Source organism: Escherichia sp. WS338, assembly GCF_046486405.1.
GTDB classification, from domain to species: domain Bacteria; phylum Pseudomonadota; class Gammaproteobacteria; order Enterobacterales; family Enterobacteriaceae; genus Escherichia; species Escherichia coli.
This window is the reverse complement of record NZ_JBJQLL010000008.1, coordinates 1-197,986: the sequence shown is the minus strand read 5'-3', so window position 1 is coordinate 197,986 and position 197,986 is coordinate 1. Positions and strand designations below refer to the sequence as shown.

The 197,986-nt window shown below is 51.3% G+C and carries 188 protein-coding genes and 1 pseudogene; 75 read left to right on the top strand and 114 right to left on the bottom strand.

Annotated features, from left to right (window positions below; translation table 11 throughout):
* The 9 genes from ACJHWT_RS10205 to fkpA all read right to left on the bottom strand — a co-directional run.
* Positions 1–697, bottom strand: a 697-nt coding sequence (locus ACJHWT_RS10205) for an elongation factor Tu (protein ID WP_001719701.1), incomplete at its 3' end; no start/stop codon positions are given.
* 70 nt (positions 698–767) lie between these two features.
* The gene (fusA, locus tag ACJHWT_RS10200) at positions 768–2,882 is read right to left on the bottom strand and encodes an elongation factor G (RefSeq protein ID WP_000124703.1); all 2,115 of its coding nucleotides are present in this window, start codon (positions 2,880–2,882) and stop codon (positions 768–770) included.
* A gap of 96 nt (positions 2,883–2,978) precedes the next feature.
* On the bottom strand, positions 2,979–3,449 hold the full coding sequence (gene rpsG / locus ACJHWT_RS10195; RefSeq protein WP_001138043.1) for a 30S ribosomal protein S7: 471 nt from the start codon (positions 3,447–3,449) through the stop codon (positions 2,979–2,981).
* Positions 3,450–3,545: 96 nt separating this feature from the next.
* Positions 3,546–3,920, bottom strand: a complete 375-nt coding sequence (rpsL, locus tag ACJHWT_RS10190) for a 30S ribosomal protein S12 (protein WP_000246815.1) — start codon at positions 3,918–3,920, stop codon at positions 3,546–3,548.
* 125 nt (positions 3,921–4,045) lie between these two features.
* A complete protein-coding gene (gene tusB, locus ACJHWT_RS10185; RefSeq protein ID WP_000903370.1) occupies positions 4,046–4,333 on the bottom strand; it encodes a sulfurtransferase complex subunit TusB in 288 nt (95 codons plus the stop codon).
* 7 nt (positions 4,334–4,340) lie between these two features.
* Positions 4,341–4,700, bottom strand: coding sequence for a sulfurtransferase complex subunit TusC (gene tusC, locus ACJHWT_RS10180; RefSeq protein ID WP_000820734.1), 360 nt, complete (start codon positions 4,698–4,700; stop codon positions 4,341–4,343).
* Positions 4,700–5,086, bottom strand: coding sequence for a sulfurtransferase complex subunit TusD (tusD, locus tag ACJHWT_RS10175; RefSeq protein ID WP_001209688.1), 387 nt, complete (start codon positions 5,084–5,086; stop codon positions 4,700–4,702). Before tusD ends, tusC begins: the two co-directional genes overlap by 1 nt.
* On the bottom strand, positions 5,086–5,808 hold the full coding sequence (locus tag ACJHWT_RS10170) for a transcriptional regulator (RefSeq protein ID WP_000091466.1): 723 nt from the start codon (positions 5,806–5,808) through the stop codon (positions 5,086–5,088). The genes tusD and ACJHWT_RS10170 overlap by 1 nt, the downstream gene beginning before the upstream one ends.
* A 166-nt stretch (positions 5,809–5,974) precedes the next feature.
* Positions 5,975–6,787: an FKBP-type peptidyl-prolyl cis-trans isomerase gene (gene fkpA / locus ACJHWT_RS10165; protein WP_000838261.1), complete on the bottom strand. Its 813-nt coding sequence runs from the start codon at positions 6,785–6,787 to the stop codon at positions 5,975–5,977.
* A gap of 220 nt (positions 6,788–7,007) precedes the next feature.
* On the opposite strand from fkpA, the gene ACJHWT_RS10160 reads away from it, so the two are divergent.
* Positions 7,008–7,226: a protein SlyX gene (locus ACJHWT_RS10160; protein ID WP_001153615.1), complete on the top strand. Its 219-nt coding sequence runs from the start codon at positions 7,008–7,010 to the stop codon at positions 7,224–7,226.
* Between the two features lie 48 nt (positions 7,227–7,274).
* Here the strand turns inward: ACJHWT_RS10160 and slyD are convergent, their stop codons facing one another.
* The 4 genes from slyD to kefG form a co-directional block, all read right to left on the bottom strand.
* On the bottom strand, positions 7,275–7,865 hold the full coding sequence (gene slyD, locus ACJHWT_RS10155; RefSeq protein WP_000861334.1) for a peptidylprolyl isomerase: 591 nt from the start codon (positions 7,863–7,865) through the stop codon (positions 7,275–7,277).
* Between the two features lie 94 nt (positions 7,866–7,959).
* The gene (locus ACJHWT_RS10150; RefSeq protein WP_001007730.1) at positions 7,960–8,160 is read right to left on the bottom strand and encodes a YheV family putative zinc ribbon protein; all 201 of its coding nucleotides are present in this window, start codon (positions 8,158–8,160) and stop codon (positions 7,960–7,962) included.
* Between the two features lie 9 nt (positions 8,161–8,169).
* Positions 8,170–9,975 carry a glutathione-regulated potassium-efflux system protein KefB gene (kefB, locus tag ACJHWT_RS10145; RefSeq protein WP_001696259.1) on the bottom strand — a complete coding sequence of 602 codons (1,806 nt, stop codon included), beginning with the start codon at positions 9,973–9,975 and terminating at the stop codon, positions 8,170–8,172.
* Positions 9,975–10,526, bottom strand: a complete 552-nt coding sequence (gene kefG / locus ACJHWT_RS10140) for a glutathione-regulated potassium-efflux system ancillary protein KefG (protein ID WP_001297514.1) — start codon at positions 10,524–10,526, stop codon at positions 9,975–9,977. Before kefG ends, kefB begins: the two co-directional genes overlap by 1 nt.
* A gap of 130 nt (positions 10,527–10,656) precedes the next feature.
* Between kefG and ACJHWT_RS10135 the strand changes: the two genes are divergently transcribed.
* From ACJHWT_RS10135 to ACJHWT_RS10120, 4 genes are read left to right on the top strand one after another with little or no spacing between them, the layout of a single operon-like run.
* Positions 10,657–12,570 carry an ABC transporter ATP-binding protein gene (locus ACJHWT_RS10135; protein ID WP_000634798.1) on the top strand — a complete coding sequence of 638 codons (1,914 nt, stop codon included), beginning with the start codon at positions 10,657–10,659 and terminating at the stop codon, positions 12,568–12,570.
* A complete protein-coding gene (locus ACJHWT_RS10130) occupies positions 12,570–13,592 on the top strand; it encodes a hydrolase (protein ID WP_000057375.1) in 1,023 nt (340 codons plus the stop codon). Before ACJHWT_RS10135 ends, ACJHWT_RS10130 begins: the two co-directional genes overlap by 1 nt.
* Entirely contained in the window at positions 13,586–13,804 is a 219-nt protein-coding gene (locus tag ACJHWT_RS10125; RefSeq protein WP_000907085.1) for a YheU family protein, read from the top strand. The genes ACJHWT_RS10130 and ACJHWT_RS10125 overlap by 7 nt, the downstream gene beginning before the upstream one ends.
* A 53-nt stretch (positions 13,805–13,857) precedes the next feature.
* On the top strand, positions 13,858–14,727 hold the full coding sequence (locus ACJHWT_RS10120) for a phosphoribulokinase (protein ID WP_001274680.1): 870 nt from the start codon (positions 13,858–13,860) through the stop codon (positions 14,725–14,727).
* Positions 14,728–14,781: 54 nt separating this feature from the next.
* Here the strand turns inward: ACJHWT_RS10120 and ACJHWT_RS10115 are convergent, their stop codons facing one another.
* Positions 14,782–15,186: an OsmC family protein gene (locus ACJHWT_RS10115; RefSeq protein WP_001148908.1), complete on the bottom strand. Its 405-nt coding sequence runs from the start codon at positions 15,184–15,186 to the stop codon at positions 14,782–14,784.
* A gap of 301 nt (positions 15,187–15,487) precedes the next feature.
* On the opposite strand from ACJHWT_RS10115, the gene crp reads away from it, so the two are divergent.
* Both crp and ACJHWT_RS10105 read left to right on the top strand, forming a co-directional pair.
* On the top strand, positions 15,488–16,120 hold the full coding sequence (crp, locus tag ACJHWT_RS10110) for a cAMP-activated global transcriptional regulator CRP (RefSeq protein WP_000242755.1): 633 nt from the start codon (positions 15,488–15,490) through the stop codon (positions 16,118–16,120).
* 50 nt (positions 16,121–16,170) lie between these two features.
* A complete protein-coding gene (locus ACJHWT_RS10105) occupies positions 16,171–18,261 on the top strand; it encodes a YccS/YhfK family putative transporter (RefSeq protein ID WP_001318073.1) in 2,091 nt (696 codons plus the stop codon).
* A gap of 66 nt (positions 18,262–18,327) precedes the next feature.
* Here the strand turns inward: ACJHWT_RS10105 and argD are convergent, their stop codons facing one another.
* The 5 genes from argD to ppiA form a co-directional block, all read right to left on the bottom strand.
* A complete protein-coding gene (argD, locus tag ACJHWT_RS10100; protein WP_410232329.1) occupies positions 18,328–19,548 on the bottom strand; it encodes a bifunctional acetylornithine/succinyldiaminopimelate transaminase in 1,221 nt (406 codons plus the stop codon).
* An 85-nt stretch (positions 19,549–19,633) separates the two neighbouring features.
* On the bottom strand, positions 19,634–20,197 hold the full coding sequence (gene pabA, locus ACJHWT_RS10095; RefSeq protein WP_000601853.1) for an aminodeoxychorismate synthase component 2: 564 nt from the start codon (positions 20,195–20,197) through the stop codon (positions 19,634–19,636).
* 31 nt (positions 20,198–20,228) lie between these two features.
* Entirely contained in the window at positions 20,229–20,831 is a 603-nt protein-coding gene (locus ACJHWT_RS10090; RefSeq protein WP_001280638.1) for a putative adenosine monophosphate-protein transferase Fic, read from the bottom strand.
* Positions 20,821–20,988 carry a YhfG family protein gene (locus ACJHWT_RS10085; protein ID WP_000736860.1) on the bottom strand — a complete coding sequence of 56 codons (168 nt, stop codon included), beginning with the start codon at positions 20,986–20,988 and terminating at the stop codon, positions 20,821–20,823. The genes ACJHWT_RS10090 and ACJHWT_RS10085 overlap by 11 nt, the downstream gene beginning before the upstream one ends.
* Before the next feature lie 104 nt (positions 20,989–21,092).
* Positions 21,093–21,665 carry a peptidylprolyl isomerase A gene (gene ppiA, locus ACJHWT_RS10080; protein ID WP_000477225.1) on the bottom strand — a complete coding sequence of 191 codons (573 nt, stop codon included), beginning with the start codon at positions 21,663–21,665 and terminating at the stop codon, positions 21,093–21,095.
* A 270-nt stretch (positions 21,666–21,935) separates the two neighbouring features.
* Between ppiA and tsgA the strand changes: the two genes are divergently transcribed.
* The 6 genes from tsgA (at position 21,936) to ACJHWT_RS10050 (ending at position 28,988) form a co-directional block, all read left to right on the top strand.
* Positions 21,936–23,117, top strand: coding sequence for an MFS transporter TsgA (gene tsgA, locus ACJHWT_RS10075; protein WP_000185232.1), 1,182 nt, complete (start codon positions 21,936–21,938; stop codon positions 23,115–23,117).
* 261 nt (positions 23,118–23,378) lie between these two features.
* Positions 23,379–25,922, top strand: coding sequence for an NADPH-nitrite reductase large subunit (nirB, locus tag ACJHWT_RS10070; RefSeq protein WP_000049223.1), 2,544 nt, complete (start codon positions 23,379–23,381; stop codon positions 25,920–25,922).
* The gene (nirD, locus tag ACJHWT_RS10065) at positions 25,919–26,245 is read left to right on the top strand and encodes a nitrite reductase small subunit NirD (RefSeq protein WP_000084762.1); all 327 of its coding nucleotides are present in this window, start codon (positions 25,919–25,921) and stop codon (positions 26,243–26,245) included. The genes nirB and nirD overlap by 4 nt, the downstream gene beginning before the upstream one ends.
* 125 nt (positions 26,246–26,370) lie before the next feature.
* Positions 26,371–27,177: a nitrite transporter NirC gene (gene nirC, locus ACJHWT_RS10060; RefSeq protein WP_000493588.1), complete on the top strand. Its 807-nt coding sequence runs from the start codon at positions 26,371–26,373 to the stop codon at positions 27,175–27,177.
* Positions 27,178–27,195: 18 nt separating this feature from the next.
* Positions 27,196–28,569, top strand: coding sequence for a siroheme synthase CysG (gene cysG, locus ACJHWT_RS10055; protein ID WP_000349860.1), 1,374 nt, complete (start codon positions 27,196–27,198; stop codon positions 28,567–28,569).
* A gap of 251 nt (positions 28,570–28,820) precedes the next feature.
* Positions 28,821–28,988 (top strand): YhfL family protein, encoded by a 168-nt coding sequence (locus tag ACJHWT_RS10050; RefSeq protein WP_001031834.1) that lies wholly within the window; start codon positions 28,821–28,823, stop codon positions 28,986–28,988.
* 107 nt (positions 28,989–29,095) lie between these two features.
* On the opposite strand, the gene ACJHWT_RS10045 is transcribed toward ACJHWT_RS10050, so the two are convergent.
* From ACJHWT_RS10045 to hofM, 20 genes are all read right to left on the bottom strand, one after another.
* Positions 29,096–30,181, bottom strand: coding sequence for an aminotransferase class I/II-fold pyridoxal phosphate-dependent enzyme (locus tag ACJHWT_RS10045; RefSeq protein ID WP_410232328.1), 1,086 nt, complete (start codon positions 30,179–30,181; stop codon positions 29,096–29,098).
* Positions 30,182–30,192: 11 nt separating this feature from the next.
* Positions 30,193–31,497 carry a YhfT family protein gene (locus tag ACJHWT_RS10040; protein ID WP_000366828.1) on the bottom strand — a complete coding sequence of 435 codons (1,305 nt, stop codon included), beginning with the start codon at positions 31,495–31,497 and terminating at the stop codon, positions 30,193–30,195.
* An 11-nt stretch (positions 31,498–31,508) separates the two neighbouring features.
* Positions 31,509–31,862, bottom strand: coding sequence for a DUF2620 domain-containing protein (locus ACJHWT_RS10035; RefSeq protein WP_000719728.1), 354 nt, complete (start codon positions 31,860–31,862; stop codon positions 31,509–31,511).
* 10 nt (positions 31,863–31,872) lie between these two features.
* Positions 31,873–32,751 carry a phosphotriesterase-related protein gene (locus ACJHWT_RS10030; protein WP_000006990.1) on the bottom strand — a complete coding sequence of 293 codons (879 nt, stop codon included), beginning with the start codon at positions 32,749–32,751 and terminating at the stop codon, positions 31,873–31,875.
* Positions 32,748–33,974, bottom strand: a complete 1,227-nt coding sequence (locus ACJHWT_RS10025) for a phosphopentomutase (protein ID WP_000090583.1) — start codon at positions 33,972–33,974, stop codon at positions 32,748–32,750. The genes ACJHWT_RS10030 and ACJHWT_RS10025 overlap by 4 nt, the downstream gene beginning before the upstream one ends.
* Positions 33,974–35,137, bottom strand: a complete 1,164-nt coding sequence (locus tag ACJHWT_RS10020; protein ID WP_000497330.1) for a YhfX family PLP-dependent enzyme — start codon at positions 35,135–35,137, stop codon at positions 33,974–33,976. The genes ACJHWT_RS10025 and ACJHWT_RS10020 overlap by 1 nt, the downstream gene beginning before the upstream one ends.
* An 83-nt stretch (positions 35,138–35,220) precedes the next feature.
* Positions 35,221–35,583 (bottom strand): hypothetical protein, encoded by a 363-nt coding sequence (locus ACJHWT_RS10015; protein WP_001318074.1) that lies wholly within the window; start codon positions 35,581–35,583, stop codon positions 35,221–35,223.
* Positions 35,584–35,599: 16 nt separating this feature from the next.
* Positions 35,600–36,505 carry a GntR family transcriptional regulator YhfZ gene (gene yhfZ, locus ACJHWT_RS10010; protein ID WP_001254822.1) on the bottom strand — a complete coding sequence of 302 codons (906 nt, stop codon included), beginning with the start codon at positions 36,503–36,505 and terminating at the stop codon, positions 35,600–35,602.
* A 290-nt stretch (positions 36,506–36,795) separates the two neighbouring features.
* Positions 36,796–37,800, bottom strand: a complete 1,005-nt coding sequence (trpS, locus tag ACJHWT_RS10005) for a tryptophan--tRNA ligase (protein WP_000165552.1) — start codon at positions 37,798–37,800, stop codon at positions 36,796–36,798.
* Entirely contained in the window at positions 37,793–38,551 is a 759-nt protein-coding gene (gene gph, locus ACJHWT_RS10000; RefSeq protein WP_001031735.1) for a phosphoglycolate phosphatase, read from the bottom strand. The genes trpS and gph overlap by 8 nt, the downstream gene beginning before the upstream one ends.
* Positions 38,544–39,221 carry a ribulose-phosphate 3-epimerase gene (gene rpe, locus ACJHWT_RS09995; RefSeq protein WP_000816280.1) on the bottom strand — a complete coding sequence of 226 codons (678 nt, stop codon included), beginning with the start codon at positions 39,219–39,221 and terminating at the stop codon, positions 38,544–38,546. The genes gph and rpe overlap by 8 nt, the downstream gene beginning before the upstream one ends.
* Before the next feature lie 17 nt (positions 39,222–39,238).
* Entirely contained in the window at positions 39,239–40,075 is an 837-nt protein-coding gene (gene dam, locus ACJHWT_RS09990) for an adenine-specific DNA-methyltransferase (RefSeq protein ID WP_000742141.1), read from the bottom strand.
* 106 nt (positions 40,076–40,181) lie between these two features.
* Entirely contained in the window at positions 40,182–41,468 is a 1,287-nt protein-coding gene (damX, locus tag ACJHWT_RS09985) for a cell division protein DamX (RefSeq protein WP_000343222.1), read from the bottom strand.
* A gap of 91 nt (positions 41,469–41,559) precedes the next feature.
* On the bottom strand, positions 41,560–42,648 hold the full coding sequence (gene aroB, locus ACJHWT_RS09980) for a 3-dehydroquinate synthase (RefSeq protein ID WP_000439851.1): 1,089 nt from the start codon (positions 42,646–42,648) through the stop codon (positions 41,560–41,562).
* Positions 42,649–42,704: 56 nt separating this feature from the next.
* Positions 42,705–43,226, bottom strand: a complete 522-nt coding sequence (gene aroK, locus ACJHWT_RS09975) for a shikimate kinase AroK (protein ID WP_000818618.1) — start codon at positions 43,224–43,226, stop codon at positions 42,705–42,707.
* Positions 43,227–43,626: 400 nt separating this feature from the next.
* On the bottom strand, positions 43,627–44,865 hold the full coding sequence (gene hofQ / locus ACJHWT_RS09970; protein WP_000816002.1) for a DNA uptake porin HofQ: 1,239 nt from the start codon (positions 44,863–44,865) through the stop codon (positions 43,627–43,629).
* The gene (gene hofP / locus ACJHWT_RS09965) at positions 44,777–45,181 is read right to left on the bottom strand and encodes a DNA utilization protein HofP (RefSeq protein WP_001318075.1); all 405 of its coding nucleotides are present in this window, start codon (positions 45,179–45,181) and stop codon (positions 44,777–44,779) included. The genes hofQ and hofP overlap by 89 nt, the downstream gene beginning before the upstream one ends.
* Positions 45,171–45,611, bottom strand: a complete 441-nt coding sequence (gene hofO / locus ACJHWT_RS09960; protein ID WP_000367371.1) for a DNA utilization protein HofO — start codon at positions 45,609–45,611, stop codon at positions 45,171–45,173. Before hofO ends, hofP begins: the two co-directional genes overlap by 11 nt.
* Positions 45,595–46,134, bottom strand: coding sequence for a DNA utilization protein HofN (gene hofN / locus ACJHWT_RS09955; protein ID WP_001069335.1), 540 nt, complete (start codon positions 46,132–46,134; stop codon positions 45,595–45,597). The genes hofO and hofN overlap by 17 nt, the downstream gene beginning before the upstream one ends.
* Entirely contained in the window at positions 46,134–46,913 is a 780-nt protein-coding gene (gene hofM, locus ACJHWT_RS09950; protein WP_001318076.1) for a DNA utilization protein HofM, read from the bottom strand. Before hofM ends, hofN begins: the two co-directional genes overlap by 1 nt.
* A 119-nt stretch (positions 46,914–47,032) precedes the next feature.
* On the opposite strand from hofM, the gene mrcA reads away from it, so the two are divergent.
* Positions 47,033–49,585 (top strand): peptidoglycan glycosyltransferase/peptidoglycan DD-transpeptidase MrcA, encoded by a 2,553-nt coding sequence (gene mrcA, locus ACJHWT_RS09945; RefSeq protein ID WP_001296475.1) that lies wholly within the window; start codon positions 47,033–47,035, stop codon positions 49,583–49,585.
* A gap of 164 nt (positions 49,586–49,749) precedes the next feature.
* On the opposite strand, the gene nudE is transcribed toward mrcA, so the two are convergent.
* Positions 49,750–50,310, bottom strand: coding sequence for an ADP compounds hydrolase NudE (nudE, locus tag ACJHWT_RS09940; RefSeq protein WP_000045736.1), 561 nt, complete (start codon positions 50,308–50,310; stop codon positions 49,750–49,752).
* A gap of 319 nt (positions 50,311–50,629) precedes the next feature.
* Between nudE and igaA the strand changes: the two genes are divergently transcribed.
* From igaA to hslO, 4 genes are all read left to right on the top strand, one after another.
* The gene (igaA, locus tag ACJHWT_RS09935) at positions 50,630–52,765 is read left to right on the top strand and encodes an intracellular growth attenuator protein IgaA (protein WP_000104522.1); all 2,136 of its coding nucleotides are present in this window, start codon (positions 50,630–50,632) and stop codon (positions 52,763–52,765) included.
* 64 nt (positions 52,766–52,829) lie between these two features.
* On the top strand, positions 52,830–53,498 hold the full coding sequence (yrfG, locus tag ACJHWT_RS09930; RefSeq protein WP_001295168.1) for a GMP/IMP nucleotidase: 669 nt from the start codon (positions 52,830–52,832) through the stop codon (positions 53,496–53,498).
* 10 nt (positions 53,499–53,508) lie between these two features.
* A complete protein-coding gene (gene hslR, locus ACJHWT_RS09925) occupies positions 53,509–53,910 on the top strand; it encodes a ribosome-associated heat shock protein Hsp15 (protein WP_000660483.1) in 402 nt (133 codons plus the stop codon).
* A 24-nt stretch (positions 53,911–53,934) separates the two neighbouring features.
* Complete coding sequence (hslO, locus tag ACJHWT_RS09920; protein WP_001389818.1) at positions 53,935–54,813, top strand: Hsp33 family molecular chaperone HslO; 879 nt, start codon at positions 53,935–53,937, stop codon at positions 54,811–54,813.
* 133 nt (positions 54,814–54,946) lie between these two features.
* Here hslO and ACJHWT_RS09915 read toward each other — a convergent pair whose 3' ends face one another.
* Positions 54,947–56,671 (bottom strand): DUF4153 domain-containing protein, encoded by a 1,725-nt coding sequence (locus tag ACJHWT_RS09915; protein WP_000370846.1) that lies wholly within the window; start codon positions 56,669–56,671, stop codon positions 54,947–54,949.
* Positions 56,672–57,049: 378 nt separating this feature from the next.
* On the opposite strand from ACJHWT_RS09915, the gene pckA reads away from it, so the two are divergent.
* From pckA to nadS, 3 genes are all read left to right on the top strand, one after another.
* A complete protein-coding gene (gene pckA, locus ACJHWT_RS09910) occupies positions 57,050–58,672 on the top strand; it encodes a phosphoenolpyruvate carboxykinase (ATP) (protein WP_410232327.1) in 1,623 nt (540 codons plus the stop codon).
* A 116-nt stretch (positions 58,673–58,788) separates the two neighbouring features.
* Positions 58,789–59,106, top strand: coding sequence for a type II toxin-antitoxin system RelE/ParE family toxin (locus ACJHWT_RS09905; RefSeq protein WP_000493756.1), 318 nt, complete (start codon positions 58,789–58,791; stop codon positions 59,104–59,106).
* A gap of 58 nt (positions 59,107–59,164) precedes the next feature.
* Positions 59,165–59,461, top strand: coding sequence for a NadS family protein (gene nadS, locus ACJHWT_RS09900; protein WP_000650976.1), 297 nt, complete (start codon positions 59,165–59,167; stop codon positions 59,459–59,461).
* A 31-nt stretch (positions 59,462–59,492) separates the two neighbouring features.
* Here nadS and envZ read toward each other — a convergent pair whose 3' ends face one another.
* Both envZ and ompR read right to left on the bottom strand, forming a co-directional pair.
* Positions 59,493–60,845, bottom strand: a complete 1,353-nt coding sequence (gene envZ, locus ACJHWT_RS09895; RefSeq protein WP_001253707.1) for a two-component system sensor histidine kinase EnvZ — start codon at positions 60,843–60,845, stop codon at positions 59,493–59,495.
* Positions 60,842–61,561, bottom strand: coding sequence for a two-component system response regulator OmpR (gene ompR / locus ACJHWT_RS09890; protein WP_001157751.1), 720 nt, complete (start codon positions 61,559–61,561; stop codon positions 60,842–60,844). Before ompR ends, envZ begins: the two co-directional genes overlap by 4 nt.
* Before the next feature lie 227 nt (positions 61,562–61,788).
* Between ompR and greB the strand changes: the two genes are divergently transcribed.
* From greB to rpnA, 6 genes are all read left to right on the top strand, one after another.
* Positions 61,789–62,265, top strand: coding sequence for a transcription elongation factor GreB (gene greB / locus ACJHWT_RS09885; protein ID WP_000856744.1), 477 nt, complete (start codon positions 61,789–61,791; stop codon positions 62,263–62,265).
* Positions 62,266–62,361: 96 nt separating this feature from the next.
* Positions 62,362–64,683 carry a Tex family protein gene (locus ACJHWT_RS09880; protein ID WP_000980757.1) on the top strand — a complete coding sequence of 774 codons (2,322 nt, stop codon included), beginning with the start codon at positions 62,362–62,364 and terminating at the stop codon, positions 64,681–64,683.
* 437 nt (positions 64,684–65,120) lie between these two features.
* A complete protein-coding gene (feoA, locus tag ACJHWT_RS09875) occupies positions 65,121–65,348 on the top strand; it encodes a ferrous iron transporter A (RefSeq protein WP_001200455.1) in 228 nt (75 codons plus the stop codon).
* A 16-nt stretch (positions 65,349–65,364) separates the two neighbouring features.
* Positions 65,365–67,686, top strand: coding sequence for a Fe(2+) transporter permease subunit FeoB (gene feoB / locus ACJHWT_RS09870; protein WP_000737007.1), 2,322 nt, complete (start codon positions 65,365–65,367; stop codon positions 67,684–67,686).
* On the top strand, positions 67,686–67,922 hold the full coding sequence (gene feoC / locus ACJHWT_RS09865; protein WP_000157586.1) for a [Fe-S]-dependent transcriptional repressor FeoC: 237 nt from the start codon (positions 67,686–67,688) through the stop codon (positions 67,920–67,922). The genes feoB and feoC overlap by 1 nt, the downstream gene beginning before the upstream one ends.
* Positions 67,923–68,124: 202 nt before the next feature.
* Positions 68,125–69,018 carry a recombination-promoting nuclease RpnA gene (gene rpnA, locus ACJHWT_RS09860; protein ID WP_000039071.1) on the top strand — a complete coding sequence of 298 codons (894 nt, stop codon included), beginning with the start codon at positions 68,125–68,127 and terminating at the stop codon, positions 69,016–69,018.
* Between the two features lie 219 nt (positions 69,019–69,237).
* Here rpnA and bioH read toward each other — a convergent pair whose 3' ends face one another.
* The gene (gene bioH, locus ACJHWT_RS09855) at positions 69,238–70,008 is read right to left on the bottom strand and encodes a pimeloyl-ACP methyl ester esterase BioH (RefSeq protein WP_001060098.1); all 771 of its coding nucleotides are present in this window, start codon (positions 70,006–70,008) and stop codon (positions 69,238–69,240) included.
* Between the two features lie 37 nt (positions 70,009–70,045).
* On the opposite strand from bioH, the gene gntX reads away from it, so the two are divergent.
* The 3 genes from gntX to gntT all read left to right on the top strand — a co-directional run bounded on the left by gntX (position 70,046) and on the right by gntT (position 73,040).
* Positions 70,046–70,729 (top strand): DNA utilization protein GntX, encoded by a 684-nt coding sequence (gntX, locus tag ACJHWT_RS09850; protein WP_001318079.1) that lies wholly within the window; start codon positions 70,046–70,048, stop codon positions 70,727–70,729.
* Between the two features lie 58 nt (positions 70,730–70,787).
* A complete protein-coding gene (nfuA, locus tag ACJHWT_RS09845) occupies positions 70,788–71,363 on the top strand; it encodes a Fe-S biogenesis protein NfuA (protein WP_000619389.1) in 576 nt (191 codons plus the stop codon).
* Between the two features lie 360 nt (positions 71,364–71,723).
* On the top strand, positions 71,724–73,040 hold the full coding sequence (gene gntT / locus ACJHWT_RS09840) for a gluconate transporter (RefSeq protein WP_001131758.1): 1,317 nt from the start codon (positions 71,724–71,726) through the stop codon (positions 73,038–73,040).
* A gap of 44 nt (positions 73,041–73,084) precedes the next feature.
* On the opposite strand, the gene malQ is transcribed toward gntT, so the two are convergent.
* Together malQ and malP are read right to left on the bottom strand one after the other, a co-directional pair.
* Positions 73,085–75,169 carry a 4-alpha-glucanotransferase gene (malQ, locus tag ACJHWT_RS09835; RefSeq protein ID WP_000444328.1) on the bottom strand — a complete coding sequence of 695 codons (2,085 nt, stop codon included), beginning with the start codon at positions 75,167–75,169 and terminating at the stop codon, positions 73,085–73,087.
* Positions 75,170–75,178: 9 nt separating this feature from the next.
* Positions 75,179–77,572, bottom strand: a complete 2,394-nt coding sequence (gene malP / locus ACJHWT_RS09830; RefSeq protein ID WP_000081881.1) for a maltodextrin phosphorylase — start codon at positions 77,570–77,572, stop codon at positions 75,179–75,181.
* A gap of 622 nt (positions 77,573–78,194) precedes the next feature.
* Between malP and malT the strand changes: the two genes are divergently transcribed.
* On the top strand, positions 78,195–80,900 hold the full coding sequence (malT, locus tag ACJHWT_RS09825; RefSeq protein ID WP_000906987.1) for an HTH-type transcriptional regulator MalT: 2,706 nt from the start codon (positions 78,195–78,197) through the stop codon (positions 80,898–80,900).
* A gap of 42 nt (positions 80,901–80,942) precedes the next feature.
* Here the strand turns inward: malT and rtcA are convergent, their stop codons facing one another.
* On the bottom strand, positions 80,943–81,959 hold the full coding sequence (gene rtcA, locus ACJHWT_RS09820; protein WP_001696267.1) for an RNA 3'-terminal phosphate cyclase: 1,017 nt from the start codon (positions 81,957–81,959) through the stop codon (positions 80,943–80,945).
* Between the two features lie 3 nt (positions 81,960–81,962).
* Positions 81,963–83,189, bottom strand: coding sequence for an RNA-splicing ligase RtcB (rtcB, locus tag ACJHWT_RS09815; RefSeq protein ID WP_065203364.1), 1,227 nt, complete (start codon positions 83,187–83,189; stop codon positions 81,963–81,965).
* A gap of 187 nt (positions 83,190–83,376) precedes the next feature.
* Here rtcB and rtcR point away from each other — a divergent pair, with 187 nt between their 5' ends.
* On the top strand, positions 83,377–84,975 hold the full coding sequence (gene rtcR / locus ACJHWT_RS09810) for a DNA-binding transcriptional regulator RtcR (protein ID WP_001232984.1): 1,599 nt from the start codon (positions 83,377–83,379) through the stop codon (positions 84,973–84,975).
* Here the strand turns inward: rtcR and ACJHWT_RS09805 are convergent.
* Genes ACJHWT_RS09805 through glpE form a run of 3 tightly spaced genes read right to left on the bottom strand, consistent with a single transcriptional unit; the run spans position 84,957 to position 86,933 of the window.
* On the bottom strand, positions 84,957–85,715 hold the full coding sequence (locus ACJHWT_RS09805) for a DeoR/GlpR family transcriptional regulator (RefSeq protein WP_000815099.1): 759 nt from the start codon (positions 85,713–85,715) through the stop codon (positions 84,957–84,959). The two genes, rtcR and ACJHWT_RS09805, sit on opposite strands and share 19 nt — an antisense overlap.
* A gap of 16 nt (positions 85,716–85,731) precedes the next feature.
* Positions 85,732–86,562, bottom strand: a complete 831-nt coding sequence (gene glpG / locus ACJHWT_RS09800) for a rhomboid family intramembrane serine protease GlpG (protein ID WP_000928743.1) — start codon at positions 86,560–86,562, stop codon at positions 85,732–85,734.
* Positions 86,563–86,606: 44 nt separating this feature from the next.
* Positions 86,607–86,933, bottom strand: a complete 327-nt coding sequence (gene glpE, locus ACJHWT_RS09795) for a thiosulfate sulfurtransferase GlpE (RefSeq protein ID WP_000371928.1) — start codon at positions 86,931–86,933, stop codon at positions 86,607–86,609.
* A gap of 189 nt (positions 86,934–87,122) precedes the next feature.
* On the opposite strand from glpE, the gene glpD reads away from it, so the two are divergent.
* Positions 87,123–88,628 (top strand): glycerol-3-phosphate dehydrogenase, encoded by a 1,506-nt coding sequence (glpD, locus tag ACJHWT_RS09790; RefSeq protein ID WP_000448125.1) that lies wholly within the window; start codon positions 87,123–87,125, stop codon positions 88,626–88,628.
* A gap of 53 nt (positions 88,629–88,681) precedes the next feature.
* On the opposite strand, the gene ACJHWT_RS09785 is transcribed toward glpD, so the two are convergent.
* The 16 genes and pseudogenes from ACJHWT_RS09785 to asd form a co-directional block, all read right to left on the bottom strand.
* The gene (locus tag ACJHWT_RS09785; RefSeq protein WP_000589349.1) at positions 88,682–89,287 is read right to left on the bottom strand and encodes a hypothetical protein; all 606 of its coding nucleotides are present in this window, start codon (positions 89,285–89,287) and stop codon (positions 88,682–88,684) included.
* A 2-nt stretch (positions 89,288–89,289) separates the two neighbouring features.
* A pseudogene (locus ACJHWT_RS09780) lies at positions 89,290–90,065 on the bottom strand (hypothetical protein).
* A 2-nt stretch (positions 90,066–90,067) separates the two neighbouring features.
* A complete protein-coding gene (locus ACJHWT_RS09775; RefSeq protein WP_000424216.1) occupies positions 90,068–90,778 on the bottom strand; it encodes a hypothetical protein in 711 nt (236 codons plus the stop codon).
* Between the two features lie 173 nt (positions 90,779–90,951).
* Complete coding sequence (locus tag ACJHWT_RS09770) at positions 90,952–92,073, bottom strand: fimbrial protein (RefSeq protein WP_001562216.1); 1,122 nt, start codon at positions 92,071–92,073, stop codon at positions 90,952–90,954.
* Positions 92,074–92,087: 14 nt separating this feature from the next.
* Positions 92,088–92,867 (bottom strand): molecular chaperone, encoded by a 780-nt coding sequence (locus tag ACJHWT_RS09765; RefSeq protein WP_001318082.1) that lies wholly within the window; start codon positions 92,865–92,867, stop codon positions 92,088–92,090.
* Positions 92,833–93,405 (bottom strand): fimbrial protein, encoded by a 573-nt coding sequence (locus ACJHWT_RS09760; protein WP_001562218.1) that lies wholly within the window; start codon positions 93,403–93,405, stop codon positions 92,833–92,835. The genes ACJHWT_RS09765 and ACJHWT_RS09760 overlap by 35 nt, the downstream gene beginning before the upstream one ends.
* Complete coding sequence (locus ACJHWT_RS09755) at positions 93,356–93,919, bottom strand: fimbrial protein (RefSeq protein WP_001048914.1); 564 nt, start codon at positions 93,917–93,919, stop codon at positions 93,356–93,358. The genes ACJHWT_RS09760 and ACJHWT_RS09755 overlap by 50 nt, the downstream gene beginning before the upstream one ends.
* A complete protein-coding gene (locus ACJHWT_RS09750; RefSeq protein ID WP_001049765.1) occupies positions 93,919–96,513 on the bottom strand; it encodes a fimbrial biogenesis usher protein in 2,595 nt (864 codons plus the stop codon). Before ACJHWT_RS09750 ends, ACJHWT_RS09755 begins: the two co-directional genes overlap by 1 nt.
* A gap of 36 nt (positions 96,514–96,549) precedes the next feature.
* Entirely contained in the window at positions 96,550–97,302 is a 753-nt protein-coding gene (locus ACJHWT_RS09745) for a molecular chaperone (protein ID WP_000649746.1), read from the bottom strand.
* A 100-nt stretch (positions 97,303–97,402) separates the two neighbouring features.
* Positions 97,403–98,107 carry a fimbrial protein gene (locus ACJHWT_RS09740; RefSeq protein ID WP_000671308.1) on the bottom strand — a complete coding sequence of 235 codons (705 nt, stop codon included), beginning with the start codon at positions 98,105–98,107 and terminating at the stop codon, positions 97,403–97,405.
* A gap of 491 nt (positions 98,108–98,598) precedes the next feature.
* Positions 98,599–101,046: a glycogen phosphorylase gene (gene glgP / locus ACJHWT_RS09735; protein WP_000993444.1), complete on the bottom strand. Its 2,448-nt coding sequence runs from the start codon at positions 101,044–101,046 to the stop codon at positions 98,599–98,601.
* Positions 101,047–101,064: 18 nt separating this feature from the next.
* On the bottom strand, positions 101,065–102,498 hold the full coding sequence (gene glgA, locus ACJHWT_RS09730) for a glycogen synthase GlgA (RefSeq protein WP_001197646.1): 1,434 nt from the start codon (positions 102,496–102,498) through the stop codon (positions 101,065–101,067).
* The gene (glgC, locus tag ACJHWT_RS09725) at positions 102,498–103,793 is read right to left on the bottom strand and encodes a glucose-1-phosphate adenylyltransferase (RefSeq protein WP_000253975.1); all 1,296 of its coding nucleotides are present in this window, start codon (positions 103,791–103,793) and stop codon (positions 102,498–102,500) included. The genes glgA and glgC overlap by 1 nt, the downstream gene beginning before the upstream one ends.
* A gap of 17 nt (positions 103,794–103,810) precedes the next feature.
* A complete protein-coding gene (gene glgX / locus ACJHWT_RS09720) occupies positions 103,811–105,784 on the bottom strand; it encodes a glycogen debranching protein GlgX (protein ID WP_000192508.1) in 1,974 nt (657 codons plus the stop codon).
* Positions 105,781–107,967 carry a 1,4-alpha-glucan branching enzyme gene (gene glgB / locus ACJHWT_RS09715; protein ID WP_001283726.1) on the bottom strand — a complete coding sequence of 729 codons (2,187 nt, stop codon included), beginning with the start codon at positions 107,965–107,967 and terminating at the stop codon, positions 105,781–105,783. The genes glgX and glgB overlap by 4 nt, the downstream gene beginning before the upstream one ends.
* Positions 107,968–108,239: 272 nt before the next feature.
* Positions 108,240–109,343 carry an aspartate-semialdehyde dehydrogenase gene (asd, locus tag ACJHWT_RS09710; protein WP_000799956.1) on the bottom strand — a complete coding sequence of 368 codons (1,104 nt, stop codon included), beginning with the start codon at positions 109,341–109,343 and terminating at the stop codon, positions 108,240–108,242.
* A 191-nt stretch (positions 109,344–109,534) separates the two neighbouring features.
* Here asd and yhgN point away from each other — a divergent pair, with 191 nt between their 5' ends.
* Positions 109,535–110,128, top strand: a complete 594-nt coding sequence (gene yhgN / locus ACJHWT_RS09705; RefSeq protein ID WP_001002544.1) for an NAAT family transporter YhgN — start codon at positions 109,535–109,537, stop codon at positions 110,126–110,128.
* Between the two features lie 56 nt (positions 110,129–110,184).
* On the opposite strand, the gene gntU is transcribed toward yhgN, so the two are convergent.
* The 5 genes from gntU to ACJHWT_RS09680 form a co-directional block, all read right to left on the bottom strand.
* Complete coding sequence (gene gntU / locus ACJHWT_RS09700; RefSeq protein ID WP_000210116.1) at positions 110,185–111,525, bottom strand: gluconate transporter; 1,341 nt, start codon at positions 111,523–111,525, stop codon at positions 110,185–110,187.
* Positions 111,526–111,528: 3 nt separating this feature from the next.
* On the bottom strand, positions 111,529–112,056 hold the full coding sequence (gene gntK / locus ACJHWT_RS09695; protein ID WP_000108319.1) for a gluconokinase: 528 nt from the start codon (positions 112,054–112,056) through the stop codon (positions 111,529–111,531).
* A gap of 138 nt (positions 112,057–112,194) precedes the next feature.
* A complete protein-coding gene (gene gntR / locus ACJHWT_RS09690) occupies positions 112,195–113,190 on the bottom strand; it encodes a gluconate operon transcriptional repressor GntR (protein WP_000730252.1) in 996 nt (331 codons plus the stop codon).
* Between the two features lie 223 nt (positions 113,191–113,413).
* Entirely contained in the window at positions 113,414–114,109 is a 696-nt protein-coding gene (gene yhhW, locus ACJHWT_RS09685) for a quercetin 2,3-dioxygenase (protein ID WP_000639819.1), read from the bottom strand.
* Positions 114,110–114,231: 122 nt separating this feature from the next.
* The gene (locus ACJHWT_RS09680; RefSeq protein ID WP_000236278.1) at positions 114,232–115,269 is read right to left on the bottom strand and encodes an oxidoreductase; all 1,038 of its coding nucleotides are present in this window, start codon (positions 115,267–115,269) and stop codon (positions 114,232–114,234) included.
* Between the two features lie 333 nt (positions 115,270–115,602).
* On the opposite strand from ACJHWT_RS09680, the gene yhhY reads away from it, so the two are divergent.
* Complete coding sequence (gene yhhY / locus ACJHWT_RS09675; protein ID WP_001318084.1) at positions 115,603–116,091, top strand: N-acetyltransferase; 489 nt, start codon at positions 115,603–115,605, stop codon at positions 116,089–116,091.
* A gap of 59 nt (positions 116,092–116,150) precedes the next feature.
* Here yhhY and ggt read toward each other — a convergent pair whose 3' ends face one another.
* Positions 116,151–117,896 carry a gamma-glutamyltransferase gene (ggt, locus tag ACJHWT_RS09670; protein ID WP_001696277.1) on the bottom strand — a complete coding sequence of 582 codons (1,746 nt, stop codon included), beginning with the start codon at positions 117,894–117,896 and terminating at the stop codon, positions 116,151–116,153.
* 119 nt (positions 117,897–118,015) lie between these two features.
* Between ggt and ACJHWT_RS09665 the strand changes: the two genes are divergently transcribed.
* The gene (locus ACJHWT_RS09665; protein WP_000825996.1) at positions 118,016–118,456 is read left to right on the top strand and encodes a DUF2756 family protein; all 441 of its coding nucleotides are present in this window, start codon (positions 118,016–118,018) and stop codon (positions 118,454–118,456) included.
* Here the strand turns inward: ACJHWT_RS09665 and ugpQ are convergent.
* From ugpQ to livK, 12 genes are all read right to left on the bottom strand, one after another.
* Positions 118,443–119,186 carry a glycerophosphodiester phosphodiesterase gene (gene ugpQ / locus ACJHWT_RS09660; protein ID WP_000073619.1) on the bottom strand — a complete coding sequence of 248 codons (744 nt, stop codon included), beginning with the start codon at positions 119,184–119,186 and terminating at the stop codon, positions 118,443–118,445. The genes ACJHWT_RS09665 and ugpQ overlap by 14 nt on opposite strands.
* On the bottom strand, positions 119,183–120,253 hold the full coding sequence (gene ugpC / locus ACJHWT_RS09655; protein WP_000907828.1) for a sn-glycerol 3-phosphate ABC transporter ATP binding protein UgpC: 1,071 nt from the start codon (positions 120,251–120,253) through the stop codon (positions 119,183–119,185). The genes ugpQ and ugpC overlap by 4 nt, the downstream gene beginning before the upstream one ends.
* A 1-nt stretch (position 120,254) precedes the next feature.
* A complete protein-coding gene (gene ugpE, locus ACJHWT_RS09650) occupies positions 120,255–121,100 on the bottom strand; it encodes a sn-glycerol-3-phosphate ABC transporter permease UgpE (protein WP_000572164.1) in 846 nt (281 codons plus the stop codon).
* Positions 121,097–121,984, bottom strand: coding sequence for a sn-glycerol-3-phosphate ABC transporter permease UgpA (gene ugpA, locus ACJHWT_RS09645; RefSeq protein WP_000099289.1), 888 nt, complete (start codon positions 121,982–121,984; stop codon positions 121,097–121,099). Before ugpA ends, ugpE begins: the two co-directional genes overlap by 4 nt.
* 175 nt (positions 121,985–122,159) lie before the next feature.
* Positions 122,160–123,476 (bottom strand): sn-glycerol-3-phosphate ABC transporter substrate-binding protein UgpB, encoded by a 1,317-nt coding sequence (gene ugpB / locus ACJHWT_RS09640; RefSeq protein ID WP_000803191.1) that lies wholly within the window; start codon positions 123,474–123,476, stop codon positions 122,160–122,162.
* A 208-nt stretch (positions 123,477–123,684) separates the two neighbouring features.
* Complete coding sequence (locus tag ACJHWT_RS09635; protein WP_000155159.1) at positions 123,685–124,062, bottom strand: type II toxin-antitoxin system death-on-curing family toxin; 378 nt, start codon at positions 124,060–124,062, stop codon at positions 123,685–123,687.
* On the bottom strand, positions 124,059–124,280 hold the full coding sequence (locus ACJHWT_RS09630; protein ID WP_000557315.1) for a type II toxin-antitoxin system Phd/YefM family antitoxin: 222 nt from the start codon (positions 124,278–124,280) through the stop codon (positions 124,059–124,061). Before ACJHWT_RS09630 ends, ACJHWT_RS09635 begins: the two co-directional genes overlap by 4 nt.
* 87 nt (positions 124,281–124,367) lie before the next feature.
* Positions 124,368–125,081 carry a high-affinity branched-chain amino acid ABC transporter ATP-binding protein LivF gene (gene livF, locus ACJHWT_RS09625; RefSeq protein WP_000416895.1) on the bottom strand — a complete coding sequence of 238 codons (714 nt, stop codon included), beginning with the start codon at positions 125,079–125,081 and terminating at the stop codon, positions 124,368–124,370.
* A 1-nt stretch (position 125,082) separates the two neighbouring features.
* Entirely contained in the window at positions 125,083–125,850 is a 768-nt protein-coding gene (gene livG, locus ACJHWT_RS09620; RefSeq protein ID WP_000082101.1) for a high-affinity branched-chain amino acid ABC transporter ATP-binding protein LivG, read from the bottom strand.
* Positions 125,847–127,124, bottom strand: coding sequence for a branched chain amino acid ABC transporter permease LivM (gene livM / locus ACJHWT_RS09615; RefSeq protein WP_000803825.1), 1,278 nt, complete (start codon positions 127,122–127,124; stop codon positions 125,847–125,849). Before livM ends, livG begins: the two co-directional genes overlap by 4 nt.
* Positions 127,121–128,047: a high-affinity branched-chain amino acid ABC transporter permease LivH gene (livH, locus tag ACJHWT_RS09610; RefSeq protein WP_000003010.1), complete on the bottom strand. Its 927-nt coding sequence runs from the start codon at positions 128,045–128,047 to the stop codon at positions 127,121–127,123. Before livH ends, livM begins: the two co-directional genes overlap by 4 nt.
* 47 nt (positions 128,048–128,094) lie before the next feature.
* On the bottom strand, positions 128,095–129,204 hold the full coding sequence (gene livK, locus ACJHWT_RS09605) for a high-affinity branched-chain amino acid ABC transporter substrate-binding protein LivK (protein ID WP_001318085.1): 1,110 nt from the start codon (positions 129,202–129,204) through the stop codon (positions 128,095–128,097).
* A gap of 423 nt (positions 129,205–129,627) precedes the next feature.
* Between livK and panM the strand changes: the two genes are divergently transcribed.
* The gene (panM, locus tag ACJHWT_RS09600; protein WP_000778791.1) at positions 129,628–130,011 is read left to right on the top strand and encodes an aspartate 1-decarboxylase autocleavage activator PanM; all 384 of its coding nucleotides are present in this window, start codon (positions 129,628–129,630) and stop codon (positions 130,009–130,011) included.
* A gap of 187 nt (positions 130,012–130,198) precedes the next feature.
* Here the strand turns inward: panM and livJ are convergent, their stop codons facing one another.
* The 5 genes from livJ to ftsY form a co-directional block, all read right to left on the bottom strand.
* A complete protein-coding gene (livJ, locus tag ACJHWT_RS09595) occupies positions 130,199–131,302 on the bottom strand; it encodes a branched chain amino acid ABC transporter substrate-binding protein LivJ (protein ID WP_410232326.1) in 1,104 nt (367 codons plus the stop codon).
* 271 nt (positions 131,303–131,573) lie between these two features.
* On the bottom strand, positions 131,574–132,428 hold the full coding sequence (gene rpoH / locus ACJHWT_RS09590) for an RNA polymerase sigma factor RpoH (protein WP_000130217.1): 855 nt from the start codon (positions 132,426–132,428) through the stop codon (positions 131,574–131,576).
* Positions 132,429–132,672: 244 nt separating this feature from the next.
* Positions 132,673–133,731: a permease-like cell division protein FtsX gene (ftsX, locus tag ACJHWT_RS09585; RefSeq protein ID WP_001042003.1), complete on the bottom strand. Its 1,059-nt coding sequence runs from the start codon at positions 133,729–133,731 to the stop codon at positions 132,673–132,675.
* Positions 133,724–134,392, bottom strand: a complete 669-nt coding sequence (ftsE, locus tag ACJHWT_RS09580) for a cell division ATP-binding protein FtsE (protein WP_000617723.1) — start codon at positions 134,390–134,392, stop codon at positions 133,724–133,726. Before ftsE ends, ftsX begins: the two co-directional genes overlap by 8 nt.
* 2 nt (positions 134,393–134,394) lie before the next feature.
* Positions 134,395–135,891 carry a signal recognition particle-docking protein FtsY gene (gene ftsY / locus ACJHWT_RS09575; protein ID WP_001040613.1) on the bottom strand — a complete coding sequence of 499 codons (1,497 nt, stop codon included), beginning with the start codon at positions 135,889–135,891 and terminating at the stop codon, positions 134,395–134,397.
* A gap of 149 nt (positions 135,892–136,040) precedes the next feature.
* On the opposite strand from ftsY, the gene rsmD reads away from it, so the two are divergent.
* Together rsmD and ACJHWT_RS09565 are read left to right on the top strand one after the other, a co-directional pair.
* Positions 136,041–136,637 (top strand): 16S rRNA (guanine(966)-N(2))-methyltransferase, encoded by a 597-nt coding sequence (gene rsmD, locus ACJHWT_RS09570; RefSeq protein ID WP_000743193.1) that lies wholly within the window; start codon positions 136,041–136,043, stop codon positions 136,635–136,637.
* Positions 136,627–136,896 carry a DUF1145 family protein gene (locus ACJHWT_RS09565; RefSeq protein WP_001295207.1) on the top strand — a complete coding sequence of 90 codons (270 nt, stop codon included), beginning with the start codon at positions 136,627–136,629 and terminating at the stop codon, positions 136,894–136,896. The genes rsmD and ACJHWT_RS09565 overlap by 11 nt, the downstream gene beginning before the upstream one ends.
* Before the next feature lie 2 nt (positions 136,897–136,898).
* On the opposite strand, the gene ACJHWT_RS09560 is transcribed toward ACJHWT_RS09565, so the two are convergent.
* On the bottom strand, positions 136,899–137,258 hold the full coding sequence (locus ACJHWT_RS09560) for a DUF2500 domain-containing protein (RefSeq protein WP_000042885.1): 360 nt from the start codon (positions 137,256–137,258) through the stop codon (positions 136,899–136,901).
* Positions 137,259–137,398: 140 nt separating this feature from the next.
* Here ACJHWT_RS09560 and ACJHWT_RS09555 point away from each other — a divergent pair, with 140 nt between their 5' ends.
* Together ACJHWT_RS09555 and zntA are read left to right on the top strand one after the other, a co-directional pair.
* Positions 137,399–138,025 carry a lysoplasmalogenase gene (locus ACJHWT_RS09555; RefSeq protein WP_000964718.1) on the top strand — a complete coding sequence of 209 codons (627 nt, stop codon included), beginning with the start codon at positions 137,399–137,401 and terminating at the stop codon, positions 138,023–138,025.
* Between the two features lie 73 nt (positions 138,026–138,098).
* Positions 138,099–140,297: a Zn(II)/Cd(II)/Pb(II) translocating P-type ATPase ZntA gene (gene zntA / locus ACJHWT_RS09550; RefSeq protein WP_000106587.1), complete on the top strand. Its 2,199-nt coding sequence runs from the start codon at positions 138,099–138,101 to the stop codon at positions 140,295–140,297.
* A gap of 268 nt (positions 140,298–140,565) precedes the next feature.
* Here the strand turns inward: zntA and tusA are convergent, their stop codons facing one another.
* Entirely contained in the window at positions 140,566–140,811 is a 246-nt protein-coding gene (gene tusA / locus ACJHWT_RS09545) for a sulfurtransferase TusA (protein ID WP_000130619.1), read from the bottom strand.
* Between the two features lie 221 nt (positions 140,812–141,032).
* Here tusA and ACJHWT_RS09540 point away from each other — a divergent pair, with 221 nt between their 5' ends.
* A complete protein-coding gene (locus ACJHWT_RS09540; RefSeq protein WP_001100463.1) occupies positions 141,033–141,698 on the top strand; it encodes a 7-cyano-7-deazaguanine/7-aminomethyl-7-deazaguanine transporter in 666 nt (221 codons plus the stop codon).
* A 72-nt stretch (positions 141,699–141,770) separates the two neighbouring features.
* Entirely contained in the window at positions 141,771–142,328 is a 558-nt protein-coding gene (dcrB, locus tag ACJHWT_RS09535) for a phage sensitivity protein DcrB (protein WP_001245296.1), read from the top strand.
* Between the two features lie 3 nt (positions 142,329–142,331).
* Here dcrB and ACJHWT_RS09530 read toward each other — a convergent pair whose 3' ends face one another.
* Positions 142,332–143,582 (bottom strand): MFS transporter, encoded by a 1,251-nt coding sequence (locus tag ACJHWT_RS09530; RefSeq protein ID WP_001298004.1) that lies wholly within the window; start codon positions 143,580–143,582, stop codon positions 142,332–142,334.
* A 98-nt stretch (positions 143,583–143,680) separates the two neighbouring features.
* Between ACJHWT_RS09530 and ACJHWT_RS09525 the strand changes: the two genes are divergently transcribed.
* From ACJHWT_RS09525 to nikR, 8 genes are all read left to right on the top strand, one after another.
* On the top strand, positions 143,681–144,730 hold the full coding sequence (locus ACJHWT_RS09525) for an AI-2E family transporter (protein ID WP_001297848.1): 1,050 nt from the start codon (positions 143,681–143,683) through the stop codon (positions 144,728–144,730).
* A gap of 54 nt (positions 144,731–144,784) precedes the next feature.
* Complete coding sequence (acpT, locus tag ACJHWT_RS09520) at positions 144,785–145,372, top strand: 4'-phosphopantetheinyl transferase AcpT (RefSeq protein ID WP_000285764.1); 588 nt, start codon at positions 144,785–144,787, stop codon at positions 145,370–145,372.
* 110 nt (positions 145,373–145,482) lie between these two features.
* Complete coding sequence (gene nikA / locus ACJHWT_RS09515) at positions 145,483–147,057, top strand: nickel ABC transporter substrate-binding protein (RefSeq protein WP_000953341.1); 1,575 nt, start codon at positions 145,483–145,485, stop codon at positions 147,055–147,057.
* Positions 147,057–148,001, top strand: coding sequence for a nickel ABC transporter permease subunit NikB (gene nikB / locus ACJHWT_RS09510; protein WP_000947063.1), 945 nt, complete (start codon positions 147,057–147,059; stop codon positions 147,999–148,001). The genes nikA and nikB overlap by 1 nt, the downstream gene beginning before the upstream one ends.
* Positions 147,998–148,831: a nickel ABC transporter permease subunit NikC gene (gene nikC / locus ACJHWT_RS09505; RefSeq protein ID WP_021539320.1), complete on the top strand. Its 834-nt coding sequence runs from the start codon at positions 147,998–148,000 to the stop codon at positions 148,829–148,831. The genes nikB and nikC overlap by 4 nt, the downstream gene beginning before the upstream one ends.
* Positions 148,831–149,595: a nickel import ATP-binding protein NikD gene (nikD, locus tag ACJHWT_RS09500; protein ID WP_001136206.1), complete on the top strand. Its 765-nt coding sequence runs from the start codon at positions 148,831–148,833 to the stop codon at positions 149,593–149,595. Before nikC ends, nikD begins: the two co-directional genes overlap by 1 nt.
* Positions 149,592–150,398 carry a nickel import ATP-binding protein NikE gene (nikE, locus tag ACJHWT_RS09495; protein ID WP_000173650.1) on the top strand — a complete coding sequence of 269 codons (807 nt, stop codon included), beginning with the start codon at positions 149,592–149,594 and terminating at the stop codon, positions 150,396–150,398. The genes nikD and nikE overlap by 4 nt, the downstream gene beginning before the upstream one ends.
* 5 nt (positions 150,399–150,403) lie before the next feature.
* Positions 150,404–150,805 carry a nickel-responsive transcriptional regulator NikR gene (nikR, locus tag ACJHWT_RS09490; protein WP_001190062.1) on the top strand — a complete coding sequence of 134 codons (402 nt, stop codon included), beginning with the start codon at positions 150,404–150,406 and terminating at the stop codon, positions 150,803–150,805.
* A 119-nt stretch (positions 150,806–150,924) separates the two neighbouring features.
* On the opposite strand, the gene ACJHWT_RS09485 is transcribed toward nikR, so the two are convergent.
* The 6 genes from ACJHWT_RS09485 to yhiY form a co-directional block, all read right to left on the bottom strand.
* Positions 150,925–151,284, bottom strand: coding sequence for a type II toxin-antitoxin system HicB family antitoxin (locus tag ACJHWT_RS09485; protein WP_000593557.1), 360 nt, complete (start codon positions 151,282–151,284; stop codon positions 150,925–150,927).
* Positions 151,281–151,556, bottom strand: coding sequence for a type II toxin-antitoxin system HicA family toxin (locus ACJHWT_RS09480; RefSeq protein WP_001260301.1), 276 nt, complete (start codon positions 151,554–151,556; stop codon positions 151,281–151,283). Before ACJHWT_RS09480 ends, ACJHWT_RS09485 begins: the two co-directional genes overlap by 4 nt.
* Before the next feature lie 72 nt (positions 151,557–151,628).
* Positions 151,629–152,753 carry an ABC transporter permease gene (locus ACJHWT_RS09475; RefSeq protein ID WP_001318088.1) on the bottom strand — a complete coding sequence of 375 codons (1,125 nt, stop codon included), beginning with the start codon at positions 152,751–152,753 and terminating at the stop codon, positions 151,629–151,631.
* On the bottom strand, positions 152,753–155,488 hold the full coding sequence (gene rbbA / locus ACJHWT_RS09470) for a ribosome-associated ATPase/putative transporter RbbA (RefSeq protein ID WP_000149178.1): 2,736 nt from the start codon (positions 155,486–155,488) through the stop codon (positions 152,753–152,755). Before rbbA ends, ACJHWT_RS09475 begins: the two co-directional genes overlap by 1 nt.
* Positions 155,485–156,552, bottom strand: a complete 1,068-nt coding sequence (locus tag ACJHWT_RS09465) for an HlyD family secretion protein (RefSeq protein WP_000361470.1) — start codon at positions 156,550–156,552, stop codon at positions 155,485–155,487. Before ACJHWT_RS09465 ends, rbbA begins: the two co-directional genes overlap by 4 nt.
* Positions 156,553–156,614: 62 nt before the next feature.
* A complete protein-coding gene (gene yhiY, locus ACJHWT_RS09460; RefSeq protein ID WP_001304942.1) occupies positions 156,615–156,728 on the bottom strand; it encodes a protein YhiY in 114 nt (37 codons plus the stop codon).
* Between the two features lie 557 nt (positions 156,729–157,285).
* On the opposite strand from yhiY, the gene ACJHWT_RS09455 reads away from it, so the two are divergent.
* Positions 157,286–158,338, top strand: coding sequence for a DUF2776 family protein (locus ACJHWT_RS09455; protein ID WP_001318089.1), 1,053 nt, complete (start codon positions 157,286–157,288; stop codon positions 158,336–158,338).
* An 86-nt stretch (positions 158,339–158,424) separates the two neighbouring features.
* On the opposite strand, the gene ACJHWT_RS09450 is transcribed toward ACJHWT_RS09455, so the two are convergent.
* Entirely contained in the window at positions 158,425–159,618 is a 1,194-nt protein-coding gene (locus ACJHWT_RS09450; RefSeq protein ID WP_000439204.1) for an NAD(P)/FAD-dependent oxidoreductase, read from the bottom strand.
* 231 nt (positions 159,619–159,849) lie between these two features.
* On the opposite strand from ACJHWT_RS09450, the gene pitA reads away from it, so the two are divergent.
* Positions 159,850–161,349 carry an inorganic phosphate transporter PitA gene (gene pitA / locus ACJHWT_RS09445; protein WP_000902780.1) on the top strand — a complete coding sequence of 500 codons (1,500 nt, stop codon included), beginning with the start codon at positions 159,850–159,852 and terminating at the stop codon, positions 161,347–161,349.
* A 70-nt stretch (positions 161,350–161,419) separates the two neighbouring features.
* Here the strand turns inward: pitA and uspB are convergent, their stop codons facing one another.
* Complete coding sequence (uspB, locus tag ACJHWT_RS09440) at positions 161,420–161,755, bottom strand: universal stress protein UspB (protein ID WP_000626187.1); 336 nt, start codon at positions 161,753–161,755, stop codon at positions 161,420–161,422.
* 390 nt (positions 161,756–162,145) lie between these two features.
* Here uspB and uspA point away from each other — a divergent pair, with 390 nt between their 5' ends.
* Positions 162,146–162,580 (top strand): universal stress protein UspA, encoded by a 435-nt coding sequence (uspA, locus tag ACJHWT_RS09435; RefSeq protein WP_000323571.1) that lies wholly within the window; start codon positions 162,146–162,148, stop codon positions 162,578–162,580.
* Between the two features lie 314 nt (positions 162,581–162,894).
* Positions 162,895–164,364, top strand: a complete 1,470-nt coding sequence (gene dtpB, locus ACJHWT_RS09430) for a dipeptide/tripeptide permease DtpB (RefSeq protein WP_001098629.1) — start codon at positions 162,895–162,897, stop codon at positions 164,362–164,364.
* A 48-nt stretch (positions 164,365–164,412) separates the two neighbouring features.
* Here dtpB and rsmJ read toward each other — a convergent pair whose 3' ends face one another.
* Complete coding sequence (gene rsmJ / locus ACJHWT_RS09425; RefSeq protein ID WP_000686608.1) at positions 164,413–165,165, bottom strand: 16S rRNA (guanine(1516)-N(2))-methyltransferase RsmJ; 753 nt, start codon at positions 165,163–165,165, stop codon at positions 164,413–164,415.
* Positions 165,166–165,172: 7 nt separating this feature from the next.
* Positions 165,173–167,215 (bottom strand): oligopeptidase A, encoded by a 2,043-nt coding sequence (gene prlC / locus ACJHWT_RS09420; protein WP_001296496.1) that lies wholly within the window; start codon positions 167,213–167,215, stop codon positions 165,173–165,175.
* Positions 167,216–167,417: 202 nt separating this feature from the next.
* On the opposite strand from prlC, the gene rlmJ reads away from it, so the two are divergent.
* Positions 167,418–168,260: a 23S rRNA (adenine(2030)-N(6))-methyltransferase gene (gene rlmJ, locus ACJHWT_RS09415; protein WP_001318090.1), complete on the top strand. Its 843-nt coding sequence runs from the start codon at positions 167,418–167,420 to the stop codon at positions 168,258–168,260.
* A 71-nt stretch (positions 168,261–168,331) separates the two neighbouring features.
* Entirely contained in the window at positions 168,332–169,684 is a 1,353-nt protein-coding gene (gene gorA, locus ACJHWT_RS09410) for a glutathione-disulfide reductase (RefSeq protein ID WP_000160811.1), read from the top strand.
* 53 nt (positions 169,685–169,737) lie between these two features.
* Here gorA and dinQ read toward each other — a convergent pair whose 3' ends face one another.
* Positions 169,738–169,821 carry a damage-inducible type I toxin DinQ gene (gene dinQ, locus ACJHWT_RS09405; protein ID WP_001295215.1) on the bottom strand — a complete coding sequence of 28 codons (84 nt, stop codon included), beginning with the start codon at positions 169,819–169,821 and terminating at the stop codon, positions 169,738–169,740.
* A 278-nt stretch (positions 169,822–170,099) separates the two neighbouring features.
* Between dinQ and ACJHWT_RS09400 the strand changes: the two genes are divergently transcribed.
* From ACJHWT_RS09400 to arsC, 4 genes are all read left to right on the top strand, one after another.
* Entirely contained in the window at positions 170,100–170,315 is a 216-nt protein-coding gene (locus ACJHWT_RS09400; RefSeq protein ID WP_000968019.1) for a hypothetical protein, read from the top strand.
* A 247-nt stretch (positions 170,316–170,562) separates the two neighbouring features.
* Complete coding sequence (gene arsR / locus ACJHWT_RS09395) at positions 170,563–170,916, top strand: As(III)-sensing metalloregulatory transcriptional repressor ArsR (RefSeq protein ID WP_000008966.1); 354 nt, start codon at positions 170,563–170,565, stop codon at positions 170,914–170,916.
* Between the two features lie 53 nt (positions 170,917–170,969).
* Positions 170,970–172,259 (top strand): arsenite/antimonite:H(+) antiporter ArsB, encoded by a 1,290-nt coding sequence (arsB, locus tag ACJHWT_RS09390; RefSeq protein WP_001318093.1) that lies wholly within the window; start codon positions 170,970–170,972, stop codon positions 172,257–172,259.
* 12 nt (positions 172,260–172,271) lie between these two features.
* Positions 172,272–172,697 carry a glutaredoxin-dependent arsenate reductase gene (arsC, locus tag ACJHWT_RS09385; protein ID WP_000065766.1) on the top strand — a complete coding sequence of 142 codons (426 nt, stop codon included), beginning with the start codon at positions 172,272–172,274 and terminating at the stop codon, positions 172,695–172,697.
* A 133-nt stretch (positions 172,698–172,830) separates the two neighbouring features.
* Here arsC and ACJHWT_RS09380 read toward each other — a convergent pair whose 3' ends face one another.
* Complete coding sequence (locus ACJHWT_RS09380) at positions 172,831–173,127, bottom strand: ArsR/SmtB family transcription factor (RefSeq protein ID WP_001175589.1); 297 nt, start codon at positions 173,125–173,127, stop codon at positions 172,831–172,833.
* Between the two features lie 107 nt (positions 173,128–173,234).
* Here ACJHWT_RS09380 and ACJHWT_RS09375 point away from each other — a divergent pair, with 107 nt between their 5' ends.
* The 4 genes from ACJHWT_RS09375 to ACJHWT_RS09360 all read left to right on the top strand — a co-directional run bounded on the left by ACJHWT_RS09375 (position 173,235) and on the right by ACJHWT_RS09360 (position 177,534).
* Positions 173,235–174,236 (top strand): permease, encoded by a 1,002-nt coding sequence (locus tag ACJHWT_RS09375; protein WP_000100267.1) that lies wholly within the window; start codon positions 173,235–173,237, stop codon positions 174,234–174,236.
* Positions 174,237–174,816: 580 nt separating this feature from the next.
* A complete protein-coding gene (locus tag ACJHWT_RS09370; protein WP_000029732.1) occupies positions 174,817–176,040 on the top strand; it encodes a hypothetical protein in 1,224 nt (407 codons plus the stop codon).
* Between the two features lie 244 nt (positions 176,041–176,284).
* Positions 176,285–176,851 carry an outer membrane lipoprotein Slp gene (slp, locus tag ACJHWT_RS09365; protein ID WP_001057453.1) on the top strand — a complete coding sequence of 189 codons (567 nt, stop codon included), beginning with the start codon at positions 176,285–176,287 and terminating at the stop codon, positions 176,849–176,851.
* 152 nt (positions 176,852–177,003) lie between these two features.
* Entirely contained in the window at positions 177,004–177,534 is a 531-nt protein-coding gene (locus ACJHWT_RS09360; protein WP_000478615.1) for a helix-turn-helix transcriptional regulator, read from the top strand.
* Positions 177,535–177,594: 60 nt separating this feature from the next.
* Here the strand turns inward: ACJHWT_RS09360 and chuS are convergent, their stop codons facing one another.
* Together chuS and chuA are read right to left on the bottom strand one after the other, a co-directional pair.
* Entirely contained in the window at positions 177,595–178,623 is a 1,029-nt protein-coding gene (gene chuS / locus ACJHWT_RS09355) for a hematinate-forming heme oxygenase ChuS (RefSeq protein WP_001017179.1), read from the bottom strand.
* Positions 178,624–178,671: 48 nt separating this feature from the next.
* Complete coding sequence (chuA, locus tag ACJHWT_RS09350; RefSeq protein WP_000089581.1) at positions 178,672–180,654, bottom strand: TonB-dependent heme/hemoglobin receptor ChuA/ShuA; 1,983 nt, start codon at positions 180,652–180,654, stop codon at positions 178,672–178,674.
* Between the two features lie 683 nt (positions 180,655–181,337).
* Between chuA and shuT the strand changes: the two genes are divergently transcribed.
* Genes shuT through ACJHWT_RS09320 form a run of 6 tightly spaced genes read left to right on the top strand, consistent with a single transcriptional unit; the run spans position 181,338 to position 186,547 of the window.
* Entirely contained in the window at positions 181,338–182,252 is a 915-nt protein-coding gene (shuT, locus tag ACJHWT_RS09345) for a heme ABC transporter substrate-binding protein ShuT (protein ID WP_001328192.1), read from the top strand.
* A 19-nt stretch (positions 182,253–182,271) separates the two neighbouring features.
* Positions 182,272–183,609: a heme anaerobic degradation radical SAM methyltransferase ChuW/HutW gene (gene hutW / locus ACJHWT_RS09340; protein ID WP_001095621.1), complete on the top strand. Its 1,338-nt coding sequence runs from the start codon at positions 182,272–182,274 to the stop codon at positions 183,607–183,609.
* Positions 183,610–183,621: 12 nt separating this feature from the next.
* Positions 183,622–184,116, top strand: coding sequence for a heme utilization cystosolic carrier protein HutX (gene hutX / locus ACJHWT_RS09335; protein ID WP_000020040.1), 495 nt, complete (start codon positions 183,622–183,624; stop codon positions 184,114–184,116).
* Entirely contained in the window at positions 184,116–184,739 is a 624-nt protein-coding gene (gene chuY, locus ACJHWT_RS09330) for an anaerobilin reductase (protein ID WP_000189365.1), read from the top strand. Before hutX ends, chuY begins: the two co-directional genes overlap by 1 nt.
* Before the next feature lie 48 nt (positions 184,740–184,787).
* Positions 184,788–185,780 (top strand): heme ABC transporter permease ShuU/ChuU, encoded by a 993-nt coding sequence (shuU, locus tag ACJHWT_RS09325; protein WP_000910402.1) that lies wholly within the window; start codon positions 184,788–184,790, stop codon positions 185,778–185,780.
* The gene (locus ACJHWT_RS09320) at positions 185,777–186,547 is read left to right on the top strand and encodes a heme ABC transporter ATP-binding protein (RefSeq protein ID WP_000622315.1); all 771 of its coding nucleotides are present in this window, start codon (positions 185,777–185,779) and stop codon (positions 186,545–186,547) included. Before shuU ends, ACJHWT_RS09320 begins: the two co-directional genes overlap by 4 nt.
* A 51-nt stretch (positions 186,548–186,598) precedes the next feature.
* Here the strand turns inward: ACJHWT_RS09320 and ACJHWT_RS09315 are convergent, their stop codons facing one another.
* The 3 genes from ACJHWT_RS09315 to hdeA form a co-directional block, all read right to left on the bottom strand.
* Positions 186,599–187,246 (bottom strand): MgtC/SapB family protein, encoded by a 648-nt coding sequence (locus ACJHWT_RS09315; RefSeq protein WP_001696281.1) that lies wholly within the window; start codon positions 187,244–187,246, stop codon positions 186,599–186,601.
* Positions 187,247–187,309: 63 nt separating this feature from the next.
* Positions 187,310–187,636 carry an acid-activated periplasmic chaperone HdeB gene (gene hdeB, locus ACJHWT_RS09310; RefSeq protein ID WP_001298717.1) on the bottom strand — a complete coding sequence of 109 codons (327 nt, stop codon included), beginning with the start codon at positions 187,634–187,636 and terminating at the stop codon, positions 187,310–187,312.
* A 115-nt stretch (positions 187,637–187,751) separates the two neighbouring features.
* Positions 187,752–188,084, bottom strand: coding sequence for an acid-activated periplasmic chaperone HdeA (gene hdeA, locus ACJHWT_RS09305; protein WP_000756547.1), 333 nt, complete (start codon positions 188,082–188,084; stop codon positions 187,752–187,754).
* 254 nt (positions 188,085–188,338) lie between these two features.
* On the opposite strand from hdeA, the gene hdeD reads away from it, so the two are divergent.
* On the top strand, positions 188,339–188,911 hold the full coding sequence (hdeD, locus tag ACJHWT_RS09300; protein WP_000965671.1) for an acid-resistance protein HdeD: 573 nt from the start codon (positions 188,339–188,341) through the stop codon (positions 188,909–188,911).
* Between the two features lie 798 nt (positions 188,912–189,709).
* Entirely contained in the window at positions 189,710–190,237 is a 528-nt protein-coding gene (gene gadE / locus ACJHWT_RS09295; RefSeq protein WP_000576690.1) for an acid resistance transcriptional activator GadE, read from the top strand.
* Here the strand turns inward: gadE and ACJHWT_RS09290 are convergent, their stop codons facing one another.
* Positions 190,238–190,516 (bottom strand): hypothetical protein, encoded by a 279-nt coding sequence (locus tag ACJHWT_RS09290; protein WP_001205324.1) that lies wholly within the window; start codon positions 190,514–190,516, stop codon positions 190,238–190,240.
* A gap of 107 nt (positions 190,517–190,623) precedes the next feature.
* Between ACJHWT_RS09290 and mdtE the strand changes: the two genes are divergently transcribed.
* Entirely contained in the window at positions 190,624–191,733 is a 1,110-nt protein-coding gene (gene mdtE, locus ACJHWT_RS09285) for a multidrug transporter subunit MdtE (RefSeq protein ID WP_306174501.1), read from the top strand.
* A 24-nt stretch (positions 191,734–191,757) separates the two neighbouring features.
* A complete protein-coding gene (gene mdtF, locus ACJHWT_RS09280; RefSeq protein WP_000024876.1) occupies positions 191,758–194,871 on the top strand; it encodes a multidrug efflux pump RND permease MdtF in 3,114 nt (1,037 codons plus the stop codon).
* A gap of 362 nt (positions 194,872–195,233) precedes the next feature.
* On the opposite strand, the gene gadW is transcribed toward mdtF, so the two are convergent.
* The 3 genes from gadW to ACJHWT_RS09265 form a co-directional block, all read right to left on the bottom strand.
* Positions 195,234–195,962, bottom strand: coding sequence for an acid resistance transcriptional activator GadW (gadW, locus tag ACJHWT_RS09275; RefSeq protein WP_000150003.1), 729 nt, complete (start codon positions 195,960–195,962; stop codon positions 195,234–195,236).
* 368 nt (positions 195,963–196,330) lie between these two features.
* Entirely contained in the window at positions 196,331–197,155 is an 825-nt protein-coding gene (gene gadX / locus ACJHWT_RS09270; protein ID WP_001182739.1) for an acid resistance transcriptional activator GadX, read from the bottom strand.
* 368 nt (positions 197,156–197,523) lie between these two features.
* Positions 197,524–197,986, bottom strand: a 463-nt coding sequence (locus tag ACJHWT_RS09265) for a pyridoxal-dependent decarboxylase (RefSeq protein WP_003595201.1), incomplete at its 5' end; no start/stop codon positions are given.

Sequence of the window (197,986 nt, the reverse complement as noted above, 5' to 3'; positions counted from 1 at the left end):
CTACACGACCGGTAACAACGGTACCACGACCGGAGATGGAGAATACGTCTTCGATCGGCAGCAGGAACGGCTTGTCAATCGCACGCTCTGGTTCCGGAATGTAAGAATCCAAGAAGCCAGCCAGTTCCAGGATTTTCGCTTCCCACTCTGCGTCGCCTTCCAGCGCTTTCAGAGCAGAACCACGAACGATCGGAGTGTCGTCGCCCGGGAAGTCGTACTGAGACAGAAGTTCACGAACTTCCATTTCAACCAGTTCCAGCAGCTCTTCGTCATCAACCATGTCACATTTGTTCAGGAACACGATGATGTACGGAACGCCTACCTGACGACCCAGCAGGATGTGCTCACGAGTCTGCGGCATCGGGCCGTCAGTCGCAGCAACTACCAGGATCGCGCCGTCCATCTGAGCAGCACCGGTGATCATGTTTTTAACATAGTCGGCGTGCCCCGGGCAGTCTACGTGTGCGTAGTGACGGGTCGGGGTGTCATATTCAACGTGAGAAGTGTTGATGGTGATACCACGAGCTTTTTCTTCCGGCGCGTTATCGATCTGGTCGAATGCACGAGCAGCACCGCCGTAGGTTTTAGCCAGTACGGTGGTGATTGCAGCGGTCAGAGTAGTTTTACCGTGGTCAACGTGGCCGATAGTACCAACGTTAACGTGCGGTTTTGTACGTTCAAATTTTTCTTTAGACACGGCTATATTCCTTACTATAGTGCTCTCCCCTTCAGGAGAGAGCACGGGACTTTGGTATTAACCCTTAGGCTTATTTACCACGGGCTTCAATTACGGCCTGAGCAACGTTACTCGGCGCTTCATCATACTTCAGGAATTCCATGGTGTATGATGCACGACCTTTGGTCAGAGAACGCAGCTGAGTTGCATATCCGAACATTTCAGACAGCGGTACTTCAGCGTGGATCTTAACGCCAGTAACTTCAGATTCCTGACCTTTGAGCATACCACGACGACGGCTCAAGTCACCGATAACGTCACCGGTGTTCTCTTCCGGAGTTTCTACTTCAACCTTCATGATCGGCTCAAGCAGAACTGGTTTCGCTTTCTTAAAGCCTTCTTTAAAGGCGATAGAAGCAGCCAGTTTAAACGCCAGTTCAGAGGAGTCAACGTCATGGTAAGAACCGAAGTGCAGACGAATACCCATGTCTACTACCGGGTAGCCTGCCAGCGGACCTGCTTTCAGCTGTTCCTGGATACCTTTATCAACGGCCGGGATGTATTCGCCAGGGATTACACCACCTTTAATGTCGTTGATGAACTCGTAGCCTTTCGGGTTTGAACCCGGCTCCAGCGGGTACATGTCGATAACAACATGACCATACTGACCACGACCACCAGACTGTTTCGCGTGTTTACCTTCAACATCGGTAACTTTCTGGCGGATAGTTTCACGGTAAGCAACCTGCGGTTTACCTACGTTCGCTTCAACGTTGAATTCACGCTTCATACGGTCAACGATGATGTCGAGGTGCAGTTCGCCCATACCCGCGATGATGGTCTGGTTAGATTCTTCGTCAGTCCATACACGGAAAGACGGGTCTTCTTTAGCCAGACGGCCCAGAGCCAGCCCCATTTTTTCCTGGTCAGCTTTGGTTTTCGGTTCAACTGCGATGGAGATTACCGGCTCAGGGAATTCCATACGTTCCAGAATGATCGGCGCATCCGGGTCACACAGGGTGTCACCAGTGGTTACGTCTTTCAGACCGATAGCAGCAGCGATGTCGCCCGCGCGAACTTCTTTGATCTCTTCACGTTTGTTAGCGTGCATCTGAACGATACGACCGAAACGCTCACGTGCAGCTTTCACGGAGTTCAGTACGGTATCACCAGAGTTAACCACACCGGAGTAAACACGGAAGAAGGTCAGGTTACCAACAAACGGGTCGGTAGCGATTTTGAACGCCAGTGCAGAGAACGGCTCGTCATCACTTGCGTGACGTTCAGCCGGAGTGTCTTTACCGTCGTCCAGGATACCGTTGATCGCAGGTACGTCAACCGGGGATGGCAGGTAATCGATTACCGCATCCAGCATCGCCTGAACACCTTTGTTCTTGAACGCAGAACCACAGGTTACCAGGATGATTTCGTTGTTCAGAACGCGCTGACGCAGAGCACCTTTAATCTCTTCTTCAGTCAGTTCTTCACCACCCAGGTATTTTTCCATCAGCTCTTCAGAAGCTTCAGCTGCGGATTCGATCAGGTTCTGGTGCCATTCGTTAGCCAGTTCAACCATGTCTGCCGGGATATCTTCGTATTCGAAGGTTACGCCCTGGTCAGCGTCGTTCCAGTTGATAGCTTTCATTTTCACCAGGTCAACAACACCGGTGAAATGTTCTTCAGCACCAATCGCCAGCTGCAGCGGAACCGGGTTCGCGCCCAGACGGGTTTTGATCTGGTTAACAACTTTCAGGAAGTTCGCACCCATGCGGTCCATTTTGTTAACGAACGCAATGCGCGGAACTTTATATTTGTTTGCCTGACGCCATACGGTTTCAGACTGCGGCTGAACACCACCAACTGCGCAGTAAACCATTACCGCACCATCGAGAACACGCATGGAACGTTCTACTTCGATTGTGAAGTCAACGTGCCCCGGGGTGTCGATGATGTTGATGCGATGCGGCTCATACTGCTTAGCCATACCAGACCAGAATGCAGTAGTCGCAGCGGAAGTGATGGTAATACCACGTTCCTGCTCCTGCTCCATCCAGTCCATGGTTGCAGCGCCGTCATGAACTTCACCGATTTTATGGTTTACACCGGTGTAGAACAGAATACGTTCGGTAGTAGTGGTTTTACCGGCGTCGATGTGCGCACTGATACCGATGTTACGGTAGCGTGCGATGGGTGTTGTACGAGCCATTTGTTTCCTCGTTTATCTTTTAGGCGTTCAATTTAAGTAGCCCAAAGCGGGCTGCTTACTGGAAGCGCCCGCCTGGTGACTAAAACTCCGAAGGGATTACCAACGGTAGTGTGCGAACGCCTTGTTGGCTTCGGCCATACGGTGAACGTCTTCACGTTTCTTAACTGCAGTACCTTTGTTTTCTGCAGCATCAGAAAGTTCGTTCGCCAGGCGCAGAGCCATGGATTTATCACCGCGTTTACGAGCAGCTTCAACGATCCAACGCATTGCCAGAGCATTACGACGAACCGGACGGACTTCAACTGGTACCTGATAAGTAGAACCACCAACGCGGCGAGACTTAACTTCTACAGTCGGGCGCACGTTTTCGAGAGCTACTTCGAATGCTTCCAGTTCAGATTTACCAGAGCGCTGAGCCAGGGTCTCCAGCGCGCTGTATACGATAGATTCAGCAGTAGATTTTTTACCATCTACCATCAGGATATTTACAAATTTAGCCAGCAGTTCTGATCCGAACTTCGGATCCGGCAGAATTTTACGCTGACCAATGACGCGACGACGTGGCATGGAAATACTCCGTTGTTAATTCAGGATTGTCCAAAACTCTACGAGTTTAGTTTGACATTTAAGTTAAAACGTTTGGCCTTACTTAACGGAGAACCATTAAGCCTTAGGACGCTTCACGCCATACTTGGAACGAGCCTGCTTACGGTCTTTAACGCCGGAGCAGTCAAGCGCACCACGTACGGTGTGGTAACGAACACCCGGGAGGTCTTTAACACGACCGCCACGGATCAGGATCACGGAGTGCTCCTGCAGGTTGTGACCTTCACCACCGATGTAGGAAGTCACTTCGAAACCGTTAGTCAGACGAACACGGCATACTTTACGCAGCGCGGAGTTCGGTTTTTTAGGAGTGGTAGTATATACACGAGTACATACGCCACGTTTTTGCGGGCATGCTTCCAGCGCAGGCACGTTGCTTTTCGCAACTTTGCGAGCACGTGGTTTGCGTACCAGCTGGTTAACTGTTGCCATTAAATAGCTCCTGGTTTTAGCTTTTGCTTCGTAAACACGTAATAAAACGTCCTCACACAATATGAGGACGCCGAATTTTAGGGCGATGCCGAAAAGGTGTCAAGAAATATACAACGATCCCGCCATCACCAGGCCATCTGGCTGGAGTGCTTAACCGTAAGTCTGACGAAATCAGTATAGTCAATGAGAATGATATCGTTCGAAATTTGACCAGCCAAACCGCGGGCAATAAGGTCTTCGTTCAGGGCATAGACCTTAATGGGGGCATTACGCAGACTTTCAAGGTAGCGGTTACCGTCAACTGCGGCAGTTACACCATCTTGCAATAATAGCAGTTCGTCGCCCTCACTTAGCAGGCGCAGCAGCGCAGCAAAATCCGTCAGCCAGGGTGAACGATGTAATGTGTGCAGCATAAACGCCTCAAAACCTCAAAATAACATCGTAGTTGGCGAGTTCGCGGCGTAAGGCATCTGCTTCGAGCGGCGTGGCTTCGACAACAAAGGGTGTCTGCGGATCTAACCCGCGTTCGCGCAGTGAAGCCGCACAAACCCAGCACTGTTCAATGTCGTACAGACCCAACAATTTAAAAGTGGCGATGTAATCACGCGCCAGCACTGCATCGGGCTTTTGTCCTGGCAGCAGCTGAAAAACGCCATCAGCAATAAAGAAGACGGCCAGATCGTCAGTTAATGCGGAAGTTGCCAGTAAAGCATCTAAACCTTCCCGACCAGCAGCTGTACCATGAGGCACAGTAGAAAAAACAAACGCAATTCGTTTCATCAGAACTGTACCACCCTGTCACAGGTCAGCGAGGCTTCCGCCAGCGCGCCAAGTCCGCTTAAGGTAAATCCCGGCTGAAGGTTTGACGAAGCCAGCCCCAGTCTTCCGGCCTCCGTTTCATCGACGATACCGCGGCGTAACGCTGCCGCTACGCAGATATTCAGCGCCACACCATGTTGCGCATTCAACTGTTGCCAGCAGCGCACAAGGTCAAATTCATCGCTTGCCGGTGAGGTCAATTGGTTAGCGTTATAGACCCCTTCCCGATAAAAAAAGACGCTGCTTAACTCATGGCCTTCTGCAATCAGCGCCTGCGCAAACTGAAAAGCACTACTCGCCTGTTGCGTACCGTATGCTGGCCCGGTCACCACGATGGCAAAACGCATTACTTATCTTGCCCCTGGAAATCACCGCTCTTGAACTGGCGGATGTAGAGATAGACAGTGTGTTTGGAGATGTTCAGGCGGTCAGCAACCTGGTTGATCGCATCTTTAATATCGAAGATCCCTTTCTCGTAGAGATTCAGCACGATCTGACGATTTTTGGCGTTATTAGAAACATTGCGATCGGCATTCACTTCTTCGATGGTGAACTCCAGCGTTTGGGTAACCAGATCTTCAACAGAAGAGGCAAAGTTGACGCTTGAACCGACATCCGGGGTTTCTGGCGGCACAAAGGTGCTCATAATCTGCGAGAAGGGAACATCAAGATTCATATTGATGCACAGCAAACCAATTACACGCTGTTCGCGGTTACGAATCGCGATAGTCAGGGACTTCATTAATACGCCGCTTTTGGCGCGAGTAAAGTAGCATTTAGAAACGCTGCTATCCGCTCCCGTCATATCGTGCAGCATACGTAGCGCCAGGTCGGTAATTGGCGAACCAATCTTCCGGCCTGTATGTTCACCGTTAGCAATGCGAATGGCTGAACATTTTAGATCCTGCAAAGAGTGCAAAACGATTTCACAGTGGGAGCCAATAAGCATCGCTAACCCGTCCACCACCGCTTCGTAGGATTTCAGAATATCAAAATCGGTCTGGTCGAAAGGACGTTGATCCAGTAAATCCAACTCACTGGTTTCGTTGGTTAAAAGCGACCTGGACATGAAAAAAAACACTCCTTTTCAGGAGCCTGTCGTTAACTTTTCAGGGCAGGCTCATTAATGATGCGGGTAACTAAATTAATACAGCGGAGGTTCCGCTTTCCAGCACTAATTATATCCGGCCTGTAATAAAAAAACCGCCGCCTGGTCAGGCGGCGGTTCTTAATGCTTATTTTTTAGCAGAATCTGCGGCTTTCGCATCAGCTTCCGGCTTTGCATCAGCCTTCGGCGCTGGTTTCACATCCAGCAGCTCTACGTCAAACACCAGGGTAGAATTCGGTGGGATCCCCGGAACACCCGCTTTGCCGTAAGCCAGTTCTGGTGGAATAACCAGTTTGATCTTACCGCCTTTCTTGATGTTCTTCAGACCTTCTGTCCAACCCGGAATAACACCGTCCAGACGGAAAGAGAGCGGTTCACCACGGGTGTAAGAGTTGTCGAACTCTTTACCGTCGATCAGCGTACCTTTGTAGTTCACGACAACAGTATCGCTGTCTTTCGGTGCTTCGCCTTTACCGGCTTCGACTACCTGATAAACCAGACCAGTTGAAGAGGTTTTCACACCTTTCTCTTTGGCAAATTTCTCGCGGTACTCTTTACCTTTCGCTTCGTTATCTGCCGCGTCTTTTTCCATCTTCGCCTGAGCAGAAGACTTCACGCGAGCTTCGAATGCTTGCAGTGTCTGTTCGATCTCTTGGTCGGAGAGTTTGCTCTTATCAGCAAATGCATCCTGAACACCAGCGATCAGCTGATCTTTATCCAGTTTGATGCCCAGTTTTTCTTGTTCTTTAAGAGAGTTTTCCATGTAACGACCCAGCGAAGCACCCAGTGCATAAGCTGATTTCTGATCGTCATTTTTGAACGCTGCTTTGCTGTCAGCAGTTGTAGCAGGTTTTGCAGCTTCAGCAGCAAAAGTGATCGGTGCATGCAGGGCAACGGCCATTGTGGTCGCCAGCAGCGTTACTTTAAACAGTGATTTCATCCATATCTCCAGGATCGGGGCATCTCACCCCAGGGTTAACTATTATCAGAAGGGTACTATAAAGCGTTGTCGAACAAATCTACATACAGACACGCCCTATTATCATCTATTTTCAGACTCTTTTTGTTTAAATTAGTTTCGATGACCGCGAAATGAGTGCTGTCTCGGGCAGCAAAGTTAAGTAGAATCCGCGGCGACCATTCGACAAAAGAGGTGAATCATGCAGGATTTATCATTGGAAGCACGCCTGGCAGAGCTGGAGAGCCGACTGGCTTTTCAGGAAATCACCATTGAAGAACTGAACGTCACGGTGACCGCTCATGAAATGGAGATGGCGAAACTGCGCGATCATCTGCGTCTGCTGACCGAGAAGCTAAAAGCCAGCCAGCCGTCGAACATCGCGTCGCAGGCTGAAGAAACGCCACCGCCACATTATTGAGGCGTAAAAAAAGCGGGGATTCCCCGCTTTTTTGTCACTTTTTCGGTATTAGTGGCAACCGCAACCGCCGTTACCTTTACCGCCACAGCAGCCTTCGCCACCGTGTTCATGACCGTGATCGTGGCCATGACCACCGCAGCAACCGTCGTGGTCGTGATCGTGGTGATGATCGTGCGCACCGTGAACGTGGCCATGAGCCAGTTCTTCTTCAGTCGCTTCGCGAATCGCCACAACTTCAACGTTGAATTTCAGGTTCTGACCGGCCAGCATGTGGTTACCATCAACCACGACGTGATCGTCTTCAACCGCAGTGATTTCAACCGGTACCGGACCCTGGTCGGTTTCAGCCAGGAAACGCATACCTACCTGCAGTTCATCAACGCCCATAAATACGTCTTTAGGAACGCGTTGCACCAGGTTTTCGTCGTACTGACCGTAAGCGTCGTTCGCGCCAACAGCGACATCAAATTTGTCGCCAACTTCGTGACCTTCCAGCGCCGTTTCCAGGCCAGAGATCAGGGAACCGTGACCATGCAGGTAGTCCAGCGGCGCACTCACCGGAGACTCATCAACCAACACACCGTCTTCTGTACGTACCTGATAGGCCAGGCTGACCACCAGGTCTTTTGCTACTTTCATGATATCTCCTGAGCATGGGAAGAATAGTGGCGCAGATTGTAGCGGAATTCTGCAGCCGTGTACTCACTAGCTTAAAAAAACTCGGCACATATCGCTAGTCCGGATGAAAAATCCCGATCACTTGCTCATCTTTGCGAACGTGATCGCGGGCTTCTTTGTCTGCTTCTCGCATCTGATGTCCGCACTTAACACATTCAACAATATCAATATTATTTTCGCGCCACATCGCCATTGAATCCTGTGCCTGACAGGCTGGGCATTTTGCGCCCGCAATAAAACGTTTTCGGATTGCCATCTTTACCCTCTACTCAAATTCATCCCAGCCGTCCAGCTGGCGTCGTTCTTGTTGCATTTCACGCTGGAAAATCTCTTCCAGTTCGCGTCGGGCTTCCCTGGCGCGAGAAATTTGTACGGTATCGGTATGCATTGGGATGAGCTCTCGCAGCATCCGCATATCCAGGCGGCGAAAATGCAGTTGCGCCCGCTGTGCCTGATGCGGATGCATGCCAAGCGTGACCAGCGTCTTGCGCCCCAGCTCTAACGCACTGGAGAATGTTTCACGGGAAAACTGCGTCACCCCTGCCTGTAATAACTCATGCGCTTCCACACGTCCGCGCGCTCGCGCAAGAATATGCAAATGCGGAAAGTGCTGCTGGCATATTTCCACCAGCTTCATAGTGTCTTCCGGCTCGTTACAGGTAATGACGATAGACTCAGCGGCCTCTGCACCCGCAGAACGTAAAAGATCTACCTGCGTGGCGTCGCCGTAATAAACTTTGTAGCCATATTTGCGCATCAGGTTAACGGCACTGATATCCCGCTCCAGTACAGTAATGCGCATTTTATTTGCCATCAGCAAACGACCAATCACCTGACCAAAACGCCCAAAGCCCACGACAATGACCTGCGGTTTATCATCGTTGACCCATGGTTTTTCGTCTTCTTCTTCCGGTCCGTTAAACTGGCGGGATAGCCATTTATCTACCAGCTTCATCAGCAGCGGCGTGGTCATCATGGAAAGCGTCACCGTCACCAGCAACAGCGCCATCTGGTCGCCCTGGAATAAGCGTTGTGAAGAAGCGGTAGAAAAGAGGACAAAGGCAAACTCACCGCCCTGACTCAACACGCCAGCAAACTGCATCCGCTCTGAGCTACGCACGCCATACAATCGCGCCAGCAGATACAGCACGAGAATTTTCACCGCCACCAGCACAACCACACTTATCACTACCCACAACAGATGGGTATAAAGCACCCCGAGGTTGAGCGACATGCCGACAGAGATAAAGAACAAACCAAGCAGCAAGCCTTTGAAGGGATCGATAGCCGTTTCCAGTTCATGACGATATTCACTTTCCGCCAGTAGCACACCCGCAATAAACGTACCGAGCGCCATCGACAACCCCAGCGCATCCATAAACAATGCGGAACCCAACACCAGCAGCAGCGTCGCGGCGGTGAACACTTCCCGCACACCAGAAGCTGCAATAAAACGGAATACCGGACGCAGTAAATAGCGCCCGCCAATCAGCATGCCGACAAACGCCAGCACCTTCATGCCGATCTTCATCCAGTCGAAATGTTCGTCTGCCGAACCCGCCAACAACGGCACTAACGCCAGTGCCGGGATCACCGCCAGATCCTGAAACAGCAGTACCGAGAAACCTAACTGGCCGGATTCGCTGCGATTCATCCCTTTCTCACGCATCAATTGCAACGCCATTGCAGTTGAAGACATCGCAAGGCCAATGCCACCGACCACCGCCGCCTGCCATGAGAAATGGGTCAGCATCAATAATCCTGCCAGCAACGCCGCGCTTAACAGCACCTGTGCCGCGCCTACGCCAAAAATCGAACGCCGCAGTTGCCAAAGCTTGGAGGGATTCAACTCAAGGCCGATGATAAACATCAGGAATACCACGCCGAGTTCCGAAAAGTGGAGGATCTCATCGACGTCGCTAATAAACCCCAGCCCCCACGGGCCAATCGCAATCCCTGCCAGCAAATATCCCAACACAGCGCCAATACCCAGCCGCGATGCCAACGGCACCGCAGCCACCGCCGCGAAGAGAAACAGCACTCCTGCGAGTAAAAAATCGGAACCTTCCATCAGCGGCCTCCTGGAGACAGCGGATTTGCCAGCCAGTCACCGTAGGCTCTGGCGTGGCTCGCCAGCTCCTGTGCGCTTTGCCGTCTCGCCCAGTAAATAATGATGGGACTTAACCAATGCATCCGGCACATGCCCGCCGCCAGTTCAAAGGGGCGCAGAACATCGCTCATCGGGTAGCGATTCAAGGCGTCATAGCGGTAAGCACTTTCCGGCTCGCCAGTGGTAATTACGCTACGCCAGTACTTTCCCGCCAGTTGGTTTCCCCCCGGCCCGCTGGCAAAACCACGACTTAATACCCGGTCCAGCCACTCTTTCAGTAGCGCCGGGCAGCTATAGGTATAAAGAGGATGCTGAAAGACAATCACCTCGTGCTCGCGCAGTAATGCCTGCTCACGGGGGATATCAATAAAAAAATCCGGATAGTGCGCATAAAGGTCGTGCACGGTAACATTGCTGAGCTGCGTGGCCGGTTTAAGCAGTACCCGGTTTGCCACCGAGTCCTGAGATTCCGGATGGGCATACAGCAGCAAAACTTTCGCTGGCTGAGACATCATCCCCCTCCCGGTATGGTTTTTGTGTATAGTCGCTGTTTTGGGCTACCATTGCGCCCGGTGCGGCAGCTCGCCCATACATTACATTATCATAATGATAAGTTAACATAGTCTGAACATACGGCGCCTTATGATTGTTTTTTCCTCGTTACAAATTCGTCGCGGCGTGCGCGTCCTGCTGGATAATGCCACCGCCACCATCAACCCTGGGCAGAAAGTCGGCCTGGTGGGTAAAAACGGCTGTGGTAAATCTACCCTGCTGGCATTGCTGAAAAATGAAATCAGCGCCGACGGCGGCAGCTACACCTTTCCGGGAAGCTGGCAACTGGCGTGGGTGAATCAGGAAACGCCGGCGTTACCGCAAGCGGCGCTGGAATATGTCATTGACGGCGACCGTGAATATCGTCAACTGGAAGCGCAGCTACACGACGCCAACGAACGTAACGACGGGCACGCCATCGCCACTATTCATGGCAAGCTGGATGCTATTGACGCATGGAGTATTCGCTCCCGTGCCGCCAGCCTGCTGCACGGCCTCGGTTTCAGCAATGAACAACTGGAGCGCCCGGTAAGTGATTTCTCTGGTGGCTGGCGTATGCGTCTTAACCTTGCCCAGGCGCTGATTTGCCGTTCAGACTTGCTGCTGCTCGACGAACCGACTAACCACCTCGATCTCGATGCCGTTATCTGGCTGGAAAAATGGCTGAAGAGCTATCAGGGCACGCTGATCCTGATCTCTCACGACCGCGACTTCCTCGATCCGATCGTTGATAAAATTATTCATATCGAACAACAAAGCATGTTCGAGTACACCGGCAACTACAGTTCGTTTGAAGTTCAGCGCGCCACCCGTCTGGCGCAGCAGCAAGCGATGTACGAAAGCCAGCAGGAACGCGTGGCGCATCTGCAAAGTTATATCGACCGTTTCCGTGCCAAAGCCACCAAAGCGAAGCAGGCCCAGAGCCGCATTAAGATGCTCGAGCGTATGGAGCTGATTGCCCCGGCGCACGTTGACAACCCGTTTCGTTTTAGCTTCCGCGCGCCGGAAAGCCTGCCTAATCCGTTATTAAAGATGGAAAAAGTCAGCGCAGGCTATGGTGATCGCATTATTCTCGACTCGATTAAACTGAATCTGGTCCCCGGCTCGCGCATTGGTCTGCTAGGCCGCAACGGCGCGGGTAAATCGACATTAATCAAACTGTTAGCCGGTGAACTTGCGCCAGTCAGCGGTGAAATTGGTCTGGCGAAAGGGATCAAGCTCGGCTACTTCGCCCAGCATCAACTGGAATACCTGCGCGCCGACGAATCGCCTATTCAACATCTGGCACGTTTAGCGCCGCAGGAGCTGGAGCAAAAACTGCGTGACTACCTCGGCGGCTTTGGTTTCCAGGGCGATAAAGTAACCGAAGAAACGCGCCGCTTTTCCGGTGGGGAAAAAGCCCGCCTGGTGCTGGCATTAATTGTCTGGCAGCGTCCGAATCTGCTGCTGCTCGACGAACCGACTAACCACCTTGACCTCGACATGCGTCAGGCACTGACTGAAGCATTAATCGAGTTCGAAGGCGCGCTGGTTGTCGTTTCGCACGACCGTCATTTGCTGCGTTCCACCACTGACGATCTCTACCTGGTTCACGATCGTAAAGTCGAACCGTTCGACGGCGATCTGGAAGATTATCAACAGTGGTTGAGCGACGTACAAAAGCAGGAAAACCAGACCGACGAAGCGCCAAAAGAGAACGCAAACAGCGCCCAGGCACGTAAAGATCAGAAGCGTCGGGAAGCGGAGCTGCGTGCGCAAACCCAACCGCTGCGTAAAGAGATCGCCCGTCTGGAAAAAGAGATGGAAAAGCTGAACGCACAGCTGGCGCAGGCGGAAGAGAAACTCGGCGACAGCGAACTGTACGATCAAAGCCGTAAAGCGGAGTTGACCGCCTGCCTGCAACAGCAAGCCAGCGCCAAATCCGGCCTGGAAGAGTGCGAAATGGCGTGGCTGGAAGCCCAGGAGCAGCTTGAGCAGATGCTGCTGGAAGGCCAAAGCAACTGATGGCGCAGATAACGACGACCGATGCCAATGAATTCAGCAGCAGTGCTGAATTCACCCCTATGCGCGGCTTTAGCAATTGTCATCTACAAACCATGCTGCCGCGTCTGTTTCGTCGCAAGGTGAAATTCACCCCGCACTGGCAGCGACTGGAGTTGCCCGACGGCGATTTTGTCGATCTCGCGTGGAGTGAAGATCCTGCACAGGCGCGGCATAAACCGCGTTTAGTCGTGTTTCACGGGCTCGAAGGCAGTCTCAATAGCCCTTACGCCCACGGTCTGGTTGAGGCGGCGCAAAAGCGCGGCTGGCTGGGCGTGGTGATGCATTTTCGCGGATGCAGCGGTGAACCAAACCGTATGCACCGCATTTACCATTCGGGTGAAACCGAAGACGCCAGCTGGTTTTTACGCTGGCTGCAGCGCGAATTTGGACATGCGCCAACGGCTGCCGTCGGCTATTCGCTCGGCGGTAATATGCTCGCCTGTTTGCTGGCAAAAGAAGGTAATAACCTCCCGATTGATGCAGCGGTAATTGTCTCCGCGCCATTTATGCTGGAAGCCTGTAGTTATCATATGGAAAAGGGCTTTTCCCGCGTTTATCAGCGTTACTTGCTGAACCTGTTAAAAGCCAATGCCGCGCGCAAGCTGGCAGCCTACCCCGGAACACTGCCGATTAATCTCGCGCAGTTAAAATCGGTACGTCGCATCCGTGAATTTGACGATCTAATCACCGCCAGAATTCACGGCTACGCTGACGCTATCGACTATTATCGTCAGTGTAGCGCCATGCCGATGCTCAATCGGATCGCCAAACCGACGCTGATTATTCACGCCAAAGACGATCCGTTTATGGATCATCAGGTGATCCCGAAACCGGAAAGTCTCCCCCCGCAGGTGGAGTATCAACTGACTGAACATGGCGGTCATGTTGGCTTTATTGGCGGTACATTACTTCATCCGCAAATGTGGCTGGAGTCACGCATTCCTGACTGGTTAACAACGTATCTGGAGGCGAAATCATGTTGATTCCGTGGCAAGACCTCTCCCCCGAAACGCTGGAAAATTTAATTGAAAGCTTTGTGTTACGTGAAGGCACCGATTATGGTGAACATGAGCGTACACTTGAACAGAAAGTCGCCGACGTCAAACGCCAGCTACAGTGCGGAGAAGCGGTGCTGGTATGGTCGGAGCTGCACGAAACGGTCAATATCATGCCGCGCAGTCAGTTTCGCGAATAACCTGCAACCGTCGGCGGACGAGATAATAATGATAGCTAAGTCATGGAGTTACTATGTCTGCCAAACATCCGGTCATTGCGGTAACAGGATCCAGCGGCGCGGGAACCACCACCACCAGCCTCGCGTTTCGTAAAATATTCGCGCAGTTAAATCTGCATGCAGCCGAGGTGGAAGGCGACAGTTTTCACCGTTACACCCGCCCGGAAATGGACATGGCGATCCGCAAAGCACGCGACGCCGGGCGGCATATCAGCTACTTCGGCCCCGAAGCGAACGACTTCGGCCTGCTGGAACAAACCTTCATTGAATATGGTCAGAGCGGCAAAGGGAAATCTCGCAAATATCTGCATACCTACGATGAAGCCGTACCGTGGAATCAGGTACCGGGGACATTCACCCCCTGGCAACCTTTACCGGAACCCACTGATGTACTGTTTTATGAAGGTTTACACGGCGGCGTAGTCACGCCACAGCATAACGTTGCGCAGCATGTGGACTTACTGGTCGGCGTGGTGCCTATCGTTAACCTTGAGTGGATTCAAAAACTGATCCGCGACACCAGCGAGCGCGGGCACTCACGAGAAGCAGTGATGGACTCGGTAGTGCGTTCAATGGAAGACTATATCAACTACATCACACCGCAGTTTTCCCGCACCCATCTTAACTTCCAGCGCGTTCCCACCGTCGACACTTCAAACCCGTTCGCGGCAAAAGGTATCCCGTCGCTGGATGAAAGCTTTGTGGTGATCCATTTTCGTAATCTGGAAGGGATCGATTTCCCCTGGCTGCTGGCGATGTTGCAAGGCTCATTCATTTCCCACATCAATACGTTAGTGGTACCGGGCGGCAAAATGGGTCTGGCAATGGAATTAATTATGCTGCCGCTGGTGCAACGATTGATGGAAGGAAAGAAAATCGAGTAACTTTGCTATTACGCCGGATAAAATACTATCCGGCTTCACAATGGGATAGTTAAATCACGCGGCAACCACTTCATACGAGTGAGTAATATTCACCGCTTTTTCCAGCATCAACGCCACTGAACAATATTTCTCGGCAGAGAGATCAACCGCACGTGCAACCGCTGCGTCTTTCAGGTCGCGACCGGTAACGATAAAATGCAGATTAATGTGCGTAAACAGGCGTGGTGCCTCTTCGCGGCGTTCAGAGGTCAATTTTACTTCACAATCGACCACATCCTGACGCCCTTTTTGCAGGATAGAAACCACATCGATGGCACTGCAACCCCCCGCCGCCATCAACACCATTTCCATCGGACTTGGTGCTTTATCGCCTGAGTTGCCGTCCATTAAAATCTGGTGACCAGAGGCGGATTCGCCCAGAAAAGTTAACCCTTCGACCCACTTCACTCGCGCTTGCATTTTTGCTACTCCACTGCGTCAATTTTCCTGACAGAGTACGCGTACTAACCAAATCGCGCAACGGAAGGCGACCTGGGTCATGCTGAAGCGAGACACCAGGAGACACAAAGCGAAAGCTATGCTAAAACAGTCAGGATGCTACAGTAATACATTGATGTACTGCATGTATGCAAAGGACGTCACATTACCGTGCAGTACAGTTGATAGCCCCTTCCCAGGTAGCGGGAAGCATATTTCGGCAATCCAGAGACAGCGGCGTTATCTGGCTCTGGAGAAAGCTTATAACAGAGGATAACCGCGCATGGTGCTTGGCAAACCGCAAACAGACCCGACTCTCGAATGGTTCTTGTCTCATTGCCACATTCATAAGTACCCATCCAAGAGCACGCTTATTCACCAGGGTGAAAAAGCGGAAACGCTGTACTACATCGTTAAAGGCTCTGTGGCAGTGCTGATCAAAGACGAAGAGGGTAAAGAAATGATCCTCTCCTATCTGAATCAGGGTGATTTTATTGGCGAACTGGGCCTGTTTGAAGAGGGCCAGGAACGTAGCGCATGGGTACGTGCGAAAACCGCCTGTGAAGTGGCTGAAATTTCGTACAAAAAATTTCGCCAATTGATTCAGGTAAACCCGGACATTCTGATGCGTCTGTCTGCACAGATGGCGCGTCGTCTGCAAGTCACTTCAGAGAAAGTGGGCAACCTGGCGTTCCTCGACGTGACGGGCCGCATTGCACAGACTCTGCTGAATCTGGCAAAACAACCAGACGCTATGACTCACCCGGACGGTATGCAAATCAAAATTACCCGTCAGGAAATTGGTCAGATTGTCGGCTGTTCTCGTGAAACCGTGGGACGCATTCTGAAGATGCTGGAAGATCAGAACCTGATCTCCGCACACGGTAAAACCATCGTCGTTTACGGCACTCGTTAATCCCGTCGGAGTGGCGCGTTACCTGGTAGCGCGCCATTTTGTTTCCCCCTATGTGGCGCAGGCTGATTTATCACCCCGATATCAACTATGCACTTCGACAAACGCTGGTGCTATGTTTGCCCGTGGCCGTTGGGTTAATGCTTGGCGAATTACGATTCGGCCTGCTCTTCTCCCTCGTTCCTGCCTGTTGCAATATTGCGGGCCTTGATACGCCTCATAAACGTTTTTTCAAACGCTTAATCATTGGTGCGTCGCTGTTTGCCACCTGTAGCTTGCTGACACAGGTGCTACTGGCAAAAGATGTTCCCCTGCCCTTTTTGCTGACCGGATTAACGCTGGTACTTGGCGTCACTGCTGAGCTGGGGCCATTGCACGCAAAATTGCTTCCCGCATCGCTGCTCGCCGCCATTTTTACCCTCAGTCTGGCAGGATACATGCCGGTCTGGGAACCGTTGCTCATCTATGCGTTGGGCACTCTCTGGTACGGATTGTTTAACTGGTTTTGGTTCTGGATCTGGCGCGAACAACCGCTACGCGAGTCACTAAGTCTGCTGTACCGTGAACTGGCAGATTACTGTGAAGCCAAATACAGCCTGCTTACCCAGCACACCGACCCTGAAAAAGCGCTGCCGCCGCTGCTGGTGCGCCAGCAAAAAGCGGTCGATTTAATTACCCAGTGCTATCAGCAAATGCATATGCTTTCCGCGCAAAATAATACCGATTACAAGCGGATGCTGCGTATTTTCCAGGAGGCGCTGGATTTGCAGGAACATATTTCGGTCAGTTTGCATCAGCCGGAAGAGGTGCAAAAGCTGGTCGAGCGTAGCCATGCGGAAGAAGTTATCCGCTGGAATGCGCAAACCGTCGCCGCTCGCCTGCGCGTGCTGGCTGATGACATTCTTTACCATCGCCTGCCAACGCGTTTTACGATGGAAAAGCAAATTGGCGCACTGGAAAAAATCGCCCGCCAACACCCGGATAATCCGGTTGGGCAATTCTGCTACTGGCATTTCAGCCGCATTGCTCGTGTGCTGCGCACCCAAAAACCGCTCTATGCCCGTGACTTACTGGCCGATAAACAGCGGCGAATGCCATTACTTCCGGCGCTGAAAAGTTATCTGTCACTAAAGTCTCCGGCGCTACGCAATGCCGGACGACTCAGTGTGATGTTAAGCGTTGCCAGCCTGATGGGCACCGCGCTACATCTGCCGAAGTCGTACTGGATCCTGATGACGGTATTGCTGGTGACGCAAAATGGCTATGGCGCAACCCGTCTTAGGATTGTGAATCGCTCCGTGGGAACCGTTGTCGGGTTAATCATTGCGGGCGTGGCGCTGCACTTTAAAATTCCCGAAGGTTACACCCTGACCTTGATGCTGATTACCACCCTCGCCAGCTACCTGATATTGCGCAAAAACTACGGCTGGGCGACGGTCGGCTTTACCATTACCGCAGTGTATACCCTGCAACTGTTGTGGCTGAACGGCGAGCAATACATCCTTCCACGTCTTATCGATACCATTATTGGTTGTTTAATTGCTTTCGGCGGTACTGTCTGGCTGTGGCCGCAGTGGCAGAGCGGGTTATTGCGTAAGAACGCCCATGACGCTTTAGAAGCCTATCAGGACGCGATTCGCTTGATTCTGAGCGAGGACCCGCAACCTACGCCACTGGCCTGGCAGCGAATGCGGGTAAATCAGGCGCATAACACTCTGTATAACTCATTGAATCAGGCGATGCAGGAACCGGCATTCAACAGCCATTATCTGGCAGATATGAAACTGTGGGTAACGCACAGCCAGTTTATTGTTGAGCATATTAATGCCATGACCACGCTGGCACGGGAACACCGGGCATTGCCAACTGAACTGGCGCAAGAATATTTACAGTCTTGTGAAATCGCCATTCAGCGTTGTCAGCAGCGACTGGAGTATGACGAACCGGGTAGTTCTGGCGATGCCAATATCATGGATGCGCCGGAGATGCAGCCGCACGAAGGCGCGGCAGGTACGCTGGAGCAGCATTTACAACGGGTTATTGGTCATCTGAACACCATGCACACCATTTCGTCGATGGCATGGCGGCAGCGACCGCATCACGGGATTTGGCTGAGTCGCAAGTTGCGGGATTCGAAGGCGTAATACAGGCTAAACCATCGGATAAGGCGTTCGCGCCGCATCCGACATCTTTTGCCTGATGCGTCGTATTTACGCCCCAATCACCTTCGCCGCCGCGTGGGCGAAACGATGCATCCCTTTATCGATATCCGCATCTTCCACCACCAGCGACGGCGCAAAACGCATCACATCAGGCCCGGCATTCAGCACCATTACGCCTTCCTCTGCACCGGCATACAGGAAATCACGCGCCCGACCTTTGTACTGTGGTTTCAGCTCCGCGCCAATTAACAGCCCCATACCGCGAATATCGCTAAACACATCGTACTGCTGATCGATCTTCTGCAAATGGTCAACAAAACGCTGGCGTTTCGCCTGAATGCCTTCCAGCACTTCAGGGGTATTGATGATATCAAACGCCGCGCCCGCTACTGCACAGGCCAGAGGATTACCGCCGTAGGTGGAACCGTGAGAACCAGGATGAAATGCAGAAGCAATTTCCGCCGTGGTCAGCATGGCGCTAATCGGGAAGCCGCCGCCTAACGCTTTCGCAGAGGTCAGAATATCCGGCGTCACACCGTAGTGCATGTAAGCAAACAAATCGCCAGTCCGCCCCATCCCGCACTGCACTTCATCAAACACCAATAATGCCTGATGTTGATCGCACAGCTCGCGCAAGCCCTGCAAAAACTCTGGCGTCGCTGCCGTCACACCGCCCTCGCCCTGGATCGGCTCAACCACCACCGCACAGGTATGGTCATCCATCACCGCTTTCACTGCGTGGAGATCGTTAAAAGGCACGTGGATGATGTCTGCCGGTTTTGGCCCAAAGCCGTCGGAATATTTTGGCTGCCCACCCACCGAAACGGTAAACAGCGAGCGACCATGAAAAGCGTTATGGAAGGCAATAATTTTGGTTTTGAACGGGCTATGACGCACACAGGCGTAATGGCGTGCCAGTTTAAAGGCGGTTTCGTTAGCTTCCGTGCCGGAGTTCATAAACACCACGCGTTCGGCAAAAGTTGCCTCAATCAGTTTACGGCCAAGACGCAGCGCCGGCTCATTGGTGAAAACGTTACTAATATGCCACAGAGTTTCGCCCTGGGTTTTTAACGCGTTCACCAGCGCAGGATGGCAATGGCCCAACGCCGTCACTGCAATGCCACCCGCGAAATCGACATACTCCTTGCCCTGTTGATCCCAGATTCGGCTGCCCTGACCTTTTACCGGAATAAACTCTGCCGGAGCATAAATCGGCAGAATCACTTCATCGAAAGTCGCGCGTGTAATTGCTGTTTGTTCAATTGCCATCTCATGATCACCCTGTTACGCATAAATAAATATGAAATTATAATCACAAAATATGCATAAAAAATCACTGAATGGCAATCAGAAATCAGCGATGCAGAAAATTAGCCAGCAGTTGATGTCCTTGTTCGCTGAGAATACTTTCTGGATGGAATTGCACACCTTCCAGATCCCACTGGCGATGGCGAATCCCCATAATCTCGCGGGTTTCGCTCCAGGCCGTCACTTCAAAGCACTCCGGTAATGAGTCAGGTTCCACCACCAGCGAATGGTAGCGTGTCACGGTGAGTGGATTTGCCAGCCCCTTAAATACGCCCACACCATTATGTGTAATCGGCGAGGTTTTGCCGTGCATGACCTTTGCGGCGCGCACAACTTTGCCGCCAAATGCCTGCGCCATTGCCTGATGACCGAGGCAGACGCCAAGAATCGGCAAGCGTCCGGCATAGTGACGAATAACGTCAAGGGAGATCCCGGCTTCATCTGGCGTACAGGGGCCGGGTGAGATGACAATTTTTTGTGGTTTAAGGGCGTCGATATCCGCCAACGTCAACGCATCGTTGCGCTTAACCAACACATCCGCCCCCAGTTCACAAAAGTACTGGTAGAGGTTCCAGGTAAAAGAATCGTAGTTATCAATAAGCAGGATCATGGCGGCTCCGGTACGAAAGAACCGCGCTATTTTACTCAGATTCCCCGGCTTCGCTTACCACTTTGCTAAATATCATCTGCAGCGCGGTGAGATCCCCCATTGCCCCATTCTGATTTGCCTGATTCCAGGCCTCTTTTTCAATACCCTGCCAGCTCAGTTGATATCCGGCATGAATCGCCAGTTGCTCGAAGAAGATCCGCTGTGCCAAACCACTTCCCACCCGGAAGGGATGCAGCACGTTGATTTCACAATAGTAATGCGCCAGCCGCTCGACGAACTTCGCTTTCTCCAGGCCAACCAGATAACCTTCTTCCTCCAGATCCTGCATCAGGGCATTGCCCTCTTTTTCGATATAAGCAAAGTGGCAGAACGGCGTATCACCCTGATAAATATCAACTTCACGCAGTTGCCCCGCCCAGTCGAAAATATCCTGATACAGCTGGCGATGGATAGTGCGCAAATGCGGTAAACCGCGCACCAGCGGACCAAGCTCAATGGTCGCAGCACGTAGCGCCGTCATTTCGTAAGCGGCCTGTTCCAGCCGCTGTTGCTGGCGGATGTTCAGCCGGTTACGCATGATATCAAGGCCAGGATAAAGATACGGATCGCGCCCTTCGCCGAATTTATCGCTCATAGTGCCTCCTCAGCTCTTCAAGGCGCGCTAAAGCCTCTGCGGCAGTAAGAGTGACTAAAGGCATCTCGACGCCTTCAAGACGGCGACTGGCCTGGAAATTACGATTACGCTGAAGCTCCCAGAGACGGGACTTTTGCTTATCGGTGAGTTTCTTCACTTGATGCCTCCCTGAACGTGTCCATTTGCCACAAGTATAAGCGGCAAATCCGGGTTACGCCGGGAGAGCAGAAGCGCGGGCAAGATTGCCCGCGCGAGAAATCATTACGGCAGGACTTTAGCGGAGAGGATAACTACCGGTTTTGACGGCACATTCTGGTACGGACCAACGTCATGAGTCGGCACCTGGGAAATCTTATCGGCAACGTCCATGCCTTTCACCACTTTACCAAATACCGCGTAACCGAAATCACGCTGACCATGGTCAAGGAAGGCGTTATCGGCAACGTTGATAAAGAACTGGCTGGTGGCGCTGTCTTTGTCAGCGGTACGCGCCATCGCGATGGTGCCACGCGTGTTGCGCAGGCCGTTATCGGCTTCATTTTTGATTGGCGGGTTTGGTTTTTTCTGCTGCATCTGCTCGGTGAAACCGCCGCCCTGAATCATAAAGCCAGGAATGACGCGGTGAAAGGTAGTGTTGTTATAAAAACCGCTGTTCACATAATCGACAAAGTTTTGCACAGACACTGGCGCTTTTTGTTTATCCAGCTCCAGTTCGATATTACCAGCTGAGGTTGTCAACAATACGTGCGGGTCCCCTTTCGCTGCCATTGCTGCGGGAGAAAGAGCAGAAAGAGCGAAAACAGCAGCCATCGCCGCCAGGGTCGATTTGAACATGAGATTTCCTTAACAAACAGAGCAGAAAAAAAGCAAGTGAAGAGATTCTAAATAGCCTTCAAGAACAAGGCCATCCCTTTACCTAATTTTACGTATCTGAAATATATGTAACCTGACGATCACTTTTTATTCTGTGATCAAAATCACCTCTTAAAATGCAATTTAGCAACCGATTGCAATAAAACATTTAATCAGATCACAAAATCACCTAAAATCGCCCGCTCGCGGCATAGCCCGCTATGCCATTTTATTTTTGAACGCAGGCCAATCATGACTAACAGCAATCGCATCAAGCTCACATGGATTAGCTTTCTCTCCTACGCACTGACTGGTGCGTTGGTTATTGTCACCGGGATGGTGATGGGAAATATCGCCGATTATTTCAATCTGCCTGTTTCCAGTATGAGTAACACCTTCACCTTCCTCAACGCCGGCATTTTAATCTCTATCTTCCTCAACGCCTGGCTGATGGAAATCGTCCCGTTGAAAACGCAGTTACGTTTTGGCTTTCTCCTGATGGTGCTGGCGGTTGCCGGTTTGATGTTCAGCCACAGCCTGGCGCTGTTCTCGGCGGCGATGTTCATTCTCGGAGTGGTCAGCGGCATCACCATGTCGATTGGTACATTCCTGATAACACAAATGTATGAAGGGCGTCAGCGCGGTTCCCGCCTGTTATTTACCGACTCCTTCTTCAGTATGGCCGGGATGATTTTCCCAATGATCGCCGCGTTTCTACTGGCGCGCAGCATTGAGTGGTACTGGGTTTATGCCTGCATCGGGTTGGTGTATGTCGCTATTTTTATTCTGACCTTCGGCTGTGAGTTCCCGGCGCTGGGCAAACATGCGCCAAAAACGGATGCTCCGGTAGAGAAAGAAAAGTGGGGGATCGGCGTGCTGTTTCTCTCCATTGCGGCACTGTGCTACATCCTCGGTCAGTTAGGTTTTATCTCCTGGGTGCCGGAGTATGCCAAAGGCCTGGGCATGAGCCTGAACGACGCGGGCACGCTGGTGAGTAACTTCTGGATGTCATATATGGTCGGCATGTGGGCGTTCAGCTTTATTCTTCGCTTCTTTGATTTGCAACGTATTCTGACCGTACTGGCTGGTCTGGCTGCGATTCTGATGTACGTCTTTAACACCGGAACACCAGCACATATGGCGTGGTCAATTCTCGCTCTGGGCTTCTTCTCCAGCGCGATCTATACCACCATCATCACCCTGGGTTCACAGCAAACCAAAGTACCGTCGCCAAAACTGGTTAACTTTGTCCTGACCTGCGGGACCATCGGTACTATGTTGACCTTTGTGGTTACCGGCCCGATTGTTGAACATAGTGGTCCGCAGGCGGCGCTGCTGACGGCAAACGGTCTGTACGCTGTCGTCTTTGTGATGTGCTTCCTGTTAGGTTTCGTCAGCCGTCACCGTCAGCATAACACCCTGACCTCTCATTAATTGTTCATGCCGGGCGGCACTATCGTCGTCCGGCCTTTTCCTCTCTTACTCTGCTACGTACATCTATTTCTATAAATCCGTTCAATTTGTCTGTTTTTTGCACAAACATGAAATGTCAGACAATTCCGTGACTTAAGAAAATTTATACAAATCAGCAATATACCCCTTAAGGGGTATATAAAGGTGAATTTGATTTACATCAATAAGCGGGGTTGCTGAATCGTTAAGGTAGGCGGTAATAGAAAAGAAATCGAGGCAAAAATGAGCAAAGTCAGACTCGCAATTATCGGTAACGGTATGGTCGGCCATCGCTTTATCGAAGATCTTCTTGATAAATCTGATGCGGCCAACTTTGATATTACCGTTTTCTGTGAAGAACCGCGCATCGCTTATGACCGCGTACACCTCTCGTCTTACTTCTCTCACCACACCGCCGAAGAGCTGTCGCTGGTGCGCGAAGGCTTCTACGAGAAACACGGCATCAAAGTTCTGGTCGGCGAACGCGCTATCACCATCAACCGTCAGGAGAAGGTGATTCACTCCAGCGCCGGACGTACCGTTTTTTATGACAAGCTGATCATGGCGACCGGTTCCTACCCGTGGATCCCGCCAATTAAAGGTTCTGATACTCAGGACTGCTTTGTCTATCGCACCATTGAAGACCTCAACGCCATTGAATCCTGCGCTCGTCGCAGCAAGCGCGGTGCCGTTGTTGGTGGCGGCCTGTTAGGTCTGGAAGCTGCTGGCGCGCTGAAAAACTTAGGCATTGAAACCCACGTTATCGAATTTGCCCCTATGCTGATGGCGGAACAGCTTGATCAGATGGGCGGCGAGCAGCTGCGTCGCAAAATCGAAAGTATGGGCGTGCGCGTTCACACCAGCAAAAACACTCTTGAGATTGTGCAGGAAGGTGTCGAAGCGCGTAAAACCATGCGTTTTGCCGACGGCAGCGAACTGGAAGTCGACTTTATCGTCTTCTCTACCGGTATCCGTCCGCGCGATAAGCTGGCAACCCAGTGTGGTCTGGACGTTGCTCCGCGTGGGGGTATCGTCATAAATGATTCCTGCCAGACTTCCGATCCGGATATCTACGCCATCGGTGAATGCGCAAGCTGGAACAACCGTGTATTTGGTCTGGTAGCACCAGGCTACAAAATGGCGCAGGTCGCCGTTGACCATATTCTTGGTAGCGAAAACGCCTTTGAAGGTGCAGACCTTAGCGCCAAGCTGAAACTGCTGGGCGTAGACGTAGGCGGTATTGGTGATGCGCACGGTCGCACGCCTGGCGCACGTAGCTACGTTTACCTCGACGAAAGCAAAGAGATCTACAAACGCCTGATTGTCAGCGAAGACAACAAAACCCTGCTCGGTGCGGTACTGGTGGGCGATACCAGCGACTACGGCAACCTGCTGCAACTGGTGCTGAACGCTATCGAGCTGCCGGAAAACCCGGATTCCCTGATCCTGCCAGCGCACTCGGGTAGCAGTAAGCCGTCTATCGGTGTTGATAAACTGCCGGACAGCGCGCAAATCTGCTCCTGCTTCGACGTCACCAAAGGCGACCTGATTGCTGCTATCAACAAAGGCTGCCACACCGTTGCGGCGCTGAAAGCCGAAACCAAAGCCGGTACGGGCTGCGGCGGTTGTATTCCGCTGGTCACTCAGGTACTGAACGCGGAACTGGCGAAACAGGGTATCGAAGTTAACAACAACCTGTGTGAACACTTTGCTTATTCGCGTCAGGAACTGTTCCATTTGATCCGCGTTGAAGGCATTAAAACCTTCGAAGAACTGCTGGCGAAACACGGCAAAGGTTACGGTTGTGAAGTTTGTAAACCGACCGTCGGTTCGCTGCTGGCCTCCTGCTGGAACGAATACATTCTGAAGCCGGAACATACTCCGCTGCAGGATTCTAACGACAACTTCCTCGCGAACATCCAGAAAGACGGCACCTACTCGGTGATCCCGCGTTCTCCGGGCGGTGAAATCACCCCGGAAGGGCTGATGGCAGTGGGTCGTATCGCGCGTGAATTTAATCTCTACACCAAAATCACCGGCTCCCAGCGCCTGGCGATGTTTGGCGCACAGAAAGACGATCTGCCGGAGATCTGGCGTCAGCTGATTGAAGCCGGCTTCGAAACCGGTCATGCCTATGCGAAAGCACTGCGTATGGCGAAAACCTGCGTGGGTAGCACCTGGTGCCGCTACGGCGTTGGCGACAGCGTCGGCCTCGGCGTGGAACTGGAAAACCGCTACAAAGGCATCCGTACGCCGCACAAAATGAAGTTCGGTGTCTCCGGCTGTACCCGTGAATGTTCAGAAGCCCAGGGTAAAGACGTGGGTATTATCGCCACCGAAAAAGGCTGGAACCTGTATGTTTGCGGTAACGGCGGCATGAAACCGCGTCATGCGGATCTGCTGGCGGCGGATATCGATCGCGAAACGCTGATCAAATATCTCGACCGCTTCATGATGTTCTACATCCGTACTGCCGACAAACTGACGCGTACCGCACCGTGGTTAGAAAACCTTGAAGGCGGCATCGATTACCTGAAAGCGGTGATCATTGACGACAAACTGGGGCTGAACGCACATCTGGAAGAAGAGATGGCGCGCCTGCGTGAAGCGGTAGTGTGTGAGTGGACTGAAACGGTCAATACGCCGTCTGCGCAGACTCGCTTCAAACACTTCATCAACAGCGACAAGCGTGACCCGAACGTACAGATGGTGCCAGAGCGCGAACAGCACCGTCCGGCAACGCCGTATGAACGTATCCCGGTAACTCTGGTGGAGGACAACGCATGAGCCAGTGGAAAGACATCTGCAAAATCGATGACATCCTGCCTGAAACCGGCGTCTGCGCGCTGTTAGGTGACGAACAAGTAGCAATTTTCCGCCCGTATCACAGCGATCAGGTGTTTGCGATCAGCAACATCGACCCGTTCTTCGAGTCCAGCGTGCTGTCACGCGGGTTGATTGCGGAACACCAGGGCGAGCTGTGGGTCGCCAGCCCGCTGAAAAAACAGCGTTTTCGCTTAAGCGACGGCTTGTGCATGGAAGACGAACAGTTTTCCGTCAAGCATTACGACGCGCGAGTGAAAGACGGCGTGGTACAGCTGCGCGGTTAATATTTTAACGGGAGGCGCAATGCCTCCCCTTTTTGCATGGTCCTGTAATAACCTTCGGTATATTGCAGGACATTTTTTAAACTTTTTGTTCTATTTTTTGTTTTTATTTTTTAAAGGATAATCAAATGTTTACAGACACTATTACTAAGTGTGCGGCTAACGCTGCGCGCATTGCACGCCTGTCGGCAAATAACCCGCTCGGCTTTTGGGTCAGCTCCGCCATGGCGGGGGCGTATGTGGGTCTTGGGATCATCCTGATTTTCACGCTCGGTAATTTGCTCGACCCGTCCGTACGTCCTCTGGTGATGGGCGCGACCTTTGGTATCGCCTTAACGCTGGTCATTATTGCTGGTTCTGAACTGTTCACCGGACACACCATGTTCCTCACCTTTGGGGTGAAAGCGGGCACCATCAGCCACGGGCAAATGTGGGCAATCCTGCCGCAAACCTGGCTGGGTAACCTGGTCGGTTCCGTCTTCGTTGCCATGCTTTATAGCTGGGGCGGCGGTAGCCTGCTGCCGGTCGATACCAGCATCGTTCACTCCGTCGCGCTGGCTAAAACCACTGCACCGGCAATGGTACTGTTCTTCAAAGGTGCATTGTGTAACTGGCTGGTTTGTCTGGCTATCTGGATGGCGCTGCGCACTGAAGGGGCGGCGAAATTTATCGCTATCTGGTGGTGTTTGCTGGCATTTATCGCGTCCGGCTACGAGCACTCCATCGCTAACATGACGCTGTTCGCACTCTCCTGGTTCGGCAACCACAGCGAAGCCTACACGCTGGCGGGCATTGGTCATAACCTGCTGTGGGTGACGCTGGGTAATACTTTATCGGGTGCCGTATTCATGGGATTGGGTTATTGGTATGCTACGCCGAAAGCGAATCGTCCGGTTGCGGACAAATTTAATCAAACTGAAACGGCTGCCGGTTAATTACTAAGGGGTTTTTACGTGGATCATTTGCCTATATTTTGCCAATTACGCGATCGCGACTGTCTGATTGTCGGCGGTGGTGATGTCGCGGAACGCAAAGCAAGGTTGCTGTTAGACGCAGGCGCTCGCTTAACGGTGAATGCATTAGCGTTTATTCCACAGTTCACCGCATGGGCAGATGCAGGCATGTTAACCCTCGTCGAAGGGCCATTTGATGAAAGCCTTCTCGACACCTGCTGGCTGGCGATTGCAGCGACGGATGATGACGCGCTTAACCAGCGCGTCAGCGAAGCCGCTGAAGCTCGTCGCATCTTCTGTAACGTGGTCGATGCGCCGAAAGCCGCCAGCTTTATTATGCCGTCGATTATTGACCGCTCACCGCTCATGGTAGCGGTATCCTCTGGCGGCACCTCTCCGGTTCTGGCGCGCCTGTTGCGCGAAAAACTCGAATCACTGCTGCCGTTACATCTGGGCCAGGTAGCGAAATACGCCGGGCAATTACGCGGGCGAGTAAAACAGCAGTTCGCCACGATGGGTGAGCGTCGCCGTTTCTGGGAAAAACTGTTCGTTAACGACCGCCTGGCGCAGTCGCTGGCCAACAACGATCAGAAAGCCATTACTGAAACCACCGAACAGTTAATCAATGAACCGCTCGACCATCGCGGTGAAGTGGTGCTGGTTGGTGCAGGTCCGGGCGATGCCGGGCTGCTGACACTGAAAGGTCTGCAACAAATTCAGCAGGCAGATGTGGTGGTCTACGACCGTCTGGTTTCTGACGATATTATGAATCTGGTACGCCGCGATGCTGATCGCGTTTTCGTCGGCAAACGCGCGGGATACCACTGCGTACCGCAGGAAGAGATTAACCAGATCCTGCTGCGGGAAGCGCAAAAAGGTAAACGCGTGGTGCGTCTGAAAGGCGGCGATCCGTTTATTTTCGGGCGTGGCGGAGAAGAGCTGGAAACACTGTGCAACGCGGGTATTCCATTCTCGGTGGTTCCGGGTATTACCGCAGCTTCTGGTTGCTCTGCCTATTCGGGTATTCCGCTCACGCATCGCGATTATGCCCAGAGCGTACGCTTAATTACTGGACACTTAAAAACCGGGGGCGAGCTGGACTGGGAAAACCTGGCGGCAGAAAAACAGACGCTGGTGTTTTATATGGGGCTGAATCAGGCTGCAACTATTCAGCAAAAGCTGATTGAATACGGTATGCCTGGTGAAATGCCGGTGGCAATTGTCGAAAACGGAACGGCAGTCACGCAGCGCGTGATTGACGGTACGCTCACGCAGCTGGGCGAACTGGCGCAGCAAATGAACAGTCCATCGCTAATTATTATTGGTCGGGTTGTTGGCCTGCGCGATAAATTGAACTGGTTCTCTAACCATTAATTTAACCAGGGCCAGAGAAGTCTGGCCTTTTTCGTTTACAACTCTCTTTATATATTCAGCAGATAAAAACATACCCCCTTAATAAATATTGTCTGCTAATGGGTTATATTCACCGTTACAGCGACTGACAAAATTAAATCAATCGCTCACTGACGCTAATTGAATATTCCTGTATCGTTCTTAATGAGCAGTCTGCTTATATTCATATAATCAATGAATATTAATTAATATATAATACATAGGGAATGTAAATGAACAAATTTATTAAAGTTGCACTGGTAGGCGCAGTACTGGCTACGTTAACTGCATGTACTGGTCATATTGAAAACCGTGATAAGAACTGCTCTTACGACTACCTGCTGCACCCGGCAATTTCTATTTCTAAAATCATTGGCGGTTGCGGTCCGACTGCACAGTAAGCCATTGACAGAAATCGGCTAACGCCGGTTTAATTGCCTGACGCCCTCGAGATTACCCGAGGGCGTATTTGTTTCTGCATTCTTTTCAAAAATATCGTTTACAACGATTAAATGCTGGCAATACTTTCACGCAAGATCCGCAATATCGTCTCTTCACCGCTGCGATTTGGGTTAATGCGAATCGCGCAATGTTCTAACTGCGGATTCGCCTGGCGAAACGTTCCGGAAAGTCGATAAAAGAGCGGCGGGATTTCATATTTCGACTCTGCACCAACCGGGTAAGGCAAGGCACCGAGTTTCTGCGCCTCTTCCAGCACTCTGGCGGCAATCGGCTGATGAAACTCTACAATCAATACCTTCGACTGTGCATTGGCAATGACGGCGCTTTTCACTTCCGCCACCGCGCCGCCGTTAAGCAAAGCCAGCAACCGTTCAGATACCCCCGCCTGCACCGCGTGCATCACTGGCGCGAGCAGCAGACCACGCAACACCTCTAATGCCTGCGCCCCCTGAATCTGACTGCCGCCGGAATAGAGCGTGGCGCGAATCCGGCTAATAACATCGGCATCGCCTACCACCGCACCAACGCCCTCTGGCCCAAACAGCTTGAAGCAGGAAAATGTCGACACATTCGCCCCGCATTCGCAGCCGATTCGCGCTACCTTCATCACCGCATAGTTGTCATCGGTTAACGCTGGAACACCTGCCGCGCGCAACGTTGCCAGCACGTCTGCCAGCACATAGCGGTCCTGCGGCTGCTGGCGCGTATGCTGCACCAGCGCGGCATCAGGTTGTTGCTCGTCAACAACCTGCTTCAGTGCCGACAGATCATTGAAATCAGCCGTAATGAGCGTTAGCCCCATCTGCTCAATAATAACCCGTGTCGTCGGGTAAACAGGCGCGTCATGCACCAGAAGACGCTGCCCCGATTTGAGCAAAGCCGCCAGTGCCGCACGGATCGCGCCAGTACCCGCGCCCTGTACCAGCGCCGCGGCCTGTGCGTGAAACGCGTCAGCCAGCACCTGTTCCACACGCTGGGTAATGCGGGGCTGATTTAGCCCCGGCGTTAAGCCCAAATCACCGCAGGTAAGAAACTCGCTGCCAGGAAAATGACGGCAAATCGTGTCCACCAGCGCAAACTGCTTTTGCTGCGCCTCAATAAGCGTCAGGCTTTGCAGAGGAAACGTCTTCATAGGTGCCTTCCTTAAGCCGGAACGAACAGGCCAAGCCAGTAAAGAATATTCAGCAGGATGCCGGTGATCATTACTGCTACGACCGGTGCCGCCATTTTCTGTACCGGACGGCCCAGGGATTCGTTGAGGAAGTAAATGGCAACCGCGATAGAGAATCCGGTATAGCCCGCCATTTTGATTGCTGCAAAGATCGAACCGACCAGCAACGCCACTTCCATCAGCATATTCATGGCGTTACGGATGTTATCCGACGCATTACGTACCGACGGGTAGCGCCCCAACCATTTGCCGATCGAACGAAGCAGCAAGACTTCCGCCGAAATAACCACTGCGCCTAATACCGCTGCAACCATCGGATTCGGCGAGAGATAGCCCACCGCATAAACAAAGGTAAAGCCCGCAACTGCATACACACCGGTGGCTAACGCGGTGGTGGCAATCAACGGCACAAAACCCAGCCCGCGCATAAATTCTGCCAGTGCCGCCTGGTTGATTAGTGTTTGCGATTGTTCCGGCGTTACGCCTGCGGAGTACGCTTTCTCCAGTGTGAAGATCGACACTTCACTACCGGCGAAAATCTTCATGCTGGCAACGGCAGCAATCAATGCACCCACGATGGCGATATACGGTAAGTTTTTGATAATCCGTGATGTACGCTCTTCAAACACCGACATACCGCTGGCATCGATATCATTTTCATCACGATGGCGCAGGTCATGAGTTATTGCGATCCCCAGCAGCATCACCATGCCAATAAAGATTTCGATGGATTCAGGGTTAAGATGTGGGAAATAGCGCACGACGACCACACGGGTCATCAGTACCACCACGGCGGCGATCAGACTTTGCTTCCAGCCAAACTGGTAGAAAATCGCCACCAGAGGGAACAGTGCAAAAGCTGAAACCACCGGCGAGCTTAATTCCCCCAGACTACCTAATACATCCACCGGTAGCGCGGTCAGCAGCTGGTTTACTGGCAACAGACAGGTGAGGATCAACACGCCCCAGATAGCGCCAAGACCAAACGCCATCAGGCTGTTTATCGCCAGTACGCCGAGGATATCGGTAGGAAGAAAGAGTAACCATGCGTTGAGCAGCCCGGTTTTCAGGGTAAACGAGATCCCCACCGAGGCCACAAAACCAATGCTCAGACCAAAAGCGATACTCCCCGCCTCGCGACGGTTCATATAGCCTTCAATCAGTTGTGGCAGGATCGGGCGGATACCGTCATGAAAAACGGCTGCCGAGCGATGCGCCAGAAGCGATGTCATACCCGTCAGGCACGCCACCAGGATAATCTGAATATACAGATCCATAGTCGTGCCTTTTATTTCAGATGGTTAATCAGCATCGGAATCGCGTGTTCGACGTGCTCAACGGAAAGGCCAAACGCCACTTTCCCTTCGGCGATCATTTTGGCGATATGTTCGTCTTTCGCTTTAATGCCTGGTTTGGCAATGGTGCAACTTTTGTTATAGCCAATCACCGCGATGGCAATCGACAATGCCGCGCCCGCACCGGTATTACACGCGCCGATGTAGTAATCCAGTTGCCCGGATTTCACTTTCATTGCCGCTTCCATGTCGTTGTGAATGAAAACTTCAAAACAGCCAGGAGCCGTCGCTTCAATGGTTTTTTTAATCTGCTCACGCTGTAAGCCTGCAACACCAATCTTTTTCATGAGTCTGTCCTTATTGGAAAAATTGAGAGGGAGTTTCACGTAACATCACATCCACATCGGCCTGACTGAATCCTGACTGGCGCAATTGCGGAATAAAGGTGGTCAATAAATAGTCATAGCCATAACCACCATTGGCTTTTAAATGGGAGCGGCGCGTAATATCCATCGACAGCATGACGCGGTTCAGCAAACCTCGGTCACGTAGCGCGTGGAGCATCGCAATGCGCTTTTCGTCCGGGTAGTAACTGTTCTTGCCGATGGTGTCGAACTGCACATACGCGCCGAGATCGATCATCTTCAAAATGTTGTCGAGGTTGTCTTTCAGATCGCAGTGACCAACGGTGACGCGCGAAAGATCAACTCCGTGGGCTTGCAGTAGCGCCAGTTGTTCCAGCCCCATGGTGCTAAAAGAGGTATGCGTGGAGATCGGGCGTCCGGTCTGGTTATGTGCCAGCGCGGCGGCAATAAACACCTTCTCTTCCAGCGGCGTAATCTTCCCTTCGCTGGAGCCGATCTCCGCGATGATCCCGGCTTTCAGGTCGGTGCAATCGATACCCTGTTCAATTTCATCGACCATCTCCTGCGCCAGTTCCTGCACGCTGCGGGTCGCCACATGTTGCGGGAAAAACGCGTCCTGGTAATAACCGGTACAGGCCACCACGTTGATGCCGGTTTCGCGCATTACATCGAGCATAAATTGCGCATTGCGCCCCATGTAACGGTTAGTCATCTCAATCACATTACGCACGCCCCGGGCCATCAGGTCGTTCATCTCCTGGCAAATGAACGCATACTGATCAAGGCGGCAGTCCACGTTGTTTTTAAAGCCGGAGAGATCAATATGCAGATGCTCATGGGCGAGGGTGTAACCCGTCGGATCAAAACTCATAGGGTGTCTCCTGCAAACCGGAGGGAGGAAAGAAAAGAGCGACCATTTTGTGGCGGTGGCGCGCGGAAAAATTCACATACGGTAGCCCCCACATCAGAAAGCGTGGTGAGCACACCAAGCTGCGTAGCGACCATCCCTTGCTGATAAACCAGCACTGGCACCACTTCGCGGGTATGGTGGCTGTGACCAATGGTCGGATCGTTACCGTGATCCGCCATCACGACCAGGCAATCATCTGGCTGCATCGCCTCAATAAGCCGGGCAAGGTTACGGTCAACGACCTGCAAACGTTCCGCATAACGTGCGACGTCTTCTGCATGACCAGCGAGGTCGGTTTCCTGGATATTGGTACAAATAAACGCCGTCGGATGGGTGTTAAATTCGTTGAAGGTGATATCCATAATCCGCTGGCTATCCACCAGGTTTTGCCAGCTCACGCCATAAGGATTACTGGCAATATCCGCCACTTTCCCCACCAGCACGGTTGGTACGCCCACTTCATACAGTTTTTGTGGCACCTGCACTTTTTCATCGACGCCGTAGCCCATATGCACGACCTGGAAGCCGTTGTCATAAGCGCCAGAACGCGGCGCATTGATGCCAATAAAGCGCCCTTCTTTGCTTTCTGCGGCATCGAGGATGCGCTGGCTGTCGGTTAACAGGCCACCAAATGTAATGACCCGACCGACCTGTACCTGCTCACGCACGATACGACCAATTTTGATTGCGTCGTCAAAAGAGATCACAGAGAGATTGGCGGTGATGTTATAGACCTGACCTAAATCCGCCTCGAGATTATCGCCAATCGCAACCGCCTGATTGACCCACAGAAATTGCAGATCATCGCCACGGCGCTCCACCTGCCAGTCAGCGTTAAGTAATGCTTGCTCAACACGGTCAATCACATCGCGAAAGGGCATCCGTAGCGGCGGTAACGGGCGCGTGCCTAAAATTTCCTGATGCCCCATAAAGGTATCGCCACCTTCATGTTGCAGCTCTGCCACGCCCCAGGTTGCGGAGTCTGACGGCTGCATATCTCCAGGCGCATAACCTAATGCATTGATTAGCCCCATTTTCTCCAGCATTGGTAGCTGCAAATGCGGCAACTGGCTCAGGATGTGACCACAGGTATTTGCCCCGGCATCCTGCGGACGCACCAACGTGACATCTTTCATTGCCCCTACGCCAAAGCTATCAATCACTAACACCACAAATCGCGCCATTACGCCCCCAGAGAGTTTCCAAGACTGTCATAACGACCGACGATTTCTGGTTCGCCACGGTGAATACCGGACAGCAACACCACATCGCTACGGGTGACAAAAATCTGCGTGCGAAAACAGAGCACTACTGCACTGCTTACCGGAAACTCGCCTGCCAGCGGCAGGGTGTAGTCGATACTGCTGTCATCCACAGTTTTGAGATTGGTTTCAGTAATCTTTTGATTTTCTGGCGTAAACACCAGCGCATGTTGCGCGTGACCACGACGGTAGTAACCGCCGCCGTAGCAGTAGCTGTCGCCACGAAAATGATGGGAGATTTCACTTAACCAGAGCATCGCGATACGTTCAGGCTGATCGCCCTGCTGGTTTGCCGGAATCGTCCCCGTCAGCGCATGACCGGGTTCGGCATGAGTCACACCGTATTCCGCCAGCAATGGCAGCGAAGTGCAGCTGGTCGCAGAAGGTGCGTTCAGTTGCTCAATCGCAATACCAGATTTCGCCAGTTGATCCCGTGCCTGTATCAGCGTGTGAAGATTCGGTGTCGGCAAAACTTTCCCGGCAGCCTCATCCCAAAGCAGGCAAGGGAAATGGGTTAGTCCGGCTAAATGCAGCCCCGGCAGTTTCTTAATATCAGCAACCACCTCGTGCAGCGAATGCTGTACAAAACCGCTCTCCTGCCCCGGATAAAGAAAATCATCGTCGCTATAAACTTTGAGCAGCACAGACTGCACACGTCCGGCCTTCACCGCTGCTGCAGAAACTTCCCGCGCTTTATCGAGAGTAAACACGGTGATGACGTCAGTTCCCTGTGCAACGGCGTCAGAAACCTGGTGACAAGGGATTTGCACCAGATGCCCCTGATGCGCCAACGGCAGACCGGCGCGGCGCATGACCCGCGCCTCTTTGTAATCCACCGCCACAATGCCGCTGTAGCCCAGTGCCAGAAGTTTTTCCGCCAGCCACGGATTACGGCCAAACTGCTTGGTCATCAGATACAGTTCAATGCCGTAAAGTCGCGCCGTCTCAATCAGCCGCTTACCGTTTTCCAGTATCTGATCCACATCGATCACCCAGCTGTCCGGGGCGATCTTGCCCTGCTGCCACAAACTTAGTGCGGCGGAAATCAGCGCCGGGTTCTGGCGTTTCAATGCTTCTACAAACATCTTGTTGCCTCGTTTCTGTTCCTTGAATTAAATATTCATTTTTCTGAATATTTAGATTATGCGACGTGGATTTGTCGGGAGCTTCAAACCTCTTCGTTAGCAGCCATCCATAATCCATAAAGATTAGCCAGCAAATAGCCTTCTTCACACGGCTTAACTTCCAGTGCGAATTCCTTCAACAACACCTGATGCAATTGCACAACGGCTTGCCAGTGGCTGGATTGCGCCAGTTCTGCCAGCAATTCGGCGTCCAGCGGCTCTATTTCTTCACCACGGCGACTGCGCATCAGTGCGCTCGCCATATGTGTCATCGCCATCATTCCTTGCTCGCTGCGCACCGGTAGATGACACTCTGTTTCCAGTACGTTGACGACCTGCATCATGCCTTTGCAGATGTCCTTATCAATAACGCCTGCCTCACAAAGCAGGTTGAGTCTGGTTTCCATTTCAGATGCCTTTCGTTTAATAACTCGGTTCCTGTTCCCCACTGACCACTCGTTGTTGATGGGCAAGCAGGGCCTGTTTATCAACAACTGCACGCAGCAATTGTTGCATTGGGTAATCATCGACTCGCGTCAAAACTACGGCTTCGGTGGCCTGTAAAAATCGCGGATCGTCTGTGAGCGGCGTCGCTTCTAATCCCAGCATGGTCAGTTCGTTTTCCGCCACCACGTTCCAGATCACCGCATCAACATCGCCTTTAACAATGCGTTGTAAACTCTCGTGATAAGAGAGATCGACTCGTTCCACATCACTATCGCCAAAAAAGACATCGGTCATGATTTTCTGATCCGCCGAACGGTTATCCAGCCCCACGCGATTCACGTTTGCGGACTCGCCTTTACGGCAAATCAACTGGTGCTCGCCAACGTAGGTGTGCGGCCCCAACTCCAGCGCGAGGCATAACCCTTTTTGCGTGAGATAACTTTCCGCCGCCAGTCGGGAAACAACCGCCATGTCATACACGCCGTTAAGTAAACACTCCACGCGAATATCCGCGCCGCGCATGTGCGCATAGTAAAAAGGAATACCATCAAACTGAGCTTTCAATCCGCTCGCCAGGCCTTCGTACAAACGGGTATAGGGCAAGGGCATCGCGCACACCACATTGTTGATATCCACATGACTCAGCAATGCTTTGTTATCCATTTCCACCAGATAACTGCCATTACGCCCACGGCGTTCTATCCGTATCGCTCCGCTTGATTCCAGCGTTTTCAACGCGGCCTGCGTCAGGCCAACGGATGAACGGCATTCAGTTGCCAGTTCATCTATGGTTTTCAGTCGATTACCGCACTTTTCACCCAACAAATAACGGGCCAGTGTCGTGATGACGACGCCTTCTTTTTTGATAAACGTTCGACGCATAGTAAATTTTCAATAAAGTGAATATTTATATCTTCATAAAAATGAAGATAAGTGGCAACTGCGAGATGTGGAAACGGCGAGGCGCTTCACATTTTTTCGGATTATTGCAAAAAGAGGATAAAAAAACCGGGTTTCCCCGGTTTCAGAGTGATGATAAAAGCAAAATTGCCTGATGCGCTACGCTTATCAGGCCTACATTTCCTTGCAATATGTGCATTACTTTGTAGGCCGGATAAGGCGTTCACGCCGCATCCGGCATGAACAAAGCGCAATTTGCCAGCAATAGTGAATTACGGCTTCGCCACAAAACCAATCGCTTCGTACACCGCTTTCAGCGTACGAGAAGCGTGTGCACTGGCTTTTTCCGCGCCATCTTTCATCACCTGTTGCAGGAAGGCTTCATCGTTGCGGAAACGGTGATAGCGTTCCTGCAATTCAGTCAGCATACCGGAAACGGCATCAGCCACTTCACCTTTCAGATGACCATACATCTTGCCTTCGAACTGTTTTTCCAGTTCTGGGATGCTCTGGCCCGTTACCGCAGAAAGGATATCTAGCAGGTTGGAAACGCCCGCTTTGTTCTGCACATCGTAGCGAACTACCGGCGGCTCGTCGGAGTCGGTGACCGCGCGTTTGATTTTCTTCACCACCGATTTCGGATCTTCCAGCAGGCCGATAACGTTATTGCGGTTATCGTCAGACTTGGACATCTTTTTGGTCGGCTCCAGCAGCGACATTACGCGCGCGCCAGATTTCGGAATAAACGGCTCCGGCACTTTAAAGATCTCGCCATACAGCGCGTTGAAACGCTGGGCGATATCGCGGCTCAGTTCCAGGTGCTGTTTCTGGTCTTCACCCACCGGTACCAGATTAGTTTGATACAGCAGGATGTCCGCAGCCATCAGCACTGGATAGTCAAACAGACCAGCATTGATGTTCTCGGCATAACGCGCAGATTTATCTTTAAACTGCGTCATGCGGCTCAGTTCGCCGAAGTAGGTATAGCAGTTCAGTGCCCAGCCTAACTGCGCATGTTCCGGCACGTGGGACTGAACAAAAATGGTGCTTTTCTCAGGATCGATACCACAAGCCAGATACAAGGCCAGCGTATCCAGCGTCGCTTTACGCAGCTTCTGTGCATCCTGGCGCACGGTGATCGCGTGTTGGTCAACGATACAGTAAATGCAATGGTAGTCATCCTGCATGTTTACCCACTGACGCAGCGCACCCATGTAGTTACCAATGGTCAATTCACCTGAGGGCTGTGCGCCACTAAAAACGATGGGCTTAGTCATTTTTCGATTCCTGATTTTCGCTATGCGGAAGCCCTAATGCGGGCAGAAGGTCATTTATAGACTGATAAATTACATCAGGCTGGCTGAGATCGATAGCCTCGCCGTAGTTATATCCGTAGGTTAAGCCAACTGATGGGCAACCTGCCGCTTTTGCTGCCTGAATATCATTGCGTGAGTCGCCAACAAACAGCATCTGTTGTGGGGCAATTCCCATCCGCTCAGCCACCAGTAACAGCGGGTCCGGATGCGGTTTTTTGTTTTGCACATCATCACCACCAATCACCACGCTGAAGTATTTAGCGATATCTAAGGCTTCCAGCAGCGGCGCGACGAACGGCGTCGGTTTGTTGGTGACCAGGCCCAACGGCAGGCCTTTAGCCTGCAACGCACCCAACGTATCGGCAACATGCGGGAACAAAAACGTCCCCTCTTCGGCAACCTCGCCATAGTAGCGATCGAACAGTTTACGCAGAATACGTACTTGTTCTTCTGCCGGAATGTCGTCATCAACGGGCGGTTTACCCATCGTTTTACGCAGAGTCGCACGTTCCTGACGCGCCCAGGTCAATGCGCGCTCCATCAGAACATCTGCGCCGTTACCAATCCAGGTTATAACGCGTTCTTCACCTGCGACGGGCAACTCCAGCGCATAAAGCGCCATATCTACTGCGGTAGCCAAGCCAGGAGCACTGTCCACCAGCGTACCATCGAGATCAAAAGCGACGCCGCGAATATCTTCAAACTTATTCATGACTTACCTTTGCCAGTTCACTGCGCATTTCATCAATGACTTTTTTGTAGTCTGGCTGGTCGAAGATTGCCGAACCGGCGACGAACATATCCGCGCCCGCCGCAGCGATTTCGCCAATGTTGTTCACCTTCACGCCACCGTCCACTTCCAGACGAATGTCAAAGCCAGACTCGTCGATACGACGACGTACTTCGCGCAGTTTATCCAGTGTTTGAGGAATGAAAGACTGACCGCCGAAACCAGGATTGACGGACATCAGCAGGATCACATCCAGCTTATCCATCACGTAATCCAGATAGCTCAGCGGTGTCGCCGGGTTAAATACCAGACCCGCTTTACAGCCATTTTCTTTAATCAGTTGCAACGTGCGGTCAACATGCTCGGAGGCTTCTGGATGAAAGGTAATGATGCTGGCACCAGCGGCAGCGAAATCAGGCACAATGCGATCGACGGGTTTCACCATCAGGTGTACGTCGATAGGGGCGGTAATGCCGTAGTTACGCAAGGATTTCAGCACCATTGGCCCAATCGTCAGATTGGGAACATAGTGGTTATCCATGACGTCAAAATGCACGACATCAGCGCCAGCTGCCAGGGCTTTTGCGGTATCTTCACCCAGGCGGGCAAAATCAGCCGACAGAATTGAGGGGGCAATCAAATACTGTTTCATCCGCTTCTCCTTGAGAATTATTTTTTCGCGGGTGAAACGACTCCTGGTTTGTACAAAGCCAGCAGTTCGTCCACCTTTTTACGTGTGCCGCCGTTGCTGCTTATACTGCGTCGAACTTTGACGACATGCAATTTTGCGCGCTGATACCACTCACGCGTTAACATCGTATCGTGATTGGAGATCAGCACTGGAATATGGCGATCAACCAGACCTTCGGCGATCTCTGCCAGATGCGCTTGTTGTTCAAGCGTAAAACTGTTTGTGTGATACGCCGTAAAGTTGGCGGTCGCAGACAGCGGCGCATAAGGCGGATCGCAATAGACGACGGATGCATCATCTGCGCGCGCCATGCTATCGGCGTAAGACTCACAGTAGAAAAAGGCATTCTGCGCTTTTTCAGCGAAGTGATACAACTCTGCTTCCGGGAAATAGGGTTTTTTGTAGCGGCCAAACGGCACGTTAAACTCACCGCGCAGATTGTAACGACACAGACCGTTGTAACCGTAGCGGTTCAAATATAAAAACAGTACCGCCCGACGGAACGGATCCTGGCTTTTGTTGAACTCTTCGCGGAACTGATAGTAAACCTCGGCGCAATTTGTTTCGGGAACAAACAGCTCGCGTGCGGCCTGTACGTACTCATCAGTACGCATCTTCACAATGTTATAGAGACTGATCAGGTCGCTATTGATATCGGCAAGGATATAACGAGAAAAGTCGGTGTTGAGAAACACCGACCCGGCACCTACAAAAGGCTCAACCAGACATTCGCCCTTGGGCAAATGCCGTTTAATATCATCAAGCAGGGGATACTTGCCCCCTGCCCACTTCAAAAAAGCGCGATTTTTCTTCATGCTGACTAACTAATTACACCTTCTCCGGCTGTGGAGAAAGCTCCGACAGCATCCAGCGCTTCAGGCAACTCCCGCAACGATAAACCATTGCGGGAGATAACCTTGATTACTTCAGATCGGCCTGTACCTGACGCAGTGGTTTCGCCCACGGGTTTTTGGCCTGGACATCGGCTGGCAAGGTAGATACCGCTTTTTTCGCCTCTTCTTTCGAAGCGTACACGCCAGAAACCAGGACATACCACGGCTGACCATTACGCGTCGTTTCATAGACAACGTAGTTTTTCAGATTCTCTTTCTTCGCCCAACCGTTCAGGTTGTCGTAGTTAGAGGAACTGCTCAGCTGCAGAGTGTAATGGCTGGACGGTGCCGATTTCAACGAACCAACATTACCTGCGGTCTTCCCTCCAGCGGCTGGTGTTGCCGTGGTTTGCGCCGGGGATGCCGTCTGTACTGGAGCCGTAGTCGCCGTCTCTTTTGGTGCTGGCGTAGAAGTCGCAGCCGGTGCCTTCGTGCTTGCCACAGGAGCAGCTGGTTCAGTACGCTTCGGCGTCTGTGCTACCGGCTTCGGCTCCGTTTTCACGGTTGCTTGCGGTTTTTTCGGTTCAATCACCGCCTGCTGGCGAGCTGGACGCGTAGTGGCCGGACGTTCAGCGGTTTGCGTTTTCGCCGTGTCACGCGATGCATTGCCATTGCGAACAGGCGCGACCGTCGCGGGTTCAGTCGGCAACGTGGAATTGACCGCCACATTATTCAACTGTTGCTGATTTTGTGGCTGGGTCAGCGCATTGTTCAGGTCACCCTGCACTTCAACACGTTGTTGACCATCCGTTGCCGCCGGGGTTTGCCCTTGAGTCGGCGTAGAAGAGATCGGCGGTAGAGAAACATCCTGCTGAGTATTTTCCGCAGACGTGGTTCCCGGCGCTGGCTGCACGCCATTCGCCTGATCGGTCGCATTGCCAGCAAGATCAATACTCTTCTCGCCAGACGCGGTTTGATCGCTGGAAGAGGTCGAGGGGGCTTTTAGCGCAGAACCGATACCGATGATCAACAGCAGGAGAACCAGAATGCCGACGCCCATCATCATATACTGACGAGAAGCGGGTTTACTGGCTGCTTTTTTGCGCTTACGTGGACGACGCTCTACGCGCTCTTCATCCACGGTTTCATCTTCGGATTCGTCAATTTCTTCTTCGAGTTCCGGTTCCTCATTGCGCTCTTTTTGCGCACGAGTCGGACGGCGATCGTCAGTGTCATCAAGTTCAATATCATCAAAATTGATCTGCGGTTCGCCACGTTCAGTACGCTCAGAACGTTCAGAAGATTGACGAGAACGACCAGTACGACGATCGCTGGGATCGGGTTTCAGCTCGTCTTCTGGTTTGAATTCATCCATTTAACACCCCACTAAAAGGTTAATGCTTACCACGTTGCAATTAACCTGAAGCTAATAGACCGCTTGATAAGCGGCCTGACCTTTCTTGTTGTTACGCTGATTGACAATCGGCAATGGCGTTAAGAACAAGCTCGTGCGAAACGCCGCTGCGAACTTCACTCTTACCAATTGCCAACGGAAGAATTAAGCGCATCTCTCCCGCAAGGACTTTCTTGTCACGCAGCATATGCGGTAAATACGCCTGCGCAGACATTTCGCGCGGCCCATTGACCGGTAACCCAGTCCGCGTGAGCAGGGTTATAATACGCTGCGTTTCGGCAGAACTAAACTGCCCGAGACGTTCCGACGTCCGCGCCGCCATCACCATACCCGCAGCGACTGCTTCACCGTGTAACCAATTGCCATACCCCATTTCAGCTTCAATGGCATGACCAAAGGTATGTCCCAGATTCAGTAAAGCACGTAACCCGGTTTCGCGCTCGTCGGCGGCGACAACTTCTGCCTTCAGTTCACAACAACGGCGAATACAGTACGCCATTGCCGGACCGTCCAGACGCAACAACGCATCCAGATTCTCTTCCAGCCAGTTGAAAAACGCACCGTCAAGAATAATGCCGTATTTGATGACTTCTGCAAGCCCCGACGCTAACTCACGCGGGGGAAGCGTTTTCAGACAGTCGAGATCCACCACCACTGAAGCAGGCTGGTAGAACGCGCCAATCATGTTTTTACCGAGGGGATGGTTGACCGCAGTTTTGCCGCCAACGGAGGAATCGACCTGCGACAGCAACGTCGTCGGGACTTGAATGAAACGTACACCGCGCTGATAACTCGCCGCCGCAAAGCCGGTCAGATCGCCCACTACGCCGCCGCCAAGCGCCACCAGCGTAGTATCGCGACCATGCGGCTTTTGTAACAACGCCGTAAAGACGGTATCGAGCACAGCCAGGCTTTTATACTGCTCGCCGTCAGGGAGGATAACGCTATCGACGTTAACACCCGCCTGTTCAAGTACGCCGCGGACCTTATCGAGATACAGAGGAGCCAGGGTTTCGTTGGTGACCAACATGACCTGCTCGCCCGATTTCAGCGGTAAGAATGAAGCTGGTTCATTAAACAAACCAGATGCGATGGTAATTGGGTAACTACGTTCCCCGAGAGTAACGACAATCCTCTCCATAACGCGACATCCACCTTAATTACTGTACCCGCAGACGAGTGTATATAAAGCCAGAATTAGTTGCTTTCCAGCATGTGAATAATCTGGTTTGCAACCACTTTAGCGCTTTGATCATCAGTACGAATGGTCACGTCGGCAATCTCTTCATACAGCGGATTGCGTTCATTGGCCAACGCTTCCAGAACTTCACGCGGCGGTGTTTCAACGTGCAGCAACGGGCGTTTTTTATCACGCTGCGTGCGTGCAAGTTGCTTTTCGATGGTCGTTTCAAGATAAACGACAACGCCACGTGCGGAAAGACGGTTACGCGTTTCGCGGGATTTCACAGAGCCGCCGCCAGTAGCCAGCACAATACCCTGTTTCTCGGTCAACTCATTGATGACCTTTTCTTCGCGATCGCGGAAGCCTTCTTCGCCTTCTAAATCGAAAACCCAGCCCACATCAGCTCCGGTTCGTTTCTCAATCTCTTGATCGGAATCGTAAAATTCCATATTGAGTTGTTGAGCTAACTGGCGCCCAATAGTGCTTTTTCCGGCACCCATAGGCCCAACCAGAAAGATATTGCGTTTCTCTGCCATTTTTTCGGTACTACTAAGACTATTCGTTAATGATAAACCCGCTTCGCTCAGAGAGCGCCGCAGGACATGAACTGAAACCTCATAAGATATTGCGAGAGTCAGACTGAAAATTATCTCAATACTCCAGCGGGTTTGGCAACTGAATAAATCACCCATCCCTCTGCATATCTGGTCGCTGCAAGCGCGCTGCCTTGCTACCACCGCTCTGGCGATAAATCACCGGGTAAGATTAGCGTAAAAAAGACAGCAAAATGCCGCCTGAATGATAAATCATCATCATGGAACGCAGGCAGCGAAGAGCACCAACTCTCAAATCGGTACTCCTTGTATGCTAAATACCTGCGCGCGTCAAATAGATGAAACACGTTCAGCGTAAAAACATTACCGCTTTTACGGCTGTTTACTCACTGGAAACCAGTCGTGGCGTGATAAACACCACTAACTCGCGTCGTTCATCTTCTTTTCCGTCATGACGAAATAATTGCCCGAACCAGGGAATGTCACCAAGCAACGGTACGCTATCCTGACCCGATTTATTTTTACGGGTAAAAATGCCGCCCAGCGCCAACGTTTCTCCGCTTTTGACCTCGACCTGCGTTTCGATCTCCTGCTTATCAATCGCCAACACTTCGCCATCGGCCTGCTGTAGCACCTGCCCCGGAACGTTCTGGCTGATGTGTAATTTCAGCCGGATGCGACCTTTTTGTAACACCGTGGGCGTAACTTCCATCCCCAGGACGGCCTCTTTAAATTCCACCGACGTCGCGCCACTTTCCCCGCTGGAAACCTGATATGGAATTTCGCTCCCCTGTTTAATGCTGGCAGGCTGAAGATGTGAGGCCAGCAGACGCGGACTGGCGATAATATCCAACTGCTGTTTTTGTTCGAGCGCGGAAAGCTCAAGATCCAGTAAACGTCCGTTGATGCGTCCAATGTTAAAACCGACATGCGTTGTCGCCGTCGCTACGGAGAGGTCGCTACCAAGCGCGGTGACTTGCCCAACGCCACCAGCGTGTTGCGCATCAGCCAGCGTCCATTTCACACCTAACTCACGCAAACTTTTTTCATTAATGGTGACAATATGCGCCGACAGCTCAACCTGCCCGACCGGCAGATCCATTTGCGCTACCCACTGTTCAAGCGCGCTTAACGCCGCTTTGTTATCTCGCAGCAAAAGGCGATTGGTGCGTTTATCGACGGTCATACTCCCTTTGGCACTCAGTAGCTTCTCCCCCGCTTTCGCCAGCTCTCCGGCGTCGGCGTATTGCAGAGTAATATTGCGATTTTCCAGCGGCAGATTTGCCTGCGCCCGCGTCTGCTCCGCCTCCTGGCGGGCGATATTGTCATTCTGCCAGGCAACGGAATGCACCGAGAGAATGTTGCCCTCCTGGCGCGTTATCAATCCGGCGCTTTTCACTACAGTTTGTAGTGCCTGCTTCCAGGGAACGTCAGTTAAATGTAACGACACCGTACCGCTGACGTCTGGCGAAACCACCAGGTTCAACTTCTCCTGTTCAGCCAGCGCCTGCAACACCTGAGCCACCGGAACGTCATCCACCATCAGCGTCACTTTTTGCGGCTTTGCCGCCTGTACGCCGGGTATCAGCATCAACAGTAGTGCGGCTATCCATTGCTTCATTTGTATCTCCTTGCCGTTGCCACAACCATTGTGGCGGTTCGCAGTTTGTCCCGGTTCCCAGCGTTAGTGCGTCTGGCGTCAGCTGTAAAATTGTCCAGCCGTTTTCCAGCACGTCGTTTTGCTGCACCCGTCGCCATTTTTTTTGCCCGTCTTTTATTACACCGATGATGCGCTCACCTCGCCCTACCATCCCCTGATAGCGCCACTGGCTAAGTTCGCTAATCCGGCATAGATCTTCCGGCGGTTTAAAAGGGTCACGCATACCGGTTAAAAGGCACAATGTAATACCTGCCAACAACCAGCGTTTAACCCTCATGCGGCGTCTCCAGTTGTAGCGTGAACAAAAGGTCATCACCTTCCACGCTTAACGAAAAACGGCTCACGCTGACGTTGCGCTCTGCCAGCCGTGTAAATGCCGACGGCACTGCTTCCCACAGCGTTTTCAACGCCAACTCACCTCCCTGCGCGGATGGATGCCAGTAAACCAGTTGCGCGCCGGATAACTGAAAATCCAGTGGCGAAAAGGGCAGCGTTTTTTCCTCGCTGAAGGGAGTGGTGTCAACCAGGCGATACAGTGCGGCCCACTGCTGGTGATGACTTGCCCGTAGTCGAATTAATGCGTCGCTCTCTTCATGGTGTGTCGATGACAGAAAAATGAGCGTAACTAACATCAGCAACCAGACTGCCCAGCAAAGCTGGCGGAGGCGGGGTGATGTGGCGAACCACCAGTCAAAGAGCATGTCCATCGCTAACCTTCCTTGTTAACTGATACTCAAATTGCCAGCGTCCCTGCGCATCCTGCTGCGTGGCCCCCCGCTGATTGAGATGAAAAGAAGCATCCTGGCGTAGTGACGTTTCTAGTGCGTTTAACGCGGTAATGCTTGTTGTCAGCCCCTTGATCTCCAGCGTTCCCTGCTGCCAGCTTATCGTTGTCAGCCAGGCATGTTCGGGTAAAAGCGCCGCCAGTGCTTCCAGCGCAGATTGCCAGTCGCGGGTAAATTGTCGCTGGCGCTGACGTTGCAAACGCTGTTCGCGTAACTGCTGGCGTTCCAGCAAACGTGGTTTCGTTATCTGTAAGCTGCGGGCGAGTTGTTGTTCCGCCTGAAGCAAAACGGCGTTTACGCGTGCTTCGGCATTGCTTGTCAGACGCAGTATTAGCGTTATCCCGACGGCCAGCAGCAGAGGCGCAACGAACATCAGCAACCAGAAACGAAGAAAAGCAGTCCGGCGTTGCTGTCGCCAGGGCAAAAAATTAATTGGCGGGTTCATCAGTACACCTTCCCAAGCGCCAGCCCCAGCGCGATGGCAAAGTCTCCACCTGGTGGCGGTAGCGGCGGCTGACGAACAGAAACCGCCTCCCAGGGGTCAAATCCGCCTTCGCCACATAGCGCGACGCTTTCGGGATCAACAGATAACGCTGCCGCCAGCTCCTTCGCGCTAGTGATCCCCACCGCCAGTTTGCGCCCCCAGCTATAGCGCGTCGCCCACAGCCACTGTTCGTTATCACGCCAGGCCAGACATTGCTGATGAGAAGGTAAAAAAGGCAGGAATCGCTGTAATGCACTGGCATCCGGAGTGATCGCGCTAACATGAACACGCAACCTTTCTGCCAGAGTAAGCAGCGTTGCCAGCTCTTTGCTTTGCGCGGCAGTCACGTTATAGGCGGGACTGAGTGAGTCTTCGCTGTAATCGAAGCGCAGGGAGTCCGGATCCATATCCAGCTCACGGGCCATCGTCCCGGACAGCCAGGCCATTTGCTCCCGCTCACCGAGGGACATCGACGGGCGTGGAAATGACCGCTGTAATGTGCGACTGGCGGGAAACGCCAACATAATGTGATGACGCTGCGGCAGTTCACGACTCCACGGTAACAACGTGTTAGCCAGCCGCTGCACATCAACAATCCGCCCATCTTTGATAATGTCGTTCTCCAGTGGCAACCGCCACCAGCGGTGCAATAAGCATTCTTTTGCGCTCCGCACGATAGCAACCGCTACCGCTTCTTGCTGTTGTAAATGCAAACCAATTTGCCAGTTCTTAAATGCCATTGTGATGATCTCCTTATCACCCGTCACTCTGACGGGTATATCAATGCGTCTGGCTTGCCTTTATACTACCGCGCGTTTGTTTATAAACTGCCCAAATGAAACTAAATGGGAAATTTCCAGTGAAGTTCGTAAAGTATTTTTTGATCCTTGCAGTCTGTTGCATTCTGCTGGGAGCAGGCTCGATTTATGGCCTATACCGCTACATCGAGCCACAACTGCCGGATGTGGCGACATTAAAAGATGTTCGCCTGCAAATTCCGATGCAGATTTACAGCGCCGATGGCGAGCTGATTGCTCAATACGGTGAGAAACGTCGTATTCCGGTTACGTTGGATCAAATCCCGCCGGAGATGGTGAAAGCCTTTATCGCGACGGAAGACAGCCGCTTCTACGAGCATCACGGCGTTGACCCGGTGGGGATCTTCCGTGCGGCAAGCGTGGCGCTGTTCTCCGGTCACGCGTCACAAGGGGCGAGTACCATTACCCAGCAGCTGGCGAGAAACTTCTTCCTCAGTCCAGAACGCACGCTGATGCGCAAGATTAAGGAAGTCTTCCTCGCGATTCGCATTGAACAGTTGCTGACGAAAGACGAGATCCTCGAGCTCTATCTGAACAAGATTTACCTCGGTTACCGCGCCTATGGTGTCGGTGCTGCGGCACAAGTCTATTTCGGTAAAACGGTCGACCAACTGACGTTGAACGAAATGGCGGTGATAGCCGGGCTGCCGAAAGCGCCTTCCACCTTCAACCCGCTCTACTCAATGGATCGTGCCGTCGCGCGGCGTAACGTCGTGCTGTCGCGGATGCTGGATGAAGGGTATATCACCCAACAACAGTTCGATCAGACACGCACTGAGGCGATTAACGCTAACTATCACGCGCCGGAGATTGCTTTCTCTGCGCCATACCTGAGCGAAATGGTGCGCCAGGAGATGTATAACCGTTATGGCGAAAGTGCCTATGAAGACGGTTATCGCATTTACACCACCATCACCCGAAAAGTGCAGCAGGCCGCACAGCAGGCGGTACGTAATAACGTGCTGGACTACGACATGCGCCACGGTTATCGCGGCCCGGCGAATGTGCTGTGGAAAGTGGGCGAATCGGCGTGGGATAACAACAAGATTACCGATACGCTGAAGGCGCTGCCGACCTATGGTCCGCTGCTGCCTGCCGCAGTCACCAGCGCCAATCCTCAGGAAGCAACGGCGATGCTGGCAGACGGGTCGACCGTCGTATTGAGTATGGAAGGTGTTCGCTGGGCTCGTCCTTACCGTTCGGATACTCAGCAGGGACCGACGCCGCGTAAAGTGACCGATGTTCTGCAAACGGGTCAGCAAATCTGGGTTCGTCAAGTTGACGATGCATGGTGGCTGGCGCAAGTGCCGGAAGTGAACTCGGCGCTGGTGTCGATCAATCCGCAAAACGGTGCCGTTATGGCGCTGGTCGGTGGCTTTGATTTCAATCAGAGCAAGTTTAACCGCGCCACCCAGGCACTGCGTCAGGTGGGTTCCAACATCAAACCGTTCCTCTACACCGCGGCGATGGATAAAGGTCTAACGCTGGCAAGTATGTTGAACGATGTGCCAATTTCCCGCTGGGATGCAGGTGCCGGTTCTGACTGGCAGCCGAAGAACTCACCACCGCAGTATGCCGGTCCAATTCGCTTACGTCAGGGGCTGGGTCAGTCGAAAAACGTGGTGATGGTACGCGCAATGCGGGCGATGGGCGTCGACTACGCTGCAGAATATCTGCAACGCTTCGGCTTCCCGGCACAAAACATTGTCCACACCGAATCGCTGGCGCTGGGTTCAGCTTCCTTCACCCCAATGCAGGTGGCGCGCGGCTACGCGGTCATGGCGAACGGCGGCTTCCTGGTGGACCCGTGGTTTATCAGCAAAATTGAAAACGATCAGGGCGGCGTAATTTTCGAAGCGAAACCGAAAGTAGCCTGCCCGGAATGCGATATTCCGGTGATTTACGGTGATACGCAGAAATCGAACGTGCTGGAAAATAACGATGTTGAAGATGTCGCTATCTCCCGCGAGCAGCAGAATGTTTCTGTACCAATGCCGCAGCTGGAGCAGGCAAATCAGGCGTTAGTGGCGAAGACCGGCGCGCAGGAGTACGCACCGCACGTCATCAACACTCCGCTGGCATTCCTGATTAAGAGTGCCTTGAACACCAATATTTTTGGTGAACCAGGCTGGCAGGGTACTGGCTGGCGAGCAGGTCGTGATTTACAACGGCATGATATAGGCGGAAAAACGGGTACCACTAACAGTTCGAAAGATGCGTGGTTCTCGGGTTACGGTCCGGGCGTTGTGACCTCGGTCTGGATTGGCTTTGATGATCACCGTCGTAATCTCGGTCATACAACGGCTTCCGGAGCGATTAAAGATCAGATCTCAGGTTACGAAGGCGGTGCCAAGAGTGCCCAGCCTGCATGGGACGCTTATATGAAAGCCGTTCTTGAAGGTGTGCCGGAGCAGCCGCTGACGCCGCCACCGGGTATTGTGACGGTGAATATCGATCGCAGCACCGGGCAATTAGCTAATGGTGGCAACAGCCGCGAAGAGTATTTCATCGAAGGTACGCAGCCGACACAACAGGCGGTGCACGAGGTGGGAACGACCATTATCGATAATGGCGAGGCACAGGAATTGTTCTGATTAAAAAGGCGCTTCGGCGCCTTTTTCAGTTTGCTGACAAAGTGCACTTGTTTATGCCGGATGCGGGTGAACGCGTTATCCGGCCAACAAAAATTGAAAATTCAATAAATTGCAGGAACTTCGTAAGCCTGATAAGCATTATGCATCAGGCAAACTTCACGCATTTACACTCGCCCCTGCCCTTTCAACCATTCGCGCACGAGGAACAGCGCGCTGACATTACGCGCTTCATTGAAGTCAGGGGCTTCCAGCAAATCCATCATATGCGCCAGCGGCCAGCGCACCTGTGGTAGCGGCTCTGGCTCATCGCCTTCCAGTGATTCCGGGTAGAGATCTTGCGCTACCACGATATTCATTTTGCTGGAAAAGTAAGACGGTGCCATGCTGAGCTTCTTCAAAAAAGTCAGATCGTTCGCACCAAATCCAACCTCTTCTTTTAGCTCGCGGTTAGCGGCTTCAAAGACGCTTTCACCCGGATCAATTAATCCTTTCGAAAAACCTAATTCGTAGGATTCAGTTCCCACTGCGTATTCGCGGATCAGGATCAGGTGATCGTCCACAATCGGCACAATCATCACTGCTTCCCGGTTGGTTGGACGCATTCGTTCATAAACACGCCGCACGCCATTGCTGAACTCCAGATCCACGCTTTCGACGGTAAACAGTCGGGAACGGGCTACAGTTTCAACATTCAGAATGGTGGGTTTTTGTAATGATTTGCTCATCGTGGGATCTATGCTGTGAAATCAGCGGTTATTGTGCGATATAGGACACGCTTTCGGCAATGTGAATTGCATGTTATTTACATTTATGTAACTTAATAAATAATCGTCCTCAAATCAAATTAAAAGTCAATAGGTTGAAATAACTCCAGGAATTTGCTGATATTCCGCCTTCAGAGGGTTTGCTATGATCAGCGGTTACTGTGATGTGCTTAATGATGCTCAAGTTAAACTCCACGCTTGCCGATAGCCAACCGCAGAATCATGTTTTGTGTCCGGTGCGACTGACCACGCCTGACAGACTAAGTAAGATGGGGAAAGCATGAGCACCATTGTGATTTTTTTAGCTGCTTTGCTGGCCTGCTCACTACTTGCGGGATGGCTGATAAAAGTGCGATCCAGACGGCGTCAGCTGCCCTGGACCAACGCCTTCGCGGATGCGCAAACGCGTAAACTCACACCTGAAGAACGTAGCGCCGTTGAAAATTATCTTGAGAGCCTGACGCAGGTATTACAGGTGCCTGGCCCAACGGGAGCCAGCGCGGCACCGATCTCTCTGGCGCTGAATGCCGAAAGCAACAACGTCATGATGCTAACACACGCTATCACGCGTTACGGCATCTCTACCGACGATCCGAATAAATGGCGTTACTACCTCGATTCGGTAGAAGTCCACCTGCCCCCTTTCTGGGAGCAGTACATCAACGATGAGAATACCGTTGAACTGATTCATACCGATTCGCTGCCGCTGGTTATTTCACTCAACGGTCATACGCTGCAGGAGTACATGCAGGAAACTCGCGGCTATGCCTTGCAACCTGTTCCGTCAACACAGGCGTCGATTCGCGGGGAAGAGAGTGAGCAAATCGAGCTACTCAATATTCGCAAAGAAACGCACGAAGAGTATGCGCTAAGTCGTCCGCGCGGGCTGCGCGAAGCGTTGCTGATTGTCGCCTCCTTCCTGATGTTCTTTTTCTGCCTGATTACCCCGGATGTATTTGTTCCGTGGCTGGCAGGCGGCGCGTTACTGCTGCTGGGCGCAGGTCTGTGGGGGCTATTCGCGCCCCCGGCAAAATCCTCCCTGCGGGAAATTCATTGTCTGCGCGGTACACCCCGTCGTTGGGGATTGTTTGGCGAAAACGATCAGGAACAGATCAACAATATTTCACTCGGTATTATCGACCTGGTCTACCCCGCACACTGGCAGCCATACATTGCTCAGGATCTCGGTCAACAAACCGATATCGATATCTATCTCGACCGCCACGTAGTGCGTCAGGGGCGATATCTTTCGCTGCATGATGAAGTAAAAAACTTTCCGTTACAGCACTGGCTGCGCAGTACGATTATCGCTGCGGGCTCGCTACTTGTGCTGTTTATGCTGTTATTCTGGATCCCGCTGGATATGCCGCTGAAATTCACCCTCTCGTGGATGAAAGGCGCGCAGACCATTGAAGCCACCAGCGTGAAACAACTGGCTGACGCTGGCGTGCGGGTTGGCGATACATTGCGTATTAGCGGTACGGGAATGTGTAATATTCGCACTTCCGGTACCTGGAGCGCGAAAACCAACTCACCTTTTTTACCGTTTGACTGCTCGCAGATCATCTGGAATGACGCCCGCTCATTGCCATTACCAGAATCTGAATTGGTCAACAAAGCGACGGCATTGACCGAAGCAGTTAATCGCCAGCTGCACCCTAAACCGGAAGATGAATCTCGCGTCAGCGCCTCATTACGTTCAGCAATTCAAAAATCCGGCATGGTATTGCTTGATGATTTTGGCGACATAGTACTGAAGACAGCGGATCTGTGTTCTGCCAAAGATGACTGTGTGCGACTGAAAAATGCGCTGGTCAATCTCGGCAACAGTAAAGACTGGGACGCGCTGGTAAAACGCGCCAACGCCGGGAAGCTCGATGGCGTGAATGTGTTATTACGCCCGGTGAGTGCGGAATCGCTGGATAACCTGGTGGCAACCTCCACCGCGCCGTTTATCACGCATGAAACAGCGCGAGCGGCACAATCACTAAACAGTCCGGCCCCCGGCGGATTCCTGATTGTCAGCGACGAAGGCAGCGATTTTGTTGATCAGCCCTGGCCTTCGGCATCACTTTACGACTACCCGCCGCAAGAACAGTGGAACGCTTTCCAGAAACTGGCACAAATGCTGATGCATACGCCGTTTAACGCCGAGGGTATCGTCACAAAAATCTTCACTGACGCCAATGGTACGCAGCATATAGGCCTTCATCCGATCCCGGATCGTTCCGGCCTGTGGCGCTATCTCAGCACCACGCTGCTGCTACTGACGATGCTGGGTAGCGCCATTTATAATGGCGTACAGGCCTGGCGGCGTTACCAGCGTCATCGTACTCGCATGATGAAGATTCAGGCCTATTATGAAAGCTGCCTGAACCCACAACTGATCACCCCTTCAGAAAGCCTTATCGAATAACACGTTTGCGCGGCAGGTTATGCTACCCTGTCGCGCAAATTGCTTCACTCTGGAGATTTCCCTCATGCATATCAACATTGCCTGGCAGGACGTAGATACCGTTCTGCTGGATATGGACGGCACGTTGCTCGACCTCGCCTTCGATAACTATTTCTGGCAAAAGCTGGTGCCTGAAACATGGGGCGCGAAAAACGGGGTTACGCCACAGGAAGCGATGGAATATATGCGCCAGCAATATCACGACGTACAGCATACGCTAAACTGGTACTGTCTTGATTACTGGAGTGAGCAACTGGGTCTGGATATCTGTGCGATGACCACCGAGATGGGACCGCGCGCCGTACTGCGTGAAGATACCATTCCGTTTCTTGAGGCACTGAAAGCCAGCGGTAAGCAGCGAATTTTGCTCACCAATGCGCATCCGCACAACCTGGCGGTAAAACTTGAGCATACCGGTCTGGACGCACACCTTGATTTATTACTTTCCACCCACACATTTGGTTATCCGAAAGAGGATCAGCGGTTATGGCATGCGGTGGCCGAAGCTACGGGTCTGAAAGCTGAAAGAACGCTGTTTATTGATGACAGCGAAGCGATTCTCGATGCTGCCGCGCAATTTGGTATTCGTTACTGCCTCGGCGTGACTAATCCTGACTCCGGGATTGCCGAGAAACAGTATCAACGCCATCCGTCACTGAATGACTACCGCCGCCTGATCCCCTCGCTAATGTGAAGGAGACGCCATGAAAGAAAAACCTGCTGTTGAGGTTCGACTGGATAAATGGCTATGGGCTGCCCGTTTTTATAAAACCCGCGCGCTGGCCCGTGAAATGATTGAAGGCGGTAAGGTGCATTACAACGGGCAGCGCAGCAAGCCGAGCAAAATCGTCGAGCTGAATGCCACGCTCACTCTGCGCCAGGGAAATGACGAACGCACGGTGATTGTAAAGGCGATTACTGAACAGCGTCGCCCCGCCAGCGAGGCAGCCTTGCTGTATGAAGAGACTGCGGAAAGTGTAGAGAAACGCGAAAAAATGGCGCTGGCACGTAAACTTAATGCCTTAACCATGCCGCACCCGGACCGACGCCCGGACAAAAAAGAGCGCCGCGACCTGTTACGATTTAAACACGGCGACAGTGAATAACTGTCACCTGCAAGAGAGATGATTATGCCGCAACATGACCAATTACATCGCTATCTGTTTGAAAACTTTGCCGTTCGCGGCGAACTGGTAACCGTTTCGGAAACCCTGCAACAGATCCTTGAGAACCACGATTATCCGCAGCCCGTTAAAAACGTGCTGGCAGAACTGCTGGTTGCGACCAGCCTGTTAACCGCTACGCTGAAGTTTGATGGTGATATCACCGTACAGCTGCAAGGCGACGGTCCGATGAATCTGGCGGTTATTAACGGTAACAACAAACAGCAGATGCGCGGTGTGGCGCGCGTGCAGGGCGAAATTCCAGAAAATGCCGACCTGAAAACGCTGGTCGGCAATGGTTACGTGGTGATCACCATCACCCCGAGCGAAGGTGAACGCTATCAGGGCGTGGTGGGTCTGGAAGGTGATACTCTGGCGGCCTGCCTGGAAGATTACTTTATGCGTTCTGAACAGCTGCCGACGCGCCTGTTTATTCGCACCGGCGACGTAGACGGCAAACCGGCTGCAGGCGGTATGTTGTTGCAGGTAATGCCTGCGCAAAATGCCCAGCAGGACGACTTTGACCACCTGGCGACGCTAACCGAAACCATCAAAACCGAAGAACTGTTGACCTTACCGGCAAACGAAGTGTTGTGGCGTTTGTATCACGAAGAAGAGGTGACGGTTTATGATCCGCAGGATGTGGAGTTCAAATGCACCTGCTCGCGTGAACGTTGCGCCGACGCGCTAAAAACGCTGCCGGATGAAGAAGTCGATAGCATCCTGGCGGAAGATGGCGAAATTGACATGCATTGTGATTACTGCGGTAACCACTATCTGTTCAATGCGATGGATATTGCTGAAATCCGCAACAACGCGTCTCCGGCAGATCCGCAAGTTCATTAATGAGTATGTCCGGCAGAGAGGGCTCTGCCGGATTTTACGACGTAATGGCCTGATGCGCTGCGCTTACCAGGCCTATGAAATAAATCGCAAGTTATTTTGGTCAGATACAGCGTCGTATCCGTTAAAAGCGTTGTCACTTACTTAAGTTTATTTCCAGCGTTTCACCATCTACCGTCAGATCGCGCCACGCTTTCGGCCTCGTCCCCAGTTTTCCATCCTTCGCAGCTGTGAGTAATTTTTCTTTCGTTATTTTGTGCGGAAGTAAACTCATATCAAGCGCGTCCCATTCTTTTCTGGCTGAGTCAAAGCCATAGACAATGACTCTGTCATCATTAAAAGCAAACAGGATCCGCTCCGCCTGACCATCACTATTCAGATCTTGCTCGACCAGTACGCAGGCGTCTTTTTCAATACAGGTCATCACGTTATAGCGATCCTGGATTAAGGCCGACCAGAATGTCGCATCCGGTTTACCAGAACCTGGGGCAATTAACACATTATCGGCTAATACTTTTTCCGATACCTGTTCCTGAAGATGTTGCTCTCCATCTAACGCCATCAGCAGATCCCGCGCGCGTTTCGGGTCTTTCATATACTCGGCATCGCTTTTCAGCGACTCAAGCGCCGCACGTCCATAGCGACCGCTCTGTTCGAGCATATAGAGACTTACCTGGTCTGGCGTGTTTTTGCCGCTCTGATAACGCGCCATATGACTGTTCACGCTAATGCGCATACTGTCCAGCACCGGAGAATTAAGAAGCACCAGTATTACCAACACCAATAACGAAACCGCAAGGTTCACTTTGCCCTGAAGAACAAGGGGGTTTTGCCCTTTACGCCAGACGATACTGACAAAATACCCCAGCGACCATACCAGTAACACCAGCACCGCCAGCGCGCCCTGCAAGCGGTCGACAGTCCAGCCGTACTGAGCGACCCGCAGCCATAACGCCCAGGCGGCGACGAACACATACAGCGGAGCAACCAGCAAAGCGGTTTTAATCAGGCAACGCAACGGCCCCGTCCAGGGAAGAGACGCTTTTTGCGGATCGCGGACAATAGCCATTAAGATCAATTGCAAAAAGGCCAGCGTTAACAGCAACCCAGCGGCGGAGATGTGGCGAGAAATCGCGCTCAGGCCCGTAAACGGCAGGGTGATAATAAACATCAGGGTTAGCAATGATACTAACGGCAGCAACCCCGTGGCGATTAACGTGAACAACTTTTGAATAGAGTCGATTAAACGTGACTGTGTTCGCGCGAGGATCACCGCCAGCGCGGTAACCAGACCTAACGTGAGATAAATAAACCAGTCGGTTGCAAAAAAGAGCGTTTTGAAAAACGTGATGCCAACAAGTTTAAACAACTCACTCCACAGTAAAAGCACCAGCCACGTCAGGCCATTGGCGAGAAAAATCACCAGGAATATAAGTACGTTATGCCATACTGACTGGTAAAAATAGCGATAGCGGCTACTGTCATTGCGGATGCGAAGGCTTTGTTGTATCCACGGTAGCAACAACATTGCCATCAGCAGCAGATAGAAGCCAAAATCCCAAAGCGCCTTTTCAGCTCTCCAGGGGTTCATGCCATCAATTTGCCACTTTAGCCAACCGCTCATCCCTAGCGTGGCAATAAACACCAGCGCCAGCCATCCCCAAAAGCGCTTCTGTTTAAAGGAGATCACGGAGAAGAGTAAAACGGATGAAAACGCGACGGTCGCAGGCACGCCATAAACAATCCAACTGAGATTTTTTCCGGCAAGCCAGGCGATCAGCAGGTAGCAAACCAGCCCCTGAAGTAATCCGGTAGCAATCATCCCCCAGCGTGTTGCCGGTGAAAGTTCAACGTTATCCATGTTGGTTATCCAGAATCAAAAGGTGGGTTAATTATCGCATCCGGGCAGTAGTATTTTGCTTTTTTCAGAAAATAATCAAAAAAAGTTAGCGTGGTGAATCGATACTTTACCGATTGAATTTGCATCAATTTCATTCATGAATGCGATTCCACTCACAATATTCCCGCCATATAAACCAAGATTTAACCTTTTGAGAACATTTTCCACACCTAAAATGCTATTTCTGCGATAATAGCAACCGTTTCGTGACAGGAATCACGGAGTTTTTTGTCAAATATGAATTTCTCCAGATACGTAAATCTATGAGCCTTGTCGCGGTTAACACCCCCAAAAAGACTTTACTATTCAGGCAATACATATTGGCTAAGGAGCAGTGAAATGCGCGTTAACAATGGTTTGACCCCGCAAGAACTCGAGGCTTATGGTATCAGTGACGTACATGATATCGTTTACAACCCAAGCTACGACCTGCTGTATCAGGAAGAGCTCGATCCGAGCCTGACAGGTTATGAGCGCGGGGTGTTAACTAATCTGGGTGCCGTTGCCGTCGATACCGGGATCTTCACCGGTCGTTCACCAAAAGATAAGTATATCGTCCGTGACGATACCACTCGCGATACTTTCTGGTGGGCAGACAAAGGCAAAGGTAAGAACGATAACAAACCTCTCTCTCCGGAAACCTGGCAGCATCTGAAAGGCCTGGTGACCAAACAGCTTTCCGGCAAACGTCTGTTCGTTGTCGACGCCTTCTGTGGTGCGAACCCGGATACTCGTCTTTCCGTCCGTTTCATCACCGAAGTGGCCTGGCAGGCGCATTTTGTCAAAAACATGTTTATTCGCCCGAGCGATGAAGAGCTGGCAGGTTTCAAACCAGACTTTATCGTTATGAACGGCGCGAAGTGCACTAACCCGCAGTGGAAAGAACAGGGTCTGAACTCCGAAAACTTCGTGGCGTTTAACCTGACCGAGCGCATGCAGCTGATTGGCGGCACCTGGTACGGCGGCGAAATGAAGAAAGGGATGTTCTCAATGATGAACTACCTGCTGCCGCTGAAAGGTATCGCGTCTATGCACTGCTCCGCCAACGTTGGTGAGAAAGGTGATGTTGCGGTGTTCTTCGGCCTTTCCGGCACCGGTAAAACCACCCTTTCCACCGACCCGAAACGTCGCCTGATTGGCGATGACGAACACGGCTGGGACGATGACGGCGTGTTTAACTTCGAAGGCGGCTGCTACGCAAAAACTATCAAGCTGTCGAAAGAAGCGGAACCTGAAATCTACAACGCTATCCGTCGCGATGCGCTGCTGGAAAACGTCACCGTGCGTGAAGATAGCACTATCGACTTTGATGATGGTTCAAAAACCGAGAACACCCGCGTTTCTTATCCGATCTATCACATCGATAACATCGTTAAGCCGGTTTCCAAAGCGGGCCACGCAACGAAAGTTATCTTCCTGACCGCAGACGCCTTTGGTGTGCTGCCACCGGTTTCTCGTCTGACTGCCGATCAAACCCAGTACCACTTCCTCTCTGGCTTCACCGCCAAACTGGCCGGTACAGAGCGCGGCATCACCGAACCGACGCCAACTTTCTCCGCCTGCTTCGGCGCGGCATTCCTGTCGCTGCACCCAACTCAGTACGCAGAAGTGCTGGTGAAACGTATGCAGGCGGCAGGCGCGCAGGCGTATCTGGTTAACACCGGCTGGAACGGCACTGGCAAACGTATCTCGATTAAAGATACCCGCGCCATTATCGACGCCATCCTCAACGGTTCGCTGGATAACGCAGAAACTTTCACTCTGCCGATGTTTAACCTGGCGATCCCAACCGAACTGCCGGGCGTAGACACGAAGATTCTCGATCCGCGTAACACCTACGCCTCTCCGGAACAGTGGCAGGAAAAAGCTGAAACGCTGGCGAAACTGTTTATCGACAACTTCGATAAATACACCGACACCCCTGCGGGTGCCGCGCTGGTAGCGGCTGGTCCGAAGCTGTAATCAGCTGAAATCTCATTGACCCCTTATCCAAACGGATAAGGGGTTTTTTTATATCTAATTAGCTACCAATATGTACACGGTACACTTATAATTATCAATAGACCGCAGGATGCATTATGTTCACGTTTATTGAACTACAAGGATTTAGCAAACGCCGCCAGTTATTGCTACCTGATGATGAGTTCCGGGCTTTTCAGGAACTACTCATTCAAGATCCCACTGCCGGTGACATTATCGCAGGCACAGGCAGTTTTAGAAAAATTCGCTGGAACCGTTCTGGAATGGGGAAACGGGGTGGCATTCGGATAATTTATTACAACGTAACACGCAATGGCCGAATTTATCTGGCGTTGATTTATCCTAAAAATGAACAGGATGATTTAACAGAAGAACAAAGAAAGGCATTGAAACTATTGTCCGAGAAGCTGCTTTAATGTTGAAGCTCCACAAATTCCACCATGGCCGAAATGTCAACGGAGGCATTGAAAACAGATGAAAGATGAATTATTTGCTGATCTTCTTGCCAGCGCAGAAGAAATGGTACGCATCGAAAAGGGTGAAGAAACGCCTGAACCAGAGCACGTCCATACTTTTAGCGAAATCGATGTAAAAGCGATCCGTGAAGCAACGGGTTTACGTCAGCAAGATTTTGCTGTCGCCGTAGGGGTAAGTTATGACCTGGTCAAAAGCTGGGAAACCAAACGCCGTCAACCTACCGGAGCACCCCGAAAATTGCTCCTGCTTTTGCAAGCGAATCCTTTCATTATCAATCAATTGAAAACAATCTAAAAACAGGAGGCACCTTCGCCTCCCGTTTTATTTACCCTTCTTTTGTCGCACCCTGCGCCCGCGTTACCGGCACAGGCAGCCAGGCGCGAATGGAAAGCCCGCCCCGCTCGCTGGTGCCAAGCTCCAGCATGCCGTTATGGTTATCCACGATACGCTGCACAATTGCCAGCCCTAATCCCGTGCCGCTAATGGTGCGCGCACTGTCGCCGCGAACAAACGGCTGGAACAGGTGCTTACGTTGTTCCGGCGCAATTCCCGGACCGTCATCTTCTACCTGGAACCAGGCGCGATTCGGCTCCGTTCCGCTGCTGACTTTGATCCAGCCATTGCCGTAACGGGCGGCGTTGACCACCATATTCGCCACCGCGCGTTTGATCGACAGCGGGTGCATTTTCACCTCAATGCTGCCGGGGTAAAGCGCGGTTTCAATTTCCCGCTCATAGCCACTTTCGGCGGCAATCACCTCACCGAGCACTGCGTTGAGATCCGCCATTTCCATCGGCATCTCCTGCCCGGTGCGCAGGTAGTCGATAAACTGCTCAATGATGGCGTTGCACTCTTCGATATCTTTATTGATCGATTCTGCCAGGTAGCCATCCTGCTCGCTCATCATCTCGGTTGCCAGGCGAATGCGCGTCAGCGGCGTACGCAGATCATGACTTACCCCCGCCATCAGCAGCGTGCGATCATCCGCCAGTTGCTTAACACCAGCCGCCATATGGTTAAAGGCGCGGGTAACCGAACGCACCTCCGAAGCGCCATATTCACGCAGTGGCGGCGGAATAATCCCTTTACCGACCTGCAGAGCAGCATGTTCGAGATCGACCAACGGTCGGTTCTGGATACGGATAAACAGCCACGCCCCGCCTATCGCCAATAGCATAATCGCCAGCGTATAGCGGAACAGCGGAGAAAAATCACCCTGATGAATTTCGGTCAGCGGCACACGCACCCAGATATTGGGCGACAGCCAGGTTTTCAGCCAGACGACAGGCGAACTTTTGTTGACCTCAACGCGTACTTCCGTCGGGCCGCCCAGTTGCTGCGCCATCTGATGGCTTAAGAATTCATAGTGTTGTGCCCAACGCAGACCAGCCTCTTCGGCAGCTTCGTTGGAGTAGAGAGAGATCCCCAGCTCACGGTAGATCTCCCGACGGAAAGCGGGAGGCACAACCAACTGCGTGCCGTCCTCCAGTTGCAGTTTGTCGGTCATCAACATACGCACTTCGTACGCGAGGACTTTATTAAACTGCTGGAGGCTCGGCAAAATCGCGAAGTTCAGCACCACCAGATAAGTCGTCACCAGGCTGACGAACAGCAAGGTGACGATGAGCAATAACGTGCGGGCAAATGAACTTCGTGGCGAGAAGCGCAATCGCCTCATGCTTTAGAACCGTCCGGTACAAAGACGTAGCCCAGACCCCAGACGGTCTGAATGTAACGCGGATGCGCCGGATCTTCTTCTACCATGCGGCGCAGACGCGAAATCTGCACGTCGATGGAACGTTCCATTGCGGAGTATTCACGGCCACGGGCAAGGTTCATCAGCTTATCGCGGGAGAGCGGCTCACGCGGATGGCTGACCAGTGCCTTCAGTACCGCAAACTCACCGCTGGTGAGCGGCATCGGCTCGTCTTCGCGGAACATTTCGCGCGTACCGAGGTTAAGTTTGAACTTACCGAAAGCAATTACCGCCTCTTCCTGTGACGGCGCGCCCGGCAGTTCGTTCGCCTGACGACGCAGCACCGCACGAATGCGGGCCAGCAGTTCACGCGGGTTAAACGGTTTCGGAATGTAGTCGTCAGCGCCAATCTCCAGACCAACGATACGGTCCACTTCTTCTCCTTTCGCCGTCACCATAATGATCGGCATCGGGTTGCTCTGGCTACGAAGACGTCGGCAAATCGACAAGCCATCTTCACCAGGTAACATCAAATCCAGTACCATAAGATGGAAAGATTCACGAGTCAGCAGGCGATCCATCTGTTCTGCATTAGCGACGCTTCGAACCTGGAAGCCTTGTTCGGTGAGATAACGTTCCAGCAGCGCGCGCAGGCGCATATCGTCATCGACCACCAGAATCTTGTAGTTCTCTTGCATTGTTTGTACTCCCAAAGGTTCGCAACAATTTGTAAGCGTGTATTCTTAAAAAAGCTCACGTTCGTCACCAGCTAAATCTGGTATGAATTTCAGCCTAAATTGTTACAAAGCATATTAAACAGCAGCTTAAGTATACAATTTATTCGGCGAAACATTATTGATTCTGTTGATATGATCACGTTATACCCAATGTGCGCATTATCAAACAGACAAAGGGAATCAACGAGATGAAAACGCCCCTGGTTACCCGGGAAGGGTATGAAAAACTCAAACAAGAGCTTAATTATCTCTGGCGTGAAGAACGCCCGGAGGTCACAAAAAAGGTGACCTGGGCCGCAAGTCTGGGCGACCGCAGCGAAAATGCTGACTATCAGTATAATAAAAAGCGCCTGCGTGAAATCGACCGTCGCGTGCGCTATCTCACTAAATGCATGGAAAATCTCAAAATCGTCGATTACTCCCCTCAGCAGGAAGGCAAAGTCTTTTTTGGTGCGTGGGTGGAGATTGAAAACGACGATGGCGTGACTCACCGTTTCCGTATTGTCGGCTACGATGAAATTTTTGGCCGTAAAGATTACATCTCTATCGATTCCCCGATGGCTCGCGCATTGTTGAAAAAAGAGGTGGGCGATTTGGCGGTGGTGAATACCCCTGCCGGGGAAGCGAGCTGGTATGTGAATGCTATCGAGTACGTGAAACCGTAAGGAAGAGTCTTAACCTCCTGCCGATGGCTGGCATTTTTGCCAGCCAGTCCGTATAACTATCCCCTGATTTTTGATCCGAAAAGATGAACTCAAACCATGATGAATGATTCGTTCTGCCGCATTATTGCGGGTGAAATTCAGGCGCGCCCGGAACAGGTTGACGCTGCCGTTCGCCTGCTTGACGAAGGGAATACCGTGCCGTTTATCGCACGTTATCGTAAGGAAATCACCGGCGGTCTGGATGACACGCAGCTGCGTAATCTGGAAACGCGCCTGAGCTATCTGCGCGAGCTGGAAGAGAGACGTCAGGCGATCCTCAAGTCCATTTCCGAGCAAGGCAAACTCACTGACGAGCTGGCGAATGCCATCAACGCCACACTAAGCAAAACCGAACTCGAAGACCTCTACCTGCCCTACAAACCTAAACGCCGCACCCGCGGGCAAATCGCCATTGAAGCAGGGCTTGAGCCGTTGGCTGACCTGCTGTGGAGCGATCCGTCACACACGCCAGAAGTCGCCGCTGCACAATATGTTGATGCCGATAAAGGCGTGGCAGATACCAAAGCCGCGCTGGACGGCGCGCGCTATATCCTAATGGAACGGTTTGCCGAAGATGCCGCGCTGCTGGCGAAAGTGCGTGATTATCTGTGGAAGAACGCGCATTTGGTCTCAACCGTGGTGAATGGTAAAGAAGAGGAAGGGGCGAAATTCCGCGACTATTTCGATCATCACGAACCGCTGTCCACGGTGCCTTCTCACCGCGCGCTGGCGATGTTCCGTGGTCGTAACGAAGGCGTACTTCAGCTTTCGCTGAATGCCGATCCGCAGTTCGAAGAGCCGCCGAAAGAGAGCTATTGCGAGCAAATCATCATGGATCACCTTGGCCTGCGCCTGAACAATGCCCCGGCGGATAGCTGGCGCAAAGGTGTGGTGAGCTGGACATGGCGCATCAAGGTGTTGATGCATCTGGAAACTGAACTGATGGGCACCGTGCGCGAACGCGCGGAAGATGAAGCAATCAACGTCTTTGCCCGTAACCTGCACGATCTGCTGATGGCGGCCCCTGCCGGACTGCGTGCAACGATGGGCCTCGATCCGGGTCTGCGTACCGGGGTAAAAGTGGCGGTAGTCGATGCGACAGGTAAACTGGTGGCGACCGATACCATTTATCCGCATACCGGGCAGGCCGCAAAAGCAGCGATGACCGTTGCTGCGCTGTGTGAAAAGCATAACGTTGAACTGGTGGCGATCGGCAACGGTACAGCTTCTCGCGAAACCGAACGTTTCTATCTCGACGTGCAGAAGCAGTTCCCGAAAGTGACCGCGCAGAAAGTGATCGTCAGCGAAGCTGGCGCGTCGGTTTACTCGGCTTCCGAGCTGGCAGCACAGGAATTCCCGGATCTCGACGTTTCGCTGCGTGGCGCGGTGTCTATCGCCCGTCGTTTGCAGGATCCGCTGGCGGAGCTGGTGAAAATCGATCCGAAATCTATCGGCGTAGGTCAGTATCAGCATGACGTCAGCCAGACGCAGCTGGCACGCAAACTGGATGCAGTAGTAGAAGACTGCGTAAACGCCGTTGGCGTCGATCTCAACACCGCTTCTGTTCCTCTGTTAACCCGCGTGGCGGGCCTGACGCGCATGATGGCGCAAAACATCGTGGCCTGGCGCGATGAGAACGGCCAGTTCCAGAACCGTCAGCAACTGTTAAAAGTGAGCCGTCTGGGGCCGAAAGCCTTCGAGCAGTGCGCGGGCTTCTTGCGCATTAACCACGGTGATAACCCGCTGGACGCTTCTACCGTTCACCCGGAAGCCTATCCGGTGGTGGAACGCATTCTGGCAGCAACACAGCAGGCACTGAAAGATCTGATGGGTAACAGCAGCGAACTGCGTAACCTGAAAGCGTCTGACTTTACTGATGAGAAATTCGGTGTGCCGACGGTAACCGACATCATCAAAGAGCTGGAAAAACCGGGTCGCGATCCGCGTCCGGAATTTAAAACCGCTCAGTTTGCCGATGGCGTCGAGACAATGAACGACCTGCAACCGGGTATGATCCTCGAAGGTGCGGTGACCAACGTCACCAACTTTGGCGCGTTTGTCGATATTGGCGTGCATCAGGACGGCCTGGTTCACATCTCTTCATTGTCGAACAAGTTTGTGGAAGATCCGCATACCGTGGTGAAAGCGGGCGACATTGTGAAGGTGAAAGTGCTGGAAGTGGATCTTCAGCGTAAACGTATCGCCCTGACCATGCGTCTGGACGAGCAGCCTGGCGAAACCAACGCCCGTCGCGGTGGCGGTAACGATCGCCCGCAAAACAACCGCCCGGCAGCCAAACCGCGTGGGCGTGAAGCGCAGCCTGCCGGTAATAGCGCGATGATGGATGCGCTGGCGGCGGCAATGGGCAAAAAACGTTAAACGCCCGGACTGGCCCCTAAACCTGCGCGATTAGGCGTTCACGCCACATCTGGCAACGAACGCCTTGCCTGACATAAAAGTGCCGGAGAATATCTCCGGCCTTTTTATTCCACAAGCAAACTCATAATATATCCCGTTAATATTTATCACTTCATTAACAACTGAAACCTTAATTAAACATTAACCAGCCATAATAATTCGTCATGCGAATTATATTTTCGCTGCGATATAACCTTGAGCCATATCAACATTGAGTCAGATTATTATTCAAACCAACATTCACACACATTTTAAGTATTGCTGATAGAAACCATTCTCATTATCATTGTACTGTTGATTATTTAATCTCTCCTTCGTTGGCAAATCATCTGGTCTCATGTCGCTGTCAAACGCCCCATGAGGTAGTTATCCAGTTAATGAGAAACAAGTAGGCACCTATGCAATACACTCCAGATACTGCGTGGAAAATTACTGGCTTTTCCCGTGAAATCAGCCCGGCATATCGCCAAAAACTGCTTTCTCTTGGCATGTTACCTGGCTCCTCTTTTAATGTGGTGCGCGTCGCTCCACTCGGCGACCCCATTCATATCGAAACCCGTCGTGTGAGCCTGGTATTACGCAAAAAAGATCTGGCCTTATTAGAAGTGGAAGCGGTTTCCTGTTAATACGGTGATAACAACAATGAAAAAATTAACCATTGGCTTAATTGGTAATCCAAATTCTGGCAAGACAACGTTATTTAACCAGCTCACTGGCGCACGTCAGCGTGTAGGTAACTGGGCTGGCGTTACCGTCGAACGTAAAGAAGGGCAATTCTCCACCACCGATCATCAGGTCACGCTGGTGGACCTGCCCGGCACCTATTCTCTGACCACCATCTCATCGCAGACCTCGCTCGATGAGCAAATCGCCTGTCACTACATTTTGAGTGGCGACGCAGACCTGCTGATTAACGTGGTGGATGCGTCTAACCTTGAGCGTAACCTGTACCTGACGCTGCAACTGTTGGAACTCGGCATTCCCTGCATCGTGGCACTGAACATGCTCGACATTGCCGAGAAGCAAAATATTCGTATTGAAATTGATGCTCTGTCGGCGCGTCTTGGCTGCCCGGTGATCCCGCTGGTTTCAACCCGTGGTCGCGGTATTGAAGCGCTCAAGCTGGCGATTGATCGCTATAAAGCTAACGAGAATGTGGAACTGGTGCATTACGCACAGCCGCTACTCAACGAAGCAGATTCACTGGCAAAAGTGATGCCTTCCGACATCCCGCTGAAACAACGTCGCTGGCTGGGCCTGCAAATGCTGGAAGGCGATATCTACAGCCGCGCCTACGCCGGTGAAGCGTCGCAGCATCTGGATGCCGCCCTCGCCCGTCTGCGTAATGAGATGGACGATCCGGCGCTGCACATTGCCGATGCGCGTTACCAGTGCATTGCTGCCATCTGTGATGTGGTAAGCAACACCCTGACGGCAGAACCCAGCCGTTTCACCACTGCGGTAGATAAAATCGTGCTCAACCGTTTCCTCGGTCTGCCGATTTTCCTCTTTGTGATGTACCTGATGTTCCTGCTGGCTATCAACATCGGCGGGGCGTTACAGCCGCTGTTTGACGTCGGCTCCGTGGCGCTATTTGTGCATGGTATTCAATGGATTGGCTACACGCTCCACTTCCCGGACTGGCTGACTATCTTCCTCGCCCAGGGCCTGGGTGGCGGTATTAACACCGTGCTGCCACTGGTGCCGCAGATCGGCATGATGTACCTGTTCCTCTCCTTCCTTGAGGACTCCGGCTATATGGCGCGTGCGGCGTTTGTGATGGACCGCCTGATGCAGGCGCTGGGCTTGCCGGGGAAATCCTTTGTACCGCTGATCGTCGGCTTCGGTTGTAACGTACCATCGGTAATGGGCGCACGTACGCTTGATGCACCGCGTGAACGCCTGATGACCATCATGATGGCACCGTTTATGTCCTGCGGCGCACGTCTGGCTATCTTCGCAGTATTCGCGGCTGCCTTCTTCGGGCAGAACGGTGCGCTGGCGGTCTTCTCGCTGTATATGCTGGGTATCGTAATGGCGGTGCTGACGGGCCTGATGCTCAAGTACACCATCATGCGCGGTGAAGCGACGCCGTTTGTCATGGAGCTGCCGGTCTACCATGTACCACACGTTAAAAGCCTGATTATCCAGACCTGGCAGCGTCTGAAAGGCTTCGTTCTGCGTGCTGGTAAAGTGATTATCATCGTCAGCATTTTCCTGAGTGCTTTCAACAGCTTCTCTCTGAGCGGGAAAATCGTCGATAACATCAACGACTCGGCGCTGGCTTCCGTCAGCCGGGTGATCACCCCAGTCTTCAAGCCGATTGGCGTGCATGAAGATAACTGGCAGGCAACGGTTGGCCTGTTTACAGGTGCCATGGCGAAAGAAGTGGTAGTGGGTACGCTCAACACCCTCTACACCGCAGAAAATATTCAGGACGAAGAGTTCAATCCGGCGGAATTTAACCTCGGTGAAGAGCTGTTCAGTGCGATAGATGAAACCTGGCAGAGCCTGAAAGACACCTTCAGCCTTAGCGTACTGATGAACCCCATTGAAGCCAGCAAAGGCGACGGCGAAATGGGGACCGGGGCGATGGGCGTGATGGATCAGAAATTCGGTAGCGCAGCAGCAGCTTACAGCTACCTGATTTTCGTCCTGCTGTATGTACCATGTATCTCGGTGATGGGAGCCATCGCCCGTGAATCAAGCCGTGGCTGGATGGGCTTCTCCATCCTGTGGGGGCTGAATATCGCTTACTCGCTGGCAACATTGTTCTATCAGGTCGCCAGCTACAGTCAGCACCCAACTTACAGCCTGGTGTGCATTCTGGCGGTTATCCTGTTTAACATCGTGGTTATCGGTCTGCTGCGCCGCGCGCGTAGCCGGGTGGATATCGAACTGCTGGCAACCCGCAAGTCGGTAAGCAGTTGCTGCGCAGCCAGCACCACCGGTGATTGCCATTAATGGCTTCACTTATTCAGGTGCGTGATTTGCTGGCGTTACGGGGCCGTATGGAAGCGGCCCAGATAAGCCAGACATTGAACACTCCGCAGCCAATGATTAACGCCATGCTGCAACAGCTGGAAAGCATGGGCAAAGCCGTGCGGATTCAGGAAGAACCTGACGGCTGCCTCTCTGGCAGTTGTAAAAGCTGCCCGGAAGGCAAAGCCTGTCTGCGCGAGTGGTGGGCGCTGCGTTAACCATACTCCATCGCCTGTTTTGAAAAGCCCGGTATGCGTTTGCATCCGGGCTTTTTTGCGTGCGGCTTTCCATAAAAATGCAACCCTTGCAGTACAACGTAAGTTCCTCTGAAAGCGTCTCGCAGGGATGAAAACTCGCTAATGCACAGGTGTGGAGTGGCGCGTAGAGTCACGGCATTCAAACAACAGGTGAAGGAACGCCATGAGCAAAAAGCAGAGTTCCACCCCACATGATGCACTATTCAAACTCTTTTTACGCCAACCGGACACGGCACGCGATTTTCTTGCGTTCCATTTACCGGCACCTATTCACGCGCTCTGTGATATGAAAACCCTCAAGCTGGAGTCGAGCAGCTTTATTGATGACGATCTGCGTGAAAGCTATTCCGACGTGCTGTGGTCGGTGAAAACGGAACAAGGACCGGGATATATCTATTGTCTGATTGAACATCAAAGCACCTCAAACAAACTGATCGCATTTCGCATGATGCGTTACGCTATTGCCGCAATGCAAAATCACCTGGATGCCGGATACAAAACGTTGCCGATGGTGGTGCCATTGTTGTTTTACCACGGTATTGAAAGCCCCTATCCCTATTCGCTGTGTTGGCTGGATTGTTTCGCCGATCCCAACCTGGCAAGGCAGCTTTATGCCTCCGCATTTCCGCTGATTGATGTCACCGTCATGCCTGATGATGAAATCATGCAGCACCGACGTATGGCGCTGCTGGAGTTAATTCAAAAACATATTCGTCAACGCGATCTGATGGGGCTGGTAGAGCAAATGGCCTGCTTATTAAGTAGTGGATACGCTAATGACAGACAAATCAAAGGGCTGTTTAATTACATCTTGCAAACCGGCGATGCGGTACGTTTTAACGATTTTATCGACGGCGTTGCCGAACATTCACCGAAACACAAGGAGAGCTTAATGACTATTGCGGAAAGATTGCGGCAGGAAGGGTTTCAGAAAGGTATACGTACCAACGCCCTAAATATTGCCAAAACCATGCTGGACGCCGGAGTTTCTCTTGAGGACGTTCTGCGATTTACCAGCCTGACGGTTGAAGACCTTGCTGAAATAAATCATCAATAACGTAAAGGATGGTTTTAATGACAGATGCAGAAAGAGAATATCTTATTAGTTACCTGATTGGTTATTTATTGGGTCGACGCCTGGAAGCCCTGGATATCGCCAAAAGAATGCTGTAATCCGGAGTCCCTCTTGCGGACATCATGCGCTTTACCGGGGTGTCAGAAGAAGAGTTGGCTGCGGCGAGTCAGTAAAATTCTGTCTCGCCATTTCAAAAGCCACCTACACCCTCTGCTTCAACGCCACCAGCACGTGACGAAACTCGACCGGATGCGAAATAAACGGCGCATGGGCCGCTTTGGCGAAAATGTACGACTCGCTGTGCGGCCAGAGTTTATCCAGCATCGGCACCACTTTGCGCGGCACCAGACCATCGAGATAGCCATACAATCGCAAAAACGGCATGGACACGTTTTGCAGCGGCTGACGGAGATCGACCGTTTTCAGGATTTCCAGCCCGCCATTAAGCACGTCAACCTCCGGCATCGGTAACGCCAGAACGGTTTTCTTCAGCGCCCGCGCATCCTGGCGCGCCGTTTCAGTACCCATGGTTTGTAACGCAAGGAACCGTTCCACTGTACGCTGAAAATCATCACTGAGTTGCTGCTGAAATCCCGCCAGCACGTCCGGTTTTATCCCCGGCCACTCGTCACGAGCACTAAAACAAGGCGACGACGCCACGGTGACCAGCGCCTGAACACGCTCGGGATGGGTTAACGCAATCTGGCTTGCCACCAGCCCGCCCAGACTCCAGCCTAACCAAATGGCTTTATCAGGTGCCTGTCGCAGCACGGCTTCGGCCATATCAGCAAGTGACATCGCACCAAATCCCCGGCTACGCCCGAAGCCGGGCAGGTCAACAAGGTGCAGCGTAAAATGCGAGCTCAGTTCCTCGTCAATGCAACGCCACACTTCGGCATTCAGTCCCCATCCGTGCAACAGCACAAGATGAACATTCCCCTGACCTTTGGTCTGCCACCAGATGTTATTCATCCGCTATTGTTCTCTTTTTACTTACAAGGATGAACATATGCTAACAGTACCGGGATTATGCTGGCTATGCCGAATGCCGCTGGCGTTAGGTCATTGGGGGATTTGTTCGGTATGCTCACGCGCCGCCCGTACAGATAAAACGTTATGCCCCCAATGTGGATTACCCGCCACACACTCACATCTTCCCTGCGGTCGCTGCCTGCAAAAACCGCCGCCCTGGCAAAGACTGGTCACGGTTGCCGACTATGCGCCGCCGTTAAGTCCGCTTATCCACCAGCTTAAGTTTTCCCGGCGCAGCGAAATCGCCAGCGCCCTGGCACGTCTGTTACTATTGGAAGTCTTACACGCTCGTCGCACCACCGGGTTGCAATTGCCGGATCGCATTATCAGCGTTCCGTTATGGCAGCGGCGTCACTGGCGTCGGGGATTTAATCAGAGCGATTTGCTGTGTCAGCCGTTATCACGCTGGTTGCACTGCCGATGGGATAGCGAAGCCGTCACACGAACACGGGCCACTGCGACCCAGCATTTTCTCAGTGCCCGGCTGCGCAAGCGCAACCTGAAAAATGCCTTTCGCCTTGAATTGCCTGTGCAAGGTCGCCATATGGTGATTGTGGATGATGTCGTCACCACCGGAAGTACCGTCGCAGAGATTGCGCAGTTGCTTTTACGCAATGGTGCGGCGACTGTCCAGGTCTGGTGCCTTTGTCGAACCTTGTAGAGCCTCGATGATGGGCGTATTATAACCAACTAAAATAGTCAACTATTAGGCCATTACTATGATCCGTATTTCCGATGCTGCACAAGCGCACTTTGCCAAACTGCTGGCAAATCAGGAAGAAGGGACACAAATCCGCGTATTTGTGATTAACCCTGGCACGCCTAACGCTGAATGTGGCGTTTCTTATTGTCCGCCGGACGCTGTAGAAGCCACCGACACTGCCCTGAAATTTGACCTGCTGACCGCGTATGTTGATGAGTTAAGCGCTCCTTACCTGGAAGATGCAGAGATCGACTTTGTTACAGACCAGTTGGGTTCCCAGTTAACGCTGAAAGCGCCTAACGCCAAAATGCGTAAAGTCGCAGACGATGCACCGCTGATGGAGCGCGTGGAGTATATGCTGCAGTCGCAGATCAACCCACAGCTTGCTGGTCACGGTGGTCGCGTTTCGCTGATGGAAATCACCGAAGACGGTTACGCCATTCTGCAATTTGGCGGCGGCTGTAACGGTTGTTCTATGGTAGATGTGACGCTGAAAGAAGGGATCGAGAAGCAGCTGCTGAACGAATTCCCGGAGCTGAAAGGTGTGCGCGATCTCACCGAACACCAGCGCGGCGAGCACTCCTACTACTAAGTTATCCCCTCTTTTGTAGATTGCCCGATGCGACGCTAAAGCGTCATTTCGGGCCTACGTTGAACATGTGCCAGACGTTGGCGCAGCATTGCTTTGGCAACCCCCTCCCTTCGTTTCCCCGCGATAATATGACCAACCTCTCATAATTTAAATTTACCCCGCTCTGGTGATTCTCAAACGCCGGATGTTACCCGTATCATTCACGTGGGTACCAAACATACTCCTGACATCTGACTACAATAATTAGTTTTAGTGGGTATCAGTCGTGGTGCCGCAATATCTCTGTTCCCGATTGGGATAATTAGAGTTTGTCGTCAGAAAATTGACGTTACCCATAACAAATGAAAGGCCAGGTAAATCATGCCATTAGTCATTGTTGCTATCGGTGTAATCTTGTTGTTGCTCCTGATGATCCGTTTCAAAATGAACGGCTTCATCGCTCTCGTCCTCGTGGCGCTTGCTGTTGGATTAATGCAAGGAATGCCGCTGGATAAAGTTATTGGCTCCATCAAAGCAGGTGTCGGCGGAACGCTCGGTAGCCTTGCCCTGATCATGGGTTTTGGCGCAATGCTGGGCAAAATGCTGGCAGACTGCGGTGGCGCACAACGTATCGCCACCACGCTGATTGCTAAATTTGGTAAAAAACACATCCAGTGGGCGGTGGTACTGACCGGTTTTACCGTTGGTTTTGCCCTGTTCTATGAAGTGGGTTTCGTGCTGATGCTGCCGCTGGTGTTTACCATCGCGGCTTCCGCGAATATTCCACTGCTGTATGTTGGTGTACCAATGGCGGCTGCACTGTCTGTGACCCACGGCTTCCTGCCACCGCATCCGGGCCCGACTGCGATTGCCACCATTTTCAATGCCGATATGGGTAAAACCCTGCTGTACGGTACTATTCTGGCAATCCCGACCGTGATTCTCGCCGGTCCGGTTTACGCTCGCGTGTTGAAAGGTATCGATAAGCCAATTCCGGAAGGTCTCTACAGCGCGAAAACCTTCAGCGAAGAAGAGATGCCGAGCTTTGGCGTCAGCGTCTGGACCTCTCTGGTGCCGGTAGTACTGATGGCGATGCGTGCGATTGCCGAAATGATCCTGCCGAAAGGTCACGCTTTCCTGCCGGTAGCGGAGTTCCTCGGTGACCCGGTAATGGCTACGCTGATTGCCGTACTGATTGCGATGTTCACCTTTGGTCTGAACCGTGGTCGTTCAATGGATCAGATTAACGACACGCTGGTTTCTTCCATCAAAATCATTGCGATGATGCTGTTGATTATCGGTGGTGGCGGTGCGTTCAAGCAGGTGCTGGTAGACAGCGGCGTGGACAAATACATTGCTTCCATGATGCACGAAACCAACATTTCTCCGCTGCTGATGGCCTGGTCGATTGCTGCCGTACTGCGTATCGCGCTGGGTTCCGCAACCGTTGCGGCAATCACTGCGGGTGGTATCGCGGCACCGCTGATTGCAACGACGGGTGTTAGCCCGGAGCTGATGGTTATTGCGGTTGGTTCCGGTAGTGTGATTTTCTCTCACGTGAACGATCCGGGCTTCTGGCTGTTCAAAGAGTACTTTAACCTGACTATCGGCGAGACCATCAAATCCTGGTCGATGCTGGAAACCATTATCTCGGTGTGCGGTCTGGTAGGCTGTCTGCTGCTGAATATGGTGATTTGATAACACTGACTGCCGGATGCATCGCATCCGGCATCAACCGCACTCTACTTCTTCTTCGCTGCCGCTCTGCGCCGTCTGTCCAAATCCTTCAGCAACTTGTTCACACCATCATCGGCAAACATCGCCTCAAGCGTTGCGGAGAGCTTGCGCCGCCAGTTTTTATACTGGTAACTGGTGCCGGGAATATTTACCGGGTCCGCCATATCCAGCCAGTCTTCTGGCTGTAGTCCTAACAGGGCGCTGTTGCTATCGGCGATGTAGCGCTGTAAGCCACGATTCAGCGTCGGTGTCATCGACATCAACGATGCCTTATGCCCGGCACGTTTTGGCAGGCAACCATATTTATGCAGAGCATCCAGCAGCCCTTGCTTCGCCAGTTCGCGATCCTGATACAGACCGCGCAGTACCACTTCATCCGGATACAGCCCCAGCGTTTTGCCCAGCGTTAAATCCCCGCTCTCCCAGTAGCCGCGTAGCGTAGGCAGGTCGTGTGTCGCCGCAACCGCCATCGACTGCTCTGGGTACGCTTTCGGTGCGCGGAATGTCTTCTCGTGGTCGTTTTCGAAATAGAGCACTTTGTAGGAGTACACACCGCTGCTGCGCAGCTTACCGACAATCTCTACCGGTACGGTACCGAGATCTTCACCAATCACCATACAGCGATGACGTTTACTTTCGAGTGCCAGAATCGAGAGCAGATCATCCACCGGATAGTGAACATACGCGCCCTGATCTGCCGTCTCGCCATACGGTATCCACCACAAACGCAGCATCGACATCACGTGATCAATTCGTAATGCGCCGCAGTTTTGCATATTGGCACGCAACAGCTCGATAAACGGTTCATAGGCACGCGCGGTGATAATATGCGGGTCCATTGGCGGCAATCCCCAGTTCTGCCCCAACGGGCCGAGGATATCCGGCGGCGCGCCAACCGACGCTTTCAGGCAATACAGTTCACGGTCACACCAGGTTTCCGCCCCACCTTCCGCTACGCCAACCGCCAGATCACGATACAAGCCAATCGGCATTTCATAGCCCTGGCTTATCTCCCAGCAGGCGGCAAACTGGCTGTAAGCCAGCCACTGCAACCAGAGATAAAAATCGACGTCATCACGATGTTCTTCGCAGAACTGGCGCACTTCTGGTGAATCCACGTTCTGATACATCTCTGGCCATGCTGGCCAGCCCCAGCGCATTTCGTCCTCTTTCACTTGCTGGGCATGTAGCGCATCAAAGGCTGCCTGCCAGAACAGGCTGTCGCCCTGCTCTGCAACAAACTGGCGAAACGCGGTCATCTGCTCATCATCACGTTGCGCGAAACCTTTCCACGCCATTCGTAATGCTGTCATTTTTAGGGCGGTAACCGTGGAGTAATCAACCCAGTCGGCATCCCGCGCCTGTTGCAGCGTCTGTTGCGTGGTCGGCAACTGCCACCAGGCCTGAGCCTCTTCGCTAAGATGGAAATCTTCAACTGCGTTAACGTCGATATAAATCACATTCAGCCAACGGCGAGAAGACGGGCTATACGGGCTGGCACTTTCCGGATTTGCCGGATAGAGCGCATGAATCGGGTTCAGACCGATGAACGACCCGCCACGTTTTGCCACATCCTCAAGCATCGCTTTGAGATCGCCAAAATCCCCAATACCCCAGTTTTTTTCCGATCGCAGCGTATAAAGCTGAACGCAGGCACCCCACAGCTTTTGTTTATTCAGCAACGCCTGCGGTTCGTAACAGCGTTTCGGGGCGACAATCACCCGGCAATGCGCGCGCTGGTCGTCCTGGGTGAGTGTCAGCGTGTGATAACCTTCCGGCAGCTTCGTCGGTAGATTGAACGCTTTGCCCCCCGTTACATGGCCTTTGTACTGCGTTCCTTCTTCGGTGGTCAGCAGCCAGCTATATTCGCCGCTGCCCTCCACCACCATCGGCATTTTTTTGCCGCTGGTATAAACCATGACATTCGGGACTGGCGTTACCGCCACTTTCGTGGCGGTACGTTGATGCATCGCGTCAAGCAAACGCCGTTTGGTTTCGGCGCTAATCGACTGCGGTTTACCGTGGGCATTGATGTAATTGGGGCTAATCCCCGCCGCCAGCGCGGCATTATCCAGACGTTTGCTTTCCATCGAGCTTCCTTAGCGTTTTGCCTGCCAGATACGAGCCTGATAATCGCGAATAGAGCGATCCGAGCTAAACATACCGCAGCGGGCGGTATTGAGGATCGCCGCGCGAGTCCAGGCCTCCTGGTCGCGGTACAGCACATCCACCTGCTTTTGTGCCTCTACATAAGCGGCGAAATCCGCCATCACCAGATACGGATCGCCGCCCTGTTTGCCGATACTGTGCAGCATCTGGTCGAAGGCATGCTTATCGCCGTCGCTGTATTTACCGCTTTCCAGCTCTTTCAATACTGCGTCCAGCACCTTATCTTTCTTCCGCCATTTCACCGGGTCGTAGCCTTTGGCCAGAATTGCCTTCACTTGTTCCACGGTATGACCAAAAATAAAGATATTTTCTTCACCAACTTTCTCGGCGATTTCAACGTTCGCACCATCCAGCGTACCGACAGTAAGCGCACCATTGAGCGCCAGTTTCATATTGCCGGTACCGGAAGCTTCTTTACCTGCCGTCGAAATTTGTTCGGAGATATCCGCCGCCGGGATCAGTTTTTCCGCCGCCGAAACGCAATAATCCGGCAGGAACACCACCTTCAATTTGTCGCCAACCTGCGGATCGTTGTTGATCACGTCAGCCACTTTGTTGATCGCAAAGATAATGTTTTTCGCCAGGTAGTAGCCCGGTGCCGCTTTCGCGCCAAAGAGGAAGACGCGCGGTACGCGATCAGCCTGCGGGTTTTCACGAATTTCTTTGTACAACGCCAGAATATGCAGCAGATTCAGGTGCTGGCGTTTGTACTCATGCAGACGTTTGATCTGAATATCGAAAATCGCCTGTGGATTGATCTCAATACCGGTACGAACTTTCACAAACTCTGCCAGACGGACTTTATTCGCCTGCTTGATCTCGCGATATTGCTGACGGAATTTCGCATCATCAGCGAATTTTTCCAGATTGATCAGTTGATCGAGATCGTTAGCCCACTCTTTTTTCAGTGATTTATCCAACAGAGCCGCCAGTGCCGGGTTGCACTGTTTGATCCAGCGACGTGGGGTAATACCGTTGGTGACATTATGGAATTTGTTCGGCCATAGCTGGTGATATTCCGGGAACAGATCTTTCACCACCAGATCTGAGTGCAGCGCCGCAACACCGTTCACCGCGAAACCGCCAACCACACACAGGTTCGCCATATGCACTTGTTTGTCGTGCACCACCGCCAGTTTGGCCCACACTTTTTCATCGCCCGGCCAGGTTTTCTCCACCAGCGTTTTAAAGCGAGTATTAATTTCGTTAATAATCTGCATGTGGCGCGGCAGTAAGCCTTTCACCAGTTTCACATCCCAGCGTTCCAGCGCTTCTGGCATCAGGGTATGGTTGGTGTAAGCGAAAGTTTTGCTGGTGATGGCCCAGGCGTCATCCCAGCTCATCTGGTGCTCATCGATCAGCACGCGCAGCAGTTCTGGAATGGCGATAGTTGGGTGGGTATCGTTCAGCTGAATAACTTCGTAATCCGCCAGTTCGTGCAGTTTACGCCCCGCCAGATGATGGCGACGCAAAATATCCGCTACCGAGCAGGCACACTGGAAGTATTGCTGCATCAGGCGCAGCTTTTTACCGGCAGTATGGTTGTCGTTTGGATAGAGAACTTTGGTCAGTTTTTCCGCGTTGATGCCCTGCTGTTCGGCACGCAGGAAATCACCATCGTTAAATTTAGTCAGATCAAACGGATGCGCATGCGTCGCCTGCCACAGACGCAGTGGCTGCGCCACGCCATTACGATAGCCGACAACGGGGAGATCCCACGCTTGACCGGTAATGGTAAACTCCGGCTCCCAGCGTCCATCTTTCGTCACTTTACCGCCAATCCCTACCTGCACATCCAGTGCTTCGTTGTGGCGGAACCACGGGTAGTTACCGCGATGCCAGTCATCCGGCGCTTCAACCTGTTTGCCATCGACAAAAGACTGGCGGAACAAGCCATATTGATAATTAAGGCCGTAGCCAGTAGCTGACTGCCCGACAGTTGCCATTGAGTCGAGGAAGCACGCCGCCAGACGTCCCAGACCACCGTTACCCAGCGCCGGGTCGATCTCTTCTTCCAACAGGTCAGTCAGGTTGATGTCATAAGCCTTCAACGAATCCTGTACATCCTGATACCAGCCGAGATTCAACAGGTTGTTGCCCGTCAGGCGACCAATTAAAAACTCCATTGAGATGTAGTTAACATGTCGCTGATTCGCCACCGGTTTGGCAAATGGCTGAGCACGCAGCATTTCGGCCAGTGCTTCGCTCACTGCCAACCACCACTGACGAGGGGTCATTTCAGCCGCAGAATTTAAGCCATAACGCTGCCACTGACGTGAAAGCGCTTCCTGAAATTGCTTATCGTTAAAAATAGGTTGTGACATAGGAGTTCCACTTTTCTTAGATTTTCAACACAACGTTATCGCTAGTTTGCCAGGCTCGATGTTGACCTTCCTCATCCTGCGGGGGATTAGGCAGGGAGGAGTTGTGGGGATGAGCAAGGAAATGTGATCTCGACCACTTAAAGCTAGTGCAAACCACAGGATTAGCAGCAAATCAATGCTATACAGCGCAGAAAATCTGTATCTAAGTGCAAAAAATGGCCGTTGCGTATTTTCAAAAAGCGGAAGGTAACTCTATAAATTAAGTAAAGGAGTGAAACAGTTTCACAAGTAAAATATCCAGTGTGCTCCATCTCATTCTTAATAGATTTATTAAGATCATCTTTTTAGATGGCACTTTCATCAGAAATGAAGAAGAAACCCTTGCTTAAATGAAACTGATGAACATAAGGAAAATACCGTACAACCCAGTATTCACGCTGGATCAGCGTCGTTTTAGGTGAGTTGTTAATAAACATTTGGAATTGTGACACAGTGCAAATTCAGACACATAAAAAAACGTCATCGCTTGCATTAGAAAGGTTTCTGGCCGACCTTATAACCATTAATTACGAAGCGCAAAAAAAATAATATTTCCTCATTTTCCACAGTGAAGTGATTAACTATGCTGATTCCGTCAAAATTAAGTCGCCCGGTTCGACTCGACCATACCGTGGTTCGTGAGCGCCTGCTGGCTAAACTTTCCGGCGCGAACAACTTCCGGCTGGCGCTGATCACAAGTCCTGCGGGCTACGGAAAGACCACGCTCATTTCCCAGTGGGCGGCAGGCAAAAACGATATCGGCTGGTACTCGCTGGATGAAGGTGATAACCAGCAAGAGCGTTTCGCCAGCTATCTCATTGCCGCCGTGCAACAGGCAACCAATGGTCACTGCGCGATATGTGAGACGATGGCGCAAAAACGGCAATATGCCAGCCTGACGTCACTCTTCGCCCAGCTTTTCATTGAGCTGGCGGAATGGCATAGCCCACTTTATCTGGTCATCGATGACTATCATCTGATCACTAATCCAGTGATCCACGAGTCAATGCGCTTCTTTATTCGCCATCAACCAGAAAATCTCACCCTGGTGGTGTTGTCACGCAACCTTCCGCAACTGGGCATTGCCAATCTGCGTGTTCGTGATCAACTGCTGGAAATTGGCAGTCAGCAACTGGCATTTACTCATCAGGAAGCGAAGCAGTTTTTTGATTGCCGTCTGTCATCGCCGATTGAAGCCGCAGAAAGCAGTCGGATTTGCGATGACGTTTCCGGTTGGGCGACGGCACTGCAGCTAATCGCCCTCTCCGCCCGGCAGAATACCCACTCAGCCCATAAGTCGGCACGCCGCCTGGCGGGAATCAATGCCAGCCATCTTTCGGATTATCTGGTCGATGAGGTTTTGGATAACGTCGATCTCACAACGCGCCATTTTCTGTTGAAAAGCGCCATTTTGCGCTCAATGAACGATGCACTCATCAACCGTGTGACCGGCGAAGAAAACGGGCAAATGCGCCTCGAAGAGATTGAGCGCCAGGGGCTGTTTTTACAGCGGATGGATGATACCGGCGAGTGGTTCTGCTATCACCCGCTGTTTGGTAACTTCCTGCGTCAGCGCTGCCAGTGGGAACTGGCGGCGGAGCTGCCGGAAATCCACCGTGCCGCCGCAGAAAGCTGGATGGCCCAGGGATTTCCCAGCGAAGCGATTCATCATGCGCTGGCGGCAGGCGATGCGCTGATGCTGCGCGATATTCTGCTTAATCACGCCTGGAGTTTGTTCAACCATAGCGAACTGTCGCTGCTGGAAGAGTCGCTTAAGGCCCTGCCGTGGGACAGTTTGCTGGAAAATCCGCAGTTAGTGTTATTGCAGGCGTGGCTGATGCAAAGCCAACATCGCTACGGCGAAGTTAACACCCTGCTAGCCCGTGCTGAACATGAAATCAAGGACATCAGAGAAGGCACCATGCACGCAGAATTTAACGCTCTGCGCGCCCAGGTAGCGATTAACGATGGTAATCCGGATGAAGCGGAACGGCTGGCAAAACTGGCACTGGAAGAGCTGCCGCCGGGCTGGTTCTATAGCCGCATTGTGGCAACCTCGGTGCTGGGTGAAGTGCTGCACTGCAAAGGCGAATTGACCCGCTCACTGGCGCTAATGCAGCAAACCGAACAGATGGCACGCCAGCACGACGTCTGGCACTACGCCTTATGGAGTTTAATCCAGCAAAGTGAAATTCTGTTTGCTCAGGGATTCCTGCAAACCGCGTGGGAAACGCAGGAAAAAGCGTTCCAGCTGATCAACGAGCAGCATCTGGAACAGCTGCCAATGCATGAGTTTCTGGTGCGCATCCGAGCACAACTGTTATGGGCCTGGGCACGGCTGGATGAAGCCGAAGCGTCGGCGCGTAGCGGGATTGAAGTCTTGTCGTCTTATCAGCCACAGCAACAGCTTCAGTGCCTGGCAATGTTGATTCAATGCTCGCTGGCCCGTGGTGATTTAGATAACGCTCGTAGCCAGCTTAACCGTCTGGAAAACCTGCTGGGGAATGGCAAATATCACAGCGACTGGATCTCTAACGCCAACAAAGTCCGGGTGATTTACTGGCAAATGACCAGCGATAAAGCCGCCGCTGCCAACTGGTTGCGTCATACGGCTAAACCGGAGTTTGCGAACAACCACTTCCTGCAAGGTCAATGGCGCAACATTGCCCGTGCACAAATCTTGCTGGGCGAGTTTGAATCTGCGGAAATTGTCCTCGAAGAACTCAATGAAAATGCCCGCAGTCTGCGGTTGATGAGCGATCTCAACCGTAACCTGTTGCTGCTTAATCAACTGTACTGGCAGGCCGGACGTAAAAGTGACGCCCAACGTGTGTTGCTGGACGCATTAAAACTGGCGAATCGCACCGGATTTATCAGTCATTTTGTCATCGAAGGCGAAGCGATGGCGCAACAACTGCGCCAGCTTATTCAACTCAATACGCTGCCGGAGCTGGAACAGCATCGCGCACAGCGTATTCTGCGAGAAATCAATCAACATCATCGGCATAAATTCGCCCATTTCGATGAGAATTTCGTTGAACGTCTGCTAAATCATCCGGAAGTGCCAGAGCTGATCCGCACCAGCCCGTTGACCCAACGTGAATGGCAGGTCCTGGGGCTGATTTACTCCGGTTACAGCAACGAGCAAATTGCAGGTGAGCTGGAAGTGGCGGCAACCACCATCAAGACGCATATCCGCAATCTGTACCAAAAACTCGGTGTCGCCCACCGTCAGGCCGCGGTACAACACGCGCAGAAACTGCTGAAGATGATGGGATATGGGGTGTGAGTTTAGCCGGATAATACGTCGGATCCGGCTTACATCTTTATATCATTCAATGCTCACCCGCGTTACGCCATCCGCCTCCACCAGACTAAACCGCACTGGCAAGAAACGCTCCACCACCGCAATATTGGTCAGCAGATGGCATGAGGGATGGGCGACCGTAAATTCTCCCGCGCCCGCCAGCGCCATCGGCAGTACCAGCTGGTCGGCGAGATATTCCCCCACCGCCGCCGGACTTGCCAGGTAGCGTTTCACCTCTTTCACCAACTGTGCCGCGACCACTTCGGCGCTGACGCGCTTTTCACCGACGACAAAAAAGCGTTCGGTGATATTTTCACTTTCGACTTCAAGCGAAACGGTATTACCCGGTCCCTGGTCACGCGGCAGGTTATGAATATTCTGCTCATGCAGGGAAAAACTCCCCGCCAGTGTAGCGATTTCACGCTCAGCGACATGGCGCGGCACGCCAGCTAATAGCACCTCTCCACGCATCTGCACAATGTTCCCGCGCTCGCCAAGTTGCAAGGTGTTAAACAATGCCACCGGCGAGACTTCCGTTGCCACCACCCCGCCTCCAGCAGGATAAAAACCGTGGCGTAATAATGTGGTTTGCTGATGAATGCCCATTTTCGCCAGCAGCGGCTCCAGCACCCGGCGGATAAAATCCGCAGGCGGTGCCGACGGGTTATCGGTGCCGCCGCTCACTTCAACACGCGAAGGCCCATCAGCAAACCACAGCGCGGGTAGCACCGTTTGCAGCACCAGCGTGCTGCTTCCGGCACTACCGATAGCAAAGCGGTAATCGCCGCCACGCACGGTACCGGGCCGGAAGACCAGACGCTGCGACCCCAGCTCCGCGCCTTCCACCGTTGCTCGGCAAATTTCCGTCGCCGCCTTAACCGCGGTCAGATGCTGGCGCAACAGCCCCGGTTTCGCCCGCCCGGCACGAATGCCGGTGATGGTAAATGGCTGGCCGGTTATCATAGACAGGCTCAGCGCCGAGCGCAGGATCTGCCCGCCGCCTTCGCCCTGTGCGCCGTCCAGCGCAATCATCCTTTTCATCATTTATCCTTTTACGCACACCACCTGACGCAGGGTGTAGATAACTTCCACCAGATCGCTTTGTGTCGCCATCACCGCATCAATATCTTTATACGCCATCGGGATTTCGTCGATCACTTCGGCATCTTTACGGCATTCCACATGCGCGGTGGCACGAATTTGATCTTCCACGCTGAACATTTTTTTCGCTTTAGTACGGCTCATAACCCGCCCGGCACCGTGGCTGCACGAACAGAACGACTCTTCATTTCCCAGCCCACGGACGATAAAGCTTTTCGCTCCCATCGAACCGGGAATAATTCCATATTGACCAGCACGCGCAGACACCGCGCCTTTACGCGTCACGTAGATCTCTTCACCAAAGTGCTGTTCTTTTTGCACATAGTTGTGGTGACAGTTGATCTCTTCCATCGCCAGCGTTTGTGGCTGTCTGACCGTTTTCTGCGTAATGCTCTGCAACGCCGTTACCACGTTTTCCATCATCGCATCGCGGTTAAGGCTGGCAAAAAGCTGCGCCCAGGCCACGGCTTTCAGGTAATCATCAAAGTATTCCGTACCTTCCATAAAGTACGCCAGATCACGCGACGGCAATGTTTCAAGCGTTTCCTGCATCTCTTTTTGCGCCAGATCGATAAAGTAAGTCCCGATGGCGTTACCAATTCCGCGTGAACCGGAGTGCAGCATAATCCACACCTGGTCCGACTCATCAAGGCAGATTTCAATAAAGTGGTTACCCGTTCCCAGCGTTCCCAGGTGTTTATAGTTGTTAGTGTTAAGGAAACGGGGATATTTTTGCGTTAACCACTGATAACCGGCTTCCAGCTCAGCCCATTTCGCATCGACGTTAACAGGCGGATTTTCCCATGCGCCTTTATCACGTTTACAACGTCCGGTAGTACGTCCGTGCGGCACGGCTGTTTCAATCGCCTGACGCAGCTCCGCCAGGTTTTCCGGCAGGTCTGCCGCCGTTAACGCGGTACGCAGCGCGTTCATTCCACAACCGATATCCACGCCCACCGCCGCCGGAATAATCGCCCCTTTGGTCGGGATCACGCTACCAATGGTAGAACCTTTACCCAGGTGTACATCCGGCATTACCGCAATATGTTTGAAAATAAACGGCATCTTCGCCGTATTAATAAGTTGCTGACGCGCATCGGCCTCTACCGGCACGCCTTTGGTCCACATTTTTACCGGGGCATTTTCAGTGGTTAGTAATTCGTAATTCATTTTTTTTCTCTTTTCGTTGTTTGCTGTCCTGATAATTGCAACCGTCGTGCCAGAAAATTAAATAAGCAGCTTAATTTTTATTATTCATTGTTTTTAAAAAGATTATATCTTTACGTCCGTAACCGGAGATTTCCCGCAAAGCCGATTTACCGATAATGAAATCTCGTCTTTTATAAGGATATCTAAGATGCGTAAAACAGTGGCTTTTGGCTTTGTCGGAACGGTGCTGGATTATGTCGGGCGCGGCAGTCAGCGCTGGTCGAAATGGCGTCCGTCACTCTGTCTATGCCAGCAAGAATCGTTAGTCATCAATCGACAGGAATTGTTGCACGACGCCCGCTCGCGCTCGCTGTTTGAAACGCTTAAATGCGATATCGCCAGCGTTTCGCCAGAAACTGAAGTGGTGAGCGTTGAGATTGAACTGCATAACCCGTGGGATTTCGAAGAGGTTTACGCCTGCCTGCATGATTTCGCCCGTGGCTACGCGTTTCAACCTGATAAAGAAGACTATTTAATTCACATCACCACTGGCACCCACGTCGCACAGATTTTCTGGTTTCTGCTGGCGGAAGCGCGTTACCTGCCCGCCCGGCTGATACAATCTTCCCCTCCGCGCAAAAAAGAACAGCCGCGCGGCGCAGGTGAAGTGACGATTATCGATCTCGATTTAAGCCGTTATAACGCCATCGCCAGCCGCTTTGCCGAGGAACGGCAGCAAACGCTCGATTTTCTTAAGTCCGGCATTGCCACGCGTACCCCCCACTTCAACCGCATGATTGAGCAGATTGAAAAAGTGGCGATTAAATCCCGCGCACCGATCCTGCTTAACGGCCCGACCGGTGCGGGCAAGTCATTTCTGGCACGACGCATCTTCGAATTAAAACAGGCACGGCATCAGTTTAGCGGCGCATTTGTAGAAATGAACTGCGCCACTCTGCGTGGCGATACCGCCATGTCGACGCTGTTTGGTCATGTGAAAGGCGCGTTTACCGGGGCGCGGGAATCTCGTGAAGGATTATTACGCAGCGCCAACGGTGGTATGTTGTTTCTTGATGAGATTGGCGAACTGGGCGCAGACGAACAGGCGATGTTGCTGAAAGCCATTGAAGAGAAAACCTTTTACCCATTTGGCAGCGATCGCCAGGTGAGTAGCGACTTTCAGCTTATCGCCGGAACGGTGCGCGATTTGCGTCAGCTGGTTGCCGAAGGCAAATTCCGCGAAGATCTGTACGCGCGGATCAATCTCTGGACCTTCACCTTGCCGGGGCTGAGCCAGCGCCAGGAAGATATTGAACCGAACCTTGATTATGAAGTGGAGCGCCACGCCTCACTCACTGGCGACAGCGTGCGTTTTAACACCGAAGCGCGGCGCGCCTGGCTGGCTTTTGCGACCTCTCCCCAGGCAACATGGCGCGGTAACTTTCGCGAACTTTCTGCCAGCGTCACGCGGATGGCCACCTTTGCCACTAGCGGACGCATCACTCTGGACGTGGTTGAAGATGAGATAAACCGTCTGCGCTATAACTGGCAGGAGAGCCGTCCCTCCGCGCTTACACAACTGCTGGGCGCTGAGGCAGAAAACATCGACCTCTTTGATCGACTGCAACTGGAACACGTAATAGCCATCTGCCGCCAGGCAAAGTCACTTTCTGCTGCCGGTCGCCAGCTTTTTGATGTTTCGCGCCAGGGGAAAGCCAGCGTCAACGACGCGGATCGGCTACGCAAATACCTGGCGCGTTTTAATCTGACGTGGGAAGCCGTGCAGGATCAGCACAGCTCCAGTTGAATATGGTGGTCCGTCAGCACCTGCATCACGCTTACTGGCGGCGGGGCGTCGGTGTAGACGGCATCTACCATGCTGATACTGCCCATATTGACCATCGCGTTACGGCCAAATTTCGAGTGATCGACAACCAGCATAACGTGGCGCGAGTTCTCAATAATGGCGCGTTTGGTGCGAACTTCGTGGTAATCGAACTCCAGCAGCGAGCCGTCACTGTCAATGCCGCTGATCCCCAGAATGCCGAAATCAAGGCGGAACTGGGAGATAAAATCGAGTGTCGCTTCGCCAATGATCCCGCCATCGCGGCTGCGTAATTCGCCACCGGCGAGAATAATGCGAAAATCTTCTTTTACCATCAAAGTGTTAGCGACGTTGAGATTGTTGGTGACAATGCGCAAATTGCTGTGATTAAGCAGCGCGTGCGCCACCGCTTCCGGGGTGGTGCCGATATCGATAAACAGCGTCGAGCCGTTGGGGATTTGCTCCGCCACTTTGCGGGCGATGCGCTCTTTTTCTTCGGTCTGGGTGGCCTTGCGATCGTGCCACGGGGTGTTAACCGAACTGGAAGGCAGCGCCGCACCGCCATGATGGCGCAGGATCAGGTTTTGCTCTGCCAGCTCGTTGAGGTCGCGACGAATAGTCTGCGGGCTGACGGAGAAGTGCTCCACCAGTTCCTCGGTACTGACATAACCCTGCTGTTTAACCAGTTCGATAATACCGTTGTGACGTTGTGTTTGTTTCATTTATAAATCCCTGGAATTATTTTCGTTTTCGCGCATTAAGCGAATCAACAAAAGCCATCGCTAAACCCACGGCTAACCCGGCGATGTGTGCTCCGTTCGCCATCGACATCCCAAACAAATCAAACCATCCGGCGACAATCCAGATCAACGCAAAGATAATTAACCCACGTTGCAGGTAAATGCCACTTTGCGGATCGCGTTCGCCACGTAGCCAGACGTAGCCCATCAGCGCATACACCACGCCAGAAAGCCCGCCAAACCACGGCCCGCTGAATTTTTGCTGCACATAGCCGCTTAACAGGGCGCTAATGAGAGTAATGACAATTAGCTTACCGCTACCGAGGCGTTTTTCCACCGCACCGCCGAGATACCACCACCAGAGCAGGTTAAAGAGGATATGCATCAGCGAGAAGTGCATTAACGCGTGGGTGAAGTAACGCCAGAACTCAAATTTCAGCGTCGGATCGAATGGCCAGGCCAGCCATAACATCACTTCCTGATCGCCGAGAATTTGCATGGCGATAAACACCACCACGCAGGCGATCATCATCACCCAGGTTACCGGACCTGCGCGTTCACGCAAGGCAGCAAAGAAAGGATAACGGCGATAATGCAGGCCACTGCCGGTATGGCCCGCCTGCCAGCTGGCCGCCAGATAACGCGGATCTGCCGGGTTTTCGAGAAAACGCGCCAGCTCCGCCCGCACGCGCTCGGCCTGGGACTCATCCGCCAGCCAGACATCGCTTTGGTTATTTTGTTGAATCGTGAGGATAACACCCTGCGTCGCCATGTAATCAACAAACGCCTGCGCCACGCGGGGGTTAGCAAAAGAGGTAATCATCAACATTGTTGCTGTCGCTTATTCCACACAAAAGGGGACAGTATAAAGCGTTACGCGCCGTACGCCACCTCTGCAGGAAACTGACGCTGCCAGGCTTCAAAGCCGCCGTCAATGCTATAGACCACATCGTAGCCCTGTTGCAGCAGATACTGCGCCGCGCCTTTGCTGCTATTGCCGTGGTAACACATCACCATCACCGGAGTGTCAAAGTCGTTATCACGCATAAACGCGCCCAGTGTGTCGTTGGTTAAATGGAAAGCCTGCACCGCATGCCCCATTGCGAAACTCTGTGGATCGCGAATATCGACCAGCACCGCCTCTTTTTCCTGCAACTTCTGGTGCGCGTCGGCAACGTTAATACATTCGAACTGATCCATGCGTCTCTCTTTCTTTACAAACAAGTGGGCAAATTTACCGCACAGTTTACGTCGAAGCGGAAGATAAACGCCATAATGTTATACATATCACTCTAAAATGTTTTTTCAATGTTACCCAAAGCGCGATTCTTTGCTAATATGTTCGATAACGAACATTTGTGAGCTTTAACGAAAGTGAATGAGGGCAGCATGGAAACCAAAGATCTGATTGTGATAGGTGGCGGCATCAATGGTGCTGGTATCGCGGCAGACGCCGCTGGACGCGGTTTATCCGTGCTGATGCTGGAGGCGCAGGATCTCGCTTGCGCGACCTCTTCCGCCAGTTCAAAACTCATTCACGGTGGCCTGCGCTACCTTGAGCACTATGAATTCCGCCTGGTCAGCGAGGCGCTGGCTGAACGTGAAGTGCTACTGAAAATGGCCCCGCATATCGCCTTCCCGATGCGTTTTCGCCTGCCGCATCGTCCGCATCTGCGCCCGGCGTGGATGATTCGGATTGGTCTGTTTATGTACGATCATCTGGGTAAACGCACCAGCCTGCCGGGATCAACCGGTTTGCGTTTTGGCGCAAATTCAGTATTAAAACCGGAAATTAAGCGCGGATTTGAATATTCCGACTGTTGGGTAGACGACGCCCGTCTGGTACTCGCCAACGCCCAGATGGTGGTGCGTAAAGGCGGTGAAGTGCTTACTCGTACTCGTGCCACTTCTGCTCGCCGCGAAAACGGCCTGTGGATTGTGGAAGCGGAAGATATCGATACCGGCAAAAAATATAGCTGGCAAGCGCGCGGCCTCGTGAACGCCACCGGCCCGTGGGTAAAGCAGTTCTTCGACGACGGGATGCATCTGCCTTCGCCTTATGGCATTCGCCTGATCAAAGGCAGCCATATTGTCGTGCCGCGCGTTCATACACAAAAGCAGGCCTACATTCTGCAAAACGAAGATAAACGTATTGTCTTCGTGATCCCGTGGATGGACGAGTTTTCCATCATCGGCACTACCGATGTGGAATACAAAGGTGATCCAAAAGCAGTGAAGATTGAAGAGAGTGAAATCAATTACCTGCTGAAAGTGTATAACACGCACTTTAAAAAGCAGTTAAGCCGGGACGATATCGTCTGGACTTACTCCGGCGTGCGTCCGCTGTGTGATGATGAGTCCGATTCGCCGCAGGCTATCACTCGTGATTACACCCTTGATATCCATGATGAAAACGGCAAAGCGCCGCTGCTGTCGGTATTCGGCGGTAAGCTGACCACCTACCGCAAACTGGCGGAGCACGCGCTGGAAAAACTGACGCCATATTATCAGGGCATTGGTCCGGCGTGGACGAAAGAGAGCGTGCTGCCGGGTGGTGCCATTGAAGGCGACCGTGACGATTACGCCGCCCGCCTGCGCCGCCGTTACCCGTTCCTGACCGAATCGCTGGCACGTCACTACGCGCGCACTTACGGCAGCAACAGCGAACTGCTGCTCGGCAATGCAGGGGCGATAAGCGACCTCGGTGAAGATTTCGGTCATGAGTTCTACGAAGCGGAGCTGAAATACCTGGTGGATCACGAATGGGTCCGCCGCGCCGACGATGCCCTGTGGCGTCGCACAAAACAAGGCATGTGGCTGAATGCGGAACAACAATCTCGTGTGAGTCAGTGGCTGGTGGAGTATACGCAGCAGAAGTTGTCGCTGGCGTCGTAAGGATGATGCCCGGTTGTGAAGTGCAACCGGGCTATTTGGATTCCTTAGACTATTCATTGTAAATAATTGAATAACGGCCCCTGAGCTAAAATCGCCAAATTTAAGCACGTTCCCCACTCAACCCACTTCTGCCCCTGGCTTCTATTTTTGCTACGCCACTGGCAGTAATATCCCAACGCAAAACCAAGCTGTGCACTAATCGGGCCGACAAAATCAGTCCACGGCTGCGGCCAAAAAGGGGAAAAATTCAGGGGAAGCCAGACAAACGTCAGAAAGAAGTTTCGGATATTTTCCAGCAACGCTGATTTCTCTGGAGTAATATAAAGAATGAAATTCGAGAGAATTAACCAGAAATAGGCCGGAGAAAAGACCAGCCAGCAATGCAGTCTGTTTTTTAATTCAGGAGGCGTTCTGCGGGAGAATTGCCAACCGATGCCACCCATTACACTGAAAAAAAGTGCATATTCAACCATTAACTCAAGTTGTAATTCCTGAAGAGAAATACGCACAACCAGGAGCGGAAAGGAGAATATTATTTCAGCCAGAAAAGTTAACGTGAATATAAGTACGGCTAAGGCAATAACCGTCGGCCATACCAATAATGGCACGATAACAAAACCGAGAATTACAGGGGGAATATAAAGCCGGAATTTAATCATTTTTATTTTCCTGGTGATTCGGATGATGCGTCATACATCGCGCATAAACACTCATCAATCATCCAGTCGTCTTCCCAGACCTGATAATGTGTGCCCTGTTCGGGCTGATTAAGCAGGTTCTCAATCGCCTGCCGCGCGCGTTCTTTCAGGATGGATTGATTGTTGAAGGCCCAGGCATTGATTTGGGCGGTAATGGCTTTATCGTCATCATCCTGCTCAAAACGACTATTCTGAATATTCTCTTCCCTGTTATGCCACAGCAAACATGCCATCGATACTGTGGGTTGGTAACCGGGTACAGAGATGATGGCATCAAGCAATGGCGAAAGAGCGATATCGGCACGGGAAAACATTTCCAGCATATACTGTAATTCGACAGCCTCATCGCCAGATACCCAATCAGCCATATACTGGCAGGCAAATCGCTGCAATATTGCCCGTTCATCCTCACGCCAGTTTTCTTTACTGGCAAGGTTGATACGCCGTAGAGAAAATACTTCGTGAATATTGTCAAATTGCCCCTGCGCAACAAACTCCAGTAAACGAGGAAGAAAATAACGAACCTCATCGCTGTTTTGCGGATCAGGTCCTGGACTACTATTCCAGCATTGATTAAGGAATAAGGAATCGCTCGCAACGATGTATTCCGTAATGCTTTTTGTTCCTGTTGACTCAGGCAATATTCACAACAAACCACAAATTGCTGCGGCACCGGATAACGACGAAAAATATGATAAACCTGCTCAATTAATGCCTGCATGGCGGGGCTGGGTTGCATAATTACCCCCTCTTCCGCTGGTCGCGTGTAAACGGTTGATAAACAAAACGAGCATTCGCCGCATTCAGGCGAATAATGGAACTACGAGAGAGGGAAAAGCTGGGCCGAATGCAATAATTACAATCCCGACAGCTTTCCTCTGTGCAATTTTCCACTGAGTAATGACGCGCGTAGAGTTTCAGTTCAGCCTGCTTATCCCGAAAACCGCGTAAGCTGTTATCGGTATGGAATTTCCATGCTTCTTTAAACACCTGAAAGATATAAACATCCTCAATCCAGGAGTCACATTTTTTAAGCGGGCGCTTTGCTATGATCACCCGCTCATCCGGATTGAGCATTGCCGTAAAATGAACGGTAAAGTCATTTGTCGTATTCAGGTCACATTGAACATCTGGTACATCACTGATATAGGGGTCAAATCCAAAATCAGCACCACAGGCACAAAGACGACCGATCGTGGCGGTATCGAGGGAAAATCCCGGCCATACATTGCTGGAGGTTAAGCCAATATTTAATGTGACATCATATCGAGATAATCCCTCAAGACCGACAGTACCGGCGAACTTTTCCCCTTCATCCAGGACCTGGTTAATGAGTTGCTGAATAATGCCTTCATCCCAGTATGTTGATTTGCAGTTGGCAATCGTAATATCCACGCCAGTGAATGGATCAGTACCGGAGAGGCTTGCAAATAACGTATCAACTAATTCCATTTTTATTATCCGGCTTAATGCAACATTTTATCCATCGGCACATAACCTACATTTTCCACCAGATTTTGTCCCTGTAGAATTAAAAATATTTTTTTGTTTTACATTCTGTTCATCCCTATTATTGCATTTTATTTTGCGGTGATGGCTAAACCGATTCTGTACTAGCTCAAAAATTACTGATATTCCACTCGCAATACAGCCAGTGCATTATAACGACCTGCCGCAGGCACTTTTCCAGTTGTACTAACAGGTAAAGCCAGGAAAGTAACATCAGCAGTTTGCGCAGAAGCAGCCTGGTTTTCCACCAATCTGAACGGAACGCCTACTGATGTTGCCAGAGCATTTAAATCTACGGAGTTTTGCTGACTATCCATAATCATAATACCAACATCAGGATTATCTTGTGCCTGAATAATACTTTGTTTCCCATTGGTATCACGTGTAGCTGAAATGTTACCGTCGAATACCAACGTCATTACCGCATCTGTATCTTTATTCGTACAATTAATCGGAATAGTTGTTGCTACAGGAGTAACACCAGCAGGCTTCGCTCCAGCACCAGCCCGGCTCAATTCACTGGCCCACACATCCGGCATATTAACAGTAAAACTAGTACCCTCATTAATAGTGCAACCTTGCGGAACCTGAATATCCAGGTTACTGATCCAGGCATTAAATAATGGTACTGGCCCATGTTCCGTTTGCCGCTGACTGGCATACAATGAAACTAAAAGTACATTATTCAGAGAGACATCAGAGATGATTTTTTTATCCAACCTAATTTTAATATAGCCTTCTGTTCCTGAAGACCAGTAATCTGCTTTACTTCTGTCAGCAGGATAATTAGTACTATAGTTCTCGAATGGTACTGTTTTATCTGTCATCGTCCCATTTTGATTGTAGAGTTTTATATGTGTTGAAATAGATATTTCATGCGTAACAGGAATAAATATTTCTGCTCCCTGTGGATTACCTGAAGCACCTGAAGGATCTATTCCTGAAATACCTGAAAAATAAACTTCATAATCATCAAGAGAATTACAGTATGCTTTATATCGACCTATTTTCCAGTTTTGAGATGGTAAAACAGTACCGGCTGAATTGTTGTTAACATCTGAAATAATAACTGTGCCAAAATCATAAAAAAAGGTCGCTGGCGTAGTATTGTTTCCTGGAGTACCAGGATAGCAAAACTCACGATCCCGGCCCATTTCAGCATAGGCTACGACATGGTACCCTAAAAATAAAAAAATTATAAAAATAATTTTCACTTTATATCCGGCATAAGTAATCATACGATTTCCTTTTACTAATCCGTTTTAAATTGTGAGCCTGACACATCCATTTGCAACGGATTCATATTTACTTTCAATGCAGGCAATACATTATTATAAATGTCCAATGTCTGCCATGTTATTTCACAAATCCCTTGCGATTTACACCATGATTGTTGGCGATGGCTAAATGGTGCGACCATACCACCATCTATAACTTTACCATCAACATGTAGGTTATAGAGTGTCACATATCTGGGGCCTGGATTATAAACGGTAACAATTTCATTTTTTCGTGCCCAGCGTAATTTTTGATATGACATATTCGGGTCTTCAGACAAATTTGATGGCCGATAGAATATTTTCATACGATTGCGGACTGCTATTTGCAATTGATTATCAGTTTTGACCGAATGACTATTTTCCAACGTTGGTAATGCTGCAACATTCAGTATAAATAAACTTTCCCGGTCGGTAGGTAAACTGCCACCAACACGATTAATTCTTATTTTTGTATTTTTGTCAGGCTTCAAAACAAACAGTGGCGGAGTTGCGATAAATACCGTTTCAGAATATGAGGGCAAAGATTCAACCGTTCCCGTCAACTGACGAGCATCATCAGGGGAGACTGCAACCTTGACTAACATATCTCTGTCTGAAGTGTTTTTGAGTTCAACAGATATTGAGGACTGATTTTCCGGATACGCAAAACGCGTTCCACCGATCACTAAGCCTGCTTGTGCTGTAGAGAATAAAAGGGAAAATAATACTATGACTACCTTAATCATAGGTGACAATAAACGATACTGACGCATTGGCATCCCCTGGTTGGACATTATTTTTTAATGCTTTGTAAGCCGCAAAAAAATGCAATATATTATCAACTGATGATGTAAGTGAAAAACCGATGCTTTTAACATCATTACTAATACTGCCTTTGTTCTTATCAAAAATCGTGAGTGCAAGCCCATCTACCGAGCCATCTTCCAGCTTATATAAACTGGCATCTTCAGAAACTGTATTGCCGGTAAACTTTATATACGCGTTGCCAACATCACTACCACAGCGGGTTAACGTTATGGAAAAATAAACCTTTTCAGTAACATCCCCTGCACTCCTTACCGAACTACTGGGTACGTCTGGCATATTAACTGTAAAATTTTTTGACTCATCAGAAATAATGCAGGTTTTTTCGGTAATTAGCCCTTCAATACGAACCACTCCGGCATGAGTGATATCATCAGCAAAAGAATTTGTTGATATTATAAACAAAAATAAACTAATGAATATCTTCATATCTCCCTCACTGATAATCGATATCAAAATACAACAGAGCATTTGCTTGCCCGGCATGTACATTTTCCTGAGTTGATTTATAGCGAAGTTTAAACGTCAAATTAGCATCACCGTTTTCATTTAACACTAAATCACGAAAACCTGATTCACCATTAATAGCAATCGCCACATCATTGTTATCCAATATTTCTATTCCCAGTCCAGTCGCACTATCTGCACCGGCGGAGAGACGCAGTAATGCGCTATTAATGGCATCTGCATCACCAGTAAACCGCACATTGGCGCTCACACCAGAACTATAAACAGTACTTTTTGCAGTCGGGCATCCTTGTACATTAATCGTAAACGTTTGACTCGGAGAAACATCACCTACATTTAAAAATTCATTAGCATCATAAGTGCCCATTTTTACCGACTGATCTTTACTTCCGGTAGTAATGTCACAGCTTTTTGCCAACAAAATCCCAGTAAATGTAACAACAACTGAATCATTGGCCTGCCCTGAGAGCGGAAAAGCAAAAAAAGCGAAAAGAATAAAAAATACAGAATATTTAGAGAATATTAAATTCATTAGCGGCACTCCAGAGTAGCATAGCTAACAGGATTATTCAGTTCTGTTTCAGGGAGCTTGTAATTAGCCTGACATTTTTGCTGAACACCATCTCCCCACTGGATATTAATAACACCTTCTAAAGGCAATCCTGAGAGATAAAGTTGTCCATTATCGCCGACAATCCCGGTAATTTGACTACTATTTTTAATCTGTGCGCTGGCTGTAGCACCGAATGGGACTGATTTATTACGATAACGAACTGTGAACAAACCACGAATACCGATATGAGCAGCAAACTCTGCACGAACTAACGCACCTTTTCCCGGAATAACTTCAGTGGAAGTGATATCCAGTTCAGTATGCATATTCATTGACATAGGATCTAATGAAATATTATTACGTCTATATTCTGTTGCATAAGGAACAACTGCATATCCACGCCAGTCAGTGGATATTCCTGTCCCCCGCTGGACATCCACATTATTCGCTCCAGGCGCTTTTATCAAAACATTAGTTTCACCTAATGGTTGACTCAACGTAAGACCATTTTCATGTACAACAAGAGCACCACTGATGCCATAGTTTATCTGTTGATTACCTTCATTATCGTAACTGTAGGCGGAATTCAAGGAACCATATGCCCCACGATAATTAACACCAACAGAACCACTACTGCTATTATCCTGATTAGCAAAACCATGTTGTATGTTATAACTGAGATTATGCTGCTCCAACAGAGAACCAGATACCCCCGTATATTGGTTTACCTGTCCGTGGTTATCCTGACTATAACCATACGTTGCAGTCATGGCATTCGATGATGAGCGCCCATCATTCGTGGAAGATAACCAATTACTTATAGGTAATGAGACATTTAGCGAGACAATTTTATCCGCATTTGTCCCTGGTGATTTACTGTAATTCCACGCAACATTTAGATAGATACCCTTAATACTGGTGTTATAACCAACTTGGTATAAAGAATCTTTTTTATCAGTATTCCAGTATGTTTGCTGACTAGCCGATAAATACATAGACCCGTAGTTACCGAAAGGTTGCGATACACTAGCCTGAAATTTTCCACGTTTGCTATAACGCAAGTTATAAAAATCATTCCAGTTATAAACGTAATCTTTATCATCTAACGTTTTTGGATCAACAACAGTCCCTGACATTTGTTGGTATGTCGTATCACTTAAAGTGTAAAAGCCCTGGGTTGAATAACGATAGCCAATAATATGGAATGCTGTTCCTGTCTGAACTAACGATTTGGAATAAAGAAAACGATAAGATTGCCCTTGATGTTTGCTCCCATCCACAAGCGAACTGTTAGCCTGAGTAACATCAAACGATGTTGCACCAAATACACCCAGATTCAGGCCAAGGCCGAGCGCCAACGCCCGGTAATCCTCAGAGAATTGTGCCCCACCATAAGCCGTAATATCCCAGGGTAAACCCCAAATTAATTCCCCCTGAAATACATAAGGACTTTTCTGGTTATAGCTATTGCTTCGATATTGGCCAACCGTAGTAGAATATTTTGAATGACCTTCTCGTTGCAGGATGGGGACAGCGGCATAAGGTACGGTATAGACAGTTTCTGAATTATCAGACTCTTTGATGGTAACTTCCAGATCTCCCGCAGATGATGTCGGGTTAAGATCGCTAATCTCAAACGGTCCCGGCGGCATATAGGTTTGATAAATGACATAACCATTCTGTTTGATTGTTACCTGAGCGCGACTTTTCGCAATTCCGCGCACCGTGGGAGCGAAACCACTTTGACTATCGGGCAACATATTTTCGTCAGATTCCAGTTTTATGCCACGAATACTAACACTGTCGAAAACATCTGATGATGACCATGTATCTCCTAGCGTTAATTCACTTCTGAAAGGAATAATAACGCGCTGCAACGTACTACTGATATGCTCCAGTTTACCTGCTGAATTACTCCCACGACTCCAGGTTGAATAATCGCGAAAACGCCATGCACCAATATTGATCCCAGCGCGAAGATTTAAATAATAGTTATTTGAAGAGTAATCACCACGATCGTTATTACCAGAAAAGTCATAATTCAGCAAAAAAGCTGTAATACCGTTATCCCACTGTTCTGGTGGAATATATCCGCGGGCGTCACGTTTTATTATCGCCTGCGGAAAGGTCAGTTTAAGTCTCTGTGCATCCAGCTCCGGCATGTAATGCACATCAGGAAACCAGATACGCAAATCAAGGCAACTATTTTCAGATAAAGCCAAAGCCTGCTCTGGCAGCGCATTCTTGTTAATTCCAAGGCTTAATAAGTCAGCAAGTGAAAGGCAGGGAATCAGTTGATTCTCATCGTCTGCTTTAAAAGTTACAGTACGAGAGAGTAAAGGGGAATCATTGACCCAAACTTCGACTTCATAGCTACCAGGAAGATAAGTCATCCCTTTCTCGAAACGGGATAAGTCAGCAACAGCTTCAGTATCACCCGACAGAAAAGCAGGGTTAAAGCGCATTCCCGCGATTGAACATGCAGGCATAATAACCAGAAGAAGCGGTACAACCCGTTTCATCTGCTTTTGTGCCGCCATCCAATATTCGCATCTTTTGAGCTTTAGGTTCATATCCCTGACCTGTGTTGCATCTGAACTATCCCGTTGTTACTGCATTATTCCTTTCTGCCGCTCCGTCGTAGCGCCAAAGTCATTAATTGTTTGATAAGTAATTTCACCAGCCAACGTCACTGCCGACGAGACCGTAATATCGCTTTTCGGTGGTACAAACGTATTGGGCAATTTACTCCCTTGTACTTTAATTCCTGTCAGTGTCAGGTAATAAGGCGAAGGATTGATAACTTTTAGTTGTTTGCCCTCATACTTAAACCGCAACATATTTCGTGCTTTTCCTGGTTGCACAGGTAGATTTTCCGGGCGATAAAATAGCTTGATTTTGTTTTGTAATGCCAACTGTAAGGTATTCTTCTGTGTATTTTTCTCATCTGTTGGCGGAATTGCTTTAACATTCATCCAATACAAAGTTTCACGATCGGTCGGCAAATTAGTTTTACCAAGAAACATGATACGTAATGAAGCTTCTTTACGCGTTGGCAACATAAAGAGGGGAGGAGTGATAACAAAATCCTGGCTCTTTTTTTCCGTTTTACTGTCATCAACCCATGATTGAATTAAATAACTGGTGTTGTCACCGCTATTTTGCACACTGAGTGTTATTTGCTTACTTTCTGCCGGATAAATCAATCGCGTTACGCCAAGGCCAAACCCGCCCGCGGACGCATTATTAATAAATAATATCGATAGTAAAAAAAGAATCCCTGAGCGTATAATATTTTGTGATATTTTTAATTCATCCCTGAATCCATAAACCCATTTTTTATTTCCAATAATACATTTCATACAGCATCCTTGTTGATGAAATAACACCTGTTATTCATACTCTATTAAATAATTTCAATCTCAGGTTACAACTTTTTGTAACCTGAAATCGTATTTATATTTACTCGTACAGCACCACAAAACTTGCTGTTGACTTAACTACACCAGGTGCAACAGTGCTACCGTTTTGAGCATAACCTGCAGTAAAGGCCGCGCTGAAATCATGGGTCGTAGCATTTCCTGGAATTGTATAAGCGGCGGTGGAGGCGCTACCCTCTGCCGCAGTAGTATTCAGGTTAATCAGACCATTATTCGTCGTACCTTTGGAGTAAATTCGAATCCCTACACCAGTCGCCCCCGCATTGCCGCTGTTGTCAGCATCCGTTGATCCTTCTACTTCGTTAGCGAGCGTTTTATTAGCGCTATCTGCGGTACCGGTAAAGCGGAACTCAATTTTCTGATCCTCTGTATTGCTACATTCGGTCAGATTAATATTGAAATCGGTCTGGTTGCTCGCCCCCTGTGCTTCTATGTCGATACCAGTGAAAAGGTTGGAAGGCACAACCGGCAGGACAACTTCAATCTGTTTTGAATCGGTTGCGACCTTACAGGTAGCTTTCACTACACGGCCAGTAAAGCGGATTTTCCCCCCCATTGAATCAACGTTGTCATCCATATCAGTGAGCCTGGGATAATCAACGGTGCTCCAGTCAGTATCCGCTCCACCAAATTGTGCTGCATCGCCGGGTGCTGCGGTTACCGCAGTAGACATCAGCATACCTGATGCCAGTAATACTGCGGATAAATTAGATAAATTGAATTTCATTTATACCTTTCCTTTTGTTAAAAAATCCAAGCAACATTGGTGTTTTTACATTCTGCGTTAATAAGTTATATCTCACAAAAAACAAGCTGACGCTGGCTAATTCCAGAAGGTTCTTTAGAAGAGTAATTGAGTGAATAATATTATATATGCTGCTTAGTAATGTACCTAAAATAATCCAAAGCCGCAATAAGTGAGTTTATACTCACATATAACACACTGATAATGATAAAATTTATTTTTACGTGGCGTTGTAAGAGGGGCAATAAAACATAAATCACATGAATAATATTAATGCATTCATAATAAATTAATATTATTTGAAATAACAAAACACCAAAAACATTATCATCAATCGTTATTTAATATATATTAATGGTATATATTAAATAGAATAACATACATCAAAGTTATTGTTTATTGTGTATAGAAATACCGTGAGTTCCACTCTGTATTACTTCAGCGGAACACACGGTATTTAGCCATATTTGAACTTACAATCTCACCGGATCAATATGCCAGATATGATCGGCGTACTCTTTGATCGTACGGTCAGAAGAGAAGTAGCCCATATTGGCAATGTTCAGCATCGCTTTTGCGGTCCACTCTTCCTGACGCTCGTAGAGTTCGTCGACTTTATCCTGACAATCGACATAGCTGCGATAATCCGCCAGTACCTGGTAGTGATCGCCGAAGTTGATCAGCGAATCGACCAGATCGCGATAGCGACCCGGATCTTCCGGACTGAATACACCGCTGCCGATTTGCGTCAGCACCTGATGCAGCTCCTCATCTTTCTCGTAGTATTCACGCGGTTTGTAGCCCTGACGACGCAGTTCTTCCACTTCTTCCGCTGTGTTACCAAAGATAAAGATATTGTCAGCACCGACATGATCCAGCATCTCGACATTCGCACCGTCCAGCGTACCGATAGTCAGCGCGCCGTTAAGCGCAAACTTCATGTTACTGGTGCCGGAAGCTTCCGTCCCCGCCAGCGAAATCTGTTCAGACAGATCGGCCGCCGGAATGATCAACTGCGCCAGGCTAACACTGTAGTTCGGGATGAACACGACTTTCAGCTTGTCGCCAATCTGCGGATCGTTGTTGATCACTTTCGCTACGTCATTGATCAAATGAATAATGTGCTTCGCCATGTAATAGGCCGAAGCCGCCTTACCACCAAAAATATTCACGCGCGGTACCCACTTCGCATCCGGGTCGGCCTTGATGCGGTTATAGCGGGTGATCACGTGCAACACATTCATCAATTGACGTTTGTATTCGTGAATACGTTTGATTTGCACATCGAACAGCGCTTTCGGATTTACCACCACATTCAGCTGCTGGGCGATATACTCCGCCAGACGCTTTTTGTTCTCCAGCTTCGCCTGATGCACCGCGTGATTAACCATTGGGAAATCACAGTGTTGTTGCAGATCATTAAGCAGGCTAAGGTCGGTGCGCCAGTTGCGGCCCAGGTGTTCGTCCAACACGGCTGAAAGCGATGGGTTCGCTACCGCCAGCCAGCGACGCGGCGTCACACCGTTGGTGACGTTGGTGAAACGACCCGGGAAGATTTTCGCAAAGTCGGCAAATAGCGATTGCACCATCAGGTTAGAGTGCAGCTCCGATACACCGTTAACTTTGTGGCTCACCACAACCGCCAGCCAGGCCATACGCACACGACGACCGTTGGATTCATCAATGATCGACGCCCGTCCCAGCAGATCGGTATCGTTCGGATACTGTTCCTGCAAGGTTTTCAGGAAATAGTCGTTGATTTCAAAGATGATCTGCAGGTGACGCGGCAGAATTTTACCCAGCATATCGACTGGCCAGGTTTCCAGCGCCTCGCTCATTAGCGTGTGGTTGGTGTAGGAGAAGACCTGACAACACACTTCAAACGCGTCGTCCCAGCTAAATTGGTGCTCATCGATCAGCAGACGCATCATCTCAGGAATCGACAGCACCGGATGAGTATCGTTGAGGTGAATCGCAATTTTATCCGCCAGGTTATCGTAGGTTTTATGCAACTGATAATGGCGGCTTAAAATGTCCTGAATGGTCGAGGAAACCAGGAAGTATTCCTGACGCAGTCGCAGCTCACGCCCGGAGTAGGTGGAGTCGTCCGGATACAGTACGCGAGATACGTTCTCGGAGTGGTTTTTATCTTCCACTGCCGCGAAGTAGTCGCCCTGGTTGAATTTACCGAGGTTAATTTCGCTACTGGCTTGGGCACTCCACAAACGCAACGTGTTGGTCGCGTCGGTGTCGTAACCTGGGATTATCTGATCGTAAGCTACTCCCAGAATCTCTTCGGTTTCAATCCAGCGCGTTTTTTTACCTTCCTGCTGAATGCGACCGCCAAAACGGACTTTATAGCGCGTGTTGTGGCGTTTGAATTCCCACGGGTTACCGTATTCCAGCCAGTAGTCAGGCGACTCTTTCTGGCTACCGTTAACGATGTTCTGCTTGAACATACCGTAGTCATAGCGGATGCCGTAACCGCGCCCCGGCAACCCTAACGTCGCCAGAGAATCGAGGAAGCAAGCCGCCAGACGGCCCAGGCCACCGTTACCGAGGCCCGGGTCATTTTCTTCATCAATCAGCTCTTCGAGATTTAATCCCATCGCTTCCAGTGCGCCCTGTACATCTTCGTAAATTCCTAGCGACAACATGGCGTTGGAAAGCGTACGGCCAATCAAAAACTCCATCGACAGGTAGTAAACCTGACGAGTTTCTTGCGACAACTGGGCACGGTTTGAGCGTAACCAGCGCTCCACGAGACGATCGCGCACAGCAAATAACGTTGCGTTCAGCCATTCATGTTTATTGGCGACGACCGGATCCTTGCCAATCGTAAACATCAGCTTGTAAGCGATAGAGTGCTTAAGAGCTTCTACGCTAAGCGTGGGCGATGAATATGTAAACGGAGCATTCATATAGGCGTTTCCTGAAAACTATTTCAAGCGATAGTAAAGCTCACGGTACGACTTCGCCGCGACCTGCCAGCTAAAATCCATTGCCATAGCCTGACGTTGCACAAACCGCCACAGTGAAGGACGGGACCACAGTACAAAAGCACGTCGAATAGCCCGTAACAGCGACCAGGCATTACTATCTTCAAAGACAAACCCACTGGCGACGCCATCTGCAAGGTTCTCAAGAGAACAGTCAGAAACCGTATCAGCAAGCCCACCGGTGCGCCGCACTAACGGCAGCGTACCGTACTTCAATCCATAAAGTTGCGTTAAGCCGCACGGTTCAAAACGGCTGGGCACCAGAATGACGTCCGCGCCGCCCATAATGCGATGCGAAAATGCTTCGTGATAGCCAATCTGAACGCCCACCTGGCCGGGGTATTCCGCTGCCGCCGCAAGAAAACCTTCCTGCAGCACCGGATCGCCCGCGCCGAGTAGCGCCAGCTGCCCGCCCTGCTCCAGAAGACCAGGTAAGGCTTCCAGCACCAGGTCGAGACCTTTCTGGCTAGTCAGACGGCTCACCACTGCAAAAAGCGGCACTTTATCGTCAACCTTAAGCCCCATTGCGATTTGTAACTGGCGCTTATTTTCCGCTTTATCTTCCAACGTATCGCGGGTGTAACGCGAGGCCAACAGTAAGTCCGTCTCTGGACTCCAGATTTTCTCGTCCACGCCGTTCAGTACGCCGGAAAGACGCCCTTCACGGTGACGCTGTTGCAACAGACCTTCCATACCGTAGGCAAACTGCGGTTCGGTGATCTCGCGAGCGTAGGTTGGGCTGACTGCCGTAATGTGATCGGCATAGTACAGACCGGCCTTCAGGAAAGAGATTTGTCCGTTGAATTCCAGCCCATGAATATTAAAGAACGACCATGGCAATTGGATGTCATTCATGTGATGTGCATAAAACATGCCTTGATAGGCCAGGTTGTGCACAGTAAACACCGACTTCGCCGGACGCCCGCGCGCCGCCAGATACGCAGGCGCAAGGCCTGCATGCCAGTCGTGCGCATGCACCACATCAGGACGCCAGAATGGGTCAAGCCCGCTGGCCATTTCCGCCCCAACCCACCCCAGCAGCGCAAAACGCAATACGTTGTCGGTATAGGCAAATAAGTTGGTATCGTGATACGGGCTTCCCGGACGATCATAGAGATGCGGCGCGTCAATCAGGTATATGCCAACCCCGTTGTAATGACCGAACAACAGCGTGATATGTCCGGCGAAGGTATCACGACGGGATACTACCTGCGCATCGGTCACGCCACGGCGAATATCGGGAAATGCAGGCAACAGTACGCGAGCGTCAACGCCGTCTGCGATTTGTGCTGCGGGTAATGCCCCAATAACATCAGCCAGACCGCCGGTTTTAAGCAGCGGGAACATCTCTGAACATACATGTAAAACCTGCATTATCGCTCCTGTTTATGCCCTAACTTCCGTAGCATTTCGCGCGTTACCAGCACGATGCCTTCTTCTGAACGATAGAAACGACGTGCATCTTCCTCTGCGTTTTCACCAATCACCATGCCTTCCGGAATAACACAAGCACGATCGATGACGCAGCGGCGCAGACGGCACGAGCGACCTACCCATACTTCCGGTAACAATACGGCGGAATCAATGTTGCAGAATGAATTCACGCGAACGCGCGAGAACAGAACGGACTGCACCACCACCGAACCGGAGATCACACAACCGCCGGATACCAGTGAGTTAAGGGTCATCCCGTGGCTACCGGAGCGATCCTGCACGAATTTCGCTGGCGGTAATGATTCATTGTAGGTGCGAATTGGCCAATTGCGATCGTACATATCCAGTTCCGGCACCACAGAGGCCAGATCGAGGTTCGCTTTCCAGTAAGCTTCCAGCGTACCCACATCGCGCCAGTACGGCTCGGCATCCGGGTCGGATTGTACGCAAGAGAGCGGGAACGGGTGCGCATAAGCCAGACCGGCTTCGGTGATCTTGGGAATCAAATCTTTGCCAAAGTCGTGGCTGGAGTTCTCATCGCGATCGTCTTCTTCCAGCAGTTCATACAGATAGTCGGCGTCAAAGACGTAGATACCCATACTCGCCAGAGATTTGCTCGGATCGTTCGGCATTGACGGTGGGTTAGCAGGTTTTTCAACGAATTCGATAATTTTATCGTTCTCATCAACCGCCATAACGCCAAATGCGGAGGCTTCTTCAATCGGTACTGGCATACAAGCAACGGTGCAACGTGCGCCTTTTTCGACGTGGTCGATAAGCATACGCGAGTAGTCTTGCTTGTAGATATGGTCGCCCGCCAGGATCACCACGTATTCCGCTTTATAACGGCGGATAATATCGAGGTTTTGGGTAACTGCATCTGCGGTGCCGCGATACCAGTTTTCCCCTTTCATTCTCTGCTGTGCTGGCAGCAGATCGACAAACTCGTTCATTTCTTCATTGAAGAATGACCAGCCGCGCTGAATGTGCTGCACCAGAGTGTGGGACTGGTACTGGGTGATCACGCCCATACGACGGATCCCGGAGTTGATGCAGTTAGACAGCGCAAAGTCGATAATGCGGAACTTACCGCCGAAGTGTACGGCCGGTTTTGCTCGCTTATTGGTTAAATCCTTCAGGCGGGTACCACGTCCTCCCGCCAGTATCAGGGCAACAGATTTCAATGGCAGCTGGCGCGCCAACATTAAGTGATCGTTCTTCTCTAAACTAACCATGACTAACTCCTTTTTTATCATCTCTGGAACACACACAATCCGTGTGCAGGTCCCTGCCAGACAGCCGTAATCACTGGGTTATCCTCTCCAGCGAATGGGGGAATGGCGTGCCACTCCCCAGCAGGTAAAACAATCTCTGTTACCTCAAGCGTGGCGTTAATTGCGATCAAAAAGCGATCCGAGAGCAGAATTTGCAGCTGTTTCGGCCCGTTTTGCCACTCATCCGTGCTTAAAGGTTGAGCATATCGATTTAGCCAACGGACATTGCCGTCGCCTTCTTCCCACCAGCGATTCTCCACCAAAGCGGGAATGCGCTTGCGCAGATGGATTAACGCGGCGGTAAATGCGGTTAAACCACTGCTTGCCTGCGACCAGTCCAACCAGGTTAATTGGTTATCCTGACAGTAGGCATTGTTATTGCCATGCTGGCTGTGACCATGTTCGTCACCGGCCAGTAACATCGGCGTACCCTGGGAGAGCAACAACGTTGTTAACAGGGCGTGAATGCTGTCGCGACGCCGTTCAACCAGGTCAAGAGTACCGCCTAACCCTTCTTTACCATGATTGTTACTGTAATTGTTGTTGGTCCCGTCGCGATTTTCTTCTCCGTTTGCTTCATTATGTTTATGGTTGAAGCAAACGCAGTCGCGAAGCGTAAAACCGTCATGCGCGGTGACGAGATTAATCGCGGCACTCGGCAGACGACCATTACGTTTAAAAACATCGCTGGAGGCAGCAAAACGCCCGGCAAACGCCCCCAGAGGCAAATCATAATGCAGCCAGAAACGACGGGCAGCATCGCGGAAATGATCGTTCCACTCGGCAAACAGCGGCGGGAAATTTCCCACCTGATAACCACCAGGAGCAATATCCCACGGTTCAGCAATTAACTTCACCTGCGAGAGCACCGGGCAGTTCTGGATAGCGGTAAACAACGGCGCATCCTGACGGAACTCTGGCGTACGGCCCATGACTGCCGCCAGATCAAAGCGGAAACCATCGACGTGGCAGGTTTCTACCCAATAACGCAGGCAGGCGCTGGCATAATCCACCACCGCCGGATGACTCAAATTGAGCGTGTTGCCACAACCGGTCCAGTTGTGATAATCGCCGTCTTCTCTTATCCAATAATAGCTACGGTTGTCGATCCCACGCAGAGAGAATAACGGGCCGTCGAGGTCCAGTTCCGCACTATGGTTGAGCACGATATCAAGAATGACTTCGATACCCGCTTTATGCAGTGCTTTGATTGCATCGCGAAACTCATCCAGCGCCGTTTCTGGGGAGCAGGCATACGCCGGATGCAGCGCAAACATCGCCACCGGGTTATAACCCCAGTAGTTACTTAGACCCATACGTTGCAGGCGTGGTTCGCTGGCAAACTGCGCCACCGGCAGCAGTTCCAGCGCGGTAATGCCCAACTGTTTCAAATAGTTGATCATCACCGGATGCCCCAGGGCTTTATAAGTGCCACGGATCTCGACCGGGATCTCCGGGTGCAGGTACGTTAATCCTTTGACATGGGCTTCATAAATGATGGTACTGCCCCACGGCGTGCGCGGCGGAGCATCATCCTCCCAGTCATAGTGATCAACCACCACTACGCATTTCGGCGCAATGGCGGCGTTGTCGCGATAGTCAGGTTCATTATGACCGGCGTGCAGCAGCGGGTTATCTTTAAATTCCCCGTCAATTTGCCGCGCGCAAGGATCAATCAACAACTTCGCCGGGTTAAAGCGATGCCCCTCGGCGGGTTGCCAGGGGCCATGAACGCGATAACCATAACGCAAACCCGGACGCGCATCCGGCAGATAACCGTGCCAAATGTCGCCACTGTGCCCTGGCAAGTCATAGCGATGTTCCTGGCCATTGGCGTCAAAGATACACAGTTCTACCCGCTCGGCATGAGCGGAGAAAAGTGTGAAGTTGACGCCCTGACCGTCGTAATGCGCGCCGAGGGGTGCGGGTTTGCCAATGGCGAGTTGTGTCATTCTGCCTCCCGAACCAGCCAGATAGTGGCCAGCGGTGGTAGTGTCAGGCTTAGTGAATGCTGACGACCGTGGCTGGCAATCTCATCGCTGTGTACCGTGCCGCCATTGCCGGCATTACTGCCGTGATAGTGCATGGAGTCGGTATTGAGGATTTCACGCCATTTGCCCGGCTGGTTAATGCCGAAGCGATAATCATGACGCGGCACCGGAGTAAAGTTACTGGCAACGATGATTTCATTACCCTCTTTATCGCGACGCACAAAGATCAGCACCGAGCGTTCTTTGTCATCCACCACCAGCCATTCAAAGCCGTACGGGTCAAAATCCAGTTCATGCATCGCTTTATGGTGGCGGTAGGTGAGGTTCAGATCGCGCACCAGACGCTGGACACCGTGGTGCCAGTTATCGCCGCCTTCCAACAGATGCCAGTCGAGGCTGGCGTCATGGTTCCACTCGCGGCCCTGGGCAAATTCGTTCCCCATGAACAGCAGTTTCTTGCCCGGGAATGCCCACATCCAGCCATAGTAGGCGCGCAGGTTAGCGAATTTCTGCCATGCGTCGCCCGGCATCCGGTCGAGAATCGATTTTTTACCGTGGACCACTTCATCATGCGACAACGGCAGGACGAAGTTTTCAGTGTAGTTGTAGAGCATCCCGAAGGTCAGTTTATCGTGATGATACTGACGATAAACCGGGTCGAGCTTCATGTAGTCCAGGGTGTCATGCATCCAGCCTAGGTTCCACTTGTACCAGAAGCCCAGACCGCCCATGTCCTGCGGACGAGAAACGCCAGGGAAATCGGTAGACTCCTCCGCCATTGTCACCGCACCGGAAACCTGCTCACCAAGAATACGGTTGGTATTACGCAAGAATTCAATCGCTTCAAGATTCTCGCGCCCGCCAAATTCGTTCGGGATCCACTCCCCCTCTTTACGGCTGTAGTCGCGATAAATCATTGACGCCACCGCATCGACGCGCAGCGCATCAATACCAAAACGTTCGATCCAGTAAAGCGCGTTACCGACAAGGAAGTTACTGACTTCACGGCGACCATAGTTGTAGATCAGCGTGTTCCAGTCCTGATGATAGCCTTCGCGCGGATCGCTGTGTTCATACAAGTTCGTGCCATCAAATTCGGCAAGCGCAAAGTCATCGGTCGGGAAGTGGCCTGGCACCCAGTCGAGAATCACGTTCAGACCAGCTGCGTGTGCGGCATCAATGAAATAACGGAAGTCGTCGCGGGTACCAAAACGGCGGGTCGGTGCATACAGGCCGGTTGGCTGATAACCCCAACTGCCATCGAACGGATGCTCGTTAATGGGCAGCAGTTCGAGGTGGGTAAAGCCCATCCATTTAGCATAAGGCACCAGTTGATCGGCCAGCTCGCGGTAGCTTAACCAGAAATTGTTGTCGGTGTGGCGACGCCAGGAGCCCAGGTGAACTTCATAAATAGAGATTGGCGCATCAAACTGATTCGCTTTTTTGCGCTCTTCAGTCTGCACAACCTTTTCCGGCAGCCCGCAAATAAGAGACGCGGTTTCCGGGCGCATTTGCGCTTCGAAGGCATAAGGGTCGGACTTCAGGCGCAAGTTGCCATTGGCATCAATCATCTCATATTTATAGAGCTGACCGTTATGCGCCCCAGGGATAAACAGTTCCCAGATGCCGCTCTCTTTACGCAGGCGCATCGGATGACGGCGACCGTCCCAGTAGTTGAATTGCCCAACCACCGAGACCCGACGGGCGTTTGGAGCCCAGACAGAAAAACGCGTACCTGTGACGCCATCCATAGTATCTGCATGCGCGCCTAAGGTTTCATACGGGCGCAGGTGAGTACCTTCAGATAATAGCCAGGCATCCATTTCCTGGATTAGCGGACCAAAACGGTAAGGATCATCTATCAGGTTTTGCTGACCATGCCAGACAACAGCCAACTGATAGCGGAAAAAATTCTTACGTCGCGGAATGACACCGCTAAAGAATCCCCGTGAGTCGAGACACTCCAGTTTTGCGAGTTTGCGCCCGGTTTTCGGTTCAATCACCCACACATCGGTAGCGTCGGGTAAAAGGGCACGGACTTCCAGTCCCGCGGTGGTTTTATGCATCCCCAGTACGGAAAAAGGATCCGCAAAATGGCCTGCAATTAGCGCGTTAATCACGTCTCTATCGATACGATCGGACATGCTTGTCTTCCTGTTTTATTGTGTCACCCCATCCAACTGAATTTTTGACTTCTGGTTGTGACATTTTTTTGACCTGAACGGCGCAGCACTCTGTGCATCCTCTCTGCGTCGTCCTCACTTCAGGTAAGGCTGTGAATACTCATGTATTCAGCCACCCTTAAAGAATAGCCAATGCTCTATTTAACTCCCGGTAAATCATGAAACATCTGCGCTTACTCCTGTATTACGCACTAACAGGGGCGGCATCGCGCCCCAGATTTAATGAATAAAGATTACGCCAGTTGACGAAGCATCCGACGCAGCGGCTCCGCGGCCCCCCACAGCAGCTGGTCGCCCACGGTAAAGGCTGACAGGAACTCTGGTCCCATATTCAGCTTACGCAGGCGGCCTACCGGCGTGGTCAGCGTGCCGGTAACGGCAGCTGGGGTTAGCTCACGCATAGTGATTTCCCGATCGTTCGGAACGACTTTCGCCCACGGATTGTGCGCAGCCAGCAGTTCTTCCACGGTCGGAATAGACACATCTTTTTTCAATTTAATAGTGAATGCCTGGCTGTGGCAGCGCAATGCCCCGACACGCACACATAAACCATCTACCGGAATTACGGAAGATGTGTTGAGGATCTTGTTGGTTTCCGCCTGCCCTTTCCACTCTTCGCGGCTCTGACCGTTATCAAGCTGTTTGTCGATCCACGGAATCAGGCTACCCGCCAGCGGCACGCCAAAGTTATCCACCGGCAGCTCACCGCTACGGGTTAAGGTTGTGACTTTGCGTTCGATATCGAGAATAGCAGAGGACGGGGTCGCGAGTTCATCTGCCACATGGCCATACAGATGGCCCATCTGGGTTAATAACTCACGCATATGTCGCGCACCACCGCCGGAAGCGGCCTGGTAGGTTGCAACGGACACCCAATCAACAAGATCATTGGCGAATAAACCACCCAACGACATCAACATCAGGCTTACGGTACAGTTACCGCCAACAAAAGTCCTGATGCCATTATTTAATCCGTCGGTAATGACGTCCTGATTGACGGGGTCAAGAATGATGATGGCGTCATCTTTCATGCGCAGAGATGATGCTGCGTCAATCCAGTAACCTTGCCATCCGCTTTCACGAAGCTTTGGATAGATTTCGTTGGTATAATCGCCGCCCTGACAGGTCACAATGATATCGAGGGCCTTTAGCGCCTCCAGATCAAAGGCATCCTGAAGTGTGCCAGTGGTTCCGCCAAAAGACGGCGCAGCCTGACCAAGCTGAGAAGTAGAAAAGAAGACAGGGCGAATGGCGTCGAAGTCGCGCTCTTCAACCATGCGTTGCATGAGAACGGAGCCGACCATACCGCGCCAGCCGATAAAACCAACATTTTTCATAAGCGTTTTTTCCTGCAAAGATGTGTGCTGTATAAATGTGCCGGTCTCCTCTTGGCACATCTTTCACCATACAAAAAGCAGCCAAAGTCGCAAGTGAAATTAATCAATGATAGCGAAGCCATCAGTAATGCGACTTATCCTGCTTTGTTAGCACGCAGAAAGTCCGCGGCAATTATCAGGGAATTTGAGTTATGAATGAAATCATTTCTGCAGCAGTTTTATTGATCCTGATTATGGATCCGCTCGGAAACCTACCTATTTTCATGTCCGTACTGAAACATACTGAACCGAAAAGACGGCGGGCAATCATGGTGCGAGAGTTGCTTATTGCTCTCCTGGTGATGCTGGTGTTCCTGTTTGCGGGTGAGAAAATTCTGGCATTTCTTAGCCTGCGGGCAGAAACCGTCTCCATTTCTGGCGGCATCATTCTGTTTCTGATCGCCATTAAGATGATTTTCCCCAGCGCTTCAGGAAATAGCAGCGGGCTTCCGGCAGGTGAAGAGCCGTTTATCGTGCCGTTGGCAATTCCGTTAGTCGCCGGGCCGACTATTCTCGCCACGCTGATGTTGTTGTCTCATCAGTACCCGAATCAGATGGGACATCTGGTAATTGCTCTGCTGCTGGCCTGGGGTGGCACCTTTGTCATCCTGCTACAGTCTTCGCTATTTTTACGTCTGCTGGGCGAGAAAGGGGTGAATGCACTTGAACGCCTGATGGGATTGATTCTGGTGATGATGGCAACCCAGATGTTCCTCGACGGCATTCGAATGTGGATGAAGGGGTAACGAGGAGAGTTTTTCGAAAAGAGCCCGGTAGCGTCACAACTACCGGGCGAACAAACTTAACTCAACAGCTGGAAAGCAATCATCCCAACGATGGCACCAACAGTGCCGAGGATGGTTTCCATCATGGTCCAGGTTTTCAGCGTTTCGGCTTCGGTCGCGCCGGTAAATTTACCGAACAACCAGAAACCAGCGTCGTTAACGTGGCTGACAACAATCGAACCACCGGCGATACAAATCGACAGCGCCGCCATTTGCGCACCGGAGTAGTTCAGTTGTTCAATAACCGGCATTACCAGTCCCACCGCCGTTAAACAGGCAACGGTGGCAGAACCCTGAATGATACGCACCGCCCCAGCCAGCACAAAGCAGGTGATGGCAATCGGCAGGCCCATGCCGGTTAACGCTTCGCCCAGTGCCGGACCTACGCCAGAGTTAACCAGCACCTGTTTGAACACGCCGCCTGCACCAATCACCAGCAGAATGATCCCCGCCGGTTGCAGCGCGTGACCGCAAATTTCCATCACTTTATCTTTCGGCATACCCTGACGCATCGCCAGGCCGTAAATCGCCACCAGACAAGCAACCAGAATCGCGGTAAACGGATGGCCTATAAACTCAAACCATTCGTAAGCGGTAGAGCCTTCTGGCACAAAACGCGCGGCAATGGTTTTCAGCCCCACCAGCACCAGTGGCAACAGGATCAGCGACAGGCTGAATCCGAAGGATGGCATTTTGCCTTCGCCGAGATGCGGTTCGCTGATGTCGTCAGGAATATGCAACTCCACGTAGCGGCTGATGAAATTACCCCACAGCGGCCCGGCAATAATCATTCCCGGAATTGCCGCACACAGGCCAATCAGGATCATCCAGCCAAAGTCGGCATTCATCTGCGATGCCAGCAGCATTGGCGCTGGTCCAGGCACCAGGAACGCAGCCGCGGCCGCCACGCCTGCGAATAATGGGATTACCAGCTTCACCAGGTTCGTACCGGTGTGGCGCGCCATTGAGAAAGCAACGCTAATCAGCAGAACAATCGCCACTTCAAAGAACAGCGGTAGCGCACACACCAGCCCCGCAAGGCCGATGGCATAATGCGCGCGGCTGTGACCGAAGGATTTGAGCATTTTGACGGCAATCTGATCGACTGCGCCGGTTTCATGTAAGATCTTGCCAAACATAGCCCCCAGGGCGACAACCACCGCCAGGAAGCCGAGGGTGCCTCCCATCCCTTTTTCCATCGTCGCTGCGATTTTATCGAGCGGCATACCGGAAAAAAGGCCAGCCCCCATGGACACCACCATTAAAGCCAGGAAAGCGTGCATACGCGCCTTCATGACTAAAAACAGCAGCAGTAAAACAGACCCTACTGCTGTTAAAACAAGCGTTAATGTAGTCACTACTTATTTGCCTTTTTTAATGACCTCAATGGTGCTTGCCACAACACCTTCCAGCGGTTGATCGATATCCACCACCAGTACATCGGTTTCGTCCGCACCCGGCTCCTGCAGCGTTTCAAACTGCGTCACCAACATTTGGGTTTTAAAGAAATGGCCTTTGCGCGCTTTCAGGCGGCTTTCAATCACATCAAAATCGCCTTTCAGGTAGATGAAAGAGAGATTCGGATTACCCGCGCGTAGCAAGTCGCGATAGTGTTTTTTCAGTGCAGAACAGACGATCAGCGACACTTTATTGGTGCGCTGCATAGCAAACGCGGCGTCGTTCAGCGCCTGCAACCACGGTTTGCGATCGTCGTCATTCAGCGGTTCACCAGACGCCATTTTTTCGATATTGCAGCGCGGATGGAGGAAATCGCCATCAAGAAACGCGGCATGAAGTTGATGCGCCACTTCACTGGCGACCGCAGATTTGCCGCTGCCCGATACGCCCATCAAGACGTAAATGTGGTGATCATGGTTAGTCGTGCTCAAAGTGGTGCCCCCACAATACAAGAATTAAAAATGTTACGGGTAACTGTTATCGGTAACATTGTCCGGCCGGACAATATCAGAAGCAATATCCATCCGTGCCTTAAGTGTATAAGTGTGAGCTACTTCAAATTTGTGGGCTTAAATAGATCCGCCCGGTGACAAGGTGAAACCTAAATCTAACATTTTCGGTGTCACAGATTCGCCACGAATACGCGCCAGCAGGCGTTCAGCGCCGATACTGCCCATCCGCTCACGCGGCGTCAGTACGCTCGCCAACCGTGGTTCCATCACCTGACCAATGTCATGACCGTGGAAACCGGCAATCGCCATATCGTCAGGAACTTTTAACCCCAGACGCTGACATTCAAACGCCGCGCCGACCGCCAGGTCATCGTTGGTACAGAACACGCCATCCAGCTGCGGATATTCCCGCCGCGCCTGGCGAATCAGTTCAATACCGGAAGAGTAAGAAGAAGATTGCTCAACCATCACGCTATATGGCACCAGGCCTGCATCCAGCATCGCCTGTTCGTATCCCTTCTGTTTGATGATAGTACGTTCGTCGAGACGTGCGCCGAGATAGGCAATGTGGCGATGCCCGCGAGCAATAATGGCGGTGGTCATCTGGCGTGCCGCTTCAAAGTTATCAAAACCGACGGCAATATCGAGGCACGGCGACTTGCTGTCCATCAACTCCACCACCGGAATCCCCGCCACTTCAATCATCTTTAAGGTGCGCGGCGTGTGGGTACGTTCAGTGAGGATCAGTCCGTCGATATTCCAGGAGAGCATTGATTCGAGACGTTCTTGCTCCATTTCCGGTTTATAACCGTAGTGGGCCAGCATGGTCTGATAACCGTGCGCGTCGGTGACGCTTTCGATTCCGCGTAATACTTCCGCAAAAACCTGGTTGGTGAGAGAAGGTAACAGGACGCCAATCGCCCGGCTGGTGGCGTTAGAGAGGATATCGGGTGCGCGATTGGGAATATAACCCAGTTCATCAAGAGCGGCGGCAATCTTGCCGCGTAGAGCGACGGAAACCTGCTCCGGGTTGCGTAAAAAACGGCTGACCGTCATTTTGGTCACGCCTACACGGTCAGCCACATCCTGAAGTACGGGTCTTTTCTTTTTCATCGTCCTGAAGGTACAAAAGAGATAGATTCTCTTAGTTTAACACGGACGCATCAGAACCTTCCCGGGGAAAACAGTGCTTGTTTACAATTATTAGATATACACTAAATCAATTGCATCGCATTGTGCTAACGACACGGCAAAACCCCGGAAGCGTACATCAGCACGCGACCGGAGCGAGCGAGGAAGCCTGCAAAAAGGCAGGCTTCAAAAATGCCGTTGAGCTTTAAACCGGCGGCAGATCGAACAGTAACACTTCGCTGTCGCTATCCGCATGGATGGAGATTGCCTGCTCATCCCAGATTGCCAGACCATCGCTGGTCGAGGCTTTCACGCCGTTAATGGTGACATTGCCTTTCACCACCTGGATCCAGACGCGGCGTTCAGCGGCAATCTGATGCACCGACTGCTCATCTTTCAGCAACGCCCAACGATACAGTTCCATATCCTGATACACTTTCAGCGAACCATCACGCGCATCCGGCGAGAGCACCAGTTGTTTGCCCTGCACGGCATCGAAGCGACGCTGTTCATAACGCGGCGTAATGCCGTTTTCTTCAGGCATGATCCAGATCTGATACAGATGCAGACGCTCGGTGCTGCTTGGGTTGTACTCTGAGTGACGAATACCCGTACCCGCACTCATAATCTGGAATTCACCCGCCGGAACCTGCTCTTTATTGCCCATGCTGTCCTGATGTTCAACAGTACCTTCCAGCACGTAGGTCAAAATTTCCATATCTTTATGCGGGTGAGTGCCAAAGCCCTGCCCTGCTTCAATCACGTCGTCGTTAATCACGCGCAGCGCGGAGAAGCCCATAAAGTTCGGATCGTAATAGTTGGCAAAAGAGAAAGTATGCCAGGAGTCCAGCCAGCCATGATTTGCATGACCACGTTCATTTGCTTTGCGTAAGTAGATCATTTGTATTCGCCCCCTGAATGATTTCGATGGGCTTAGTGTGGACCCGATCTGCCTGGGATGATAGAGGGTGAAAATTGACCCCTCTGTTCAAAAAAATTGAACTATTCGAGGGGCCATCAAACTTACCTCGCGAGAGTCACTGCGGAGGGAGAAGCTTGCTCAAAACCGCGTTCAAGGATTTCCAGATTCGTAAGAACTTCAGATTCCTTGACGTAATTTGGCGCACCGTTGGTGATGGTTTGATACAACGTATCATAAACGCGCCCATAATCGCCCATCTCTGGCTTCATCTCTTCTCTTACCGTCACGCCCTCGTCATTGACATACTCCAGCACACCGACCGAATCATCCGCTGCGAATCCTGGTTCGCCCGGCATAATATTAGCCTTCAGGCTGGTTTCCTGCTGGTCGATACCGTATTTAATAAACGAACCTTTCTTACCGTGAACGATAAATTTCGGATAATCGATTTTCACCAGATGGCTGGTTTTGACGATGGCTTTTAGATCGCCATAAAACAGCTGCGCTTCAAAGGTGTCGTCCGGATTGGCTTTATTACGCAGGCTGCGGATGTCATAAGCGACGTGATCCGGGCGACCGAACAGAGAAATAATCTGGTCCATCGTATGCACACCAAGGCCATAGAACGCGCCATCCTGCGGCAGCCCCGGTTTGGTTTCTGCCACCGGGCGGTAATAGTCAAAATGGCTTTCCACTTCGACAATCTCTCCCAGCTTGCCGCTTTCAATCGCTTTTTTCGCTGTCAGGAAGCAGGAATCAAAGCGACGATTCTGATACGGCGTAACGATCAGCCCTTTGCTTTTCGCCAGTGCAAACAGCTCTTTCGCCTGCGCAATTGTCGGAGTGAACGGTTTTTCGACCAGCACATTTTTCCCGGCTTCCAGCGCGCGCTTCGCGTACTCGAAGTGGCTGTCCGCGTGGGTGCAGACGACAACCAGCTTAACATCGGGATCGTTTAGCACTTCGTCGAGATCGCTGGTGAAATGGATATGGGAATAAATGGGGGCCTGTTCTTCCGGCTTCGCATGGCGGCGAAAAATATGCGCGACATGCCAGCTATCCTTGCGGTTAAGTACATACGGCAGATGGTAACGGGTGGTGCTTTTGCCGAAGCCAATAAAGGCGCAGTTAATGACCATGATTTCGTCCTTTTTAAGGTGGTTATTTACACCTTAGCGCAAAGCGGACGTGGTTCCTACTGGAGTGCGCATAACGAACACAAGCACTTCCCGAGGATAAATTGAGAACGAAAGGTCAAAAAAAAAGCCAGCACCCGGCTGGCTAAGTAATACTGGAAGCAATGTGAGCAATGTCGTGCTTTCAGGTTCTCCGCGAGGGTCTTCCTGATCGCGAGACAATAATAATCATTCTCATTCGCACTTGTCCAACACTTTTTGCAAAAAAATGCATTTGACTCGCATTTGAAAGTCAATGATGTTGAAAGGGACATTTACCCCAAAGAGGACAAAGGAATGAGTGAGATAGTGATACGCCACGCAGAAACACGGGATTACGAGGCCATCAGGCAGATTCACGCCCAGCCGGAGGTGTATTGCAACACACTACAACTACCTCATCCTTCAGAAGGCTGGTGGCCAGAAAGATTGAAAGATCGCCAGGGGTTTAAACAACTGGTTGCCAGCATTGATGGCATCGTGGTGGGTCATCTTTTCATTGAGGCTTATCAAGGCCCACGCCGTAGTCATGTTGCAACTTTTGGTATCTGTGTTGACTCCCGCTGGCACAACCGCGGCGTCGCCAGCGCCCTGATCCGCGAATTGATTGAAATGTGCGACAACTGGTTACGGATAGATCGTATTGAGTTGACGGTGTTTGCAGATAACGCCCCGGCAATCGCAGTCTATAAAAAATTCGGCTTTCACATAGAAGGCACCGGCAAAAATTACGCTTTTCGTAATGGTGAATATGTCGATGCATATTATATGGCGCGGGTGAAATAAAGAATTTGCAATATAAGTTTGTCATTTAAGCCCTCTTCCCACGAAGAGGGCCGCTAACCTTAATACCCCGCCGTTAAATCATCCACCGAGCGCGGGTCGGATGCACCGTACAGCTCACCGTCCGGCCCAACCATAATGCTTTGTGTACTGCCCATCGCCTCTTTCAGCGCTACTTTCTGACCTTTTGCTTCCAGCAGCTTGAGCGTATCCGGGCTAAATCCTTTCTCGACGCGCAGCTCGTCCGGCAACCACTGATGGTGGAAACGCGGTGCATTGGTCGCTTCGGCGACATTCATGCCATAATCGATGCTGTTCACTACCATTTGCAGCACGGTGGTGATAATCCGGCTACCGCCTGGGCTACCAGTCACTAACCAGGTTTTACCGTCTTTCACCACAATGGTTGGTGACATCGACGACAGCGGGCGTTTATTCGGCCCGACGGCGTTGGCATCACCGCCCACCAGCCCGTAAACGTTCGGTACGCCCGGTTTGGCGGAGAAATCATCCATCTGGTTATTAAGCAGAATACCGCTCTCGCCCGCGACAATGCCCGTACCGAAGGTGGTGTTCAGCGTATAGGTCACCGCCACCGCGTTACCATCTTTATCCACCACTGAGTAATGGGTAGTTTGATTACTCTCATAAGGCGCAAGCTTGCCGGGGCGAATTTCGCTGGATGGCTTCGCTTTATTGATATCAATTTGATCGGCAATAGATTTGGCATAGGCTTTATTGGTCAGCGCCTGCCACGGGACTTTGACAAAATCCGGATCGCCAAGATATTCCGAGCGGTCGGCGTAGGCGTATTTCTCAGCTTCTGCCATGATTTGCATCGCGTCGGCACTGCCAAAGCCATATTTCTTCATATCGAAGTTTTCCAGGATATTGAGGATCTGCACGATATGAATCCCACCGGAAGATGGCGGTGGCATCGAGTAAACCTGATACCCGCGATATTCGCCGCTAATCGGTGTACGTTCGACCGCTTTATACGCCGCTAAATCTTCTTTAGTGATCAAGCCACCGTTTTTCTGCATCTCCTGAGCGATCTGCTCCGCTATTGTGCCTTTGTAGAATTCGTCCGGGCCATTTTCGGCAATCATCTCCAGGCTCTTTGCCAGGTTCGCCTGCACCAGCTTGTCGCCCTTTTTCAGCGGCGCGCCCTCTTTCCAGAAGATAGCCTTGCTGTTTTCGTGATTCGGCAACACTTCGCTACCGTAGGTTTTGAGATCGTCAGCCAGCGCGTCATTAACGATAAAACCATCGCGTGCCAGTTTAAACGCCGGCTGCACCACTTTATTTAACGGCATGGTGCCGTATTTATCCAACGCCAGCGAGAAACCTGCTACCGTACCGGGCGTACCAGAAGCCAGATGCGAAGTGAGTGATTTTTTGCTGTCCGGGTTACCCTGATCATCAAGGAACATATCGCGGGTCGCTTTGGCGGGAGCCATTTCGCGGAAATCGATAGCGGTGGTATTGCCATTTTTCGAGCGGATCAGCATAAAACCACCACCGCCCAGATTCCCTGCCTGCGGATGCGTTACCGCCAGCGCGTAGCCCACAGCCACGGCGGCATCAACGGCATTCCCGCCCTCCTTGAGGATATCCACCCCCACCTGAGTGGCAGTAGCATCTACAGACGCCACCATCCCCTGTTTCGCGCGTACCGGATGAAAGACATCTTCCTCCACGCCGTAAGAAACAGGAGACGGCGCAGGTGGCGCGGCTACCGTACTAAAACAACTTCCTGTGAACAGAGCAGCAATGGCCACCCGGCGTAAAAACGTCGGTTTTATCATCGTTATTCTCCAGAGATTAAGGGGCAACCCCAGCTAAGCCTGGTATATAACTCTGAATTAATCCTGATGATTGCAGGAAAGGAGTAAACTTAAAGAATATCTTCAGAGGAGGATACGCGATGAAACGACTTCTGATTCTTACGGCACTCCTGCCGTTTGTCGGCTTTGCACAGCCCATTAATACTCTGAACAACCCTAACCAGCCGGGGTATCAGATCCCCAGTCAGCAGCGGATGCAAACCCAAATGCAAACGCAGCAAATCCAGCAAAAAGGGATGCTGAATCAGCAACTGAAAACGCAAACTCAGTTGCAACAACAGCATTTAGAAAACCAGATAAACAATAATTCTCAGCGGGTGTTGCAGTCACAGCCGGGGGAGCGAAATCCCGCCCGGCAGCAAATGCTGCCCAACACCAATGGCGGGATGTTAAACAGCAACCGTAATCCGGATAGTTCGTTGAATCAGCAGCATATGCTGCCGGAAAGGAGAAACGGCGACATGCTGAATCAGCCCAGCACGCCGCAGCCTGACATTCCGTTGAAAACTATTGGGCCGTAAAGTTCGGACCAATCACGTCAATCGCATCGGTACAGATGCAATCCACGCCCCAGCGCAGCAACTCTGCCGCGCGCTGGGGTTTATTGACGGTATAAACCAGAATCCGTAATCCGGCGTCTTTCAACTGCATCACTCGCGCTTTATCGAGCAACTTATGATTGAGATGAATAGAGACGCAGCCCAGCCGCGCGGTCAATTCTCGCCAGTCGTCGCGCCATTCATCAAGCAATAAACCACGCGGCAGTTCCGGTGCTGCCTGTTGCGCGGCTTCTAAAGCATCAATCTCAAACGATGACAGCAGCGGCGGCGTCATACCGGTCCACAGTTCGCGTGCCGCCAGCGCCACCGTTTTGCCCGTTAATGGCCCGGTGCCAGTGGTGGGTTTGATTTCGATATTCGCCATCATCCCGTGTTCGCGACAGCGTTCCGCCACCTGCGAAAGCAACGGCAGCGGCTCACCTTTAAACGCTTTGCTGTACCAACTGCCCGCATCCACGCGCAGTAAATCCTGCCAGTTCAGTTCACCCGCGACGCCCCAGCCGTTGCTGGTGCGTTCGAGATTGTCGTCATGAAGCAAGAAGATCTCGCCATCTTTCGATAACTTCGCGTCAAATTCGATCATCTTATGACCGTATCTTGCCCCCACATCGATTGCCGCCAGGGTGTTTTCCGGGGCCAGTTTACCGCCGCCACGATGGGCGACGATGCGGGGATAAGGCCAGTTACTCATACTCGTTGTCCTGTTTCACCATCAAAAAGATGCAGCTGATTTTCCGGCAGATGCAGCCACAGCGTGCCGCCTGCCGTCGGGCGCTCCTGATGCGCCAGTCGCACCACCAGCTTCTGTTCGCCCCAGCGTCCGTGCGCCAGGTTATCTGCGCCGAGGATCTCCAGCGTGTCCATCACCAGCGGCACGCCACCTTCAGCCTGCGAACGTAGCGTAATATGTTCCGGGCGAATGCCGAGAGTCATTTTACGTCCAGCATACTGACGGTAGCCACCGTTTAGCGGCAGCGCGATACCGCCGTCCAGTACGAAATGCGTACCTTCGTTATTCACACGCCCTTCCAGCAGATTCATCGCCGGGCTGCCGATAAAACTCGCCACAAACAGGCTGGCGGGCTTTTCGTAGACTTCAACCGGCGTGCCAATCTGTTCGGCAACGCCGCCGTTCATCACCATTACTCGCTGGGCAAGCGTCATCGCCTCAACCTGATCGTGAGTAACGTAGAGTGAAGTCGTTTTCAGGCGACGGTGCAGCTGTTGCAGTTCAAGACGCATCTGCACACGCAACTTGGCATCGAGGTTAGAGAGCGGCTCATCAAACAGGAACACTGCCGGCTCACGCACAATCGCACGCCCCATCGCCACACGCTGACGCTGACCGCCAGATAGCTCACGCGGGCGGCGCTTAAGCAGGCCGTCCAGCTCCAGAATGCGCGCCGCTTCTTTAACGCGCTCGGCAATTTGCTGCTTGCCCATGCCGCGAATTTTCAGCCCCCACGCCATGTTTTCTTCGACGCTCATATGCGGATAAAGCGCGTAGTTCTGGAACACCATCGCAATCCCGCGATCTTTCGGCTCCATTTCGGTGACACGCTTGCGGTCGATCCAGATATCGCCCGTCGTTACCCGCTCCAGTCCGGCCACCATTCGCAATAACGTCGATTTCCCGCAGCCAGACGGCCCGACCATCACGATAAATTCGCCATCCGCCACATCAAGGGTCAGCGGTTTAATGACCTGGGTTTTGCCATCCCAGCTTTTGGTTACTGCCTGTAATTTCAGTCCTGCCATCTTATTTCTCACTATCGACCAGGCCGCGCACGAAGGCACGCTGCATCACTAAAACAATCACTACTGGTGGGATCAGGGTTAACAACATCGCCGCCATCACCGAGTTCCATTCCGTGGTGCCTTCGCCTGTGGCGATCATCCCTTTAATCCCTGCTACGGTGGTGCCGAGATCCACATCGGTAATAATCAACAACGGCCACAAATACTGGTTCCAGCCGTAGATAAAGGTGATCACAAACAGCGCCGCCAGATTGGTTTTGGACAGTGGAAAAACGATGTCGCAAAAGAAACGCATTGGTGACGCGCCGTCGATCCGCGCGGCTTCCACCAGTTCATCCGGTAGGGTCATAAAGAACTGGCGAAACAGAAACGTGGCGGTCGCCGAGGCCATCAGCGGCAGCGTTAAACCTGCGTAGCTGTCGAGCATTTTCAGGTTGGCGATGACTTCCACCGTCGGGAAGATACGCACTTCAACCGGCAGCATCAGGGTGATAAAAATCATCCAGAAGAAGAGGTTACGTAGTGGAAAACGAAACCAGACAATGGCAAAGGCCGAGAGCATCGAGACGGTAATTTTGCCGAGCGTAATGCTGAACGCCATCACAAAGCTGTTAAGCAACATCCGCCAGAACGGCGCGCTATTCGTGCCTACCCCGTTCACCCAGATGTTGTGGATGTTTTCCAGCAGATGCGTGCCGGGGATTAGCGTCATCGGCGCGGCGTAGACGGCTTGTTTATCCAGTGTCGCCGCGACAAACGCCACGTACAGCGGGAAGAGGATCACCGCAATCCCGAGGATCAGCATGGTATGGCTGAATATTGTCAGCCACGGACGGTTCTCAATCATTGGTAACGCACCTTGCTTTCAACATAGCGGAACTGCACCACCGTCAGCACGATGACGAGGAACATCAACACCACCGACTGCGCGGCAGACGAAGCCAGATCCAGTCCGGTAAAGCCTTCGCGGTAAATCTTATAAATCAGCGTCGTGGTGGCCTGAACCGGCCCGCCGGACGTGGCGGCGTCGATCACCGGGAAGGTATCGAAGAAGGCGTACACCAGGTTCACCACCAGCAGGAAGAAACTCACCGGAGCGATAAGCGGCAGAGCAATTTTAAAGAAGCGGCGAATCGGCCCTGCACCGTCGATGGCTGCGGCTTCGATCAACGAACGGGGAATGGATTGCAGCGCGGCATAGAAGAACAGGAAGTTGTAGCTGATTTGCTTCCACACCGAGGCAAACACCACCAGAAACATCGCCTGACCGCTGTTTTGCGCGTGGTTCCAGTCGTAGCCGAACTCAGCGAGAAAATGGGTGATCAGCCCGCGACCGGGGTTAAACAGGAAGATCCACAATACGGCGGCAACGGCGGGAGCCACAGCGTAAGGCAGCAGCATTAAGGTTTGATAGAAACGGCTGCCGCGCACGATGTACTCCACCAGCGCCGCAAAGAACAGCGACACCAGCAAACCGCTGACGGTGACAAAGGTGCTGAATTTTATCGTCGTCCAGAAGGAGTCGAGATAGTAGCTGTCATGAAACAGCGTGACGAAGTTATCCAGGCCGACAAACTGGCTGGAGAAACCAAACGGATCGACGCTTTGCAGCGAGTACCACAACGCTTCGCCCGCAGGCCAGATAAAAAAGATAACGGTGATGATGAGCTGCGGCGCGACCAGCAAATAGGGCAGCCAGCGCGAGCGGAACACCGGACGGGATGATGACATAGTTAAACTCTTCGTGTTGTGTTCCCCTCACCCCGGCCCTCTCCCCAGAGGGGCGAGAGAGAAAGGCGGTGCATACTTTCCCACCGAGCGAAGTTGCAAACCGACACGGCACCAGGATACCACGCCGATCGGTCCCCTCTCCCTTTGGGAGAGGGTTAGGGTGAGGGTAAGAGAATTAAGACTTCGTAGACTGCTCAAAGCGGCGCAGTAACTGGTTCCCACGCTCAACGGCGGTATCCAGCGCCTGCTGCGGTGTCTTCTTACCGGTCCACACGCTCTCCAGCTCTTCATCCACAATCACGCGGATCTGCGGCATGTTGCCCAGACGCAGCCCTTTGGTGAACGGTAACGGCGGCTTATTCAGCATCTGACGCGTCGCGGTATCCGCCCCTGGGTTTTTCTCATAAAAGCCCTGCTCACGGGTCAGGTCATACGCCGCTTTGGTGATTGGCAGATAACCGGTTTTCTGATGCCACTCGGCAGCGTTTTCTGGCTTCGCGAGGAAGTCGAGGAACTTCGCCACGCCGGTATACGTTTCTTTATCTTTGCCCTGCATCACCCACAGGCTGGCCCCGCCGATAATGGCGTTTTGCGGTGCATCTTTCGCATCGGCGTCGTAAGGCATCATGCCTACGCCGTAGTTAAATTTGGCGTACTCACGAATGTTGGCAAGCGAACCGGAAGAGGCGGTGGTCATCGCGCAATCACCGTTATAGAACTTCTCAGTGGATTCATCCTTACGCCCGACGTAGCTGAAATCGCCCTTCTTGTTCATCTCTTCGAGCATAGCGATGTGTTTCACCTGCTCCGGCTTGTTGAACTCCAGCACCGCGTCTGTGCCGTCAAAGCCGTTGTTTTTGCTGGCAAACGGCAGACCGTTCCAGGCGCTAAAGTTTTCCAGTTGGATCCAGCCCTGCCAGCCGCTGGCGTAGCCGCACTTCATACCGGAGGCTTTCAGTTTCGCGGCATAGTCCGCCAGATCCTGCCAGGTTTTCGGCGGCTGTTCCGGGTCTAAACCGGCTTTCTTGAAGGCGTCTTTGTTGTAATAGAGAACAGGAGTCGAGCTATTGAACGGCTGGGAGAGTAAGTGGCCCGTTTTGCTGTCGGAGTAGTAACCGGAAACCGTCGGCACAAACTGCGACTCATCGAATTGAATCCCTGCCTCTTTAAACACGTCATATACCGGTTTAATGGCTTTCGATGCCATCATGGTGGCGGTGCCAACTTCATAAACCTGCAAAATAGCCGGAGCGTTGCCGGTACGAAATGCGGCAATCCCCGCGCTTAAATTCTGTTCGTAGTTGCCTTTATAGGTCGGTACAATTTTGTAATCCGGATTTTCGGCGTTAAAACGTTGGGCCAGAGAATCCACCTCTTTACCCAGTTCCCCTTCCATAGAATGCCAGAACGGAATGGTCGTCACTGCCTGTGCATTCCCCATTAACGCCAGTCCGAGCGCCAGTGCTGAAGCTGTATAATGTAACGGTTTCATCGTTTATCTCTCTTGTTGTACCGAATGCGCGAATTCACGCGTTTTATGCTCGCGGGGTAACATGACATGCTCGAATTACAGAAAAATAACTTTTTTGTTACATTTGTAAGATAGTAAGGTGTCAGAAAGATGACAAGGCGGTGACGGTACGGGTGAGGGAAAATGGGAGATGGGGCACGGATAAAAAGCAGAATGGCTAAGAACCTTGTCAGGTACCGCGTTGACGCAAGCGGGTAACGATATCTTCTAACGATACTTTTCCCGCCGCCACATCAACCGTCAATTCTACAAACTCTGGGTTTGCAGCAAGTATGATGCCGTTACGTTTAAGGAATAATAGCGTGATAAACAGTGCGGTGCGCTTATTACCATCATTAAAGATATGACCGCGCGAGATTGCCAATAGATGCATCGCCGCCAGCAACCAAAGATCAGAAACGCCTTCATACTCATACTTATTCAGTACCCGGTACAAAAGCGCTTCTGCTCGCCCTGGATCGGACATTCCTGTTACACCTGGTGTAACGCTAAGCAATTTATCGTGGAAATAAATTATCTCCTCCGCTGAGATAAACTGAATGGTCATTTATCCGCTAACTCCTTAATTTCGCTGCCATGAATAGCCATGATGGCGTCAAATTCTGCGTCCAGTTTAGCCTTCTGGTAACGTTCAAACTCTTCTGCGCTGATAATCACAGCTGCCTTATGCCCACGCCTCGTGATCGTTACCGGAGTACCTGTCGCCGCTGTTTCCAGAACTAATGCAAGGTTCTGCCGCGCTTCGCTGTAGTTCATGGTATGCATGATATCCTCCATATTAAGTACAATTAAATTGTACAACTAACAAGTACAAAAAAGGAGTCATTCGACTCCTTTTTACTCAAAATATTATTACCCGCCTAAATACGCACTTCTCACCGCTTCGTTCGCCAGCAGCGCATCGCCAGTATCGGAGAGCACCACATGACCGTTTTCCAGCACGTAGCCGCGATCAGCGAGCTTCAGCGCCTGGTTGGCGTTCTGCTCGACGAGGAAGATGGTCATCCCCTGCTCGCGCAGTTGCTCGATGGTGTCGAAAATTTGCTGGATGATAATCGGTGCCAGTCCGAGCGAGGGTTCATCAAGCAATAACAAACGTGGGTTACTCATCAAAGCGCGACCAATCGCCAGCATCTGCTGTTCACCGCCGGACATGGTGCCTGCCCGCTGAACACGGCGTTCATGCAGACGTGGAAACAGTTCATACACCCACTTTATGCGCTCCTGGAACTGGTCGCGTTCAGCAAAAAAGCCGCCCATCGCCAGATTCTCTTCCACCGTCATGCGTGAGAAGACGCGACGCCCTTCCGGAACAATCGCCACCGCTTCGCGCATGATTTTCGCCGTCTGCCAGTCGGTAATGTCTTTATCATCAAACACAATTCGCCCGCTGGTGGCGCGTGGGTCGCCGCATAACGTGCCGAGCAAGGTGGTTTTCCCCGCCCCGTTCGCGCCAATCAGCGTGACAATTTCGCCCTGATTGATATGCAGGCTCACCTCATGCAGCGCCTGGATTTTGCCGTAGTGGGCGCTAACTTTGTCAAAGGACAACATGACTTTTTCCATCTTATGCCTCACCTAAATAGGCACGGATCACGTCCGGGTTATTACGGATCTGCTCCGGCGTACCGTTTGCCAGCGGCGTCCCCTGATTGACCACGTAAATTCTGTCTGAAATCCCCATCACCAGCTTCATATCGTGTTCAATCAACAAGATAGTGGTGTTGTGATGGTTACGCAGTTCGGCAATCAGCTCATCCAGCTCTTTCGTCTCTTTCGGGTTAAGACCTGCTGCCGGTTCGTCGAGCATTAAAATCTCCGGCTGCGTTACCATGCAGCGGGCGATCTCCAGACGGCGCTGGTCACCGTAGGCCAGGTTACTCGCCTGACGGTTAGCGTGTTCGAGCAAACCAATGCGCTCAAGCCAGGTTGCGGCACGGTCGAGCGCTTCGCTCTGGGCGCGGCGGAAAGAAGGCGTTTTCAACAGGCCGGAGAACAGCCCGGTTTTCAGTTGCTGATGCTGCGCCACCAGCAAGTTTTCAATCACCGTCATTTCACGAAACAGACGCACATGCTGGAAGGTGCGCACCACGCCCATGCGGGCGATTTGCTGGCCGGGCAAACCTTCCAGATGCTGATCGCGCAGTAAAATAGTGCCACCGGTGGGTTTGTAGAAACCGGTCAGGCAGTTAAAAACCGTGGTTTTTCCGGCACCGTTAGGGCCGATTAACGAGACGATCTCCTGCGGGTACAGTTCAAGATTGACGTTATTCACCGCCAGCAGGCCGCCGAAGCGCATCATCAGGCCGTTAACAGATAATAATGGCTGACTCATGCCTGCTCTCCTTTCGCTGCGCCGTTTTTCAGCTTGAGTTGCGGGCGCGTCATGGGCAGCAAGCCCTGCGGACGCCAGATCATCATCAGCACCATCAAACCACCGAGCATTAACATGCTGTATTCGTTGAAATCACGCATCAACTCTCGCGACACCACCAGCAAAATTGCCGCCAGAATCACCGCAAATTGCGAACCCATACCACCGAGCACCACTATCGCCAGCACAAACGCCGATTCGGCAAAGGTGAAGGATTCCGGGCTGACAAAGCCCTGGCGCGCAGCAAACAGCGTTCCGGCAAAACCGGCAAACGCGGCGCTGATGGTAAAGGCGGTCAGCTTGATACGACGCGGGCTTAAGCCCAGCGAACGACAAGCGATTTCATCTTCACGCAACGCTTCCCACGCACGCCCCAGCGGCATCCGCAGCAGGCGGTTAATGACAAACAGGCTTAACACCACCAGCAGCAACGCCACCAGGTAGAGGAAGATGACGCGATCGGAGGGATCGTATTTCAGGCCAAAGAAATTACTGAACGTGTCCCAGCCGCCTTCACGGGCGGTACGGCTGAACTCGAGTCCGAAGAGCGTCGGTTTCGGAATCTGACTGATACCGTTCGGTCCGCCGGTAATTTCGGTATTATTGAGCAGCAATATGCGCACAATTTCGCCGAAACCGAGGGTAACGATCGCTAGATAGTCACCGCGCAGACGCAACACCGGGAAGCCGAGCAGGAAGCCCGCCGCCGCCGCCATCAACCCGGCAATCGGCAGACAGGTCCAGAAGCCCAGACCGTAATAGTGATTGAGCAGCGCAAAAGTGTAAGCGCCAATGGCGTAAAAGCCGCCGTATCCCAGCACCAGCAGACCAGAAAGACCTACCACCACGTTCAGCCCGAGACCGAGAATAATGTAGATCATGGTCAGGGTGGCGATATCCACCGTCCCACGTGAAACCATAAACGGCCACGCCACCGCAAGCACCAGCAGCGCCACGAGGAACAGTTTCTGCTTCACCGTGGAACCATCAATCGCGGGCAGAATAAACTTCGGCCCGGAAACGCTTTTTAGCCCTTTCTGGAAAGCCGGTCGCAAAAGCTGGAAGAAAAAGACAACCGCCGTGCCGATAAACACCCACTGCCAACGGATGTCTGAAGCCGTGTCGACCACCAGTTTGGTGCCATCCAGCTCCAGTTGCACGCCCATAAAGACGCCCGCCAGGACAAAGAACATCACAGCAGAGAGCAGCGCCATTGCAATATGCATCGGTTTCATACTTTCTCTACCTCCGGGCGACCCAGAATACCGGTCGGCATCACCAGCAGCACCAGAATCAGCAGGGCGAATGAGACCACATCTTTATATTCCGTACTCAGATAGGCAGAAGAGAGCGCCTCCGCAATCCCCAGGATCAGGCCGCCAATCATCGCCCCCGGAATGCTGCCAATCCCACCGAGCACCGCAGCAGTAAAGGCTTTCATCCCGGCCATAAAGCCGATGTAGGGGTTAATTACGCCGTAGAACTGACCGAGCAGCACGCCCGCCACCGCCGCCATCGCCGCGCCAATCACAAAGGTCAGCGCAATCACCCGGTCGGTGTTAATGCCAAGCAGACTCGCCATTTTCAGATCTTCCGCGCAGGCACGACAGGCGCGCCCCATGCGGGAATAGCGAATGAAAATCGTCAGCGCCAGCATGGCGAGGAAGGTGACAATCCAGATCACCGCCTGCATGGTGGTAATAGAGGCAGAGAAGTTTTCGCTATGGCCCACCACCCACTGACCGTTAAACAGGCTGGGCAGCGCCACGTCGCGTGAACCTTCGGTCAGGCTGACGTAGTTTTGCAGGAAGATGGACATGCCGATTGCGGAAATAAGCGCAATCAGGCGTTTTGAGTTGCGCACCGGGCGATAAGCCACCCGTTCGATACTCCAGCCGTAGGCGCTGGCAATGACGATTGCGCCGACGAATCCCGCCGCCACCAGCAGCCAGCTGGTATCAATGCCCATCATCATCAGCGCGGCGATGATCATAAAGGAGACGTAGCTACCAATCATATAAACCTCGCCGTGGGCGAAGTTGATCATGCCGATAATGCCGTAAACCATGGTGTAGCCGATGGCTATCAGCGCGTAGGTACTGCCCAGCGTGACGCCGTTAAACATCTGCTGCAAGAAATACAAAAACTGCTCAGACATAAGGTAACCTTTCTAAACCCGCCCGCATTTTACGGGCGGTGGGATGATCACTTGGCTGCCGTGGATGAACCGTCGGCGTGCCACTGGAAGACACCAAAATCAAATCCCTTAAGATCGCCTTTTTCATCCCAGTTCAGCGGCCCAATCACGGTATTTGCACCGTTAGCTTTTAAATCTTTCACCAGCGCCAGCGGCTCATCGCTGCCGGTACGCTCAAGGGCAGTTGCCAGAGATTGCACCGCCGCGTAGGTGATCCAGACATATGGCCCGGATGGATCTTTCTTGTCTGCTTTCAGCGCATCAACGATGCCTTTGTTTGCCGGGTCCTGGTCATAGCGTTTTGGCATGGTGACCAACATGCCTTCGGCAGCATCGCCAGCTATGTTCGACAGCGACGCATTACCCACACCTTCCGGCCCCATAAATTGGGTTATCAGGCCGACAGAACGGGCCTGGCGCAGCATCTGCCCCATTTCCGGGTAGTAACCGCCGTAGTAAACGAAGTCGATATTTTCTTTTTTCAGGCGGGCGATCAGCGCGGAGAAATCTTTCTCACCCGCGGTAATACCGTCGAAGAAGACAACGTTGGCGTTAGCCGCTTTCAGCCCGTCCTGCACCGAACGTGCCAGCCCTTCGCCATACTGTTGTTTGTCGTGAATGATGGCGATGCGCTGGGGCTTCACCGTCTCAAGAATGTATTTTGCCGCCGTTGGCCCCTGGGAAGAGTCCAGCCCGGCAGTACGCATGATGTATTGATAACCGCGTTGGGTCAGCTCCGGATTGGTCGCTCCCGGCGAAATCATCAGAATACCTTCGTCTTCGTAGATATCTGATGCAGGTTGGGTAGAGGAGGAACACAGGTGCCCAATAACGTATTTAATGCCGTCGTTAACGATTTTGTTGGCGACCGCAACGGCTTGTTTCGGGTCGCAGGCGTCGTCATATTCCACGCCAACCAGCTTATCGCCTTTAATTCCCCCTTTGGCATTAATGTCTTTAATCGCCTGACGCGCGCCGTTAAATTCCATATCGCCCCACTGGGCAATCGGGCCGGACATCGCGCCGACAACGGCGACTTTAATATCGTCAGCCATAGCGGTGTGTGAAATTGCCAGTGCAATCATCCCTGCGATGATAGTTTTCGCATTCCGTTTCATAGTCAAAAATCCCCATTCGTGATGTTGTGTTGCTTTGTTCTTATGTGTTAACAAATCAGACTATTCTTTTTTTATACTGCACTGTTTTTGCCTGTCTGATTAAGGGTTTAGCACAGTATTTTGTGATGATAGCGATTAAAATCCATATTTTTCAGTCGATTAAGAACAGATAATATTCTGAATTTATTGATAGATAAACAGAAAAAAGCGCCGTTGTCAGCATAAAATAACGGTACAAAGGGCGGAATAATTCACTACCATTCAGGGGATTATGCTGGGTATTTTTCATTCTCTAATGTTTTAACTTTGTAATTATTGCTGTTAAAAAATTAATCACCTGCCAAAAGAATTAAAAAAGAGAAAGCCTCCGATTAAATTATTTCGCTACACTGGTTCCACTTTTGTGATTTACACGGGTTCCCCATGAAGCTGACCATCATTCGATTAGAAAACTTTAGCGACCAGGACCGGATTGACCTGCAAAAGATCTGGCCGGAGTATTCCCCTTCCTCTTTACAGGTTGACGATAACCACCGTATCTACGCCGCGCGTTTTAACGAGCGCCTTCTCGCGGCCGTGCGGGTAACCTTAAGCGGCACCGAGGGGGCACTGGATTCTCTACGCGTGCGGGAAGTCACCCGACGTCGCGGTGTGGGGCAATATCTGCTGGAAGAGGTTTTGCGTAACAATCCTGGCGTTTCATGCTGGTGGATGGCGGATGCAGGCGTGGAAGATTGCGGCGTGATGACAGCGTTTATGCAGGCACTGGGATTTACGGCACAACAGGGCGGCTGGGAGAAGCGTTAATCGTCAAGTTTGATTTCACAAGTGATATTGCCTGATGCGCTACGCTTATCAGGCCTACAATGTGTGCTGCAATTTACTGATTTCTTTGAATCTTGTAGGCCGGATAAGGCGTTTACGCCGCATCCGGCATGAAGCAACGTACTCGATATTAGCAATTTGGCGGCAACCCAAAGTTGCCGATTAATGATTACTTCGCATCAGTCGCCGTGCCGTTGGCGTGCCAGTCAAACACACCGAACTCAAAGCCTTTCAGATCGCCTTTCTCATCCCAGGTCAGCGGCCCCATCACCGTATCAACCGAGTTCGCTTTCAGGTATTTAGCGATCTCCGCCGGATCGTCAGACTGATTCAGGCCCGCCTGCAAAGATTGCAGCGCGGCGTAGGTGGTCCAGACGAACGCGCCGCTTGGGTCCTGTTTTTTCGCTTTGATCGCGTCAACAATGGGTTTGTTCGCCGGAACCTGATCGTAGTTCTTCGGCTTGGTCACCAGTAGCCCTTCCGCTGATTCGCCCGCAATGTTAGACAGCGAGACGTTAGCCACGCCTTCCGGCCCCATAAACTGAGTTTTCAGCCCTGCCGCGCGTGCCTGACGCAGGATTTGCCCCATTTCCGGGTGATAACCGCCGTAGTAAACGAAGTCGATATTCTCTTTCTTCAGACGCGCCACCAGCGTTGAGAAATCTTTTTCCCCGGCGGTGATACCATCAAAGAACACCACGTTAGCATTGCCTTTCTTCAGGCCGTCCTGCACCGCTCGCGCCAGACCTTCGCCGTATTGCTGTTTGTCGTAAACGATAGCAATACGCTGCGGTTTCACTTTCTCAAGAATATATTTCGCCGCCGTCGGCCCCTGGTCGGAGTCCAGGCCGGTGGTGCGCAGGATCAGCTGATAGCCACGGGCGGTCAGCTCTGGTGCGGTTGCCGCTGGGGTGATCATTAAAATGCCTTCGTCTTCGTAGATGTCAGACGCTGGCTGCGTTGATGAAGAGCAGAGGTGACCAATCACGTATTTAATGCCGTCGTTAACGACTTTGTTCGCCACCGCAACCGCCTGTTTCGGGTCACAGGCATCGTCATATTTTACGATTTGCAGTTTGTTGCCTTTGATACCACCTTTAGCATTGATATCCGCAACCGCCTGCTCTGCGCCAGTAAACTCCTGGTCACCGTACTGCGCCACCGGACCGGACATTGCGCCTACGACGGCGACTTTAATATCTTCTGCCAGAGCCATATTGCTGAATGCCAGCGCGATACATCCTGCCAGTAACGCTTTACCCTTTATGTTCATCCTGAGAATCCCCATTCTTCTGGTTATTACGTGTGTTGTGATGTTGTTGTTCAGCACTTTATTTCGTTTTATGCATGACTACCCGTGCTTTAGCAGCATACTCTGCTAAAACATACCCGATTTTTATGATATTGGAATAGCTATTTTGACAGTTTATTAACAATCTGCGTGGGGATTGGCGTTTTGCCGGAGGGGGAAACTGATTATTGCAGAGGCCCAAAAAACAAAAACCCCGGATTCTCATCCAGGGTTCTCTGCTGAGTAGCGGAAATTACGCTTCAATGGCAGCGCGAAGTTTTTTCATCGCATTCTTTTCCAGCTGGCGCACACGCTCAGCGGAAACACCGTAACGGTCAGCCAGTTCCTGCAACGTGGACTTGTTGTCTTCATCCAGCCAGCGCGCGCGGATGATATCCTGGCTACGCTCGTCCAGACCTTGCATCGCGTCGGTCAGACGGTTTGCCGCCTGCTCTTCCCAGTTATCATCTTCGATGCCGTCAGCAAAGTTAGATGATTTATCCTGCAGATAGAGCACCGGAGCCATCGGCTGGCTGTCGGAATCGTCGTCGGAAGACAGGTCAAAGGTCATGTCCTGTGCCGCCATACGCGACTCCATCTCACGTACGTCTTTGCTGGTTACGCCCAGTTCACGGGCCACCATTTCGACTTCATCCTGGTTAAACCAGCCCAGACGCTGCTTGGTTTTACGCAGGTTGAAGAACAGTTTGCGCTGCGCTTTGGTGGTCGCAACTTTGACGATACGCCAGTTACGCAGAACGTATTCGTGGATCTCTGCTTTGATCCAGTGGACGGCGAAGGAGACAAGGCGCACACCCACTTCCGGGTTGAAACGGCGCACTGCTTTCATCAGGCCGATGTTACCTTCCTGAATCAAATCCGCCTGTGGCAGGCCATAGCCCGCATAATTACGAGCAATATGAACAACAAACCGCAGGTGAGACAGGATCAGCGTTTTAGCTGCTTCCAGATCGCCATGGTAATGCAGCTTTTCAGCCAGCGCCCGCTCCTCGTCAGCCGACAACATCGGCCACGCGTTAGCTGCCCGGATGTAGGAATCCAGGTTGCCAACTGGGGCTAAAGCTAAACTTTGCATTTTGTCAGTCATTCAAATCCTCTCAATCGATATCTTCTGGCGCTTCAGTGGTAGCAACAACTGTGCCAGAGCTTAAGAGCAACGAGGTTATCATTCACTGTTTTATCAGACCGTGATTTTATCCACAAGTTCAATGCAAGCTTGTGAATAAATTACGCACAAAATGTGACATAGAGATGAAATACCGGGAAGAGACAACGGGGTCTCTTTCCCTGCTACGGAACCCATTGCAGGGAAAGAGTATAACACGCTTTTATTATTCCGGCGTAAAGTGGCGTAAATGTTGTACCGTGGCAAGCCACGCTGCCACCCAGCCAATCATCGAGCATACCAGCAGCAACAGCAGGCATTCATCGAACGATAAGCCATTGATATCAAACTTTGTTCCGAAAACCTGTGCCACTTCCGCAACCGCCGATGACAAACGCAGTACCAGAATTTCTGACAAAATTAATGACAGCAATGCGCCAGAAAATCCCAGCAATGCGCCACCGTACAGGAACGGGCGCAGGATGAATCCATCTGTCGCACCAATCAGTTTCTGTACGTTAATGGAGTCACGGCGAGCAAATATGCTCAGGCGCACACTGTTGCCGATGACGAGGAACACTGCCGCCACCATCAATACGCCGATCATTGCCGAAACGCGCCCGACCAGCCCGGTCAACGCCGCCAGACGGGCAAACCAGCTGTCATCCATTCGCACTTCGTCAATGCCGTTGATCTGGGTGATACGATCACGCAGCGTATTGAGTGATTCCGTCCCCTGAAAATCGAGTTTCGGGATCACCACCGCCACTGCCGGAAGCGGGTTTTCTTCCAGCATATCCAGCGCACCACCAAAACCAGACCAGTTACGGAACTCGCCCAGTGCGTCTTCACGAGAAAGATAATTCACTTTCTCCACGCCTTGCTCGGCCTGCAACTGTGCCACCACGCCCGCAGCGGCGTCATCATCCAGCGTTTTTTGCAGATAAACAGTGATTTGCGGTGACGGATAATATTGCGTCGCCGCCTGGTTAACGTTTTTGTACACCATATAACAGACGCTAGGCAGCGTCAGGGAGATGGCGATAACCATCACCGTTAAAAACGTGGCGAACGGTTTGCTTTTCAGATCCTGCAATGCGCCGTGGAAGGCATAGCGTACCTGTTCGTTGAAAACGTTGGTTTTGCGATTTACCGGTTTTGGCGAGGATTTCGCGCGTTTCGGCGCGTTACGACCGCCGTCGCCTGAGCCGCCGACCGATTTACGGAAGCGATCCAGACGCCCGCCAAACTGCCGAATATGATTGATTGCATCGCGCTTATTCATGGCCCACGCCTCCATGCAAGTGACCATCGCTCAGGGTGAGCATGCGATAGGAACGCCGCGAGATCAGGTTGATGTCGTGCGTTGCCATCAATACGGTTACCCCAACGCGGTTAAACTCTTCAAACAGACGTAAAATGCCTTCCGACAACGCGTCGTCCAGGTTACCAGTTGGTTCGTCCGCTAGCAGTACCGCGGGCTTGTTCACCACCGCGCGGGCAATGCCAACACGTTGTTGTTCACCGCCCGAAAGCTGAATAGGGAAGTTCTTCGCTTTGTCCAGTAGCCCGACTTTATCCAGTGCCGCCGACACCCGGCGACGAATATCGTCACCGCTGGCACCGGCGATAATCAGCGGGATCGCCACGTTATCGTAGACAGTACGGTCCATCAGTAGATGGTGATCCTGGAAAATCATACCAATCTGGCGGCGCAGAAACGGAACTTCACGGTTTTTCAGACGCGTGATGTCATGGCCGCTAAACCAGATTTTCCCGGCGCTGGGCCGCTCAATCCCACAGATCAGCTTCAGGAGGGTACTTTTCCCTGCGCCGGAATGACCGGTCAGAAACGCCATCTCACCCGGCTGCATATGGAACGTAACGCCCTGCAGCGCCTGTCTCCCACCGAGATAAGCCTTGCTGACATGTTCAAAGCGAATCATTGTTAATCCTCTCGGGCAAAAAGTGCCTCTATAAAGTCGTCCGCCTTAAACGGACGCAAATCCTCAATACGTTCGCCGACACCAATGTAGCGGATAGGGATACCAAACTGGTCAGCCACCGAGAAAATTACTCCGCCTTTCGCCGTGCCGTCCAGTTTCGTTAGCGTGATGCCGGTTAAGCCAACGGCTTCATGGAACAGTTTGGCCTGGCTTACCGCGTTCTGCCCGGTGCTGGCATCAATAGTCAGCATAACTTCATGCGGCGCTTCAACGTCGAGTTTCTTCATCACGCGGACGATTTTCTTCAACTCTTCCATCAGGTGCGATTTGTTCTGCAGGCGTCCGGCGGTATCGGCAATCAGGACGTCGATATTACGCGCTTTAGCTGCCTGAATGGCGTCGAAGATAACAGAGGCGGAATCCGCCCCGGTATGCTGGGCAATCACCGGAATATTGTTGCGCTGACCCCAGACCTGAAGCTGTTCAACCGCTGCCGCACGGAAAGTATCGCCCGCCGCCAGCATCACCGATTTACCCTGCTGCTCAAACTGACGTGCCAGCTTACCAATCGTCGTGGTTTTACCCACACCGTTGACGCCCACCATCAGGATCACGAACGGCGTTTTACCTTCAACATTCAGCGGCTCATCGACTTTCGCCAGAATCTCGCCCATCTCTTCTTTCAGCAGGCCATAAAGCGCCTCGGCATCACGAAGCTGCTTGCGGGATGCGCCTTCCGTCAGATTGGTGATAATTTTACGTGTGGTTTCCACACCCACATCGGCGATCAACAGCTGTTCTTCCAGCTCTTCAAACAGATCATCGTCGATTTTTTTACCGCGGAACAGGCTGATAAATCCGGAACCGAGGTTTTCTTTGGTTTTTAACAGGCTGCGTTTCAGGCGCGCGAAGAAACCTTCTTTGGTTGGTTTTTCCTGCTCCTGAGCGATTTCTTCCACCGGCTGCTCTTCTTCTGCCGGAGGAACCACTATCACCGCTTCTTCTGCCGCTTCGGCAGCCAGCGCCTGTGCTTCCAGCTCTTCGTCGGTGATTTCTTCTTTAGCCGCTTCTTCTTCCGCCGCTTCGACAATCTCTACGGTTTCCGCTTCAGCCTGCCACTCTTCTGGCGAAACCTCTTCGGCGTTGACGTCTTCCGGCAACGGCAGCTCTTCACGCTCGATAGCCACTGGCTCCGGCGTTTCTTCTACGACCGGTTCCGGCTGTGCAACGACTTCCGCTTCAGGCTGCGCTTTTTCACTTTCAGCAACCTGTTCAGAGACTTCCACAACGTCGGCAGCAAAAGTTTCCGCCTCGGCTTCAGTATGCGCCTGCGGCTGCTCTTCAACGGCGTGTTCAGAAGCCTTCGCAGGCTCTTGCGCCTGAGCGATTTCTTCTACAACCGGTTGTTCATTCTGAACTTCTGTCTCTTTTTCCGGGGTCTGCTCTTTTTGACCAAAGCCCAGCCAGGAAAAAAAGCCACGTTTTTTTTCTTTCGCCATTTGCGACTACACTCCTCGCTGTTGCTTCATGGCACAGCGTTAACGCTATGTACATAGCAGCTAAAAAAATGATGAAATAGTCTATCACTTAACTTAATTCACATCACCGCCTGCAAGTATGTGTTATCTGGCGGATTGAGCAATTTATCATGAAAAAACCGAATCATTCCGGCAGCGGCCAAATCCGCATTATTGGCGGGCAGTGGCGAGGCCGTAAACTCCCGGTTCCTGATAGCCCAGGTCTGCGCCCCACCACCGACCGCGTACGCGAAACGTTGTTTAACTGGCTGGCTCCGGTCATTGTTGATGCCCAATGTCTGGATTGCTTCGCCGGGAGCGGCGCGCTGGGGCTGGAAGCGTTATCGCGCTACGCTGCGGGGGCCACGTTGATTGAGATGGATCGCGCGGTTTCTCAGCAGTTAATTAAGAATCTGGCGACACTTAAAGCAGGCAATGCGCGCGTGGTGAACAGCAACGCGATGTCATTCCTGGCGCAAAAAGGCACACCGCATAATATCGTGTTTGTCGATCCACCGTTCCGCCGTGGCTTGTTAGAAGAGACGATAAATTTACTGGAAGATAACGGCTGGCTGGCTGACGAAGCCCTGATTTATGTCGAAAGCGAAGTCGAAAACGGTCTGCCCACTGTTCCGGCGAACTGGTCATTACATCGGGAAAAAGTGGCGGGTCAGGTGGCTTATCGACTGTATCAACGCGAAGCACAAGGAGAAAGTGATGCTGATTAATATTGGTCGTTTGTTAATGCTCTGCGTTTGGGGATTTTTAATCCTCAACCTGGTGCATCCCTTCCCGCGTCCGCTGAATATTTTCGTTAACGTGGCGCTGATTTTTACCGTGCTGATGCATGGTATGCAACTGGCGCTATTGAAATCCACTTTACCGAAAGATGGCCCGCAGATGACCACCGCCGAAAAGGTGCGGATTTTCCTTTTCGGCGTGTTTGAACTGCTGGTCTGGCAGAAGAAATTTAAAGTTAAAAAATAACCTTATTGTTCGCCTATAAAGCTGACAAAGCGCGTTCCTTTATAGCTCAGCGTACCTTTATCGCCCACTGTCAGGGCGTGGTACTGCTGGGCGTCGAGGCGAAACGTCTGCTCCATTCCTCCGCTTTGCGGTTTGAAGCTTGCCTCATAGCGCATACTGGTGCCTGCCGGAGTCACTTCCTGCTGGCGCGAACGGCGATCGTTAATCGGTTTTTCCCGCTTGTTGCTCACCACCACCAGCTTTTGCTGGAGCGGTGCCATATCATTATCAGCTTTTTCCCGTCGCTGTTGCATAAAACGAAACGATGCGGCGACGATGATTAAGCCAATGATAACAATAAAGAAAAGAGGTGGTTTGCTCATCTTTATCCCTCATCGGAAAATGCGGAAATAAGCATACCCTGCCAGTTATGGTGTTGTCATCCGTCCACCCTCGCCACTAAACTGGAAGCAAGACCGTAGGCATTCCGCTTACGAAAAAATAACGAATTCAAGGAACTAAGATGCTTTGGTCGTTTATCGCTGTCTGTCTTTCCGCATGGCTATCTGTGGATGCATCGTATCGTGGGCCAACCTGGCAACGCTGGGTGTTTAAACCGTTAACCCTTCTTCTCCTGCTGTTACTGGCCTGGCAAGCGCCGATGTTCGACGCCATTAGCTATCTGGTGCTGGCAGGGCTGTGCGCCTCACTGCTGGGCGATGCGCTAACCCTGTTGCCACGTCAACGTCTGATGTACGCCATCGGCGCGTTTTTCCTCTCGCACCTGCTGTACACCATCTATTTCGCCAGTCAGATGACGCTCTCTTTCTTCTGGCCTCTGCCACTGGTGTTGCTGGTTCTGGGTGCGCTGTTACTGGCGATTATCTGGACGCGGCTGGAAGAGTACCGTTGGCCTATCTGCACGTTTATCGGCATGACGCTGGTGATGGTGTGGCTGGCAGGTGAACTTTGGTTCTTCCGTCCGACCGCTCCGGCGCTCTCTGCGTTTGTTGGCGCTTCATTGCTGTTTATCAGTAACTTTGTCTGGCTGGGTAGCCACTATCGCCGCCGCTTCCGGGCAGATAACGCGATTGCTGCGGCCTGCTACTTTGCCGGTCATTTCCTCATCGTCCGCTCGCTGTATCTCTGATAAAACTTGACTCTGGAGTCGACTCCAGAGTGTATCCTTCGGTTAATGAGAAAAAACTTAACCGGAGGATGCCATGTCGACTCCTGACAATCACGGCAAGAAAGCCCCTCAATTTGCTGCGTTCAAACCGCTAACTACGGTACAGAACACCAACGACTGTTGCTGCGACGGCGCATGTTCCAGCACGCCAACTCTCTCTGAAAACGTCTCCGGCACCCGCTATAGCTGGAAAGTCAGCGGCATGGACTGCGCCGCCTGTGCGCGCAAAGTGGAAAATGCCGTGCGCCAGCTTGCAGGCGTGAATCAGGTGCAGGTACTGTTCGCCACCGAAAAACTGGTGGTTGATGCCGACAATGACATCCGGGCACAAGTTGAATCTGCGGTGCAAAAAGCGGGCTATTCCCTGCGCGATGAACAGGCCGCCGACGAACCACAAGAATCACGCCTGAAAGAGAATCTGCCGCTGATTACGCTAATCGTGATGATGGCAATCAGCTGGGGTCTGGAGCAGTTTAATCATCCGTTCGGGCAACTGGCGTTTATCGCGACCACGCTGGTTGGGCTGTACCCGATTGCTCGTCAGGCATTACGGCTGATCAAATCCGGCAGCTACTTCGCCATTGAAACCTTAATGAGCATAGCCGCTATTGGGGCGCTGTTTATTGGCGCAACGGCTGAAGCTGCGATGGTGTTGCTGCTGTTTTTGATTGGTGAACGACTGGAAGGCTGGGCCGCCAGCCGCGCGCGTCAGGGCGTTAGCGCGTTAATGGCGCTGAAGCCAGAAACCGCCACGCGTCTGCGTAACGGTGAGCGTGAAGAGGTGGCAATAAACAGCCTGCGGCCTGGCGATGTGATTGAAGTTGCGGCAGGTGGGCGTTTGCCTGCCGACGGTAAACTGCTCTCACCGTTTGCCAGTTTTGATGAAAGTGCCCTGACCGGAGAATCCATTCCTGTGGAGCGCGCTACGGGCGATAAAGTTCCTGCAGGTGCCACCAGCGTAGACCGTCTGGTAACGCTGGAAGTGCTGTCAGAACCGGGTGCCAGCGCCATTGACCGGATTCTGAAACTGATTGAAGAAGCCGAAGAGCGCCGCGCACCTATTGAGCGGTTTATCGACCGTTTCAGCCGTATTTACACGCCAGCGATTATGGCCGTCGCCCTGCTGGTAACGCTGGTGCCGCCGCTGCTGTTTGCCGCCAGCTGGCAGGAGTGGATTTATAAAGGGCTGACGCTGCTGCTGATTGGTTGCCCGTGTGCTTTAGTTATCTCCACGCCCGCGGCGATTACCTCCGGGCTGGCGGCAGCAGCGCGTCGTGGGGCGTTGATTAAAGGCGGCGCGGCGCTGGAGCAGCTGGGTCGTGTTACCCAGGTGGCGTTTGATAAAACCGGTACGCTGACCGTCGGTAAACCGCGCGTTACCGCGATTCATCCGGCAACGGGTATTAGTGAATCTGAACTGCTGACACTGGCGGCGGCGGTCGAGCAAGGCGCGACGCATCCACTGGCACAGGCCATTGTGCGCGAAGCACAGGTTGCTGAACTCGCCATTCCCACCGCCCAATCACAGCGGGCGCTGGTCGGGTCTGGCATTGAAGCGCAGGTTAACGGTGAGCGCGTGTTGATATGCGCTGCAGGAAAACATCCTGCTGATGCATTTGCTGGTTTGATTAATGAACTGGAAAGCGCCGGGCAAACGGTAGTGCTGGTAGTACGTAATGATGACGTGCTGGGTGTCATTGCGTTGCAGGATACCCTGCGCGCCGATGCTGCAACTGCTATCAGTGAACTGAACGCGCTGGGCGTCAAAGGGGTGATCCTTACAGGCGATAATCCACGCGCAGCAGCGGCAATCGCCGGGGAACTGGGGCTGGAATTTAAAGCGGGCCTCTTGCCGGAAGATAAAGTCAAAGCGGTGACCGAGCTGAATCAACATGCGCCGCTGGCGATGGTCGGTGATGGTATTAACGACGCGCCAGCGATGAAAGCTGCCGCCATCGGGATCGCAATGGGCAGTGGCACAGATGTCGCACTGGAAACCGCCGACGCGGCGTTGACGCATAACCACCTGCGCGGCCTGGTGCAAATGATTGAACTGGCGCGCGCCACTCACGCGAATATTCGCCAGAACATCACTATTGCGCTGGGGCTGAAAGGCGTTTTCCTCGTCACCACGCTGTTAGGGATGACCGGCCTGTGGCTGGCGGTGCTGGCAGATACGGGTGCGACGGTGCTGGTAACGGCGAATGCGTTACGGTTATTGCGCAGGAAATAAAGAGGCTATCAGTCTACGGTCCAACAATGCCGGATGCGGCGTGAACACCTTATCCGGCCTACACAGAGCATCGAACTCGTAGGCATGATAAGACGCGACAGCGTCGCATCAGGCATTGTGCACCGTATCGCCAGATGCAGCTTGAACGCCTTATCCGGCCTACAAACCGGTTTCAAGCAGCAACATTGAGCGCGATCGGTCCCCTCGCTCCTCTGGGGAGAGGGTTAGGGTGAGGGGAAAAGGCGGCATCGAAGCCAATCTTTCCCCATCAACCGCCTTTGCGAATCAAATAACGATAAGGCAGTTCATCCGTCTCTTTAGCAACCAGTTCGTGTTCCATAAAGGTACAAAACCCAGGAATATCGCGGGTAGTGGCCGGATCGTCGGCGATAATCAGCAACGTTTCGCCTGGCTGCATATTGCGCACTGTTTTGCGCACCATCATTACTGGTTCCGGGCAGCGCAGGCCAAGTGCGTCGAGTGTGTGGTCAGGGCTGGAAAAGAGATCGGTCATTTTCTTCTCATCACATAAAAAAACGGCGCTAGTTTACGCCCTGTGAGTCCGTAAGCAAACCAGGTTAACGATTGCGTGAAAATTAACCATTGCATTGTCAACGTAAAGCAGTATCATGCGGCGGCTCGAAAAAAGGGTAAGAACGTTATTTAATCAAGGTAAAATAGCGTGTCGTACGTATTGGGTTCCCTCACCCCAATGGTTAATCAAAAAGGTACAATATGAACGTTTTCTCGCAAACTCAACGCTATAAGGCGTTGTTCTGGTTATCGTTATTTCATCTGCTGGTGATCACCTCCAGTAACTATCTGGTTCAGCTTCCCGTCTCCATTTTTGGTTTCCATACCACCTGGGGCGCATTTAGCTTTCCGTTTATTTTCCTTGCTACCGACCTGACCGTGCGTATTTTTGGCGCACCGCTGGCCCGTCGTATCATCTTTGCGGTGATGATCCCGGCGTTACTGATCTCCTACGTCATCTCGTCGCTGTTCTATATGGGTTCCTGGCAGGGATTCGGCGCGCTCGCCCACTTCAACCTGTTTGTCGCCCGTATCGCCACCGCCAGTTTCATGGCCTACGCGCTGGGGCAGATCCTCGACGTGCACGTTTTTAACCGCCTGCGTCAGAGTCGTCACTGGTGGCTGGCACCGACAGCGTCCACACTGTTCGGTAACGTCAGCGACACGCTGGCCTTCTTCTTCATTGCCTTCTGGCGTAGCCCGGATGCCTTTATGGCTGAACACTGGATGGAAATCGCGCTGGTCGATTACTGTTTCAAAGTGTTAATCAGTATCGTTTTCTTCCTGCCAATGTATGGCGTATTACTCAATATGCTGTTGAAAAGACTGGCAGATAAATCCGAAATCAACGCTTTGCAGGCGAGTTAAAGGTTCGTTATCAGAGTTGTGATAAGATGGATGAATGAGCCGTTATGGCCGTTTATCGAAAGGAAGAAGTCAATGCGCAATCTGGTTAAATATGTCGGAATTGGCCTGCTGGTTATGGGGCTTGCGGCCTGTGATGATAAAGACACTAACGCTACGGCGCAGGGTTCGGTCGCAGAAAGTAACGCGACCGGGAATCCCGTCAACCTACTTGATGGCAAGTTAAGTTTCTCGCTGCCAGCAGATATGACCGACCAGAGCGGTAAGCTGGGAACGCAGGCCAATAACATGCATGTCTGGTCCGACGCCACCGGGCAGAAAGCAGTCATCGTCATCATGGGCGATGATCCGAAAGAAGATCTGGCGGTGCTGGCGAAGCGTCTGGAAGATCAGCAACGTAGCCGCGATCCGCAGCTGCAAGTGGTAACCAATAAAGCCATTGAGCTGAAAGGTCACAAAATGCAGCAGTTAGACAGCATTATCTCCGCGAAAGGCCAGACGGCGTACTCTTCCGTTATTCTGGGTAACGTGGGTAATCAACTGCTAACCATGCAAATTACGCTGCCAGCTGACAATCAGCAAAAAGCACAGACCACCGCAGAAAACATCATTAATACGCTAGTTATTCAGTAAGTTTTAAGATGATGAGGCGGCCTCAGGTATTTCCACCGGGGGCCGTTTTTTTAATCGCCACGTCAGTAATAACGCGATTGCGACCAGTCCCGCCGCCGCCAGATAAATCACCGGAACGCCCGCCCAACTCATCACCAGCCCAGCCAGTGGTCCGGTCACGCCAAGCGATAAATCCATAAATACGGTGTAAGTTGCCAGCGCCGCCCCCTGATTTTGCTGCGGAACCGCTTTTACCGCCACTACGCCCAATGCCGGGAACACCAGCGAAAACCCTGCCCCCGCCAGTAAGACGCCGATTTTCGCCATCCACGGCATAGTCGCCACGCCAACCAGTAGCAGGCCGATTATCTCAACGCTAAAGCAAATCATCGCTACGTTTAAGCCGCCGATACGGTTAATGCCGTTAGGGAATAACAAACGCGTACCGACAAACGCACAGCTAAACAGCGTCAGCGCGAAAGCCGCACCGTCCCAACCTTTAGCGTCATAAAACAGCGTGATAAAGGTGGCGATAACGCCAAATCCGGCGGAAGCCAGTGCCAGCGCCATACCGTACAGCCAGACGCGCCCAAGCACCGCGCGAAACGGCAGCGGTTTGCCTTTACTGGCTTTTACCGTCGGACGCGGGATCGCCAACAAAATGGCCACCAGCGCCACGCCCATAATGATTAACGCTAACGCCTGCAAGCCGCCCCAGTGATAAAACACGACACCTAACGGCGCACCCATCGCCATCGCCCCGTAAGTGACAATGCCGTTCCACGAAATCACCCGCCCGATATGCAGCGAGCCAACCACGCCAACGCCCCACAGGGTCGATCCCGTTCCGGCAAAACTTTGCCCAATCCCAAGGATGACGCGCCCCAGGCACAGTAATAACAGGCTGATGACGGGCAGACTGGCGGTTAATCCTGCCGTCAGATATCCCAGACCGCTCAAAAAGCAGCCGCATAAACCGAAGACGACAATCTTTTTGGGTCCCAGCAAATCGGCGTAACGTCCGGCATGAGGGCGGCTCAGCAAGGTGGCGAAATATTGCAGGCTGATAACCAATCCTGCCCAAAAAGCGCTAAAGCCCATCACATCATGGACATAGCCCGGTAATACAGCGAGCGGCAACCCGATGGTGAGGTAGCTGGCGAAGTTAAACATGACAATGGAGACAATGCGCAAATTCAGGCGCAATCCGTTTAGCGCGGGTTCGGCTACGGGTTCGGGCATGAGGATCACCACATTTTTACAACAGTGTTTCATTTTTACCACGTGCTGACGTGAAAATCAGCAGTAAGAATCAGAATATTGCTGGCGTGACTCCCGCTACACTTAATACAAAAAGTCACAAGGAAGCCCCAATGGAAACCCCTCAACCCGATAAAACGGGCATGCACATTCTGCTCAAGCTGGCCTCGCTGGTAGTGATCCTCGCGGGCATTCACGCAGCGGCAGATATCATTGTGCAGCTGTTACTGGCGCTGTTTTTTGCCATCGTCCTCAACCCGCTCGTCACCTGGTTTATTCGTCGGGGAGTACAACGCCCCGTTGCCATTACGATTGTGGTGGTGGTGATGCTGATCGCACTAACTGCGCTGGTCGGCGTACTGGCGGCATCGTTTAACGAATTTATCTCTATGCTGCCGAAGTTTAATAAGGAGCTGACGCGCAAACTTTTTAAATTGCAGGAGATGTTGCCTTTTCTTAATTTACATATGTCGCCGGAGCGAATGCTGCAGCGGATGGACTCGGAAAAAGTGGTTACCTTCACCACGGCGCTAATGACCGGGCTTTCCGGGGCAATGGCGAGCGTGCTTTTGCTGGTGATGACCGTAGTTTTCATGCTGTTTGAAGTGCGCCACGTCCCTTACAAAATGCGTTTTGCGCTAAATAACCCACAGATTCACATCGCCGGACTACACCGCGCACTTAAAGGCGTTTCGCATTATCTGGCGTTAAAGACGCTACTCAGTTTATGGACGGGTGTCATCGTCTGGCTGGGGCTGGAGCTGATGGGGGTGCAGTTTGCGCTGATGTGGGCAGTACTGGCGTTTTTGCTCAACTACGTGCCCAATATCGGCGCGGTAATTTCCGCCGTACCGCCAATGATTCAGGTGCTGCTGTTTAATGGTATTTACGAATGTATTCTGGTCGGCGCATTGTTTTTAGTTGTCCATATGGTCATCGGCAATATTTTAGAGCCACGGATGATGGGCCATCGCCTGGGGATGTCCACCATGGTGGTATTTCTTTCATTGTTAATTTGGGGATGGCTGCTCGGCCCGGTAGGGATGCTACTTTCGGTGCCATTAACCAGCGTGTGTAAAATCTGGATGGAAACCACCAAAGGCGGTAGCAAACTGGCGATTTTACTGGGGCCAGGCAGACCGAAAAGTCGGTTACCGGGATGAGGCGACAAGTGTTACGATACGCACTTTCATTTTCCATTATACGTTGGCCCTGATATGTATCGGATAGTTCTGGGGAAAGTTTCGACCTTAAGCGCAGCTCCACTGCCACCGGCTTTACGCGATCAAGCACCGCAAGGTCCACGACGCGAACGCTGGCTGGCGGGGCGTGCATTGCTTTCGCACACGCTTTCCCCGCTACCGGAGATCATCTATGGCGAACAAGGCAAACCTGCATTCGCGCCGGAAACGCCGCTATGGTTCAACTTAAGCCATAGCGGTGACGATATCGCCCTGCTGTTGAGCGATGAAGGCGAAGTTGGCTGCGATATCGAAGTGATTCGCCCGCGCGCCAACTGGCGCTGGCTGGCGAACGCCGTGTTCAGCCTTGGGGAACATGCCGAGATGGACGCCGTGCATCCTGATCAGCAACTGGAAATGTTCTGGCGCATCTGGACGCGCAAAGAAGCCATCGTTAAACAGCGTGGCGGCAGCGCCTGGCAAATCGTCAGCGTAGACAGCACCTATCACTCATCACTGTCAGTCAGCCATTGTCAGCTAGACAATTTAAGCCTGGCGATCTGCACCCCTACCCCCTTTACGCTCACCGCCGACAGTGTGCAATGGATCGATTCAGTTAACTGATCCGCCCACCCGACTGCCCATCTATTGATCCAGAACAGGTAATCAGTATGACGAATACTTAAAATCGTCATACTTATTTCCGCCATCTATTTTAATCCATTGGGGTTACCATGCTCTCCACACTCCGCCGCACTCTATTTGCGCTGCTGGCTTGTGCGTCTTTTATCGTCCATGCCGCTGCACCAGATGAAATCACCACCGCCTGGCCGGTGAATGTCGGGCCACTAAACCCGCACCTTTACACGCCTAACCAGATGTTCGCCCAGAGCATGGTTTATGAACCATTGGTGAAATATCAGGCAGACGGTTCGGTGATCCCGTGGCTGGCAAAAAGCTGGACTCATTCTGAAGATGGCAAAATCTGGACCTTCACCCTGCGTGATGGCGTGAAATTCTCCAACGGTGAACCGTTTGATGCAGAAGCGGCGGCAGAAAACTTCCGCGCAGTGCTCGATAACCGTCAACGTCACGCCTGGCTGGAGCTGGCAAACCAGATTGTTGATGTTAAAGCACTCAGTAAAACAGAGCTGCAAATTACCCTGAAAAGCGCCTACTATCCTTTCCTGCAAGAACTGGCCCTGCCGCGCCCTTTCCGCTTTATCGCCCCCTCGCAGTTTAAAAACCATGAAACCATGAACGGAATTAAAGCGCCGATTGGCACCGGGCCGTGGGTTTTACAGGAATCGAAACTGAATCAGTACGATGTCTTTGTCCGTAACGAAAACTACTGGGGCGAGAAGCCGGCGATTAAGAAGATCACTTTTAACGTCATCCCGGACCCGACTACCCGCGCGGTAGCGTTTGAAACTGGCGATATCGACCTGCTGTACGGAAATGAAGGATTATTACCGCTCGATACCTTCGCCCGCTTTAGCCAGAACCCGGCTTACCACACCCAACTGTCACAGCCGATCGAAACCGTGATGCTGGCACTCAATACCGCCAAAGCCCCCACCAACGAGCTGGCCGTACGTGAAGCTCTTAATTACGCGGTAAACAAAAAATCGCTGATTGATAACGCGTTGTATGGCACCCAGCAGGTCGCCGACACCTTGTTTGCTCCTTCTGTGCCCTATGCCAACCTCGGCCTGAAACCGCGCCAGTACGATCCGCAGAAAGCGAAAGCGTTGCTGGAAAAAGCCGGCTGGACGCTGCCTGCGGGCAAAGACATCCGCGAGAAAAATGGTCAGCCGCTGCGCATTGAACTGTCGTTCATCGGCACCGATGCGTTAAGCAAATCGATGGCGGAAATCATTCAGGCTGATATGCGCCAGATTGGCGCAGATGTCTCACTGATTGGCGAAGAAGAGAGCAGTATCTATGCTCGTCAGCGCGACGGTCGTTTTGGCATGATTTTCCATCGCACCTGGGGCGCGCCATACGATCCACACGCCTTCCTGAGTTCAATGCGCGTACCGTCGCACGCTGATTTCCAGGCACAGCAAGGATTAGCCGACAAGCCGCTGATTGATAAAGAGATCGGCGAAGTGCTGGCAACCCATGACGAAACGCAACGTCAGGCGCTGTATCGCGACATTCTGACCCGTCTGCATGACGAGGCGGTTTATCTGCCTATCAGCTACATCTCGATGATGGTGGTATCAAAACCGGAGCTGGGTAACATCCCCTACGCGCCGATCGCCACCGAAATTCCGTTCGAACAGATTAAACCGGTGAAACCTTAATGTTGCGTTACGTATTACGCCGCTTTCTGCTGCTGATCCCGATGGTGCTCGCCGCCTCGGTGATCATTTTTCTGATGCTGCGCCTCGGCACCGGCGACCCGGCGCTTGATTATTTGCGTCTGTCTAACCTGCCGCCGACGCCGGAGATGCTGGCCTCTACCCGCACCATGCTGGGGCTGGATCAGCCGCTGTACGTGCAATACGGCACCTGGCTATGGAAGGCGCTGCATCTCGATTTCGGTATCTCATTCGCCAGCCAACGCCCGGTGCTGGACGATATGCTGAACTTCCTGCCCGCCACGCTGGAACTTGCAGGTGCCGCGCTGGTATTAATTCTGCTCACTTCCGTGCCGCTCGGTATCTGGGCGGCGCGCCATCGCGATCATCTGCCGGATTTCGCCGTACGTTTCATCGCGTTTCTCGGCGTGTCGATGCCCAACTTCTGGCTGGCGTTTTTGCTGGTGATGGCGTTTTCGGTATATCTGCAATGGCTACCCGCGATGGGCTACGGCGGCTGGCAGCACATCATTCTGCCTGCGGTTTCCATTGCCTTTATGTCGCTGGCGATTAACGCGCGTCTGCTGCGCGCCAGTATGCTGGACGTCGCCGGTCAGCGTCACGTCACCTGGGCACGGCTACGCGGCCTGAACGACAAACAGACCGAACGCCGCCATATTCTGCGCAATGCCTCGCTGCCGATGATCACCGCCGTGGGGATGCACATTGGCGAACTGATTGGCGGGACGATGATTATCGAAAACATCTTTGCCTGGCCTGGCGTCGGGCGCTATGCGGTGTCGGCGATTTTTAACCGTGACTATCCGGTGATCCAGTGCTTTACGCTGATGATGGTAGTGGTTTTTGTGGTCTGTAATTTGATTGTTGATTTACTCAACGCCGCGCTGGACCCGCGCATTCGTCGTCATGAAGGAGCGCACGCGTGAACTTTTTCCTCTCTTCCCGCTGGTCGGTACGCCTGGCGCTGATCATTATCGCCCTGCTGGCGCTGATTGCGCTCACCAGCCAGTGGTGGCTGCCGTATGACCCACAGGCGATTGATCTGCCGTCGCGCCTGCTTTCACCGGATGCGCAGCACTGGCTGGGTACCGATCATTTAGGGCGCGATATTTTCTCGCGGCTGATGGCGGCGACCCGCGTGTCGCTCGGCTCGGTAATGGCCTGCCTGCTGCTGGTGCTGACATTAGGGCTAGTTATTGGCGGCAGCGCCGGGCTGATTGGCGGGCGCGTTGATCAGGCCACCATGCGCGTTGCCGATATATTTATGACCTTCCCGACGTCGATTCTGTCGTTCTTTATGGTCGGCGTACTCGGCACCGGGTTGACCAACGTGATTATCGCCATCGCCCTGTCGCACTGGGCGTGGTATGCGCGCATGGTGCGCAGCCTGGTGATTTCGCTACGCCAGCGCGAGTTTGTGCTGGCGTCACGGCTTTCCGGCGCGGGCCATGTGCGGGTGTTTGTCGATCATCTGGCAGGCGCGGTGATCCCCTCGCTGCTGGTGCTGGCGACGCTGGATATTGGTCATATGATGCTGCACGTCGCGGGGATGTCCTTCCTCGGCCTCGGCGTGACCGCGCCGACCGCCGAATGGGGCGTGATGATTAACGACGCGCGCCAGTATATCTGGACCCAGCCGCTGCAAATGTTCTGGCCGGGGCTGGCGCTGTTTATCAGCGTGATGGCCTTTAACCTGGTGGGTGACGCACTGCGCGATCATCTGGACCCTCATCTGGTGACGGAGCACGCACACTAATGCCGCAACAGATTGAACTACGTAATATCGCGCTACAGGCCGCGCAGCCGCTGGTGCACGGCGTATCGTTAACCCTTAAACGCGGGCGTGTGCTGGCGTTAGTCGGCGGTAGCGGCAGCGGGAAATCATTAACCTGCGCCGCGGCGCTGGGCATTCTCCCCGCAGGCGTTCGCCAGACGGCGGGGGAAATTTTAGCCGATGGCAAACCGGTTTCTCCCTGCGCCCTGCGCGGCATCAAAATTGCCACCATCATGCAGAACCCGCGCAGCGCCTTTAATCCGCTGCACACCATGCACACCCACGCGCGGGAAACCTGCCTAGCGCTGGGGAAACCCGCCGATGACGCCACGCTTACCGCTGCCATAGAAGCGGTGGGGCTGGAAAACGCCGCGCGCGTGCTGAAGCTGTACCCGTTCGAGATGAGCGGCGGCATGTTGCAGCGCATGATGATTGCGATGGCGGTGCTGTGCGAATCACCGTTTATCATCGCCGATGAACCGACTACCGACCTTGATGTGGTAGCGCAGGCGCGCATCCTCGATCTGCTGGAGAGCATTATGCAAAAACAAGCGCCGGGAATGCTGCTGGTGACCCATGATATGGGCGTTGTGGCGCGTCTGGCGGATGATGTGGCGGTGATGTCGCACGGTAAAATTGTCGAACAGGGCGATGTCGAAACGCTGTTTAACGCCCCCAAACATGTGGTAACGCGCAGCCTGGTTTCCGCTCATCTCGCCCTCTACGGTATGGAGCTGGCATCATGACTTTACTTAACGTCTGCGACCTTTCACATCACTATGCGCACGGTGGATTTAGCGGAAAACATCAGCACCAAGCGGTGCTGAATAACGTTTCTTTGACTCTGAAAAGCGGTGAAACCGTCGCCCTGCTGGGACGCAGCGGCTGCGGAAAAAGCACCCTCGCGCGGCTGCTGGTAGGCTTAGAGTCTCCCTCACAAGGGAATATTTGCTGGCGCGGCGAATCGCTGGCGAAACTTAATCGCGCCCAACGTAAAGCCTTCCGCCGTGATATTCAGATGGTGTTTCAGGACTCCATCAGTGCCGTGAATCCGCGCAAAACCGTGCGCGAGATCCTGCGTGAACCGATGCGCCACCTGCTATCACTGAAAAAAGCCGAACAACTGGCGCGCGCCAGCGAAATGCTGAAGGCGGTCGATCTCGATGACAGCGTTCTCGACAAACGCCCACCGCAGTTAAGCGGCGGCCAGCTCCAGCGCGTCTGCCTGGCACGCGCGTTGGCGGTCGAACCGAAACTGCTGATTCTGGATGAAGCCGTTTCTAACCTTGATCTCGTGTTACAGGCGGGCGTCATTCGCCTGCTGAAAAAGCTGCAACAACAGTTTGGCACCGCCTGCCTGTTCATCACCCACGACTTACGCCTGGTAGAACGCTTTTGCCAACGAGTGATGGTGATGGACAACGGGCAAATCGTCGAAACCCAGGTGGTGGGAGATAAATTAACCTTTTCCTCTGACGCCGGACGTGTGCTACAAAACGCGGTATTACCCGCATTCCCCGTGCGCTGTCGCACCACAGAAAAGGTTTAACGCAAATGCAACGAGTCACCATCACGCTTGATGACGATTTACTGGAGACGCTGGACAGCCTGAGCCAGCGTCGTGGTTATAACAACCGTTCCGAAGCTATCCGCGATATTCTGCGTAGCGCCCTGGCGCAAGAGGCCACCCAGCAGCACGGCACACAAGGTTTCGCAGTGCTCTCCTATGTGTATGAACACGAAAAACGCGACTTAGCCAGCCGTATTGTTTCCACCCAGCATCATCACCACGATCTCTCGGTTGCTACTCTGCATGTGCACATTAATCACGACGACTGTCTGGAAATTGCCGTGCTGAAAGGTGACATGGGCGACGTGCAGCATTTTGCCGATGACGTTATCGCCCAGCGCGGCGTGCGGCACGGGCATTTGCAGTGCTTGCCGAAGGAAGATTGAGTTATTTCTAAAACGAGGAAAGAAAAGATATTAACTGAACTTAATTTATAAAATTAAGTTCAGTTGCATAGATAGATCCTGTAAAGGCAGATATTCTGCGTAATGTACGCCGCTAAAATTTATAAATGATTCAAACGCTCATTTAGCGTTTCAATAATATAAGTATTTACAGAGACTTGTTGCTGCGCAGCCGCATTAGTAAGGCGTTCACTCAGCGATTCTGGATAGCGTAATGTAAAGGTCTTAATCTTTTCTGTACGCGCATACGGCTCAATACCCGCAGCTTTACAATCCTCAAGATACTCTCGCAGGGAAAGCTCCCCTTCTTTTTGCAGCCCCTGAATACTGTCAGAGACAAAATCACAATAACCTGACAAGCCCAGGAATTTGCCACGAAATGCATTCAGTTCTGGCACGTAAGTGATAACTGCAGGTTGCCCGGCAATCTCCATAGAGTTTGGTGTCTTCAGTTTGATCATGGTTTTACCCCTATACTTAGTAACCAGTCACGAACGCTTTCTACAGCGCCTTTATCGGTATCTGGCGACGGATGAGGCCGATGGAAACACGCAACGCTCATATTTAGTATGAACTTACAACGCGAACCTCTTCCTTCCTTAATTTCTCCGCCTAATGCTTTAACCAGTGACTCTATATCAGACCACTTAATCCCTTGAGGAACAGGAGATTTAAATATTTGATCCAATGTATTTTTTTGTTTCTTCCGTAAAGCCTGTACCTGGGTTCTCATGGCATGTCCTTATGACTTCACTTTATGACATCAATAGTATGACATCACAATATGAAGTCAAGTTTCCCTTCCTTACGCCATTGTCCCAATCGTCTTCCTGAATCGCAGCAGTGCGATGGTGAAAAATGCGCCGCCAATTGCCATCAGCGTCAGGAACTGCGGCCAGACGATTTCGAATCCGGCACCACGGTAGAGAATGGCCTGCGCGAGGCTGACAAAGTGTGTCGTCGGCATGGTCAGCATAATGTCCTGCACCGTCTGCGGCATACTTTCGCGCGGCGTGGATCCACCGGAAAGCATTTGCAGCGGTAGCAGCACCAGAATCACCAGCAGCCCCAGTTGCGGCATTGAACGCGCTATCGTCCCCATAAAAATGCCGATCGACGTAGTGGCAAACAGACTGAGCGCCACGCCCAGCATAAACAGCGGGATCGAGCCTTCAATCGGTACGCCCAGCACGCCTTTCACCATCAGTACCAGCGATAATCCCGACACCACCAGCACCACCAACCCCATCGACCAGACCTTCGCCATCATGATCTCAAACGGCGTTATCGGCATCACCAGTAAGTGTTCCACCGTGCCGTGTTCGCGCTCGCGGATCAGCGCCGATCCGGTCAGCACAATCGCCAGCATGGTAATGTTGTTGATGATCGCCATCACCCCGCCAAACCACGCGGGATCGAGGTTCGGGTTAAAGCGCATCCGGGTTTCCAGCGATACCAACGGTTCGCTATTATCACGGTAGCGCGCGACAAAGCTGTTCACTTCACCGTTGATAATATTCTGGATATAACCGTTGCCAGTGAATGCCTGGCTCATGCGCGTGGCATCGACGTTCACCTGAATATCCGGCTGGCGTCCGGCGAGGACATCACGCTGAAAATTAGGCGGAATATTTATCGCGAAGGTATAGCGTCCGGCGTCCAGTCCGGCATCCATCTCATCGGCGGTGATCATCTCCGGTGGCAAAAACCACGGGCGATAGAAGCTGTTAACGATCCGGTTCGACAACTGCGATTGATCCATATCGGCTATGGCGATCGGCGCGAGGTTCAACGATCCTGGCGTGACGGTCGCTGACGAATACACCGATACCGTAAACGAGAAAACAATCAACGTCAGCATCGCTTTATCACCGAGCAGACTGCGCAACTCTTTGATACCCAGATTAAAAATATTGCGTAAATGGCGCATCATCCCTCCTGTTTTTTCAGCAGCAGGATGCTTAAGCCCATCACCAGCGGGATGGCTATCAGCAGCGGGATAAAAAGTTGCCACAAATCAGTCAGATCCAGCGCTTTCGAGAACGTCCCGCGGGCGATAGTCAGAAAATGACTGGTCGGGTAAACCTCGCCGATCCAGCGTCCTGGACCTTCCAGCGAAGCTACCGGATCGATCATCCCGGAAAACTGTGTCGCCGGGATCAACGTGATAATCGCCGTACCGAAAATGGCGGCAATCTGGCTTTTCATAAAGGTGGAGATCAGCAGCCCCATTCCGGTGGCAATGATGATATACAGCAGCGCCGCCAGGGTGAGCGTCAGGAAACTACCTTTATGCGGTACGCCAAACACAAACACCGACAGGCCGCAGAGCAGGAAAAAGTTCAGCATCCCCAGCGCGATGTACGGCAGCTGTTTGCCAAGCAAAAATTCGCTACGGGTGGTGGGTGTCACGTAAAGGTTGATAATCGACCCTAGCTCTTTTTCCCGCACCACGCTAAGAGCGCTTAGCATTGACGGGATCATCATCAGCAGAAGCGGGATCACCGCCGGAACAATCGCTGGCAGGCTTTTTACATCCGGGTTATAGCGATAGCGCGTCTCAATATTCATCAGCCCGCTTTGGCTGGCGGGTGTGGACTGTCGGCTCGCCACATCCTGTAGCCAGCTCTGGTGCATGGCCTGCACGTAGCCTTTTACCGTTTCGGCGCGGCTCGGCATCGCACCGTCGATCCAGACACCGAGTTCCACGGGCGTACCACGCGCGATATCGCGCCCGAAATTGGGAGGGATCTCAATTGCCACCGTGATATCGCCCGCACGCATCCGACGATCAAGCTCGTCATAACTGGTGAGCGGTGGCTGTTCGATAAAGTAACGGGAACCGGAAAGATTGAGCGTCCACGCCTGGCTACTGACGGTTTGATCGCGGTCAAGCACCGCAAAGCGCAGGTTTTCCACATCCATACTGATGCCGTAACCCATTATCAGCATCAGGATCACCGTTCCCATCAGCGCCAGCGTCGAACGTACCGGATCGCGTCGCAGTTCCAGCGCTTCGCGGCGGCTGTAGCTAAACAGACGGCGCAGGCTGAATCCCTGACGTGGCGCGTGGGTGGTGTCGTGTACCACCGGCGGCGCTTCAGCTTCGTTGCTCTGCCCTGCCGCTTCCTGCAAATAAGCGATAAATGCCTCTTCCAGACTGGCGGCTCCGCGTTTCTCAACCAGTTCCGGCGGTGTACCGCTGGCGAGCACTTTTCCGGCGTGCATCAGTGAGATACGGTCACAACGTTCCGCTTCGTTCATAAAGTGGGTGGAGATGAAGATAGTCACTTTGTCCTGACGCGAGAGATCGACCATCAACTGCCAGAACATATCCCTCGCCACCGGATCGACGCCAGAAGTCGGTTCATCAAGGATTAACATCTCCGGGCGATGAATCACCGCCACCGCCAGCGATAGCCGCTGGCGAATGCCGAGCGGCAATGACTCCGGCAATACATCTTCGACGTCGTTGAGCTTAAAACGCTCGCTCATTTCAGCCACTCGCGCGGGAATTTCCGCTTCCGGGATGTGAAACAAACGGGCATGTAACTCCAGGTTTTGCCGCACGGTGAGCTCGTTATAGAGCGAAAACGCCTGCGACATATAGCCTACCCGACGGCGGGTATCGATATCTTTTGGATCAACCGGTTGCCCAAACAGCCACGCCTCACCTTCGCTGGCGGGCAGCAGTCCGGTTAGCATTTTCATGGTGGTGGATTTACCGCAGCCGTTCGATCCAAGAAAACCAAAAATCTCCCCGCGTGGAATGCGGAAATTGACGTGATCAACGGCAACGAAGGAACCAAAACGCATGGTCAGATCGCGCGCTTCGATGGCAATCTCTGCGTTTTCCGGTTGATACGGTGGGATCACTACCGCCTGATGCGCCTGGCGTTGCGCTTGCGGTAACAGATTTATAAACGCCTCTTCCAGCGTCGCACTTTGCGTTTGCTGCCGCAGCTCTTCGGCGCTGCCGGTTGCCAGCACTTCTCCGGCATTCATCGCTACCAGCCAGTCGAAGCGTTCGGCCTCTTCCATGTAGGCGGTGGCGACCAGCACGCTCATATTGCTCTGCCGCTGGCGAATGCTGTCGATCAAATCCCAGAACTGGGCGCGGGAGAGCGGGTCAACCCCCGTTGTTGGCTCATCAAGAATCAACAGTTCCGGGTCGTGGATTAACGCACAGCACAGCCCAAGTTTTTGCTTCATCCCGCCGGAGAGTTTCCCTGCCGGACGATCACGAAACGGTGCTAACCCGGTGCTGGTCAGCAGCTCATTGATTCGCACTTCCCGCTCCGCTTTGTCGTGACCGAACAGGCGAGCGAAAAAATCGACGTTTTCATACACCGACAAGGTGTGGTAGAGGTTTTTGCCCAGCCCCTGCGGCATCCAGGCGATGCGCGGGCAAACGTCGCGGCGATGCTTCGGGTCGCGCATATCGCCGCCCAGCACCATCACGCTGCCCTGCTCAATGACGCGGGCACCGGAAATCAACGACAACAAGCTCGATTTACCGACACCATCCGGTCCAATCAGCCCGACCATGCAACGGGCCGGAATATCGAGTGTGATATTGTTCAGCGCAACGGTTTTTCCATAATGCTGGCTCACGCCCGCCAGTTGCGCGACAGGCGGGACGGGAACCAGTTCCAGATGCGTCATTGCGGCAACCTCACCACCAGGTCGTCAGGCCACGGAAGTTCTTCATTCACCCGCACCCACGCTACGCCCGGCAATCCGGTTTTGACATATTCCAGATGCTGCTGGAGTAATTCCGGTGGGATACGCGCTTTGACACGGAACATCAATTTCAGCCGCTCATCGCTGGTTTCGACGGTTTTTGGCGTGAACTGGGCGACGCTGGCGACAAAACTGATGGTCGCGGGAATACGCAGATCTGGTGCAGCATCAAGAATCAAACGTGCTTCACCGCCCAGTTTCAGCGTGCCCGCCTGTTCGGTTGGCAGAAAGAAGGTCATATAGACGTCGCTGAGATCGACCATATTCAGCACCCGACCGCCTGCCGCCAGCACTTCCCCTGGCTCGGCAACCCGATACTGCACGCGTCCGTCACGCGGGGCTTTCAGTTCGCTGTCATCGATATCTGCGGCAATGCGCCGTTCAGTGGCTTGTGCGGCTTCGACGCGTGTTTGCGCCTGAATGATATTGGTGCGTGCCGCTTCTATAGCGGCTTTAGAAGCCGAAACCTGGGCTTTTGCTGATTCCAGCGCAGCTCGGGCGCTCTCAGCGGCGGCGCGATCGTCATCCAGCTGTTGCGCAGAAATAGCCCCTCGTTGGGCGAGCGAGCGGGAACGCGTATGACGTTTGGCAACGGAGTCCAGTTCGGCCTGGCGTTGATTAACCAGCGACTGTGCGGCACGAGTTTCGCTTTGGCGTTGCTCCAGCAAAGCCTGCGCGGCGGCAACGGCGCTTTGTGCTTCTTTGATTTGCGCGATGGCTTCCAGTCGCTGTTCCTGCAACACGCGAGTATCCATCTTCGCCAGCACTTCACCTTCTCGAACAAACTGGCCTTCTTTCACCAGAATGGTGTCGATACGCCCGGCAATTTTGCTGGCGATATCCACTTCCGTCGCTTCAATGCGCCCATTGCTGACAGCAAAGCCTTCCGGCACACCCGCCGGGCGCAACAGCCACCACGCCACGACGGCAGCCACCGCCAGTGCCCCGACAACCCACCACGCCAGATGGCGCTTACTCTTATCCATAATCGATCCGCCATAATCCCTGTAAGCAATCGACGCGTGTTACAACTGCCACCGAACGATGTTCAGCGGATTCTTCCATCCGGGATAAGAAGGAAATGGCAAATACGACCAGCGCACAGAGCATTGAGCGCCAATGGGGAAGGCTTAGTGAAAACGGGTAGTAATGTTGTCATCATCAGCATTCCTGGCCGTAAATGAAACACGCATACTCATAAGTGAAATCAATTAAATACTAACAGTTATATTCATGTTGTCTATTTGATTGCCATCAACTTGTGATACATCGCGATGTTCTTCCGTTCGCTGGTGTTTTTTCCAAAAATATTCTGTACAGGTTCACAGATTCTGTTGCACAGGTTTCCGTAACAGGGAAACCTGATGACTATCACATAGCGTTATTATCGCCTGATGTGCGAATAAATACCGAATATAAAATAATTTATTCTGAAAAGATGATAGATGATAAAGGCTCGTGGGTTTAATAAAATATTCCCTAAAAGACTCATTTAAAACAACAAAATAAGATAAAGATATTAATTCAGAGTTTATCTTAGGATAAATATTTATTTAATAGCATTAACTCACCGCTAAAAGTTGATCCCCATAACGCTAAATCCGATTATAGTGAAGTTACTTTTTTTAATTGATGGCATCTTATAGACATATTTAACTAACTGAAAAGACGAATCATATGTTTTTCGAAGTGTAGCAGAAAATATATATGGGGTTTAAAATGAATATATATATCGGATGGTTGTTTAAATTAATTCCTTTACTGATGGGTATAATATGCATCGCATTAGGTGAGTTTGTATTAACCGGTTCTGGGCAAAGTGAATATTTCGTTGCAGGGCATGTTCTGATTTCTCTTTCTGCGATATGTCTGGCATTGTTCACTACCGCATTTATTATTATATCTCAGTTAACTCACGGCATGAATAAATTCTACAACAGGTTATTTCCCGTTATTGGTTATGCCGGTTCTGCTACAACTATGATTTGGGGATGGTCACTGTTGGCAAGCAATAATGTGATGGCAGATGAATTTGTCGCCGGTCATGTTATTTTCGGCGTTGGCATGATTGCCGCTTGTGTATCAACCGTAGCGGCATCTTCCGGACATTTTCTGTTGATCCCCAAAAACGCCTCGGGCAGTAAGAGTGACGGTACGCCATTGCAGGCCTATTCTTCAACAATCGGTAATTGCTTAATTGCCGTTCCCGTTCTGCTTACTCTCTTTGGTTTCATTTGGTCAGTCATACTGTTACGTAGTGCAGATATCACACCACATTATGTTGCAGGTCACGTACTAATGGGGTTAACGGCAATTTGCGCTTGTCTTATTGGCCTTGTCGCCACTATTGTCCATCAAACGCGGAATACGTTCTCAGTGAAAGAACATTGGCTGTGGTGCTATTGGGTTATTTTGCTTGGCTCACTTACCATTATTTTTGGTATCTACGTATTAATCAGTTCAGATGCAAGCGCCCGCCTGGCCCCCGGCATTATTCTCATTTGCCTGGGGATGATCTGCTACAGTATTTTCTCCAAAGTGTGGTTGTTAGCGCTGGTATGGCGACGCACCTGTTCGTTAGCCAACAGAATACCCATGATTCCGGTATTTACCTGTCTGTTTTGTCTGTTCCTTGCTGCGTTCCTGGCTGAAATTGCGCAAACCGATATGGCTTACTTTATTCCTTCGCGAGTTCTGGTTGGCTTAGGTGCAGTTTGTTTTACACTGTTTTCCATCGTTTCTATATTAGAAGCGGGTTCAGCGAAAAAATAATAAAAAAGGCTTCAGATAAGGCGTTGGACGCCTTATCTGGTTTTATTCAGGTTAATCCCTCTGGTATCGAGAGCACATTTTGCTTCTTATTCTGCCACCAAATCCTGCGCACAAGCCCATGCACTCGACCACGCCCACTGGAAGTTATAGCCCCCCAGCCAGCCGGTGACGTCCATCACTTCGCCGATGAAGTACAGCCCAGGCACTTTGCGCGCTTCCATCGTCCGTGAAGAGAGTTCGTTGGTGTCCACGCCGCCGAGCGTCACTTCGGCAGTGCGATAGCCTTCAGTGCCGTTGGGTTGTACGCGCCAGTCGGTCAATGTGCTAATCAGTGCCTGTTGGTCACGCACGTTGAGCTGTTTTAGCGAAACATCCGGGATTTGCCCGAGTTGTTGTAAACGTTCAACCAACCGCTTCGGTAGATGAACCGCCAGTGTGTTTTTCAGGCTCTGATTCGGATGTGCATTACGCTGCTCATTCAGGAAGGTTTCGAGGTCCACATCCGGTAGCAGATTGATACTGACAAATTCACCCGGTTGCCAGTAGCTGGAAATTTGCAACACCGCCGGTCCAGATAAGCCGCGGTGGGTGAAGAGTAAGTTCTCACGGAAAACGATGCCGTTTTCAGCGGTAATCACGGAAGGCACCGCCACGCCCGCCAGCACCTGTAACTCTTCGAGCAACGGTTTATGCAGAGTGAATGGCACCAGGCCCGCGCGGGTCGGCAGCACGTTGAGGCCAAATTGTTCGGCAATCTTATAACCAAACGGCGACGCGCCCAGCCCTGGCATTGACAGTCCACCGGTCGCGATGACCAGCTTTTCGCAACCGACAGTCATGCCGTTCAGTTCAAGCGTGAAGCCTGTTTCATCCTTCGCCACACTCAGCACTTCGCTACGCAATCTGAAGGTCACATTGCCCTTCTCGCACTCATCCACCAGCATGTCGACAATCTGCTGCGCGGAGTCATCGCAGAAGAGTTGCCCTAACGTTTTCTCGTGCCAGGTGATGCCGTGTTTATTGACCAGATCAATGAAATCCCACTGGGTAAAACGCGCGAGTGCAGACTTACAAAAATGCGGATTCTGGCTCAGATAAGCGCCCGGTTCGACATAAAGGTTGGTAAAGTTGCAGCGCCCACCGCCAGACATGAGGATTTTGCGCCCTGGTTTTTTACCATTATCGATCAGCAGAACCCGGCGTCCTGCCTGACCTGCCAGCGCAGAACAGAACATACCCGCCGCACCAGCGCCTATAATAATGGCATCAAACCTTTCCACGTTGCGCTCCTCTAAGAAAAAACGGGCGTGAATTGTAAAGATTCCTCAGTGGTCGCACCAGCATCAATATTACTAAAAGGAAGTATTTACCTGAATTATATAAGATAATTATTTTTTGAGTGAAATCCATACAGGAGGCAAATCAAAAAAAGTCTATATTTCACTTTGCCCGCGCCGCGAAAGTCACTGATAATGCGCCGCGTTCATGTCCTCAAAATGGCGTAACGTCCTATGCTACATTTGTTTGCTGGCCTGGATTTGCATACCGGGCTGTTATTATTGCTTGCACTGGCTTTTGTGCTGTTCTACGAAGCCATCAATGGTTTCCATGACACAGCCAACGCCGTGGCAACCGTTATCTATACCCGCGCGATGCGTTCTCAGCTCGCCGTGGTTATGGCGGCGGTGTTCAACTTTTTGGGTGTTTTGCTGGGTGGTCTGAGTGTTGCCTATGCCATTGTGCATATGCTGCCGACGGATCTGCTGCTTAATATGGGATCGTCTCATGGCCTTGCCATGGTGTTCTCTATGTTGCTGGCGGCGATTATCTGGAACCTGGGTACCTGGTACTTTGGTTTACCTGCATCCAGCTCTCATACGCTGATTGGCGCGATCATCGGGATTGGTTTAACCAATGCGTTGATGACCGGGACGTCAGTGGTGGATGCACTCAATATCCCGAAAGTATTAAGTATTTTCGGTTCTCTGATCGTTTCCCCTATTGTCGGCCTGGTGTTTGCTGGCGGTCTGATTTTCTTGCTGCGTCGCTACTGGAGCGGCACCAAGAAACGCGCCCGTATCCACCTGACCCCAGCGGAGCGTGAAAAGAAAGACGGCAAGAAAAAGCCGCCGTTCTGGACGCGTATTGCGCTGATCCTTTCCGCTATCGGCGTGGCGTTTTCGCATGGCGCGAACGATGGTCAGAAAGGCATTGGTCTGGTTATGTTGGTATTGATTGGTGTCGCACCAGCAGGCTTCGTGGTGAACATGAATGCCACTGGCTACGAAATCACCCGTACCCGTGATGCCATCAACAACGTCGAAGCTTACTTTGAGCAGCATCCTGCGCTGCTGAAACAAGCGACCGGTGCTGATCAGTTAGTACCGGCTCCGGAAGCTGGCGCAACGCAACCTGCGGAGTTCCATTGCCATCCGTCGAATACCATTAACGCGCTCAACCGCCTGAAAGGCATGTTGACTACCGATGTGGAAAGCTACGATAAGCTGTCGCTTGATCAACGTAGCCAGATGCGCCGCATTATGCTGTGCGTTTCTGACACTATCGACAAAGTGGTGAAGATGCCTGGCGTGAGTGCTGACGATCAGCGCCTGTTGAAGAAACTGAAGTCTGACATGCTTAGCACCATCGAGTATGCACCGGTGTGGATCATCATGGCGGTCGCGCTGGCGTTAGGTATCGGTACGATGATTGGCTGGCGTCGTGTGGCAACGACTATCGGTGAGAAAATCGGTAAGAAAGGCATGACCTACGCTCAGGGAATGTCTGCCCAGATGACTGCGGCAGTGTCTATCGGCCTGGCGAGTTATACCGGGATGCCGGTTTCCACTACCCACGTACTCTCCTCTTCTGTCGCGGGGACGATGGTGGTAGATGGCGGCGGCTTACAGCGTAAAACCGTGACCAGTATTCTGATGGCCTGGGTGTTTACCCTTCCGGCTGCGGTACTGCTTTCCGGCGGGCTGTACTGGCTCTCCTTGCAGTTCCTGTAATCGCACGCACCAAAACGAGCGGGTCAGTTTACTGGCCCGCTTTTTTTATGCGTTATTTTTGCTGAAGTGCTTAATGCCAAATCATCAATGCAATCAGACTGACCACCACCAGACCACACAATGCGCTGGTCAGAATAAACTGCCGACGCACCCGCTCACAGCGGCGAATAAACTCATCATCGTGATGATCGCGATAACGTTGGGCATAGATATACCAAACGAGACGCACCTGTTTGTTGGGTTGGCCATGTGAGGTAAAAAAGCCCCCTCCATCAACATATTGATAGAGCAATGGATCGCAGTTACGCAGTACCACTAACAACGCGCGTAGTGATGAGAAATAGCGCGCCATGTTAACAATGCAAACGACACATAAAGCCCAAAATAATGCGACGGTGCTTATCATACCTCCTCCCCGGCGACCTGCCCGCGGAGTTCCACCCCGGGGCTACCGCTCCCGATACGCTGCCAATCAGTTAACACCAGGTCCTGGAGAAACCGCTTTTGTGGTGACCAACATCCGAGCGGCTCTATAGATAGTGTAGGAGATCAGGTTGTTTTTTTTCCAGAAGGTTAACCACTATCAATATATTCATGTCGAAAATTTGTTTATCTAACGGGTAAGCAAGGCGGATTGACGGATCATCCGGGTCGCTATAAGGTAAGGATGGTCTTAACACTGAATCTTTACGGCTGGGTTAGCCCCGCGCACGTAGTTCGCAGGACGCGGGTGACGTAACGGCACAAGAAACGCTAGCTGGCCAGTCATCGACAACTTTATGGAAGGAGTAACACTATGGCTTATAAACACATTCTCATCGCGGTCGATCTCTCCCCGGAAAGCAAAGTTCTGGTAGAGAAAGCAGTCTCTATGGCTCGCCCCTACAATGCGAAAGTTTCTCTGATCCACGTAGATGTAAACTACTCTGACCTATACACCGGGCTTATTGATGTGAATCTGGGTGATATGCAGAAACGCATCTCTGAAGAGACACATCATGCGCTGACCGAGCTTTCCACTAATGCAGGCTACCCAATCACTGAAACCCTGAGCGGCAGCGGCGACCTGGGCCAGGTTCTGGTCGATGCAATCAAGAAATACGATATGGATTTGGTGGTTTGTGGTCACCACCAGGACTTCTGGAGCAAACTGATGTCTTCCGCACGTCAGCTGATCAACACCGTTCACGTTGATATGCTGATTGTTCCGCTGCGCGACGAAGAAGAATAATCTTCCCTCTACGACGTGTTCCTGAACGCCCGCATATGCGGGCGTTTTGCTTTTTGGCGCGCCTTGTTACCTTGCAGCGTAAACACCTTATCTGGCCACGGTCTGCGTACGCAATCAAAATCCCCTGCCAATACAACATTTAACACCATCATATTTTCCATCATTAGTGTGATCAGCTGGTTATTTTCTGTTGTAATAGTGTATTAATCTATTCACCGCATCAATATTAAGAATCTCTGACAGATGTAAACTTTTTCGCGCGTTATCCCTTACGCGTTCATACTTTTCAGGATGGTATTGGAAGGTTAATAAATATGAATACAACAACACCCATGGGGATGCTGCAGCAACCTCGCCCATTTTTCATGATCTTTTTTGTCGAGTTATGGGAGCGATTCGGCTACTACGGCGTGCAGGGCGTACTGGCGGTTTTCTTCGTTAAGCAGCTTGGATTCTCGCAAGAACAGGCTTTTGTCACTTTTGGTGCTTTTGCTGCGCTGGTCTATGGCCTCATTTCCATTGGCGGCTATGTCGGCGACCACCTGCTGGGGACCAAACGCACCATTGTCCTCGGAGCACTTGTGCTGGCGATTGGCTACTTCATGACCGGCCTGTCGCTACTTAAGCCTGACCTGATTTTCATCGCCCTGGGGACTATCGCTGTCGGTAACGGCCTGTTTAAAGCTAACCCAGCCAGCTTGCTTTCGAAGTGCTATCCGCCGAAAGATCCGCGGCTTGATGGCGCATTTACCCTGTTCTATATGTCGATCAACATCGGCTCGTTGATAGCGTTATCGCTGGCCCCTGTGATCGCTGATAGATTCGGCTATTCAGTCACCTACAACCTGTGCGGTGCGGGATTAATTATCGCGCTATTGGTTTACATCGCCTGTCGCGGAATGGTGAAAGACATTGGTTCTGAACCCGACTTCCGGCCGATGAGCTTCAGCAAACTGTTGTACGTGTTACTTGGCAGCGTGGTGATGATCTTCGTCTGTGCATGGCTGATGCACAACGTAGAAGTCGCCAATCTGGTGCTGATTGTTCTCTCCATCGTCGTCACCATCATTTTCTTTCGTCAGGCATTCAAGCTGGATAAAACCGGGCGCAATAAAATGTTTGTCGCCTTTGTCCTGATGCTCGAAGCGGTGGTGTTTTACATTCTCTACGCCCAGATGCCAACGTCGCTGAACTTCTTTGCCATCAACAACGTGCATCATGAAATTCTCGGCTTTTCCATCAACCCGGTCAGCTTCCAGGCGCTTAACCCGTTCTGGGTGGTACTCGCCAGCCCAATACTGGCAGGCATTTACACGCATCTGGGTAACAAAGGCAAAGACCTCTCGATGCCGATGAAATTTACTCTCGGCATGTTTATGTGCTCGCTGGGCTTTCTTACAGCCGCCGCTGCGGGAATGTGGTTTGCGGATGCACAAGGACTGACATCGCCGTGGTTTATCGTGCTGGTTTACTTGTTCCAGAGCCTGGGTGAATTGTTTATTAGCGCCCTGGGTCTGGCGATGATTGCTGCCCTGGTGCCGCAGCATTTGATGGGCTTTATTCTCGGGATGTGGTTCCTGACGCAGGCTGCCGCGTTCTTGCTGGGCGGCTATGTGGCAACATTTACCGCAGTACCAGACAACATTACCGATCCGCTTGAGACGTTGCCCGTCTATACCAACGTGTTTGGTAAGATTGGCCTGGTTACGCTGGGCGTTGCGGTGGTGATGCTGCTGATGGTGCCGTGGCTGAAACGCATGATTGCGACGCCCGAAAGCCATTAATTATTCTTGCAGAAAGCAGGGTAGCGATAACGCTACCCTGCTTTACTTTTACACCGGCGTTCCGGCATAAATATCAAAGCGATGCCCTTTGGTCACTACCGCGTTTGGCGTGGCGACATTCGCCAGCGGCGGCGCGTAGTCCGGGCGCTTTACCACCACGCGTTTGGTCGCCAGCAAGCGTGCAGGCTCCAGCAATCCATCGGCATCAAGATCCGGCCCCACCAGCGACTGAAAGACACGCATCTCTTTTTTCACCAACGCGCTTTTCTGCTTATGCGGGAACATCGGATCGAGATAGACCACCTGCGGGCGCGGAGTAATATCGGTCAGCGCCGTCAGGCTGGAAGCGTGAATTAACTGCAACCGCTCCTGCAACCAGCCGCCGATTTCCGCATCCGCATAACCACGCGCCAGGCCGTCGTCGAGCAATGCAGCAACCACCGGATTACGCTCCAGCATCCGCACGCGGCAGCCGACCGAAGCCAGCACAAAGGCATCGCGCCCCAGCCCTGCGGTGGCGTCCACCACATCCGGCAAATAATCGCCTTTAATGCCCACCGCTTTCGCCACCGCCTCTCCGCGACCACCGCCGAATTTGCGTCGGTGCGCCATCGCCCCGCCAACAAAATCAACAAAGATGCCGCCCAGCTTCGGCTCATCACGCTTGCGCAGTTCCAAGTGCTCCGGTGTTAACACCAGCGCCATCAGGTTGTCTTCATCGTGCTCCAGCCCCCAGCGGGCCGCCAGAACAGATAAGGCGCCGTCTCCGGCGCCTGTTTCATCAATTAAGCAGATTTTCACTGAATGTTCAGCCCTTAATGCCGTAATGCTCCAGCATCGCATCCAGCTGTGGTTCACGACCACGGAAGCGTTTGAACAGCTCCATCGGCTCTTCTGAACCGCCACGGCTCAGAATGTTGTCGAGGAACGACTGCCCAGTTTCACGGTTGAAAATGCCCTCTTCCTCAAAACGCGAGAAGGCATCTGCCGCCAGCACGTCGGCCCACAGGTAGCTGTAGTAACCTGCGGCATAACCACCGGCGAAAATATGGCTGAAAGCGTGCGGGAAACGGCCCCAGGATGGAGACGGTACTACGGCAACCAGTTTCTTGATTTCTGCCAGAGTTTCGAGGATTTTCGCTCCCTGATCCGGGCGGAACTCGGCATGGAGGCGGAAATCAAACAGGCCGAACTCCAGTTGGCGCAGAATAAACAGCGCCGCCTGGTAGTTCTTAGCCGCCAGCATTTTATCCAGCAGCTCCTTCGGCAGCGGTTCGCCGGTTTCATAGTGACCGGAGATAAACGCCAGCGCCTCAGGCTCCCAGCACCAGTTTTCCATAAACTGACTCGGCAGTTCGACCGCATCCCACGGCACCCCGCTGATACCAGATACACCAGCAGTTTCAATGCGGGTCAGCATATGGTGCAGGCCGTGACCGAATTCATGGAACAGGGTGATCACTTCGTCATGGGTAAACAGTGCCGGTTTACCATTTACCGGGCGGTTGAAGTTACAGGTCAGATACGCGACCGGTTTTTGCAGCGAACCGTCGGCTTTACGCATCTGGCCTACGCAGTCATCCATCCACGCCCCGCCGCGCTTGTTTTCACGGGCATACAGGTCGAGGTAGAAGCTGCCGCGCAGTTCGTTGTTCTCGTCATACAGTTCGAAGAAACGTACATCCGGATGCCAGACATCAACATCTTTACGCTCTTTAGCGGTGATGCCGTAAATACGTTTCACCACTTCAAACAAGCCGTTAACCGCTTTGTTTTCCGGGAAGTACGGACGCAGCTGTTCGTCACTGATGCTGTAGAGATGCTGTTTTTGTTTTTCGCTGTAGTAAGCGATATCCCACGGCTGCAACTCATCGACGCCAAATTCGGCTTTAGCGAAGGCACGCAGTTGCGCCAGCTCTTTTTCACCTTGCGGACGCGCGCGTTTTGCCAGATCGGTTAAGAAATCAAGCACCTGCTGCGGATTTTCTGCCATTTTAGTGGCAAGGGATTTAAAGGCGTAGTTTTCAAAACCCAGCAGTTGCGCCAGTTCGTGACGCAGCGCGAGGATCTCTTCCATCACCTTGCTGTTGTCCCACTTACCGGCGTTCGGGCCTTGATCGGAAGCGCGGGTGCTGTAAGCACGATACATCTCTTCACGCAAGGCCTGGTTGTCGCAGTAAGTCATTACCGGCAAGTAGCTTGGGATATCCAGCGTCAGCAAATAACCTTCCAGCTCTTTCGCTTCAGCCTGGGCTTTTGCCGCAGCCAGTGCGCTTTCTGGCATTCCTGCCAGTTCCGCTTCGTCGGTAACGAGTTTGGTCCAGCCCATTGTCGCATCGAGGACGTTGTTGCTGTACTGGTTGCCCAGCTCGGAAAGACGGGTGGCAATCTCACCGTAGCGTTGTTGTTTCTCTTTTGGCAGACCGATGCCAGAGAGTTCGAAGTCGCGCAGTGCGTTATCAACCGCTTTTTTCTGCGCCGTGTTCAGCGTGGCGTAATGATCGCCATCGCGCAGGTCGCGATACGCTTTATACAGCCCTTCATGTTGCCCTACCCAGGTGCTGTATTCTGACAGCAGCGGCAGGGTTTGTTCGTACGCTTCACGCAGTTCCGGGCTATTTTTCACCGAGTTCAGGTGGCTGACCGGGGAGAAGATACGCCCCAGCACATCGTCTACTTCTGCCAACGGCTGGCAGAGATTTTCCCAGGTGTACGGTGCCCCTTGCGCTACTACGCGCTCCACGTTTTCGCGGCAGTCATTCAGCGCCTTAGTCACGGCTGGAACGACATGTTCCGGGAGAATTTTAGAAAACGGAGGCAATTCAAAGGGAGTCAGTAACGGATTCGTCATTAGCGCAGTCCTGGTTAAAGAGGTTAAGGAAGCGCTCAACAGGCGCTTTACATAATGTGTGTAGCATGGGGTTAAGTGTAGTGAATTTCAATGAGAAACGTTACGCTTTCGCGGCGGCGGCCTCTTTTCGGTATACTGTCCTGATAGGCTTTTGTGCGCCCCGAATACGGGCCGATTTTTACTTACCGGAACACCTTTACCCATGCTCAGTTATCGCCACAGCTTTCACGCTGGCAACCACGCCGACGTCCTTAAACATACCGTTCAGAGCCTGATCATCGAGTCGCTGAAAGAGAAAGATAAACCGTTTCTCTATCTCGACACCCACGCAGGGGCCGGGCGTTATCAGTTAAGCAGCGAACATGCCGAGCGTACCGGCGAATATCTCGAAGGTATCGCCCGTATCTGGCAGCAGGACGATTTGCCTGCGGAGCTGGAGGCGTACATCAATGTGGTAAAACACTTCAACCGTAGCGGGCAGTTGCGTTATTACCCCGGTTCGCCGTTGATTGCTCGCCAGCTACTGCGTGAACAGGACAGCCTGCAACTGACCGAGCTGCACCCGAGCGATTACCCGTTGCTGCGTTCTGAATTTCAGAAAGACAGCCGTGCGCGCGTCGAAAAAGCCGACGGTTTCCAGCAGCTTAAGGCCAAGCTGCCGCCGGTTTCCCGCCGTGGTTTAATCCTTATCGACCCGCCGTATGAAATGAAAACCGACTATCAGGCGGTGGTCAGCGGGATAGCAGAAGGTTACAAACGTTTCGCCACTGGCACTTACGCATTGTGGTATCCAGTGGTGCTGCGCCAGCAAATTAAGCGCATGATCCACGACCTGGAAGCGACCGGCATTCGCAAAATTCTGCAAATTGAACTGGCGGTGCTGCCAGACAGCGATCGCCGTGGCATGACCGCTTCCGGCATGATTGTGATTAATCCGCCGTGGAAGCTGGAACAGCAGATGAATAACGTGCTGCCGTGGCTGCACAGCAAACTGGTTCCAGCTGGCACTGGGCACGCCACCGTAAGCTGGATCGTGCCGGAGTAATTGCAGCCATCGCTGGCACCTATTACGTCTCGCGCTACAATCGCGGTAATCAACGATAAGGACAATATGTCATGACTAAACACTATGATTACATCGCCATCGGCGGCGGCAGCGGCGGTATCGCCTCCATCAACCGCGCGGCTATGTACGGTCAGAAATGCGCGCTGATTGAAGCCAAAGAACTGGGCGGCACCTGCGTGAACGTCGGCTGCGTGCCGAAAAAAGTGATGTGGCACGCGGCGCAAATCCGTGAAGCGATCCACATGTACGGTCCGGATTATGGTTTCGATACCACTATCAATAAATTCAACTGGGAAACGTTGATCGCCAGCCGTACCGCCTATATCGACCGTATTCATACTTCCTATGAAAACGTGCTCGGTAAAAATAACGTTGATGTAATCAAAGGCTTTGCCCGCTTCGTTGATGCCAAAACGCTGGAGGTAAACGGCGAAACCATCACGGCCGATCATATTCTGATCGCCACCGGCGGTCGTCCGAGCCACCCGGATATTCCAGGCGTGGAATACGGTATTGATTCTGATGGCTTCTTCGCCCTTCCTGCTTTGCCAGAGCGCGTGGCGGTTGTTGGCGCAGGTTACATCGCCGTGGAACTGGCGGGCGTGATTAACGGCCTCGGCGCGAAAACGCATCTGTTTGTGCGTAAACATGCGCCGCTGCGCAGCTTCGACCCGATGATCTCTGAAACGCTGGTCGAAGTGATGAACGCCGAAGGCCCGCAGTTGCATACCAACGCCATCCCGAAAGCAGTAGTGAAAAATGCTGATGGTAGCCTGACGCTGGAGCTGGAAGATGGGCGCAGTGAAACGGTGGATTGCCTGATTTGGGCGATTGGTCGCGAGCCTGCCAATGACAACATCAACCTGGAAGCCGCTGGCGTTAAAACTAACGAAAAAGGCTATATCGTCGTCGATAAATATCAAAATACCAACGTTGAAGGTATTTACGCGGTGGGCGATAACACGGGGGCAGTGGAACTGACACCGGTGGCAGTTGCAGCGGGTCGCCGTCTCTCTGAACGCCTGTTTAATAACAAGCCGGATGAGCATCTGGATTACAGCAACATTCCGACCGTGGTCTTCAGCCATCCGCCGATTGGGACTGTTGGTTTAACGGAACCGCAGGCGCGCGAGCAGTACGGCGACGATCAGGTGAAAGTGTATAAATCCTCTTTCACCGCGATGTATACCGCCGTCACCACTCACCGCCAGCCGTGCCGCATGAAACTGGTATGCGTTGGACCGGAAGAGAAGATTGTCGGAATTCACGGCATTGGTTTTGGTATGGATGAAATGTTGCAGGGCTTCGCGGTGGCGCTGAAGATGGGCGCAACCAAAAAAGACTTCGACAACACGGTTGCCATTCACCCGACAGCGGCAGAAGAGTTCGTGACAATGCGTTAAATGTTAAAGGGCTAAGAGTAGTGTGCTCTTAGCCCTTAGCTACGTTTCCGCTATCAGTTCAGAAGCTGAAGCAGAAAGCGGATCAGTTCCAGCAGCGCAATTAACGCCCCAAGAACGATGATTGCTTTATCAATCACCCGTTTTCTCCATGCGATGGAGTGAGAATGCATCCGCTTACTCATCCACTGCCTGTCACGGCGCATGCCCCATTGTTAGATGTGGGCATTCTCACTCCGGCCAGAGCATCAGTTAACGGCACCACCCGTACTTCTGACCAGGACTTTGAAAGCGTTTATGCGCATTGCCAGAGTGAAAATGTCTCAGAGCTAACTGGATAATCATACAGTACTTGCGGGTTATAAAACCAGCATGTCCTTGCAATAGTTTCAGTATGGTATTAGCATTGATGCGTTAGATGATGGCTATCTCACTCCAGTCAGAGCCACCAACTCAGGGCTGGAAAGTAAAAAACCGACGCAAAGTCGGTTTTTTACATCCGGATTCGGACAAGGCCTGGTACGGCAGCGACCCGATGAAAGTATATAAATCCTCTTTCACCAACATGTATAGCAAACTGTCCCTCCGCCAGCTGAAGAAATCGCTAACGCTTGCAATGTTAGCCACTGGCTAATAGTATTGAACCGTTAGATGTGGGCATTCTCACTCCAGCCAGAGCCACCAACTCAGGGCTGGAAAGTAAAAAACCGACGCAAAGTCGGTTTTTTTACGTCCTGATTCAGACCTCCTTTCAAATGAATAGCCAACTCAAAATTCACACCTATTACCTTCCTCTGCACATACACATTCGTTAAACCATATATGTTTTTGACTTATCCGCTTCGAAGAGAGACACTACCTGCAACAATCAGGAGCGCAATATGTCATTTCTGTTACCCATCCAACTGTTCAAAATTCTTGCTGATGAAACCCGTCTGGGCATCGTTTTACTGCTCAGCGAGCTGGGAGAATTATGCGTCTGCGATCTCTGTACTGCCCTCGATCAGTCGCAGCCCAAGATATCCCGCCACCTGGCATTGCTGCGTGAAAGTGGGCTATTGCTGGATCGCAAGCAGGGTAAGTGGGTTCATTACCGCTTATCACCGCATATTCCATCATGGGCCGCGAAAATTATTGAGCAGGCCTGGCGATGCGAACAGGAAAAGGTTCAGGTGATTGTCCGCAACCTGGCTCGACAAAACTGTTCCGGAGACAGTAAGAACATTTGCAGTTAAAAATTTAGCTAAACACATATGTATTTTCGCATGTGTTTTATCCAGGAGGCATTATGTTACTGGCAGGCGCTATCTTTGTCCTGACCATTGTATTGGTTATCTGGCAGCCGAAAGGTTTAGGCATCGGCTGGAGTGCAACGCTCGGCGCGGTACTGGCGTTAGTTACGGGCGTGGTACATCCGGGTGATATTCCGGTGGTGTGGAATATCGTCTGGAACGCGACGGCTGCGTTTATTGCCGTCATTATCATCAGCCTGCTGCTGGATGAGTCCGGCTTTTTTGAATGGGCGGCGCTGCACGTCTCACGCTGGGGCAATGGACGCGGTCGCTTGCTGTTTACCTGGATTGTCCTGCTCGGTGCTGCCGTTGCAGCTCTGTTTGCCAATGATGGCGCGGCGCTGATTTTAACGCCAATTGTCATCGCCATGCTGCTGGCTTTAGGATTCAGTAAAGGCACGACGCTTGCGTTCGTGATGGCGGCCGGATTCATTGCCGATACCGCCAGCCTGCCGCTTATTGTCTCCAACCTGGTGAATATCGTTTCCGCTGATTTCTTTGGCCTCGGCTTTCGCGAATACGCCTCGGTGATGGTGCCGGTGGATATCGCCGCGATTGTTGCCACGCTGGTGATGCTACATCTCTATTTTCGCAAAGATATTCCGCAGAACTACGATATGGCGCTGCTGAAATCTCCCGCAGAAGCGATCAAAGATCCTGCTACGTTCAAAACTGGCTGGGTTGTTTTACTGCTTCTGTTGGTGGGATTTTTCGTCCTGGAACCACTCGGCATTCCGGTAAGCGCCATTGCGGCAGTGGGCGCACTGATATTATTTGTCGTCGCTAAACGCGGTCATGCGATTAATACGGGTAAAGTCCTGCGCGGTGCACCCTGGCAGATTGTCATCTTCTCGCTCGGCATGTATCTGGTGGTTTATGGCCTGCGCAATGCCGGATTAACGGAATATCTTTCTGGCGTACTCAACGTGCTGGCGGATAACGGCCTGTGGGCCGCGACGCTCGGCACCGGATTCCTCACCGCCTTCCTCTCTTCTATTATGAACAATATGCCGACGGTACTGGTTGGCGCGTTGTCCATTGATGGCGGCACGGCATCTGGCGTTATCAAAGAAGCGATGGTTTATGCCAACGTGATTGGCTGCGATTTGGGACCGAAAATTACCCCAATTGGTAGCCTGGCTACGCTACTCTGGCTGCACGTACTTTCGCAGAAGAATATGACTATCAGCTGGGGATATTACTTCCGTACAGGGATTATCATGACCCTGCCTGTGCTGTTTGTGACGCTGACTGCGCTGGCGCTACGTCTCTCTTTCACTTTGTAATGAGATATTGATATGAGCAACATTACCATTTATCACAACCCGGCCTGCGGCACGTCGCGTAATACGCTGGAGATGATCCGCAACAGCGGCACAGAACCGACCATTATCCATTATCTGGAAACTCCGCCAACGCGCGATGAACTGGTCAAACTCATTGCCGATATGGGGATTTCCGTACGCGCGCTGCTGCGTAAAAACGTCGAACCGTATGAGGAACTGGGCCTTGCGGACGATAAATTTACCGACGATCGGTTAATTGATTTTATGCTGCAACATCCTATCCTGATTAACCGTCCGATTGTGGTGACGACGCTGGGAACTCGTCTGTGCCGCCCTTCAGAAGTGGTGCTGGAAATTCTGCCAGATGCGCAAAAAGGCGCATTCTCCAAGGAAGATGGCGAGAAAGTGGTTGATGAAGCGGGTAAGCGCCTGAAATAAAGCGGCGATATCCACTGCCGATAGTTGGTAAAGTGCGCTTTGTTTATGTCGGATGCGACGCTAACGCGTCTTATCCGACCTACAAAACCGTGCTAATTCAATATATGGCATGAAATATGTAGAGCGTAACGCATCAGGCAATTTTGCTATTTACGCAGCACTCCTCGCGTAAGAATTCAATTATCGCTTCCAGCATTGCGTATTGCGAAACACACATCAGCGTCCGACTCTCACGGTTTTGTTTGACCAGCCCTACCGATACCAGTGCTGATATATGGTGACTGAGTGTGGAGCCAGGTATCCCAAGCTGCTTTTGCAACTCACCGACCGGCAAACCTTGTTCCCCCGCTTTGACCAGGTGTTTGAATATGAACAAACGGGTCGGGTGACCTAGCTCTTTCAGCGCTTTAGCAACTTCTTCCAACTGCATATGACACCCCCTTTGTCTGGTTGATATTTCGATAATACCAGAAATATCTTGATCTGAATTTCATTTCGATTATTCTGGAAATATAGATTTATTCAATGAGGTTATGTATGAGTAGTTGGCTTGCGATGCTGCAAGATGCCGCAGAGATGTTTGTGTTTCTCGCCGTCGAGCTTTCTTTGCTGTTTATAGTGATTAGTGCCGGTGTCAGCCTGATAAGACAAAAGGTGCCAGACCATAAAATCCAGCAGATGATGGGGGCAAGAAAAGGGAAAGGCTATCTCCTGGCTGCTCTGTTGGGAGCCGTCACCCCGTTCTGTAGTTGCTCGACAATCCCAATGTTACGTGGATTGTTGTCAGCGAAAGCCGGGTTCGGTCCGACTCTCACTTTTTTATTTGTTTCACCATTACTTAATCCCATTATCGTCGGACTAATGTGGGTGACCTTTGGCTGGAAAGTTACCTTGTTGTACGCGATTATCGCCGCCGGCGTCTCCGTACTTGCCAGTATTATCCTGGATTCTCTGGGATTTGAACGTCATATCATTGTCAGTAAAAGCTCATCAGCAAATTGTTGTGCTCCAGCCAAAACTTCGCCGGGGACGACATATACGCCAATAAAAGTGAGTTGCTGTAGTCCAGCGGCTAAAGCCATTGAGAAACCTGTAGTAAACTGTTGCAGTACCAAAGCTGTGGTAAGTATTAATCCCATAAAACTAGCCACCAAAGATGCGTTGCAACAGTTTAAAGATGTACTGCCATATCTTTTGTTAGGGGTATTAATAGGCTCTTTTATTTATGGCTTTATTCCCTCAGAGTGGATTGCCGCTCATGCAGGGGCAGATAATCCCTTCGCCATCCCATTGAGCGCCGTTGTCGGTATTCCGCTATATATCCGGGCAGAGGCGGTTATCCCTCTGGCATCTGTTCTGATGACAAAAGGAATGGGTCTGGGAGCATTAATGGCATTAATCATCGGCAGTGCCGGCGCAAGCCTGACGGAAGTGATATTACTTAAATCAATGTTCAGAATACCGATGATAGTTGCATTCCTGACGGTTATATTAGGTATGGCTATCTTGATGGGCTATTTGACTCAAATGCTATTTTAAATAGATGCCAGCAGTAAACTATAAGGAGCATTGTGAGTGCCTTATCCTTCTGAGTAGAAAATCATAGATAGGATAATCCTTAAAAATCACAAATAACTTAACTAATGCTTTGAGAATGATGACGGATCCGTCAGTAAGTCATCAATCGACAATCACCACGCAATCATGCTTCTCTGACATTTTATCGGAGAAGCAATGTCTCTTTGTTTCAGTGCTATCCCCCCTTTTAAAGGGCAGATTTCAGTCGCCAATACAACACATTTTTAAATACACTTTAACCTGGTTCATTATTACACATCTAAAACATCACAAAAATATCACTTCACACACTATCGGTGAACATCATAACTTTTTAAAATGAGCGCTTTTTGATAGTTGTTAACGTTTTCCTTTACGATACTATCACTGCCCTTTTTTTATACACAAATATTACCGGGTGGAAATGAAAGTGAAGTTAAAGGTAATTATATCAGGAAGATATGACGCATTGTGTTTATTTCCGCGTAGAAGAAAATCCATTCCTGCTCTAATTCTCCGATTTACAAAAATTTAGCGAAATAGATGAACAATAAGGAATGTTATGTCAATTTACTTTACCCCATGTATGATAAATACATATCACGGCGATATTTATAACCGCACAACAGATACCGACAATGTTAAAACACCAGACACACCGATGTGGCCTTGTGATAATCAGGAAGAACAGCAACCCATTAATTTTTCATTGTCTGAAGAAGGATATAACGCTGAACAATTTGATTTAGCGCAACAACAACTCCAACAAATTAATGCGTGCCACACGAACACCACATATACAAATGCAGACTACTCAAAAGTTGTGGCTCAACTTGTAAAACTTATTAATAACATTGAAACGATAAGTTCGACACCACTTACGCAACAGACACAATCAATACTTAATCAGATTAATAACATTAGATACGAAAAGAATAAAAACTCTGAATGTCGAATCATTGTTGTCGCTAATCCTAAACCCGACAAGGCAATCATAACTAAAATTAGCGTAGAAGAGGGAATGCCAGTAAGATTCAGTGTCCAAACCGTTTCTTCCGAAAATAAAAATTTTTCTGGGCAACGAACTGATTTACCAACTGATATAAAAGATATTCAAAGCTTGTACCAAAAAATGACAAGGTTGTATATTGAGCACAGTGAAAATGAAAACAGGATGAAAGTCTTTGCTGGAACCAACTTTATTGATTTCAATGTGACAGGACAGGACCTTTCCGGGTTCGTTCTAACCTTGTCAAGGTTTTATTTCGAAGATCTACTTAATATAAATTTCACTGCCGCAAATTTAGGTGACACTATTTTTTCACATAAAGAACACCCTACCCCAAAATTATATAAAGACGAACAATATCTTGACAAACAAATCGAAGGTTTATTTTCAACATTATTAACCATTAATGACAACTTTTTACGAGCAAAAGCGGAAATTGCTTCGACAATAATTAAATTCTTAGAGGCCAGGATAGCCAATATTTCATACAATGACATATTAAAATATCAGCAAGAATTCAAAAAACAATGTTATAAGCAAGTTAAAGCCTTTACGACACTCTCCCGATATAATAAAATTCAAACATGGGCAGAAATGTCTGAATATCAATTCGAAGTATTTCAATACGAGACGCTTAACCCAAAAAAAATGTCATACGCACCTTATTTAAAGAGATCGCTACCTGATGAAAAAACTATAAATTATGGGGTGGAAATAGAAACACCAACTGGCAAAAGAATTCGCTTATCAAATCATTACCAGAATATAATCCCATAATATGAACATTAGCACTTTATAATCATTGAATAAAAATAGATTTTATGTACCTTTAAAAAAAGGCTATTTTATGGGGCGATGGATACTCATGTCACGCCCCAAAACTAACAGAATTAAACTAAACAGAAGGGATATAAACATCAGACAGGTTTACGTTACTATCAGGCATATCGCCTCAGAATCAGATGAAAACTATAAAGAAATATCTATTATGGTTTTAATATTTGTTGATAAGGATAGTAACATGAACATGACAAAAGGTGCACTCATCCTCAGCCTTTCATTTTTGCTTGCCGCATGTAGTTCAATTCCGCAAAATATCAAAGGCAATAACCAACCTGATATTCAAAAAAGTTTTGTTGCTGTTCATAACCAGCCGGGGTTATATGTTGGTCAACAAGCGCGCTTTGGTGGGAAGGTTATCAACGTTATCAATGGCAAAACGGATACGTTGTTAGAAATCGCTGTATTACCGTTGGATAGCTATGCGAAGCCTGATATTGAAGCCAACTATCAGGGCCGACTGCTCGCCAGACAAAGCGGCTTCCTTGATCCAGTGAACTATCGTAATCACTTTGTTACCATCCTCGGTACCATTCAGGGTGAACAACCTGGCTTTATCAATAAAGTCCCGTATAACTTCCTGGAAGTGAATATGCAGGGCATCCAGGTGTGGCATTTGAGAGAAGTGGTTAATACCACCTATAACCTGTGGGATTACGGCTATGGTGCATTCTGGCCGGAACCGGGGTGGGGCGCGCCTTACTACACCAATGCGGTGAGTCAGGTAACACCTGAGCTGGTCAAATAACACCACCGAGAGATGCAGATGCTTTCTCAGCATCTGCATCATGCATTACATCAAATTAATACACAGCCAGCTAACTATTATTATAAGCCCTGTCCTGTTAATTACCTTTGGCAAACTGATTATAAAGTTAATGTCCGCACCAGGAGTCGGTTATGTTTCTTATAATTACCAGGGATACGATGTTCTTCACTGCGATGAAAAACATTCTGAGTAAAGGTAATGTCGTTCATATACAGAACGAAGAAGAGATCGACGTAATGTTGCATCAGCATGCCTTCGTCATTATTGATACATTAATGAATAATGTATTTCATTCTAATTTGCTCACTCAGATTGAACGATTAAAACCTGTCCATGTGATTATTTTCTCTCCCTTTAATATTAAACGCTGCCTGGGGAAAGTACCGGTGACCTTTGTTCCGCGAACTATCACCATCATCGACTTTGTCGCACTCATCAATGGCAGTTACTGCTCTGTGCCTGAAGCGGATGTGTCCCTTTCGCGCAAGCAGCATCAGGTTCTGAGCTGCATTGCGAATCAAATGACAACGGAAGATATTCTGGAGAAACTGAAAATATCGCTAAAAACGTTCTACTGCCATAAACACAATATCATGATGATCCTCAATCTTAAGCGGATCAATGAGTTGGTACGCCATCAGCATATTGATTATTTGGTGTGATCGATTGATTAATATAAAGAGGCCCAGCAATAAATAGCCAGACCTCCCGTTAATTATACGTTATGCAGTAACGACTTCCGGTATCAGCGAAGCAATTTGCTTACGCCATTGCGCTTGCTCCTGTTCGCCTTCTGTACGTTGACCATAAAGTTGCGCTATCTGCGTACCATCATGGGCAAACAATTCCAGACTGGTTACGTAGCCATCGCTGGTCGGTTTACGGGTAACCCAGGCTTCAGCAATGCTCTCTTCTAATAGATGAAGAGTAAACGTCGGGTTGAAAATATTCAGCCAACCTTTCATTGGCACCACTTTTTCTACCACACCAGTGAAAATCTGTACGCAGCCACGGTTGCCAACAAACACCATGATTTCATTGCCATCCTGCTGTGCAGATTCAAGAATTTGCGCCAACGCACTGTTGGATACTTTGCAGGCCAAATCATCTGCCACCAGATTGAACGCCTGTTGGCGCGTCAGGTTGTGGCGCTTGAGCAACGTAAAAAACTGATGAACGTCGGTCATCGCCCGCCACTCTTGCTCGACCACACTGGCATCGGCTCGCGTTTGAACAACTGGCGCATCAACGGCTTTTAACTCAAGCGGCATATTCTCATCGGCGATAAACCGTGCCAGAAGCTCACTCCATGCCGCCATATCGGTATTGTCGGTGGCATAAACTTTTAGTAATGCATCGCCCTGATGATCAAAGAACTGAATACTCTGGCGTTCGCCACGAGTCGTATTTTCTTTAATGTGAAAAACACTGGCCCATTGATTGAGAAACAGACGCAAATCCAGCGCGCGTGGATTGAGGATCAATCCGGCATGTCCGTTCAAATGCTGGTTTGTGAACGCACCAACTTGCTCATGGACTGCATATTCATTACGACAAATACATTTGGTCTCGCCAACACTTTCGAGCGCCGCCAGAATGTCACGGATATCGCCGCACATCCGCCACGCATCGTGCGTGACGCGCGCAAATGCCAGTTCTGCTTCGCTAATATTCATTAAACCTGCGATGTCACGCGCGTACTTTCCGGGATTTTGTTCTTTTAACTCAAGCCAGCGTGTGTAGTGGTTCATTGTCTCTCTTCCTTCCAGATAAATGCCCCGAAATATCGGGGCAGATGATTACCATTGATAACTCACGAAAATTTTTCCATTACGACCATCCTGTGGGATGCCTTGTGGCGACCAGTACTCTTTGTCGAAAGCGTTACCCAACACCAAAGTAGTGGTCATACCTTTGAGCGCCTGTTGTCCTTGATAACTGACGTAGAAATCATTCACGCCATAGCCTGGTTGTTTGCTGTAACTGCTGCTGATATGTGTTGAGCGATCGGCAAACGTACCAACCCACCCAACAGAGAAGCCACTGTGAGCGATCGGAATATTCAGGGTGCTGGTAACGGTATCCGGGTTAATACTGGAGATATATTCGCCGGTATCGGTGTCTTTGCCGCGGGTTCGGTTATAGGCCACATCAAGGCTAAACAGATCAGTGGTATATTTCGTCATCACATCCCAGCCCCAGATTTTGGCGTTCGGGACGTTATACGACATAGTCGTCGCCGCCGCGAAATCGACGGTCGTGGAGATGTAATCCTTCGCTTTGGTATCAAAGTAGCTGGCTTTAAATTCCAGGGCATCATTGGACAACATCAGGTCATCAAAACGCAGCCCAAAACCGTACTCCTGAGTTTCGTTAGTTTCCGGACGTAAGTTCGGGTTTGGCACCCAATAGTTGGTATAGAAGCGACCAATCGAGAAGTGCTTAGAATCGTTATACATTTCGCCCATCGTCGGGGCGCGGAATGCCTGGGCATATGAGCCAAATAACATCAGCCAGTTGGTCGGGTTGATAGTCATCCCCGCACGAGATGACCATTTGTCGGCATCAACATCTTTGTAGCCGTCGCTGCTACCGCGATAACTGTCATAGCGGGTTCCGCCAAGCAGGGTAATCGGCAGATCGCGTAAGGTGATCTCATCTTGTAGCCAGCCAGAGCTAAAATCGATTTTTGCTTGCGGGAAGCCCGTCGTCGCGCCACCCGGATGTTGTTCCTGACGATAATACTCACCGCCATATGTCAGTAAGTGAGAAGCGAAACTGTCGGCAAATAGAGTGGAACGGTTCTCCAGCCTTGCTCCTTTTGTTATCTGTTCACGATACTCGCCTGAACTCCCCGTGTTTTGCGCATTAATACGGACTTCCGACCAGTAAATTTTTGCATCTGCATTTAACCAGTCGTTGCCCTGCGGGGCGAGTTTATAAGAAAGCTGCGCATCGCGTTGAATTGTTGAACGATCAACCATCGGGTTGCTGCTTTCAGAAGCCTCAACGGCCTGCGGATTTTTTGGTTCACGCGCGTCGTTGTTGTAGTAACGCACTAAACCGCTCAGAGACTGGGCTGAATCAATTTGCCAGGTCCCTTTCGCCAGCATGTTATTAATGGACTCGTCATTCGGCGCGGTTTCACCATTGCTCTGGCGTAAATCACCCCGATCGCGACTGGACCAGGCCACAATACCATCCAGATTTTCAGTTCGCCCAAACGCGCTCGCGCCTAATCCCAGGCTATGGTCCCCCGTGCCGCCAGTACCAAAGACACGAAAACCACTGCTTTGTCCTTCCTGCAATAAATCTTTTGCATCGACCGTATCGTAGGAGATCACTCCACCCAGCGCGCCACTGCCATACAGTAATGCTGAAGGTCCGCGAACAATCTCAACACGCTTGATCAGCGCCGGATCGAGAAAAGTGCCATTCAGGTGTCCGGTATCCGTTCCCTGGCGAACACCATCGACAAGAACCAGCACGCCGCGATGATCATAGCCACGCATATTTACATCCTGACCGTTGGTTCGTCCGGTACCATCAAGAGTAATTCCAGGAACATGACGCAGCAGATCGGTGGCTGAAGTAGCCGTTTGATTTTCAGGAGCGGAAGTGTCGATGACGCTGACCATCATAGGCGCTTCGAAGGAACTACGGGCATTCCCCGTTGCCGTAACGGTCATGGTTTCAGTAGCAAAAGCAAACGTTGGCAAGGTGGCAGAAACAGCCAAAGCCAACAAACTCAAACGCAACGAGGTAAATTGCGGACGTGACATAGCGATTCTCCATGAGGAAAATAAAAAATGCTGGCTGCCTGGGTTAATACCGGGGTGGCTGGCGAAAAATAAATTTATTTAAAATTCAGAGCGATAATATTCGCCGGGTGAGTTTACAGGCGTTTATATCCCATGAAATTGCCTGGTATCTCGGCAAATACGCAAAAGCACGCCCTCTTTGTCAGGCAAACCGATATGCCCCATCAGGAGTGAAGAGCGCTGTGCGTTACCCCTTGTAAATGATATGGCTTTGTTATCCATATGGCCGTATTTTGTTAAATGCAAACGTGATAATGAGAATTATTATCGATCAATTTTTTATGATCAAGCTTTTTTTTAACCGCCATTAACACAATAAACAGGGGGTTATGAAACTTATCCTGCGCCCTGGAAACCACTTTGTTTTTATGGTTATTCCCCCATAACCTCATCACTAAACTTTGTCGTTAACAGTGATAATTTTCTCTTCTCTTTGCTCTGCAAGCCGCGATATCTCTGGGTTCTCAGCTTTTTCCCGCGCTGAAATTTAGTCGGTAACAAGAACGTTAGCTGACGAAGCATCTTGATAAAAATCAAAAATAAATACGCTTGTAACGCCGTGCGTATTGAATCGACGGTTGTATTTCATATATAACTCAAATGATAATCATGATCATTCTCAATTTGATAAGAGTTCTCATATTATGCCAAGGATCATCACCAGGCCGTTTCTTTTTTCCCCACTGACGTTATGTATTTCAGCCGTGGCCTCTGCCGCGAAGACCGCGGTAAAACGAAAAAAATTGTTTACGGCAGTACTGGCTCTTAGCTGGGCTTTTAGCGTAACGGCTGCCGAACGTATCGTGGTCGCAGGAGGATCGCTGACGGAGCTAATCTACGCGATGGGCGCTGGCGAACGCGTGGTTGGTGTCGATGAAACGACTTCTTATCCACCAGAAACCGCCAAACTGCCGCATATTGGCTACTGGAAACAACTCAGCAGCGAAGGCATTTTGTCACTTCGCCCGGATAGCGTAATTACCTGGCAGGATGCTGGACCGCAAATTGTGCTCGACCAACTGCGGGCGCAAAAAGTCAACGTCGTCACTCTGCCGCGTGTACCAGCCACCCTTGAGCAGATGTACGCCAACATTCGCCAACTGGCAAAAACGTTACAGGTTCCTGAACAAGGCGAGGCGCTGGTGACACAGATCAACCAACGCCTGGAGCGAGTACAGCAAAACGTGGCGGCCAAAAAAGCCCCGGTTAAAGCCATGTTTATTCTCTCCGCAGGCGGAAGTGCGCCACAGGTTGCCGGTAAAGGCAGCGTCGCGGACGCCATTCTTTCGCTTGCCGGAGCAGAAAACGTCGCTACCCACCAGCAGTACAAAAGCTACAGTGCAGAATCACTGATTGCGGCTAATCCAGAAGTGATTGTCGTCACCTCACAAATGGTCGATGGCGATATTAACCGGCTACGTTCTATTGCCGGAATTACCCACACTGCCGCATGGAAAAACCAGCGCATTATCACCGTTGATCAAAACCTGATTCTGGGAATGGGTCCGCGTATTGCTGATGTCGTTGAGTCTTTACACCAGCAGCTTTGGCCGCAATAAATGGATTTAAATCAGACGAATGAACACAAATAACACCCTGGATCTCACGCCACATTTTGCTTTAGACGGTGATCAGCCCTTTAAAGACAGGCGCGCCATGATGCCGTTTCGTGGGGCCATTCCGGTTGCCAAAGAGCAACTGGCACAGACCTGGCAAGAGATGATCAATCAAACGGTATCACCACGTAAGCGACTGGTTTACCTACACATTCCTTTTTGTGCGACACACTGCACGTTTTGTGGTTTTTATCAGAACCGTTTTAATGACGATGCGTGTGCTCATTATACCGACGCCCTGATTCGTGAAATAGAAATGGAAGCAGACAGCGTATTGCATCAGTCTGCCCCCATCCACGCGGTCTATTTCGGTGGCGGTACGCCTTCCGCGCTTTCAGCACACGATTTGGCCAGAATCATCACCACATTACGAGAAAAGCTGCCACTGGCCCCTGATTGTGAAATCACTATTGAAGGCCGGGTACTGAATTTTGACGCTGAGCGAATCGATGCTTGCCTTGATGCTGGAGCAAACCGCTTCTCAATTGGTATTCAGTCGTTTAACAGCAAAATCCGCAAGAAAATGGCCCGCACCTCGGATGGCCCAACCGCTATTGCGTTTATGGAAAGCCTGGTCAAACGCGACCGTGCCGCGGTGGTCTGTGACCTGCTGTTTGGTCTGCCGGGTCAGGATGCGCAAACCTGGGGAGAAGATCTGGCTATTGCCCGCGATATCGGTCTCGACGGCGTCGATCTCTATGCGCTCAATGTCCTGCCCAATACACCGCTGGGCAAAGCCGTGGAAAATGGGCGTACTACCGTGCCCTCTCCGGCAGAACGTCGCGATCTTTACCTGCAAGGGTGTGATTTTATGGACGATGCCGGTTGGCGCTGCATCAGTAACAGCCACTGGGGCCGTACCACACGCGAACGCAATCTCTATAACCTGCTGATTAAACAAGGTGCCGATTGTCTGGCCTTTGGTTCCGGAGCCGGCGGTTCGATTAATGGTTACTCCTGGATGAACGAACGCAATCTTCAGACCTGGCATGAATCCGTCGCGGCAGGCAAAAAACCGCTGATGATGATCATGCGTAACGCCGAACGTAATGCGCAATGGCGTCATACCTTGCAGTCAGGTGTTGAAACAGCGCGCGTACCGCTGGATGAACTTACACCACATGCCGAAAAACTCGCGCCGTTACTGGCTCAATGGCACCAAAAAGGCTTAAGTCGCGATGCTTCAACTTGCCTGCGGCTGACTAATGAAGGTCGTTTCTGGGCAAGCAATATTTTGCAGTCTCTTAATGAACTAATTCAGGTACTTAATGCGCCAGCGATTGTGCGTGAAAAACCATAACAGGAGTGATTTATGAGCCATGTCTCGTTACAAGAATTTTTGAAAACGGAGCCGGACGGTACGCTGGAGGTGGTAGCCGAACAATACAACACCACACTGCTGGAAGTAGTGAAAAATCTGCCCTCCTCTACCATAGTGTCAGGCGATAAATTCGATACTGTCTGGGATACCGTCTGCGAATGGGGCAACGTCACCACGTTAGTACATACTGCCGATGTAATCCTCGAATTTAGCGGCGAACTGCCTTCGGGTTTCCACCGCCACGGCTATTTCAACCTACGCGGAAAGCACGGCATGTCCGGGCATATCAAAGCAGAAAACTGCACACATATTGCCTTGATCGAACGTAAATTTATGGGCATGGACACCGCCTCTATTCTCTTTTTCAATAAGGAAGGCAGCGCCATGCTGAAAATCTTCCTCGGCAGGGATGACCATCGTCAGCTCCTGAGCGAACAAGTCAGCGCCTTCCATGCTCTGGCAGCATCGTTAAAGGAACACGCCTGATGACGCCGTGGCTACTCTTTGGCGCAGGCGGAAAAGGTGTGGGTGCCAGAACGCTTGAACTGGCGCTGGCAGAGCAACGTCCGGTCGTTGCTGTCGTTCGTCATGCCGATGCCGCCACGAAACTGGCGCAACAAGGCGTACAGGTTTTTACAGGCGACGCCTGTGATGCCAGCGTAGTCGCGGATGCTTGCCGCGCAGCTGGCCCGGATGCGCTTATCATCTCAACAATGGGCGGAGCTCAGGATTATCTGGCGCACAGAACAGTGATTGATGAGGCCGAAAAGGCCGGCATCAGTCGCATGATTCTGGTGACCTCTTTGGGATGCGGCGATAGCTGGCCATTTTTATCGGAGCGAGCAAAGGCTGCGTTTGGTCAGGCGGTACGGGAAAAAACGCTGGCGGAAAGCTGGTTGCAAACCAGCCAGCTTGATTACGCCATTCTCCGCCCTGGCGGTCTGCTAGATGGGGCGGCAACGGGCAAAGCACAACGGATACAAAATCAGGAGTGTCATGGTTTTGTTCACCGTGCCGATGTCGCCGCACATATCCATGAACTGGCAAATGCGCCAGCACTTAACCAGCAGGTCTACAGTCTGATTGAACCGGACCTGAAACCGGCGTGATACCCCGGCGCGGCATGTCCGCGCCGTAATGTCGTAACGGAGTTTTGCGTGCTCAAGGATTCACTCTCTTCCGCCAGGGTCTTTATGGGGCTATCACTATTATTGCTAGCTCTGGTGCTGTTCGGTGCCAGTCAGGGAGCGTTAAAGATCAGTTTTGATGCCCTTTTTGATGAGGAATACCGCGATATCTGGCTCAATATTCGTCTACCACGGGTTTTGCTGGCGGTGCTGGTAGGTGCAGCGTTGGCAACCGCAGGGGTAATTATGCAGGGGCTTTTTCGCAACCCAATGGCTGACCCTGGATTACTTGGCGTCAGTAGCGGTTCTGCATTAATGGTTGGCGTTGCTATTGTGCTGCCCTTCTCCTTCCCAGTGGTGCTGGTGCTCTATGAGCAAATGGTGTTTGCCATTGCCGGAAGTTTAGTGGTCTGCACCATCATTTTTCTCATCACGCAGCGCCATCGCGATGGCAGCATGATGCAATTATTACTCGCCGGTATCGCCATCAATGCCCTGTGCGGCGCAGCGATCGGCATCCTGAGCTATATCGGCGATGAGCAGCAGCTACGACAACTCACATTGTGGATGATGGGCAATCTTGGACAGGCGCAATGGCCGACGTTATTGGTTGCCAGTTCATTCATCCTACCGGCCATTATCGCAACAACTTGTCTCGCCGGAACGCTGAATTTACTGCAGCTCGGTGATGAAGAAGCCCATTACCTCGGCGTGAACGTTAAGCGTAAACGCCAGCAATTACTGTTAGTGAGCTCACTGCTCGTTGGTGCCGCCGTATCGGTAAGCGGCATTATCGGCTTTATTGGCCTGGTGATCCCGCATCTGATTCGCATGACTACCGGAGCAAATCACCGCTGGCTAATCCCTTGCTCCGCCCTCGCCGGAGCCTGTTTATTGCTGATGGCAGACACGCTTGCCCGCACGCTGGTACAGCCAGCAGAAATGCCCGTGGGATTATTAACCAGCCTGCTTGGTGGTCCTTATTTTATGTGGTTGATTCTGCGCAACCGGAGGATCACATGATCAGCGCCCAGAATCTGGTTTATAGCCTTCAGGGGCGGCGTCTGACTGATAATGTCTCGCTGACTTTTCCCGGTGGGGAAATTGTTGCCATTCTCGGCCCTAATGGTGCGGGAAAATCTACGCTGCTTCGCCAGTTAACCGGCTATCTTCAACCTGATAGCGGCGAATGTCGGTTGTTTAATAAGCCATTAAATGAATGGTCGATTACTGAACTGGCGAAACACCGGGCCGTGATGCGTCAAAATAGCCACATGGCGTTTCCATTCAGCGTACAAGAAGTTATCCAGATGGGGCGGCATCCGCATCGCACTGGTAATCAGGATAATGAAACAGCACAAATAATGGCGTTATGTGACTGTCAGGCGTTAGCAAACCGCGACTATCGGCAATTATCCGGTGGTGAACAACAGCGCGTACAATTAGCGCGCCTGCTGGTGCAACTCTGGGAACCAACTCCCTCACCGAAATGGTTATTTCTTGATGAACCAACTTCGGCGCTGGATATTCACCATCAGCAGCACTTGTTCCGTTTATTACGCCAGTTAGTTCACGAACGGCAGTTCAATGTTTGCTGCGTATTGCACGATCTAAATCTTGCCGCGCGTTATGCAGACCGTATTGTATTAATGCAAAAAGGAAAGGTTATCGCAAATGGTAAACCACAGGACGTATTGACACAGCAGGCGCTGACCATGCTTTACGGCGCGGATATTACCGTACTTAAAGATCCTGCCAACCATTCACCACTGATCGTCCTCGATCATTAAAACCAACAGGAGTACCGCACTGGTACTCCTGCGAATAAATAACTATACAGATTAGCTAATTGAAACGCCTTTCACCCCTGCCATACCTTTTAATAATCGCAACAGATCTTCTATCGACGTCGTGGCATGAAGCTGGATATCAATGGCGACCACTTCATGATCTTCATTTTCCTGCAACGAAACTAAATCCGTTTTTATTTTTTGCTGCTTAAACCAGTCGAGCATTGATACCGTATTACCGTTCACTAATGTCAGCTGTAAATGGTAATTTTTGTTCATCAGGCGGAAGGTTAATTGATGGAAGACTTCCAGCACCAGCAAGGTCATCACTGAACCATAAATACCCAGTTCGTACATACCGCTGCCAATAACCATACCAATGGCGGCGGTCACCCAGATATCCGCTGCCGTCGTCAGACCTACAATATTTTGGTTACGAACGAGAATGTTACCTGCACCGATAAACCCGACGCCCGTCACAACCTGAGCAGCAATACGGCTGGGATCCAGTCCGACGTGACCTAAAGACAGCACGTCAGCAAAACCATATTTCGAAACAATCATAAACAGGGCGCTTCCCATGCCAATTAATACATGTGTGCGTAACCCTGCTCCTTTGCCGCGCATTTGCCTTTCCATGCCAATAGCGCCACAGGCAATTGCTGCGAGTATAAGACGTATAATAAATTCTGCTGTCATATAAAAATGCAAAAAGGAGCAGCAAGATGGCTCAACTTGCTACTCCTTTTTACTTGTACCTCATTAATTCGGCAAGTCATTAGATGCTTGATTTTTGAAGGTATACAAATTTTTCTGCGGGTTTTTCTTGCAGTATTCGATCACTTTAGGAATTTGAGTGAGATCGGTTTCATTTAAAGTAACAGTATCGCCACCTTTATATACTGTTTCTTCATGCAGCATCCACCATGCAACCGGTGTCATTGCTTTTGGATTCAGATCAATAAATTCCTGGCAGGTCATATCTTTAGCGGATTCATTGGCTGCCAGCGCAGATTGTGCGTTCACCAGTGACAAAGCCGCTACAGCGCCCATAAAAATAAACGCTTTACGGAGAGATGAAATATTCATTTTGTAACCCATTCAATATAGAGATTATATATGAACAGGAGGAATAGCTGCTTTTAAAGAAGATATTCCGGCCTGTTCAATATGCAAGGAAGTACGATGTAACGCATTCCCGGAATTACATATCTTTCTTAATTTTGTCCCATTCGCCTTTAACTTTATCTTTAAAGTTGGCTTTTTTATCCTGAGTACAAGCCTGAACGATAGCTGGGGTTACGGTTGCAATACCCTGAACATCTAAAACCGCATCTTCTGGTTTATCTTTGTTGTTCAGCGCTTCAGCAAAACCAACTGCAGTTGGCTGGAAGGATTCGTCCACAGCCAGGAAATCTTCACAGGTCCAGGAGTTGACCGGTTTTTTGTTATCAGCTGCTTTTTGCGCATCCGCTGCATTGCTCACAACTGGCAGAAGAAGCAGACCACCAAGAATAACGCCTAATACTTTTTTCATCGTAATATCCTCAACTATAAAGTGAAAGAGCCGTCACGAATCAATTTCGACACTGAGGTTATAACCTGGTTTTCTGTATATGTCATGTTGATGGAAAATATCAAAATCAGATATTTTTATTTCAATACAATGAGTTACAGATGCATCAGATACTGTAATTAGGAAATTTTTATTAAATCGACTGCATTCTTAGACGCGTTTTTGGCATAGATTGATAGCAGGGGATTTTCTTCTTAATTTTATAGGGTGGTTCTATGTTATATATAGATAAGGCAACAATTTTGAAGTTTGATCTGGAGATGCTTAAAAAACATCGCAGAGCAATCCAGTTTATTGCCGTGCTGCTGTTTATCGTCGGGTTGCTGTGTATCAGTTTTCCGTTCGTCTCTGGCGACATTTTAAGCACAGTAGTGGGTGCATTATTAATCTGCTCGGGCATTGCGCTTATTGTCGGGTTATTCAGCAACCGCAGTCATAATTTCTGGCCGGTATTATCCGGTTTCCTCGTCGCAGTCGCCTATTTATTGATCGGCTATTTCTTCATCCGCGCACCGGAGCTGGGCATTTTTGCCATTGCGGCATTTATTGCCGGTTTGTTCTGTGTTGCAGGGGTTATTCGCCTGATGAGTTGGTATCGTCAGCGTTCAATGAAAGGCAGCTGGCTACAGCTCGTTATTGGTGTGCTGGATATCGTCATTGCATGGATATTCCTTGGTGCAACGCCGATGGTGTCGGTAACGCTGGTTTCCACACTGGTGGGAATTGAACTGATATTTAGCGCCGCCAGTCTGTTCAGCTTCGCCAGTTTGTTCGTTAAAAAGCAATAATTATCCCTATTTCCACCTGGATCATAGTCACATTAAGTGACTATGATCCAGTTAATACTCTCTTAGCTATACAGTGTTTCAGTTCAATTACGCACTATCATTGAAACAATTGCCTGCTGATGATTATTTCAACCTACTGAATTTAATCTGATTTTTTTCGTTCCATGGCAAATTAGCCATTTCAAACATTATCATGGCTGATATTTTCCGTGGTCAGGTTTAATGTTTTAAAAGTGCTGTGGGAAAGTGAACAAAGAGTTCCGTAAGCGTTGATGCTATGGGCGGTTAAATAAGTAATCCGGGTTCATTTTTTTGCAACTGGCGTTGATTACATTGCATAAATATCCGTGTCTCCAGACGCTATATAAAAACCTGAAGACATGAATGAGTTATTTAATCAGGTAATTTCAATGCGTTAAAAGAAAGCTGGCAATCCAATTGCCAGCCTAAGTCGAAACAAGGAGACTCGATATTTAAATCGGATTACATTTTAACTTTAGTAATATTCTTCAGAGATCACAAACTGGTTATTGATAACTTATTCTTGGGCAGTAATCCGCAAAAGTTAACCTTTTGTTTACTAGTTACAAACTGATAACAACCAGGAATCTTACTTAGGACCAATATATGGAGTGCGTGATGGATAAATCTGAAGTATTGATTAGTGTTAATAGACGTATTAGTTCACGAAGGGCAAAGTTCTTATAGGCGTTTACTATATTGAACAACGATTCGGACAAGGATGTAAATAATGAAAAGGATGACATGTTCGAAACGATAACGGCTAAGGAGCAAGTTATGATTTTTCTCATGACGAAAGATTCTTTTCTTTTACAGGGCTTTTGGCAGTTGAAAGATAATCACGAAATGATAAAAATCAATTCCCTGTCAGAGATCAAAAAAGTAGGCAATAAACCCTTCAAGGTTATCATTGATACCTATCACAATCATATCCTTGATGAAGAAGCGATTAAATTTCTGGAGAAATTAGATGCCGAGAGAATTATTGTTTTGGCACCTTATCACATCAGTAAACTAAAAGCTAAAGCGCCTATTTATTTTGTCAGCCGCAAAGAAAGTATCAAAAATCTTCTTGAGATTACTTATGGTAAACACTTGCCCCATAAGAATTCACAATTATGTTTTTCACATAATCAGTTCAAAATTATGCAACTGATTCTGAAAAATAAAAATGAAAGCAATATCACGTCGACGCTCAATATTTCGCAACAAACATTAAAGATTCAGAAATTCAACATTATGTACAAACTGAAACTAAGACGTATGAGCGACATCGTCACCCTGGGTATCACATCTTATTTTTAGTCAGGACATAAGCAACTGAAATTGATGGCTGGCATGACGAGGGATGCAGATGCTGATTTCATTACCCCCGGTGATTACTAAAGGAGAGGCGAAAACGACTTTATTCCCCTGGTATATGTATCCACCAGTAGAACCCTTCGTTGCCCGAATGCTGGCAGGAACTGTTGGCAGAACGGCAACATTTTTTTTGTCGTTGACCTCACCATGTCGATCACTGTGCCTGTATCCCACCTTACTGGCTGACAACCCCACTATGCCGCTGGTCTGTAAATCCCTCATATCTCTCCTCGCGCGCAATTTAAAGAACCGTTATTTCTCAAGAATTTTCAGGGACTAAAATGAACAGAAGAAGAAAGCTGTTAATACCGTTGTTATTCTGCGGCGCGATGCTCACCGCCTGCGATGACAAATCGGCGGAAAACGCCGCAGCCATGACGCCTGAGGTCGGTGTCGTCACACTCTCCCCCGGTTCGGTCAATGTGTTGAGCGAATTGCCCGGTAGAACCGTTCCTTATGAAGTTGCCGAGATACGTCCCCAGGTGGGCGGTATTATCATTAAACGCAACTTTATCGAAGGCGATAAAGTGAACCAGGGCGATTCGCTGTATCAGATTGATCCTGCACCTTTACAGGCCGAGCTGAACTCCGCCAAAGGCACGCTGGCGAAAGCGCTCTCTACCGCCAGCAATGCCCGCATCACCTTTAACCGCCAGGCATCGTTGCTGAAGACCAACTACGTTAGCCGTCAGGATTACGACACCGCGCGCACCCAGTTGAATGAAGCAGAAGCCAATGTCACCGTCGCCAAAGCGGCTGTTGAACAGGCGACGATCAACCTGCAATACGCGAATGTCACCTCGCCGATTACGGGCGTCAGCGGGAAATCGTCGGTGACCGTCGGCGCACTCGTTACCGCTAATCAGGCAGATTCGCTGGTTACCGTACAACGTCTGGACCCGATTTATGTCGATCTCACACAGTCGGTGCAGGATTTCTTGCGCATGAAAGAAGAGGTCGCCAGTGGGCAAATCAAACAGGTTCAGGGCAGTACGCCAGTACAGCTCAATCTGGAAAATGGTAAACGTTACAGCCAGACCGGCACGCTGAAATTCTCCGACCCGACGGTGGATGAAACCACGGGCTCCGTGACGTTACGGGCGATTTTCCCCAACCCAAATGGTGACTTGCTGCCTGGCATGTATGTCACGGCATTAGTGGATGAAGGTAGCCGCCAGAATGTATTACTGGTGCCGCAGGAAGGCGTCACCCACAACGCCCAGGGTAAAGCAACGGCGCTCATTCTGGATAAAGACGATGTCGTGCAGCTACGCGAAATCGAAGCCAGCAAAGCCATCGGCGACCAGTGGGTTGTCACCTCTGGCTTGCAGGCTGGCGATCGGGTGATCGTTTCCGGTTTGCAACGCATTCGTCCGGGTATCAAAGCACGAGCAATTTCCTCCAGCCAGGAAAACGCCAGCACCGAATCGAAACAATAACGTTGCAGGCTTAAGGGGACTTTCATGGCTAACTATTTTATTGATCGCCCGGTTTTTGCCTGGGTACTTGCCATTATTATGATGCTTGCAGGCGGTCTGGCGATCATGAACTTACCGGTTGCGCAGTATCCGCAGATTGCGCCACCGACCATTACCGTCAGCGCTACCTATCCAGGTGCCGATGCGCAAACGGTAGAAGACTCGGTCACTCAGGTGATTGAGCAAAATATGAATGGGCTTGATGGCCTGATGTACATGTCTTCAACCAGCGATGCGGCAGGTAATGCCTCCATCACTCTGACCTTCGAGACGGGGACATCGCCTGATATCGCACAGGTTCAGGTGCAAAATAAACTGCAACTCGCTATGCCTTCATTACCTGAAGCGGTGCAGCAGCAGGGGATTAGCGTCGATAAGTCGAGCAGTAATATCCTGATGGTAGCGGCATTTATTTCTGATAACGGCAGCCTCAACCAGTACGATATCGCGGACTATGTAGCGTCTAATATCAAAGACCCGCTAAGCCGTACCGCGGGCGTTGGTAGCGTACAGCTCTTTGGTTCCGAGTACGCCATGCGTATCTGGCTGGACCCGCAAAAACTCAATAAATATAACCTGGTACCTTCCGATGTTATTTCCCAGATTAAGGTGCAAAACAACCAGATTTCCGGTGGTCAACTGGGTGGCATGCCACAGGCGGCAGACCAGCAACTGAACGCCTCGATCATTGTGCAGACGCGTCTGCAAACGCCGGAAGAATTTGGCAAAATCCTGTTGAAAGTTCAGCAAGATGGCTCGCAAGTGCTGCTGCGTGATGTCGCCCGCGTCGAACTTGGGGCGGAAGATTATTCCACCGTGGCGCGCTATAACGGCAAACCTGCTGCCGGGATCGCCATCAAACTGGCTGCCGGAGCAAACGCCCTGGATACCTCGCGGGCAGTCAAAGAGGAACTGAACCGTTTATCGGCTTATTTCCCTGCAAGCCTGAAGACGGTTTATCCTTACGACACCACACCGTTTATCAAAATTTCTATTCAGGAAGTTTTCAAAACGCTGGTTGAGGCTATCATCCTCGTCTTCCTGGTCATGTATCTGTTTTTGCAGAATTTCCGCGCCACAATCATCCCGACGATTGCCGTACCGGTGGTTATTCTCGGGACGTTTGCGATCTTGTCGGCGGTCGGTTTCACCATCAACACGTTAACTATGTTCGGGATGGTGCTGGCGATAGGGTTACTGGTGGATGACGCCATCGTGGTGGTGGAGAACGTCGAGCGTGTCATTGCGGAAGATAAGCTACCGCCGAAGGAAGCGACGCATAAATCGATGGGGCAGATCCAACGTGCGCTGGTCGGGATTGCCGTTGTTCTTTCCGCAGTGTTTATGCCGATGGCCTTTATGAGCGGTGCAACCGGGGAGATCTACCGCCAGTTCTCCATCACGCTGATCTCCTCCATGCTGCTTTCAGTATTTGTGGCAATGAGCCTGACCCCTGCCCTGTGCGCCACCATTCTGAAAGCCGCGCCGGAAGGCGGTCACAAACCTAACGCCCTGTTCGCACGCTTCAACACGCTGTTTGAAAAATCAACTCAGCACTATACCGATAGCACCCGCTCGCTGTTGCGTTGTACCGGTCGCTACATGGTGGTCTACCTGCTGATTTGCGCCGGGATGGCGGTGCTGTTCCTGCGTACGCCGACCTCTTTCTTACCAGAAGAGGATCAGGGGGTATTTATGACCACCGCGCAGTTACCTTCCGGTGCCACCATGGTTAACACCACGAAAGTGCTGCAACAGGTGACGGATTATTATCTGACTAAAGAGAAAGATAATGTTCAGTCGGTGTTTACCGTTGGCGGCTTTGGCTTCAGCGGCCAGGGGCAAAACAACGGCCTGGCGTTTATCAGTCTCAAGCCGTGGTCTGAACGTGTCGGTGAGGAAAACTCGGTTACCGCGATCATTCAGCGGGCAATGATTGCGTTAAGCAGTATCAATAAAGCCGTCGTCTTCCCGTTCAACTTACCCGCGGTGGCTGAACTGGGTACCGCGTCAGGTTTTGATATGGAACTGCTGGACAACGGCAATCTGGGGCACGAAAAACTGACCCAGGCGCGAAACGAGCTGTTATCACTGGCAGCGCAATCACCGAATCAGGTCATCGGGGTACGCCCGAACGGCCTGGAAGATACGCCGATGTTCAAAGTGAACGTCAACGCTGCGAAAGCCGAGGCTATGGGGGTGGCGCTGTCTGATATCAACCAGACAATTTCCACCGCCTTCGGCAGCAGCTACGTGAACGACTTCCTCAACCAGGGGCGGGTGAAAAAAGTGTATGTCCAGGCAGGCACGCCGTTCCGTATGTTGCCGGATAACATCAACCAATGGTATGTACGCAACGCCTCTGGCACGATGGCACCGCTTTCTGCCTATTCGTCTACCGAATGGACCTATGGTTCACCGCGACTGGAACGCTACAACGGCATCCCGTCAATGGAGATTTTAGGTGAAGCGGCGGCCGGGAAAAGTACCGGTGACGCCATGAAATTTATGGCAGACCTGGTCGCTAAACTTCCGGCAGGCGTCGGCTACTCATGGACCGGACTGTCGTATCAGGAAGCGTTATCCTCAAATCAGGCTCCCGCGCTGTATGCCATTTCACTGGTCGTGGTGTTCCTCGCCCTCGCCGCACTTTATGAGAGCTGGTCAATTCCGTTCTCGGTGATGTTGGTTGTACCGTTAGGCGTCGTTGGCGCATTAATGGCCACCGATCTACGCGGCTTAAGTAATGACGTCTACTTCCAGGTTGGTTTGCTGACCACCATCGGGCTTTCCGCCAAAAACGCCATCCTGATTGTCGAATTTGCCGTTGAGATGATGCAGAAAGAAGGGAAAACGCCGATAGAGGCAATCATCGAAGCGGCGCGGATGCGTTTACGCCCAATCCTGATGACCTCTCTGGCCTTTATTCTCGGCGTGCTGCCGCTGGTTATCAGTCATGGTGCCGGTTCTGGCGCGCAAAACGCGGTAGGTACCGGCGTGATGGGCGGGATGTTTGCCGCAACAGTGCTGGCAATTTACTTCGTTCCGGTCTTTTTCGTTGTAGTGGAACATCTCTTTGCCCGCTTTAAAAAAGCGTAACGTGTAAATGAGAGTAAGGTTGAACGTGAGGGTTCAGCCTTACTCTTTCCTGCTAACCATTCACCACTCAACAACCAGCTAACCGTCAGGAATACCAGGCTTAGTACACAGCACTGAAAGTAGAAACCACTCCAGCCATTCGTCATCAATTTAAACAACACAATACTGACCCACATTCCCGTAATCGTATGAATTGTCAGCTTAATAATCCCAAACATGCCGAGTCTTTTCCTCCTGAAAATACCTATACCGCCTGGCAAACTGCGAAAGAGAACTAGCCGGTAGCCCGGCAGAAATCATCAGGGAAGAGTTTCACATGAAGCAGGTGTGAGATCCTGACCAATATTCAAATGCAAAATATGTCAGGAAAAGGTACCTGGCGAATGTTGCGCAAACTGATGTGGCGTTACACCATAATATTGTCGAAATGTGTTTATAAAGTACGACGTACTGCTATAGCCACATTTTTCCGCAATAGTATGCAGAGGAATTTGACGTAACTCGAGTAATCGTCTGGCCATCGACATCCTGGAGGCGAGTAATATTTTACTGAAACAGGTATTTTCATCCTGCAACTTTTTTTTGATGAGACTCTCGCTGGTATACATTCTTTCCGCAATATCGCGCAGATACCAACGTTTGGCGATATCAAAGCTAATAAGGCGTTCAACTTTTCCTGAAACAGTACTGATACTATTGAAAAGTAAGGGGATCAGTTCTTTCTTATGAGAAAACATCGATAAACAGGAAAGATAGAGCATTTTGCTCAATATCGGCGAATTTACCCCGGAGTCATTGAAACTATCAAAAATCGCCGTCACCAGCGGCATGGGGGGTGACTGGTTAATTAACAGACGGTCTTTGCTATGTAACCCTAAATTGCGTGGTATCTGACGAATATTTTGTAAGTAATGGCAAACTGTCAGCTCATCGATATCCAGTCGTCGTGTATCCGGTGAACAAAACGCAAAATCGTCTGCCAAATTTTTATCCAGTAACAGGATACTCTCGTTATGCAACGATATTTTTTGCTGTTCATGATGAATATCGAATGAACGACGAACGAGGATCACCGAGCAGACATGAGTCATGACTATCCCTTATATTTCATTGCTGCGATTATTTCAATTTCAGTATACTAATGAAATGATGCCTGACTGTTTCTTAGCGCAAAAACTGCCAGATTTGGTAGGACCAAAATTTATCCACAAAGTAGTTTTGCATAACAGTTAATTGATAATAAGTAAATGCAACACGAATATATTTTCGCACAGCGTATAGCTTATGTTTATAAAAAAATGGCTGATCTTATTTCCAGTAAAAGTTATATTTAACTTACTGAGAGCACAAAGTTTCCCGTGCCAACAGGGAGTGTTATAACGGTTTATTAGTCTGGAGACGGCAGACTATCCTCTTCCCGGTCCCCTATGCCGGGTTTTTTTTATGTCTGAGTAAAACTCTATAATCTTATTCCTTCCGCAGAACGGTCAGTGCCGTAAAAATTCCCTTGCGCAGCCATACTTGCCGCCGGGCCACAGTTCGGTAATTCCTGCGCCGATCGCTCCTGATACTCTGTGGGCGTCATCCCATAATAATTTCGAAAAACGTAAATGAAATACGACACGCTGTGATATCCACAGGATACTGCAACTCGCTTAATTGAAACCCCATATATAACAATAAGTTGTAAAGCACGCTGCATCCTACACTCAGTAAGCAACTGTGAATATGACGTACCTTCTTCGCGCAATTTTTTCTTTAACAGGCTTGGACTCATCAACAATTCGCTAGCGATTCGGGCTAATGTCCACTCATGGGCGATATTATTATTGATGACCGTACAAACTCGTGTTCGCATATTCGGTTGCAACACGTTCAGAAGTAACGGTATAAACTGCGTATCCTCAAGAAAAACAGATAACAACGCAAAGATTAATGCCCTTTTACGTAGCATTTCTGCATAGCGAAGATTCTTATTCTGCGACAGTTGCGCAACTTCCTGAAAAACAGGAATATCTCTGGTACAGTGATGAACGAGTAATGAAGGAACTTTTTTATGTGCATGAAGTTTTAATGCCTCCTCCTTGAGCATCGGGAGAAATAATGAAAGCGTGTCTCTTGAAACTAATACGAAATTCTCAACACACTTATCCACTTGAATTTGGCTTGCATCCGCAAAAACCAGATCACCGCCATTAAAATAGCGATATTCACCATTAACCATGGTGAGAATATATTTATGTCTTGCGTACGCAATTAGACAATTACCATGTAGTGGTTGCATAGTTGACTTAATATTACATAAACATATTACTGTTTATTAATGTAGCACGCCGCCCTCTTAAGTCAAATTGATTGATAAATAAATTTAAACGAAGCGGGAGAACAGGATGATAATGTGTGATGTTCTACGGGCAGGATGACTGGATTTATAATACAAAAACGTGTTTAAGAACGCAGGGAAATTAATAGTAAGCAAATAATCCCTTTTCGTTACATTAAATATAATCGCTACATTTAATAAACATTCATATAACATATATCTTATCAACACGATGAATAGACAGCCAATATATTATTGCGATTAATAAGCAACCGAATGCCCAGCTGTTTTTTAAAGGTTGGGCATTCGGTTTTTACAACGTTATGTTATCAGGTATGTTTAAAGCTGTTCTGCTGGGCAATACCCTGCAGTTTCGGGTGGTCGCTGAGATATTTCAGGGAGGCTTTGTAGTCTTCCAGCAACAGTTCAGCAAAGTCCATTTCGAAGCCGCGACGACACATAATGCGCATCACCACGATGTCAGTGGCTTCACCGCCGAGAGTGAAGGCCGGAACCTGCCAGCCGCGCAGACGCAGACGTTCAGAGAGGTCGTAGAGGGTGTATCCTGGATCTTCACCATCTTTCAGTTTGAAGCAAACCGCCGGGATGCCTTCGTCCGGGCGACCGGTACAGATGAACTCATACGGCCCCAGTTTGGCGATTTCATCCGCCAGATAAGCGGCAACCTGGTAGGAAGCGTTCTGTACTTTGGTATAGCCTTCACGACCGAGGCGCAGGAATTCATAGTACTGTGCAATCACCTGACCCGCCGGGCGGGAGAAGTTGATGGCG

Bases quoted from the DNA above. Each gene is read 5' to 3' on its own strand.
- dam (WP_000742141.1), bottom strand. From the start codon at position 40,075: ATGAAGAAAAATCGCGCTTTTTTGAAGTGGGCAGGGGGCAAGTATCCC.
- tusB (WP_000903370.1), bottom strand. From the start codon at position 4,333: ATGCTGCACACATTACATCGTTCACCCTGGCTGACGGATTTTGCTGCG.
- ACJHWT_RS09555 (WP_000964718.1), top strand. From the start codon at position 137,399: ATGCTTTGGTCGTTTATCGCTGTCTGTCTTTCCGCATGGCTATCTGTG.
- ACJHWT_RS09630 (WP_000557315.1), bottom strand. From the start codon at position 124,280: ATGCATACCATGAACTACAGCGAAGCGCGGCAGAACCTTGCATTAGTT.
- nikR (WP_001190062.1), top strand. From the start codon at position 150,404: ATGCAACGAGTCACCATCACGCTTGATGACGATTTACTGGAGACGCTG.
- ACJHWT_RS09375 (WP_000100267.1), top strand. From the start codon at position 173,235: ATGAGTAGTTGGCTTGCGATGCTGCAAGATGCCGCAGAGATGTTTGTG.
- livK (WP_001318085.1), bottom strand. From the start codon at position 129,204: ATGAAACGGAATGCGAAAACTATCATCGCAGGGATGATTGCACTGGCA.
- ACJHWT_RS10050 (WP_001031834.1), top strand. From the start codon at position 28,821: ATGAACAAATTTATTAAAGTTGCACTGGTAGGCGCAGTACTGGCTACG.
- ACJHWT_RS09770 (WP_001562216.1), bottom strand. From the start codon at position 92,073: ATGATTACTTATGCCGGATATAAAGTGAAAATTATTTTTATAATTTTT.
- ACJHWT_RS09755 (WP_001048914.1), bottom strand. From the start codon at position 93,919: ATGAATTTAATATTCTCTAAATATTCTGTATTTTTTATTCTTTTCGCT.
- chuY (WP_000189365.1), top strand. From the start codon at position 184,116: ATGACGCCGTGGCTACTCTTTGGCGCAGGCGGAAAAGGTGTGGGTGCC.
- ACJHWT_RS10160 (WP_001153615.1), top strand. From the start codon at position 7,008: ATGCAGGATTTATCATTGGAAGCACGCCTGGCAGAGCTGGAGAGCCGA.
- ppiA (WP_000477225.1), bottom strand. From the start codon at position 21,665: ATGTTCAAATCGACCCTGGCGGCGATGGCTGCTGTTTTCGCTCTTTCT.
- nikB (WP_000947063.1), top strand. From the start codon at position 147,057: ATGTTGCGTTACGTATTACGCCGCTTTCTGCTGCTGATCCCGATGGTG.
- ACJHWT_RS10125 (WP_000907085.1), top strand. From the start codon at position 13,586: ATGTTGATTCCGTGGCAAGACCTCTCCCCCGAAACGCTGGAAAATTTA.
- ACJHWT_RS10030 (WP_000006990.1), bottom strand. From the start codon at position 32,751: ATGAGTTTTGATCCGACGGGTTACACCCTCGCCCATGAGCATCTGCAT.
- yhiY (WP_001304942.1), bottom strand. From the start codon at position 156,728: ATGATGACAACATTACTACCCGTTTTCACTAAGCCTTCCCCATTGGCG.
- ACJHWT_RS09400 (WP_000968019.1), top strand. From the start codon at position 170,100: ATGATGGCTATCTCACTCCAGTCAGAGCCACCAACTCAGGGCTGGAAA.
- nikE (WP_000173650.1), top strand. From the start codon at position 149,592: ATGACTTTACTTAACGTCTGCGACCTTTCACATCACTATGCGCACGGT.
- ACJHWT_RS10045 (WP_410232328.1), bottom strand. From the start codon at position 30,181: ATGAAGACGTTTCCTCTGCAAAGCCTGACGCTTATTGAGGCGCAGCAA.
- ACJHWT_RS09775 (WP_000424216.1), bottom strand. From the start codon at position 90,778: ATGGAATTAGTTGATACGTTATTTGCAAGCCTCTCCGGTACTGATCCA.
- ACJHWT_RS10135 (WP_000634798.1), top strand. From the start codon at position 10,657: ATGATTGTTTTTTCCTCGTTACAAATTCGTCGCGGCGTGCGCGTCCTG.
- gorA (WP_000160811.1), top strand. From the start codon at position 168,332: ATGACTAAACACTATGATTACATCGCCATCGGCGGCGGCAGCGGCGGT.
- ugpB (WP_000803191.1), bottom strand. From the start codon at position 123,476: ATGAAACCGTTACATTATACAGCTTCAGCACTGGCGCTCGGACTGGCG.
- gadE (WP_000576690.1), top strand. From the start codon at position 189,710: ATGATTTTTCTCATGACGAAAGATTCTTTTCTTTTACAGGGCTTTTGG.
- dcrB (WP_001245296.1), top strand. From the start codon at position 141,771: ATGCGCAATCTGGTTAAATATGTCGGAATTGGCCTGCTGGTTATGGGG.
- rpe (WP_000816280.1), bottom strand. From the start codon at position 39,221: ATGAAACAGTATTTGATTGCCCCCTCAATTCTGTCGGCTGATTTTGCC.
- tusC (WP_000820734.1), bottom strand. From the start codon at position 4,700: ATGAAACGAATTGCGTTTGTTTTTTCTACTGTGCCTCATGGTACAGCT.
- ACJHWT_RS09455 (WP_001318089.1), top strand. From the start codon at position 157,286: ATGAATATATATATCGGATGGTTGTTTAAATTAATTCCTTTACTGATG.
- ACJHWT_RS09635 (WP_000155159.1), bottom strand. From the start codon at position 124,062: ATGACCATTCAGTTTATCTCAGCGGAGGAGATAATTTATTTCCACGAT.
- malT (WP_000906987.1), top strand. From the start codon at position 78,195: ATGCTGATTCCGTCAAAATTAAGTCGCCCGGTTCGACTCGACCATACC.
- ACJHWT_RS10105 (WP_001318073.1), top strand. From the start codon at position 16,171: ATGTGGCGCAGGCTGATTTATCACCCCGATATCAACTATGCACTTCGA.
- envZ (WP_001253707.1), bottom strand. From the start codon at position 60,845: ATGAGGCGATTGCGCTTCTCGCCACGAAGTTCATTTGCCCGCACGTTA.
- ACJHWT_RS09785 (WP_000589349.1), bottom strand. From the start codon at position 89,287: ATGATTAAATTCCGGCTTTATATTCCCCCTGTAATTCTCGGTTTTGTT.
- mdtE (WP_306174501.1), top strand. From the start codon at position 190,624: ATGCTCACCGCCTGCGATGACAAATCGGCGGAAAACGCCGCAGCCATG.
- arsC (WP_000065766.1), top strand. From the start codon at position 172,272: ATGAGCAACATTACCATTTATCACAACCCGGCCTGCGGCACGTCGCGT.
- ACJHWT_RS09370 (WP_000029732.1), top strand. From the start codon at position 174,817: ATGTCAATTTACTTTACCCCATGTATGATAAATACATATCACGGCGAT.
- ACJHWT_RS10170 (WP_000091466.1), bottom strand. From the start codon at position 5,808: ATGTCCAGGTCGCTTTTAACCAACGAAACCAGTGAGTTGGATTTACTG.
- rlmJ (WP_001318090.1), top strand. From the start codon at position 167,418: ATGCTCAGTTATCGCCACAGCTTTCACGCTGGCAACCACGCCGACGTC.
- ACJHWT_RS09760 (WP_001562218.1), bottom strand. From the start codon at position 93,405: ATGCCGGGCAAGCAAATGCTCTGTTGTATTTTGATATCGATTATCAGT.
- ACJHWT_RS09380 (WP_001175589.1), bottom strand. From the start codon at position 173,127: ATGCAGTTGGAAGAAGTTGCTAAAGCGCTGAAAGAGCTAGGTCACCCG.
- nadS (WP_000650976.1), top strand. From the start codon at position 59,165: ATGAAAGATGAATTATTTGCTGATCTTCTTGCCAGCGCAGAAGAAATG.
- ACJHWT_RS10130 (WP_000057375.1), top strand. From the start codon at position 12,570: ATGGCGCAGATAACGACGACCGATGCCAATGAATTCAGCAGCAGTGCT.
- ftsY (WP_001040613.1), bottom strand. From the start codon at position 135,891: ATGGCGAAAGAAAAAAAACGTGGCTTTTTTTCCTGGCTGGGCTTTGGT.
- rtcR (WP_001232984.1), top strand. From the start codon at position 83,377: ATGCGTAAAACAGTGGCTTTTGGCTTTGTCGGAACGGTGCTGGATTAT.
- hofP (WP_001318075.1), bottom strand. From the start codon at position 45,181: ATGAGGGTTAAACGCTGGTTGTTGGCAGGTATTACATTGTGCCTTTTA.
- ompR (WP_001157751.1), bottom strand. From the start codon at position 61,561: ATGCAAGAGAACTACAAGATTCTGGTGGTCGATGACGATATGCGCCTG.
- nirC (WP_000493588.1), top strand. From the start codon at position 26,371: ATGTTTACAGACACTATTACTAAGTGTGCGGCTAACGCTGCGCGCATT.
- ugpC (WP_000907828.1), bottom strand. From the start codon at position 120,253: ATGGCAGGACTGAAATTACAGGCAGTAACCAAAAGCTGGGATGGCAAA.
- ACJHWT_RS10035 (WP_000719728.1), bottom strand. From the start codon at position 31,862: ATGAAAAAGATTGGTGTTGCAGGCTTACAGCGTGAGCAGATTAAAAAA.
- ACJHWT_RS09560 (WP_000042885.1), bottom strand. From the start codon at position 137,258: ATGAGCAAACCACCTCTTTTCTTTATTGTTATCATTGGCTTAATCATC.
- crp (WP_000242755.1), top strand. From the start codon at position 15,488: ATGGTGCTTGGCAAACCGCAAACAGACCCGACTCTCGAATGGTTCTTG.
- bioH (WP_001060098.1), bottom strand. From the start codon at position 70,008: ATGAATAACATCTGGTGGCAGACCAAAGGTCAGGGGAATGTTCATCTT.
- yhhY (WP_001318084.1), top strand. From the start codon at position 115,603: ATGAGTGAGATAGTGATACGCCACGCAGAAACACGGGATTACGAGGCC.
- panM (WP_000778791.1), top strand. From the start codon at position 129,628: ATGAAGCTGACCATCATTCGATTAGAAAACTTTAGCGACCAGGACCGG.
- ACJHWT_RS09320 (WP_000622315.1), top strand. From the start codon at position 185,777: ATGATCAGCGCCCAGAATCTGGTTTATAGCCTTCAGGGGCGGCGTCTG.
- ACJHWT_RS10020 (WP_000497330.1), bottom strand. From the start codon at position 35,137: ATGTTTGTAGAAGCATTGAAACGCCAGAACCCGGCGCTGATTTCCGCC.
- rtcB (WP_065203364.1), bottom strand. From the start codon at position 83,189: ATGAATTACGAATTACTAACCACTGAAAATGCCCCGGTAAAAATGTGG.
- uspA (WP_000323571.1), top strand. From the start codon at position 162,146: ATGGCTTATAAACACATTCTCATCGCGGTCGATCTCTCCCCGGAAAGC.
- prlC (WP_001296496.1), bottom strand. From the start codon at position 167,215: ATGACGAATCCGTTACTGACTCCCTTTGAATTGCCTCCGTTTTCTAAA.
- nikD (WP_001136206.1), top strand. From the start codon at position 148,831: ATGCCGCAACAGATTGAACTACGTAATATCGCGCTACAGGCCGCGCAG.
- ACJHWT_RS09540 (WP_001100463.1), top strand. From the start codon at position 141,033: ATGAACGTTTTCTCGCAAACTCAACGCTATAAGGCGTTGTTCTGGTTA.
- ACJHWT_RS09360 (WP_000478615.1), top strand. From the start codon at position 177,004: ATGTTTCTTATAATTACCAGGGATACGATGTTCTTCACTGCGATGAAA.
- slp (WP_001057453.1), top strand. From the start codon at position 176,285: ATGAACATGACAAAAGGTGCACTCATCCTCAGCCTTTCATTTTTGCTT.
- nirD (WP_000084762.1), top strand. From the start codon at position 25,919: ATGAGCCAGTGGAAAGACATCTGCAAAATCGATGACATCCTGCCTGAA.
- trpS (WP_000165552.1), bottom strand. From the start codon at position 37,800: ATGACTAAGCCCATCGTTTTTAGTGGCGCACAGCCCTCAGGTGAATTG.
- ACJHWT_RS09905 (WP_000493756.1), top strand. From the start codon at position 58,789: ATGTTCACGTTTATTGAACTACAAGGATTTAGCAAACGCCGCCAGTTA.
- arsB (WP_001318093.1), top strand. From the start codon at position 170,970: ATGTTACTGGCAGGCGCTATCTTTGTCCTGACCATTGTATTGGTTATC.
- rpnA (WP_000039071.1), top strand. From the start codon at position 68,125: ATGAGCAAAAAGCAGAGTTCCACCCCACATGATGCACTATTCAAACTC.
- aroB (WP_000439851.1), bottom strand. From the start codon at position 42,648: ATGGAGAGGATTGTCGTTACTCTCGGGGAACGTAGTTACCCAATTACC.
- gntR (WP_000730252.1), bottom strand. From the start codon at position 113,190: ATGAAAAAGAAAAGACCCGTACTTCAGGATGTGGCTGACCGTGTAGGC.
- fkpA (WP_000838261.1), bottom strand. From the start codon at position 6,787: ATGAAATCACTGTTTAAAGTAACGCTGCTGGCGACCACAATGGCCGTT.
- livJ (WP_410232326.1), bottom strand. From the start codon at position 131,302: ATGAACATAAAGGGTAAAGCGTTACTGGCAGGATGTATCGCGCTGGCA.
- hslO (WP_001389818.1), top strand. From the start codon at position 53,935: ATGCCGCAACATGACCAATTACATCGCTATCTGTTTGAAAACTTTGCC.
- dtpB (WP_001098629.1), top strand. From the start codon at position 162,895: ATGAATACAACAACACCCATGGGGATGCTGCAGCAACCTCGCCCATTT.
- gadW (WP_000150003.1), bottom strand. From the start codon at position 195,962: ATGACTCATGTCTGCTCGGTGATCCTCGTTCGTCGTTCATTCGATATT.
- livM (WP_000803825.1), bottom strand. From the start codon at position 127,124: ATGAAACCGATGCATATTGCAATGGCGCTGCTCTCTGCTGTGATGTTC.
- gntT (WP_001131758.1), top strand. From the start codon at position 71,724: ATGCCATTAGTCATTGTTGCTATCGGTGTAATCTTGTTGTTGCTCCTG.
- ACJHWT_RS09525 (WP_001297848.1), top strand. From the start codon at position 143,681: ATGGAAACCCCTCAACCCGATAAAACGGGCATGCACATTCTGCTCAAG.
- livF (WP_000416895.1), bottom strand. From the start codon at position 125,081: ATGGAAAAAGTCATGTTGTCCTTTGACAAAGTTAGCGCCCACTACGGC.
- glgX (WP_000192508.1), bottom strand. From the start codon at position 105,784: ATGACACAACTCGCCATTGGCAAACCCGCACCCCTCGGCGCGCATTAC.
- glpD (WP_000448125.1), top strand. From the start codon at position 87,123: ATGGAAACCAAAGATCTGATTGTGATAGGTGGCGGCATCAATGGTGCT.
- ACJHWT_RS10025 (WP_000090583.1), bottom strand. From the start codon at position 33,974: ATGGCGCGATTTGTGGTGTTAGTGATTGATAGCTTTGGCGTAGGGGCA.
- tusA (WP_000130619.1), bottom strand. From the start codon at position 140,811: ATGACCGATCTCTTTTCCAGCCCTGACCACACACTCGACGCACTTGGC.
- ACJHWT_RS09765 (WP_001318082.1), bottom strand. From the start codon at position 92,867: ATGCGTCAGTATCGTTTATTGTCACCTATGATTAAGGTAGTCATAGTA.
- glgC (WP_000253975.1), bottom strand. From the start codon at position 103,793: ATGGTTAGTTTAGAGAAGAACGATCACTTAATGTTGGCGCGCCAGCTG.
- slyD (WP_000861334.1), bottom strand. From the start codon at position 7,865: ATGAAAGTAGCAAAAGACCTGGTGGTCAGCCTGGCCTATCAGGTACGT.
- livH (WP_000003010.1), bottom strand. From the start codon at position 128,047: ATGTCTGAGCAGTTTTTGTATTTCTTGCAGCAGATGTTTAACGGCGTC.
- ACJHWT_RS09805 (WP_000815099.1), bottom strand. From the start codon at position 85,715: ATGAAACAAACACAACGTCACAACGGTATTATCGAACTGGTTAAACAG.
- rpsL (WP_000246815.1), bottom strand. From the start codon at position 3,920: ATGGCAACAGTTAACCAGCTGGTACGCAAACCACGTGCTCGCAAAGTT.
- rsmD (WP_000743193.1), top strand. From the start codon at position 136,041: ATGAAAAAACCGAATCATTCCGGCAGCGGCCAAATCCGCATTATTGGC.
- rtcA (WP_001696267.1), bottom strand. From the start codon at position 81,959: ATGAAAAGGATGATTGCGCTGGACGGCGCACAGGGCGAAGGCGGCGGG.
- ACJHWT_RS10115 (WP_001148908.1), bottom strand. From the start codon at position 15,186: ATGCAAGCGCGAGTGAAGTGGGTCGAAGGGTTAACTTTTCTGGGCGAA.
- malQ (WP_000444328.1), bottom strand. From the start codon at position 75,169: ATGGAAAGCAAACGTCTGGATAATGCCGCGCTGGCGGCGGGGATTAGC.
- ACJHWT_RS09475 (WP_001318088.1), bottom strand. From the start codon at position 152,753: ATGCGCCATTTACGCAATATTTTTAATCTGGGTATCAAAGAGTTGCGC.
- ACJHWT_RS10015 (WP_001318074.1), bottom strand. From the start codon at position 35,583: ATGGAAACCAGACTCAACCTGCTTTGTGAGGCAGGCGTTATTGATAAG.
- zntA (WP_000106587.1), top strand. From the start codon at position 138,099: ATGTCGACTCCTGACAATCACGGCAAGAAAGCCCCTCAATTTGCTGCG.
- greB (WP_000856744.1), top strand. From the start codon at position 61,789: ATGAAAACGCCCCTGGTTACCCGGGAAGGGTATGAAAAACTCAAACAA.
- malP (WP_000081881.1), bottom strand. From the start codon at position 77,572: ATGTCACAACCTATTTTTAACGATAAGCAATTTCAGGAAGCGCTTTCA.
- pabA (WP_000601853.1), bottom strand. From the start codon at position 20,197: ATGATCCTGCTTATTGATAACTACGATTCTTTTACCTGGAACCTCTAC.
- ACJHWT_RS09745 (WP_000649746.1), bottom strand. From the start codon at position 97,302: ATGAAATGTATTATTGGAAATAAAAAATGGGTTTATGGATTCAGGGAT.
- glpE (WP_000371928.1), bottom strand. From the start codon at position 86,933: ATGGATCAGTTCGAATGTATTAACGTTGCCGACGCGCACCAGAAGTTG.
- ACJHWT_RS09565 (WP_001295207.1), top strand. From the start codon at position 136,627: ATGCTGATTAATATTGGTCGTTTGTTAATGCTCTGCGTTTGGGGATTT.
- yhhW (WP_000639819.1), bottom strand. From the start codon at position 114,109: ATGATCTACTTACGCAAAGCAAATGAACGTGGTCATGCAAATCATGGC.
- nirB (WP_000049223.1), top strand. From the start codon at position 23,379: ATGAGCAAAGTCAGACTCGCAATTATCGGTAACGGTATGGTCGGCCAT.
- feoB (WP_000737007.1), top strand. From the start codon at position 65,365: ATGAAAAAATTAACCATTGGCTTAATTGGTAATCCAAATTCTGGCAAG.
- ftsX (WP_001042003.1), bottom strand. From the start codon at position 133,731: ATGAATAAGCGCGATGCAATCAATCATATTCGGCAGTTTGGCGGGCGT.
- hdeB (WP_001298717.1), bottom strand. From the start codon at position 187,636: ATGAATATTTCATCTCTCCGTAAAGCGTTTATTTTTATGGGCGCTGTA.
- rpoH (WP_000130217.1), bottom strand. From the start codon at position 132,428: ATGACTGACAAAATGCAAAGTTTAGCTTTAGCCCCAGTTGGCAACCTG.
- feoA (WP_001200455.1), top strand. From the start codon at position 65,121: ATGCAATACACTCCAGATACTGCGTGGAAAATTACTGGCTTTTCCCGT.
- igaA (WP_000104522.1), top strand. From the start codon at position 50,630: ATGAGCACCATTGTGATTTTTTTAGCTGCTTTGCTGGCCTGCTCACTA.
- tsgA (WP_000185232.1), top strand. From the start codon at position 21,936: ATGACTAACAGCAATCGCATCAAGCTCACATGGATTAGCTTTCTCTCC.
- ACJHWT_RS09915 (WP_000370846.1), bottom strand. From the start codon at position 56,671: ATGGATAACGTTGAACTTTCACCGGCAACACGCTGGGGGATGATTGCT.
- nudE (WP_000045736.1), bottom strand. From the start codon at position 50,310: ATGAGCAAATCATTACAAAAACCCACCATTCTGAATGTTGAAACTGTA.
- hdeA (WP_000756547.1), bottom strand. From the start codon at position 188,084: ATGAAAAAAGTATTAGGCGTTATTCTTGGTGGTCTGCTTCTTCTGCCA.
- ACJHWT_RS09750 (WP_001049765.1), bottom strand. From the start codon at position 96,513: ATGAACCTAAAGCTCAAAAGATGCGAATATTGGATGGCGGCACAAAAG.
- ACJHWT_RS09315 (WP_001696281.1), bottom strand. From the start codon at position 187,246: ATGACAGCAGAATTTATTATACGTCTTATACTCGCAGCAATTGCCTGT.
- feoC (WP_000157586.1), top strand. From the start codon at position 67,686: ATGGCTTCACTTATTCAGGTGCGTGATTTGCTGGCGTTACGGGGCCGT.
- nikA (WP_000953341.1), top strand. From the start codon at position 145,483: ATGCTCTCCACACTCCGCCGCACTCTATTTGCGCTGCTGGCTTGTGCG.
- kefG (WP_001297514.1), bottom strand. From the start codon at position 10,526: ATGTCTCAGCCAGCGAAAGTTTTGCTGCTGTATGCCCATCCGGAATCT.
- rbbA (WP_000149178.1), bottom strand. From the start codon at position 155,488: ATGACGCATCTGGAACTGGTTCCCGTCCCGCCTGTCGCGCAACTGGCG.
- ACJHWT_RS09480 (WP_001260301.1), bottom strand. From the start codon at position 151,556: ATGAGAACCCAGGTACAGGCTTTACGGAAGAAACAAAAAAATACATTG.
- hutW (WP_001095621.1), top strand. From the start codon at position 182,272: ATGAACACAAATAACACCCTGGATCTCACGCCACATTTTGCTTTAGAC.
- kefB (WP_001696259.1), bottom strand. From the start codon at position 9,975: ATGGAAGGTTCCGATTTTTTACTCGCAGGAGTGCTGTTTCTCTTCGCG.
- hofO (WP_000367371.1), bottom strand. From the start codon at position 45,611: ATGGACATGCTCTTTGACTGGTGGTTCGCCACATCACCCCGCCTCCGC.
- chuA (WP_000089581.1), bottom strand. From the start codon at position 180,654: ATGTCACGTCCGCAATTTACCTCGTTGCGTTTGAGTTTGTTGGCTTTG.
- livG (WP_000082101.1), bottom strand. From the start codon at position 125,850: ATGAGTCAGCCATTATTATCTGTTAACGGCCTGATGATGCGCTTCGGC.
- ggt (WP_001696277.1), bottom strand. From the start codon at position 117,896: ATGATAAAACCGACGTTTTTACGCCGGGTGGCCATTGCTGCTCTGTTC.
- uspB (WP_000626187.1), bottom strand. From the start codon at position 161,755: ATGATAAGCACCGTCGCATTATTTTGGGCTTTATGTGTCGTTTGCATT.
- pckA (WP_410232327.1), top strand. From the start codon at position 57,050: ATGCGCGTTAACAATGGTTTGACCCCGCAAGAACTCGAGGCTTATGGT.
- ACJHWT_RS09530 (WP_001298004.1), bottom strand. From the start codon at position 143,582: ATGAAACACTGTTGTAAAAATGTGGTGATCCTCATGCCCGAACCCGTA.
- ugpQ (WP_000073619.1), bottom strand. From the start codon at position 119,186: ATGAGTAACTGGCCTTATCCCCGCATCGTCGCCCATCGTGGCGGCGGT.
- fusA (WP_000124703.1), bottom strand. From the start codon at position 2,882: ATGGCTCGTACAACACCCATCGCACGCTACCGTAACATCGGTATCAGT.
- glgA (WP_001197646.1), bottom strand. From the start codon at position 102,498: ATGCAGGTTTTACATGTATGTTCAGAGATGTTCCCGCTGCTTAAAACC.
- shuT (WP_001328192.1), top strand. From the start codon at position 181,338: ATGCCAAGGATCATCACCAGGCCGTTTCTTTTTTCCCCACTGACGTTA.
- ACJHWT_RS09465 (WP_000361470.1), bottom strand. From the start codon at position 156,552: ATGGATAAGAGTAAGCGCCATCTGGCGTGGTGGGTTGTCGGGGCACTG.
- ACJHWT_RS10120 (WP_001274680.1), top strand. From the start codon at position 13,858: ATGTCTGCCAAACATCCGGTCATTGCGGTAACAGGATCCAGCGGCGCG.
- ACJHWT_RS09680 (WP_000236278.1), bottom strand. From the start codon at position 115,269: ATGGTCATTAACTGCGCCTTTATTGGCTTCGGCAAAAGCACCACCCGT.
- mdtF (WP_000024876.1), top strand. From the start codon at position 191,758: ATGGCTAACTATTTTATTGATCGCCCGGTTTTTGCCTGGGTACTTGCC.
- ugpA (WP_000099289.1), bottom strand. From the start codon at position 121,984: ATGTCATCATCCCGTCCGGTGTTCCGCTCGCGCTGGCTGCCCTATTTG.
- chuS (WP_001017179.1), bottom strand. From the start codon at position 178,623: ATGAACCACTACACACGCTGGCTTGAGTTAAAAGAACAAAATCCCGGA.
- asd (WP_000799956.1), bottom strand. From the start codon at position 109,343: ATGAAAAATGTTGGTTTTATCGGCTGGCGCGGTATGGTCGGCTCCGTT.
- gntX (WP_001318079.1), top strand. From the start codon at position 70,046: ATGCTAACAGTACCGGGATTATGCTGGCTATGCCGAATGCCGCTGGCG.
- yrfG (WP_001295168.1), top strand. From the start codon at position 52,830: ATGCATATCAACATTGCCTGGCAGGACGTAGATACCGTTCTGCTGGAT.
- nfuA (WP_000619389.1), top strand. From the start codon at position 70,788: ATGATCCGTATTTCCGATGCTGCACAAGCGCACTTTGCCAAACTGCTG.
- ACJHWT_RS09880 (WP_000980757.1), top strand. From the start codon at position 62,362: ATGATGAATGATTCGTTCTGCCGCATTATTGCGGGTGAAATTCAGGCG.
- ACJHWT_RS09740 (WP_000671308.1), bottom strand. From the start codon at position 98,107: ATGAAATTCAATTTATCTAATTTATCCGCAGTATTACTGGCATCAGGT.
- ACJHWT_RS09485 (WP_000593557.1), bottom strand. From the start codon at position 151,284: ATGATCAAACTGAAGACACCAAACTCTATGGAGATTGCCGGGCAACCT.
- tusD (WP_001209688.1), bottom strand. From the start codon at position 5,086: ATGCGTTTTGCCATCGTGGTGACCGGGCCAGCATACGGTACGCAACAG.
- hslR (WP_000660483.1), top strand. From the start codon at position 53,509: ATGAAAGAAAAACCTGCTGTTGAGGTTCGACTGGATAAATGGCTATGG.
- glgB (WP_001283726.1), bottom strand. From the start codon at position 107,967: ATGTCCGATCGTATCGATAGAGACGTGATTAACGCGCTAATTGCAGGC.
- ugpE (WP_000572164.1), bottom strand. From the start codon at position 121,100: ATGATTGAGAACCGTCCGTGGCTGACAATATTCAGCCATACCATGCTG.
- pitA (WP_000902780.1), top strand. From the start codon at position 159,850: ATGCTACATTTGTTTGCTGGCCTGGATTTGCATACCGGGCTGTTATTA.
- gadX (WP_001182739.1), bottom strand. From the start codon at position 197,155: ATGCAACCACTACATGGTAATTGTCTAATTGCGTACGCAAGACATAAA.
- hutX (WP_000020040.1), top strand. From the start codon at position 183,622: ATGAGCCATGTCTCGTTACAAGAATTTTTGAAAACGGAGCCGGACGGT.
- aroK (WP_000818618.1), bottom strand. From the start codon at position 43,226: ATGGCAGAGAAACGCAATATCTTTCTGGTTGGGCCTATGGGTGCCGGA.
- damX (WP_000343222.1), bottom strand. From the start codon at position 41,468: ATGGATGAATTCAAACCAGAAGACGAGCTGAAACCCGATCCCAGCGAT.
- yhgN (WP_001002544.1), top strand. From the start codon at position 109,535: ATGAATGAAATCATTTCTGCAGCAGTTTTATTGATCCTGATTATGGAT.
- ACJHWT_RS10040 (WP_000366828.1), bottom strand. From the start codon at position 31,497: ATGGATCTGTATATTCAGATTATCCTGGTGGCGTGCCTGACGGGTATG.
- rpsG (WP_001138043.1), bottom strand. From the start codon at position 3,449: ATGCCACGTCGTCGCGTCATTGGTCAGCGTAAAATTCTGCCGGATCCG.
- glgP (WP_000993444.1), bottom strand. From the start codon at position 101,046: ATGAATGCTCCGTTTACATATTCATCGCCCACGCTTAGCGTAGAAGCT.
- ACJHWT_RS09290 (WP_001205324.1), bottom strand. From the start codon at position 190,516: ATGAGGGATTTACAGACCAGCGGCATAGTGGGGTTGTCAGCCAGTAAG.
- ACJHWT_RS10150 (WP_001007730.1), bottom strand. From the start codon at position 8,160: ATGGCAATCCGAAAACGTTTTATTGCGGGCGCAAAATGCCCAGCCTGT.
- glpG (WP_000928743.1), bottom strand. From the start codon at position 86,562: ATGTTGATGATTACCTCTTTTGCTAACCCCCGCGTGGCGCAGGCGTTT.
- hdeD (WP_000965671.1), top strand. From the start codon at position 188,339: ATGTTATATATAGATAAGGCAACAATTTTGAAGTTTGATCTGGAGATG.
- hofQ (WP_000816002.1), bottom strand. From the start codon at position 44,865: ATGAAGCAATGGATAGCCGCACTACTGTTGATGCTGATACCCGGCGTA.
- arsR (WP_000008966.1), top strand. From the start codon at position 170,563: ATGTCATTTCTGTTACCCATCCAACTGTTCAAAATTCTTGCTGATGAA.
- gph (WP_001031735.1), bottom strand. From the start codon at position 38,551: ATGAATAAGTTTGAAGATATTCGCGGCGTCGCTTTTGATCTCGATGGT.
- ftsE (WP_000617723.1), bottom strand. From the start codon at position 134,392: ATGATTCGCTTTGAACATGTCAGCAAGGCTTATCTCGGTGGGAGACAG.
- ACJHWT_RS10090 (WP_001280638.1), bottom strand. From the start codon at position 20,831: ATGAGCGATAAATTCGGCGAAGGGCGCGATCCGTATCTTTATCCTGGC.
- ACJHWT_RS09665 (WP_000825996.1), top strand. From the start codon at position 118,016: ATGAAACGACTTCTGATTCTTACGGCACTCCTGCCGTTTGTCGGCTTT.
- hofM (WP_001318076.1), bottom strand. From the start codon at position 46,913: ATGGCATTTAAGAACTGGCAAATTGGTTTGCATTTACAACAGCAAGAA.
- yhfZ (WP_001254822.1), bottom strand. From the start codon at position 36,505: ATGCGTCGAACGTTTATCAAAAAAGAAGGCGTCGTCATCACGACACTG.
- hofN (WP_001069335.1), bottom strand. From the start codon at position 46,134: ATGAACCCGCCAATTAATTTTTTGCCCTGGCGACAGCAACGCCGGACT.
- acpT (WP_000285764.1), top strand. From the start codon at position 144,785: ATGTATCGGATAGTTCTGGGGAAAGTTTCGACCTTAAGCGCAGCTCCA.
- argD (WP_410232329.1), bottom strand. From the start codon at position 19,548: ATGGCAATTGAACAAACAGCAATTACACGCGCGACTTTCGATGAAGTG.